General features: G+C 64.7%; 214 protein-coding genes, 5 tRNA genes and 1 riboswitch (1 of these 220 running past the window's edge). Of the genes, 103 read left to right on the plus strand and 116 right to left on the minus strand.

The genetic code is table 11. The annotated features are described in order from the left end of the window. Positions 1–93: 93 nt before the first annotated feature. Positions 94–732, minus strand: coding sequence for a (d)CMP kinase (gene cmk, locus ACKWRH_RS00485; protein WP_445218884.1), 639 nt, complete (start codon positions 730–732; stop codon positions 94–96). Continuing rightward, on the minus strand, positions 729–2,066 hold the full coding sequence (gene aroA / locus ACKWRH_RS00490; protein ID WP_445218885.1) for a 3-phosphoshikimate 1-carboxyvinyltransferase: 1,338 nt from the start codon (positions 2,064–2,066) through the stop codon (positions 729–731). Before aroA ends, cmk begins: the two co-directional genes overlap by 4 nt. 170 nt (positions 2,067–2,236) lie before the next feature. On the opposite strand from aroA, the gene ACKWRH_RS00495 reads away from it, so the two are divergent. From ACKWRH_RS00495 to ACKWRH_RS00505, 3 genes are all read left to right on the plus strand, one after another. After that, positions 2,237–2,644, plus strand: coding sequence for a TIGR02300 family protein (locus tag ACKWRH_RS00495; RefSeq protein ID WP_028149794.1), 408 nt, complete (start codon positions 2,237–2,239; stop codon positions 2,642–2,644). A 96-nt stretch (positions 2,645–2,740) separates the two neighbouring features. Then, a tRNA-Ala gene (locus ACKWRH_RS00500) sits at positions 2,741–2,816 on the plus strand. A 140-nt stretch (positions 2,817–2,956) separates the two neighbouring features. Beyond that, positions 2,957–3,193 (plus strand): GIY-YIG nuclease family protein, encoded by a 237-nt coding sequence (locus tag ACKWRH_RS00505; protein WP_445218886.1) that lies wholly within the window; start codon positions 2,957–2,959, stop codon positions 3,191–3,193. 4 nt (positions 3,194–3,197) lie between these two features. Here ACKWRH_RS00505 and ACKWRH_RS00510 read toward each other — a convergent pair whose 3' ends face one another. Then, complete coding sequence (locus tag ACKWRH_RS00510) at positions 3,198–3,656, minus strand: MarR family winged helix-turn-helix transcriptional regulator (protein ID WP_014490915.1); 459 nt, start codon at positions 3,654–3,656, stop codon at positions 3,198–3,200. Between the two features lie 154 nt (positions 3,657–3,810). Between ACKWRH_RS00510 and ACKWRH_RS00515 the strand changes: the two genes are divergently transcribed. The 9 genes from ACKWRH_RS00515 (at position 3,811) to ACKWRH_RS00555 (ending at position 12,348) form a co-directional block, all read left to right on the plus strand. After that, positions 3,811–4,236, plus strand: coding sequence for an organic hydroperoxide resistance protein (locus ACKWRH_RS00515; RefSeq protein WP_445218887.1), 426 nt, complete (start codon positions 3,811–3,813; stop codon positions 4,234–4,236). Positions 4,237–4,419: 183 nt separating this feature from the next. Beyond that, entirely contained in the window at positions 4,420–5,622 is a 1,203-nt protein-coding gene (locus ACKWRH_RS00520; RefSeq protein WP_445218888.1) for a CaiB/BaiF CoA transferase family protein, read from the plus strand. A gap of 220 nt (positions 5,623–5,842) precedes the next feature. Next, the gene (gene ugpB, locus ACKWRH_RS00525; protein ID WP_445218889.1) at positions 5,843–7,159 is read left to right on the plus strand and encodes a sn-glycerol-3-phosphate ABC transporter substrate-binding protein UgpB; all 1,317 of its coding nucleotides are present in this window, start codon (positions 5,843–5,845) and stop codon (positions 7,157–7,159) included. Between the two features lie 48 nt (positions 7,160–7,207). Further along, entirely contained in the window at positions 7,208–8,089 is an 882-nt protein-coding gene (gene ugpA, locus ACKWRH_RS00530; protein ID WP_445218890.1) for a sn-glycerol-3-phosphate ABC transporter permease UgpA, read from the plus strand. Continuing rightward, entirely contained in the window at positions 8,089–8,937 is an 849-nt protein-coding gene (ugpE, locus tag ACKWRH_RS00535) for a sn-glycerol-3-phosphate ABC transporter permease UgpE (protein ID WP_445218891.1), read from the plus strand. The genes ugpA and ugpE overlap by 1 nt, the downstream gene beginning before the upstream one ends. Before the next feature lie 20 nt (positions 8,938–8,957). Beyond that, the gene (locus tag ACKWRH_RS00540) at positions 8,958–10,043 is read left to right on the plus strand and encodes a sn-glycerol-3-phosphate import ATP-binding protein UgpC (protein WP_445218892.1); all 1,086 of its coding nucleotides are present in this window, start codon (positions 8,958–8,960) and stop codon (positions 10,041–10,043) included. Between the two features lie 307 nt (positions 10,044–10,350). After that, complete coding sequence (locus tag ACKWRH_RS00545) at positions 10,351–10,776, plus strand: Hsp20 family protein (RefSeq protein ID WP_014438749.1); 426 nt, start codon at positions 10,351–10,353, stop codon at positions 10,774–10,776. 51 nt (positions 10,777–10,827) lie between these two features. Then, positions 10,828–11,100, plus strand: coding sequence for a DUF1150 family protein (locus ACKWRH_RS00550; RefSeq protein ID WP_038954450.1), 273 nt, complete (start codon positions 10,828–10,830; stop codon positions 11,098–11,100). Between the two features lie 213 nt (positions 11,101–11,313). Further along, the gene (locus tag ACKWRH_RS00555; RefSeq protein ID WP_445216185.1) at positions 11,314–12,348 is read left to right on the plus strand and encodes an IS110 family transposase; all 1,035 of its coding nucleotides are present in this window, start codon (positions 11,314–11,316) and stop codon (positions 12,346–12,348) included. Positions 12,349–12,723: 375 nt separating this feature from the next. Here the strand turns inward: ACKWRH_RS00555 and ACKWRH_RS00560 are convergent, their stop codons facing one another. The 6 genes from ACKWRH_RS00560 to ACKWRH_RS00585 all read right to left on the minus strand — a co-directional run bounded on the left by ACKWRH_RS00560 (position 12,724) and on the right by ACKWRH_RS00585 (position 20,434). Beyond that, on the minus strand, positions 12,724–12,816 hold the full coding sequence (locus tag ACKWRH_RS00560; protein ID WP_445218893.1) for a hypothetical protein: 93 nt from the start codon (positions 12,814–12,816) through the stop codon (positions 12,724–12,726). A gap of 37 nt (positions 12,817–12,853) precedes the next feature. Next, positions 12,854–14,599 (minus strand): adenylate/guanylate cyclase domain-containing protein, encoded by a 1,746-nt coding sequence (locus ACKWRH_RS00565; RefSeq protein ID WP_445218894.1) that lies wholly within the window; start codon positions 14,597–14,599, stop codon positions 12,854–12,856. A 404-nt stretch (positions 14,600–15,003) separates the two neighbouring features. After that, entirely contained in the window at positions 15,004–16,407 is a 1,404-nt protein-coding gene (locus ACKWRH_RS00570) for an FAD-binding oxidoreductase (protein WP_445222596.1), read from the minus strand. A 460-nt stretch (positions 16,408–16,867) separates the two neighbouring features. Further along, positions 16,868–18,406 (minus strand): AMP-binding protein, encoded by a 1,539-nt coding sequence (locus ACKWRH_RS00575; protein ID WP_445218895.1) that lies wholly within the window; start codon positions 18,404–18,406, stop codon positions 16,868–16,870. A gap of 57 nt (positions 18,407–18,463) precedes the next feature. Beyond that, positions 18,464–19,594 (minus strand): DUF5938 domain-containing protein, encoded by a 1,131-nt coding sequence (locus ACKWRH_RS00580; RefSeq protein WP_247344225.1) that lies wholly within the window; start codon positions 19,592–19,594, stop codon positions 18,464–18,466. A gap of 36 nt (positions 19,595–19,630) precedes the next feature. Beyond that, a complete protein-coding gene (locus ACKWRH_RS00585; RefSeq protein ID WP_445218896.1) occupies positions 19,631–20,434 on the minus strand; it encodes an SDR family NAD(P)-dependent oxidoreductase in 804 nt (267 codons plus the stop codon). A gap of 279 nt (positions 20,435–20,713) precedes the next feature. Between ACKWRH_RS00585 and ACKWRH_RS00590 the strand changes: the two genes are divergently transcribed. Continuing rightward, positions 20,714–21,352: a TetR/AcrR family transcriptional regulator gene (locus tag ACKWRH_RS00590; RefSeq protein ID WP_445218897.1), complete on the plus strand. Its 639-nt coding sequence runs from the start codon at positions 20,714–20,716 to the stop codon at positions 21,350–21,352. A 101-nt stretch (positions 21,353–21,453) separates the two neighbouring features. Here the strand turns inward: ACKWRH_RS00590 and ACKWRH_RS00595 are convergent, their stop codons facing one another. The 11 genes from ACKWRH_RS00595 to ACKWRH_RS00645 form a co-directional block, all read right to left on the minus strand. Further along, positions 21,454–22,566: a tetratricopeptide repeat protein gene (locus tag ACKWRH_RS00595; protein ID WP_445218898.1), complete on the minus strand. Its 1,113-nt coding sequence runs from the start codon at positions 22,564–22,566 to the stop codon at positions 21,454–21,456. Positions 22,567–22,772: 206 nt separating this feature from the next. Beyond that, on the minus strand, positions 22,773–26,297 hold the full coding sequence (locus ACKWRH_RS00600; RefSeq protein WP_445218899.1) for a two-partner secretion domain-containing protein: 3,525 nt from the start codon (positions 26,295–26,297) through the stop codon (positions 22,773–22,775). 19 nt (positions 26,298–26,316) lie between these two features. Then, positions 26,317–28,053, minus strand: a complete 1,737-nt coding sequence (locus tag ACKWRH_RS00605; RefSeq protein WP_445218900.1) for a ShlB/FhaC/HecB family hemolysin secretion/activation protein — start codon at positions 28,051–28,053, stop codon at positions 26,317–26,319. 276 nt (positions 28,054–28,329) lie between these two features. Further along, entirely contained in the window at positions 28,330–28,791 is a 462-nt protein-coding gene (gene ptsN, locus ACKWRH_RS00610) for a PTS IIA-like nitrogen regulatory protein PtsN (RefSeq protein WP_008141251.1), read from the minus strand. A 221-nt stretch (positions 28,792–29,012) separates the two neighbouring features. Continuing rightward, complete coding sequence (hpf, locus tag ACKWRH_RS00615; RefSeq protein WP_014490899.1) at positions 29,013–29,612, minus strand: ribosome hibernation-promoting factor, HPF/YfiA family; 600 nt, start codon at positions 29,610–29,612, stop codon at positions 29,013–29,015. An 84-nt stretch (positions 29,613–29,696) separates the two neighbouring features. Beyond that, positions 29,697–31,310, minus strand: a complete 1,614-nt coding sequence (gene rpoN / locus ACKWRH_RS00620; RefSeq protein WP_445218901.1) for an RNA polymerase factor sigma-54 — start codon at positions 31,308–31,310, stop codon at positions 29,697–29,699. A gap of 90 nt (positions 31,311–31,400) precedes the next feature. Further along, entirely contained in the window at positions 31,401–32,411 is a 1,011-nt protein-coding gene (lptB, locus tag ACKWRH_RS00625) for an LPS export ABC transporter ATP-binding protein (RefSeq protein ID WP_445218902.1), read from the minus strand. A 246-nt stretch (positions 32,412–32,657) separates the two neighbouring features. Then, a complete protein-coding gene (locus ACKWRH_RS00630; protein ID WP_445218903.1) occupies positions 32,658–33,374 on the minus strand; it encodes an LptA/OstA family protein in 717 nt (238 codons plus the stop codon). A 5-nt stretch (positions 33,375–33,379) separates the two neighbouring features. Then, entirely contained in the window at positions 33,380–34,111 is a 732-nt protein-coding gene (gene lptC, locus ACKWRH_RS00635; protein WP_445222597.1) for an LPS export ABC transporter periplasmic protein LptC, read from the minus strand. Positions 34,112–34,256: 145 nt separating this feature from the next. Continuing rightward, on the minus strand, positions 34,257–34,871 hold the full coding sequence (locus tag ACKWRH_RS00640) for a ribonuclease D (RefSeq protein ID WP_445218904.1): 615 nt from the start codon (positions 34,869–34,871) through the stop codon (positions 34,257–34,259). A gap of 116 nt (positions 34,872–34,987) precedes the next feature. Beyond that, the gene (locus ACKWRH_RS00645) at positions 34,988–36,313 is read right to left on the minus strand and encodes a UbiA family prenyltransferase (protein WP_445218905.1); all 1,326 of its coding nucleotides are present in this window, start codon (positions 36,311–36,313) and stop codon (positions 34,988–34,990) included. Positions 36,314–36,493: 180 nt separating this feature from the next. Between ACKWRH_RS00645 and ACKWRH_RS00650 the strand changes: the two genes are divergently transcribed. Next, positions 36,494–36,994: a hypothetical protein gene (locus ACKWRH_RS00650; protein WP_445218906.1), complete on the plus strand. Its 501-nt coding sequence runs from the start codon at positions 36,494–36,496 to the stop codon at positions 36,992–36,994. A gap of 7 nt (positions 36,995–37,001) precedes the next feature. Here the strand turns inward: ACKWRH_RS00650 and ACKWRH_RS00655 are convergent, their stop codons facing one another. The 4 genes from ACKWRH_RS00655 to ACKWRH_RS00670 all read right to left on the minus strand — a co-directional run bounded on the left by ACKWRH_RS00655 (position 37,002) and on the right by ACKWRH_RS00670 (position 41,234). Beyond that, positions 37,002–37,577, minus strand: coding sequence for a tail fiber domain-containing protein (locus ACKWRH_RS00655; RefSeq protein ID WP_445218907.1), 576 nt, complete (start codon positions 37,575–37,577; stop codon positions 37,002–37,004). Continuing rightward, the gene (locus ACKWRH_RS00660; protein WP_445218908.1) at positions 37,574–38,671 is read right to left on the minus strand and encodes a hypothetical protein; all 1,098 of its coding nucleotides are present in this window, start codon (positions 38,669–38,671) and stop codon (positions 37,574–37,576) included. Before ACKWRH_RS00660 ends, ACKWRH_RS00655 begins: the two co-directional genes overlap by 4 nt. A gap of 567 nt (positions 38,672–39,238) precedes the next feature. Next, positions 39,239–39,793, minus strand: coding sequence for a hypothetical protein (locus ACKWRH_RS00665; protein ID WP_445218909.1), 555 nt, complete (start codon positions 39,791–39,793; stop codon positions 39,239–39,241). 19 nt (positions 39,794–39,812) lie between these two features. Then, positions 39,813–41,234 (minus strand): YadA family autotransporter adhesin, encoded by a 1,422-nt coding sequence (locus ACKWRH_RS00670; RefSeq protein WP_445218910.1) that lies wholly within the window; start codon positions 41,232–41,234, stop codon positions 39,813–39,815. A 210-nt stretch (positions 41,235–41,444) separates the two neighbouring features. On the opposite strand from ACKWRH_RS00670, the gene ACKWRH_RS00675 reads away from it, so the two are divergent. Beyond that, positions 41,445–45,410, plus strand: a complete 3,966-nt coding sequence (locus tag ACKWRH_RS00675; RefSeq protein WP_445218911.1) for an AAA family ATPase — start codon at positions 41,445–41,447, stop codon at positions 45,408–45,410. Positions 45,411–45,511: 101 nt separating this feature from the next. After that, a complete protein-coding gene (locus ACKWRH_RS00680; RefSeq protein WP_445218912.1) occupies positions 45,512–46,783 on the plus strand; it encodes an MFS transporter in 1,272 nt (423 codons plus the stop codon). A 114-nt stretch (positions 46,784–46,897) separates the two neighbouring features. Here the strand turns inward: ACKWRH_RS00680 and ACKWRH_RS00685 are convergent. Further along, positions 46,898–46,984: transfer RNA gene (locus ACKWRH_RS00685), tRNA-Leu, on the minus strand. Positions 46,985–47,134: 150 nt separating this feature from the next. On the opposite strand from ACKWRH_RS00685, the gene ACKWRH_RS00690 reads away from it, so the two are divergent. Next, on the plus strand, positions 47,135–48,100 hold the full coding sequence (locus ACKWRH_RS00690) for a complex I NDUFA9 subunit family protein (protein ID WP_445218913.1): 966 nt from the start codon (positions 47,135–47,137) through the stop codon (positions 48,098–48,100). Positions 48,101–48,314: 214 nt separating this feature from the next. Here ACKWRH_RS00690 and ACKWRH_RS00695 read toward each other — a convergent pair whose 3' ends face one another. From ACKWRH_RS00695 to ACKWRH_RS00705, 3 genes are all read right to left on the minus strand, one after another. Further along, positions 48,315–49,055, minus strand: a complete 741-nt coding sequence (locus tag ACKWRH_RS00695; protein ID WP_445218914.1) for an SDR family oxidoreductase — start codon at positions 49,053–49,055, stop codon at positions 48,315–48,317. Between the two features lie 3 nt (positions 49,056–49,058). After that, positions 49,059–50,384 carry an FAD-binding protein gene (locus tag ACKWRH_RS00700; protein WP_445218915.1) on the minus strand — a complete coding sequence of 442 codons (1,326 nt, stop codon included), beginning with the start codon at positions 50,382–50,384 and terminating at the stop codon, positions 49,059–49,061. 101 nt (positions 50,385–50,485) lie between these two features. Then, a complete protein-coding gene (locus ACKWRH_RS00705; RefSeq protein WP_445218916.1) occupies positions 50,486–51,292 on the minus strand; it encodes an undecaprenyl-diphosphate phosphatase in 807 nt (268 codons plus the stop codon). Between the two features lie 169 nt (positions 51,293–51,461). On the opposite strand from ACKWRH_RS00705, the gene ACKWRH_RS00710 reads away from it, so the two are divergent. The 3 genes from ACKWRH_RS00710 (at position 51,462) to ACKWRH_RS00720 (ending at position 54,280) form a co-directional block, all read left to right on the plus strand. Further along, positions 51,462–52,154: a glutathione S-transferase family protein gene (locus ACKWRH_RS00710; protein ID WP_445218917.1), complete on the plus strand. Its 693-nt coding sequence runs from the start codon at positions 51,462–51,464 to the stop codon at positions 52,152–52,154. Further along, positions 52,103–53,338: a tRNA epoxyqueuosine(34) reductase QueG gene (queG, locus tag ACKWRH_RS00715; RefSeq protein ID WP_445218918.1), complete on the plus strand. Its 1,236-nt coding sequence runs from the start codon at positions 52,103–52,105 to the stop codon at positions 53,336–53,338. The genes ACKWRH_RS00710 and queG overlap by 52 nt, the downstream gene beginning before the upstream one ends. 144 nt (positions 53,339–53,482) lie before the next feature. Continuing rightward, positions 53,483–54,280, plus strand: a complete 798-nt coding sequence (locus tag ACKWRH_RS00720) for an acyl-CoA thioesterase domain-containing protein (protein WP_445218919.1) — start codon at positions 53,483–53,485, stop codon at positions 54,278–54,280. Between the two features lie 66 nt (positions 54,281–54,346). Here the strand turns inward: ACKWRH_RS00720 and ACKWRH_RS00725 are convergent, their stop codons facing one another. Both ACKWRH_RS00725 and ACKWRH_RS00730 read right to left on the minus strand, forming a co-directional pair. Then, a complete protein-coding gene (locus tag ACKWRH_RS00725) occupies positions 54,347–54,814 on the minus strand; it encodes a nuclear transport factor 2 family protein (RefSeq protein WP_445218920.1) in 468 nt (155 codons plus the stop codon). A 216-nt stretch (positions 54,815–55,030) separates the two neighbouring features. Beyond that, positions 55,031–55,828: an alpha/beta hydrolase gene (locus ACKWRH_RS00730; protein WP_445218921.1), complete on the minus strand. Its 798-nt coding sequence runs from the start codon at positions 55,826–55,828 to the stop codon at positions 55,031–55,033. Between the two features lie 249 nt (positions 55,829–56,077). Here ACKWRH_RS00730 and infC point away from each other — a divergent pair, with 249 nt between their 5' ends. After that, positions 56,078–56,617 (plus strand): translation initiation factor IF-3, encoded by a 540-nt coding sequence (gene infC / locus ACKWRH_RS00735; protein ID WP_071917037.1) that lies wholly within the window; start codon positions 56,078–56,080, stop codon positions 56,615–56,617. 63 nt (positions 56,618–56,680) lie between these two features. On the opposite strand, the gene ACKWRH_RS00740 is transcribed toward infC, so the two are convergent. Further along, positions 56,681–57,085, minus strand: coding sequence for a hypothetical protein (locus tag ACKWRH_RS00740; RefSeq protein WP_445218922.1), 405 nt, complete (start codon positions 57,083–57,085; stop codon positions 56,681–56,683). 297 nt (positions 57,086–57,382) lie between these two features. On the opposite strand from ACKWRH_RS00740, the gene rpmI reads away from it, so the two are divergent. Continuing rightward, positions 57,383–57,583: a 50S ribosomal protein L35 gene (gene rpmI, locus ACKWRH_RS00745; protein ID WP_008539890.1), complete on the plus strand. Its 201-nt coding sequence runs from the start codon at positions 57,383–57,385 to the stop codon at positions 57,581–57,583. A 98-nt stretch (positions 57,584–57,681) separates the two neighbouring features. Then, on the plus strand, positions 57,682–58,041 hold the full coding sequence (rplT, locus tag ACKWRH_RS00750) for a 50S ribosomal protein L20 (protein WP_014490867.1): 360 nt from the start codon (positions 57,682–57,684) through the stop codon (positions 58,039–58,041). A gap of 26 nt (positions 58,042–58,067) precedes the next feature. Here rplT and ACKWRH_RS00755 read toward each other — a convergent pair whose 3' ends face one another. Further along, positions 58,068–58,475, minus strand: coding sequence for a hypothetical protein (locus tag ACKWRH_RS00755; protein WP_445218923.1), 408 nt, complete (start codon positions 58,473–58,475; stop codon positions 58,068–58,070). Positions 58,476–58,611: 136 nt separating this feature from the next. Here ACKWRH_RS00755 and pheS point away from each other — a divergent pair, with 136 nt between their 5' ends. The 3 genes from pheS to ACKWRH_RS00770 are packed head-to-tail and all read left to right on the plus strand — an operon-like array spanning position 58,612 to position 62,866. Beyond that, complete coding sequence (gene pheS, locus ACKWRH_RS00760; RefSeq protein ID WP_038932708.1) at positions 58,612–59,694, plus strand: phenylalanine--tRNA ligase subunit alpha; 1,083 nt, start codon at positions 58,612–58,614, stop codon at positions 59,692–59,694. Continuing rightward, positions 59,691–62,099, plus strand: a complete 2,409-nt coding sequence (gene pheT, locus ACKWRH_RS00765) for a phenylalanine--tRNA ligase subunit beta (RefSeq protein ID WP_445218924.1) — start codon at positions 59,691–59,693, stop codon at positions 62,097–62,099. The genes pheS and pheT overlap by 4 nt, the downstream gene beginning before the upstream one ends. Next, entirely contained in the window at positions 62,096–62,866 is a 771-nt protein-coding gene (locus ACKWRH_RS00770; protein ID WP_445218925.1) for a sulfite exporter TauE/SafE family protein, read from the plus strand. The genes pheT and ACKWRH_RS00770 overlap by 4 nt, the downstream gene beginning before the upstream one ends. Here ACKWRH_RS00770 and ACKWRH_RS00775 read toward each other — a convergent pair. Continuing rightward, entirely contained in the window at positions 62,863–64,260 is a 1,398-nt protein-coding gene (locus ACKWRH_RS00775) for a flavin monoamine oxidase family protein (RefSeq protein ID WP_445218926.1), read from the minus strand. The genes ACKWRH_RS00770 and ACKWRH_RS00775 overlap by 4 nt on opposite strands. Before the next feature lie 192 nt (positions 64,261–64,452). Between ACKWRH_RS00775 and ACKWRH_RS00780 the strand changes: the two genes are divergently transcribed. After that, positions 64,453–65,424, plus strand: a complete 972-nt coding sequence (locus ACKWRH_RS00780; protein ID WP_445218927.1) for a YiiX/YebB-like N1pC/P60 family cysteine hydrolase — start codon at positions 64,453–64,455, stop codon at positions 65,422–65,424. 109 nt (positions 65,425–65,533) lie between these two features. On the opposite strand, the gene ACKWRH_RS00785 is transcribed toward ACKWRH_RS00780, so the two are convergent. Continuing rightward, positions 65,534–65,809, minus strand: a complete 276-nt coding sequence (locus tag ACKWRH_RS00785) for a metal-sensitive transcriptional regulator (protein ID WP_007598521.1) — start codon at positions 65,807–65,809, stop codon at positions 65,534–65,536. A 50-nt stretch (positions 65,810–65,859) separates the two neighbouring features. Between ACKWRH_RS00785 and ACKWRH_RS00790 the strand changes: the two genes are divergently transcribed. Together ACKWRH_RS00790 and nikR are read left to right on the plus strand one after the other, a co-directional pair. Then, entirely contained in the window at positions 65,860–68,349 is a 2,490-nt protein-coding gene (locus ACKWRH_RS00790; protein WP_445218928.1) for a heavy metal translocating P-type ATPase, read from the plus strand. Between the two features lie 57 nt (positions 68,350–68,406). After that, positions 68,407–68,853, plus strand: coding sequence for a nickel-responsive transcriptional regulator NikR (gene nikR / locus ACKWRH_RS00795; RefSeq protein WP_028148816.1), 447 nt, complete (start codon positions 68,407–68,409; stop codon positions 68,851–68,853). Between the two features lie 169 nt (positions 68,854–69,022). Here nikR and ACKWRH_RS00800 read toward each other — a convergent pair whose 3' ends face one another. Further along, positions 69,023–70,666, minus strand: coding sequence for a S53 family peptidase (locus ACKWRH_RS00800; RefSeq protein WP_445218929.1), 1,644 nt, complete (start codon positions 70,664–70,666; stop codon positions 69,023–69,025). A 287-nt stretch (positions 70,667–70,953) separates the two neighbouring features. Between ACKWRH_RS00800 and ACKWRH_RS00805 the strand changes: the two genes are divergently transcribed. The 3 genes from ACKWRH_RS00805 to ACKWRH_RS00815 all read left to right on the plus strand — a co-directional run bounded on the left by ACKWRH_RS00805 (position 70,954) and on the right by ACKWRH_RS00815 (position 75,149). Continuing rightward, positions 70,954–72,126 (plus strand): phosphorylase family protein, encoded by a 1,173-nt coding sequence (locus ACKWRH_RS00805; RefSeq protein ID WP_445218930.1) that lies wholly within the window; start codon positions 70,954–70,956, stop codon positions 72,124–72,126. A 63-nt stretch (positions 72,127–72,189) separates the two neighbouring features. Beyond that, positions 72,190–74,217, plus strand: coding sequence for a S8 family serine peptidase (locus tag ACKWRH_RS00810; protein WP_445218931.1), 2,028 nt, complete (start codon positions 72,190–72,192; stop codon positions 74,215–74,217). Positions 74,218–74,408: 191 nt separating this feature from the next. Next, positions 74,409–75,149 carry a sulfate transporter family protein gene (locus ACKWRH_RS00815; RefSeq protein WP_445218932.1) on the plus strand — a complete coding sequence of 247 codons (741 nt, stop codon included), beginning with the start codon at positions 74,409–74,411 and terminating at the stop codon, positions 75,147–75,149. A 30-nt stretch (positions 75,150–75,179) separates the two neighbouring features. On the opposite strand, the gene ACKWRH_RS00820 is transcribed toward ACKWRH_RS00815, so the two are convergent. The 3 genes from ACKWRH_RS00820 to nth are packed head-to-tail and all read right to left on the minus strand — an operon-like array spanning position 75,180 to position 78,770. Then, entirely contained in the window at positions 75,180–76,808 is a 1,629-nt protein-coding gene (locus ACKWRH_RS00820; protein WP_445218933.1) for an MFS transporter, read from the minus strand. Continuing rightward, complete coding sequence (locus tag ACKWRH_RS00825) at positions 76,795–77,931, minus strand: HlyD family secretion protein (protein WP_445218934.1); 1,137 nt, start codon at positions 77,929–77,931, stop codon at positions 76,795–76,797. Before ACKWRH_RS00825 ends, ACKWRH_RS00820 begins: the two co-directional genes overlap by 14 nt. A gap of 56 nt (positions 77,932–77,987) precedes the next feature. After that, positions 77,988–78,770 carry an endonuclease III gene (gene nth / locus ACKWRH_RS00830; protein WP_445218935.1) on the minus strand — a complete coding sequence of 261 codons (783 nt, stop codon included), beginning with the start codon at positions 78,768–78,770 and terminating at the stop codon, positions 77,988–77,990. A gap of 22 nt (positions 78,771–78,792) precedes the next feature. Between nth and ACKWRH_RS00835 the strand changes: the two genes are divergently transcribed. Together ACKWRH_RS00835 and ACKWRH_RS00840 are read left to right on the plus strand one after the other, a co-directional pair. Beyond that, positions 78,793–79,326 carry a DUF2244 domain-containing protein gene (locus ACKWRH_RS00835; protein WP_445218936.1) on the plus strand — a complete coding sequence of 178 codons (534 nt, stop codon included), beginning with the start codon at positions 78,793–78,795 and terminating at the stop codon, positions 79,324–79,326. 55 nt (positions 79,327–79,381) lie between these two features. Beyond that, the gene (locus ACKWRH_RS00840) at positions 79,382–80,278 is read left to right on the plus strand and encodes a methylated-DNA--[protein]-cysteine S-methyltransferase (RefSeq protein ID WP_038932694.1); all 897 of its coding nucleotides are present in this window, start codon (positions 79,382–79,384) and stop codon (positions 80,276–80,278) included. Positions 80,279–80,411: 133 nt separating this feature from the next. On the opposite strand, the gene ACKWRH_RS00845 is transcribed toward ACKWRH_RS00840, so the two are convergent. The 13 genes from ACKWRH_RS00845 to dnaK form a co-directional block, all read right to left on the minus strand. Beyond that, the gene (locus ACKWRH_RS00845) at positions 80,412–81,035 is read right to left on the minus strand and encodes a 2,3-bisphosphoglycerate-dependent phosphoglycerate mutase (protein WP_014490847.1); all 624 of its coding nucleotides are present in this window, start codon (positions 81,033–81,035) and stop codon (positions 80,412–80,414) included. Positions 81,036–81,141: 106 nt separating this feature from the next. Beyond that, the gene (dapB, locus tag ACKWRH_RS00850; RefSeq protein WP_445218937.1) at positions 81,142–81,957 is read right to left on the minus strand and encodes a 4-hydroxy-tetrahydrodipicolinate reductase; all 816 of its coding nucleotides are present in this window, start codon (positions 81,955–81,957) and stop codon (positions 81,142–81,144) included. A 103-nt stretch (positions 81,958–82,060) separates the two neighbouring features. Continuing rightward, the gene (locus ACKWRH_RS00855; RefSeq protein WP_445218938.1) at positions 82,061–83,014 is read right to left on the minus strand and encodes a M23 family metallopeptidase; all 954 of its coding nucleotides are present in this window, start codon (positions 83,012–83,014) and stop codon (positions 82,061–82,063) included. 74 nt (positions 83,015–83,088) lie between these two features. Then, positions 83,089–84,171, minus strand: coding sequence for a helix-turn-helix transcriptional regulator (locus ACKWRH_RS00860; protein WP_445218939.1), 1,083 nt, complete (start codon positions 84,169–84,171; stop codon positions 83,089–83,091). 178 nt (positions 84,172–84,349) lie between these two features. Further along, positions 84,350–85,711 (minus strand): HlyD family type I secretion periplasmic adaptor subunit, encoded by a 1,362-nt coding sequence (locus ACKWRH_RS00865; protein ID WP_445218940.1) that lies wholly within the window; start codon positions 85,709–85,711, stop codon positions 84,350–84,352. After that, positions 85,708–87,393, minus strand: coding sequence for a type I secretion system permease/ATPase (locus ACKWRH_RS00870; protein WP_445222598.1), 1,686 nt, complete (start codon positions 87,391–87,393; stop codon positions 85,708–85,710). Before ACKWRH_RS00870 ends, ACKWRH_RS00865 begins: the two co-directional genes overlap by 4 nt. 152 nt (positions 87,394–87,545) lie before the next feature. Further along, entirely contained in the window at positions 87,546–88,847 is a 1,302-nt protein-coding gene (locus ACKWRH_RS00875) for a calcium-binding protein (RefSeq protein ID WP_445218941.1), read from the minus strand. A 409-nt stretch (positions 88,848–89,256) separates the two neighbouring features. Next, positions 89,257–89,562, minus strand: a complete 306-nt coding sequence (locus ACKWRH_RS00880; protein WP_445218942.1) for a DUF1330 domain-containing protein — start codon at positions 89,560–89,562, stop codon at positions 89,257–89,259. A gap of 22 nt (positions 89,563–89,584) precedes the next feature. Continuing rightward, a complete protein-coding gene (gene pyrF, locus ACKWRH_RS00885) occupies positions 89,585–90,295 on the minus strand; it encodes an orotidine-5'-phosphate decarboxylase (RefSeq protein WP_445218943.1) in 711 nt (236 codons plus the stop codon). Positions 90,296–90,301: 6 nt separating this feature from the next. Then, the gene (locus ACKWRH_RS00890; RefSeq protein ID WP_445218944.1) at positions 90,302–90,880 is read right to left on the minus strand and encodes an NADPH-dependent FMN reductase; all 579 of its coding nucleotides are present in this window, start codon (positions 90,878–90,880) and stop codon (positions 90,302–90,304) included. Positions 90,881–90,937: 57 nt separating this feature from the next. Then, entirely contained in the window at positions 90,938–91,537 is a 600-nt protein-coding gene (locus ACKWRH_RS00895) for a class I SAM-dependent methyltransferase (RefSeq protein ID WP_028148799.1), read from the minus strand. Between the two features lie 88 nt (positions 91,538–91,625). Beyond that, a complete protein-coding gene (gene dnaJ, locus ACKWRH_RS00900; protein WP_445218945.1) occupies positions 91,626–92,753 on the minus strand; it encodes a molecular chaperone DnaJ in 1,128 nt (375 codons plus the stop codon). Positions 92,754–92,998: 245 nt separating this feature from the next. Beyond that, positions 92,999–94,900, minus strand: a complete 1,902-nt coding sequence (dnaK, locus tag ACKWRH_RS00905; RefSeq protein WP_028148797.1) for a molecular chaperone DnaK — start codon at positions 94,898–94,900, stop codon at positions 92,999–93,001. Between the two features lie 394 nt (positions 94,901–95,294). Between dnaK and ACKWRH_RS00910 the strand changes: the two genes are divergently transcribed. After that, complete coding sequence (locus tag ACKWRH_RS00910; RefSeq protein ID WP_445218946.1) at positions 95,295–96,236, plus strand: hypothetical protein; 942 nt, start codon at positions 95,295–95,297, stop codon at positions 96,234–96,236. 112 nt (positions 96,237–96,348) lie between these two features. Continuing rightward, positions 96,349–97,071: a bifunctional nicotinamidase/pyrazinamidase gene (pncA, locus tag ACKWRH_RS00915; protein ID WP_445218947.1), complete on the plus strand. Its 723-nt coding sequence runs from the start codon at positions 96,349–96,351 to the stop codon at positions 97,069–97,071. A 71-nt stretch (positions 97,072–97,142) separates the two neighbouring features. Here the strand turns inward: pncA and grpE are convergent, their stop codons facing one another. Then, on the minus strand, positions 97,143–97,748 hold the full coding sequence (gene grpE, locus ACKWRH_RS00920) for a nucleotide exchange factor GrpE (RefSeq protein ID WP_063980247.1): 606 nt from the start codon (positions 97,746–97,748) through the stop codon (positions 97,143–97,145). A gap of 96 nt (positions 97,749–97,844) precedes the next feature. Then, positions 97,845–98,933, minus strand: a complete 1,089-nt coding sequence (hrcA, locus tag ACKWRH_RS00925; RefSeq protein ID WP_014490831.1) for a heat-inducible transcriptional repressor HrcA — start codon at positions 98,931–98,933, stop codon at positions 97,845–97,847. 168 nt (positions 98,934–99,101) lie between these two features. On the opposite strand from hrcA, the gene rph reads away from it, so the two are divergent. From rph to hemW, 3 genes are read left to right on the plus strand one after another with little or no spacing between them, the layout of a single operon-like run. Next, on the plus strand, positions 99,102–99,815 hold the full coding sequence (rph, locus tag ACKWRH_RS00930; protein ID WP_028148792.1) for a ribonuclease PH: 714 nt from the start codon (positions 99,102–99,104) through the stop codon (positions 99,813–99,815). A gap of 11 nt (positions 99,816–99,826) precedes the next feature. Then, positions 99,827–100,462, plus strand: a complete 636-nt coding sequence (rdgB, locus tag ACKWRH_RS00935; protein ID WP_445218948.1) for an RdgB/HAM1 family non-canonical purine NTP pyrophosphatase — start codon at positions 99,827–99,829, stop codon at positions 100,460–100,462. Further along, a complete protein-coding gene (hemW, locus tag ACKWRH_RS00940) occupies positions 100,449–101,603 on the plus strand; it encodes a radical SAM family heme chaperone HemW (RefSeq protein WP_445218949.1) in 1,155 nt (384 codons plus the stop codon). Before rdgB ends, hemW begins: the two co-directional genes overlap by 14 nt. 51 nt (positions 101,604–101,654) lie before the next feature. Here hemW and ACKWRH_RS00945 read toward each other — a convergent pair whose 3' ends face one another. Next, entirely contained in the window at positions 101,655–102,890 is a 1,236-nt protein-coding gene (locus ACKWRH_RS00945) for a penicillin-binding protein activator (protein ID WP_445218950.1), read from the minus strand. A gap of 338 nt (positions 102,891–103,228) precedes the next feature. Between ACKWRH_RS00945 and rsmI the strand changes: the two genes are divergently transcribed. The 7 genes from rsmI to ACKWRH_RS00980 all read left to right on the plus strand — a co-directional run bounded on the left by rsmI (position 103,229) and on the right by ACKWRH_RS00980 (position 110,399). After that, positions 103,229–104,179: a 16S rRNA (cytidine(1402)-2'-O)-methyltransferase gene (gene rsmI / locus ACKWRH_RS00950; RefSeq protein ID WP_445218951.1), complete on the plus strand. Its 951-nt coding sequence runs from the start codon at positions 103,229–103,231 to the stop codon at positions 104,177–104,179. Beyond that, the gene (locus tag ACKWRH_RS00955; protein WP_445218952.1) at positions 104,166–104,564 is read left to right on the plus strand and encodes a YraN family protein; all 399 of its coding nucleotides are present in this window, start codon (positions 104,166–104,168) and stop codon (positions 104,562–104,564) included. Before rsmI ends, ACKWRH_RS00955 begins: the two co-directional genes overlap by 14 nt. Before the next feature lie 10 nt (positions 104,565–104,574). Continuing rightward, the gene (gshB, locus tag ACKWRH_RS00960; RefSeq protein WP_445218953.1) at positions 104,575–105,519 is read left to right on the plus strand and encodes a glutathione synthase; all 945 of its coding nucleotides are present in this window, start codon (positions 104,575–104,577) and stop codon (positions 105,517–105,519) included. A 457-nt stretch (positions 105,520–105,976) separates the two neighbouring features. Then, positions 105,977–106,792, plus strand: a complete 816-nt coding sequence (gene cpaB / locus ACKWRH_RS00965) for a Flp pilus assembly protein CpaB (RefSeq protein ID WP_014490823.1) — start codon at positions 105,977–105,979, stop codon at positions 106,790–106,792. Between the two features lie 13 nt (positions 106,793–106,805). Then, positions 106,806–108,323 carry a type II and III secretion system protein family protein gene (locus ACKWRH_RS00970; protein ID WP_445218954.1) on the plus strand — a complete coding sequence of 506 codons (1,518 nt, stop codon included), beginning with the start codon at positions 106,806–106,808 and terminating at the stop codon, positions 108,321–108,323. A 52-nt stretch (positions 108,324–108,375) separates the two neighbouring features. After that, complete coding sequence (locus ACKWRH_RS00975) at positions 108,376–109,110, plus strand: CpaD family pilus assembly protein (RefSeq protein ID WP_445218955.1); 735 nt, start codon at positions 108,376–108,378, stop codon at positions 109,108–109,110. Then, the gene (locus ACKWRH_RS00980) at positions 109,107–110,399 is read left to right on the plus strand and encodes an AAA family ATPase (RefSeq protein ID WP_445218956.1); all 1,293 of its coding nucleotides are present in this window, start codon (positions 109,107–109,109) and stop codon (positions 110,397–110,399) included. The genes ACKWRH_RS00975 and ACKWRH_RS00980 overlap by 4 nt, the downstream gene beginning before the upstream one ends. A 79-nt stretch (positions 110,400–110,478) precedes the next feature. Here ACKWRH_RS00980 and ACKWRH_RS00985 read toward each other — a convergent pair whose 3' ends face one another. Further along, entirely contained in the window at positions 110,479–111,252 is a 774-nt protein-coding gene (locus ACKWRH_RS00985; RefSeq protein ID WP_445218957.1) for a tetratricopeptide repeat protein, read from the minus strand. 79 nt (positions 111,253–111,331) lie between these two features. After that, positions 111,332–111,577, minus strand: coding sequence for a PilZ domain-containing protein (locus ACKWRH_RS00990; RefSeq protein WP_027534981.1), 246 nt, complete (start codon positions 111,575–111,577; stop codon positions 111,332–111,334). A gap of 227 nt (positions 111,578–111,804) precedes the next feature. Here ACKWRH_RS00990 and ACKWRH_RS00995 point away from each other — a divergent pair, with 227 nt between their 5' ends. The 3 genes from ACKWRH_RS00995 to ACKWRH_RS01005 all read left to right on the plus strand — a co-directional run bounded on the left by ACKWRH_RS00995 (position 111,805) and on the right by ACKWRH_RS01005 (position 116,279). After that, positions 111,805–113,343 (plus strand): YifB family Mg chelatase-like AAA ATPase, encoded by a 1,539-nt coding sequence (locus tag ACKWRH_RS00995; RefSeq protein ID WP_445218958.1) that lies wholly within the window; start codon positions 111,805–111,807, stop codon positions 113,341–113,343. 109 nt (positions 113,344–113,452) lie between these two features. Then, positions 113,453–113,926, plus strand: a complete 474-nt coding sequence (locus tag ACKWRH_RS01000; protein WP_445218959.1) for a hypothetical protein — start codon at positions 113,453–113,455, stop codon at positions 113,924–113,926. 118 nt (positions 113,927–114,044) lie between these two features. Beyond that, positions 114,045–116,279 (plus strand): ATP-binding protein, encoded by a 2,235-nt coding sequence (locus ACKWRH_RS01005; protein WP_445218960.1) that lies wholly within the window; start codon positions 114,045–114,047, stop codon positions 116,277–116,279. 52 nt (positions 116,280–116,331) lie between these two features. On the opposite strand, the gene coaA is transcribed toward ACKWRH_RS01005, so the two are convergent. From coaA to hisB, 7 genes are all read right to left on the minus strand, one after another. Continuing rightward, complete coding sequence (gene coaA, locus ACKWRH_RS01010) at positions 116,332–117,288, minus strand: type I pantothenate kinase (protein WP_028150152.1); 957 nt, start codon at positions 117,286–117,288, stop codon at positions 116,332–116,334. A gap of 25 nt (positions 117,289–117,313) precedes the next feature. Beyond that, on the minus strand, positions 117,314–117,634 hold the full coding sequence (locus ACKWRH_RS01015; protein WP_445218961.1) for a phosphoribosyl-ATP diphosphatase: 321 nt from the start codon (positions 117,632–117,634) through the stop codon (positions 117,314–117,316). Positions 117,635–117,713: 79 nt separating this feature from the next. Further along, positions 117,714–118,487 (minus strand): imidazole glycerol phosphate synthase subunit HisF, encoded by a 774-nt coding sequence (gene hisF, locus ACKWRH_RS01020; RefSeq protein WP_028150154.1) that lies wholly within the window; start codon positions 118,485–118,487, stop codon positions 117,714–117,716. A 10-nt stretch (positions 118,488–118,497) separates the two neighbouring features. Then, on the minus strand, positions 118,498–119,235 hold the full coding sequence (gene hisA, locus ACKWRH_RS01025) for a 1-(5-phosphoribosyl)-5-[(5-phosphoribosylamino)methylideneamino]imidazole-4-carboxamide isomerase (RefSeq protein WP_445218962.1): 738 nt from the start codon (positions 119,233–119,235) through the stop codon (positions 118,498–118,500). After that, entirely contained in the window at positions 119,232–119,882 is a 651-nt protein-coding gene (gene hisH / locus ACKWRH_RS01030) for an imidazole glycerol phosphate synthase subunit HisH (RefSeq protein WP_445218963.1), read from the minus strand. Before hisH ends, hisA begins: the two co-directional genes overlap by 4 nt. After that, positions 119,879–120,409 (minus strand): DUF2628 domain-containing protein, encoded by a 531-nt coding sequence (locus tag ACKWRH_RS01035; protein ID WP_445218964.1) that lies wholly within the window; start codon positions 120,407–120,409, stop codon positions 119,879–119,881. The genes hisH and ACKWRH_RS01035 overlap by 4 nt, the downstream gene beginning before the upstream one ends. A gap of 65 nt (positions 120,410–120,474) precedes the next feature. Beyond that, positions 120,475–121,068 (minus strand): imidazoleglycerol-phosphate dehydratase HisB, encoded by a 594-nt coding sequence (hisB, locus tag ACKWRH_RS01040; protein ID WP_014490808.1) that lies wholly within the window; start codon positions 121,066–121,068, stop codon positions 120,475–120,477. A 244-nt stretch (positions 121,069–121,312) separates the two neighbouring features. On the opposite strand from hisB, the gene hslV reads away from it, so the two are divergent. From hslV to ACKWRH_RS01065, 5 genes are all read left to right on the plus strand, one after another. Further along, the gene (hslV, locus tag ACKWRH_RS01045; RefSeq protein ID WP_282521736.1) at positions 121,313–121,873 is read left to right on the plus strand and encodes an ATP-dependent protease subunit HslV; all 561 of its coding nucleotides are present in this window, start codon (positions 121,313–121,315) and stop codon (positions 121,871–121,873) included. 17 nt (positions 121,874–121,890) lie between these two features. Beyond that, a complete protein-coding gene (locus tag ACKWRH_RS01050; protein WP_445218965.1) occupies positions 121,891–122,376 on the plus strand; it encodes a GNAT family N-acetyltransferase in 486 nt (161 codons plus the stop codon). Next, positions 122,373–123,005 carry a DUF2585 domain-containing protein gene (locus ACKWRH_RS01055; RefSeq protein WP_445218966.1) on the plus strand — a complete coding sequence of 211 codons (633 nt, stop codon included), beginning with the start codon at positions 122,373–122,375 and terminating at the stop codon, positions 123,003–123,005. The genes ACKWRH_RS01050 and ACKWRH_RS01055 overlap by 4 nt, the downstream gene beginning before the upstream one ends. 49 nt (positions 123,006–123,054) lie before the next feature. Next, positions 123,055–124,359, plus strand: a complete 1,305-nt coding sequence (gene hslU, locus ACKWRH_RS01060) for an ATP-dependent protease ATPase subunit HslU (RefSeq protein ID WP_445218967.1) — start codon at positions 123,055–123,057, stop codon at positions 124,357–124,359. A 229-nt stretch (positions 124,360–124,588) separates the two neighbouring features. Continuing rightward, positions 124,589–125,713: a hypothetical protein gene (locus tag ACKWRH_RS01065; RefSeq protein WP_445218968.1), complete on the plus strand. Its 1,125-nt coding sequence runs from the start codon at positions 124,589–124,591 to the stop codon at positions 125,711–125,713. Here ACKWRH_RS01065 and ACKWRH_RS01070 read toward each other — a convergent pair. From ACKWRH_RS01070 to ACKWRH_RS01080, 3 genes are read right to left on the minus strand one after another with little or no spacing between them, the layout of a single operon-like run. Continuing rightward, a complete protein-coding gene (locus ACKWRH_RS01070) occupies positions 125,710–126,300 on the minus strand; it encodes a Smr/MutS family protein (RefSeq protein ID WP_445218969.1) in 591 nt (196 codons plus the stop codon). The genes ACKWRH_RS01065 and ACKWRH_RS01070 overlap by 4 nt on opposite strands. After that, positions 126,297–127,850: a murein transglycosylase A gene (gene mltA, locus ACKWRH_RS01075; protein WP_445218970.1), complete on the minus strand. Its 1,554-nt coding sequence runs from the start codon at positions 127,848–127,850 to the stop codon at positions 126,297–126,299. The genes ACKWRH_RS01070 and mltA overlap by 4 nt, the downstream gene beginning before the upstream one ends. Continuing rightward, positions 127,828–128,535 carry a Tim44/TimA family putative adaptor protein gene (locus tag ACKWRH_RS01080; protein WP_445218971.1) on the minus strand — a complete coding sequence of 236 codons (708 nt, stop codon included), beginning with the start codon at positions 128,533–128,535 and terminating at the stop codon, positions 127,828–127,830. Before ACKWRH_RS01080 ends, mltA begins: the two co-directional genes overlap by 23 nt. Positions 128,536–128,947: 412 nt before the next feature. Between ACKWRH_RS01080 and secB the strand changes: the two genes are divergently transcribed. Beyond that, a complete protein-coding gene (gene secB, locus ACKWRH_RS01085) occupies positions 128,948–129,433 on the plus strand; it encodes a protein-export chaperone SecB (RefSeq protein WP_445218972.1) in 486 nt (161 codons plus the stop codon). Here secB and dnaQ read toward each other — a convergent pair. The 4 genes from dnaQ to ACKWRH_RS01105 are packed head-to-tail and all read right to left on the minus strand — an operon-like array spanning position 129,424 to position 132,254. Further along, positions 129,424–130,146: a DNA polymerase III subunit epsilon gene (dnaQ, locus tag ACKWRH_RS01090; protein WP_445218973.1), complete on the minus strand. Its 723-nt coding sequence runs from the start codon at positions 130,144–130,146 to the stop codon at positions 129,424–129,426. The two genes, secB and dnaQ, sit on opposite strands and share 10 nt — an antisense overlap. A 28-nt stretch (positions 130,147–130,174) precedes the next feature. After that, the gene (gene coaE / locus ACKWRH_RS01095) at positions 130,175–130,774 is read right to left on the minus strand and encodes a dephospho-CoA kinase (protein WP_028150168.1); all 600 of its coding nucleotides are present in this window, start codon (positions 130,772–130,774) and stop codon (positions 130,175–130,177) included. Positions 130,775–130,797: 23 nt separating this feature from the next. Beyond that, complete coding sequence (locus ACKWRH_RS01100) at positions 130,798–131,406, minus strand: Maf family protein (RefSeq protein ID WP_445218974.1); 609 nt, start codon at positions 131,404–131,406, stop codon at positions 130,798–130,800. A gap of 8 nt (positions 131,407–131,414) precedes the next feature. Further along, complete coding sequence (locus ACKWRH_RS01105; RefSeq protein ID WP_445218975.1) at positions 131,415–132,254, minus strand: pyruvate, water dikinase regulatory protein; 840 nt, start codon at positions 132,252–132,254, stop codon at positions 131,415–131,417. A 459-nt stretch (positions 132,255–132,713) separates the two neighbouring features. Between ACKWRH_RS01105 and hemJ the strand changes: the two genes are divergently transcribed. The 7 genes from hemJ to ACKWRH_RS01140 all read left to right on the plus strand — a co-directional run bounded on the left by hemJ (position 132,714) and on the right by ACKWRH_RS01140 (position 141,504). Further along, positions 132,714–133,148 carry a protoporphyrinogen oxidase HemJ gene (hemJ, locus tag ACKWRH_RS01110; RefSeq protein WP_445218976.1) on the plus strand — a complete coding sequence of 145 codons (435 nt, stop codon included), beginning with the start codon at positions 132,714–132,716 and terminating at the stop codon, positions 133,146–133,148. Between the two features lie 247 nt (positions 133,149–133,395). After that, positions 133,396–134,661, plus strand: coding sequence for a transcription termination factor Rho (gene rho, locus ACKWRH_RS01115; protein WP_014490793.1), 1,266 nt, complete (start codon positions 133,396–133,398; stop codon positions 134,659–134,661). Between the two features lie 318 nt (positions 134,662–134,979). After that, positions 134,980–136,338, plus strand: a complete 1,359-nt coding sequence (gene mnmE, locus ACKWRH_RS01120; protein ID WP_445218977.1) for a tRNA uridine-5-carboxymethylaminomethyl(34) synthesis GTPase MnmE — start codon at positions 134,980–134,982, stop codon at positions 136,336–136,338. 565 nt (positions 136,339–136,903) lie between these two features. Further along, the gene (gene mnmG / locus ACKWRH_RS01125; RefSeq protein WP_445218978.1) at positions 136,904–138,784 is read left to right on the plus strand and encodes a tRNA uridine-5-carboxymethylaminomethyl(34) synthesis enzyme MnmG; all 1,881 of its coding nucleotides are present in this window, start codon (positions 136,904–136,906) and stop codon (positions 138,782–138,784) included. Between the two features lie 96 nt (positions 138,785–138,880). Continuing rightward, positions 138,881–139,564 carry a 16S rRNA (guanine(527)-N(7))-methyltransferase RsmG gene (rsmG, locus tag ACKWRH_RS01130; RefSeq protein ID WP_445222599.1) on the plus strand — a complete coding sequence of 228 codons (684 nt, stop codon included), beginning with the start codon at positions 138,881–138,883 and terminating at the stop codon, positions 139,562–139,564. 30 nt (positions 139,565–139,594) lie between these two features. Beyond that, positions 139,595–140,479 (plus strand): ParA family protein, encoded by an 885-nt coding sequence (locus ACKWRH_RS01135; protein ID WP_212484911.1) that lies wholly within the window; start codon positions 139,595–139,597, stop codon positions 140,477–140,479. Between the two features lie 137 nt (positions 140,480–140,616). Then, positions 140,617–141,504, plus strand: coding sequence for a ParB/RepB/Spo0J family partition protein (locus tag ACKWRH_RS01140; RefSeq protein ID WP_445218979.1), 888 nt, complete (start codon positions 140,617–140,619; stop codon positions 141,502–141,504). A 12-nt stretch (positions 141,505–141,516) separates the two neighbouring features. On the opposite strand, the gene ACKWRH_RS01145 is transcribed toward ACKWRH_RS01140, so the two are convergent. The 4 genes from ACKWRH_RS01145 to leuS all read right to left on the minus strand — a co-directional run bounded on the left by ACKWRH_RS01145 (position 141,517) and on the right by leuS (position 147,130). Next, positions 141,517–142,465 (minus strand): IS630 family transposase gene (locus tag ACKWRH_RS01145; RefSeq protein ID WP_445215585.1). Its coding sequence is split into 2 segments (ribosomal slippage): positions 141,517–142,128 and positions 142,130–142,465, totalling 948 coding nucleotides; the frame shifts between segments, so codons are not numbered across the junction. Positions 142,466–142,827: 362 nt separating this feature from the next. Continuing rightward, complete coding sequence (holA, locus tag ACKWRH_RS01150; RefSeq protein ID WP_445222600.1) at positions 142,828–143,856, minus strand: DNA polymerase III subunit delta; 1,029 nt, start codon at positions 143,854–143,856, stop codon at positions 142,828–142,830. Positions 143,857–143,967: 111 nt separating this feature from the next. After that, on the minus strand, positions 143,968–144,519 hold the full coding sequence (gene lptE / locus ACKWRH_RS01155) for an LPS assembly lipoprotein LptE (RefSeq protein ID WP_445218980.1): 552 nt from the start codon (positions 144,517–144,519) through the stop codon (positions 143,968–143,970). Continuing rightward, on the minus strand, positions 144,506–147,130 hold the full coding sequence (gene leuS / locus ACKWRH_RS01160; protein ID WP_445218981.1) for a leucine--tRNA ligase: 2,625 nt from the start codon (positions 147,128–147,130) through the stop codon (positions 144,506–144,508). Before leuS ends, lptE begins: the two co-directional genes overlap by 14 nt. A 191-nt stretch (positions 147,131–147,321) precedes the next feature. Between leuS and ACKWRH_RS01165 the strand changes: the two genes are divergently transcribed. Further along, a complete protein-coding gene (locus tag ACKWRH_RS01165; RefSeq protein WP_445218982.1) occupies positions 147,322–148,368 on the plus strand; it encodes a GGDEF domain-containing protein in 1,047 nt (348 codons plus the stop codon). On the opposite strand, the gene ACKWRH_RS01170 is transcribed toward ACKWRH_RS01165, so the two are convergent. Continuing rightward, positions 148,365–150,068 carry a diguanylate cyclase domain-containing protein gene (locus tag ACKWRH_RS01170; protein WP_445218983.1) on the minus strand — a complete coding sequence of 568 codons (1,704 nt, stop codon included), beginning with the start codon at positions 150,066–150,068 and terminating at the stop codon, positions 148,365–148,367. The genes ACKWRH_RS01165 and ACKWRH_RS01170 overlap by 4 nt on opposite strands. A 109-nt stretch (positions 150,069–150,177) precedes the next feature. Here ACKWRH_RS01170 and ACKWRH_RS01175 point away from each other — a divergent pair, with 109 nt between their 5' ends. Further along, a complete protein-coding gene (locus tag ACKWRH_RS01175) occupies positions 150,178–150,867 on the plus strand; it encodes a YggS family pyridoxal phosphate-dependent enzyme (RefSeq protein WP_445218984.1) in 690 nt (229 codons plus the stop codon). 30 nt (positions 150,868–150,897) lie between these two features. On the opposite strand, the gene ACKWRH_RS01180 is transcribed toward ACKWRH_RS01175, so the two are convergent. Then, positions 150,898–151,683 (minus strand): 2-keto-4-pentenoate hydratase, encoded by a 786-nt coding sequence (locus tag ACKWRH_RS01180; RefSeq protein WP_445218985.1) that lies wholly within the window; start codon positions 151,681–151,683, stop codon positions 150,898–150,900. Between the two features lie 6 nt (positions 151,684–151,689). Then, positions 151,690–152,259, minus strand: a complete 570-nt coding sequence (locus ACKWRH_RS01185; protein WP_445218986.1) for a L,D-transpeptidase family protein — start codon at positions 152,257–152,259, stop codon at positions 151,690–151,692. A gap of 204 nt (positions 152,260–152,463) precedes the next feature. Here ACKWRH_RS01185 and ACKWRH_RS01190 point away from each other — a divergent pair, with 204 nt between their 5' ends. Continuing rightward, a complete protein-coding gene (locus ACKWRH_RS01190; protein WP_007598630.1) occupies positions 152,464–153,150 on the plus strand; it encodes a response regulator transcription factor in 687 nt (228 codons plus the stop codon). 59 nt (positions 153,151–153,209) lie between these two features. Then, entirely contained in the window at positions 153,210–153,653 is a 444-nt protein-coding gene (locus ACKWRH_RS01195) for a cyclic nucleotide-binding domain-containing protein (protein WP_028158686.1), read from the plus strand. 27 nt (positions 153,654–153,680) lie between these two features. Here ACKWRH_RS01195 and xth read toward each other — a convergent pair whose 3' ends face one another. The 12 genes from xth to ACKWRH_RS01255 form a co-directional block, all read right to left on the minus strand. Beyond that, positions 153,681–154,496, minus strand: coding sequence for an exodeoxyribonuclease III (gene xth, locus ACKWRH_RS01200; protein WP_038957860.1), 816 nt, complete (start codon positions 154,494–154,496; stop codon positions 153,681–153,683). 185 nt (positions 154,497–154,681) lie between these two features. Then, positions 154,682–155,431 carry an outer membrane lipoprotein carrier protein LolA gene (locus tag ACKWRH_RS01205; protein ID WP_445218987.1) on the minus strand — a complete coding sequence of 250 codons (750 nt, stop codon included), beginning with the start codon at positions 155,429–155,431 and terminating at the stop codon, positions 154,682–154,684. Between the two features lie 150 nt (positions 155,432–155,581). Further along, positions 155,582–158,068 carry a DNA translocase FtsK gene (locus ACKWRH_RS01210; RefSeq protein ID WP_445218988.1) on the minus strand — a complete coding sequence of 829 codons (2,487 nt, stop codon included), beginning with the start codon at positions 158,066–158,068 and terminating at the stop codon, positions 155,582–155,584. A gap of 9 nt (positions 158,069–158,077) precedes the next feature. Continuing rightward, complete coding sequence (locus ACKWRH_RS01215; RefSeq protein WP_445218989.1) at positions 158,078–159,292, minus strand: aminotransferase class I/II-fold pyridoxal phosphate-dependent enzyme; 1,215 nt, start codon at positions 159,290–159,292, stop codon at positions 158,078–158,080. A 293-nt stretch (positions 159,293–159,585) separates the two neighbouring features. After that, on the minus strand, positions 159,586–159,990 hold the full coding sequence (locus tag ACKWRH_RS01220) for a GFA family protein (RefSeq protein ID WP_234684178.1): 405 nt from the start codon (positions 159,988–159,990) through the stop codon (positions 159,586–159,588). 214 nt (positions 159,991–160,204) lie between these two features. Continuing rightward, complete coding sequence (locus ACKWRH_RS01225; RefSeq protein ID WP_445218990.1) at positions 160,205–161,653, minus strand: ammonium transporter; 1,449 nt, start codon at positions 161,651–161,653, stop codon at positions 160,205–160,207. Between the two features lie 38 nt (positions 161,654–161,691). Further along, on the minus strand, positions 161,692–162,030 hold the full coding sequence (locus ACKWRH_RS01230) for a P-II family nitrogen regulator (protein ID WP_008142813.1): 339 nt from the start codon (positions 162,028–162,030) through the stop codon (positions 161,692–161,694). Between the two features lie 392 nt (positions 162,031–162,422). Next, a complete protein-coding gene (locus tag ACKWRH_RS01235) occupies positions 162,423–163,025 on the minus strand; it encodes an ATP-dependent Clp protease proteolytic subunit (RefSeq protein WP_038932646.1) in 603 nt (200 codons plus the stop codon). A gap of 41 nt (positions 163,026–163,066) precedes the next feature. Beyond that, a complete protein-coding gene (locus ACKWRH_RS01240) occupies positions 163,067–163,423 on the minus strand; it encodes an SRPBCC family protein (RefSeq protein WP_445218991.1) in 357 nt (118 codons plus the stop codon). Positions 163,424–163,435: 12 nt separating this feature from the next. Next, complete coding sequence (locus tag ACKWRH_RS01245) at positions 163,436–163,750, minus strand: ArsR/SmtB family transcription factor (protein WP_445218992.1); 315 nt, start codon at positions 163,748–163,750, stop codon at positions 163,436–163,438. 42 nt (positions 163,751–163,792) lie between these two features. Beyond that, positions 163,793–165,094, minus strand: coding sequence for an ammonium transporter (locus ACKWRH_RS01250; RefSeq protein WP_445218993.1), 1,302 nt, complete (start codon positions 165,092–165,094; stop codon positions 163,793–163,795). Between the two features lie 71 nt (positions 165,095–165,165). Further along, complete coding sequence (locus ACKWRH_RS01255) at positions 165,166–165,504, minus strand: P-II family nitrogen regulator (RefSeq protein WP_008142802.1); 339 nt, start codon at positions 165,502–165,504, stop codon at positions 165,166–165,168. A 239-nt stretch (positions 165,505–165,743) separates the two neighbouring features. Between ACKWRH_RS01255 and ACKWRH_RS01260 the strand changes: the two genes are divergently transcribed. Continuing rightward, positions 165,744–166,655 carry a GYF domain-containing protein gene (locus tag ACKWRH_RS01260; protein WP_445218994.1) on the plus strand — a complete coding sequence of 304 codons (912 nt, stop codon included), beginning with the start codon at positions 165,744–165,746 and terminating at the stop codon, positions 166,653–166,655. 37 nt (positions 166,656–166,692) lie between these two features. Here the strand turns inward: ACKWRH_RS01260 and tesB are convergent, their stop codons facing one another. Next, positions 166,693–167,556, minus strand: a complete 864-nt coding sequence (tesB, locus tag ACKWRH_RS01265; RefSeq protein WP_445218995.1) for an acyl-CoA thioesterase II — start codon at positions 167,554–167,556, stop codon at positions 166,693–166,695. Between the two features lie 149 nt (positions 167,557–167,705). Here tesB and ACKWRH_RS01270 point away from each other — a divergent pair, with 149 nt between their 5' ends. After that, on the plus strand, positions 167,706–168,926 hold the full coding sequence (locus ACKWRH_RS01270; RefSeq protein WP_445218996.1) for a ubiquinone biosynthesis hydroxylase: 1,221 nt from the start codon (positions 167,706–167,708) through the stop codon (positions 168,924–168,926). Positions 168,927–169,116: 190 nt separating this feature from the next. On the opposite strand, the gene ACKWRH_RS01275 is transcribed toward ACKWRH_RS01270, so the two are convergent. Both ACKWRH_RS01275 and ACKWRH_RS01280 read right to left on the minus strand, forming a co-directional pair. Continuing rightward, positions 169,117–169,314 (minus strand): Trm112 family protein, encoded by a 198-nt coding sequence (locus ACKWRH_RS01275; RefSeq protein ID WP_011083431.1) that lies wholly within the window; start codon positions 169,312–169,314, stop codon positions 169,117–169,119. 122 nt (positions 169,315–169,436) lie between these two features. Continuing rightward, positions 169,437–169,967, minus strand: a complete 531-nt coding sequence (locus tag ACKWRH_RS01280) for a TetR/AcrR family transcriptional regulator (protein WP_445218997.1) — start codon at positions 169,965–169,967, stop codon at positions 169,437–169,439. A gap of 106 nt (positions 169,968–170,073) precedes the next feature. Here ACKWRH_RS01280 and ACKWRH_RS01285 point away from each other — a divergent pair, with 106 nt between their 5' ends. From ACKWRH_RS01285 to ACKWRH_RS01310, 6 genes are all read left to right on the plus strand, one after another. After that, entirely contained in the window at positions 170,074–170,424 is a 351-nt protein-coding gene (locus ACKWRH_RS01285) for a hypothetical protein (protein ID WP_445218998.1), read from the plus strand. Positions 170,425–170,465: 41 nt separating this feature from the next. Further along, complete coding sequence (locus tag ACKWRH_RS01290) at positions 170,466–171,269, plus strand: crotonase/enoyl-CoA hydratase family protein (RefSeq protein ID WP_445218999.1); 804 nt, start codon at positions 170,466–170,468, stop codon at positions 171,267–171,269. Further along, positions 171,266–171,709 (plus strand): PaaI family thioesterase, encoded by a 444-nt coding sequence (locus tag ACKWRH_RS01295; protein ID WP_445219000.1) that lies wholly within the window; start codon positions 171,266–171,268, stop codon positions 171,707–171,709. The genes ACKWRH_RS01290 and ACKWRH_RS01295 overlap by 4 nt, the downstream gene beginning before the upstream one ends. 3 nt (positions 171,710–171,712) lie before the next feature. Then, the gene (locus ACKWRH_RS01300; RefSeq protein WP_445219001.1) at positions 171,713–172,525 is read left to right on the plus strand and encodes an SDR family oxidoreductase; all 813 of its coding nucleotides are present in this window, start codon (positions 171,713–171,715) and stop codon (positions 172,523–172,525) included. Between the two features lie 218 nt (positions 172,526–172,743). Next, entirely contained in the window at positions 172,744–173,022 is a 279-nt protein-coding gene (locus tag ACKWRH_RS01305) for a PepSY domain-containing protein (protein ID WP_014490760.1), read from the plus strand. Positions 173,023–173,054: 32 nt separating this feature from the next. Further along, the gene (locus ACKWRH_RS01310; protein WP_445219002.1) at positions 173,055–173,648 is read left to right on the plus strand and encodes a cytochrome b/b6 domain-containing protein; all 594 of its coding nucleotides are present in this window, start codon (positions 173,055–173,057) and stop codon (positions 173,646–173,648) included. 2 nt (positions 173,649–173,650) lie between these two features. Here the strand turns inward: ACKWRH_RS01310 and ACKWRH_RS01315 are convergent, their stop codons facing one another. After that, positions 173,651–174,328: an LON peptidase substrate-binding domain-containing protein gene (locus ACKWRH_RS01315; RefSeq protein WP_445219003.1), complete on the minus strand. Its 678-nt coding sequence runs from the start codon at positions 174,326–174,328 to the stop codon at positions 173,651–173,653. 104 nt (positions 174,329–174,432) lie between these two features. Next, positions 174,433–175,356 (minus strand): thioredoxin, encoded by a 924-nt coding sequence (gene trxA, locus ACKWRH_RS01320; protein WP_445219004.1) that lies wholly within the window; start codon positions 175,354–175,356, stop codon positions 174,433–174,435. Positions 175,357–175,631: 275 nt separating this feature from the next. On the opposite strand from trxA, the gene ACKWRH_RS01325 reads away from it, so the two are divergent. From ACKWRH_RS01325 to ACKWRH_RS01340, 4 genes are all read left to right on the plus strand, one after another. Beyond that, positions 175,632–175,706, plus strand: a tRNA-Gly gene (locus ACKWRH_RS01325). Positions 175,707–175,782: 76 nt separating this feature from the next. Next, on the plus strand, positions 175,783–176,769 hold the full coding sequence (locus ACKWRH_RS01330) for an NAD-dependent epimerase/dehydratase family protein (protein WP_445219005.1): 987 nt from the start codon (positions 175,783–175,785) through the stop codon (positions 176,767–176,769). 379 nt (positions 176,770–177,148) lie between these two features. Further along, positions 177,149–178,429, plus strand: coding sequence for a PQQ-dependent sugar dehydrogenase (locus ACKWRH_RS01335; protein WP_028151103.1), 1,281 nt, complete (start codon positions 177,149–177,151; stop codon positions 178,427–178,429). A gap of 202 nt (positions 178,430–178,631) precedes the next feature. After that, the gene (locus ACKWRH_RS01340; RefSeq protein WP_445219006.1) at positions 178,632–179,225 is read left to right on the plus strand and encodes a c-type cytochrome; all 594 of its coding nucleotides are present in this window, start codon (positions 178,632–178,634) and stop codon (positions 179,223–179,225) included. A 188-nt stretch (positions 179,226–179,413) separates the two neighbouring features. Here ACKWRH_RS01340 and panE read toward each other — a convergent pair whose 3' ends face one another. The 4 genes from panE to ACKWRH_RS01360 form a co-directional block, all read right to left on the minus strand. Next, positions 179,414–180,334, minus strand: coding sequence for a 2-dehydropantoate 2-reductase (panE, locus tag ACKWRH_RS01345; RefSeq protein WP_445219007.1), 921 nt, complete (start codon positions 180,332–180,334; stop codon positions 179,414–179,416). Between the two features lie 113 nt (positions 180,335–180,447). Next, positions 180,448–181,056, minus strand: a complete 609-nt coding sequence (locus ACKWRH_RS01350) for a 2-hydroxychromene-2-carboxylate isomerase (RefSeq protein WP_445219008.1) — start codon at positions 181,054–181,056, stop codon at positions 180,448–180,450. 108 nt (positions 181,057–181,164) lie between these two features. Further along, entirely contained in the window at positions 181,165–182,514 is a 1,350-nt protein-coding gene (locus ACKWRH_RS01355; RefSeq protein ID WP_445219009.1) for an MATE family efflux transporter, read from the minus strand. A gap of 89 nt (positions 182,515–182,603) precedes the next feature. Then, positions 182,604–183,185: a DUF2239 family protein gene (locus ACKWRH_RS01360; protein WP_445219010.1), complete on the minus strand. Its 582-nt coding sequence runs from the start codon at positions 183,183–183,185 to the stop codon at positions 182,604–182,606. 164 nt (positions 183,186–183,349) lie between these two features. Here ACKWRH_RS01360 and ACKWRH_RS01365 point away from each other — a divergent pair, with 164 nt between their 5' ends. After that, the gene (locus ACKWRH_RS01365) at positions 183,350–184,015 is read left to right on the plus strand and encodes a glutathione S-transferase family protein (protein ID WP_028151097.1); all 666 of its coding nucleotides are present in this window, start codon (positions 183,350–183,352) and stop codon (positions 184,013–184,015) included. A 32-nt stretch (positions 184,016–184,047) separates the two neighbouring features. Here ACKWRH_RS01365 and ACKWRH_RS01370 read toward each other — a convergent pair whose 3' ends face one another. Next, complete coding sequence (locus tag ACKWRH_RS01370; protein WP_063980311.1) at positions 184,048–185,343, minus strand: MFS transporter; 1,296 nt, start codon at positions 185,341–185,343, stop codon at positions 184,048–184,050. Positions 185,344–185,439: 96 nt separating this feature from the next. After that, positions 185,440–187,191: a gamma-glutamyltransferase gene (ggt, locus tag ACKWRH_RS01375; RefSeq protein WP_445219011.1), complete on the minus strand. Its 1,752-nt coding sequence runs from the start codon at positions 187,189–187,191 to the stop codon at positions 185,440–185,442. Positions 187,192–187,291: 100 nt separating this feature from the next. On the opposite strand from ggt, the gene ACKWRH_RS01380 reads away from it, so the two are divergent. Further along, positions 187,292–188,677, plus strand: a complete 1,386-nt coding sequence (locus ACKWRH_RS01380; protein ID WP_445219012.1) for an MFS transporter — start codon at positions 187,292–187,294, stop codon at positions 188,675–188,677. Between the two features lie 2 nt (positions 188,678–188,679). Next, positions 188,680–188,874 (plus strand): hypothetical protein, encoded by a 195-nt coding sequence (locus ACKWRH_RS01385; protein ID WP_445219013.1) that lies wholly within the window; start codon positions 188,680–188,682, stop codon positions 188,872–188,874. 48 nt (positions 188,875–188,922) lie between these two features. Here the strand turns inward: ACKWRH_RS01385 and purH are convergent, their stop codons facing one another. The 3 genes from purH to ACKWRH_RS01400 all read right to left on the minus strand — a co-directional run bounded on the left by purH (position 188,923) and on the right by ACKWRH_RS01400 (position 193,902). Then, positions 188,923–190,515 (minus strand): bifunctional phosphoribosylaminoimidazolecarboxamide formyltransferase/IMP cyclohydrolase, encoded by a 1,593-nt coding sequence (gene purH, locus ACKWRH_RS01390; protein WP_445219014.1) that lies wholly within the window; start codon positions 190,513–190,515, stop codon positions 188,923–188,925. Positions 190,516–190,540: 25 nt separating this feature from the next. Continuing rightward, positions 190,541–190,622: riboswitch (ZMP/ZTP riboswitch) on the minus strand. Positions 190,623–190,681: 59 nt separating this feature from the next. Beyond that, positions 190,682–192,400 (minus strand): heparinase II/III family protein, encoded by a 1,719-nt coding sequence (locus ACKWRH_RS01395; protein ID WP_445222601.1) that lies wholly within the window; start codon positions 192,398–192,400, stop codon positions 190,682–190,684. A 155-nt stretch (positions 192,401–192,555) separates the two neighbouring features. Next, positions 192,556–193,902, minus strand: a complete 1,347-nt coding sequence (locus ACKWRH_RS01400; RefSeq protein ID WP_445219015.1) for an RsmB/NOP family class I SAM-dependent RNA methyltransferase — start codon at positions 193,900–193,902, stop codon at positions 192,556–192,558. A 188-nt stretch (positions 193,903–194,090) separates the two neighbouring features. Between ACKWRH_RS01400 and ACKWRH_RS01405 the strand changes: the two genes are divergently transcribed. Both ACKWRH_RS01405 and ACKWRH_RS01410 read left to right on the plus strand, forming a co-directional pair. Further along, the gene (locus ACKWRH_RS01405; RefSeq protein ID WP_445219016.1) at positions 194,091–194,288 is read left to right on the plus strand and encodes a DUF1674 domain-containing protein; all 198 of its coding nucleotides are present in this window, start codon (positions 194,091–194,093) and stop codon (positions 194,286–194,288) included. 56 nt (positions 194,289–194,344) lie between these two features. Beyond that, entirely contained in the window at positions 194,345–194,926 is a 582-nt protein-coding gene (locus ACKWRH_RS01410; protein ID WP_445219017.1) for a thermonuclease family protein, read from the plus strand. Positions 194,927–194,976: 50 nt separating this feature from the next. On the opposite strand, the gene ACKWRH_RS01415 is transcribed toward ACKWRH_RS01410, so the two are convergent. Together ACKWRH_RS01415 and acs are read right to left on the minus strand one after the other, a co-directional pair. Then, a complete protein-coding gene (locus ACKWRH_RS01415) occupies positions 194,977–195,492 on the minus strand; it encodes a L,D-transpeptidase (RefSeq protein ID WP_135213930.1) in 516 nt (171 codons plus the stop codon). A 411-nt stretch (positions 195,493–195,903) separates the two neighbouring features. Then, entirely contained in the window at positions 195,904–197,850 is a 1,947-nt protein-coding gene (gene acs / locus ACKWRH_RS01420) for an acetate--CoA ligase (RefSeq protein WP_445219018.1), read from the minus strand. A 413-nt stretch (positions 197,851–198,263) separates the two neighbouring features. On the opposite strand from acs, the gene ACKWRH_RS01425 reads away from it, so the two are divergent. Then, positions 198,264–199,433: a DNA topoisomerase IB gene (locus ACKWRH_RS01425; protein ID WP_445219019.1), complete on the plus strand. Its 1,170-nt coding sequence runs from the start codon at positions 198,264–198,266 to the stop codon at positions 199,431–199,433. 14 nt (positions 199,434–199,447) lie between these two features. Here ACKWRH_RS01425 and ACKWRH_RS01430 read toward each other — a convergent pair whose 3' ends face one another. Then, positions 199,448–199,903: an SRPBCC family protein gene (locus ACKWRH_RS01430; protein WP_248880921.1), complete on the minus strand. Its 456-nt coding sequence runs from the start codon at positions 199,901–199,903 to the stop codon at positions 199,448–199,450. A gap of 102 nt (positions 199,904–200,005) precedes the next feature. Between ACKWRH_RS01430 and ACKWRH_RS01435 the strand changes: the two genes are divergently transcribed. Then, a complete protein-coding gene (locus ACKWRH_RS01435) occupies positions 200,006–201,109 on the plus strand; it encodes an adenylate/guanylate cyclase domain-containing protein (RefSeq protein ID WP_445222602.1) in 1,104 nt (367 codons plus the stop codon). A 97-nt stretch (positions 201,110–201,206) separates the two neighbouring features. Here the strand turns inward: ACKWRH_RS01435 and ACKWRH_RS01440 are convergent, their stop codons facing one another. From ACKWRH_RS01440 to tsaD, 3 genes are read right to left on the minus strand one after another with little or no spacing between them, the layout of a single operon-like run. Further along, on the minus strand, positions 201,207–201,629 hold the full coding sequence (locus ACKWRH_RS01440) for an EVE domain-containing protein (RefSeq protein WP_445219020.1): 423 nt from the start codon (positions 201,627–201,629) through the stop codon (positions 201,207–201,209). Positions 201,630–201,631: 2 nt separating this feature from the next. Further along, complete coding sequence (locus ACKWRH_RS01445) at positions 201,632–202,612, minus strand: NAD(P)H-dependent glycerol-3-phosphate dehydrogenase (protein ID WP_445219021.1); 981 nt, start codon at positions 202,610–202,612, stop codon at positions 201,632–201,634. A gap of 2 nt (positions 202,613–202,614) precedes the next feature. After that, positions 202,615–203,688: a tRNA (adenosine(37)-N6)-threonylcarbamoyltransferase complex transferase subunit TsaD gene (gene tsaD, locus ACKWRH_RS01450; RefSeq protein WP_445219022.1), complete on the minus strand. Its 1,074-nt coding sequence runs from the start codon at positions 203,686–203,688 to the stop codon at positions 202,615–202,617. A 151-nt stretch (positions 203,689–203,839) separates the two neighbouring features. Here tsaD and ACKWRH_RS01455 point away from each other — a divergent pair, with 151 nt between their 5' ends. The 4 genes from ACKWRH_RS01455 (at position 203,840) to ACKWRH_RS01470 (ending at position 207,891) form a co-directional block, all read left to right on the plus strand. Further along, positions 203,840–204,601 carry a uroporphyrinogen-III synthase gene (locus tag ACKWRH_RS01455; protein ID WP_445219023.1) on the plus strand — a complete coding sequence of 254 codons (762 nt, stop codon included), beginning with the start codon at positions 203,840–203,842 and terminating at the stop codon, positions 204,599–204,601. 65 nt (positions 204,602–204,666) lie between these two features. Beyond that, a complete protein-coding gene (locus ACKWRH_RS01460) occupies positions 204,667–205,902 on the plus strand; it encodes a hypothetical protein (protein WP_445219024.1) in 1,236 nt (411 codons plus the stop codon). Positions 205,903–205,939: 37 nt separating this feature from the next. Beyond that, on the plus strand, positions 205,940–207,715 hold the full coding sequence (locus ACKWRH_RS01465) for a heme biosynthesis HemY N-terminal domain-containing protein (protein ID WP_445219025.1): 1,776 nt from the start codon (positions 205,940–205,942) through the stop codon (positions 207,713–207,715). Positions 207,716–207,815: 100 nt separating this feature from the next. Continuing rightward, a tRNA-Thr gene (locus tag ACKWRH_RS01470) sits at positions 207,816–207,891 on the plus strand. 88 nt (positions 207,892–207,979) lie between these two features. On the opposite strand, the gene ACKWRH_RS01475 is transcribed toward ACKWRH_RS01470, so the two are convergent. Together ACKWRH_RS01475 and ACKWRH_RS01480 are read right to left on the minus strand one after the other, a co-directional pair. Further along, positions 207,980–208,714: a class I SAM-dependent methyltransferase gene (locus ACKWRH_RS01475; protein ID WP_445219026.1), complete on the minus strand. Its 735-nt coding sequence runs from the start codon at positions 208,712–208,714 to the stop codon at positions 207,980–207,982. 22 nt (positions 208,715–208,736) lie between these two features. After that, a complete protein-coding gene (locus tag ACKWRH_RS01480) occupies positions 208,737–209,393 on the minus strand; it encodes a hypothetical protein (RefSeq protein WP_445219027.1) in 657 nt (218 codons plus the stop codon). 292 nt (positions 209,394–209,685) lie between these two features. Between ACKWRH_RS01480 and ACKWRH_RS01485 the strand changes: the two genes are divergently transcribed. Further along, positions 209,686–210,060: a hypothetical protein gene (locus ACKWRH_RS01485; RefSeq protein ID WP_445219028.1), complete on the plus strand. Its 375-nt coding sequence runs from the start codon at positions 209,686–209,688 to the stop codon at positions 210,058–210,060. A 74-nt stretch (positions 210,061–210,134) separates the two neighbouring features. Here the strand turns inward: ACKWRH_RS01485 and ACKWRH_RS01490 are convergent, their stop codons facing one another. Beyond that, a complete protein-coding gene (locus ACKWRH_RS01490; protein ID WP_445219029.1) occupies positions 210,135–211,190 on the minus strand; it encodes a polysaccharide deacetylase family protein in 1,056 nt (351 codons plus the stop codon). 254 nt (positions 211,191–211,444) lie between these two features. Here ACKWRH_RS01490 and ACKWRH_RS01495 point away from each other — a divergent pair, with 254 nt between their 5' ends. Beyond that, positions 211,445–211,753, plus strand: a complete 309-nt coding sequence (locus ACKWRH_RS01495) for a hypothetical protein (protein ID WP_445219030.1) — start codon at positions 211,445–211,447, stop codon at positions 211,751–211,753. Between the two features lie 162 nt (positions 211,754–211,915). Next, a complete protein-coding gene (locus ACKWRH_RS01500) occupies positions 211,916–212,131 on the plus strand; it encodes a hypothetical protein (protein ID WP_445219031.1) in 216 nt (71 codons plus the stop codon). A 131-nt stretch (positions 212,132–212,262) separates the two neighbouring features. Here the strand turns inward: ACKWRH_RS01500 and ACKWRH_RS01505 are convergent, their stop codons facing one another. After that, entirely contained in the window at positions 212,263–213,951 is a 1,689-nt protein-coding gene (locus tag ACKWRH_RS01505; protein ID WP_445219032.1) for an MFS transporter, read from the minus strand. Positions 213,952–214,089: 138 nt separating this feature from the next. On the opposite strand from ACKWRH_RS01505, the gene ACKWRH_RS01510 reads away from it, so the two are divergent. The 7 genes from ACKWRH_RS01510 to ACKWRH_RS01540 all read left to right on the plus strand — a co-directional run bounded on the left by ACKWRH_RS01510 (position 214,090) and on the right by ACKWRH_RS01540 (position 222,090). Further along, positions 214,090–215,463: a hydrolase gene (locus ACKWRH_RS01510; protein WP_445219033.1), complete on the plus strand. Its 1,374-nt coding sequence runs from the start codon at positions 214,090–214,092 to the stop codon at positions 215,461–215,463. A gap of 34 nt (positions 215,464–215,497) precedes the next feature. Further along, positions 215,498–216,865 carry a cytochrome P450 gene (locus tag ACKWRH_RS01515; protein WP_445219034.1) on the plus strand — a complete coding sequence of 456 codons (1,368 nt, stop codon included), beginning with the start codon at positions 215,498–215,500 and terminating at the stop codon, positions 216,863–216,865. A 51-nt stretch (positions 216,866–216,916) separates the two neighbouring features. Then, positions 216,917–218,326 (plus strand): adenylate/guanylate cyclase domain-containing protein, encoded by a 1,410-nt coding sequence (locus ACKWRH_RS01520; protein ID WP_445219035.1) that lies wholly within the window; start codon positions 216,917–216,919, stop codon positions 218,324–218,326. Positions 218,327–218,666: 340 nt separating this feature from the next. Then, on the plus strand, positions 218,667–219,155 hold the full coding sequence (locus ACKWRH_RS01525) for a tellurite resistance TerB family protein (RefSeq protein WP_445219036.1): 489 nt from the start codon (positions 218,667–218,669) through the stop codon (positions 219,153–219,155). A 232-nt stretch (positions 219,156–219,387) separates the two neighbouring features. Beyond that, a complete protein-coding gene (locus tag ACKWRH_RS01530; RefSeq protein ID WP_445219037.1) occupies positions 219,388–220,167 on the plus strand; it encodes an SDR family NAD(P)-dependent oxidoreductase in 780 nt (259 codons plus the stop codon). Between the two features lie 191 nt (positions 220,168–220,358). Then, positions 220,359–221,153, plus strand: a complete 795-nt coding sequence (locus ACKWRH_RS01535; protein WP_445219038.1) for a glutamine amidotransferase — start codon at positions 220,359–220,361, stop codon at positions 221,151–221,153. 124 nt (positions 221,154–221,277) lie between these two features. Further along, positions 221,278–222,090, plus strand: coding sequence for an enoyl-CoA hydratase (locus ACKWRH_RS01540; protein ID WP_445219039.1), 813 nt, complete (start codon positions 221,278–221,280; stop codon positions 222,088–222,090). 108 nt (positions 222,091–222,198) lie between these two features. Here the strand turns inward: ACKWRH_RS01540 and ACKWRH_RS01545 are convergent. Next, positions 222,199–222,274, minus strand: a tRNA-Ala gene (locus ACKWRH_RS01545). A gap of 189 nt (positions 222,275–222,463) precedes the next feature. Between ACKWRH_RS01545 and ACKWRH_RS01550 the strand changes: the two genes are divergently transcribed. From ACKWRH_RS01550 to folD, 3 genes are read left to right on the plus strand one after another with little or no spacing between them, the layout of a single operon-like run. Further along, a complete protein-coding gene (locus ACKWRH_RS01550) occupies positions 222,464–222,754 on the plus strand; it encodes a YggT family protein (protein WP_007598721.1) in 291 nt (96 codons plus the stop codon). A 15-nt stretch (positions 222,755–222,769) separates the two neighbouring features. After that, positions 222,770–223,138, plus strand: coding sequence for a DUF167 domain-containing protein (locus tag ACKWRH_RS01555; protein ID WP_445219040.1), 369 nt, complete (start codon positions 222,770–222,772; stop codon positions 223,136–223,138). Between the two features lies 1 nt (position 223,139). Then, complete coding sequence (gene folD / locus ACKWRH_RS01560) at positions 223,140–224,024, plus strand: bifunctional methylenetetrahydrofolate dehydrogenase/methenyltetrahydrofolate cyclohydrolase FolD (protein WP_445219041.1); 885 nt, start codon at positions 223,140–223,142, stop codon at positions 224,022–224,024. A gap of 66 nt (positions 224,025–224,090) precedes the next feature. Here the strand turns inward: folD and ppa are convergent, their stop codons facing one another. Further along, a complete protein-coding gene (ppa, locus tag ACKWRH_RS01565) occupies positions 224,091–224,627 on the minus strand; it encodes an inorganic diphosphatase (RefSeq protein WP_014490715.1) in 537 nt (178 codons plus the stop codon). Positions 224,628–224,804: 177 nt separating this feature from the next. Further along, complete coding sequence (locus tag ACKWRH_RS01570; RefSeq protein ID WP_014490714.1) at positions 224,805–225,314, minus strand: GNAT family N-acetyltransferase; 510 nt, start codon at positions 225,312–225,314, stop codon at positions 224,805–224,807. 261 nt (positions 225,315–225,575) lie between these two features. Between ACKWRH_RS01570 and ACKWRH_RS01575 the strand changes: the two genes are divergently transcribed. Beyond that, positions 225,576–225,867: the start of an alpha/beta hydrolase family protein gene (locus tag ACKWRH_RS01575; RefSeq protein ID WP_445219042.1), read on the plus strand. 608 nt of this gene lie beyond the right edge of the window; the window shows 292 of its 900 coding nt (coding positions 1–292); its start codon is at positions 225,576–225,578; the stop codon falls past the right edge of the window.

Here is a 225,867-nt window from a genome sequence, read left to right on the forward strand (position 1 = left end):
CCGGAGCCTGGATCGCGCCGGGCCCAAACAGGGGACCGGGGTTATCGACCTCAAAGAGCGGGAGCGGGCGCTTCCTCCAATGACGGCGGCGGCTTAACCCCGCGACCGGCCCGCTCGGACGGCCTCGATAATGTCGATGGCGGCCCGGACGCCGCCTTCTATATCCAGTTGGGAGTTATCTAGCAAGTAAGCATCCGGGGCCGGCTTCAAGGGCGCAATCGGCCGGTTCTTGTCGCGCTCGTCGCGCCGGATGATGTCGGCGAGCACCGCCGCCTCGTCCGCCTCCTCGCCCCTCGCCTTGGCTTCCATGGTCCGGCGGCGGGCGCGGACCTTGGGATCGGCGACCACGAAAATCTTCACGTCGGCATGGGGGCAGATCACGGTTCCAATGTCCCGGCCGTCGAGCACGGCGCCGGGCGGATCGGCGGCGAATTGCCGCTGGAAATTGAGCAGGACCTCGCGAACCCTGGGGATCGCCGAGACGATCGAGGCGCCCTCGCCGGCCTCCTGGGTCTTCAGGGCGGGATTGCCGAACCTTTCGGGATCAAGCTCCAGCGCAGCCTGCACCGCAGCCGCCTCGTCCCGGAGATCATGACCGGATTCCATCACGGCATAGGCCACCGCGCGATAAATGACGCCGGTATCGAGATGACGATAGCCGTAATGATGGGCGAGGCGTTTGCCGAGCGTCCCCTTGCCCGAGGCCGCGGGCCCGTCGATGGCGATGATCATGAGAACTCGGCCCCCAACGAACGCATCATCGGAATGAAGTCTGGGAAACTGGTTGCGATGAAGGCGGTGTCGTCGACGGTCACGGGCTGGTCGGAGGCGCAGCCCATCACCAGCGCGGACATTGCGATGCGATGATCCATGTGCGTGGCGACAATGCCGCCGCCCGGAACGTGGCCGCGCCCTTCGACGATCAGATCGTCGCCGGAGATCTCGACCTTCACGCCGTTGACACGCAGCATGGCGGCGGTGGCCTCCAGGCGATCGGATTCCTTGACGCGCAGCTCGTGCAGGCCGCGCATGATGGTCGTGCCTTCGGCGAAGGAAGCCGCCACCGCCAGCACGAGATATTCGTCGATCATCGAGGGCGCGCGCTCCGGCGGCACCTCGACACCGCGCAGTTTTGACGCGCGCACGCGCAGCTGCGCCATCGGCTCGCCGGCATCGCCGCGGACTTCGCTTTCCTCGATCGAGGCGCCCATTTCGCGCAGCGTGGTGAACAGGCCGGTGCGCAGCGGATTGGTCATCACGTCGGACAGGACGACATCCGAGCCTTCGACGATCAGCGCCGCGACGACCGGAAAGGCCGCCGAAGAGGGATCGGCGGGCACAACGACGGTGGCGCCATGCAGCTCGGGCTGGCCAATCAGCGTGATGCGGCGGCCGTGCTGGCCCTCCTGCGCGGAGGTGATGTCGGCGCCAAAGTGCTTCAGCATCAGCTCGGTATGGTCGCGGCTGGCCTCGGTCTCGATCACCGTCGTGGTGCCGGGCGCGGCCAGGCCCGCCAGCAGCACGGCCGATTTGATCTGGGCCGAGGCGACCGGGGTCTTGTAGGTGATCGGCAGCGGATCACGCGCGCCCTGGACGGTGAGCGGCAGACGGCCGCCCTCGCCGCCGGACACCACTCTGGCGCCCATCTTCTCGAGCGGATCGAGGATCCGGCGCATGGGGCGGCTGCGCAGCGAGGCATCGCCGTCGAAAACCGCCGAAATCGGGGAGCCGGCAACGGCGCCCATGACCAGCCGGCAACCGGTGCCGGAGTTGCCGAAATCAAGCGGCGCCCTGGGCTCGGCAAAGCCGGCGACGCCCACGCCGTTCACCTTCCAGGCGAAATCGCCGGTGCGCTCGACCCTGGCGCCCAGCGCCTGCATCGATTTGGCGGTGTTGAGGACGTCCTCGCCCTCGAGCAGGCCCGAAATCCGGGTCTCGCCGACCGCGAGCGCGCCGAGGATGAGGGCACGGTGGGAGATCGACTTGTCCCCGGGGACCCGTACTTTCCCGGTCAGGGGACCGCTTGCGCGCGACTGAAGCGGCGTCGGCTTGTCGGAATCAGTCAAATTTGTGTCCTTGGATAGGCCCGAAACATCCCTGCGGGGCTCGCGGGGCAGGTACCACAAGGTCTGCCCGCCGTCACGGGCATGTCTTTCTCCCGTAATGCGCTATTGACAGCGGGCCGCCAACTAGCCAAGTGAAACACCGCTTTTCAGACATTCCCAGGATTCCTGCCGTGGCCAAGTCCGAACTCGGAACCAAACGTATTTGCCCGACCACGGGCAAGAAATTCTATGACCTCAACAAGAATCCGGTGATCTCGCCCTATACCGGCGAAGTCGTGCCGATCGCCCCCGTGGCGCCGGCTCGCGCGACCCGCGGCGCCGAAGCGCGCCACGCAGCGGCCGCCGACACCACGCCGGAGCCGGCAGAAGTCGAAGAGGTCTCGCTCGAGGAGGCCGATGCCGAGGAGAACACCGGCAAGGTCAAGGCCGTGGTGCCCGAATCCGAGGACGATATCGAGGTCGACGAGACCATCGACGACGACGATGATGATGATTCGACCTTCATCGCCGACGAAGAAGAGGGCGATGAGGACGTCACAGACATCATTGGTGATGTCGGAGGTGATGAAGAGACTTGAGATCAGCCCTGATCTGTGAAAAAGGGTGCACCGCGCGAGTCACCAGGCTCGGCGGTCGGGAGTGATCCACCAGGATCCTCCCAACTGGAAGACTAAGGGGCCATAGCTCAGCTGGGAGAGCGCTTGCATGGCATGCAAGAGGTCGGCGGTTCGATCCCGCCTGGCTCCACCAGCCTTCGCTGGCTTCGCCAGCTTCGGCTCGGCAAGCCCTATCGTAGCGAAGGCTGCCGCGGCGTAGCCCGAAGGGCGAAGCCGGGCTTCAGCAGATCGAATGCGGATGTAAGCTCTCCCTCGACAGCTGGGGAGCACGCCGTGAAATACGTCTACATTCTCGAAAGCCTCGATTCCCTCCACTTCTATGTCGGGATCACTGACGATCTGCGCGCCCGACTGATAAAGCACAATGCTGGCGAGGTGCCTCACACCTCGAAATTCGGACCTTGGCGTCTCAAGACTTACATTGCGTTCAGCAACGAGAAGCAGGCCGTCGCGTTCGAGAAGTACCTGAAGTCAGCGTCCGGCCGCGCCTTCGCCAAAAGGCGCTTCTAGCCCCCTACTCCCCGATCACCGCATTCAACCGATCGCGCAGCGCCACGATCTCGTCCTTCATCGCGACCAGTTCCGAGACCGAGCAATCCGACGCAGCCAGGATCGATTGCGGCACGGCGCGCGCTTTTTCCTTCAACGCGTGGCCCTGCGGGGTCAGCGCGATCAGCACCTGACGCTCGTCCTCGCGCGAGCGGGTGCGCTTGACGAGATGCGCGGCCTCGAGGCGCTTGAGCAGCGGCGTCAGCGTGCCCGAATCCAGGAACAGCTTTTCGCCGATGTCCTTGACCGGCACGTCGTCGCGCTCCCACAGCACCAGCATCACCAGATATTGCGGGTAGGTCAGGCCGAGCCGGTCGAGCAGCGGCTTGTAGACCCGATTGAAGGCATGCGCGGCCGAATAGACCGCGAAGCAGATCTGATTGTCGAGGCGCTGCGGGTCCAGCGCCGATAATTTCCGGGGCATCGAGAATCTCACGCGGTTTCCTCCATTCTGGGACCGGGCGGCCATACATTCAATTGCGAACAATTAAATGTGAGGCATGCAAATTTCAATTGCGCGCAATCTAATTGTTTGCGATGTAGGTTCCACCCTAACCCGAAGACCTGAGGAGACGAAAATGACCGTGAACGTCCTGTACAAGACCAGCGCCAAGGCCACCGGCGGCCGCGACGGCCATGCGGCGACCCTCGACGGCGCGCTCGACGTCAAGCTCACCACGCCGAAGGAGCTCGGCGGCGGCGGCGGCGCCGGCAACAATCCCGAGCAGCTGTTTGCGGCCGGCTATGCCGCCTGCTTCATCGGCGCGATGAAGTTCGTGGCCTCGCAGGGCGGCCCGAAGGTTCCGGCTGACGCCTCGGTCACCTCCACCGTCGGCATCGGCCCGCGCTCGGCCGGCGGCTTCGGCCTCGACATCGACCTCGCCGTCTCGCTGCCGGGCCTTGCCCGCGCGGAAGCCGAGGCGCTGGTCGAGAAGGCCCACCAGGTGTGCCCCTACTCCAATGCCACGCGCGGCAATGTCGACGTTCGCCTGACGGTCGTCTGATCAAACGGCGGATTGGCTGGCCCGAGATCCCCCTCGGGCCGGCCGCTTCCCTCTGTTTTGTTGTTTTGCCACGCCGCGGGATTGCACGGCGGCACCGCATACGCCCCTACGCACCAAGCCATTGCTGGCGCAAAAAAACCTCGCTAGGCCTGTGATCAATGATCGACACAGGGAAGCGAAGGCATGACTGAAGCCGTTTTGGGCGCAATGAGCGGACTGCGCGTCATCGATCTCACGCGCGTGCTCGGCGGTCCCTACTGCACCCAGATCCTCGCCGACCACGGCGCCGACGTGATCAAGGTCGAGCCGCCCGCCGGCGACGAGGTGCGCGACTGGGGCCCTCCGTTCCACGAGGAAGACGCGGCCTATTTCATCGGCATCAACCGCAACAAGCGCTCGATCGGCCTCGACCTCGCCTCCGAAGGGGGCCGCATCGTGCTGTTGAAGATGCTCGAGACCGCCGACGTCCTGATCGAGAATTTCAAGCCGGGCACGCTGGAGAAATGGGGCATCGGCAACGATGTGCTCAGCAAGAAATTCCCGCGGCTCGTGCATTGCCGGATCTGCGGCTTCGGCGCCGACGGTCCGCGCGGCGGCAATCCCGGCTATGACGCCATCATCCAGGCGATGACCGGCATGATCGCGGCGACCGGTTCGCCCGAGAGCGGACCGATGCGGATCGGCGTGCCGCTGGTCGACATCACTACCGGCCTCTATGCGGCGATCGGCATCCTGATGGCGCTGTCGGAGCGGCAGCGCTCGGGCCAGGGCCAGTTCCTGGAGACGACGCTCTACGAGACCGGCCTTGCCATCATGCATCCGCACACCGCGAATTATTTCATGCACGGCAAGCCGCCGTCGCTCACCGGCAACGAGCATCCCAACCTCGTGCCTTACGCGATCTTCCCGACCAAGACCGACAACATCTTCATCGGCGTCGGCAATGACGGCACCTTCCGCAAGCTCGCCAAGGAGATCGGCAAGCCGGAGCTCGGCACCGATCCGCGTTTTGCCCGCAACAGGGACCGCATCGCCAATCGCGAGGCGCTGCGGGCCGAGTTGGCCGCCGTGTTCAGCCAGCACGAGGCCGAACCGCTGTGCAATCGCCTGCTCGCCGCCGGCCTGCCCGCCGGTCCCGTGCAGAAGATCGACCAGGCCTTGACCAACGCGCACACGATCGCCCGCGGCGATGTCATCGAGAAGGACTGGTACAAGGGCGTGGCCTCGCCGATCCGGCTCGATCGCAGCAAGCCGAGCCTGCGCCGCCTGCCGCCGAAATTCAGCCAGCACTCCCAGGAGGTGCTGGGCGAGTTCGGCTACTCCAAATCGGAGATCGACGCGATGGTCGAACAGGGCACCGTCTGCGGCCCCGAGCGCAAGCGCTAAACGCCCTCGCCGCTTCACCCGAGCAAATGCCGCACTGCGGCGCGGGCACGCATGTGCACCGCGAACGGAGGAGGCTGCGCGCTCGGCATTCGCCTATTTGACGGCTTCCCTTTTGGCCGCGCTTGCTGCTTTCGTTTCTCCCGCTTACACAGTCATGTGAACGTCATATGGCGCTGCTAGCGCAAGCGCTTCTTTTTGACGGCCAAGGGAGGTTTACTTGATGGCTCTTCGACACTTTGGGGCGGCTGCCGCAGTTGCAATCACGATCGGCATGGGCGCATCGCCGGCCTTGGCCGTGACCGAAATCCAGTGGTGGCACGCGATGACCGGCGCCAACAACGACGTCATCGTCAAGCTCGCCACCGACTTCAACGCCTCGCAGACCGACTACAAGGTGATCCCGACCTACAAGGGCAACTATCCCGATACGATGAACGCCGGCATCGCGGCGTTCCGCGCCGGCAACGCCCCGCACATCATGCAGGTGTTCGAAGTCGGCACCGCGACCATGATGGCGGCGACCGGCGCCGTAAAGCCCGTCTACAAGCTGATGGCCGAGGCCGGCGAGAAGTTCGACCCCAAGATCTACCTGCCCGCCATCACCGGCTACTATTCGACCTCGAAGGGCGAGATGCTGTCCTTCCCGTTCAACTCGTCGTCGACCGTCATGTGGGTCAACCTCGACGAGCTCAAGAAGGCGAACGTCGAGATCCCCAAGACCTGGCCCGAAACGTTCGAGGCCGCCAAGAAGCTGAAGGCTGCGGGTCATGACACCTGCGGCTTCTCCGGCTCCTGGGTCACCTGGGTCAATCTCGAGCAGCTCTCCGCCTGGCACAACGTGCCGCTCGCCAGCAAGGCCAACGGCCTCGACGGCTTCGACACCGTGCTGGAGTTCAACGGCCCGCTCCAGGTCAAGCATCTCGAAACCCTGGTCGAGCTGCAGAAGAACAAGACCTACGACTATGCCGGCCGCACCAACACCGGCGAAGGCCGCTTCACCTCGGGTGAATGCCCGATCTACCTGACCTCGTCGGCGTTCTTCGGCAACGTCAAGGCGCAGGCCAAGTTCAACTTCACCGCCGTGCCGATGCCTTATTATCCGGACGCCAAGGGCGCGCCGCAGAACTCGATCATCGGCGGCGCCTCGCTCTGGGTCATGGGCGGCAAGTCGGCCGAGGAATACAAGGGCGTCGCGAAATTCCTGACCTTCCTCTCGGACACCGATCGCCAAGTCTACATCCACAAGGCCTCGGGCTATCTGCCGATCACCAAGGCGGCCTACGCCAAGGCGAAGGAAGAAGGTTTCTACAAGGATCAGCCCTATCTCGAGACCCCGCTGCTCGAACTGACCAACAAGGAGCCGACCGAGAATTCGCGCGGCTTGCGTCTCGGCAACATGGTTCAGCTGCGTGACGTCTGGTCGGAAGAGATCGAGCAGGCGCTGGCCGGCAAGAAGACCGCCAAGCAGGCGCTCGACGCCGCCGTCGAGCGCGGCAACACGATGCTGCGTCAGTTCGAAAAGACCGCCGTCAAGTAAGGCGATGAGCGGCAGGCCGGTAAGCCGGCCTGCCGCTCAGCTGACATCATGCAAAAGCAAGCCATTTTCCAATCAAAGCTATTGCCCTACGCGCTGGTTGCGCCGCAGCTCGCGATCGTCCTGATATTCTTCTACTGGCCTGCCCTGCAGGCGGTGATCCAGTCCTTCCTGCTCCAGGATGCCTTCGGTCTCTCGAGCACCTTTGTCTGGTTCGAAAATTACATCGAGCTGTTCAAGGACCCCGCCTATTTCGAGGCGATCGTCCGGACCTTCTTCTTCTCGTTCGCGATCGCCGTGTCGTCGCTGTCGTTCGCGCTGCTGCTCGCCGTGATGGCCGACAAGCCGCTGCGCGGCTCGATGCTGTACCGCACGCTGCTGATCTGGCCCTATGCAGTCGCGCCGCCCGTCGTCGGCGTGCTCTGGATCTTCATGCTGCATCCTTCGCTCGGCGTGCTGTCGCGCTATCTGCGCAACCTGGGCGTCGACTGGAATCCGCTGCTCGACGGCAACCAGGCGGCTGGGCTGATCATCCTCGCCGCCGCCTGGAAGCAGATCTCCTATAATTTCCTGTTCTTCCTCGCCGGCCTGCAGGCCATCCCCCGAAGCGTGTTCGAGGCCGCCGCGATCGACGGCGCCCGCCCGATGCGGCGGTTCTGGACCGTGACCTTCCCGCTGCTGTCGCCCACGATCTTCTTCCTGCTGGTCGTCAACATCGTCTACGCCTTCTTCGACACCTTCGGCATCATCGACACCATGACCCGCGGCGGTCCCGGTACATCGACGGTCACGCTGGTCTACAAGGTCTATTCCGACGGCCTGCTCGGCGGCAATCTCGGCAGCTCGGCGGCGCAATCGGTGATCCTGATGGTCATGGTCATCGTGCTGACGGGAATCCAGTTCCGCTTCGTCGAACGCAAGGTGACCTACTGATGGTCGAGGAAGAGGGCTTTCGGCGCTACGTCGCCCACGCCATTCTCTGGATCGGGATCGCAATCGTCGCATTCCCGGTCTACATCGCGATCGTCGCCTCGACCCAGGACAACGCGCTGATCGCGAACGGGCAGATGTCGCTGCTGCCGGGTGGGCATTTCTTCGAGGTCTACTACCAGACCATCTTCGTCGGCACGAGCGGCTCGACCCGCGAGCCCGTCGGCAACATGATGCTGAACTCGCTGGTGATGGCGCTGGCAATCGCGATCGGCAAGATCGCGATCTCGATCATCTCGGCCTATGCGATCGTGTATTTCCGCTTTCCGTTCCGGATGGCGATCTTCTGGATCATCTTCATCACGTTGATGCTGCCGGTCGAGGTGCGTATCTACCCGACCTACAAGATCGTTGCCGATCTGCACATGCTCGACAGCTATGCCGGCCTCGCGCTGCCGCTGATTGCGTCGGCCACCGCGACGCTGCTGTTCCGCCAGTTCTTCATGACCGTGCCGGACGAGTTGCTGGAGGCCTCGCGCATCGACGGTGCCGGCCCCTTGCGTTTCTTCTGGGATACGTTGCTGCCGCTGTCGCGCACCAACATGGCGGCGCTGTTCGTGATCCTCTTCATCCTCGGCTGGAATCAATATCTTTGGCCGCTGCTGATCACCACGCGCGACGACATGCAGACCATCCAGGTCGGCATCCGCAAGATGATCACCACCACCGATGCGCTGACCGAATGGCCGATCGTGATGGCCACCGCCGTGCTCGCCATGCTGCCGCCGGCGTTCGTCGTCGTCGCCATGCAGAAATTGTTCGTGCGCGGCCTGGTCGAGACCGAGAAGTAGGTTTTTGGAAATGAGTTTTCATGGCTAACGTCACCCTGCGCAACGTCCGCAAGACCTATCCCGGCGGCTTCGAGGCCATCAAGGGCGTCAACGTCGATGTCGGCGACGGCCAGTTCTGCGTGCTGGTCGGCCCCTCCGGCTGCGGCAAGTCCACGCTGCTGCGCATGGTCGCAGGTCTCGAGACCGTCACCGGCGGCGAGATCGACATCGGCGGCCGCGTGGTCAACCAGATCGAGCCCGCCGATCGCGACATCGCGATGGTGTTCCAGAACTACGCGCTCTATCCGCATATGAGCGTCTTCAACAACATGGCCTACGGCCTGCGCAACCGTGGCATGAAGGAGGCCGAGGTCAGGACCCGCGTCGACGAGGCCGCACGCGTGCTCGAACTCGCGCCGATGCTGGAGCGCAAGCCGCGCCAGCTCTCCGGCGGCCAGCGCCAGCGCGTCGCCATGGGCCGCGCCATCGTGCGGCAGCCAAAGGTGTTTCTGTTCGACGAGCCGCTGTCGAACCTCGACGCAAAGCTGCGCATCGCGATGCGGGTCGAGATCCGCAAATTGCAGCGCCGGCTCAACACGACGTCGATCTACGTCACCCACGACCAGCTCGAGGCGATGACGCTCGCCGACGTTCTCGTGGTCATGAACGGCGGCCAGGTCGAGCAGGTCGGCAATCCGCTGGCGATCTACGAGAAGCCGGCGACGACCTTCGTCGCCTCCTTCATCGGGGCGCCGCCGATGAACCTGATGTCGACGCGCGCCGATGAGATCAAATCGCAGCTCGGCGGCAGCGCGACCGAGGCCGGCATCCTCGGCATCCGCCCAGAAGATTTCGTCATCACCGACCAGACCCCGGCCGGCGGCGTCGCACTTCCGCTGACCGTGGAAGCGATCGAGCGCGTCGGCGCCGAAACCTTCGTCTACGGCACGCGGGCCCAGGACGAGCAGCGCGTCGCCGCCACCCCCGGCGAGCTGCCGCCCGGCGAGGTCATCGTCCGCATTCCCGGAACCGAGGCCCCCGCCATCGGTGAGAGGATCCGCGTCGCGGCGGTGCGGCCGAAACTGCACCTTTTCAGCAGCGACGGGCGGACGCGGATCGAGGCCTGAGGGGTTCCGAGGGGCCCGGTCGATCAAAAACGCAAAAACAACCCCATGCAGAGTAGCCGGGGGATTGTTTTCATTGAGATAAATCGTCCGTCGATTCGTCATGGCCGGGCTCGTCCGGGTATTTGCTTTCCGGTGACGAATTGGGCGCTTCCGCGCGATTCGAGGCGGGTCAGGCGCGAAAATGGGCAATCCACAGGCCCCCGCTACGTCCTTGAACCGACACGGGGTTATGACCATATTGCTGACCAAGGGGCGCCGCTTCCGGGCCCTGAAATGCCAAAGTCGCTTCGAGAGGACTTTGTAAACTATGTCTCGTGTTCCCACGCTTTCCAGTCCGTTCCTTCTGGGCTTCGACGAGATCGAGCGCGTGCTCGACCGCGTCGTCAAAGGCGCCGACGGCTACCCTCCCTACAATATCGAGAGGTGCGACCGATCGGACGGCCAGCCCGAGCGGCTGCGGATCACGCTGGCGGTCGCCGGATTCACCCGCGACCAACTCGATGTAACCATTGAGGAAAACCAGCTCGTGATTCGCGGGCGTCAGCAGGACGACAAGACCCGGCAATACATCCATCGCGGCATCGCCGCGCGCCACTTCCAGCGCACCTTCGTGCTGGCGGAGGGGATGCTCGTGCTGGGAGCGGATCTGAAGAACGGGCTGCTGTCGGTCGATCTTGCCCGGCCTGAACCGGAGAGGATCGTTAAGACAATCGCTATCAATGAGCACGAATAATGGAACGAGTAGCGGACTCGACCGCTTAGTTTCTGTGAAGGAGTCGAGACCATGAGTGAAGGTCACGTTGCGTTCGAATACGAAGCCAAGAACGTCTCGCCCGAGACGCTGGCAGCCCTCGGCGAGGGCCATATCGCCTATGTGAAGCAGATCCGCTCCGAGGATGTGCCGGGCCTGTTTCCCGAGGCACCGAAAATTGCGCCGGGCCTCAAGCTCTTCGCGCTCCACGCTGCCGACGGCACGCCGATCATGCTGACCGACAGCCGCGAAGCCGCGGTCGCCAACGCCTGGAGCAACGAGCTGCAAGCGGTGAGCGTGCACTGAGCACGCGCGCACAGCTGACGAATTCAAATGCGCGGGCATGCCTCAGGGCGGCCCGCGTATTTTTTTGCGCCCCCTCACGGTGAGGGCATTTGCTAGATGCGGTAATGGGCCCGGCTCCGAGCAAGGGGTCATGATGGTGGCTGTCCCCCGATAGATGATGAAACGGGGTCACGATTTGAGTCGGCCCCAAGCATCTGGAGACGGAGGACAGCCGTGGACAATTATGCCGGAATCGACGTGTCATTGGAACTGTCGAGCGTGTGTGTTGTGGACGCCCAGGGTAAGATCCTGAGGGAAGCAAAGGTCGCAAGCGAGCCCGGCGCCTTAGTTGAGCTTTTTGAGGCGCTCGGCTTTGCAGTGAAGCGGATCGGGCTGGAGGCTGGGCCGCTGTCGCAATGGCTGCATGCGGGCCTGAGAGGTGCAGGATTCGAAACAGTTCTGCTGGAAACGCGGCACGTGAAGGCCGCGTTGTCTGCAATGACGGTTAAGACGGATCGGAAGGATGCCCGCGGGATCGCCCAGTTGATCCGGATGGGGTGGTATCGATCGGTACACGTAAAGTCGGTTGACGCGCAAGAGATCCGGGCACTCCTGATCGCACGCAAACAGCTTCTCGGGCGGCTCATCGATGTAGAACTAAGTATCCGAGGGATTTTGCGCGGCTTCGGTCTGAAGGTTGGTCCGGTGACGCGAAGGAATTTCGAAGCGCGGATTCGAGAGCTGGTTGCGGGCCAGGCGACATTGGAGCGCATTGCCGATGCGATGCTTTCGGCGCGATCGACCCTGAAGGCAGAATACGGAAGGCTACACAAGGCTGTGCTGGCAGCTGTGCGTGACGATGCGGTCTGTCGCCGGCTGATGACAGTGCCAGGCGTTGGTCCCCTAGTGGCTATTACCTACAAATCGGCGATTGATGATCCTAAGCGCATTGCAAAGTCAAAGGCAGCAGGCGCGCTGTTCGGGCTCACACCAAAGAAATATCAATCGGGAGAAAAGGACGTCACGGGCGGAATCACGCTGGCCGGCGATGAGACGGTGCGGACGGTCTTGTATGAAGCCGCCAACGTTCTGCTATCGCGTATCACACGGTTCTCGAAACTCAAGCGCTGGGGGATGGACGTCGCCAAACGGCGAGGCTCGAAGCGCGCAAAAGTCGCCCTGGCACGTAAGCTCGCAGTGATCTTGCATCGGATCTGGGTCGACGGCACAACTTACCGATGGGCTGAAGCGGGGCCGATAGCGGCATAGAACAGGCGGAGGAAATTAAGAACGCAACCGGGCTGAACTGAAGCCCAATGCCCGAAGTCCCGTCGCCGGGACGGTGGATCCGGTGAAGCCGTTACACGCCCAGTGGCCGTCGTCTGACGAACCACGCGTATCTAGATAGGCTCACCGCTCCCTCTGACAGCATGATGTGGCGGCCAGGCGTCGACCACGGACAGAAGCATGAGCTCGGCGGCGTGACGTTCACTCGGGAGGCTTGACATCATCGGGCCCATTACAGAAGGGCGTGTATTCATGAAGCCGTCGCCTCAGCTCCTGATATGCAGTCCTGCTTCATCCCCGAAACCAGACAAAGAAACCCCGCCGCGGCACGTCGGCTAAGGGCCAACAGGCGACATGCTATCCGCGCGGCCCCCAAAGAATAACGGCAGCGCCTAGTAGGCATATTGTAGCGCCAGACACGCCCCAGCGATCCGGCAGTACATTCTCCACGACCCAGAGCCAAAGCAAGCGATGCGACGATGTAGAGCTACTCGGGCAACCCCGCCTTCCGAAGACCCTCGAGGCACAGCTTCGTGTTCGATTGCCCGCCGCGAGCTAGCAACCCGGATATTGTAAAGGCGGGATCGAACTCAAGCAGACGCGCCGCCGCTTCACGGGCCTCCGCATCACGTCCGAGCTGGGCGAAAGCGGACGCGAGACAACGGTATGCCGCCGCATAGGAGTGGTTCTGACGTCGGGCTTTCTTCCCTGCGACGATTGCTTCGTCAAAGCGACGAAGCTCAATAAGGGCCATCCCCATCCCGACAAAGGTTAGGTGCAGTTGCGGGTCTACCGGGCTCACGCGAATGGCACGTTCAAAACTCCGGATCGCTTCCTCCAGCACTCCCGCAACTCTATAGACATGGCCTCTGCAGTTCCACGCATGAAACGAATTTGGGTTGAGCGCGACCGCTCGGTCCGCCGTTTCAATCTCGCTTTCACTATCGCCGATCATGAACGCCGAGGTTAGGCAAGCCCATGCTACCGTGTCTGGATCACTTTCGTCGATATTCAATGCCAATCGAGAAAGCCGAACCGCTTCCGTGCGCTCGAATTGAGGATCGATTGCATAGCCCCAAACGACGTTTAGCGCGTGACAGGCACCTGCCAGAGCAGCGGCAAAGCCGAACCCAGGGTCTAGCTCCAAAGAGCGATGAGCCAGCCCGATCGCCTCGGCCAACCCTTCGCGGGTCGCTAGATAGAATTGCGGCAAAGCACGGAGAAAAAAATCATATGCGGTGGCGTTCTCTGGTCGCCGCCGCGTCGCCATTGTAATTTCTGTTTGAAGTAATTTTGGCTGAATGGCCGAGATAACGGCGACCGCCACTTCGTCCTGGAGGACGAAAACGTCTGTTAGATCGTGCTCGAACCTGTCCGCCCATATATGCGCGCCAGAAATTGCATCTATCAACTGCCCCATGATGCGGACTTTTCCCGACGCCTTGCGCACAGATCCCTCAAGGACATAGCGCACGCCGAGCTTATGTCCGACCTCCTTGACATCGACGGCTTTGCCCTTGAACGTAAAGCTCGAGTTGCGAGCGATTACGAACAGCCATTTAAACCGCGAAAGCGCCGTTGTGATCTCCTCAACCATTCCATCCGCGAAGTATTCCTGTTCGGCATCGCCGCTCATATTCTCGAACGGCAGTACGGCGATGGAAGGCCTGTCGGGGAGTGGAGGGGCCGCGATTGTCCCTTCGCTTCGCGCGCTATACGATCCTGCGCGTACCGCGTAAGTGCGGACCGGCTTGGTGATGTTCTTGAGCTGCTGTTCGCCGCGATCCTCGAAGTCAAGGTCCAGCTTGCCTTCGACTTCGCTGTACACCTTCTCGGAGATCAGGATGCCGCCCGGATCGGCGGCCCCCTCCAGCCGGACCGCAATGTTGATCCCGTCCCCAAATAGATCGCCGTCAGGCCCGACGATAACCTCCCCAAGATTGAGCCCAATGCGTAGCTTAAGAGAGTTTCGGCCTGACGCGATGCTTTCTTGTATCTCCAACGCGCACCGCACCGCAGCCGATGGACTTGCGAACTCGGCCAACGCACCGTCACCCGTTGTCTTGATCAGTCGCCCCTCGTGGCGGAAGAGACCAGGTTCGATAGATTCTCGCTTGAGCCACTCGAACGCGGCGTAGGTGGCTTCCTCAGCGCGTTGCATCAACGCTGAGTAGCCGACCACGTCGGCAGCCAGGATTACCGCTAATCGCCTTTGAACCCGCTGCTCGGTCACAGGCCCTCCGAACGATCATACTAACCACGCCGCTGGGACAACGAGGAGCGCAGCCGTTGTCAAAGTGCCGTGAGCGGTAATTGCAGGAGAGCCCAAATTGTGGCAAGCGGCATTTTGCGTGGCACGTCGGCAAAAGGCGTGCTTCGACTCGGGAGGTCCGAGTTGGGTCAAAAGCAGCGGTGGACGCCAAGTTGGATCGGCGTCCGGTTTGCCCCTGACAGCCGACATGACACGCGCTCAATTGACCTTCGGCTAAGGGCCAACAAGAGACTCATGCACCGTAGCCTAAAGCGCGATGAGATCGGGATGAATCATCATCGCGCTTTAGGTTTTCGTTTGAGCATGATCTTTTCGGAAAACCACTGCACACTTTTCCGGATCACGTTCTAAGGCACGATTGCAGTTCACGGGGAATGCGTTTCAAACATAGCCGGCAGCGGGATGGCGGACGCGAAGACCCCATCGGGATCGAAGCGACGCTTGAGGGCGCGGAGCCGCGCAGCGTTGTCGCCATAAGCGGCCGCTGCTTGTTCGCGGTCATTCGGCCCCAACACGTTGGCGTAGCCACCCGGCAGAGCAAATGGGGCGAGACTTTTCCAGAGGTCCTGCGCCCATTGCCTGTGCGCCGCGCCGTTGCTCCTATCGAACTCCCAACCGGCGAGGATCTCCAACATGAAATGTTCTTGGCGCACGCCGAAAGCGGTCGCGTCCGCTGGAATGCGCGTGGCCGCGCCGTGGAAATGGTGAAAGATAACCGCCGAGCGGGGCGACGTCTTGCGGGAGATCGCCTTGATGATCGCATCGATCGGGCCGGGCAAAAGCGCGGGCAGTGAGCGGGTCCGCATCTCCCAATGCAAGCCGGCCGTTTCTGCCACCCAAGCGTCCGTCGGAGCGAGCATTTCGGGGTAAGTCATCGGCCCACACTGTGCGAACTGCGGCTTGCCGAGTGCTTGCAACATGTGATCTATCGCGCACTCACCTTGCAGCTTGTCACCGTTCCACAGCGGCGTGAATATGATTGCAGGCTGGCCATCTGGCCCGGATGTCATCATCGCTTCCACAGTGAGTTCGTCGGGCATCTGCGCTGCAATTGCAGCGTAACGGGGCAGCACTGCCTCCGCTTCGCTCCAGGGATACACGACCATCCCCCCGAGCATGTGGCGCGCTTCATGCAACTTGATCCGCATGGAGGTGACGACGCCGAAGTTGCCGCCGCCGCCGCGTATGGCCCAGAACAAGTCGGGCTCCTCATCGGGACCGGTCGTCACGCATCGCCCATCCGCGAGCACCACCTCGGCCCCAAGGAGATTGTCCGCCGCCAGGCCATATTGACCGTTGAGAGGGCCATAGCCGCCCCCCAGGGTCAGGCCGGTGAAGCCAACCGTACCGCAGTTACCCAGCGCTGCAACCAGGCCATGGGCAGCCGCGGCGGCAGCCACGTCCCTGGCCTGGGCTCCAGCCGAGACTGTTGCTGTCCGTGAGCGCCGGTCTACGATGACTTGTCTCGTCTTGCTGAAGTCGACGACGAGTCCATCAGGGCATAAGGCGCGTCCCGCCCAGTCATGTCCGCCGCCACGCACCGATAAGGAGATCTTGTGCTGACATGCACTCCGCAACGCCGCCTGCACGTCCGCGGACGTCTCACACACTGCAAACAACGCAGGCTGGGTCTCGACTGCTCCGTTCCATATCCGCCGCGTGCGCGCATAGTCATCGTCGCCGCGTGACACGACCCGTCCCTGCATTATAGCGCGTAGTTCACGCACTGCGGCTGAATCCGAACTGGTCGATTTCCTCGTGACGCCCATCAATCCCTCCACTTGTGATTTCGAACGTCGAAAGCCTGCGCAACCGCCATCAAGGACCTGACGCGGCCTGCAAGCTCCGGTTTACGCACCGCCGGCGGCGAAGCGCGGAGCTTGCAAGGTGAACGAGACGCGCTATGGAAGAGTTTCAGGGATGGCACATTGCGTTACATCCGTAGCGCGGCGGCTCACGGCAACGAGCGCACACCGGAAGGCTGGCGGCGCGTATTGGCTTTTCGGCGGGGACAACGAGTTGATCGCTTGGGTGGCTCCCGGCATGTCGCTTATGGGTCATTTGCAGACATTCCCGAACTAGCGGCCCACGTCCGGTTCGCCCGTCGTAGCGGGCATAGCGTCCCCCGGGCAGGATTTGAAACCCAGCAGCGAGATTTAGCGCCTGCGTTAAGTCGACGGGGTTGAGTCGGCACTTCGAAAGCGGACGTTATGTCAATGAGTACAATGCTCAATCGCCTGAACGACCTGCCAGCCGCGCGCGGATGTCCGGCTTCAGCACCTTGCCGACCTTGGAGCGCGGCAGATCGTCCCAGACTTCGATCTGCTTCGGTGTCTTGACGCTGCCGATCCGTTGCTTGACGAAGGCCGCCAGCGCCGTCGCATCGACGCTTTGGCCGGCGCGGGGCTGCACCACGGCGACGATCCGCTCACCCCATTTCTCGTCCGCCAACCCGATCACGGCGCAATCCTGCACCGCCTCATGCGCCCGCAGCGCGTTCTCGACCTCGATCGAGTAGACGTTGAACCCGCCGGTGATGATCATGTCCTTGGCGCGATCGACGATATAGAGGTAGCCGTCGTCGTCGATGTAGCCGATGTCGCCAGTGTGGTGCCAGCCATGCGCGGAGGCTTCCGCCGTAGCCTCGGGATTTTTGTAATAGCCCTCCATCACCAGCGAACCGCGGACCACGATCTCGCCGCGGGCGCCGGTCGGCAGCAAATTGCCGTCGCCATCCATGATGCCGGCCTGCACCAGCGGGCTGATCCGCCCGGCCGAGGCGAGACGCTCCATCGCGATCGTGCCGTCGGCATTGTAATGCTCACTAGGTGCCATCATCGAGATCATCATCGGCGCTTCGGTCTGACCGAACAACTGCGCCATCGGCCCGATACGCTGGAGCGCCTCCGCAAGCCGCGCGGCCGAGATCGGCGCCGCGCCGTACCAAAAACATTGCAGAGACCCGAGCCTCGCGGAGTCGAGCTTCGGATGATCGAGCAGCATGTAGATCACGGTCGGCGGCAGGAAGGTGTGCGTGACGCGATAGCGCTCGATCAGATCGAGAAATTCTGCGATGTCGGGGTGATGCATGATCACGATGCGGCCGCCGAGCGCCATGATCGGGAAACACAGCACGCCGGCCGCGTGGGTCAGCGGCGCGAGCGCGAGATAGATCGGGCGGCCCTTGAAGGGATAGCCCATCAGCGTCAGTGCCGTCATCGCCTCGATGTTGCGGCCCGACAGCATGACGCCCTTCGGCTTGCCGGTGGTGCCGCCGGTACCCGGGATCATCGCGAGATCGTCGATCGTCTCGCGCTGGTAGGGATCGTCGGCGAGGCCGGCGAGCCAGCTGTCGAACGAGGGCGCGAAGGGCAGCTCGGCATCGAGGCAGACGACGGCGCGCAGCTTTGGCAGCTCTGCACGCACCGCCTCGACCATCGGCGCGAAGCTTGAATGAAACAACAGCAGGCTGCAGTCGAATTGCTCGAGGATGAGCCGATTTTCGGCCGCCTCGTTACGCGGATTGATCGGGCACCAGACCGAGCCGGCGCGGGAAATGCCGAACACGCAGGCAAACGCGACCGGATCGTTGCCGGAAAGGATTGCGACCTTCTCGCCGGCAGCAATCCCCGATCGCGCGAGCCCGCGCGCGACGCGATAGCTCAGCAACTGCACGTCGCGATAGCTGAGGTCGCGTCCATCCATGGTGAGGCACGGCGCGTCGGCGCCGAGCGAGGCACCTTTGTCCAGGTAATCGATGAAGCGCATGATCAACACCCGAAGCGGTAGCGGGTGACGCGGAGGTCCGCGCCACCCGCGATTTACTTAATCGTGCACGGTCAGAACCGGCTTGCTGACGAGCCCGAAGCTGCGCAACTGCCCGAGCAGCTCGTGATGGCCGAACGCCTGGCAGCCGGAGGCGAACCCCACGCGCTTCGGCGGCTGCTGCAGCAGGTGCGCCGCCGCATAGGCCTGCAGCAAGCCGGTCTGCTTGTAGTTGCTGTTGCCGTAGATGATGCAGTGCGCGCGCCCCAACGGGCCGGAGGCATGTACCGAATCCATCGACTTGTTGACGCGCGGGTTCTCGCGCGGCGGCATGGTGTTCATCACACCGGCGGCGGTCTGCGCCAATGCGGCGTAGCGGTCGTCGGGATTCATATCCTTGGTCGCCTCCAGCGCGGCCGCGACGATCTGTGGCACGCCCAGCATCAGCGCGCGATTGAACACGCCGCCCAGCACCTTCACGTTGGCCACGCGCGGATCGCGCTTGAACCACACCGGGTGCGAGGTGCCTCCCCAGGGCAACGCCAGCGCCAGCTCGTGCTGACCGGGGATGGCGAGGTTGTAGAGGCCGGCATCGGGCTGATGCTCGACGTACTTGTTCTGCTCCAGGTAGTAGGCCTTGGCCATCGCGGCGTTGACCAGGATGGTCTGCGTCGATGCGATGGTCGGGCTGCCACCCCAGAACACGGCAATGTCCAGCGTGTCGAGGCCGGGCGTCTCCAGGCACAGCTGGGCTGCGATCTCGCCGGTGGTGTACATCTGCGCGATGCCTGGCGCCAACAGCAGCCCGGCATTGGCGAACTTCGTGCCCCACTCCTGCTCGAGCGTGATCAGCCAGTCCTGCTCACCGGTGGTGTCGGTGTAATGACACTTGGAAGCGAGGCAAGCCTGCACCACTTCGCCGCCGAACTTGGCGAAGGGACCCACGGTGTTGAGCACCACCGAGGCGCCCTTGAACAATTCAGTCAGCGCAGCCACAGTGTGCGGCACCTTAACCACCTCGTAGTCGGCGGTCTCGATGCCCGCTACATTCGACTTCATCGCGGCGTTGAGCTTCTCATTGCTGCGGCCGGCGGCGATGAAGGGGATGTTGTATTCGCGCAAATATTCACAGACCAGCCGGCCCGTATAGCCGGAAGCGCCATAGACGATGACGGGCTTCTTCTCGCTCATTGCGTTCCTCCGAAATGCTTGTTGTCGGCTTTGTCGTTACATGCCCATGCCGCCATCGACCGGCAGTCCGATGCCGGTGATGAAGCGCGCCTCGTTCGAGCACAGGAACACCGCGGCATCGCCGATGTCCGTGACCTCGGCGAGACGGCCGAGCGGGGTCTGCTCCACCACCGAGCCGACTGCGGCGTTGACGTCAGCCGCGAGCCCGACCTTGACGATGTCGTTGGCGAGCTGCATGCCCATGTCGGTCGGGATCAGGCCCGGATAGATGCAGTTTACGCGCACGCCGAAACCGAGCTTGCCGGCTTCCATCGCTCCGACCCGCGTCATGCGGTCAACCGCGGATTTGGTGCCCGAATAGACCGCGATGCTCGGGAAGGCGATCGTTGCCGCAACCGAGGCGATGTTGACGACGGCGCCGCCCTTGCCGGCCGGCCCGCCCGGGCGCATGGCACGGAAGGCGTGCTTCATGCCGAGCACGGTGCCAACGATATTGACGTCGCACATCCGCCGCGCGTCCTCGGCCTTGACCTCGGAGATCAGCGACGTGATCTCGATGCCGGCATTGTTGATCAGAATGTCGTAGCCGCCGAGGGTTGCGACGGTCTTGGCAACCGCCCGCTCCCATTGAGCGTCGTCGGTGACGTCGAGCTGGACGAAGCCCGTGGCGACGTCTTCCTTCGCGATGGCGGCTGCGCTGGCGCGGCCGGTCTCTTCCAGGATGTCGGCGATCATGATCGAGGCGCCGGCTCGCGCCAACGCTTGCGCGATGGCCGCGCCGATTCCTCTAGCACCGCCGGTGACCAGGGCTTTCCTGCCTGCAAGGCTCTTCCCACTCATGACGCACTCCTCCGTTGCTGGTGATCGATTCGTGCTGCGCCAATCGGCGCGCACCAGGTCAATGGGCGCAGGCCTTTCGGCGGCACCCAGCGAAGCGTTCCTCCATGGTCGGACGTCTTGACGACTGTCCAAATTCTTGGTGCGAACCTCCGCCAATATCTTGACACTTGTCAAGAACGAATTTGACAGTTGTCAAAGGAAGTGGTTGTGAGGGGATGGAGCATTCCGCGGTCGACGCGGTATAAGTCCTTGAAAGAACGGGACTGAGGAAGGGACGAGATGGCGCGGCAGGTGACGGGAGCGGCCCGGCGTGTGGCTGATGCGGCCGAGGTGCTGCGCGACGAGAAGTTCAACGCGCGGCGCGTCGAGCTTGCCGAGGCCGCGCTCGAAACGCTTGGAGAGCTCGGCTTCGCACGCACCAGCCTGCGCGAAATCGCGCAGAACTCGGCGTTCACGCACGGCGTGTTCCACTATTATTTCAGCGACAAGCTCGACCTGATCTGCTGCTGCGTCCGCCACTACAAGGCGAAGTGCGTGACGCGATATGACGATGTCGTCGCGACAGCAACGAGCCGCGACGAATTGACGGAGGGTTTCCTCGCCAAACTCGCAGCAACGCTGCAGAACGAAGCCCGTATGCACCGCCTTTGGTACGACCTGCGCTCGCAGGCGATGTTCGAGGCGGCGTTTCGCAAGGATGTACTCGAGATCGACAAGAGCCTGGAAGCGATGATCTGGCGCGTCGCCTCCCGCTATGCCGAGCTCGGCGGCAAGCGGCCGGCATCGTCGCCCGCCGCGCTCTATGCGCTGTTCGACGGTCTATTCCAAAGTGCGCTGCTTAAGCATCTCGCGGGTGACAAGACGGCGATTCCCGAACTGCTCGACGAAGTCCGGCGCCTGCTGCCGACGGTCTGCTGACGCGCACGAGCGGCGCCGGCGAAGGTTCTGCAGCGCACCGCTGAAGAAGCTGCGCTGCGTCCGGGGCACGAGAGCGGAGATGCGCGCTCTTTCGAGATGCATCACTTCAAAAAGCCGAGTCCTTCGCGCGCCGTGTCCACGGCCCATTGGTCGCCCGGCGGCAGCGCGAGCACGCTTTTGAAATCCGCGCGCGCCTTCGTGGCGTCGGACAGTTTCATGTAGAGGATGCCGCGATTGACGAGCGCGATCTGATTGCCGGGATCGAGCCGGATCGCCTCGTTGTAGTCGGCGAGCGCGCGGGCGTGCTCTCCGAGGTCGCGCAGCGTGCTGGCGCGATTGCTGTAGGCCATCGAATTTCCCGGCTGCAGCCGGATGCCCTCGTCGAAATCGGCAATGGCGCGACGATCATCGCCCTTCCTGCGCCAGGCGGCCGCACGAACGAAGTAGGCTTTCTCGAAGGAAGGCATGATCCTGGTAACGTCATCAAGCTCGCGGATGGCGCTGTCGGCGTCGTCCTTTTTCAGGAGAACGATGGCCCGGCAATAATGGCCGCCAGCACTCCCGGGCTCCAGACGGACGGCGGTGTTGCAGTCGTCGAGAGCCTCGTCGATCTCGCCCTTGTTGACATGGACGGTGCTTCGCAGCTCGTAAGGCCATGCGGCGGCGGGATTGCGCCGCATCGCCTCGTTGTAATCGGCGACGGCGTGATCGGAGTCGCGCTTCGCCGCATACGCTTCCCCTCTCATGACAAGAGCAAAGTAGGCTTGCTTGGGATTGCGTTCGATGGCCTCGGTAAGCGCGCCGATCGCCAGATCGAAGTCACGCTGGTTGAAATGTTCGAGGGCACGGGAGCTGTAAGACGGACCGTAGCCGGGATCGAGGCGAATGGCCTCGTTGTAATCGGCCAAAGCGCGATCCCGTTCGCCCTTCGCCGAATAGGCGCGGCCGCGACAGTTGTAAGCCCGCCCGAAATTCGGATCGATCCGTATCGCGGCGCTGCAGTCCTCGAAGGCGCGATCCTTGTCCCGCTTCATGTACCAGGCTTCGCCACGCAGCTCGTAAGCAACCGCATTTGTCGGATCAGCCGCGATGATCTCGGTCATTTCGGCGATGACGCGGTCGTTGGACGTATCGTCGGCATGAACGGCAACCGTCACGGCAATGGTGACAGAGCAAAGCAGACCGAAAATCCGGCCGATCGAACCGCAATTCATGGCTCAAAAAACCCTGCATCGAAGCCGCGCCGGGTCGCGCAACCGGGCGACGATCGAATCCGGCGGAGAAACATCACAGCGCCCGGCTGCGAAAATAAGTCGCAGACGGCGGGGCTTCGGTTCGAACGAGTGAGGGCCGCCTCTGCGGTCTCACCAGGCGTCGCATGTGGGTGTAAATGCCGTCACGAGATGCAGCGATTGTACCGCTACCGGGTGCTCTGAGACAGCACGACCTCGATCGGCGCCTGGTCGTTCAGCCCGAGGGGCGCGGCAGGATCAGGTGGAGTGGCGCCGCAGACCGGGTTGCCACCGGCCCCAAGCGAGCAGGCGCCCGCGTCGCGCGGAATGATCGCGAGCCGGCCGTCGACATAGGTGATGTCGTAGTTCGCGGATGTCAGCCCCGAGGCGGCGATGCCGTAGACCCCGGGATTTCGCGTGCCCTGGGCCGAGCCGCCGTAGACGAGCGTGCCGGACAGCGCGGACAGCCCCTCCCCGTTCACGAAGCCGGAATAGATCGCGCTGCCGCCGGAGAACGGCACGCCGTCGTAATTCTTCGTAACGCCGTTGACTGCAATGGTGAGCGGCGCCTTGTTGACGGTCAGCGAACCGTCGACATAGGTGATCACATAATTGGCCGAGGAGAGGCCCGACGCCGTCAGGTTGTAGCGGCCGGCATTCACCGCGCCCTGCGCCGTGCCGCCGTAGCTGAGCGTGCCCGACAGCACGGATGCAGTCTCGCCATTCATGAAGCCGGAATAAGCGACGCTGCCGCCGGAGAAGGCGAGGCCGTCATAGGTCTTGGACGCGTTGGCGCTGATGGTGAGCGGCGCCCTGTCGATAGTGAGGCCGACCGCGACCGAGCCGACATAGACCGCGCCGCCCGAGCCGGTCGCGTTGATAACGTCGGGGCCGCTGAGATTGTAGCTGCCCGCACCCAATGCGGTGGTGACTGCGCTGCCCCAGCCGAGCGTGACGCGATTGGCGTTCACGCCGGTCATCGTCAATCCGCCGAGCGAGGCCAGCGTGCCATAGGTGGTGCTGGCCGAGCCCGCGACGTTGACATAGGCATCGTAGACGGTGTCGCCGAACGCGCGCAGCACCGGCATGCCGTTGTTGGCGCCGCTGACGGACTTGCCCCAGACGGCGGCGAAGTCATAGCCGTTGGCGATGAAGGTGAAGGGATCGCGCAGCTGTGCCGTGGTGAGCATGCCGCCATCGCAGATGCCGCCGCCGAAGGATGCGCCACAGGCGGCGCTCTGCCCCGATGTCTCCCTGTTCGCGTAGCTTTGGGTGACGTCGCCGCCATCCCAATTCATCCCCACAATCGCGCCGACATTGCTGGCTCCCGACACGGTGCCCGCGAAGTAGCTTCGGCTCACGTGGCTTTCCTGATTCACCCCCACCAGCCCGCCGACCTCGGAATTTCCTGAAACCGCTCCCGTGGCGTAGGAATCGAGCACCCAAACGGCTTCATTGCTGTGCCCGACCAGCCCGCCAACCGAACGCGTTCCGGACACATTGCCGGTCGCGTAAGACTGGCTTATCTCAGCGCCGTACCAGCTGCCTCCCACCAGCCCGCCGACCGCATCGACACCGGACACGTTGCCGGTAGCGTAAGACCGATCCACCCGGCTGTACTGCTGGAACCCCACCAGTCCGCCGGCAGCTGTGCCTGTGCCGCCAACTGAGCCGGTGCCCGAAACATTGCCGGTGGCGTAACTGTCGGTGACGAGACCGAGGTTGCTGTACCCCAACAAGCCACCGACATTGATGCCGCCAGATACGGTACCTGTGGCATAAGAGTGGCTCACCGTACCAATGGCATAATCCGAGGGGCCCGGTCCCATCCACGTGCCGATATTGTACCCGATCAGCCCGCCAGCGCCGGCCCAGCTAGCGGACACGTTGCCAGTCGCATACGAGTTGAAGACGGACGAGGCGACGACGCGCCCTCCCAGCCCGCCGGCGGCGCCATAGCCCGCAACCGTACCGGTGGCATATGAGTTGCTGATCGTCGTGATATAAGCGTCGCCGACCAGCCCGCCGACCATGGCGCCGCTGCCGGTCACATTGCCGGTGTTGTAAACGTTGCTGATGGTGTTGTAAGCGACGCTGCTCGTGCCGCCGTAGACCCAGAGACCGCTCGACCCCACCAGCCCGCCGACGGCATTGTTGCCCGTCACGCTGCCACCTTCCAATCCGACATTGCGGATGGTTCCGCCATCGATGTAGCCGAACAGGCCGATGTTATCGCTGGACGGCCGGTTGATGGTCAGGTTGCTGATGCGGTGTCCGAGCCCGTCGAAAATGCCGGAAAAATAGCTGCTGATATCGCCGATGCCGCCGATCGGTGTGAAGCCGGCGCCACCATTCCAGCCCGCCGTGGCGCTGGCATCGATGTTCGCGCCCAGCACATAGTTGCCGGACCGGTTGGTGTTGATGTTCTGCAGGGCATTGACGTCGGTGATCACCGCATAGGTGATGGCGGCGTCAGATCCTTTCCGGGTCTGGAACAGGCTGCCCGCCGCCAGATTGACCGGCGCGTTGATGGTGTAGCCACCGGTGGCCGTGGTCTGTGCGTATTGCAGGACCAGGCCGTCACTGCTCGTCGTGCCGGTCGACGTCAGCGGCGCATTGATGACGATGTTGTTGTCGGCCCGCAGCGTCAGGATATGCGAGCCCCAGGTGACGGCGGAGTTGACCGTGACGTTGCCTTCATCGGTGCCGCTGCCCGAGGTCGTCACCGTCACGTCGCCGCTCGCGAGCGCGGTCTGCAAGGCCGCCGCGTAATTGGCGTCGATGGTGATGTTGACGGGGTCGATCAGCCAGCGTCCGCCCAGCGTGTCGACCTTCAGATCGGCGGCGAGATTGACCTTGGCGGCGGAGGTTTCGACCGAGCGGGCCCGCAGCGTGCCGCCGGCATTGACCTCGCCGTGCTTGGTGTCGCCGAGCAGCAGGATGCGGCCGTTCTTGCTGCCGATGCTCGCGGCCTGCACCACGCCGGTGTTGTTGACGACGCCCTTCATGGCGTCGCTGGCACCTTTGGCCGTGAGAACGGCAAGCCCGCCATCGGCGCGGATCAACCCCTTGTTCTCGACCAGGGTCTTGACGGTCGAGGCCTTGACCTCGACCGAGAGCAGGCCGTCACCATTGAAGTCGAGCAGCACGTCGGTGCCGGCGGCGAGCGCCGTGGTGCCGGTGATGGTGCCGGAATTGCTGACGCTCGGCGAGATCAGCGCCACCACCTTGCCGGAGATGCTGCCCTCATTGGTGATCGCGCCGCCGCTGCCGGTGAAATTGTAGCGGCCGGCGAGAAAATCAGCGTTGCTGATGCCGAGCGTGGAGGCGACGAAGCTGCCGGTCTGCACGCTGCCGGTCTTGCCGATGGCGATGCCGTTCGGATTGATCAGGAACACTTGGCCATTGGCGCTGAGGCTGCCGAGGATTTTTGAGGGGTCCTGGCCGACGACGCGGTTCAGCGCGACCGAGGATGCGCCGGGCTGATTGAAGGTCACGGAGCTGCCGGCGCCGATCGAAAAACTCTGCCAGTTGGCGATCATCCGGTCGCTCGACTGGTTGATCGTCATGGCATTACCGGACTGGCTGATCGTGGCCTGTCCCGACACGACCTGACCGCCGGTCGGCAGCGTCTGCGCCAGCGCCGGCGGCGTCAGCATCGTGGTCGCGGACAGCGCGATTGCGACTCGCATCCGCGGCAGGGTCGATGTCATCGCGTGCCCTCTCGAAACATCAGAAGCGAATGCCGGCTTGCAGCCAGAACTGGTCGCTGGCCCTCACGCCATCGGCATTGGCCCCGGTGATGATGGAACGGCCGGGATTGTCGCCCAGCGTATGGGCCCAGCTCGCCGATACGTTCAGCCTTTCGCGGCTCCAGCGCGCGGCAAGCCCGCCGCTGGCGAGCCCGTAATCGTTGCAACCGCACGCGGTGACTGCCGGAATGCCGTTCGGCGACACGTTGATCTTGACGTAGCCGCCGTCCAGGAAGCTCGCGAGTTGCAGGTTGCCGAACCGCACAGGCAGCGGCGCGTTGTAGCGAAGCTCCACCGTGCCGAGCACGCCCATGTCGCCGCGCGCCTCGCCGACTGGATAACCGCGCACGCCGAACGGCCCGCCCAGCGCAAAATCTTCCGAGGAATCGAGGTTCTTGTCCGCCCATTGTCCGTAAAGGCGACCGAACAGCGCGAAGTCGCCGGGCAATGCCTGAAGCCGGGCCACCGTCGCATTGATGCGATTGAACTGGCCCTGCGTCCTGAGCCCGGCCTGGTCGGCCGCGAGCGCACTCGGCACGCGCGAGAGATCGAGATCGCCAAACGTCCAGCTCACCGACCAGCTGGTGATGCCGCCGCCGAGCAAGGCATCGCGCCGGTCGCCGTTCAGGCTGAGCGTGCCGGAGATGGAGCGCTTGTCCTGCAGCGTCCCGGCGATGCTGTCGTCGACCAGCGCCTTCCAGGTCACCGTGCCTCCAAGCTGGAGGTTGAAATCGCGCGAGCGGATCAGGCTGTAGTCGACGCCGCCATTGGCGAAATGGGCAAAACCGGTGAGGCCGAGGGCGCGGCCGATGGCGTCGATATTGTGGTAGTCGAGATAGCCGTAGCTCGCATTGGCAATGAAGCCGCTGGCACCGACCGGCACGCTCGTCACCAGCGAGCCGTACTCCTGCCCTTGCGATACCGTGCCGGAGAGCCGCGTCAGGTCGCCGTAGCCGGACACATCGGTGAGCGAGATGAGCCCGTTGCCCTGCGCCTTGCCGACGTTGGAGCTGCCGTAATTGTCGGCCCAGAGGCCGCCCCCGACGACGGGCGCCTGCGCGACGGCGACGACGAGCTTGCTGGTGTTCGGCGCCTCGCCCGGCGCGAGCTTGGCATGCACCGACACGCCCGGCAGGTCGTTCATCCGCAACAGCGCGTCCTCGAGATCCTGCCGCGTCACGCCGTCCGGCTTGAGGCGACCCTCGATGATCGCGCGCAACAGGTCCTCACGCACGCGCACGCCCTTGGCGCGGTCGAGCGTGATGGTCTTGAGCGCACCCTCGGCGATCTCGATCGTGACGATGCCGTTGGTGATGTCCTGAGGCGGCAGCAGCGCGCGCGCCAGCAACCGGCCGCGGCCCTGGAGCACGGCCGTCACCTGATCGGCCAACGCATAGAGCCCTTTGATGCCGAGGCGCTTGCCGCGCACCGAGGCAACGAGTTGCTCGCGCTCGGCCTGTGGCAGCAGCTCCACCTTGCCGGTGAAGCGAACGCCCTTCACGATGATGCGCTCGCCCCGGTCGGGGATGGCGGCAGGCGCCTGCTGTGGTCGAATCTCGTCAGGGGCCGGCAGCCTTTCCTGCCGCTGCAACTCCTGCTGCCGCTGCATCTCCCGGAGCAGCGATCCGGCTTCCTGCGCGACGGCCGGGACTGCGGTACCTGCTATGACTAGCCCCACCACAATAGCCCTGCACTGCACCGCGCCAACCACTTTCATCCTATGGGCCCGACCTTCGGGCGATAGGTAACGACATCAGCGAAAGCGCAGGACGGCGCGTCGATCCAAGCGCCACTTGCGTTCCTGGCCGTCCTTAGCGGACGCCGACAAGGCGCGATGTGCCGGACGTCTCAAATGGGGAATTTTTTTTCGCGTTATCTTGCCGGTTGTTACGCGATCACGACATCCCGCGCGCATGCTACGGAGATGGCCGGCGTGCATTGGCAATAGCGTGGATCGATTCCGCTTCTCAGCGGACGACGAGGACAGGCGACGTTACGCCGCGGTCGCGGGCGGCAGCGCCAGCACCGAATAGATCGCCTGGGCGTCGCGCGAGGCGCGGAGCTTCTTGGCGATATCCTGGTCGCGCAGGAGACGGGCGATGCGGGCGAGCGCCTTGAGGTGATCGGCGCCGGCGCCTTCGGGCGCGAGCAGCAGGAAGACGAGATCGACCGGCTGACCGTCCATGGCCTCGAAATCGATCGGGCGATCGAGGCGCGCGAACAGGCCAAAGATCTTTTCCAGCTTGGGCAGCTTGCCGTGCGGAATGGCGACGCCGTAGCCGACCGCGGTGGTGCCGAGCTTCTCACGCTGCAGCAGCACCTCGAACACGGAGCGTTCGTTCTGCCCGGTCAGCTCGGCGGCCTTGGCCGCGAGCTCCTGCAGCGCCTGCTTCTTGCTGTTGACCTTCAATGCCGGGAGAATCGCCTCGGGTGCGACCAGATCGGTAATCGGCATGGAGGGTTTCCGAGGTGAATTAAACCGTCAGGTTCCGAATTGGCCAGCTTGGTCAAACCATGCCTGGCCGGCATCAAGAAGGTGAAGCAGGAGGGGGACTTAGCCCCGATCCTGATGTGGGGCGCTTCTACTCCAACGCAATCCCGGTGCCAACTGCTGCGTGCGGCTTTGCCCCGCTCATTGTTAAGGGCTGCGGTTGGTACGGGGGTCGGTTCCAGCCCTTAACCGTCCGGTTTGGCCCCCGGCGGGTCGATCCAGCCGACATTGCCGTCGGCCCGGCGGTAAATGATGTTCACCCGGCCGCTGGAGCCGTGCTGGAATACCAGGCAGGGCGCTCCGCTGAGGTCCAGCTCCATCACGGCCTCACTCACCGACAGCTGCTTCAGCGAGGTGGTGGCCTCGGCGATGATGACGGGACTGTAGCCGGTGATTTCGTCCTCATCCTCACCCTCGCCCGGCGCCTCCAGCACATAGCTCGTGGCATCGAGGGCGGCGAGAGCGGCGGAGGCGACATGGGCCTTGCGGGCCGAGCGGTCCTTGAGCCGGCTCTTGTAGCGCTTGAGCCGCTTCTCGATCATCAGGAGCGCCTGGTCGGCGCTGGCATAGGCATCCGGCGCGTTCGAATCGGCCTCCAGCGTAATTCCCGTATCAAGATGCAGGGCACAGTCGGTGCGGAAGCCGAAGCCATCCTTGCTCAGGGTGATGTGGCCGGAATAGTTCCCGTCGAAATATTTACGCAGGACCTCGTCGGTCCGATCGGTCACGCGGCCGCGCAGGGCGTCGCCGACGCTGACGCTCTTTCCCGAGATTCTGAGGGTCATGTGATGCCTCGCTTGGTTTTAAGTGCCCAGCTTGGATCGGTCTCGATGGGGTATCGAGAGTAGCGCGATTTCGCGTCAGCGCAATCAGGCCGGCTCGGTGTTGCGGGAGCGATCGGGCATTGCGGTGGAGAGGACGTTACCAAGAGCGCTCTGCTTGTCACGGCGGCGTTGCACCGAAGAGGGAATGCGCATGGCTTCGCGGTACTTCGCGACCGTGCGGCGGGCAATATCAATTCCCGAGGCGCGTAAGCGTTCCACGATGGTGTCGTCCGACAGGATCGCCGACGGCGCTTCCGAATCGATCAGCTGCTTGATGTGGTGGCGCACGGCCTCCGCGGAATGCGCCTCGCCGCCGTCGGCGGAGGCGATCGAGGCGGTGAAGAAATATTTCAATTCGAATGTGCCGCGATTTGTCGCCATGTACTTGTTGGCGGTAACGCGCGACACCGTCGATTCATGCATCTGGATGGCGTCGGCAACGGCCTTCAGATTCAGCGGCCGCAGGTGCGCCACGCCGTGGGTGAAGAAGCCGTCCTGCTGGCGCACGATTTCCGTCGCAACTTTCAGGATGGTGCGGGCGCGCTGATCGAGCGCGCGCACCAGCCAGGTCGCGTTCTGGAGCGCGTCGGTGAAATAGGACTTGTCGCCGTCCTTGCCGATCTTCTTCGACAGCTCGGAATAATAGGTCTGGTTGACCAGCACGCGCGGCAAGGTGTCGCTGTTGAGCTCGACATGCCAGCCGCCATCCGGGCCCGGGCGGACGTAGACGTCGGGCACCATGGTCTGGAGCCGCGCCGAGCCGAACTTCATGCCGGGCTTGGGATTGAGGCGGCGGATCTCGCCGATCATGTCGGCGATGTCCTCGTCATCGACGCCGCAGAGCTTGCGCAGCGAAGCGATGTCGCGCTTCGCGAGCAGATCGAGGTGCTCGACGAGGGCCTGCATCGCCGGGTCGTAGCGGTCGAGCTCGCGGAGCTGGATCGCCAGGCATTCGCTCAAATTGCGCGCGCAGACGCCGGGCGGATCGAATTTTTGCAGCACGGCAAGGACGTCCTCGACGTCGGCTTGCGATGCGCCGAGACGCTCGGCGGCCTGGCCGAGATCCGGCGGCAGATAGCCGGCCTCGTCGACGAGGTCGATCAGGTACTGACCGATCATGCGCTGCGCCGGGCCGGTGAAGGCGACCGAGAGCTGCTCGGCAAGATGGTCGCCGAGCGTGATCTCCGCGGCGACGAAGGCTTCGAGATTGTAGTCCTCGTCGCCGGAGGCCCCGCCGCCCCATTCAGTATAGGTGGTCGGCGCCGCATCCTGGGCGTTGCGCGCGGCGGCCTCGGCCGGTTCCTCGGAGAAGACGTTGTCCAGGCCCGTATCCAGGGTCTGCTCAATCTCGGCGCGGGTGCCGAGATCCTTGCTCATCCATTCTTCCTGGCCCGGCTCGAACGCCTCGCCCGGACCGCCGCCCGGCTCGTCGTTGTGGCCCCCGTCGGAATCGCTGAACTGGCCGGTCTCGGCCGGGGCCTCACCCGCGGGCGGCTCGTCGTTGGCCCGCTCCAGCAGGGGGTTCCGCTCGAGTTCCTCCTCCACGAAGGTCGTGAGATCGAGATTGGACAATTGCAGCAGCTTGATCGCCTGCATCAACTGCGGCGTCATAACCAGCGACTGCGATTGCCGGAACTCTAATCTCTGCGTGAGCGCCATGAAGCAAGAACCGATCCCAAAAGTTGGTCCGATTTTTGCTTATCCTAGTCCGAGCCTGATGTACACGGCTTGACGAAATCGAAAAACGGGCTAGAGGCGGAATTCCTCGCCAAGGTAAAGCCGGCGAACGTCGGGATCGGCGACGATCTCATCCGGGCTACCCTCGGTCAAAATTTCACCGGCATAGACGATATAGGCGCGATCGGTCAGGCCGAGCGTCTCGCGCACATTGTGGTCGGTGATCAGCACGCCGATGCCGCGGTTGGTGAGATGGCGGACGAGGTCCTGAATGTCGCCGACCGCGATTGGATCGATGCCGGCGAAGGGCTCGTCGAGCAGCATGTAGTTCGGACGCGTCGCCAGCGCGCGCGCGATCTCGACGCGGCGGCGCTCGCCGCCCGACAGCGCGATCGACGGCGATTTCCTCAAGCGCGTGATGTTGAATTCGTCAAGCAGCGAGTCGAGCTGCTGCTCGCGCTTCTTGCGCGAGGGCTCGACCACTTCGAGCACCGCGCGGATGTTCTGCTCGACGGTGAGGCCGCGAAAGATCGAGGCTTCCTGCGGCAGATAGCCGATGCCGAGCCGCGCGCGCTGATACATCGGCAGCTTGGTGACGTCGTGGCTGTCGAGCTCGATCGCGCCGCGATCGGGCTTGATCAGGCCGGTGATCATGTAGAACACGGTGGTCTTGCCGGCGCCGTTCGGGCCGAGCAGGCCGACCGCTTCGCCGCGGCGCACATAGATGCTGACGCCGCGCACCACCTGGCGGCTGCCAAAGCTCTTCTCCACACTATGCACAGCCAGGTAGCCTGGCCGCTTCAGAAGCTGCGGCCCGCCGGCGCCGTTGGGCCTGCTGGCGGCCCTCACGGGATGCCCCGCCTGGGCACGCGGCGGTTCGGTCTGGTAGTCGGCTTGGTAGTCGGCCTGGAAATGGTCGGGCGCGCGCATCGGCTGGTCACGGGCGATCGGCGATGCATCGCGCACCGGGCTGGGCACGAGACCGCCGACGCTGTCACCGAGGGCGGTGATGTCCTGGCGCGCAAATCCTGGCCGGCCGCGCTTGGCGGGGCGCCGACGGAACATGCTGAAGAGATCGACCATCCCGCCTTCTAGCCTTTCACGACAATCCTGCGCGATGATCCGCGCGTGATCCCGCGATCTGCCGCACCGGCCTTGCGATTCGCCAGCACAGCATGAGTGAAGGGATGTCTCATGCCCAGTGAAACACGCCCGAAAAGCGGCGAACCCCGCTTGGAAAGCCCTTCGCGCTAGATACAGCCTCGCCGGGCAAGCTTCAACCTCGGATCGGGAGAATCTGGCCCAAGCACTTGAAGTTACTGCAGGAATTTACTTTTGCTTGCCCGCGCCGGGCAATTGCATCGGCGGCGCCGCGGCGGGCTTGCCAGGGCTCCCCGATCCGCAATCATTGCTGCCACCCTGCGGCAGCAATGCCTGCACTCTGCCGGTGTCGGATTCCACCCGTGAGACACCTGTGGTCATGTCGACCGCCAGACGGTCGCCGCGCAGCACGTTCCTGCACTGCGTCAGGACGACGCCGCCGAGCATGGTGATGAGGTTGGTCTTGGTGTCGAACACGGCGGTCTCGCCGGTCACCACCTGGTCCTTCTGCGTGACGACGACATTGCCGCGCGCTTCCAGCCGCTTGATCGAGGAGCTGCCGCCGGGGCCCGGCGTCGCCGACTGCATCGGGGCTGCCTTCGCCCCTTTCGCAGGTGCAGGCTGCGGCGTGGCCGGCTTGTCCCCGCCCGAATCGTAAAACACCACGAGCGTCTTCGACGTCATGGTGGTGTCGCCCTGGATGACCTTCACGTTGCCTGAGAAGGTTGCCTCCTTCTTCTTGTCGCGCATCTCGAGCGAGGCGGCTTCGATCTGGATCGGCTGGTCGCGGTTTTGCGAAAACCCCTGCATTGCGTTGGGCACGCCTTGCATCGTGCTCTGTGCGACAGCCGCACCGGTTGCGACCAGCGCGACGCCGACGGCGAGCGCGGCTGCACCGAGAATGGCGCACCGCTTGTCTTCGTTGCGCGAAAAGAATCTCATCATGAAAATCACTTTGAATTGGCAGACTTGTTCTGCGGCGTGCGTGTCTTCACAGGCGGCGCGGGCTGCTCGGCCGGCGCAGGCTGGGCGACGGCGGGATCATCCAGCTTGTCCAGATGCATCACCACATTGCCCTCGAAGCGGATGACGTCGCCGCCTTCCGTGATCCGCAGCCGGTCGGCGGTCAGCGTTCCGTTGGTCAGCTTGACGTCGACATGGTCATCCGAGGAGACCGTTCCCTTGCCCATGTCGACGAACGCCGAGTTCAGCCGCGCCTCGTAGCCGGTCGAGGTGCGCAGGAAGATGTCCTTGTGCAGGTCGAGCTGCTGCTGCTTGTTGTCGAAGCGGCCGGTGCGGGCATCGAGCAGCAGAGTCGATTTGTCTTCCATCAGCACCTTCGCGCGCAAATCATTGAGATCGACATGGTCAGGATCGGTGATGTCCTGCGTCGCGGTCTTGGCCCAGAGCTCGTAGGGCCGCTGGTCCGGCGTGAAGCCCGCCAGATGCGGCGATTCCATCGTGATCTTGGTGCCTGTCACCACGAGATTTCCGGAGTCGAGCTTGATGGGGATCTGGAACGGATTGAGGAAGGTCGAGACGGCGACGATCGCGGCCATGGACGCGGCCACCGTCACCGGCACCGCGATGCGCAGAATCCGCACCAGGCGGCTGTGGCGCGCCGCGCTGGCAAACTTCGCCGCAAGCGCGGCGTCGTAGGTTGGATTCTGGGCCGAATTCACCTGAGCTCCCGAGGTGTCGCTCGTCTCGTCCGGTTGAGGGCGCACGGCATTGTATCCGGCGCCGCTTGAATATGCAGCCTGCGACAGGCCGCACGAAAGTGTCCGAAACGGGGCGGCAGCCCTAAGCTAGCAGCGGCGGGAGGCCTCAGGAATGCGCGAAAATGTCCTCTTCCGCCCAGCCCTGGAGGTCGAGCAGGGCGCGGGTCGGCAGGAAGTCGAAACAGGCTTTTGCCAGCGCGGTGCGGCCCTCCCGCACCAGCATGGCGTCGAGCCGCTCGCGCAGGGCATGAAGGTGCAGCACGTCGGAAGCGGCGTAGGCGAGCTGCGGCTCGGTCAGGCTGTCGGAACCCCAGTCGCTCGATTGCTGCTGCTTGGAGAGGTCGACATTGAGCACCTCGCGCACGAGGTCCTTGAGACCATGCCGGTCGGTGTAGGTGCGGGTCAGGCGGGAGGCAATCTTCGTGCAATAAATCGGGCCGGTCATGACGCCGAAGGTCTGGTACAGCACCGCGACGTCGAACCGCGCGAAGTGGAAGATCTTCGTGATCGCGGGATTGGCCAGCAGGGCCTTCAGGTTCGGCGCGTCGGTGTGGCCCTTGGGGATCTGCACCACGTCGGCGCTGCCGTCGCCGGGCGAGAGCTGCACCACGCAGAGCCGGTCGCGGTGCGGGTTCAGTCCCATGGTCTCGGTGTCGATCGCCACCGCTGTGGTGTAGCGGGACAGGTCGGGCAGGTCGCCGCGATGCAGGCGTACGGTCATGGTGTTTCAAAACCTCAATCGAATTGGTCGGTCGGCATCATAAGCTAATCGGATTGCCCGCGATGTAGCCACTGGCGGCGGGCCGCGCAAGCGGCAGCTGTTCCGCCGGGGCGCGGTCAGATCGCCGCCAGCATGATGCAGATCATCGCCGCCACCGTCGCGCGGCTGGCGCCATCGCGAAAAGTGTAGAGAATCGGATCGTCGGGCATCTCGCGGCGATGCGCCATCATCAGGGCGCGGCCGAACCAGTAGAGCAGCAACGGGTTGAGCAGCCACAGCATCCAGGGACGGCTGTAGAGCGGCGTCACCGCGGAGGAGGAGACGTAGAGCGAGAACACGGTCACCGCGTTCATGGCGCTCGCCGCCGCCATCGCGCCGATGATGTGCAGGTCGGTGATCCTGTAATCGCGGTTGGAGGGATCGGCGAGGCCGGCGCTCTCGCGCATGCTGAGCTCGCTGAAGCGCTTGATCAGCGCCAACGAGGTGAACACGAACAGCGAGAAGATCAGCAGCCATTCCGAGAGCACCACGCCGACACCGACCGCGCCGGCGATGATGCGCAGCGTGTAGAGGCCGGCGAGCGTCACGACGTCGACCAGCATCTTGCGCTTGAGCGCGAGCGAATAGGCGATGGTGGTGGCGAGATAGCCGCCGAGCACGGCGAGGAACAAGGGCGAGATGCAGAGGGAGGCTGCGACCGCGAGCAGCCACAGCGCGGGAACCGCAAGCAGCGCCGAGGACATCGGCAGCCGACCTGCCGCGAGCGCGCGATGGCGCTTGGTCGGATGCTGCCGGTCGGCGGCAAGATCGAGCAGATCGTTCATCAGATAGGCGCCCGACGCGCAGGCCGAGAACGCCATGAACGCCAGCAATGCGTAGCCGAGCGTCGCAAGATTCATCTGATGCGCGGTGATCGCCGGCACGAACACCAGCGTGTTCTTGGCGTATTGATAGACGCGCAGCGCCTGCGCCCAGGTTTTGAGGCTGGCACGGCTGCTGCCGAGCGTCTCGATGCGCTCCATGGAGGCGGGATCGAACGGCAGCTTCCCGCCCGCAGAAAGATCAGCCGGCGCAACGACACCGTCAAAGCCGAGATGGGCGGCAATGCCGGCGGCATGGCGGGCAAAGCGGCCGGCAACCAGATAGATCTTCCCGCCCCGCGCCCGCGCCGCCAGCGCCTGGTTCAGCACGTCGGCATCATAGGGCAGATGGGCGTAGTCGAGCTCGGCCCGCGCCAGGATATCCGTGAGCGCCGCCATGCCCGGGCGTCCGCCCGCGCCGAAGCGGGCCAGCATACGGCCGGGGCTGGAGAACAGCGCTTCCAGCAGCAGTTCGGAACGGAGCAGGGCGCCTTCGAGATCGATGACGAGCGTCCGCGCAGCCGCCGGCACTGCCGACGGCTCAGGCGCGCTGGAAACGTACTGCCAGGCAGGCTGCTCCATTCGAAAACGCTCTTGTTTGCCGCAAAATGACCGGCTCCAGGAAAGCGGGCGGCCAAGGAGCAGGGAAATGGACGGCAGCGAGCCTAGGAGGCATTCGCTAAGGCTGGCTTAACCCGAGATTGGCGGCAACCCGGTTCGCCAACCTGTCATTCCGCCGACATCGCGGTACTCGATTATGTTATGATTAACATAAACCCGCAGCATCCTACGCGTCCGCCGCAGAGCAAACCTCGTTTCCGGTGGACCGTCGTCGCGATCCCGAGCGGCCGGCAATATTTTGTTCGGGGCGCCGGAATTCTGAGCATCGCTTATGGTGCGACGATCAACGGCGCGGTCGTGGCCGACGGTGGCACCGAATATGCCGGCGGGCTCGCCAACGGCGCCGATTTCGACGGGGCGGCGGCAGCGACGCTCATCCTCGACGACCCCTCGCTGTTCGCCGGAACGATCGTGAACTTCGGGTCCGGCGACCGGATCGATTTCCGCAACGTCACGAGCGCCAGCATTGACGGCACAGGTCATCTGAACATGACGACGACAGCTGGCAATTATTCCTGGGCCTTGCTCGGACAGCATGCCGCCGCGGAGTTCACGCCCACGAGCGACGGTGTCGGCGGAACGGTGCTGGTCTATCAGCCGGTGGACATGACTCACACGATCAGCGTGGTCATCGAGGCCTAGTGGTCTCTCAATCACTCCAGCAGCGGAACTGCAGTCCGAGCAGGTCGTAACGGACCCGAAGATAGCCGTCGGGACCATGCACCACGGCATTGGGCACGATCCGCTCGACCTCCTGGGCCATCACACCGACATAAAACGTGTCGTCCCAGAGATAGCGAAACCGGTAGAGGCAGATGCCGCTGTCGAGGCATCCGAGCCGCGAGATATCGCGCTTGAGCCGCCTGTCGGACGTGACCGGCGGTGGAGGCGTTGGCGGCAGGGTCGGAACCACCGCCGGCACGGGCTGCGGCGGAGGCGGTCCGTATTTGTCGTAGGACCGCTCGATCGACCTAGGGGTGCTCGTGTCCTGGCTGTCGCCGCGGCTCTGCGAGACCGGCGCGCCGGTGGAGGATATTTTGGGCTGTGTGAAAATGATCGCGCGCTGGCGCATCGACCTGGCGAGCCCGCCGTTGACGCATCCACCACCTGCAGTCCTGCCCTCGGGGCATCGCGTTTGAGCCTGCGCCGGATCGGACATCGACAGGCCGGCGACGAATGCCGCGGCGAGAGCAAGACCGTTCCATCCGATAATGTGTCGCGTCAAAATTTCATGCTCCCGCCCAACATCGCGATCCAGCCGCGAACGCGAAGGTCCGGCGTCAGTTCAGTGTGGTTCTCATTGATCCAGAAGTGCTCCGCGCTCGCCTTCAACGACGTCCCTTCGCTGATCGCGTACTGCGCGGAGCCCCCTGTCCCGATGCGGGTCTTTGCCGGGATGAACTGCTGCGTGACCGGATTGTAGGAATTTTGATCGCGCCGCATGTAGTTCACCATCGGCGCCACGGTCCAGTTGCCGCTCGCAAAGCTTTGCTCGAGGCGGTACCGATACACGGCGCTATTGGAGCGGAACGACTCGGGGATGACGGCCATCAGAGCCGGATCGAGAACCCTGTTCTTCTCTGCATTCGTCCATGTCGCCGTGAATGTCGTGCTCGACGATTGCGTCCATGAATATCCGACCGTGGCGGACAATGTGTAGCGGTCGCCGAGCACATAGGATGCGACGTGATCGAGGTAGGTCGTGGTTTCGTGGGCATAGGACGCCGAAGCCAGCAGGATCAGCTTCGTCTGCTGGTAACCGAGCGATGCAGTCTGCGTTGCGATCCGGCCCGGCCCCACCAGTGTGGTTGCCTGCTCCAGAGTCGGGGGATCGAGCAGCGCCTCCATACGATATCCGCCGCGCCAGGTGTAGCCGGAGCCAAATGTCAGGATCAGCGCATCCAAGATGGGGATGTTGACGCCGACGGTCGGGCCGACGTTCAATCCTTCGCCGAACGTTGCGAGATCGACGATGTCAGGATCCATCCGCGCATTTGCCGCGATGCCGTAGAGCGCTGTCGTCCCGGTGGGAAGGTTCAGGTTCATGGCGATGAAAGGCTGAAGGCCGGGAATGCCGAGATAGGTTGCCGTCCCCGAGACGACCGTATCGGTCGTGGTCGCCAACGTACCGCTCAATCCGGGCGTTGATTGCCGCGACCAGACAGAGCCGCCCTTGGCCAGCAGCTCGAGTTTCATGCTCTCAAGCGGCTGCCCGGTCGCTTGCATCGTCAGCGGTGCATAGAGCTGCGCGCCGGCGCCTGGCGATGTCGAGCCGCCGGCGGGAAAACCTCTCGTTCCGCTCCAGCTGGAATAGCGCAACTCCTGATCGGCACTCAGAGACCAGTTCGGATGCGCAGATTCCGCGGCGTTCGCTGCGGAGGAGATCGCTGCCGCACAAATGATCGCCAGTACTGCCAAAGACGGGAGCGCGTCTGAGCCTCGTGATGGAGCGTATTTCCATCCTTCTCGAACGTGTGGGCGCGCGCGCATGGGGAGCTTACAAGAGCTACAGCTGGAATAGATCGGATCGAAGCGAGGCCGCCAGAGCCGCGGCGACCTCGCTGTTCAATACGCGGGAGCGACGGTTACGGCTTTTTGCCGGTCGTAGGTGCAGGCGGCTTCGGCGGGGGGGCAGGCTTGGCTGGTGGCGCAGGTGGTATGCCCTTCCTTGCTGCCACGTCGGCCAGCGACGGAGACATCCTGTAAGCCGCAGCCGGGCCTGCCGTGGTCGCAGCGAGCAGAGCCGCCGCGATCATCATTCGAAACATCATGATCCTGATTTCCTTTTTGAGTTCCGTCCGGGAGCAATCCAGAATTCCAGCCGATGACGGTCGCGGCTGCGAATCTGTTGGCCGCGCGGCTGCGCCGGTGCGGCTGTTTGGTGCCTCATGGTGACTTCTTCTGCGCAGACGCGGCCGACTTCACGGCAGCCGCCTGGGCTTGCGGCTGCGGGGGTGCGGCTTCCGGCGTGGCGATAGCGATCCCGAACAGTCGCCATTGTCCGGCGGCGATCTGAAACACGAGATCGAACTTGATCTGCTGCGGCTGGGTCGGAATGTAACCGGCAAGGCGCAGCATTCCGCGCTGGTCGAGCGATGGCGCTTCGGTGAATTGCGGCGGCAGCAATGCCGCGCCGTACAGATCGAAATTGCGACGCCGCAGGTCGAGAAAATTCAGCCCGAGATCGGCGGCGGTATTGCGCGCCTGGAAATCGGGCGCGGCGAGATCGCGCAGCACGGTGTAATTGCCGGTGCGGTTGGCATCATTGAGCGTAAGCAGCGTCGAACGGATCAGATAGAGCGCCTGCTCCAACGTGACAGGCAGCGACGGCTGCGCGGGCGTGGCCGCAGGCGCAAGCGTTTTCTGTTGAGCTTCCGCCCGGTCGTTGCTGCACGACAGCAGCAGCGCCAGCGCAATCAGGGCACGCGCAATCAATTGCATGGACTGGCCGCGCCCGCCTTCACCAGCCGACGCGCATTCCGACACGTCCGCCCAATCCGCCGCCGTTCGTGCCGTAGGTCAGGCCGCCGCTGGCCTGCACATGCTCGCTGACGCGGACCGCGGCGCTCATGGAGAGCGCATTGGTGTTCTGGAACGTGCCCCAGTTCGCGGTGACCGCGATCTTCTCGGACGGCATTAGCCACGGCGAACCGGACATCGCAAAAGCCATCGCAACACCGTTGATCGCCTTGCCGGTCTTGCCGTCGAGCTCATTCAGGCGCGCATTGATGCCGGCGAGTTGATTGTTGATGCCTGCGATATCGCCGGAGCTAGCAAGCCCGAGCGCGGCCAGCGACGTCGAGGCGAGATTGCCGGCCGCATCCGTGGTGACGAGTTGCGTCGGCCCGGACTGCGCAGCCGTGCTCGCGGCCGAGGCGATGCCGGCCATCGTGTAGGTGTTGGTCGCGGTGCCGTAGACCTGCTGATTGGCGCGCGTCGCGGTGGCGCCGTTGCCGATCGCGGCGGAGTTCGCGAAGGTCGCCGACGCGCCATTGCCGAAAGCCGACGAGTTCGCGCCGGTGGCGTTGGAGCCATTGCCCACCGCGGTATTGGCGACGCCGTTTCCGCTGGCGTTGGCGTTGAGGCCCACCGCGACGTTGGCGCTACCGGTGCCGTTAGCCAGGGCGCCTGCTCCGGTTGCGACATTTCCCGAATTGGCGCCGCTCGCATTGGAGAGATAGCCGCTCGCCGCGTTGAAGCTGCTCGCGCCACTGGCGTTGGCGCCGTCGCCGGTCGCGACGTTTCGGCTTCCGGCGCCACTCGCGTTGGCGTTCAAGCCGGTCGCGACGTTGGAGCTGATATTGCCGCTGGCGTTGGCGTTGGTCCCGGACGCAATGTTGTTGCTGGCGTTGCCGACGGCATTGGTGTTCGACCCGGCCGCGATATTGCCGCTGCCGTCGCCACTGGCGTGGGCGCTGGACCCGGTCGCGAGGTTTTTGCTGCCGTCGCCGCTGGCAATGGCGTCAAAGCCGCTCGCGGTATTGGAGCTGTTGTTGCCGTTGGCGAGGGCTTCTCCGATCGCGGTGTTGACGCTGTTGTTGCCGCTGGAATTGGCGTTGTCCCCGACCGCGGTATTGACGCTGCTGTTGCCGCTGGCGTTGGCGAGGCCGACGGCGATATTGCCACTGACGTTGCCGCTGGCGTTTGCGCCAGTTCCGATTGCACTGTTATTGCCGCCGGTGCCGGTCGCATTGGCATTGGTTCCGCAGGCGAAATTGCCGCCCGATCCGGTTGCCGTCGCACCTTGGGCGGAGGCAGCAGTATCGACGCACACGAACTGGGCCCGGGCTTGCGGAGCGTACGCGCCGGTCGCGATCGCGGCGATGAGCCCGGTTGCAAGGAAGGCGGCTGCTCGCGTTCGGAATACGACTGAAATATTCATGTTTAGTCCCCCACTATCTCCCCAATTCGCCATAGGAGAGCGCGCGTCGCGGAGCGTTTGTAGGCGGGCGCCGTCAATGCCGGCGTCAATCGAGCGTGACAGCAGCGTGACTCTTGCTTTGCGCGACATTCAAACTACGTCAAAGCGTGTAAGGTGTGTTTCCGGGGCCACAATTGCCGTGCCGTGCTTGCTATTGGAATGAGAGACAGCGTGCAGCTTCCGAGATTTGGTCTTTCGCTGTTCGGGCGCTTTGAACTGACCACAAACGACGGCGTGATCCCGGTGCCCGGCAGGAAGCTCGCTGGATTGCTGGCCTACCTGGCCTGCACAGCGCCCCACCCCCAGCCGCGAGAAAGGCTGGCGAACCTGCTCTGGGGCTCGCATTTCGAGACCCAAGCCCGGCAGAATTTGCGCCAGAGCCTTGTGCGACTACGCCGGATTCTGGGCCAGGACTCCCTTTTCAGCGACGACAACGATGTCTGGCTCGCGCCGGGCGTGATCGACTGCGATGCGGTCCGCTTCGAGAGCTTGATTGTCGAGGGAAGCCGCGCATCGCTGGCTGCGGCTGCCGATCTCCATCGCAATCCGCTGCTGACGGATTTGAACATCGAGGAAGACGCATGGTCGGAATGGCGCGACCAGCAGCGAGAGCGACTGGCAGGCCTTGCGGTCGATTCCATGGTCCGGCACGGCCAGCATGCGTTGCAATCAGGAAATGCGGAATCCGCGCTCAGGAATGCCAACCGCGCCATCGCGGTGAATGGCCTGCGCGAGGACGCCCATCGATTGATGGTCCAGGCGCTCGCCGCCACCGGGCGCAAGGCCGAAGCGCTCAAGCACTACCAGGACCTGGTCACGCTGCTCAGGCGCGAACTGAACACCGAGCCCGACGCGGTGACCCAGTCGCTCGCCGCGCAACTCCGCAACACCAGACCATCCGGCACGGCACGCGCACGTGAGCCCGAGCGGGAGACCGAAGCCGTAGCTGACGCAGCACCCGACGCCGATGCGCCACCGCTATCGCTCCAGCCGCGCGGCCGCCAGCAGCGCCAGCTGACGATCATGGCTTGCCATCTCGTCGGCGACATGCCGCTGTCCGCAGCCCGCGACCCCGAGGACGTCCATGATCAGATCGTCGCCTTCCATCAACTGGCCGCTGGTATTGCAGCGCAATTCCACGGTTTCGTTGCCCAGCACCAGGGCAATGGTGTCCTGATCTATTTTGGCTATCCCGCAGCCCGCGAGCACGATTCCGAGCGTGCCGTGCGGGCCGGCCTTGCCCTTGTCGACGCTGTCCCGACCTTGAGTGCGCCGGCCGGCGCTACGCTTCAGGCAAGCGTAGGGATCGCAACGGGCCTTGTCGTGATCGGCGAAAGACCCGGGCCCGGCGATATGCGGCAGCATGTTGCGATCGGCGACACGCCTGACCTGGCGACGCGGTTGCAGACCGCGGCCGCGCCGGGCGAGGTCGCGATCGCAGCCGGCACGCGGCGGCTGCTTGGGCAATTGTTCGACACGCGCGCGCTTCCGGATCTCGAGGTCAAGGGACTGCGAGAGCCGGTGCCCGCGTGGCAGGTGCTCGGCGAGGCTGTGGGCGTCAGCCGTTTCGATGCGCGGCGCGCCGATTCACTGTCCGCGCTCGTCGGTCGCCAGGAAGAGATCGAGCTGCTGCTGCGCCGCTGGAATCAGGCGAAGTCCGGTGCGGGCCGCGTGGTGCTGATCTCGGGCGAGCCCGGCATCGGCAAGTCGCGCATCGTCGAGAGCGTGTTGACGAGACTCGAGGACGAGCAACACAGCCGCTTGCGCTATTATTGCTCTCCGCATCATGCGCACAGCGCGCTCTACCCGCTCATCATTCAGCTTGAACGGGCTGCCAATTTCGAACCCGGCAGCAGTGCCGGCGCGCGGATAGACAGGCTGGAAGCCCTGCTCGCGCCCGCAACGAAAAATCTGACCCGCGATGTCGCGCTGATCGCCGAGCTTCTCGGCGTGCCCTCGGGCGGACGCTATCCGGCCCTCGCGATCTCCCCGCAGGAGAAGCGGGAGATGACCCTCAATGCACTGCTCAACCAGCTTTCAGCCGGAACGGTGCAGACACCGGGGCTGATCGTGATCGAGGACGCGCACTGGATCGACCCGACATCGCTCGACCTGCTCGACGCGATCGCGGCTCGCGCCGCAAATCTGCCGCTGCTGTTGCTTATCACCATCAGGCCGGAATTCCAGCCTTCCTGGATCGGCCAGCCACATGTGACGCTGCTGCCCCTCGGCCGCCTTGGCCGCAGCGACAGCGCCGGCATCATTGATGACGTCGCGGGAGGCAAGCCTCTCCCCGAGCCCGTCGTCGAGCAGATACTGTCGCGCGCCGACGGCATCCCGCTGTTCGTCGAGGAGTTGACCCGCACGCTGATTGAGCAGGAGCTGTTGCGCGAGGCATCCGACAGCGAAGGGCCGGAGGGGTCGCGGCGGTCGCTCGCCATTCCGGCGACGTTGCAGGCCTCGCTGGCCGCTCGCCTCGATCTGCTCGGCGCGGTGAAGGACGTGGCTTCGATCGGCGCTTCGATCGGGCGGGAGTTCTCCTACGAGCTGATCGCTGCAATATCCGCGCTGCCCCCTGTCGATCTGGACGCCGCGCTTGAACGGCTGACGGCCTCCGGCCTCGTCAGCCGTCGCGGCTCGCCGCCGCAGGCGAGCTACTCGTTCAAGCACGCGCTGGTCCAGGAGGCCGCCTATGTCGCGATGCTGAGGAGCCGCAGGCAGCAATTGCATGCGGATATCGCGAACACACTCATCGAAAGCTTCCCGGCACTGGCCGAAACCCAACCCGAGATCGTTGCCCATCATTTCGCCGAGGCCGCGCGTGCCCGCGAGGCGACCGACCACTGGATCAAGGCGGGGCGACTCGCACATGCGCGATGGGCCAACCGCGAAGCGGCCAGTTTCTTCGAACGGGGGCTGCGCTGTCTCGCGACGCTGCCGCAGACCCGGGACACAATGGAGCAGGCGATCGATCTCAGGTTCGACCTGAAGACCTCGCTGTTTCCACTCGGCCAGTTCGCGCGCATCGTCGGCTATCTTCGCGAGGCCGAAGCGCTGGCCAGAGATCTCGACGATCCCGGACGGCTTTGCCTCGCGTCCGTTCACATGTGCCAGACCCTCAGCCTGAGCGGCCATCCACAGGACGCCGTCAAGTTCGGGCGGGACGCCCATCGTCTCGCAGAGCAGCTCGGCGAGCTTTCGCTCCGCATCTCGGCATCGCTGTTTCTCGGGCTCGCCTGCTTCTCGACGCTGCACTACGGCGAGTCGGAATCTCATTATCTCAACGTGCTGGAACTGCTCGACGGCGACGCAAGCCTCCAGCAATTTTCCCTCGCCGGATTTCCGGCGGTGACCGCCCACGGTTTTCTCGCTCGCATCTATGCCGACCAGGGCAAGTTCGCGCGCGGGATCGCTCACGGCGAGGAAGGCATACGCCTCGCCGAGGCGGTCGATCACCCCTATAGCCTCGGCATCGTCAGCTGGTGTTTTGCCGATCTGCTGGCGTCCCGGGGAGAGCTGAACCGCGCAGTCGTGGTGCTGGAGCGCGGACTGGCGGTGGCGCGCGAGTGGAACCTGCCGTTCCTCGTCGCAGGCAATTCCGGCAGCCTTGGCCACGCTTATGCCCTGCTGGGGCGAACGGCCGAAGGCCTGCCGCTGATGGAGCAGGCGCTGAGGGTCTTCGAGAAGATGGGGCATCGATTTGCCCAGGCGCTGTTTCTGTCGCCTTTGGGCGAAGCATACCTGTTCGCGGGCCGGCAGGCGGATGCTCTCAGGGCTGCCGGACGGGCGCTGACGCTGGCCCGTGAAAATGGCCAGCGGAGCGGCGAGGCGGCCGCCCTGCGCCTTCTGGGCGAGGCTTCCAGCGGCGACAGCTCCCCGGACCAGGCCGAAGGTCACTACAGAGCCGCGCTCGCGCTGGCCGACGAACTCGACCTCCGCCCGCTCGCTGCGCGCTGCCATCACGGCCTCGGAAAATTGTATTTGAACGCGGGACGTCCGGACCAGGCTCGCGACGAGCTTGTTGCCGCGGCGACGATGTACCGCGAGATGGAGATGCGGTTCTGGCTGGTGCAGGCCGAAGCGGAATTGAGTGGATTGCCGGACTCCCTGTTGCATGGATCCCACAACCCGGTGTGAGCTTCATGTTCCGGGGGAACGAGCGGCCTGCGGCCCATGAAATTCGCCCCGGCTCACCCTATCTGCCAGTCTCTTCCTCCACTCGCCATGAATCGAGCCCCATGACCGACCAGACGCTCGCCGCGCCTATCGACGATCAATCGGACCGTCCGCGCGGCTTTACGCGCTACCAGGCGCTCCTGATCGCGCTGCTCGCGTTCACGCAGTTCACGATCATTCTCGATTTCATCATCATGTCGCCGCTCGGCGCCATCCTGATGCCGGCGCTCGACATCACGGCCGGGCAATTCGGCGTCGCGGTGTCGGCCTACGCGTTCAGCGCGGGACTATCGGGAATCCTCGCCGCCGGCTTTGCCGATCGCTTCGACCGCAAGCGCCTGCTGCTGTTCTTCTATGTCGGCTTCACGCTCGGGACCCTGCTCTGCGCCGCCGCGCAGACCTACCACGTGCTGCTGCTCGGCAGGATCGTGACCGGATTGTTCGGCGGCGTGATCGGCTCGGTCGTGCTCGCCATCATCACCGATCTGTTCGCGCTGCACCTGCGCGGCCGCGTGATGGGCTTCGTCCAGACGGCGTTCGCCGCGAGCCAGGTGCTCGGCATTCCCGCGGGGCTGTTTCTCGCCAATCATTGGAACTGGCATGTCTGCTTCATTGCGATCGTCGGCCTGTCGATCGCCGCGATCGCGATCATCGCCTTCGCGATGGAGCCTGTCGACGCACATCTGAAGCTGAAGCAGGACAGAAATCCGTTCCGCCATCTGATCGCGACCATCGGACAACCACGCTATACGCTGGCCTTCGCCGTCACGACATTGCTGGCGACGGGCGGGTACATGCTGATGCCGTTCTCCAGCGCCTTCACCGTGCACAATCTCGGCATCGACATCCTGCATCTGCCGACGATCTATCTCGTCTCCGGCCTGTTCAGCATCGTCACCGGACCGCTGGTCGGCAGGGCCAGCGACGCGTTCGGCAAGTACCCGACCTTCGTCTTCGGTAGCGTGGTGTCTGTCATCATGGTGCTGATCTACACCCATCTCGGCCACGTCTCGCTTACGACCGCGATCCTCGTCAACGTGCTGATGTTCGTCGGCATCTTCTCGCGCATGATTCCGTCGCAGGCGCTGATGTCGGCGATCCCCGACCCGAGCCAGCGCGGCTCGTTCAGCGCGGTCAGCGCGTCGCTTCAGCAGCTCTCCGGGGGTCTCGGTTCGGTGGCCGCCGCCGCGATCGTCGCGCAAGCGCCCGACGGCTCGCTGCTCCATTTCGACCGGATCGGCTACGTCGTCGTCGCGTCGGCCATGGTCGCGCTGGTGGCGATGTATTTCGTGCAGAAGGCGGTGGCGGAGCGGGCGGGGAGGCGGGTGGTTTGAGGGGAGGCAGCCGATCCGTCCCATCTGGACGACGGCCACGACGACTTGGGGCTCATCGCCCTGCCATCCCTACCGCTCGGAGGTAGCTCTATTCCGGGTCCAAACCCCGCAAAATGGTGCCCAGGAAAGGACTCGAACCTTCACGGCCGTTAAGCCACTGGCACCTGAAGCCAGCGCGTCTACCAATTCCACCACCTGGGCATGCCGTTTGGGGCACGGAGGCGGTTACTACGGTTCGGTGACGCGGTTGTCAAATGATGCTTGGAGGGTGCGTGGGGATGCGGATTGCGCATCGCACACCGGCCCGATACAAGCCTGATAATACGCACTCTTCCTGCAGGATTGGCTCCCATGGCATCGAATCTGGAAACTCTCGTCACGGTTTTCGGCGGATCGGGGTTTTTGGGCCGGAATGTCGTCCGCGCGCTGTGCCGGCGGGACTATCGGGTCCGGGTCGCGGTGCGGCGGCCGGAGCTCGCCGGATACCTCCAGCCCTCCGGGCGGGTCGGGCAGGTCCACACCGTGCAGGCGAATCTGCGCTATCCGGCCTCGGTCGAGGCGGCGCTGCGTGATTCGCATGTCGTGATCAATCTGGTGGGTATCCTCGCCGAGGGCGGTGCGCAGAGCTTTGACGCCGTCCAGGCCAAGGGCGCCGAAACCGTCGCCAAGGCGGCCGCGGCCGCAGGTAGCCGCCTGGTGCATGTCTCGGCGATCGGCGCCGACGCCGAATCGCCCTCGCGCTACGCCCGGGCCAAGGCGGCCGGCGAAGCGGCGGTGCTGGCCGCGGTGCCGTCGGCCACGATCTTCCGCCCGTCGGTGATTTTCGGGCCCGAGGACCAGTTCACCAACCGCTTCGCCGCGCTGGCGCGGATGTCGCCGGTGCTGCCGCTGATCGGCGGCGAGACCAGGATGCAGCCGGTCTATGTCGGCGACGTCGCCACCGCGATCGCGGATGCCGTCGACGGCAAGGCCAAGGCGGGCGCGACCTACGAGCTCGGCGGGCCGGAAGTGCTGACCATGCGCGAGATCATCGAGGCCATCCTCGCGATAACCGACCGCAAGCGCACGCTGGTGCCGCTGTCGTTCTCCCTTGCCAGTTTCCAGGCCAATTTCCTGCAATTCGCGCCGGGCGCGCTGAAGCTGACGCCGGACCAGGTCACGCTGCTGGCGCGCGACAATGTCGTGTCGGATGCGGCGAAGGCGGCAGGGCTGACGCTGGAAGGGCTCGGCATATCAGCCGATTCGCTGGAGGCGATCGCCCCGCAATATCTCTGGCGTTTCCGCGCCGCCGGGCAGTTCCAGCGCATGAGCGTGTAGGGCATCCTTTCTTCAGCTCGCCCCGCTTGCGGGGAGAGGTCGGATTGCCCCCGGCGATGCGAAGCATCGTCCGGCACAATCCGGGTGAGGGGGTACAGGTCCCTCGACGATCTCACGTGTGGAGAGAGGCCCCTCACCCCAACCCTCTCAGCGCGAGCGAAGCTCGTCGCGGCCCCGTAAGAACGGGGCGAGGGAGCGCACCGTCAGCGCGGCCTCAAAACTTCAGCTTCTTGAACACCGCTTCCGGCAGCGTCTTGATGATCAGCATCACGAGACGCCATTTGCCGCTGACATAGACGACGTCGGTCTTCTTCTCGACGGCATGGAGGATCGCATCGCCGACGACCGTCGCCTCGACGGTAAGCGGGCCGATCAGCTTCATGCCTTCCGTCATCTTGGTGCGGACGAAGCCGGGCTTCACCGTGACGACGTGAACGCCGCCGCGGCTGGCGCGGGCGCGCAGGCCCGACAGGAAGGCGGAGAAGCCTGCCTTCGCCGAGCCGTAGACATAATTGGAAGCGCGGCCGCGATCGCCTGCGACGGACGAGACGCCGACGAGCGTACCACTGCCGCGTGCCAAGAATTTCTCCGCGAACAGGCCGAGAATCAGCGAGGGGCCCTCGTAGTTCGAGCGCATGATCGTGGTGGCGTGCGCGAGATCGCTCTCGGCATTTTGCTGAACGCCCAGTAGGCCGACGATCGAGATGACGACATCAGGCAACGCGGGAAGCGCTTCGACAAAGCCACCAAACGAAGCGGTATCGAGCACATCGAATTTGTGGAGGCCGACCTCGACGTTGTAGCGCGCGCGCAGATCGGCGGCGTCAGGCTCGAGTGCGGCGACGTCGCGGCCTGCGAGGGCGACATCGTATCCGGCCTTGGCAAAGGCGCGCGCGGCGGCGCGGCCGATATCGGAGGAGCCACCGAGCACAATTGCGGACTTGCGTGACGTCACGGCTTAAACCTCATCGAACAGGCGTTGTGAAAGTTTTGAGCGGATGGTCCCGGCGGGATCGAGCGATTTGCGGATCGCGTTGAAGCGCCGCAAGGCCGGATAGCCGGCTTCGAATGTGGCGCGCGACTGGCGGGCGTCCTTGGCGAGATAGAGCCGGCCGCCGGCAGCGACGACCAGGCGATCGATCTCGTCGAGGAAATTCAGGATGTCGCCCTTCACCGGAAAATCCAGCGCCAGCGTGTAGCCGGGCAGCGGGAACGACAGGATGCCGTCGCCCTGGCCGAGTTTCTTGAGCACCGCGAGGAAGGAGGCATCGCCGCGCCGGGCGACGCGATCGAGGATCTCGCCGAGCACGGCGCGGGCGCCCAGCTCCGGGATCACGCATTGATGCTGGAGAAAGCCGCGCCGGCCGTAGATGCGATTCCAGTCGGCGATGCTGTCGAGCGGGAAGAAATACGGATAGAGCGAGACCACATGGCCGCCGCCGGCGCGCCGCGCGCCCATGCGGTAGTAGAGCTCGTTGAAGGCGCGGATGCTGTAGCGGTTCAGCGTCATCGACGGCAGGTCGATGGGCACCGCGAGGCCGGAATTTTTGCCGGCGGGAAATGCACCGGCGCCGTCGGCAAGCTCTTCTGTCCTTGCGTGCTCGCCGAGATAGATCAGCGAGCGGCCGAGATCACTGCCGCGTGCGGCACAATCGATCCAGGCCACCGAATAGGTGGCGGAATCGCCCGCATCGAGCGCGCGCATCGCGGCGTCGAGATCGGATGCGGAGATCACCCGCTCGCGGATCCACCCCGTTTCGACCGGTCGTAGCCGCATTGTCGCCTCCAGGATCACCCCGGTGAGGCCCATGCCGCCGACGGTTGCGAAGAAGGCATCGGAGTTCCGCTCGCGCGAGGCCTCGATGGTCTCGCCCTGCCCGGTGCGCAGCAAAATGCTGTCGACATAGCGGCCGAAACCGCCCTCGCAATGATGGTTCTTGCCGTGGACATCGGCGGCAATGGCACCGCCAACCGAGACGAAGCGCGTACCCGGCACGACGAAGGGCAGGAAACCGCGCGGGCCAAAGGTGTCGATCAGGTCCGACAGCAGCACGCCGGCTTCGAGCCGGATGCGTCCGGTCGCGGGATCGAACGACCTGACCCGATCGAACCCCGTCATCGCGATGGTTCTGATGGCGCCGATCGCGGCATCGCCATAGGCGCGGCCATTGCCCCTGGCCACGGAGCCCGTCACCACGGCTTCGCCCACGGCCTCGAACGACCGCGGCCGCAACAGCTCGCTATCGACGACCGGGAAACGCCCCCAGCCGCTGACGAGGGTCATGGCTCAGCTCCTGTGCCGGGCGCGCGCCGCCCTGCTCTGGAAACTGCCTACCAATCAAAAGCTTATATTGCGTTGAGGCACGTCGGTGAGTTTTCGAGAGGTTAACGGCCGAGCGCCAGCGCGATCAGGCCGAGCGTGCCCACGATCACGCGCCACCAGGCGAACACCGCAAACCCATGGCGGGTGACGTACCCAAGGAACGTCTTCACCACGATGATCGCGGTGATGAACGACACCACGAAGCCGATCGCGACGACGCCCATGTGGTCCATCGTCATCTCGGAGCGGTTCTTGTAGAAATCGTAGGCGAACGCGCCGATCATGGTGGGGATGGCGAGGAAGAACGAGAACTCCGCCGCCGCGCGCTTGTCGGCCCCCAGAAACATCGCAGCGACGATGCTCGCACCGGAGCGCGACACGCCAGGGATCATGGCGACGCACTGTGCGATGCCGATATAGAGATACATCAGCAGCGGAAATTTGGTGGCGTCATGCTCGCGCGCCTTGAGATCGAGCCGATCGACCCACAGCAGGATGGCGCCGCCGACGATCAGCGAGAAGCACACGACCCACGGATTGAACAGCAGGCTCTTGATGTATTTGCCGGCGACGAGACCGACGATGACCGCGGGCAGGAACGCCACCAGCACGCCGATCACGAAGCGGCGCGCATAGGCGTCGCCGGTGAACATGCCGATCGCGACGTCCCACAATTTCTTGAAGTACAGCACGACGATCGCGAGGATCGCGCCGAGCTGGATCAGAACGGTAAACGAATCCCAGAACGCGCCTTCGCCGAGATGGAAGAAGCGCTCCGCGAGCAGAAGGTGGCCGGTCGAGGACACGGGAAGGAACTCGGTCACACCCTCGATGATGCCGAGGATCACTGCCCGTATTGCGTCTGACATATTTACGGTCCATTTCCGCTGGAAAAGCGGGGCTCTTCTCGCCTATTCGTCCTGCTCTCGCAATCGCAAAATGCTGCATCGCGCCCTTGCCTCGCGGTTTTCAAGGACTAGTGTGGCGCCGCACAAACATTGATGGATTCTTAATCACCATCAAATAGTCAAAGGCTTCATGTTTACGCTGTTTCATCATCCGTTCTGCCCGCATTCGCGCTTCATCCGTCTGATCGCGGGCGAATACGGGCTTGACCTGAAGCTGGTCGAAGAGCGCAGCTGGGAACGGCGCGAGGCATTTCTGCTGCTCAATGCGGCCGGCACGACACCGGTCCTGGTGGACGACGAGCAGCCGCCTATACCGGGCGCGGCGATCATCGCCGAATATGTCGACGAGGCCTATGGCGCCGAGATGGGACCGAAGCGCCTGATGCCGGAAACGGTCGCCGAGCGGGTCGAGGTGCGCCGGCTGATGGCCTGGTTCAACGAGAAATTCTTCGAGGAGGTCTCGCATCCTCTGGTCACCGAGCGCATCTACAAGCGCTTCATGAGCGAGGAGAACGGCGGCGGCGCACCCTCGGCCGACGTGATGCGAGCCGCCAAGGCCAACGTGCGCTATCATCTGGCCTATATCGGCTGGCTGGCGCAGACGCGGAACTTCCTCGCCGGCGACCGGCTCACCTACGCGGATCTCGCCGCCGCGGCGCATCTATCGGCGATCGACTATCTGGGCGACGTGCCATGGAGCGAGGACGACGCAGCAAAGGCGTGGTACGCGCGGGTGAAATCCCGCCCGTCGTTCCGTCCGCTGCTGAGCGAATGGCTGGCGGGCGTGCCGGCATCGCGGACCTACGTGGACCTGGACTTCTGAACTCGGATCCGACCGAACTGAAGGCGAGGCTTGCAAACGAGGCACGCGCGCTCGGCTTCGACTGCATCGGCATCACCGCATCCGGCACGATCGAAAACGCCGGACAGCATTTTCTCGAATTCATCGCCTCGGGCAGCCATGGCGACATGGACTGGCTTGCAGCACACCCCGAGCGCCGCGTCGATCCGCGCGGGCTGTGGCAGGACGTGCGCAGCGTCATCATGCTCGGCGTCAATTACGGGCCCGACCAGGATCCACTCGCGATCCTGCAGCAGCGCACGCGCGCGGCGATCTCGGTCTATGCGCAGGGCGACGACTACCACGATCTCATCAAGAAGCGCCTGAAGGCATTGGCGCGCTGGCTGGTCGCGACCGCGCCATCGGACGTAAAGGTGTTCGTCGACACCGCGGCGGTGATGGAGAAGCCGTTGGCGCAAGCCGCGCATCTCGGCTGGCAGGGCAAGCACACCAATCTCGTCTCGCGCGAGTTCGGCTCCTGGCTATTCCTCGGCGCGATCTACACGACACTCGAGCTGCCGCGCGACGACGCCGAGATCGATCATTGCGGCTCGTGCCAGGCGTGCCTCGACATCTGCCCGACGTCGGCGTTTCCGGCGCCCTACAAGCTCGATGCACGGCGCTGCATCTCGTATCTCACCATCGAGAACAAGGGACCGATCCCGCGCGAGTTTCGCAAAGCCATCGGCAATCGCATCTATGGCTGCGACGATTGCCTTGCGGCCTGTCCCTGGAACAAGTTCGCGCAGGAGGGACGCGAGGCAAAGCTCGCCGCGCGCGACGAATTGCGCGCGCCGTCGCTCGCCGAACTCGCACGTCTCGACGATGCATCGTTTCGGGCGATGTTCACGAAGTCCCCGGTGAAGCGCATCGGCCGCGACCGGTTTTTGCGGAACGTGCTGATCGCGATCGGTAACTCCGGTGAGGCGATGCTGGCGGAAGAAGCGCGGCGATTGCTGGGCGATGAGAGCACGTTGGTGCGGGGCGCTGCGGTGTGGGCGCTGGGGCAGCTGATGTCGCGCGAAGAGTTTGACGCGATGAGGTCTGCCGCGGCGAGCAACGAGCACGACGACAGCGTGCGTGAGGAGTGGCAAACCGCCTCCCAACTCTCCACTGTCATGCCCCGCGAAAGCGGGGCATCCAGTACGCCGCGGCCTCTCGATTGAACCACAATCGTCTCGGAGTACTGGATCGCCCGGTCAAGCCGGGCGATGACAGCGTTGTTGTGGCTACAGCGCTCTGCTTCTGACCCTCATCCTGAGGATTGGGGGACCTTGATTTCCTCACGCGTTTCCTCAAAGTCGCGCGCCATGACAAACATGCCTTTCTTCACCCGCGACGGCGATACATTCCATCCGACGGAAGTGGCCAACGGTCCCTGGGATCCGAAATCGCTGCACGGACGCGTCATCGTCGGCCTGCTCGGCTTCGCCATCGAGGAGCGCCATTCCGGCCCTGAATTCGTCCCGGCGCGGCTCACGGTCAACATGTTTCGGCTGCCGACCATCGACAAGCCGATCGAGGTGACGACGCGGCTGGTGCGCGACGGACTACGCATTCGCGTGGTCGAGGCCGAATTTGTCTCCGGCGGAGTCAGCATGGCGCTTGCCTCGTGCCAGCTGCTGCGCAAAACGCAGAATCCGGACGGCAATGTCTGGTCGCCGCCGAACTGGGACGTGCCGAAGCCGGACGACATTCCCAAGCCGACCGATCCCAGGCTCGGCATGAACGGCAAATGGACGACGCGGCCGATCGTCGGCCATATGGGCTCGCTCGGTCCGCGCCGACTCTGGATGAGCGAGGTGCGCGAGCTCGTGGCCGGCGTGCCGATGACGCCGTTCGTTCATGTCGCTGTCGGTGCCGATTTCGCGAGCCCGTTTGCGAACGCCGGCGACAAGGGGCTCGGCTACATCAACAGCGACGTGACCATCTATCTGCATCGGCTGCCGGTGACGAACTGGATCGGGTTCGACGTGGTCAATCACCAGGCGACCGATGGTGTCGCGATCGGCGAATGCTGGCTCTACGACGAGCAGGGCCCGATCGGCACCGCGACGGTCGCAGCACTGGCGCAGCGCAAGCCGATGGCGAATCCGTCGAAGCGATAATCGTTACTGTCATTCCAGGGCGCGCGCAGCGCGAGCCCGGAATGACGAAAGGAGATAGCCGCGCGCCTACGCCAGATGCCGCTTCATCTCCGGCCGCGCTTTCAGCTCGGCGCCCTGCTTGCCGACGATCTTCGCAATCCGTTCCGGCGCAAACTTCAGATCGACGAACGCCGGCGCGGTGTTGGCGACCTCGTGATAGCTCACGATCCTGCCGTCGCGCAGCGTCATGATCGCGACGCCCTCGAACATCGCCCGCGCGCCGTTCGCTTCCGGCAGGGTCGAGCGATAGCTGAAAGTGTAGCGCGCATAGAGCGTGGTGCCGTCGGTTACGGGATCATGCATGTCCCAGCGGAAATCGGTCGCCGTGCGATAGAACCAGTCGTCAACCATGGCTGCGATTTTGGAGCGGCCTTCGAAGGCGCCGTAGAAGACGTCGTGATAGACGCCGTCCTCGGTGAACAGGTCGGCAAACGCACGGCCGTTGCGCTGCTCGACCGCGTCGCAGAAGGCGCGCAGCATCGTGGTGGTGGTCATTGGCGTTTCTCCCATTCTCGCTCTCCGTCATGCCCCGGCTTGACCGGGGCATCCAGTACGCCGCGGCTTCTCGGCTAAAGCACGATGGCCTCTGGAATACTGGATCGCCCGATCCCGTCTCCGCCAAGGCTTCGCCGGGCCAAGAACTCGCTCGGCCGCCGAAGCCTTAGCGAAGGCGGCAAGTCGGGCGATGACACCGAATGTTGCGCGGCAGCCTCACCCGATCTCGGCCACCGCGGCAAGAATGCGGGCGATGTCCTGCGGACGGGAGAGGCGGTGATCACCATCCTGAATCATGGTCAGCACCACGTCGTCGGCCGGCAGGCGATGCGTCAGCGCGAAGGCGTGCTGCCAGGGCACATCGGGGTCCTGCGCGCCCTGGAGGATGCGGACGGGACAGCCGAGATCGATGGCGCTGCCGAGCACCAAATGATTGCGGCCCTCCTCGATCAGATTCCGCGTGATCGGATAGGGCGAGCCGTCACCATAGTCCGACGGCCGCAGCCAGAAGCCCTTGGTCTCGATTTCTTTCTTCACCGCGGGCGAAAAATTCTTCCACATCAGCTCCTCGGTGAAGTCGGGCGCCGGCGCGATCAGCACCAGGCCCGCAAGCGACGCCTTGGCTTGCTGCTTATCTTGCCGCTTCCTGATCTCGCGCGCGAGCAGCAGCGCCATCCAGCCGCCCATGGAGGAACCGATCAGAACCTGTGGGCCGTCGCAGAACCGCTCGAACACCGCCACGCTGTCCTCGAGCCAGCTTCCGATGGTTCCATCGGCGAAATCGCCGCCGGATTCGCCATGACCGGAGTCGAACCGGACCGCGGCGCGGCCATGGTCCGCGGCCCAGGCATCCAGCGCCACGGCCTTGCTGCCCCGCATGTCCGACTTGAACCCGCCGAGCCAGACCAGTCCGGGTCCTCGACCGGCGCGGCTGCGCACCGCGATCCTGCGTGCGGACGGGCCCTCGCCCACATCGATGAAGCCGAGCACGGCTTCGGGAATTGCATTGCTCATGGAACGTTTACTCTGGTTGTTCGGTTTGAACTGTCTGGATGCGTTCCGAGGCCCCAGCCAAGCATCGCTATTGCCCTTTGGGACGCTTGCGGAACAGAAGCAAGGTGTCTATGTCCTGCAGCGTGCCCATAGGCGTGACCCAAATGCCTCGCATTTGAGGCTTTTTCGCTTCCCGCACGCGACTTGCTTGCCCGCAAACGCATCTTCCTTCAGACTAGCCGCCTCTTTCACAATTTTGGAGAACCACCCATTCGCCGTCCCAATAAAGCCCCGCCCGTTGCCAGCAAAGACGGGCCGCGCATCAATGATGATATTCGCAATGCGCAAATCCAGCTGATCGATCAGACCGGTGACAACAAGGGCACGGTCGAAACCGTCATGGCCATCCGCATGGCCCAGGAAGCTGGCATGGATCTGGTCGAGATTTCGCCGAATGTCAGCCCTCCCGTCTGCAAGATCATGGACTACGGGAAGTACAAATATTCCGCCCAGAAAAAGGCCGCCGAAGCCCGCAAGCGGCAGAAGATCGTCGAGATCAAGGAGATCAAGCTCCGCCCGATGATCGACGACCACGATTACGACGTGAAGATGCGCGCGATGCAGCGGTTCTTCGAAGAGGGCGACAAGGTCAAGATCACGCTGCGCTATCGCGGCCGCGAAATGGCGCATCAGGAGATCGGCACCAAGCTTCTGGACAAGATCAAGAACGACGTCGCCGAGCTCGCCAAGGTCGAGCAGGACGCCAGGTTCGAGGGCCGTCAGGTCGTCATGGTGTTGGCCCCGCGCTGACGCCCGCTTCTCAGGACTGAGAGTTCAACGGCCCGTCCGGATTTCCGGCGGGCCGTTTCTGTATCAGGACCTCGTCGCCTGCCAGGTGCCGCTGCAGCGGTCGCCGGAAATGACGCCGTTCCAGGAGCCTGCACCGGCCACCCCGCCGAGCCGGCCGCCCCCACTGGCGTGGGACGCGCCGACCGAGACCTGGACCGCGACGGCGCCGCTGCGACGAACCGTGCCGGAGACCCGGCCGCCGCCGGCGGACGACACCCGGCCGCCGGTGACGGTGAAGGGGACGCTGTAACCGGAGCTGCAATTGCCCCGCGTGGTGGCGAAAGTGACGTTCCAGATGCCGTCATAGCCGCCGATGCGGGCGTCGGCGGTCGAGGGCAGGCCGGCCGTGGCGAGCACGACTAGCAGCGCGAGGCGGCGCGGGCGGGCGAAACCAGTCAAAGACGAAAGCGATCGGGAAAAATGGGCCATTTTGGTCCTGCTCCAGGCGACACGGCTTGGACATATAGATGGTAACTCCGAATAGTCGCCGGGCAGGTTTCGGCGGTTCAGCGTTGCCATTTGGCTTGTCCTTCAGCGTTGCCATTTGGCTTGTCCTCTGGCATAAGCCCAGCCTTCATCGCCCGGCTGATTAAGGGCTGCCGTGGCGGTGTCCGTGCGGGTTTCGCGCTTGTTCGTAGAAACCTGAGCACAATCAACGCTCTAACGAGCATTTTTGACGGCCAGCCGCCTTCGCGGGCGGATTTCTGTGGCCATTAGGAGAGCCAAATGCCCAAGCTGAAGACCAAATCGGGCGCTAAAAAGCGCTTCAAGGTGACTGCCACCGGCAAAGTGATGCACGCCCAGCGCGGCAAGCGTCACGGCATGATCAAGCGGACGAAGAAGCAGATCCGTCAGCTGCGCGGCACTCGCGTGCTGTTCAAGACCGACGGCGACAACGTCAAGAAGTACTTCTTGCCGAACGCCTGATCGCGTCCAAGATCGTCGAAGATCGTCGAAGATCATTGCCACCTCCGCCGCGCTAGCGCGGCGATCCGAAAACCAAGTCATCTCTGAAGGATTTTGTCATGTCTCGCGTCAAACGCGGTGTGACCGCCCACGCCAAGCACAAGAAAGTCTACAAGGCCGCCAAGGGTTTCTATGGCCGCCGCAAGAACACCATCCGCGCTGCCAAGCCGGCCGTGGAAAAGGCCCAGCAGTACGCCTTCCGTGATCGCAAGCGCAAGAAGCGGACTTTCCGCGCGCTCTGGATCCAGCGTCTCAACGCCGCTGTGCGTCCGTTCGGCCTGACCTACAGCCGATTTATCGACGGTCTCGCCAAGTCGGGCATCACCGTGGACCGCAAGGTGCTGTCGGATCTCGCGATCCACGAGCCTGCGTCGTTCCAGGCGATCGCCGAGAAGGCCAAGGCTGCGCTGGCCGCCTAAGCGGCTGCTTCAGAGCAAGCCCAGCACTAATGGCCGGCTCCGCCGGCCTTCAGCGCACGTCGCGAGTAACGCTGGGCGACCTCCGCCCGGCAGAAGGCCGTGGCCGAGATATACATGGTGCCGGACTTGTTCCGGTACTTCCGGTCGCAGACCCGCAACTCGCGCTGATAGCTGAGCTTCTGCGGCGTTCTCAGCCGGCCGACAAAATCGGTCTCGCACTTCTTCTCGACCGCTTCGCCGAATTGCACGTCGCCGCTGGCGCCGTATGCGCAGGCATCGAACAGCGTCATGGCACGGTCGCAGCTCGGCGCCGCGTTCAGGACCGCGATGATGTCATCCATCGACGTCGATTTGGCCGGGCATTCCTCCGCGGCGTGACCCGCGCTTCCCAAAAGAACCAAGCTCAAGCCGACCACCCAGGATCGTAAACGCATCGTCCTCTCCCTCGACTTCAGGTTGGTGCCAGCCATGCCTATAGGGTTCAAATGCCCTGCATTTACGACGGCTATACGGCTTGACGTTCCGGCCCGGCTGCGGCCACAACCGGCAGCGTTTTGAAAGGATCCGACCGTGTCCGACCTCGCCAGTCTCGTCCAATCCATCCTCGCGCAGATCAGTGCTGCCGGGGACGAAGCCGCCCTCGAAGCCGTCCGCGTCGCCTCCCTCGGCAAGAAGGGCTCGATCTCGGCCTTGCTTGCAACGCTCGGCAAGATGTCGCCGGACGAGCGCAAGACGCAAGGCGCGGCGATCAACCAGGCCAAGGACGAGGTCACCCAGGCCCTCGCCGCGCGGCGCGACGTGCTGAAGTCGGCGGCGCTCGATGCGCGGCTCGCATCCGAGACCATCGACGTCACCCTGCCGCTGCGCGATGCGCCGACTGAGGCCGGCCGCATCCATCCGCTAAGCCAGGTCTGGGACGAGTTGACGACGATCTTCGCCGACATGGGATTCTCGGTCGCGGAAGGCCCCGACATCGAGACCGACGACTACAACTTCACCAAGCTGAATTTTCCGGAAGGCCATCCCGCCCGCGAGATGCACGACACCTTCTTCTTCCATCCGAAGGAGGACGGCTCGCGCATGCTGCTTCGAACCCACACCTCGCCGGTGCAGGTGCGCACCATGCTGAGCCAGAAGCCGCCGATCCGCGTGATCTGCCCGGGCCGCACCTACCGCATCGATTCGGACGCGACCCACACGCCGCAATTCCACCAGGTCGAAGGCCTCGTCATCGACAAGCACTCGCATCTCGGCCACCTCAAATGGATCCTGCACGAGTTCTGCAAGGCGTTCTTCGAGGTCGACCACATCAACATGCGCTTCCGGCCGTCGTTCTTCCCGTTCACCGAGCCGTCGCTGGAAGTCGACATCCAGTGCCGCCGCGACAAGGGCGAGATCCGCTTCGGCGAGGGCGAGGACTGGCTCGAGATTCTCGGCTGCGGCATGGTGCATCCGAACGTGCTGCGCGCCTGCGGCATCGATCCCGACGAGTACCAGGGCTTTGCCTGGGGCATGGGCATCGACCGCATCGCCATGCTGAAATACGGCATCGCCGATTTGCGCCAGCTGTTCGACAGCGACGTCCGCTGGCTGTCCCATTACGGCTTCAAGCCGCTCGAAGTGCCGACGCTTGCGGGAGGACTGAGCTCGTGAAATTCACCCTCTCCTGGCTGAAGGATCATCTCGACACCGACGAGCCCCTGGAAAAGCTCGCCGACAAGCTGACCATGATCGGGCTCGAGGTCGAGAACATCGAGGACAAGGCGAAGGCGCTGAAGCCGTTCACCATCGCGAAGGTGATCTCGGCTGAGCAGCATCCGAATGCGGATCGCCTGCGCGTCTGCATGGTCGACACCGGCGATGGTGGCGCACCGGTGCAGGTCGTGTGCGGCGCGCCGAATGCGCGCACGGGCCTGGTCAGCGTGTTCTCGCCGCCGGGGACCTACATTCCCGGCAAGGACATCACGCTCGGTGTCGGCACCATCCGCGGCGTCGAGAGCCGCGGCATGCTGTGCTCGGCGGCCGAACTCCAGATCTCCAACGACCATGACGGCATCATGGAGCTGCCGGCGGATGCGCCGATCGGCGCCGCATACGCCGCATGGGCGGGTCTCGGCGATCCCGTGGTCGAGATCAATCTGACGCCGAACCGGCAGGACTGCACCGGCGTGCACGGCATCGCGCGCGATCTTGCCGCCGCCGACATGGGCAAGTTCAAGGACCCCACCATCAAGCCGATCAAGGGCGAATTCCCCTGTCCCGTGAAGGTCGCGGTCGAGGACGCCGCGCTGTGCCCGGGCTTTGCGCTGCGCCTGGTGCGCGGGGTGAAGAACGGGCCGTCGCCGGAGTGGCTGCAGAAGCGGCTGACCGCGATCGGGCTGCGTCCGATCAATGCGCTGGTCGACATCACCAACTTCATGACCTACGACCGCGCCCGCCCGCTGCACGTGTTCGACGCCAAGAAGGTGAGGGGCAATCTCGTGGTGCGCCGCGCCCGCGATGGCGAGACGCTGCTGGCGCTCGACGGCCGCACCTACAATCTCGATCCCGCCATCTGCGTGATCGCGGATGAGCACGGCGTCGAATCGCTCGCCGGCATCATGGGCGGCGAGGCCTCGGGCTGCGACGAGAACACCACCGACGTGCTGATCGAATCGGCGCTGTGGAACGAGATCAACATCGCCCAGACCGGCCGCAAGCTCGGCATCAATTCGGACGCCCGCTACCGCTTCGAGCGCGGCGTCGACCCGGCCTTCATGGTGCCCGGGCTGGAGCTCGCGACCAAGCTCGTGATGGAGATGTGCGGCGGCGCGCCGTCCGAGAACGTCGTGATCGGAAACGCCTTCGGCGACGATCGCGTGATCGATTTCCCTGTTACCGAGGTCAAGCGGCTGTCCGGCATCGAGGTGCCGCAGCCGGAGATGAAGCGCATCCTGACCCATCTCGGCTTCATGATGGCCGGCCCGGGTCCGGTGGTGAAGGTCGCGGTGCCCTCGTGGCGCACCGACGTGCATGGCAAGGCCGACATCGTCGAGGAGATCGTGCGCATCTACGGCGTCGACAAGGTGCCGATGACGCCGTTCGAGCGCGGCGAGGACGCACGCAAGCCGGTGCTGACGCCGCTCCAGCTGCGCACCCGTCGCGCCAGGCGCGCACTCGCGAGCCGCGGCATCATCGAAGCGGTGACGTGGTCCTTCATCACGAAGTCTGCGGCAACCCTGTTCGGCGGCGGCCAACGCGAGCTCGAGGTAGCCAACCCGATCGCCTCGGATCTGTCCGACATGCGTCCGACCCTGTTGGCGGGCCTGATCGCGGCAGCGCAGGCCAATGCCGATCGCGGCTTCGGCGATGTCGCGCTGTTCGAGGTCGGCCAGCTGTTCAAGGGCGACCGCCCGGAGGATCAGTTCTTGGCGGCCAGCGGCGTTCGGCGCGGCATTGCTTCGTCCGAAGGTCTGGGACGGCACTGGTCGGGTTCGGCGCAGGCCGAATTGTTCGACGCCAAGGCCGACGCGCTCGCGGTGCTCGCCGCTGCCGGTGCACCGATGCAGGCGCTGCAGATCGTCGCGGGGGGACCGGCCTGGCTGCATCCGGGTCGCTCGGGCACGATCCAGATCGGCCCGCAGAACGTGCTCGGCTATTTCGGCGAGATGCATCCGCGCGCGCTCGAGGCGCTCGGCGCCGACGGCCCGCTGATGGTGTTCGAGGTAATTCTCGACCGCATCCCCGAGGCGAAGAAAAAGCCGACCCGCGCCAAGCCCGTGATCGAGCTGTCGGCCTTCCAGCCGGTGTCGCGCGACTTCGCCTTCATTGTCGACCGCACCGTAAAGGCCGGCGACATCGTTCGCGCCGCCCAAGGCGTCGACAAGAAGCTGATCACCGGCGTGAATGTCTTCGACGTCTACGAGGGCAAGGGCATCGATGACGACAAGAAGTCGATTGCGATTGCCGTGACGATCCAGCCGCGCGAGAAGACGCTGACCGATCAGGAGATCGAGGCCGTTGCGGCGAAGATCGTGGCGGAAGTCACGAAGAAGACGGGCGGCGTCTTGCGCGGATGACCCTTGCGGATTTCCTTCCGAAGGACGTCAACCTCACCATTGCGATGGCGCTCTGCGCCGTCGCTTTCGTTTCGGGCACCGCGCGCGGCTTCTCCGGCTTCGGCTCGGCGCTGATCTTCATGCCGCTGGCGAGCAGCATTGCGGCGCCGCGTCTCGTTGCCGCGCTGCTCCTGGTGATCGATTTCGTCGCGGCCGCGCCGCTGCTGCCCGACGCCTGGCGCAAGGCCGACCGCAAGGCCACCGCGGTGATCGTGCTGGGCGCGCTGGTCGGCGTACCCATCGGCACTTATTTCCTCAGCGTGCTCGAGCCCGTCACCACGCGCTGGATCATCTCCTGCTTCGTCGCTGCGCTGTTGCTGCTGCTGCTGTCGGGCTGGCGCTATCGCGGCAAGGACCACGCCTGGCTTTCGGTCGGCATCGGCGGCCTCTCGGGCTTCTGTAGCGGTTTGGCGCAGACCGGCGGCCCGCCGATCGTCGGCTACTGGCTCGGCCGCCCCATCGCGCCGATCGTCGCGCGCGCCAACATCGTGCTGTTCTTCGGCGCGTCGGATTTCTTCTCGATGGTCAGCTACGCGACGACGGGCCTGATCTCGCGCGAATCGCTCGTGCTGTCGCTGATCGTCGGCCCGGTCTATGCGATAGGCGTCGCGTTCGGTGCGTCGCTGTTCGGCCGCGCCAGCGAAAAAGTGTTTCGCGCGATTTGCTACGGTCTGATCGCGATGGCGGTGATCGCGGGGCTGCCGGTGCTGGACGGGATTCTGCGCTAGTTGCCCTGCTGCCGCGGCGCGCGGCGCTTCTTCGTCGATTGCGTCGGCACGTCGGCCGACTCGTCCCTGAGCGCGCCGATCTTGCGCAAGGCCGCATCCGCCGCGCGCTCGCCGCTTTCCCAGGCGCCGTCGACAGTGCCCCACAGCGTCTCGTGCGTGGCTTCGCCGGCGAGAAACATGTTGCCGATCGGCTCGGTCAGGATTTTTCGCGAGAGCTGCCCGCCGGGCGCGGATGCCGACATCGCGCCCATCACGAAAGGCGAGGCGTTCCAGCGCGTCGCGGTGGTCTTCTGCACGGCGGCGGCCGCCTCGCTGCCGAACAGCTTCGTGATCCATTCCCTGGCGAAGGCCACCATCGCCTTCTCGCCCTGCTCGGAGAGATCGCGGCCGAACGAGCCGCCGACATCGATCGAACACAGTGAGGAGCCGCCGATATTGGCGAGCATCAGCGCCGTGCGCGTCGAATTGCTCTGCTCGATGAGGATGTCGTCGCGCGAGAGCCCCAGCGGATTACCCGGCAGTTGCAGCACGATGCGATCGTAGCTGCCGAGCGTGAGCTTCGACGCCGCATCGAGCGTGCGCTTGGGAATATCAGGCCCGAACTTGATCGCGCCCGACGCCAGCACATTGGTCGAGACCGTGACTATGGCGGCGCGTACGGCGATCCTGCCGGATGGCGTCTCCACGCTGACATCGCGATTGCTCCAGGCAATCCTGCTCACCGGCGTCGACAACGCCACCGGCGCCTGTTCGCCGAGCCTGGCGATCAGGGTCCCCAAGCCCTGGCGGCAGGCGATCGCGGCGTTGCGGTCCTGCGCGCGCGCCTTGTCGATCGCCGAGAGATCCTTGAGGTCTTTGCCCGCAAAGCTCGCACCGAGCACGAATTCGGCCGCACCGGCCCAGTCGCCGAGATCCTTCGGCAGCACCGAGGCGCAGGCCGTATCGAGCTTGCCGCGCCCGGCCTCGTCGATGGCGCGGTTGGCCCGCACCAGCGCCGCCAGGAACTGTTCGGTCTCGCCCGCGCGCGCATTGCGGCGGCCGATACGCATCTTCTGGCCGGTCGGTGCCGGCAGCACGTCGAGCCCGGCACTGCGCGCCAGCCGGATCATCGGATTGGTCTCGGGATTGTGCATCCAGCGCGCGCCGCGATCGAACGGTACGTCGAAGGTCGTGCTGTCCGTGATACAGCGGCCCCCGATCTGGGATGCGGCTTCCACGACCACGACCTTGCGATTGGCCGCCATGATGCGCCGCGCCGCGGCAATTCCGGCCGCTCCCGCACCGATCACGACAATGTCGGCCTCGCGCGGCAGGGGTGCGGCAGTCGCGCGCAGGACCGGCATCGCGGCAAGAGCCGCCGACGCCGATAGGAAGCTGCGGCGCGTGATTGTCATGTCATGGTTTCCGGGAACTTGCGGCGAACGGGAACAGCCCGCGAACCTTGCTGCATCTGGTGTTGCACGGCAACCATCATGGTGAATCAATCGTGCTTGATCTCACAGAGTGATGAACCGAATTGCAACACGTTTCGACCATGATAGAGAAGGGAAAAAGACGGCCGGAAAAGGCCGTGGGGGGAGTTTGAAATGGGGACGGTTCTGGACTCAGTCGGCAAGCTGATTGCCGCGTACCTCTCGAAAGAGGTGCCGGGCTACGAGCCGTTCACGCCGAGCGACCCGGAGCACCTGCGCGGCGTCATCGAGCCCGGCGACGTGCTGCTGGTCGAGGGCAACAACCGCATCTCCGGCATCATCAAATATCTGACGCAGTCGACCTGGTCCCATGCCGCGCTCTATGTCGGTCCGGTCGAGGGCGCCACGGAGCCCAACGGCGAGCCGCACGTGCTGATCGAGGCCAATATCGGCGAGGGCGTCACCTCGGCGCCGTTGTCGAAATACTTCCCGTATCACACCCGCGTCTGCCGCCCGGTCGGGCTGTCCTATGAGGACCGCACCACGGTCTGCCGCTACGCGATCAACCGCATCGGCTTCGGCTACGACACCAAGAACATCGTCGACTTGATGCGCTTCCTGTTCCCGTTGCCGATTCCACAGCGCTGGCGGCGCCGCATGATCGCGATCGGATCGGGCGATCCGACAAAAATCATCTGCTCGGCGCTGATCGCGCAGGCCTTCGATGCCGTGCGCTATCCGATCCTGCCGAAGATCACCAAGGCCGGCAGCCGCGCCGCGCGCCGCGAGATCCTGCACATCCGCGATTCCTCGCTCTACATGCCCCGCGACTTCGACATCTCGCCCTATTTCGAAGTCGTCAAACCCACCATCGTGCACGGCTTCGACTACACCGCGCTGCACTGGGCCGACAAGCAGAAGCCGCTCGAGGAGGTAGCGGGCACATTCAGTGTGTTTCCAGAAACGCTCAGTGCGCCGCCGCTCGTTCCTAAGACGGTTGACGAAGAAGCGCCGGCTGAAGTTCCGGCTGAAGAAGTGAGCGCGCAGCCTGCCGAGATGGGCGCCACCTGCTCGGAGCATTTTGTGCTGCTGAACGAACTGGCGATGTACCGCGCGCGGGGACGCGCGCAGGAGATGGCGGCGTAGCTGTCACTCCACCGTCATTGCGAGCGTAGCGAAGCAATCCAGAGTCCCTCGGCGGAGGCAGTCTCGATTGCTTCGTCGCTGCGCTCCTCGCAATGACGATCGTGAGAGCCTACCGTTCCGCCCGCCCGATCACCGCCATCAGCTCCGCGATCTTCTCGCGCTGATCGGCCTTGTCGCCGCTCGCGATCGCGTGCTCGACGCAATGGGCGACGTGATCCTTCAGAACCTCTTCCTCGACCCGGCGCAGCGCGGCACGCACGGCCGAGATCTGCGTCACGATGTCGATGCAATAGCGGTCCTCCTCGACCATCTTCGAGAGGCCGCGAACCTGACCCTCGATCCGGCCAAGACGTTTTCCGACGGATGCCTTGATGTCCTTGCGCATGCGTTCTATATACCCCCCTAGGGTATATGTTGCAAGGCCGGAGCATGGCAATGAACGACGCCGAAGACGGGCACCATCACACGTCGGAAACACCGTCCGGATGCGGCTGTTCCGCCAAGGCTGCTCCGGAGGCCGCCCCCATGGCTGCTCCGCCAGCCGACAAGCCCGCGGCGTCCTCCTGCTGCGGCGGGCACGGCGATCATGCCCAGCATCACGCACATGACCATGGCGCCGCCGCGACCAAGGTCCTCGATCCCGTCTGCGGCATGACGGTCGATCCCGCGACCTCGAAGCATCACCTCACACATCACGGCGAGACCTTCCATTTCTGCTCGGCCGGCTGCCGCACCAAATTCGCCGCCGATCCCGCAAAGTATCTCGCCAAGAAAAACGAAAAGCAGAAGGCGCCCGAACCCGAGATGCCCGCGGGCACGATCTACACCTGCCCGATGCATCCGGAGATCCGCCAGGTCGGACCCGGCAGCTGCCCGATCTGCGGCATGGCGCTGGAGCCGGAGGTCGCGAGCCTGGACACCGGCCCCAATCCCGAGCTTGCCGACATGACGCGGCGGTTCTGGATCGGTGGCGCGCTGGCGCTGCCGGCGGTGGTGCTGGAGATGGGCGGCCATCTCGCGGGACCACACAGCTGGATCGATCCGGCGCTGTCGAACTGGATCCAGCTCGCCTTCGCCACGCCCGTCGTGCTGTGGGCCGGCTGGCCGTTCTTCGTCCGAGGCTGGCAATCTCTGGTCACCCGCAACCTCAACATGTTCACGTTGATCGCGATGGGCACGGGCGTCGCCTATGTCTACAGCATCGTCGCGACCGTTGTGCCGCAGATTTTCCCGGCGACCTTCCGCAGTCATGACGGTGCCGTTGCCGTCTATTTCGAACCCGCCGCTGTGATCACCGTGCTGGTGCTGCTCGGCCAGGTGCTGGAGCTGCGCGCCCGCGACGCGACGTCGGGCGCGATCAAGGCGCTGCTGCAGCTTGCGCCAAAAACCGCGCGCCGCGTCGATGCCGATGGCAGCGAGCATGAGGTCGAAATCGAGCAGCTCCACGCCGGCGACCATTTGCGCGTCCGTCCCGGCGAGAAGGTGCCGGTCGACGGAATCATTCTCGAGGGACGCTCCGCGCTCGACGAATCCCTCGTCACCGGCGAATCGATGCCGGTCACCAAAGAGACCGGCGCAAAAGTCATCGCCGGCACGCTCAACCAATCGGGCGGCTTCATCATGCGCGCCGACAAGGTCGGGCGCGAGACGCTGCTGTCGCAGATCGTGCAGATGGTCGCGGACGCGCAGCGCTCGCGCGCGCCGATCCAGCGGCTGGCTGATCAGGTCGCTAGCTGGTTCGTGCCGACCGTGATCGTCGTCGCCATCGCCGCCTTTGCCGCCTGGGCCTGGTTCGGCCCGGAGCCGCGGCTGGCCTTCGGCCTCGTTGCTGCCGTCAGCGTGCTGATCATCGCCTGCCCCTGTGCGCTCGGCCTAGCGACCCCGATGTCGATCATGGTCGGCGTCGGCCGCGGCGCGCAGGCGGGCGTACTGATCAAGAACGCCGAGGCGCTGGAGCGGATGGAGAAGATCGACACGCTGGTGGTCGACAAGACCGGCACGCTGACCGAGGGCAAGCCGAAACTGGTCGCAATCGTTCCGGCTGCCGGCTTTGCGGAGGACGATATCCTCCGCATTGCGGCCAGCGTCGAGCGCGCCAGCGAGCATCCTTTGGCCGACGCCATCGTGCGCGCCGCGAAAGAGAAGCAACTCACGCTTGCTCAGGTCGAACAGTTCGACTCGCCGACGGGCAAGGGCGCGACCGGAAAAATCGACGGCAGGAGCATCGTGCTCGGCAACGCAAGATATCTGGGGTCGATCGGCATCGACACCAGAGCGCGCGATGCCGAGGCCGAACGGATGCGCCAGGACGGCGCCACCGTGATCAACATGGCCGTCGACGGCAAGCTGGCCGGCCTGTTCGCGATCGCTGACCCGGTCAAGGCCTCGACCCCGGAAGCGCTGAGGGCGCTGGCCGACGAGGGCATCAAGGTCATTATGCTGACCGGCGACAATCGCACGACGGCCGAAGCGGTGGCGCGCCGGCTCGGTATCGCCGAGGTCGAGGCCGAGGTTCTGCCGGACCAGAAGAGCGCGGTGGTGACGAAGCTGCAAAAGGCTGGGCGCAGCGTCGCGATGGCGGGCGACGGCGTCAACGACGCGCCCGCACTGGCGGCCGCCGAGGTCGGCATCGCCATGGGCACCGGCACGGACGTGGCGATGGAGAGCGCCGGCGTCACCCTGCTGGGAGGTGATCTCACCGGCATCGTGCGTGCGCGAAAACTGTCGCAGGCGACCATGAGCAACATCCGGCAAAACCTGTTCTTCGCCTTCATCTACAACGCCGCCGGCATTCCGATCGCGGCCGGCATCCTCTATCCGGCGTTCGGCATCCTGCTGTCCCCGATCATCGCCGCGGCGGCGATGGCGCTGTCCTCGGTGAGCGTGGTCGGGAATGCGCTACGGCTGCGCGGGACCCGGCTGTGAGGGGCGCGAAATCCGTGTAGAACATGTCCATTCGGCGGTACGCGCGGAGAGGACCTGATGCAGCGGATTACGATCACCATCGAGGACGATCTTTTGGCGGAGATCGACGCGGCGGCGGAAGCGCGCGGCTACCAGAACCGCTCCGAGATCATCCGCGACCTCGCGCGCGCCGGCCTGCAACAGAGCACCGAGGACACCGCGCAGACCGGCCCCTGCGTCGCCGGCCTCGTCTACGTCTACGACCACGCCGCGCGTGATCTCTCGAAACGCCTGGTGCAGGAATTCCACGGCCACCACGACCTCGCGCTGGCGACCCTGCATGTCCATCTCGACGACAACAATTGCATGGAGATGACGGCGCTGCGCGGCGACGCCGGCGAGGTCAGGCATTTCGCCGACCACATCATCGCCGAACGCGGCGTCCGCTACGGCCGCGTGGTGATGATCCCGACCGGTGAAGGGAAGCAGGCGAAGGCGCGCAAGCACGGCCACCGGCACGAGTAGCGGGGAGCTTGTATGCCCCGGACGCAGTGCAGCGCTTCTTCAGCGGTGCTCTGCAGAGCCGGGGCTCATCTCGCCACAAATTCCTGGGTCCCGGCTCAGCAGCGCGTCATTGCATGCCGCGCTGCGTCCGGGACACGAGAGTCAGGCCTCTTCCCACGAGGGAAGAACCTCACGCCGAGAGCAAATTCTGCAGCGCTTCGCCGTTGGGGACGCCGAGGCCGGAGCAGGCATCCCAGCCGGGGCCGGCCTTGTACATGCCGTGCAGATCGCCGGTGATGTCATTGTTGCCGACCGTGATGTCGCGGAACACGCCTTGCGTGTGCGAGGCATAGATCAGCGGGTTGATGAAGCCGACGGTCTTGCCGAATTTCTTCGTCGTCGCCTCGTTGATGCGGGCGATCAACCCCGCCATCAGCGGCGCCACGGCACTTGTCCCGCCGATGGTGGTGCCGACGCCGTTGAGGAAGATCTGGTAGCCGGTCGCGGGATCGGCATCGCCGGCAACATCGGGCACCCCGCGGCCGTTGTGATGCGTCGGTGATTTCGGCACATGGGCCTGGGCCTGGTATTGCGGCCGCGGGAACACGACGCTGACACCGCCGCCGCCTGCGCCGCCCTGCGGCCCGCCGTTCCAGACCACCTCGTTGATATGGCCGCTCGGCGCCTTCAGATTGGTGCCGCCGCAGGCGAGTGCAAACGGGCTCGAGGCCGGGAAATCCGCATGTGGCTTGCCGTCCCAGTCCGCACCCATGTCAGCCGAACCATTGTCGCCGGAGGCAACGCAGACGGTGACGCCCATCGCGGCGGCGTCGCGGATCGCCTCGTTCAGGCCGTCGACGAATTGCTGCGAGCCTTCCTGGTCTTCCGGCCCGCCCCAGCTGATCGAGATCACCGAAGGTTTTCGCGCGGTGTCGTGGACGGCGGCCTTGACCGCATCGATGAAGCCGTTGGTGGTGTTGGGGGCGAAATAGACCACGATCCTGGCGCCGGGCGCGATCGCACCGGCCACCTCGATGTCGAGCACGACCTCGCCGTCGGCTTCCGAATGACCGGGCTTGTTGGCGCCGCCGTCGACGCTCGCGGGTGCGATCTTCGGCATCGGGATGCCCGCCTTCTTGAAGAAGGTGCGCAGGTCTGACGTTTTGTAGCCGGCGCCCGTGGGATGGCCCTTCTGGTCGATGTCGTTGAGCTCGATGATGGCGATGCACTGGCCGGCGCCGGTCTCTCCGCCGGGGAAATTGTAGAGCTGGGCGATCTGGTCGACCGAGAAGCTGCCGCCCTGCGCGGCGCGTGCGGCTGCGCCCTTCTGCGGTAGCTTGCGGCGGAAGTGGGGTTGCGCCACCGGCCGGTTGTCCAGGCCGTGCACGCCGACCACGATACCTGCGAGCTCTGCGGGGATCTGCACGCTGCCTTTGCGCATGCGATGGATCGCGCCTTCGTATCTGACCTTGTTGAGCTTGACGCCGAAGGCTGCGCTCATTGCCTTCAACGTCCCGGTCAGCTTCACGGTGCGCGACGCCAGATGCACGCTCTTGACGTTGAGATCGTGGTGATGCGCGAAATCGTCGATCTTGGCGACGTCGGCGGGGTCCGCGCCCATCGCTGCGCCGAACTCGGCACGCGAGAGATACTGGCGCTCGCGCGGTGGTTGCGCGCCGAGCGCCATAACCTGCTCATCGTCGGCACGCTTCGCGCGCAGGCGAACGCTGATCTCGATTTCTTGCTTGGGATCGGCCGCGCCGACGAGCTTGGCCCCCTTCGGCAATTTCCGTGCGCTGTTCGCCAGCGTCACGCGCGTGGTCGAGCTTGCCATGACTTCCTCCGTTTGTGATTGGAAGACAGATTGTCGCACCTCAACTATAGGTGTAATCTCAAGCCCAAATTGGTTCAGGCATTTGAGCGATATTTTTTCCAGAAACCTCTTGTTTGGCAGGGGCAACATCGGACTGGCTTAGATCGGCACGGAATCGGTCAATATTCACGACCATTCGACGACAATGATTTCGATTTAAAATTGCAACCGTTGGCTCGTCTGGCCGACCAACGGAAGACGTTCGTCGAAATCAGACGTCTGAAAATCAATTTGGCGGAGACAATGCGATGCGTGCTGACCGCAAATGGGTTGAGAGAAATCTCGGTTTCGATCCGATCACGACGCCGCCACCGCCCGACACCTTTGTGGTGAAACGCGTGGCCAAGGGCGCGGTGAAGAAATCCGCGAAGGTCACGACCGAAGACTTTCGGCGCGAGATCATCGATGTCGATTCCGAGTCGAGCGAGGGCCGCGAGTTCATGGCCTTCTCGACCTCGACCGGGCTGTCGCGCTTCACCGACATTACCTGGCCGAAAGGGCTGGCGCCGCAAACCGGGCCGAAGCCGAAGGGCAACGGCAAGGGACCGCTGCCACGCGCCGACGTTCTGGTCGTGACCTGGACCGTCGACGAGGGTCACGCCCTCAGCCGCGTGCTGACGCCGGGCAAGGATTCCCGCAACCATTACGTACCCTATACGCATAATTACGCGGCCATCTCCAAGAAGATGCGCAACGGGTGTCCGGCCAAGGAGCTGAAACGGCTCGGTACCTACTGGACCACCACGATCGGCAAGAAGAAGGTCGTGATCTTCAAGTCCGACTCGCACATGTCGCAGGACGGCCCGCAGCTGCCGAACATCGACGTCTGGCGCCAGATCATCACCGAGGTGCAGCCGACGCTCGTCATCACCACGGGCACGGCCGGCGGCATCGGCAAGGAATTCGAGGTCGGCGACGTCGTCGTCAGTCCGATCGTTCGCTTCGACTGCCTGTCGAAGTTCAAGAAGCAGCCGTTCGCGCAGGAGCATTTTTCCAGCAGATCCGCCGTGACGAAGAAGTTCGCGCAGGCCAAGACGCTGTTCAAGGCCAATGCCGGGCAATTGCCGAAGGACAATACAAGGGCGCCGAAGATCTTCGTGGTGAAGCCGAGCGGCCTGTCCTTCTCCGTGGTCACCACCGACTTTTTCGGCTTCGACACCTCGGACGACCACTTCCATCTCCAGGGGCTCGGCGACGTCTCCGAAATGGGCGATGCCATCCTTGGCCTGGTCGCGCAGGAGATGGGCGACAAGGCACCGCGCTGGCTCGCAATCCGGAACGTCTCCGATCCGCAGATCAAGGCCGAAGGCACCCTGCAGCAGCAGGAGCAGATCGCCGCCCAGATCTACAAGGGGTTCGGCCGCTGGAGCACGGTCTGTAGCGCCATCACCTGCTGGGCCAGCATCGCGGCGGAGCGTTAGCGAGCGATCCGGCCAGCGCAGACGACAAAGCACGGACGATCAATCAAGGAGAGTGGAACGGCCATGGCGCAGATCACGATCAACGGCATCACGATCGATCCTTCGGCTCCGCACGCGGAACGCGCGGCGCTATCGCTGGATCATGCGAATGCGAAGGAATCCGACTACATCATCGTGCAGACCAACCAGCCGCTCAACGCCGAGCGTAGAGAGCAGCTCGCCAAGGCCGGCGCCGAGATCCTGGAGGCCGTCCCGGGCAGCGCCGTCATCTGTCACTTTCCGGCGGCCGGGCTCGACAAGGTGCGGAAACTGCCGTTCGTGACATGGGCAGACCTCTACCCGGGCATCGTGAAGATCGCGCCGGCACTGCGCAACCTGGACACCCAACCCGGAGGCGTCGCTGCGGCGCGCGCGCTTGCGGCAAGGCCGGCGGCGCTCGACCGCACCAGCGTGACCGTCGACGTCATGCTCCACCGCAATGTCGGCGTGAAGGCCGCCGCAAAGAAGATCGCGGAAGCGGCGCATGTGCAGCTCGACGACGTCGTCCCGGGCACCACCAAGGTGCGTGTGACGCTGAAAATGCGCCGTCTTGCCGACGTCGCGGCGCTCGACGAGGTGCGCAGCGTCGAGAAGGTCTTCCCCCGCAAGCTGCTCAACAACATCGCGCGGGGCATTCTTCGCGTTCCCGCGGCGACGCCGAGCAATGGCGGCGAAGGCGCGGGCGAGATCATCGCGATCGCCGATACCGGTTTCGACAAGGGATCGACCACGAACACGCACCCGGCCTTCAAGGGGCGCGTCAAGAAACTCTATGCGCTCGGGCGGCCCGGGCGCAAAGACGATCCTGATGGTCACGGCACCCATGTTGCGGGTTCCGCTCTCGGCGACGGCGTGTCGAAAAGCGACGGGCCGATCCGCGGCACGGCTCCAGGCGCCAAGCTGGTTCTGCAATCCGTGCTCGACAGCGGCGGCAATCTCGGCGGCCTGCCCGACAGCCTCGATGCGCTGTTCGGTCCGCCCTACAAGACGGACAAGGCGCGAATCCATTCCAACTCCTGGGGCAGCGTCGGAAATTTCGGCGTGTATGACTCCCAGGCCAACGAGCTCGACACGTTCGTCTACGCGCACCGCGACATGCTGATCTGCTTCGCCGCCGGAAATGAGGGCAGCGACAAGGATGGCAATGGCCAGGTCGACCCCAACTCCGTGACGCCGCCGGGCACGGCCAAGAACTGCCTCACCATCGGCGCATGCGAGAACAATCGTCCCAACGAGGCCATGACCTACGGCAGGGCATGGCCAGACGATTTTCCGGCCACGCCGATCAGCTCCGATCGTGTGGCCAACAATCCCGAAGGGATGGTGGCGTTCAGCAGCCGCGGACCCACCAACGACGAACGCATCAAGCCCGACGTCGTGGCGCCGGGATCCTTCATTCTGTCAACCCGTTCCCGCGCGACGAAATCGAAGGGATGGAAGCTCTCGCAAGACCCGCTCTATATGTTCGAGGGCGGCACCAGCATGGCGACGCCGCTGGTGGCCGGGTCGGTCGCGGTGATCCGGGCGTTCCTGAGGAAAAGCCAGGGACTGAAGTCGCCGAGCGCCGCACTGCTCAAGGCCCTCATCATCAACGGAGCGCGCAGTCTCGCCGGACAATACCATCCGTCGGAGGCGGGGTCCGTCGCGAACAACAGCCAGGGCTTCGGCCGGGTCGACGTTCAGGCCGTGGTCGGCCCCCATGCCGCGAACGAAGAGCTGCAGTTCTTCGACGAGAGGAAGAAGCTGGACGCCGGCGACCGCGAAGACCGCACGGTCACGATACCGGCGGGAAGCAGCCGCCTGAAGGTCACGCTGGTCTGGACCGATCCGCCCGGTGAAGGCCTGCAAAGCGACCTCGATCTCGTCGTGGTGGCCAACAAGCAGGAACGCCATGGCAACATGCCGGCCGGCTCGAAGGACTTCGACCGCAAAAATAATGTGGAGCAGGTCAGCTTCGAAAATCTGCCGCCCGGCGAAGCGGTGATTTCGGTCATCGCTCATTCCATCGCCGTCGCACCGCAGAACTATGCCCTCGTCATCAGGGTGAGCTAGAGGGTTCTCAAGCGAAGTGGCTACCGGTTCGCGTGAAGAAAACGCGCCAGAGCAAGAGCCTCGAGCTTCCGTTCTGATTCACTCAGAACCCAAGCTCCAGGCGCGGCAATCTGTCCCGGAAGGCTCGACCTCTTGTCGAACCTTCCGCGCATGTCTACCTCTCGCGGGTGGTTTTGCTGAGAGGTATTCCGATGCTTGATGCCGCCGTAAAGGCGCTGTCGCAATTGATCTCGCCGCCGATGCGCTCGATTCTGTGGCGATCGATCGGGCTTGCACTGGTCCTGATCATCGTGCTGGCGATCGGCTTGCAGCGGCTCCTGAGCTGGTTTGCGACCTATGGCGAGGTCTGGCTGGAAGGCCTGCTCGGGCCGAGCTGGCATTCCTCGCTCGAGGTCCTCGCCTGGATCGTCTCGATCGCGGCGGGCCTCGGCGTCGTGTTCGGCGGCGTGTTCCTGATGCCTGCGATCACCTCGCTGGTGGCGAGCCTGTTCGTCGACGACGTCGCCGACATCGTCGAGCGCGAGCACTATCCCGCCGAGCGGCCGGGCGCTGCGCTGCCGTTCAGCCAGGCGATCTACGAGGGCGTCAAGACCGCGCTGCTGACCATCGTGGTCTATCTGGTCGCCTTGCCACTGGTCCTGTTCGCCGGTGCCGGATTCCTGATCTTCTTCGTCGCCGCCGCCTGGCTGCTCGGGCGCGAATATTTCGAGCTCGCCGCGATGCGCTTCCGTTCGCCGGAGGGCGCCAAGGCGATGCGGCGCGACAATGCGGCGACCATCTTCACCGCCGGCCTTTTCATTGCCGCCTTCGTCTCGATCCCGATCGTCAATCTGGCGACGCCGATCTTCGGCATGGCATTCATGGTCCACATGCACAAGCGCCTGTCGGGACCGCGGCCCGAGCTGATCGAGCCCGCGCGGCAGATGCGGTGAGACCTCTCGGCTCACCTGTCAGCCCACCTCTCAGTTCACTTGCGCCCCGCATTTGCGCAGCAGCATCTTGGCGAAACCGAACGGCGCCGGCGTGAACGGGCCCGGTGGCGCCCGGGTGATCAGCGCGACGACGCCGAGCGCGACCATCGCGAGCCAGAAGCACAGCCAGAAGCCGTCGATATAGGCGAGCACATTGGCCTCGCGCTGCACCAGGCCCGCGAGCGTGCCGACCGCGCGCGCCTGCGCCAGGCCGGTACCATGGGCCGCGAAGTAATCGGCGAGCTGCTTGAGCCTACCCACCACATCGGCATCGCCGACCACAAGGTTCTGGCCGAGATAGAAGGAATGGACCTGCTCGCGCACGCGCAGCCACGTTCCCATCAGCGCGATGCCGATCTCTGCGCCGCCGAGCCGCATGATCTGGATGTAGGCGGCAAAGGAGGTGGCGCGGCTCGGATCGGCGTTCGACAGCAGCGTGACGATGAGCGGCAGCAGGATCAGCGACTGCCCGATCGCCTGGAGCAGCACGATGCCGACAAAATCCTCGCGCGCCCAGACATGGCTGAGCTGCGTGCCCCAGAGATTGGCCGCGGCAAAGCAGGCAAAGCCCAGCACCACGACGAACCGCGTATCGAAATGCCGCAGCAGCCAGATCGAGATCGGCACCAGCACGAACATCGGCAGCGCGCCATAGGTTAGCAGCAACATCCCGCTCTGCTCCGGCCGGAGCAGAACGACATTGCCGAGGAAATTCGGCACCAGCGACGAGTTGGAGAGGCTGGTCAGCGTGTAGAGCAGGATCAAGACCAGCCCCAACCCGACATTGCGCGAGAACAGCACGTTCACATGCGCCCAGGGCTGTCGCACCAGCGACTCGTTGACGAGGAAGCCTGCGAACAGCACCACACCGCTGACGAGCAGCGCCATCACCGTCCCCGAGCCCAGCCAGTCCAGGCGATTGCCCTGGTCGAGGCCGGCATAGATCATCGAGACCGCGGCGCCGAGCAGCAGCATGCCGCCCCAATCGGCCTCGCGCAGCAGTGTGCGGTTCACCGGCTCGCTCGGCGTGCCCAGATAAACCATCAGACCCATCAAGGGCGCGATCACGACGCTCTGCAAGTACAGCCATTGCCAGCCGAGATGGTCGACATAGAAGCCGACCAGCGAGCTCGACGTATCCAACGCAAAGCCGACCCGGATCGAATAGATCGAGATCGCCGGCACCCACCATCGGATCGGCAGGTTTCGTAACACGATCATGAGCGTCGCAGGCACGAAGGTGCCGAGCAGCAGGCCATGCACGACGCTGAGCGCGAGCAGCGTCGGATAATCATGCACGAAGGGAATGATCAGCGACACCGCGGCGTAGACGAGGCTCGGGATTCCGAGCACGCGGCGCAGGCCGAACACCGTCGCGAGCCATGCCACCGCCGGCGCAATCAGGATCTGCGAGCCGATTCCGGCGGTCGAAAGCCAGGCGCCCTCGTCGAACGAGAGCGAGAACGCACCACGCAGGTCCGGCAGGCCGACCGTGGTCAGCCGGCTGTCGAAATTGGCGAGGAACGAGCCGAGCAGCACCGCCGCCACGGCAAACAAGGGCTGTGGCGCGATGCCGCCGCGCGAGAGAGGTCCGCGGCCGGCATCGTCATTTTCCGCCATTCGCGGCCTTCGTGTCGATGCTGGTGACGACCGACATGCCCGGCACCAGCCGCGACAGCAGCGGCTGGTTGTCGTCGAACTGGATGCGCACGGGAATGCGCTGCACGACCTTGGTGAAATTGCCGGTCGCATTGTCCGGCGGCAGCAGGGCCACTTGCGCGCCGGTCGCGGGCGCAATGCGCTCGACCTTGCCGCGCAGCTTCTCGCGCGGGAAGCTATCGACGGTGATCTCGACCGGCTGGCCCGGCGCGACATGAGTGAGCTGGGTCTCCTTGTAATTCGCGATCACATAGACCTTCGGCAGCGGCACTACGTTGATGAGGTTCGTGCCGATATTGACGTAGTCGCCGGGCTGCACCTGGCGCTCGCCGACGACGCCGTCGAACGGCGCGGTGATCCTGGTATAGCCGAGCTTCAGCTTCGCGCTCGCCAGCGTCGCCTTGGCCGCCGCGACATCGGCGGCGCGCTGCTTCTTGGTGCCCTGCAGAACTTCGAGTTGATGCTGCTGCGCGGCGATGACGGCGCGACTGGCACGCACGTCGGCCTGCGCCTTCGCGTAGCCCGCGACGGCCTGTTCCAGCCGCTGCCGCGTGCCGGCTTCCGTCTGCGTCAGCGATTTCTGGCGATCCTGCTCCTGCCGGGCCTCGACTTCCAACGCTTCCGCGGACAGCTGCGCGGCCTGCGCCTGCGCGATGGTCGCATATTGCAGCTCGACCTGGTTGCTCAGATTGTCGAGCACGGCCTGCGCGGCGGCGACAGCGGCCTCGGACTGCGCGACCTGGGCCTGGTAGTCGGCGGGATCGATCTGGATCAGGAGATCGCCGGCCTTGACGCGCTGGAAGTCGGTCACCCCGACGGTCAGCACTTCGCCGGAGACGCGGCTTGCAAGCCGCGTCAGATCGGCGCGCACATAGGCGTCGTTGGTGGTCTGGACCACGGCGTTGCCGACCCATTCGTCGAAGCGCAGCGTCGCCAGTGCCACGAAGGCAAGCGCGACGATCACGGCGAACAGGGGGATCGCGAGCCGGCTCCAGAGCGAGCTCGCCGGCCGCTGCGTCGGCTTCGGCGGTGGAGCCGGTCCCGCGGCCGGCGGTGGCGATGAGATTTGTTCCTGCTGACTCACGACATGTCCCCAAAACCGGCTTGCTTCACATCGCCCCCCGAAACGACGGCGCCACCTCAGACCGTCTTCTCCGGCCATCGGCAGAGATCGTTGATCAGGCAAACCTCGCAGCGCGGCTTGCGCGCGAGGCAAGTATAGCGGCCGTGCAGAATCAGCCAATGATGGGCGTGCAACATGAACTCGGCCGGGATCACCTTTTCGAGACCAAGCTCGACTTCGAGCGGCGTCTTGCCGGGAGCGAGCGCGGTGCGATTGCCGACGCGAAAGACATGCGTGTCGACCGCCATGGTGTGCTCGCCGAAGGCCATGTTGAGCACCACGTTGGCGGTCTTGCGCCCGGCGCCCGGCAGTGATTCGATCCCGGCGCGCGTGCGCGGCACCTCGCCGCCGAATTCGCTGAGCACTTTTGCCGACAGCGCAATCACGTTCCTGGCCTTGGTGCGATAGAGGCCGATGGTCTTGATGGATTCGCGCAAGCGTTCTTCGCCGAGGTCGAGCATCTTCTGCGGCGTGTCGGCGATCTCGAACAATGCGCGCGTCGCCTTGTTGACCCCGGCATCAGTGGCCTGTGCCGACAGCACCACCGCGACCAGCAGCGTGAACGGATTGACGTGCTCGAGCTCGCCTTTCGGCTCCGGATTGGCCTTGCGGAAACGGCTGAAGACCTCGTGGATCTCCGCCGGCGTCCAAGGTTTGGTAGCATCGGGTCTTGTGGCCTTGAGCGATTTCCTGGCGGGAGCCGATTTCTTAGCGGACTTGGGCTTCGCAACAGTGGCCTTTGCCTTTTTCTTCGGCACGGACGCTTTGCGCGGGGCCGGCTTGCGGGTGATTTTCGCCATGATCGGGATATACTGAGGGACGATGAGCACAGGCAACGAAATTGAGCGCGAGCGATCTGAAAGCGGGACGGAGCCTCAGATCTACTCCGCGCTCCTGACGCCGCACCGCTCGCTGAACCGCACCGGCTTCCTCGCCGTGATGCTGTTCCTGAGCGTGGTGAGCTTTGCCACCGGCCTCGCCTTCCTGATGATGGGCGCGTGGCCGGTCTTCGGCTTCTTCGGCCTCGACGTGCTGGTGATCTGGTGGGCCTTCAAGGCCAATTTCCGCACCGCGCGGGCGCGCGAGGAGATTTCGGTCACGGCGTCCGAATTGCGGGTGCGGCGCGTCAGTCATCGCGGCCAGGTCGCCGAATGGACGTTCAATCCGCTCTGGGTCCGCCTCGACATGGAGGTCGACGAGGATTTTGGCATCGAGCATCTCTATCTGATCTCGCGCGGCCACCAGATCCAGATCGCCCGCTTCCTGGGTCCGGACGAAAAGGCAAGTTTTTACAAAGGCTTGGTTGAGGCCCTGAACGCTGCCAAGCGCGGCCCGACCTACAACCCGATCTCCTGAGTCCGGATCGGAAATCGGGTGGTTTCGGCCCGGCGCCACGCCTACATTTCCACCCATGATGACACTCGCCATAAATGACCAGCGCCTGGCCAAGCCGGGCTCCCAGAACGCCGCGTTGCGCGATTACGACTCCGTGCGCCGGGCGATCGCATTCATCTCGGAGAACTGGCGCACCCAGCCGGCCATCGAAGCGATGGCGGATGCGGCGGGCGTCACGCCGGATGAGCTGCACCATCTGTTCCGTCGCTGGGCCTCGATCACGCCGAAGGCGTTCATGCAGGCGCTGACGCTCGATCACGCCAAGGGTCTGTTGCGGGACTCCGCGAGCATTCTCGATGCCGCGCTCGACTCAGGTCTTTCTGGACCGGGGCGGCTGCACGATCTCTTCGTCACCCATGAAGCGATGTCGCCCGGCGAATGGAAGAACGGCGGCGCGGGCCTGACGCTGCGCTATGGCTTCCATCCTTCGCCGTTCGGCACGGCGATCGTGATCGCCACCGACCGCGGCCTGTCAGGCCTAGCGTTCGCCGACCCCGGTGAGGAGAAGGTCGCGCTCGCCGACATGACGCGGCGATGGCGCAACGCAACTTACGTCGAGGATCACGAAGGCACCGCACCGCTCGCACAGCGCATCTTCGACACCAAGCTGTGGCGGCCGGACCAGCCGTTGCGCGTCGTCATGATCGGCACCGATTTCGAGGTGCGGGTGTGGGAGACGCTGCTGAAGATCCCGATGGGGCGCGCGGTGTCCTATTCCGACATCGCCTGCAACATCAACAGCCCGAAGGCCTCACGCGCCGTCGGCGCTGCGGTCGGCAAGAACCCGGTCTCGTTCGTCGTGCCCTGCCACCGCGCGCTCGGCAAGAGCGGCACGCTCACCGGCTATCACTGGGGCATCACCCGCAAGCAGGCGATGCTGGGCTGGGAGGCCGGGCAGCTGGGGATGCAGTAGATTTCGTAGGGTGGGTTAGCCGAAGGCGTAACCCACCACTTCTGCCACCACGGAAACCAAAGAGGTGGGTTACGCCGAGCAGATGCGCTTTGCGCATCTGCAGGGCTAACCCACCCTACGATTCCGCAGCAGCTCAGCCCGCCAGATCCAGCTTCGACGCCACCGTCGAATCCGCATTGAGCCGGTAGATGATCGGCACACCGGTCGCGAGCTCGCGCTTCAAAATGCCTTCGGGCGAGAGCTTTTCCAGCACCATGATCAGCGCGCGCAGCGAGTTGCCGTGGGCGGCGACCAGCGTGCGCTTGCCGTTGAGCACGCCGGGCAGGATCTCCTGCACGTAATAGGGCAGCGCGCGCGCCAGCGTGTCCTTCAGGCTTTCGCCGCCGGGCGGCGGCACGTCGTAGGAGCGGCGCCAGATCAGCACCTGATCCTCGCCCCATTTCTTGCGGGCGTCGTCCTTGTTGAGGCCGGAGAGATCGCCATAGTCGCGCTCGTTCAGGGCGAGGTCCTTGGAGGTCGGCAGGCCCTTCTGGTCGAGTTCGCCGAGAATGAGATCGAGCGTGTGCTGCGCGCGCGTCAAGACCGAGGTGTAGGCGACGTCGAACACGAGGCCCTGCGCTTTCAGCTTGCGGCCGGCTTCCGTGGCTTCCTTCACGCCGAGCTCGGTGAGATCGGGATCCTTCCAGCCCGTGAAGAGGTTCTTCAGATTCCACTCGCTCTGACCGTGGCGCACGAGCACGAGGAGACGTTCGCTCATTGACTGCTTTCCATTCAGGTTATTGTTGAGGAATGATCTTGGCGGAAAGGCGCTTCACATCTTGCGCTAACGCGGCCCTTCGGGTCCGGTTCATGCTCCGGCTCGCTCAGATGTCTGCGAGACCGAGCACGTCGGCCATGGAGTAGTGCCCCGGCTTCTTGCCATGCGCCCACAACGCCGCCTTGAGCGCGCCGTGTGCGAACAGCATGCGGTCTTCGGCGAGATGCGACAGCGTCAGGCGTTCGAACGGACCGAGGAAGGTCACGCTGTGCTCGCCGGCGACGGTGCCGCCGCGCAAGGAGGCAAAGCCGATGTCGCCCGGCTTGCGCGCGCCGGTGATGCCGTCGCGGCCGCGGTCCGAATGCTCCTCGAGCGAGATGCCGCGGCCGGCGGCAGCGGCCTGGCCCAGCATCAACGCAGTGCCCGAGGGCGCATCGATCTTCATGCGGTGATGGGTTTCCACGACCTCGATGTCGAAGCTCTCGTCGAGTGCCTTGGCGACGCGCTTGACCACCGCGGCGAGCAGATTGACGCCCAGGCTCATATTGCCCGACTGCACCACGACCGCACGGTTGGTGACGCTCTTGATCACGGCGTTGTCGGAGGCCGACAGTCCGGTGGTGCCGATGACGTGCACGATACCGCGCTCGGCCGCGATCGCGACATTGGCGATGGTCGCCGCCGGCACGGTGAAATCCAGGATGCCGTCGGCGTCCTTCGACATCGCCCAGAGATCGGCCGAGAGTTTGATGCCGTTGGCCGGCAGGCCCGCGAGCACGCCGGCATCCTTGCCGAGCAGCTCCGAGCCGGGCGCCTCCAGGGCTCCCGCCAGCACCGCGCCTTCGGTGTCGGCAATGGCTCGTGCCAGCGCCCGGCCCATCCGGCCGCCTGCTCCAGCAACAATCAAACGCATATCGGACATGGTTCACCCTCTCCACGCCCTATAGCGGGAGCGGGCCGTTCCGGCAACCGATCAGGCCTTCAAAAGGCCCTTGGCGCGGGTCTCCCCGAGCACGGTCGCAATGCTAGAGCACGAGCTCCAGGTCTTTCCTGAGCACGATCTGGCCATCGCGCTCGACAACATAAGTGGCCTTGTAGGAGCCGCGTTCCCACCCCCCGGGAGGTCGCTTCTTTCCCGCAAAGAGCATGAATTGCGCCTTGTTGGCCTGAAGTGGTGCAGACCGATTTTCCGCGATGACGTTGTCGAGGGGATCCTTGATGACCAGCCATTGCGCATCGCCCGCCTTCAGCCCGATAGCCCGCACGAACGCGACGATCGCCGTCGAACTGGCGGACGGCATTTGGCTCTCGGCGCTGCCGTCCTCGATGAGTTCCATCGTGACCGGCCCCGTCGTAAAACCCGCATTGAGGATGGCTCGTTCCTGGTACTCGAGTTTCGGGCGGAGGGCAGCAAGCCAGAGCGATTGACCGCCCTCGCAAGACGCGGGACGAACGCCATACGCAAAGGGATCGACGACCGCACCATTGTGCCTCACGGTGAAATGCAGGTGAGGATACTCCGTGAGGCCGGAGAGTCCGACACGGCCGATCGGCTGTCCGAGGTCGACCTTGTCTCCGGGCTTGACCAACACACTGCCGGCGGCGAGGTGGCAGTACTGGGTTTCCCACTGCTCCGGATGTTCGATGACGACGCCATTGCCACATTCGGCCTCGCGCACCGCTTCGCGCCCCGATTTTGTGAAAGCGCCGTCCGGAGCGTCATTGCGTGTACGAAGAATGCGGCCGCCCGCCGCTGCGCGCACGTCGACGCCGGCCTTTTGCACTGCCAGTGAGGGCAAACGAAAATCGGTGCCGTTGTGGTCGTCATAAGTCAGCGTGCCGCATTTGTAATCTCGCGCCGACCGCGACGGATCGAGATCCGTGTAATTCTGGATGTAGCAGGTACGGCCAGGCTCGCAGGCAATCGGAAGTGACAATTGAATGCTCTGGGCATGGGCAGGGAAGCCGGCCCCGGCCAATGCCAGGGCAGCGAACGCTCGGTAGAGCAAACCTGCGCAGCTCATTCGCCTCGACATCGCGGAGAACCCCGTACTCAGTCAGGCGAATGCTTGCCGGCCGTCCGCAATCTCATCGGACCCTCTTCGTCCAATCGACCGTCGGAGGGCGGTCGGCTCACCCAGTTCTCGCGCCTGCCAGCACCAAAAGGCGATTGGGTGAGATGATACAGAAGAAAGAATTCCGACTGTCGATTGATCCCCAATTTGAGCATGATCCTCTTGGTGTAGGTTCGCACCGTTGCCTCGGTCAGCCCAAGCTCGGCTCCAATATCGCGAGGGCATTGGAATTGAAGAATCCGGGCAACGATTCTTTCCTCAGCCCAGTTCAACCCGAAGGCAGATGCAATGCAGTGCGCGCCCTGCACGTCATCGAATTGCGGCACGACGACGAGGGCCTGTCCCAGCTTGTCATGCGTTGGAACAGCGCCGATCTTGGCGAAGGCGAACTGCTGACGATCCATCGAGAGCGGTACCGTAGTGTTGAACCATCCATGAGTCCCGCTCTCGATCAGCACTTTCCCGATTGCCCCCCGCAAGCTTTCGGTCACGGAAGCGCATGAGCCAGCGAGCCTGCCTCCATCAATCCTGAGCAGCTCGCGCTTGGCAAGCAGCACGCGTCCACCACGATTGACTGCGTAAATGTGCAGGCCCTGGTCCACGACGATGGCGGGAAAGGTCAGCTCTTCGAGCCAGAGTTGCGCATCGACCTGCCCCGGCGCTTGCCGGGCAAGTGAATGAGCGGCCTTCCATAACGGGCGCACGGTATGCGCCAAACCGGGAATCTCCGAGGCCGCAAGCGCGGCCGGTCGCCATCCGGCCACGAATACGACCGTGGTTCGATCATCGGAAGCAAACCTGCCAATGACCGAATGACTCTTTACCGGGGGTTCCGCGCCGATCAACTTGCGGACGAAGGAGGTCCGGGAATTGATCGGCTCGAGCGAGGCGACATCCTCGGCGGTGCCCTTGCGCGCAAATCGCTCAACCATCGTCGCGCATGACGGGTCGGTAGGAGCGTCTCCGATTCTGGCTTCTTCCAGCCCGGAGGCGGAGAGCATGGCTACGTAGCAGCTCCGGCAACCGAGCAACTCCGCCATCGCCTTCGCGAAATATTCCATTGCGGCCTGTTGTGGGCGCGGCTCCGGACAAGACCCTGACGGACCGCATCCGTCATTGCCTTGCTTCGAGGCGCGCTCGACGCAATCGGAACGAAAATCATCCTGTGCGGAAGGTAGTGCCTTACTGCACTCATGCACGGTCGCCTCCCTCATAGGCCGGCCCAGCCCTTACCAGCGCTTAATTCTCCCTGAACGCACGGTTGATCCGTAACGTCATCGGCTGCAAAAGATATTCCGCAAAGGTTCGTTCCCCCGTCTCGACAAATATCTCGACAGGCATTCCAGGCATCAATGTGGAGATGTAGGAGGCCGTCGGTGCGTTGGCGTCCAGCTCAACCTCGGCCAAATAGGAGCTGTCGCCGGAACGGGTGTCGGTCAGTGCGTCTGCCGCAACGCCGACGACCCTTCCCTCGAGCATCGGCCGGCGGCGAATGTTCAGCGCGTGAACCCGCACGCGCGCCATCTGTCCGACATAGACCTCTTCCCGATCGGCAGGCTTCAATGTCGCCTCGATGACAAGCCGATCTTGCGTCGGAACGATTTCCAAAAGGGTTTCCCGAGGTCCAAGCACGGCATTGAGGTCCCTGCTGTTGAGGCCGACGATCCTTCCACTTTCCGGGGCACGTAATTCAGACCGGGCAAGCTGGGCACGCAACGCGGCAATTCGATGTCTGAGGTCGCCGATTTCCTCGCTCGTCGCATGCCGCTGCTTGGCGATATCCTGATTTTGGTTGAACCCCAACTGCCGGCGTCTGTCCTGCAACTCCGCGATCTTGCCCTGCATCTCCGAGATTGACGCGGCATTGCGATCGACCTGTCCAGCGGCCTCCGCTTCGGCGCGTTGCAAGGCCAGCAAACGTGGTTTCCGGGCGAGGCCCTTTGCGAGGAGATAACTCGTGTCGGCGATCTCTTCTCGCAACAGCTTGAGCTGCTGTTCAAGTCCTTGGGTGTTGCTCTGCAGGCCGCGGATGGTGTCCGCGTTTTGCAGCATCTGCTGATCGATCACCTTGCGCTCGTTCTCAATCGCGGCCAGTCGCGCGGCAAATTCGGCCTCCTGGGTTTGAATGGCGATACGTGCGGAGAGACGGGTCGCACTTTGCCGCAATTCGTCCGGAAACCGGATTGACTTCGCGGCGTCTTGCTCCGCCGCCAGACGGGCCTCCATTGCCAGGTCGGCAAAGAACTTCGTTTCGAGGGAACCAAGGGTCGCTTCGATCTGCGCGGTGTCGAGCCGTGCAATGAGTTGACCGGCTTCGACGTGATCGTTCTCCCGGACATAGATCGATTTGATGATCCCGCCTTCCAGATGTTGCACCGCCTTGCGCTTCGAATGGACCTTGATGAATCCTGGTGCCACGACGGCGCCGCGGAGCGGAACGGTGGTCGCCCACAAGCCGAAGCCGCAAAATTGCAGGACGAGCAATACACAGCCCCATGCGATGATCCGTCGCATGTCGGATCTCGGTTGCTCCGTCGGCCACGTCTTCGACCGGCCGGCAACAGGCGCGGACATCGCGGACGCATGACCGGTCTGCATCATGGAATGACCCTCCTGCTCGGCAGCCTTTGAGGCTCGACATTGCGAGGGAGCCCTGCCGAACCCGGTACCGGTGCCGGCCGCTGGGCGCGAAGAACATCATATGGCGGTCCGAAGGCGATCTGGTTGCCGTCCCGCAACAGCAGCACGGCATCGGCGATGGTCAACAGCCGCGGCCGGTGCGTGACGATCACCGACGCCGCGCCGCGCGCTTTGGCCGATTGAATGGCGGAGCACAACGCTTCTTCGCCGTCCGGATCGAGATTGGCATTGGGCTCATCCAGCAGGATCAATTTGCGATCGCCGAAGAAGGCGCGTGCAAGACCAATGCGCTGACGCTGGCCACCGGATAGCCTGCAGCCGTCGCGGCCGATCTCGGTCTGGTAGCCGGCCGGAAGGGACAGGATCATCTCATGCGCCTGCGCGAGCATGGCCGCGGCGACGATAGCCTCGTCCCGTGCGCATTCATCAAACCCGGCAATGGCCTCGGCCACCGTTCCATCCAGGAGCTGCACGTCCTGGGGGAGATAGCCGACGAATTGCCCAAGCTGGTCGGGATCCCAGGTATGGAGTGCTGCGTGGTCCAATCGGATCGTACCGGTGGTCGGCCGCTCGAGGCCTGCCATCAAGCGCAGCAATGTGGATTTTCCGGCGCCGGTCGGTCCGATCACGACGACAAGTTCGGACGGCCGGCATTGAAAGGATATGCCCGCGAGGATGGGACGCGGCGTCCCGCCAATCCGGAATGTCACCCGTTCGACCTGGAGGATGCCGGCTGGCGGTGGAAGCAACGTCTTCCGCGGTCGCGCAAGCACCGGCATCGCGGCGTTGCAGACCTGCGTCCACGCGTCCTGCGCAGATGCCAACGCGCGCCAAGCCGAGACCAACCCTTCCATGGGCTGCAATGTGCGCGCTATCAGGATAGAGCTCGCGATCAGACTGCCGGACAGCACCTCGTTCTGGAGCACGAGCCAAGCACCGCATCCGATCGCGGCAATCTGCAGAATGGTCCTGACCATTCGCGCGGCGGCGCTTATCGTGTAGATGCGCTCGCTGGCCCGCACCACCGGAGACAGGGCTTCATCATTGAGGCTCATGAATGCGCGGATGGCGCCCCGGGTCCAGCCCATCGCCCGCACCACGCTGGAGTGCCGGACGATTCCATCGAGCAACGCCTGCGTCTTCAACGCGGCCTGCGAAGCCTGCGCAATTTCGCCGCGCGCGATCCAGTGGCTTGCACCCCCCATCGCCAGCAGGACCCCGACCCCGATCAGGGCTATGACGCCATACCAGGGGTGCAGGAAGAACAGGATGAGAATAAACACCGGGAGGAACGGAGCATCTATCAGCGATGTGACCGTTCCGCTCGACAGGAAAGTTCTCAACTCGCGGAGCTTGACCAGATCGTGCTGCCGGCCGTCGCCCGGCGCCGCGCCGGTGATGCTGCCTTCAAGGATGATCGGAGCGAGGCAGTGCTCGAACCCGACCGCGAACCGGCTCAACAGGCGGTTACGAAACGTGTCGAAGGCGGCGCTGAAGGCGAGAGCGCCGACGGCGATGACGGTGAGGCCGACAAGCGTCTCGACGCTTCCGCTGCTGAGCACGCGGTCGAACACTTCGATGGAATAGAAAGGTACGACCAGCAGCAACAGGTTTACGGACACGCTGAAGCAGACGATCCACACCAATGCGAATCGTCCCGGAATCAAGGCCACCAGCAATCTCTGACCAGATGCTGGGATCACACCACGGTTACGCGAGTACATAACTTGCCGGCACTATCACTGACTGAAATGAGGGCGGGGCGGCCTGACAGCCGCCCCGCTACTAGTCGGCACTAGACAACGTCAACGGCCGTATAACCCGCGGCAGTGTTGATGTCGTCGATCGACTCGAACGGTGTCGCGCCGCCCGTGATGCCATCGAGCTGGATGGCGCCGAAGCCGAAATCCAGCACGGTGTTGGTGCCGTCGTCGTCCACGACCACTGTAGCCGGGTCAAAGCCTGGCGGAGCGTCGACAACAACGGCATCGCCATCGGCAAAGCTGAGATCGGTGACTTCATCGTTGCCGAAGTTCGTGGCTGTGTTGTCGCCGAAATTGAGCGTATCGGTACCAGCACCGCCCGTCAGCACATCGTCGCCGAGTCCACCGTTGAGGACGTCGGCGCCATTGCCGCCGTCCAACTCGTCATCGCCGTTACCGCCGCTCAGGGCGTCATTGCCGGCGCCGCCCGACAGGATGTCAGCCCCAGCCTCGCCGTTCAGGACATCGGTGCCGTCGCCGCCATCGAGCGTGTCATCTCCGGCGTCGCCGTCGAGCGTGTCGTTGCCGGTTCCGCCGCTCATTTCGTCATCACCGGCGCCGCCGCTCATGGCATCGTTGCCCGCGCCGCCGGCCATCTCGTCGTCTCCGGCATCGCCGAACATCGTATCGTTACCGGCGCCGCCGTCCATGATGTCGTCGCCCGCGTCGCCGTGCATGGTGTCGTTGCCATCGCCACCGTCGAGCGTATCGGCGCCCAAACCGCCGTTCAGGATGTCGTCACCGGTACCGCCGTTCAGCAGGTCATTGCCAAGTCCGCCGTTCAGCGTGTCGTTGCCGGCATCGCCATTCAGAGTGTCATCTCCGAATCCACCGGTAAGTACGTCGTTACCGTCGCCGCCATTCAAGACGTCATCGCCGGCGTCGCCGCTCAACGTATCGTCGCCGGCGTCGCCCCACAGGGTGTCGGCACCCGCGCCGCCATGAATGTCATCATTGCCGTCGCCGCCGTGGATGCCGTCGTCGCCGGCGTCACCAAAGAGCTGATCAGCGCCGGTTCCGCCATCGATGGTGTCGTCGCCTTGGTCGCCATGGATGATGTCGACGCCGGCATTTCCGTTCAGCGCGTCGTCGCCCGCGCCGCCGTTGATCGTGTCATCGCCATCGCCACCGGTGATCGTATCGATACCGGCATTTCCATCCAGGGTGTCGTTGCCGGCACCGCCATCGATGGAATCGTCGCCCGCGCCGCCGCTTGCGGTGTCATTGCCATCCAGGCCAGTAATGGTGTCGTTGCCTTGAAGGCCAAAGATCTGATCGTCTAAATTCGTGCCAGGCAACACATCGTCGCCTGCTGTTCCGATGATCAGTGCCATGATCTCCGCTCCCTTTGCATGGAAATGCGCGACGCGGGTCGCATTGCGGCCCGTCATGGACGTCGCAGATTTCGGGTTTGGCTTGATGCCCACCACGGATCGATGTGGGCTCCGATCAAGCAACCTTGGATGAAAGGAGAGCGGTGCAGCAATCCCCATTTGGGGACAAAAGAATACGGCAAGCTGGTGGACCCAATGACGACGACAGTCTTCGTCTCAGGCGCGAACGGCGCTCACTCGTTCAAGCGAATGAACCCGTCAAGGTGATGCAAGGTGATGTCGGCGTGAGTGCGAGCGGAGATGTCCGCGATGCTCTCCCGATCGCGTACGATGATCGTACGCGCGTGCTGTCCGCGAGAGCCGATGATGCTCGCGTCAATCCAGGATCGGCTCTCGCGGTAATCCGTCTTCAGGGCTGCGGGCCGTCGTAGCCCTCGATGATGATGAGATCGGCGATGGAGTGCGGCTGGCGCACCTTGATGTTGGCCTGGTATTCCGGCGAGTCGTAGCAGGCGATCGCGGTCTCGTAGTCCGGAAATTCAATCACGACGTTGCGCGTGCGACTCTGGCCTTCGACGGTGGTGAAGCGGCCGCCGCGAACGACATAGCGGGCACCGAATTTCTTGAAGATCGCGAGATTGGCGACCGCATAGGGCTTGTAGCCCTCGTCATTGGACACATCGACGCGTCCGATCCAATAGGCCTTTGCTGCCATTCTTCTTCTCCTGGTTTGTTGTTCAGCCGAGCGCTTGCGCGATCTCGACCTGGATGGCCTCGGCGACAGCCTTCGGATCGGCAGCTTCCACCACCGGCCGCCCGACGACGAGATAATCGGCGCCCGCGGCAATTGCACGGCCCGGCGTCATGATGCGTTTCTGGTCACCGCTCGCAGCGCCCGCCGGCCGGATGCCGGGGGTGACGAGATGCATCTGGTGGCCGACGATCTTGCGCAAGGCGCCGACCTCCTCGGGCGAGGACACCAGCCCGTCGACGCCGAGCACCTGCGCCTGCTGCGCGCGCGCTTCGACCAGTTCGGAGACGCTGAGCCGATAGCCGGCCGCGTGCAGATCGTCGTCGTTGTAGGACGTCAGCACCGTAACGGCGAGAATCTTCAGGCTCGCGCTGCCGCGGCCTTCGACCGCGCCCTTCATGGTCTGCGGATAGGCGTGCACGGTGACGAAAGTGGCACCCAGCCTGGCCACGCTCTCCACACCACGCGTGACGGTGTTGCCGATGTCGTGCATCTTGAGATCGGCGAACACCTTCTTGCCCTTGTCGGCGAGCTTGCCGATCAACGGCAGGCCGCCGGCATAAGCGAGCTGATAGCCGATCTTGTAGAAGGTGACGCTGTCGCCGAGCCTTGCGATCATCGCCTCCGCGGCATCAACGCTGGGCAGGTCGAGCGCTACGATCAGGCGATCCTTCGGGGCGATCTCGGCTGGCGTCATGTCACCTCACATCATGCGTTGGGAAATGTCGATCAATTGCCGTACCAGCTCCTTCAACGCGGCGATGTCGCCCTCGTTCTTGAGCCTGTCCATATCGTCATAGGCCTGGTCGGCAAAGGCGAGCGTGAGCTGGCTGGCAACCACGTTGGCGTGGCAGGAGGTCAGGATCAGCCGCAACGCCTGGAGCGCACGGGCCGCACCGAGCCGGCTCTGCGAGGCGCCGGCGAGCGCGAAGGCGCGGTTGCGAAACACGTCGCCGCGCGTCTCGTGCAGCTCATGTACGCGGCTGACCCAGTCGATCGCGTTCTTGAGCAGCGGCGGCACCGAGGCGTTGTATTCGGGCGAAACGATCAGCACGCCATGATGCGCGCCGATCATGCGCTTGAGATTGATCGCGTGCTTGGGCACGCCCGACTTGGCCTGGAGATCGCCGTCATAGATCGGCAGCGGAAAATCGGCGAGCGAGATGCGGGTGACGTCGACACCGGCCTGGGCGAATTCATAGGCGGCGACCGCCGCCAGCTTCGCATTGTGCGAGCCGGTGCGCAGCGAGCCGGGAATGATCAGGATTTTGGGTGCGGGCATCCGCTTCCATGCGTTCGGCGAAACGAATCCGCCGCGCAAATTGGAATGCCGGCGGAATTAGTCCTTGCGATACACCCAGACGCGGGCCGGCGGAAGGTTCATCCAGATCCGTTCAGAGGCCTCTGTGGACACGCCGGGCAGCGATTTCGGGATCGGCGGCACCACCGCATAGGTGAACTGCACGAAGGGCGCGCCCGGGGTCAGCGCCGCGAAGGCGTCGCGGACCAACCGGAGCCGCGTCAGCATCGGTTTTGTCACGAGCGGCAGGCCGGAGACGACGGCGGAGGCCGGCGCGCTGAGCACGTTCCAGAGCGTGTCGCGCAGGCGATAGGCATCGCCCTGCACCACCTTGGCTTGCGGATAGCGGTCGCGCAGCAAGGCGCAAAAGCCGGGATTGTATTCGACGAGGACGAGGCGCTTCTGGTCGACGCCGCGCTCGACCAGGGCCGAGGTGATGGCGCCGGTGCCGGGCCCGAGCTCGACCACGGGCGCATCCGAGTTGACGTCGACGTAATGCGCCATGGTCCGGGCAAGCAGCTTGCCCGAAGGCATCACCGCACCCATGTGCAGCGGCTTTTCGATCCACGATCTGAGAAAACGCACCTCGTCATCGAGACGAGGCTTCTTCAACGCACGCGCGGACGATGGCAATGGCATGTCTGGACCGGACGGGACCGCAGGACCGCGGCGTGTCAGAAAATGGTCATAAACAGGTATAGGCCGAAGGCGGAACGGTCAAGACGAGTCAGGTCGCCCGATTACTGAAGAGATCCTTGACCTTGGCGAAGAAGCCGACGGATTCCGGCTGGGTATTGCCAGAGGAGAGCTTTTCGAATTCCGCCAGCAATTCCTGCTGCTTCTTGGTGAGATTCTGCGGGGTCTCGACGGCAACCTGAACGTACATGTCGCCCATCTGGCGCGAGCGCAGCACCGGCATGCCTTTTGATGCAATGCGGAATCGGCGGCCCGACTGGGTTCCGGCCGGCACCTTCACCTTGGTTTTGCCGCTGTCGATGGTCGGCACCTCGAATTCGCCGCCGAGGGCGGCCGTCACCATCGAGATCGGCACCCGGCAGTGCAAATCGGCGCCGTCGCGCTGGAAGAGCTGGTGCTGGGCCAGCGACAGGAAGATGTAGAGGTCGCCGGGCGGACCGCCGCGAACCCCGGCCTCGCCTTCGCCGGCGAGCCTGATCCGGGTGCCGTCCTCGACCCCCGGGGGAATGTTGACCGACAGCGTCCGCTCGCGGGTGACCCGGCCCTGGCCGGAGCAGGACGGGCAGGCATCCTCGATCATCTGGCCGCGACCCTGGCAGCCCGGACAGGTGCGCTCCAGCGTGAAGAAGCCCTGCGACTGCCGCACGCGGCCGGCGCCGCCGCAGGTCGAGCAGGTCTTCGGCTTGGTGCCGGCCTTGGCGCCGATACCCGAGCAGGCCTCGCAGGTGACCGAGACCGGAATCTCGATCTGCGCGGTCTTGCCGCCAAAGGCTTCCTCGAGCGTGATTTCCATGTTGTAGCGCAGGTCGGCGCCACGCTCGCGGCCGCCGCGGCCGCGCTGCCCGGCCATGCCGAACAGGTCTTCGAAGATGTCGGAGAAGGAAGAGGCGAAACCCGCGCCGAAGCCGGCGCCGCCGCCGCCCTGCTCGAAAGCCGCATGGCCGAAGCGGTCATAGGCCGCGCGCTTGTCCTTGTCCTTGAGGACCTCGTAGGCCTCGTTGATTTCCTTGAACTTGACTTCGCTGGTGTCGTCCCCGGGATTGCGATCCGGGTGAAATTTCATCGCAAGCTTGCGGAAGGACGATTTCAGGACGGAATCGTCGGCAGTGCGCTCGACTTCCAGGGTTTCGTAATAGCAGCGCTTGGTGGACGTGGACATGTTGAACTCGGTCTATCCAATCGCGATTCAAGTCGGAGCGGAACAACGTCGCCATGAGACGATATAGGCAGCCCTTTGCTTCGCGGCAGAGGGCGGCACGGCGACGTTCATCATAACGGCTGGGAATTGATCGATCGTAACGGGGACACGCCCCGCCGAGCCCGACACGACGGCCTCCCCCGTGAGGGGGGAGGCCGGTAGCGCGTGTGGGGTCCAAGCCGTCCGCATCATCACCCTCTTGGGGATCAGGCGGACTTCTTGTTGTTCTTGTCGTCGTCGACTTCGGTGAATTCCGCGTCGACGACGTCGTCCTTGGCCGCATCCTTCTTGGCGTCGGCCTCGGCCTGCTGCTTGTACATGGCCTCGCCGAGCTTCATCGAAGCCTGGGCCAGCGTCTGGGTCTTGGCCTTGATCGCCTCGGCATCGTCGCCCTTCAGCGCTTCCTTGAGGTCGCTGACGGCATCCTCGATGGCGCGGCGCTCGGGCTCGGCGACCTTCGAACCGTGCTCGGCCAGAGCCTTCTCGGTGGAGTGCACCAGGCCATCCGCCTCGTTCTTGGCGGTGACGGCCTCGCGGCGCTTCTTATCCGCCTCGGCGTTGGCCTCGGCGTCCTTGACCATCTTCTCGATGTCGGCTTCCGACAGGCCGCCGGAGGCCTGGATGCGGATCTGCTGCTCTTTGGCCGTGGCCTTGTCCTTGGCCGAGACGTTGACGATGCCGTTGGCGTCGATGTCGAAGGTCACCTCGATCTGCGGCATGCCGCGCGGAGCCGGCGGAATGCCCATCAGGTCGAACTGGCCGAGCATCTTGTTGTCGGCCGCCATTTCACGCTCGCCCTGGAAGACGCGGATGGTGACCGCGTTCTGGTTGTCCTCGGCGGTCGAGAACACCTGGCTCTTCTTGGTCGGGATCGTGGTGTTGCGGTCGATGATGCGGGTGAACACGCCGCCCAGCGTCTCGATGCCCAGCGACAGCGGGGTCACGTCGAGCAGCAGCACATCCTTGACGTCGCCCTGGAGCACGCCGGCCTGGATCGCGGCACCGATCGCCACGACTTCGTCCGGGTTGACGCCCTTGTGCGGCTCCTTGCCGAACAGCTGCTTCACGACTTCCTGGACCTTCGGCATGCGCGACATGCCGCCGACCAGAACGACTTCGCCGATCTCACCGGCGGTGACGCCGGCGTCCTTCAGCGCCTTGCGGCAGGGCTCGACCGTCTTCTGGACGAGGTCGTCGACCAGCGCCTCGAACTTGGCGCGGGTGAGCTTCATCGTCAGATGCTTCGGGCCGGTCTGGTCCGCGGTGATGAAGGGCAGGTTGATCTCGGTCTGCGTCGTCGACGACAGCTCGATCTTGGCCTTTTCAGCGGCTTCCTTCAGGCGCTGCAACGCGAGCTTGTCGTTGCGCAGGTTGATGCCCTGCTCCTTCTGGAACTCGTCGGCCAGATAACCCACGAGGCGCATGTCGAAGTCTTCGCCGCCGAGGAAGGTGTCGCCGTTGGTCGACTTCACCTCGAACACGCCGTCGCCGATTTCGAGAATGGAGATATCGAACGTGCCGCCGCCGAGATCGTACACGGCGATCGTGCCGGTCTTGGTCTTGTCTAGGCCATAGGCGAGCGCGGCCGCGGTCGGCTCGTTGATGATGCGCAGCACTTCAAGGCCCGCGATCTTGCCGGCGTCCTTGGTCGCCTGGCGCTGGGCGTCGTTGAAGTAGGCGGGAACGGTGATGACGGCCTGGTCGACCTTCTGGCCGAGATGGGCCTCCGCGGTCTCCTTCATCTTCTGAAGGATGAACGCAGACACCTGCGAGGGCGAGTAGGTCTGGCCGTCGGCCTCGACCCAGGCGTCGCCGTTGGAAGCCTTCACGATCTTGTACGGAACGAGCTTCTTGTCCTTCTCGACCATCGGGTCGTCGTAGCGGCGGCCGATGAGGCGCTTCACTGCGAAGAACGTACGCTCGGGATTGGTAACGGCCTGGCGCTTGGCAGGCTGGCCGACGAGGCGCTCACCGTCGTCCGTCACGGCGACGATCGAAGGCGTCGTGCGCATGCCTTCGGAATTCTCGATGACTTTGGCGTTCTTGCCATCCATCACGGCGACGCACGAATTCGTGGTGCCGAGGTCGATCCCAATGACCTTTCCCATGGTCCTGATATCCTTGTTTTTGCGGCAGGTTGGCTGGGCCCAAGAGGCACCCGATCCAAACCCCCTAAGATCAAACATCCGCGATATTGCGATGGTTGACGCTCATATAGGAGGGGGGGAGGGGGCCGCAAGGACCGAACGCAAGTTTCGGCCATGAAAACATTGGGTTTTGGAAGATCATATCCGGGCTTCACCGCCCTTGCAGGTGATGAATTATTAACAGGTTCAGGCGTCAGCCGGCCCCGCCACCGTGATCTGCCCCGCCCTGTTACCGGCGGGCCAAACCCGTTAAAAGGCGGGCGGCCGGACCGCCGCCATCGAGGCGGCTTCGCGCGACAAAGCGGCCCAATGGCCGACCATCGAACGGCCTCAATGTGAACCAATCAGAGTGCCCATGAAGCTCATTCGCCCCCTCGCCGCGCTCGCCGTCCTCGTCGCCACAGCGCTTCCGGCCCTCGCGGCCGATGCCGTTTTCCCGCCTGGCCTGCGCCTCGGCATGGTGCCGCTGGTTGGCCTCAGCACGGCCAAGACGTTTCCGGGCTTCGAGAGCGAGGATGGCAGCGTCAAGGTGCTGATCACCGAGCTGCCGCCGGCGGCCTATGGCGAGGTCGTGAGCGCCTTCAATTCCAATCCCGGCGGCACCGCCGGTGTCAAGCAGGACAAGATCGAGACCCCCGCGGGTCTTGCCTATTTCACCACGGAAAGCGGCAAGGCCGGCGAGACGCCGGTGAAGCGCTACTCGATGATCGTGCCGGGCGCCGGTTTCTCCGGCTATGTCGCGGTGCAGATCCCGGAGAACGCGACCAAGATCTACACCGACGAGGCGGTGCGGCAGATGTTTGCGAGCACCACTACCCGCAAGCAGGTCTCGGCCGAAGAGCAGATCGGGCTGATGCCGTTCAAGATCACCGATCTCGCCGACTTCAAGGACATCCGCACGCTGGCGCCGGGCTCGAGCATCATCCTGGCCGACGGCAACGAGAGCGCGGGTTATGAATCGAAGCCGTTCATGATCCTCGGCCTGATCGGCGCCACCCCGCAGCAGGCCGACGACCGCGCCCGCTTCGCCCAGGAGGCCGCGCTGCAGATCCCCGGCGTGCGCGAGTCTCGCGTCACCATGTCCGAGCCGATCCGCATCAACGGCCAGCAGGGTTTCGAGACCCGGATCGACGGCGTCAGCGGCAAGGACAAGACGCCCGTGACCGTGGTGCAGTGGATTCGCTTCTCGAGCGGCGGCGCCTCGCTGCGCATCATCGCCAGCGCCCCGCGCGACCAATGGTCGGCCGCCTTTACCCGCTTCCGCGCCGTGCGCGACGGCATCCAGCCCAAGGGATAGCCCAAGGGCTAGCCCAAGCGCTGGACAGAACCGGCTGCATTTTCGGGCTTCTGTTCGTATACGAACGGAACTAGGCTTCCTTCCATTGGATCATCCTGGAGGGAGGCGAACGATGCTTGATCGACGACAAATCCTCGCGGCGCTTGGGACAAGCGCTCTCGTAGCCCTTGCTCCAACCGCGCTCCTTGCGGCCGCATCGATCAAGCCGGACGATGCCTCCGTGCTGCTCGTGATCGACGTGCAAAACTGCTTCCTGCCCGGCGGCAGCCTCGCCGTGAAGGAAGGCGAGCAGGTCGTTCCCGTCATCAACAAGATGGCGAAAGCCTTTGCGAACGTGGTGATGACCCAGGACTGGCACACGCCAGGCCACATCTCGTTTGCGTCAGGGCACGCCGGCAAGAAGCCGTTCGAGACCGTCGATCTCCCCTACGGCAAGCAGGTGCTGTGGCCCGACCATTGCGTGCAGGGCACCGATGGCGCCGCGCTGTCGAAGGATCTCGCGATCCCGCATGCCGAGCTCATCATCCGCAAGGGTTTTCACAAGGAGGTCGACAGCTATTCGGCCTTCCTGGAAGCCGATGGCAAGACCTCGACCGGCCTCGCCGGCTACCTGAAGGGCCGCAAGATCAAGCGCGTCTTCGTCGCCGGCCTCGCGACAGACTTCTGCGTCGCCTGGACCGCGCTCGATGCGCGCAAGGCGGGCTTCGAGGTCTATGTGGTGGAGGACGCCTGCCGCGGCATCGACACGCAGGGTTCGCTCGCAAAAGCCTGGGCCGACATGGCCAAGGCCGGCGTGAAGCGGATCCAGTCCGCGGATATCGCGGTGAGCGCCTAAGATAGCAATCGGTCGTTCCGGGGCGATGCAAAGCATCGAACCCGGAATGACGCCAAGGCTTAGTTCGCCGCTCAGTTCACTTCGTTGCTGTTCGCAGCCGGCGCAGCCTTGGTGCCGCCCTTGGCGACACCCACCAGCGCCGGGCGCAGCACGCGCTCGCCGATAGTGTAGCCGGCCTGCATGACCTGTACGACGGTGCCCGCAGGCACCGACGCATCCGGCACCTCGTACATCGCCTGCTGGAAGTTCGGGTCGAACTTCTGCCCCTGCGGATCGAACTTCTTCACGCCGTGCTTTTCCAGCGCGTTGAGCAGCGAGCGCTCGGTGAGCTCGACGCCCTCGATCAGCGAGGTCAGGCCCGGATCGGCCGCGGCACGGGCCTCGGCCGGAACGGCATCGAGCGCACGCTGGAGATTGTCGGCGATATCGAGCACGTCGCGGGCAAAGCCGGTGATGCCGTAGAGGCGGGCATCGGCGACTTCCTTGGTGGTGCGTTTGCGCAGATTTTCCATCTCGGCCAGCGTCCGCAGCATGCGGTCGCGCGCCTCGGCGGCTTCCTTCTGCAACAGCTCGACCGAGCCGGGCTCCGGATCGTCGGGCATGATGTAGGGTTTCGACACCACAGGCTCGTCGGTCGGTGGGGTCGTGTCGTCGGGCTGCCGGTCTCGATCGGTCATCGGCTCTCTTCTCGAACTCGTCTCAAGGGATTGTTGGCCCGGATATCGTGCCTAAGCTTACGAAAATCAAGCGCCCGTGATCGGAGGAAACGCCGATCAGCCACCCAGGAGGCGGCTGACGATGCGCGCGGCGTAGTCCACGGTCGGGATCACGCGGGCATAATTCAGCCGCGTCGGCCCGATCACGCCCAAAACGCCGACGATGTGGCCGGCGGCATCCCGATAGGGCGAGATGATGGTGGAGGAGCCTGACAAGGAAAACAGCTTGTTCTCCGAACCGATGAAGATCCGCACGCCCTCGGCGGTCTCGGCGCGTCCCAGAAGGTCGATCACGCCGCGCTTGGTCTCGAGATCGTCGAACAAGAGCCGAACGCGCTCGAGATCCTCCAGCGCGTGCAGATCCTCGAGCAGATTGGCGTGGCCGCGAACGATCAGCTGGCGGTCCTCGTTCTCGCCGCCGGACCAGCTCGCAATGCCGGCCGAAATCACCTTTTGGGTCAGCTGATCGAGCTCAGCGCGGGCTTCGCCGAGCGCGGTTTCGAGCTCGAGCCGCGCCTCGGCCAGGGTGCGGCCGCGGATTCGCGCATTGAGGAAATTACCGGCTTCCGTGAGCGCCGAGGAGGGAACTCCCGGCGGCAGCGACAGCACGCGGTTTTCGACCTGACCGTCCTCGCCGACCAGGATCACCAGCGCCTTCTCGGGTTCCAGCCGGACGAATTCGATGTGTTTCAGCCGCGCATTGGATTTCGGGGTCAGCACGACCGCTGCGGCGCGGGTGAGACCGGACAGCCGCGTCAGCGCCTGGTCCAGCGCCGCCTCGACCGACTGCGCCTGACCGACGGAGGTGAGCTGGCTCTGGATCGACTGCCGCTCGGCGTCATTGAGGTCGCCGACCTGCATCAGGGCATCGACGAAGAAGCGCAGCCCGAGTTCCGTCGGCAGACGGCCGGCGGAGGTGTGGGGCGCATAGATCAGGCCGAGCTGTTCCAAATCGGCCATGACATTACGAACCGAGGCCGGCGACAGCGGCATCGCGATCAGCCGCGAAATATTGCGCGAGCCGACCGGCTCGCCGGTCGCGAGATAGCTTTCGACAATTTGACGAAAGATGTCGCGGGAACGCTCGTTGAGCTGGGCGAGGCCTGCGCGCGGCGCGATCAGATGGATCGGATCGTGATGGGCCACGGACGGTAACTCCTCTCAGACGCTTATAATTTGTCCATCCCAGAGGGTTCTGACAAGCGTGGCGTTTGCGGGGTGGAAAACCCGGGGTGAAAAAGCCTTGCCGCCCACCCTCACCCCACCTACAAGCACCGCGAATAGCCCTTTTCCGAGAGTTTTGGAGGATTTCCCATGCGGCCAAGCCGCCGTGCGCCCGACGAATTGCGCCCCGTGACGCTGGAGCGCGGCGTGGTCAAATATGCGGAAGGCTCCTGCCTGGTGAAATTCGGCGACACCCATGTGCTGGTCACCGCCACGCTGGAAGACCGCCTGCCGCCGTGGCTGAAGGGCCAGGGCCGCGGCTGGGTCACCGCCGAATACGGCATGCTGCCGCGCGCGACCTCCGAACGCACCCGCCGCGAGGCCTCCGCGGGCAAGCAAAGTGGCCGCACCGTCGAGATTCAGCGCCTGATCGGCCGCTCGCTTCGCACCATCGTCGATCTCGAAGCGCTCGGTGAGCGCCAGATCACGGTCGATTGCGACGTGCTCCAGGCCGACGGCGGCACGCGCACGGCCTCGATCACCGGTGCCTGGGTCGCGCTCGCCGATTGCATCAACTGGATGAAGGCGCGCAACATGATCAAGGCCAAGGTGCTGCGCGACAACGTCGCCGCGATCTCCTGCGGCATCTACAACGGCACGCCCGTGCTCGACCTCGACTATGCCGAGGATTCGGAAGCCCAGACCGACGCCAATTTCGTCATGACCGGCGATGGCCGCATCATCGAGGTGCAGGGCACCGCGGAACGCGAACCGTTCACACAGGACGAGTTCCTCGCGCTGATGGCGCTGGCCCAGAAGGGTATCGCTCGGCTCGTGGACTTGCAGAAACTGGCTGTGGCGTAGTCAATAGGCCCATGCACCGCCGAATCACCGGAAAGCTCGTCATCGCGACCCACAATCCCGGCAAGCTCGCCGAGATGAAGGAGTTGCTCGCGCCTTACGGCATCGAGGCGGTGTCGGCCGGTGAGCTTGGCCTGCCCGAGCCCGACGAGACCGGCAATGATTTCCGCAGCAATGCCGCGATCAAGGCGATCGCGGCGGCGCAGGCGACCAAGCTGCCCTCCTTCGCCGACGATTCCGGCATCGTGGTCGACGCGCTCGATGGCGCGCCCGGCATCTACAGCGCGCGCTGGGCCGGTCCAGCCAAGGATTTTGCCGCCGCGATGGCGCAGATCGAGCGGCTGTTGCAGGAGCGCGGCGCCACCACGCCGGACAAGCGCACCGCGCACTTCGTGTCCGCGCTCTGCGTCGCCTGGCCCGACGATCATCTCGAAGAGGTCGAGGCGCGCGTCGACGGCACCTTGGTCTGGCCGCCGCGCGGCACCGCCGGCTTCGGTTATGATCCGATGTTCCTGCCCAATGGCCACGATCGCACGTTCGGCGAGATGACCAGCATCGAGAAGCACGGCCTGCCGCCGCTCGGCCTCGGCCTGTCGCATCGCGCCCGCGCCTTCGTGAAACTGGCGGAGATCTGCCTTGAGCCGCGCTAAGCAAGCTTTCGGCGTCTATGTACACTGGCCGTTCTGCCTGTCGAAGTGCCCCTATTGCGACTTCAACAGCCACGTCCGCCATGCCGCGATCGACGAGGCGCGCTTCGCTTCAGCTTTCGCGCGTGAAATCGAAACGACCGCGGGGCGCGCACCCGGCCGTGAAGTCACCTCGATCTTCCTCGGCGGCGGCACGCCGTCGCTGATGCAGCCCGCAACCGTCGGCGCGGTGCTCGATGCCATCGGCAAGCACTGGACTGTCGCCAGCGATGTCGAGGTTACGCTCGAGGCGAACCCGACCAGCGTCGAGGCCACGCGCTTTGCCGGCTATCGCGCCGCCGGCGTCAACCGCGTCTCGCTCGGCGTGCAGGCGCTCGACGATGCCTCGCTGAAAGCGCTGGGCCGGATGCACAGCGCCCGCGAAGCGCTCGATGCCGTCGCCATCGCGCGCCGCTCATTCGACCGTTATTCGTTCGATCTGATCTACGCCCGCCCCGACCAGACGCCGGCGATGTGGGCCGACGAGCTGCGCCTCGCGATCGATGAGGCCGCCGAGCATCTGTCGCTCTATCAATTGACGATCGAGGAAGGCACGCCGTTCTTCGGCCTGCACCAGGCCGGCAAGTTGAAGACGCCGGACGAAGCGGTCGCGCGCGCGCTCTACGACGTCACGCAGGAGACCTGCGACAAGCTCGGCCTGCCCGCTTACGAGATTTCAAATCACGCGCGGCGCGGCGCCGAGTGCCGGCACAATCTGGTGTACTGGCGCGGCGAGGAATATGCCGGCATCGGCCCGGGCGCACATGGCCGCCTCGACATCGACGGGATCAGGCACGCCACCGCCACCGAGAAGCGCCCCGAAGCCTGGCTGATGCGGGTCGAGACCAACGGCCATGGCGGCGTCACCGACGATCTCCTCAACAGCGAGGAACGCGCCGACGAATTTCTGCTGATGGGGCTCCGCCTCGCCGAGGGCATCGACCCCGAGCGCTACAGCGCGCTGTCGGGCCGCCCGCTCGATCCCAAGCGCATTGCGCTGTTGCGCGAGGAAGGCGCGATCATCGTCGATGCGACGGGGCGCCTGCGCGTGACCAGCAGCGGTTTTCCGGTGCTTGATGCAGTGGTCGCGGATCTCGCCGCGTAGCGAGCTGCCGTAGCCCGGATTTCGCTGCGCTCCATCCGGGCTACGACACCATCAAGCCCCAAAGCTCTTCGGCGAGCCCGCGACCGCAACGCCACCGCCCGTCGTCACCTTCATCACGGCGAGGCCGCGCTCGTTGGTGCCATCGGCGCGGAAGCGGAACAGGCCGTCGATGCCGGCGAAGCCGGAAGGGTTGGTGAGCACATCCGGCGAGAAGCGCGTCGGGCCCTGCGTGCGCGCGAGCGCGGCGACGAGGGCGACCGCGTCATAGGCGAGCGTCGCGGTGCGGACCGGCTCGGCGCCGTATTTGGTGCGGTAGCGGCCGGAGAAGGCGCGGAAGCCGGCCGGGTCCGGCGCGGCGTAGAGACCGCCTTGCAAGTTCGCATTGGCATAGACGCGCGGATTGTCCCACAGGCCGGTGCCGAGTAGCTGGATGTTGCGCAAATTCGCGCCTGCGGCCGTCATCGCATCGGCCACCGCGACGACGGCATCGCCGTCATCGGCGATGAACAGCGCATCCGCGCTGCCGAGCTGCTGCGCCACGGTGCGTGCCGGCGTCGCGCGATCGGCGCCGTATTTCTCGAAGGCGACAATGCGGCCGCCGCGTCGCGGCACCGCCGCCTTCACCGCGGCCTCGACGACATTGCCGTACGCATTGTCGGGCACCAGCACGGCGACGGAACGTTTTCCGATGCCGGCGGAATATTCGACGATGCGGTTGACGTCGGACTCCGGCAGGAAGCTCAGCAGAAAGACGCCGCGGCCGGCGATGCTGGAATCGGTCGAGAACGCGATCACCGAGATGCCGCGCGCACGCGCGACCTGCGCCACCGCCGGCACCGACTGCGCGAACAGCGGGCCCAAGATGATCTCGGCGCCTTCGTCGACCGCCTGCTGTGCGCCCGCCTGCGCGCCTTGCGGGCTGCCGTTGTCGTCCTTGATCAGGAGCTGGATGTTGGGATTCTGGAACTCGGCCAGCGCCATCTCGGCGGCGTTGCGCATGGATTGCGCGGCAAGGCCGGCATTGCCTGCCGCCGAGAGCGGCAGGATCACGGCAACCTTCACCCCGCCGCTGCCGGCGGTGGTGGCCTGTTGCGGCGGTCCGGCCGGCTGCGCCGGGGCCGGGGAGGAGCTGCTGAACGGGTTGGAGAACTGGCTGAGACTCTGCTGCACGCCGGCGCAGGCCGACAGCAGGGGGGCGCCGAGCAACAGGCCTAGCGCGCTTCGCCGGGTCGCTCCTGATAATCGGGAGCCCTGAACGGGAGATTTTGGATCACGCGGGCCCAGCATCACAACTTCTCTTCTGACCGGCCGTCGGCCGGCCGGTCACAACATTCTTTCCACGACACAAGCCGCGGATTCAGGCATATTGTCGGCAAATAGTTAACTAAAACAAAAGGATAATGACCCCTTAACGAGGCCGCACCTCAAGCCCTGGCTAGCTGTCCACCATCCGTCACCCGCATAAGGCAGCGTTTCCGCCGCGAATATGGCGCTGACGCTTCATTCCCTCTGGAATGTGATGCCGGATGGATCACATTCCAGTCCTTCCTCACCCCTGACCTGGCGCGATCTTTTTCCGAGGACCGGTTCCCAGCCCCGGGGATCATGCCTAAGTTCGATCCATTATGCGCGCAAAGCCGAGCCCGATAAATACACCTGAAACGACGGATCCCGCCTCGCGCGGTTTCTCCATCGACGCCCACCGGCTGACGGCGCCGAAGGCGGCGCCGGGCCTCCATCTGGTCGCGACCCCCATCGGCAATCTCGGCGACATCACGCTGCGCGCGCTTCAGACGCTCGCCGGCGTCGACGTCATCGCCTGCGAGGACACCCGCATCACGCGGCGCCTGACCGAGCGCTACGCGATCACGGCGCAGCTCAAGCAATATCACGAGCACAACGCGGAAGCGGCGCGTCCGAGGATCCTGGAGGCGCTGGGGCAGGGCGGCTCGATCGCGCTGGTGTCGGATGCCGGCACGCCGCTGATCTCCGACCCCGGTTTCAAGCTGGTGCGCGAGGTCTGCGCGGCCGGCCATGCAGTCTACGCGCTGCCCGGCCCGTCCTCGGTGCTGGCCGCGCTGTCGGTCGCCGCTTTGCCGACCGACCGCTTCTTCTTCGAGGGCTTTCTGCCGGCAAAATCCGCCGCGCGAAAGTCGCGCCTGGCGGAGCTCGCCCGCATCGATGCGACGCTGGTGATGTTCGACTCCGGCAACCGCGTCCAGGACACGCTCGCCGAGCTTGCCGAGATCATGGGGACGCGCGAAGCCGCGATCTGCCGCGAATTGACGAAGATGCACGAGGAGATTTCGCGCGCGCCGCTGCAGGAGCTGGCACGCGGGGCGGACACGCTGGAGACGCGCGGCGAATTCGTGCTGGTGATCGCGCCGCCTGCGGCGGACGCGGAGCTGCTGACGCCGGATGCGCTCGACGGTCTCCTGCGCGAGCAGCTCGCCGCGCACAGCGTCAAGGATGCGGTGGCACATGCGGTCGCGCTCTCGGGCCGGCCGCGCCGCGAGGTCTATGCCCGCGCGCTCGAGCTCGCAAAAGACCTGAGGGGCCGCGATGGGGAAGACTGAGGGCGCGGAACCGAAAGTCGCCTCGCCCGAGCGCGTCGCCGCGTTCCGCACCGGCATCTCCGCGGAGAGCCGCGCCGCCGCCTATCTCATGGCCAAGGGCTACCGCATCCTCGCCAAGCGCTACCGCACGCCACATGGCGAGATCGACATCGTGGCGCGCCGCCGCAACCTGATCGCCTTCGTCGAGGTCAAGGCCCGCGCGACGCTGGATGACGCCGCCTTCGCCGTGACCCCGCGCCAGCAGCAGCGCATCATCGACGCCGCGCAAGGCTGGCTCGTGGCGCATCCCGAGCATGCCGAATTCGAACTGCGATTCGACGCCATGCTGATTGCGCCGCGATCACTTCCGCGCCATGTGTTGGCGGCATTCGACGCCTCGACCTGAAAGGCAGACCATGAAACTGAACGTCGCCGTCCAGATGGACCCTATCGCCCGTATCAACATCAACGGCGATTCCACCTTTGCACTGCTCCTGGAGGCCCAGAAGCGCGGCCACGGCCTGTCCTATTACACGCCCGACAAGCTCTCGATGGTCGGCGAAGAGATCGTCGCTCCTGTTCAGCTCCTGACCGTGCGCGACGAGCCCGGTAATCACTTCACGCTGGGCGAGCCCAGGCGCGAAGCGCTCAACGGCTTCGACGTGGTGCTGCTGCGCCAGGATCCGCCGTTCGATCTCGCCTACATCACCTCGACGCATTTCCTGGAGCGCATCCATCCGAAGACGCTGGTCGTCAACGATCCCGCCTCGGTGCGCAACGCGCCGGAAAAACTGTTCGTGATGAACTTCCCGCAGCTGATGCCGCCGACGCTGATCTCGCGCGACCTCGACGAGATCAATGCCTTTCGCGACAAGCATGGCGCCGTCGTGATGAAGCCGCTGCACGGCCATGGCGGCGCGGCGGTGTTCCGCGTGATGCCGCAGGACATGAATTTCGGCTCGCTGTTCGACATGTTCTCGGTGACCTTCAAGGAGCCCTGGGTGATCCAGCAGTTCATCCCCGAGGTGAAGCACGGCGACAAGCGCATCATCCTCGTCAACGGTGAGTTCGCCGGCGCGGTGAATCGCGTGCCGGCCGCCGACGACCTCCGCTCCAACATGGTGCGTGGCGGCGCCGCGCAGGAGACCGAGCTCACGCCACGCGAGCGCGAGATCTGTGCCACCGTCGGCCCGGCGCTGCGCGAGCGCGGCCTGCTGTTCGTCGGCATCGACGTCATCAACGGCAACCTCACCGAGATCAACGTGACATCGCCGACGGGCATCCGCGCCATCGCGCGGCTCGGCGGCCCGGATGTCGCGGCGAGGGTCTGGGACACAATCGAGCAGAAGCGGGCGAAGTAGGGCGCTCACTTCGTAGCCCGGATTACGCTTCGCTCCATCCGGGCTACGGACATCAATTGAAACACGAGGAACTACGCTCCTCACCCTGAGGAGCCGCGCTTGCGCGGCGTCTCGAAGGGCGAGGCCACCGGCCGGGCCTTCATCCTTCGAGACGCTTGCTACGCAAGCTCCTCGGGATGAGGAGCGACTACCGCGCACGCTGCGCGAAGCGCCGATGACTAACCACCCATTCACCATGACGCAGCGCGCATCGTTCGAACGAACGTCCCGCCCTGCGTGAATCTACGGGGCCATTGGCCGAGCGGATAACGCGACGTTCACCATCTGCCCAGAACGCGCATCGTCACGGGCCATCACACTCGGCCTCGCAACACCCCTTATACTTTTACTCCCTACTCATCGACGCAGGGGAACCCGCCACGTGCGGTTCGAGTGCCCCGCGTAAGAGTAGAAGCGTATGAACACCGCACGCATTGTCGTTCTCGTCATCGCGCTGGGCGCCGGCGGCGTCGCCGCGTATCTGGCGAGCGGCTTTGACAACAAGCCAGCGCCCGCCCTTCCCGTCGCCGAGAAGCTGCCGACGGTCGAGGTGCTGATCGCGAAGAACGACATCCAGCTCGGCCAGGCCGTGAAGCCCGAGGATCTGCAATGGCAGTCCTGGCCGGCGGCAACCGCGAGCAGCGCCTTCATCCGCCGCGACAGCAGGCCCGACGCCCAGACCCAGATCGCAGGCTCGATCGCGCGCGTGCCATTGATGCAGGGCGAACCGATCCGCGAGCAGAAGCTGGTGAGGGCCGAGGGCTCGGGCTTCATGGCCGCGATCCTGCCCTCCGGCATGCGGGCCGTCTCCACCGAAATTTCAGCCGAGACCGGCGCCGGCGGCTTCATCTTGCCGAACGACCGCGTCGACATCGTCCTGACGCGGCGCCTGAAGAACCCCGATGGCGCCAACGGCGCGACCGGCGGCAACGACCTGATCCTGTCGGAGGTCATCCTGAGCAACATCCGTGTGCTCGCGATCGACCAGGCTCCGAAAGAAAAAGACGGCCAGAACGCCGTGCTCGGCAAGACCGTCACGCTCGAGCTCAAGCCGGACCAGGTCGCGACGCTGTCGGCCTCGCGCCAGGGCGGCACGCTGACGCTCGCGTTGCGAAGCATCGCCGATGCCAACGCGTCGGAGATTTCGATCGAAGACCTGGCGGCCAAGCGGCCCGGCGGCGTGAACGTGATCCGCTACGGGGTGCAGGCACGGCAACTGACGTCACAGAAGTGATGATGGGGACACCATGAACTACGGGGATGATCGGACGGGCCTGCGCATTCGGGGGAAGCGCGCGCGCTCGTTCTGCACAGGGGCGGTGCTGATGCTGGGGCTGATCGCAGCCCCCGATTTCGTCAGCGCGGCGGATGCGCCGGTCGGCGACCAGGCGCCGATGCAGGCGCCGGATCTCGGCGTGTCGCCGGTTTCGACCATCGCGCCTGCGCGCACGCGCTCGCTGGCGCTCGGCGTCGGCAAGTCCGTCGTCATCGACCTGCCGCGCGAGGTCAAGGACGTGCTGGTGGCCGATCCCAAGATCGCCAATGCAGTGATCCGCTCGTCGCAGCGCGCCTATATCATCGGCGGCCAGGTCGGCCAGACCAACGTCGTGTTCTTCACCGCCGACGGCCAGCAGGTTGCTTCCTACGACATCGCGGTGAAGCGCGATCTCAACGGCATGCGCACGGCGCTGCGCCAGTCGCTGCCGGGCGTGCAGATCGAAGGCGTCGGCGACAGCGTGATGCTGACCGGCTCGGTGTCGAGCCCGATCGAGGCCCAGCAGGCCGGCGACGTCGCCGCAAAACTCGTTGGCGGCGCGGACAAGGTCGTCAACAACATCGTCGTGCGCGGCCGCGACCAGGTGATGCTCAAGGTCGTGGTCGGCGAAGTCCGCCGCGACATCGTCAAGCAGCTGGGCGTCGACCTCAGCGCCAGCCTGAATGCCGGGACGGCGGTCGTGAACTTCAACAATTCCAACCCCTTCTCGGTCAGCGGCGGACCGATCGTCGGCAGCAACGGGCTCGGCGTGGCCGGCCTCGCCAAGGGTGTCGCCACCGTCAGCGCCACGATGCGCGCGATGGAAAGCGCCGGCGTCATGCGCACGCTCGCCGAACCGAGCCTGACCGCGATCTCGGGCGAATCCGCCACCTTCATCGCCGGCGGCGAATTCCCGATCCCCGCAGGCTATTCCTGCGATCCGGTCACCCACGTCTGTACCACCCAGGTCACCTACAAGAAGTTCGGCATCTCGCTGAACTTCACCCCGCTCGTGCTCAGCGAAGGCCGTATCAGCCTGCGCGTGATGACCGAGGTCTCGGAATTGTCGAACACGAACGCGATCACGCTGACGCAGGCGGTGTCCTCGACCTCGAGCAACTCGATCACCATCCCCTCGGTCCAGACCCGCCGCGCCGAGACCACGCTGGAAATTCCCTCCGGGGGCTCGATGGCGATGGCCGGCCTGATCCAGCAGAAGACCAAGCAGGCGATCAATGGCCTGCCCGGCGTCGACCAGGTGCCGATCATCGGCGCGCTGTTCCGCAGCCAGGACTTCGTCAACAACGAGACCGAGCTGATGGTGATCGTGACACCCTATGTGGTGCGCGCGGTCGCCCAGAAGGAATTGTCGCGGCCCGACGACGGCTTTGCGCCGGCCTCGGACGCGCAGACGGCGCTGCTCGGCCGCATGAACCGGCTCTATGGCATCGCGCGCAGCGTCGATCCGATCGAAGGCACCCGCGGCGATTTCGGCTTCATCATCGACTGAGACGGACGGTTTGGGGACCGGGACAAGAAACGGGGCAAGAGGGGACAAAGCGATGACGAAGACGATCGCCGATCGACGTCGCAAGCTGCGGATCGCGCTGGCGCTGACGGGGCTTTCCGTCATGCTCGGCGCCTGCAACACCACCGGTGACATCGTCACCCAGACGGTGCCGACCGACTATCGCCAGCGCCACCCGATCGCGGTGCAGGAAGCCAAGAAGTCGATCGTGATCTTCGTCGGCAAGGCGCGCGGGGGCCTCTCCGCCGCGCAGCACGCGGACGTCGCGGGCATTGGCCGGGACTGGGTGCGCGAAGGCACCGGTTCAGTGGTCGTCGACGTGCCGACCGACGCTGCGAATTCGCGCGCCGCGGCGGCGACCTATCACGAAATCCGGTCGGTGCTCGCATCCGGCGGCGTTCCGTCGCGCGCCATCGTCCAGCATCCCTATCGCCCCGAGGACCCCGGACTGCTGCCGACCATCCGCCTGAGCTATTCGAAGATCGCCGCGGTCGCTGGCCCCTGCGGGTTGTGGCCGGAAGACGTCGGTCCGAACATCCTCGATCCCGGCTACAACGAGAACCGGCCGTACTTCAATCTGGGCTGCGCCAGCCAGCGCAACCTCGCGGCCATGATCGACAACCCCGCCGACCTCGAGCAGCCGCGGGCGGAGACGCCCGCCTACACCGCACGGCGCGAGATCGCCTTCGAGCGCTACCGCAAGGGCACGGCGACCACGACCATGTATCCCGAGGCCGAAAAGGCCAAACTCAGCGACACCGGCAAATGACAAGTCTTCACGACGACGAAGAAGCGGACGACCCGCGGCACCCCGAGGACCACATTGCGCCGGTTCCTCGCATCTCGGTGCAGGCCTTTTGCGAGAGCGAGCAGACGCTCGCCGCGATCACCGCGGCCGGGCAGGATCGCCGTCTCGCCAAGGCGCATCTCACCGCCAAGGGCGGCGGCCTTGCCGCGGCCATCGAAGTCTATGACACGATGCCGACGCCGAACGTCATCGTGATCGAATCCGACGGCACACGCGATATCCTCGAGGGCCTCGACGATCTCGCCGGCGTCTGCGATCCCGGCACCCGCGTGGTCGTGATCGGCAACCCCAACGACACCGCGCCCTATCGCGAGCTGGTCCGCCGCGGCGTCAACGACTACGTGGTGGGACCGGTCGAAACCCTCGACGTCGTCCGCTCGATCTGCAGCCTGTTCTCGGCGTCGGAAGCCATCATCACCGGCCGCGTCATCGCGGTGGTCGGCGCCAAGGGCGGCGTCGGTGCGTCCACGGTCGCGCACAACGTGGCCTGGACCATCGCGCGCGACCTCGCGCTCGATTCCGTCGTGATCGATCTCGACCTCGCCTTCGGCACCGCCGGCCTCGACTACAACCAGGACCCGGCGCAGGGCATCGCCAACGCGGTGCTCTCGCAGGACCGGCCGGACACGGCGCTGATGGAGCGTCTGCTCGCCAAATGCACCGAGCGCCTCAGCCTCCTCGCTGCGCCCGCGACCCTCGACCGCGTCTACGATTTCGGCGCCGAAGCTTTTGATGCGATCTTCGACACGCTGCGCATGACGACGCCCTGCATCGTGCTCGACGTTCCCCACCAATGGTCGGGCTGGACGCGCCGCGCGCTCGTCAATGCTGACGACATCGTGATCGTGGCCGAGCCCGATCTGGCCAATTTGCGCAACACCAGGAACATGCTGAGCGTGCTCAAGGCGGCACGGCCCAACGACCGTCCGCCGCTGTACTGCATCAACCAGGTCGGCATGCACAAGCGCGCGGAGATCGACGTCAAGGCGTTCGCCAAGACCATGGAGAGCCAGCCGATCGCGGCGATCCCGTTCGACTCGAAACTGTTCTCGACCGCGGCCAATAACGGCCAGATGATCGCGGAGGTCTCCAAGAACCACCGCACCACCCTTCTGTTCCAGAACATGGCGAACCGGCTCGCCGGGCGTGGCGAGGTGAAGAAGCCGAAGCGCTCGCTGCTCGGGCCGCTCCTGAAGAAGCTCAAGGGCAGGGCGGGTCGCGGGTCAGCCCCGCATCGCAAGGTGTCGTAAGGGCGAGAGCGTTTTCGAGCGAAGTGGATACCGGTTCGCGCCAGGACAACGCGTAAAAAAGAATCCAGACGAGGGCGCGCTATTTCTCCGCCCGCTGCTGCTTCTTCGCCAGCAACTGCCGCAGCGCCGTGACCTTTGCCGCGGCCTGATCCAGCGGCAGGTCGGCCTTCACGATGGTCTCGGCCTCGGCCTGCTTTCCCTGCAGTCCCACGACGAGCGCCAGATTGGCGCGCACGCGGGAATCGGCGCGATTGCGCTCATAGGCGCGGCGCAGCGTTTCCTCGGCCCGCGGCAGATTGTTCTGGAGCATGTAGGACAGGCCGAGATTGGACAGAACCTGCGGCTCCTCGGGCACGATCTTCAGCGCCGCCGCATAATATTGCTGCGCCTCTTCGTTGCGGCCGAGCTGATCGAGCGCCGCGCCTTGCGCCGACAGGATGCGCCAGTCCGGATCCTCGGGCGTATGCGCGCGGCTGAGCACATCGAACGCCTGTTGGAAATTACCGCTGTCGGCGAGCGCGCGGCCGTAGCCGGCGAGCAGCGCCTTGTTGCTGGGATGGGCGAGCACGGCCTGCTCCATCACCGCAACGGCCTGGGCGCGCTGGCCGGTCTCGCGCAGCGCCATGCCATATTCGAGCGCAACGTTGGGATCGGAAGGCTTGGCGCGATAGCGCTCGCGAAGCGCGTCCATGTCCGGCTTCGGGTCGGCCTTGCCGGCCGTTTCCGACTTGCCACCGAGCGCGCCGGTGACGTCCTCCAGACTCGTGGTCTGGCAGCCGCCGAGGGCAAGCATCACGAGCGCAGAAAGCAGGAATCTCGCCGACGGAGAGGCAAGGGACGAACGCTTGGGCATACTCTGATCACTCGGCGACTGATCAGCGATGCTTACCGATTAACGCTAAAGTCCAGTTAAGGAACCTGGTCCGTCCGGCTCAATCGGTGAACTCGGCCCCGAATTCGCAGCCGATGCGCCAGCGCAGGCGGCATTGGCGGGAATAATCGGGCGCGAAGATGATGGTGAATTGCGGCGGCACTTCCAGAAACTCCGCCACCACTTTCACGCCGCCATCCGAGATGTCCGTGATGGTGCAATCCCTCGGCAGCGAGCCCGCGCCAAAGTGAATCTTGGCGAGCCGAGTGCATACCCGTCGTTCGCTTCTGCGGCGATTTGCAAGCATTTGAATTGTTCACCCGTTAGACCACGGCCCATCCCGCAGCTCTAGGAGTAGCGAACATTCGTTGGGATGTGCTGATGAGAGCCGCTCGCATTCGAGGCGTAGTGTCTGCGTGATGTTTACGACCGGTTAGGGTTTTCCAGGGCCTCTGACATGTTCTTGTATTGTTCTTGCAAGAAAGATCGGGCTCTGCTACCCCTAATTGTGCGAGAGGGCAGGCTGGTTCGGGCATGGTTCAACGGGTTTCTACCGTCGCCTTTGAGGGGATCGAGGCCCGCGCGGTCGACGTGCAGGTGCAGGTCGCGCCCGGCCTGCCGGCCTTTGCCATCGTCGGCCTGCCGGACAAGGCGGTATCGGAGGCACGGGAGCGCGTCCGCTCGGCGCTGATTGCCTCAGGGCTGGCGCTGCCGGCGCGGCGGATCATCGTCAATCTGGCGCCGGCCGACCTGCCCAAGGAGGGCAGCCATTACGACCTGCCGATCGCGCTCGGGCTGATGGCGGCGATCGGCGCGATACCGCCGGATGCGCTGACCGGATTTACCGTTCTCGGCGAGCTCGGCCTCGACGGCTCGATCGCGCCGGTGGCCGGCGTGCTTCCCGCCGCGATCGGCGCCAATGTGCGCGAGGAAGGCTTGATCTGTCCGGCGGCCTGCGGCTCGGAAGCGGCGTGGGCGAGCCCGGACATCCAGATCATCGCGGCACAATCGCTGATCCAGATCGCCAACCATTTCAAGGGCACGCAGGTGCTGTCGCGGCCCACGCCGCGCGTGCACGAGGTCGCCGCCTCCCCGCTCGACCTGCGCGACATCAAGGGCCAGGAGAGCGCCAAGCGCGCGCTGGAGATCGCGGCCGCCGGCGGACATCACCTGCTCATGATCGGCGCGCCCGGTGCCGGCAAGTCGATGCTGGCGGCGCGCCTGCCCTCGATCCTGCCGCCGCTGTCGCCGGGCGAATTGCTCGAAGTCTCCATGATCGCCTCCGTTGCCGGCGAGATCGAGGGCGGCGCGTTGACCGCGCGGCGGCCGTTCCGCTCGCCGCACCATTCCGCCAGCATGGCCGCGCTCACCGGCGGCGGCATCCGCGCAAAACCCGGCGAGATCTCGCTGGCGCATCAGGGCGTGCTGTTCCTCGACGAGCTGCCCGAATTCGATCCGCGCGTGCTGGATTCGCTGCGCCAGCCGCTGGAGAACGGCGAGGTCTCCGTCTCCCGCGCCAATCATCGCGTGACTTATCCTGCGCGCTTCATGCTGGTCGCGGCGATGAATCCGTGCCGCTGCGGCCATGCGTTCGAGCCCGGCTATGCCTGCAAGCGCGGCCGCATCGATCGCTGCACCGGCGACTATCAGGCGCGCATCTCCGGTCCGCTGATGGACCGCATCGATTTGCGTATCGAGGTTCCCGCGGTGACTGCAGCGGATCTGATCCTGCCGCCGGCGGCCGAGGGCTCGGCGGAAGTCGCCGCGCGCGTGGCAGCCGCGCGCGACATCCAGCTCGCGCGTTACGCGGATGCGGGCCTGCCGCGTGTTCGCACCAATGCCGAGGCGCCGGCCTCGGTGTTGGAAGACATCGCAAAGCCGGATGCGCAAGGCGCCAAATTGCTGCGCGACGCGGCCGAGACCATGCGGCTGTCGGCGCGCGGCTATCACCGCGTGCTGCGGGTGGCGCGCACGCTCGCCGATCTCGACGGCGCCGAGAAGATCGGCCGGCTGCATCTCGCCGAGGCGCTGTCCTACCGCGCACTCGCGGAGGATGTGCGGCAGATGGCCTGATCATTCCGCGCGTCAACCCGGCGGTAACGAGTTTCCTTTACGCTCTGCAAACCATAAGGCCCAAACGTTCCCAGTACGAGTCCACACAGGGCCGGGCGAGTAGAGTGTCATGTTGCGTTTCAAGATCCTGGCCTCGGTTGTTCCCTTGTTGGCGGCCGCGGTGTTCGCCCGCGGCGAGATCGGATCGGTCTCGCATCCCTGCATCGCGCTGGGCGAGACTTCAGTCGAGCTGACATCCCTGTTCTGGACGGCCGGCGTCCATGTCGCCTTCACCGACGATCTGTCGCGGGCCACGGTGCGGGTTCAGATCACCGACGATCCGGACGCGGCGGACTTCGCGGTCGTGGACGACGGTCTGAGCTTTGAACCGGACTCCTGCCAGGCCAATCCGGCAAACCGCCTTGTCACGATTGCCGCGGAGCCGGTCGACGGCGGCCCGGTGATTTACCTGTCCACCGACGGGCCGGCCGATTACCGCATCTATGTGCGCTCGAAGACCTTTTCGCAGCGCGAGGCCGCGGCGTTGATCGTCGGCGCCAATGGCGGCCACCGCCCGCTCCCGCTCCAGGCCGCCTCGCTCTGAGGCGTTAACACCTCATCAACCCTGTTTGGAGGCCGAACCAAGGCCTCAAGCTGTTCGCAAGGTCGGCGAGACATCGTCGCAATTGGCGGCGCGGGTTTCGGAGCAAGAGTCGGGGTCGATGGCGATGGATCGGACGTTCCGGATCAAGGTGCGCATGCGCCGCTTCAGGCGACAGCACCCCCGCATCGCGTTCGCGATCCGCTCCTTCATGATCTTCTCGGCGACGTTCGGCGGCGCCTATGGCTTCGTCTCCGGCAGCCGCTCCGAGAACTCCGGCTACGACCCCAATACGTTTGCGGTCGGCGCGAGCTTCCTGTTCGCGCTCGCCTGCCTCGGCCTCGCCACGCTCAGCATGCGGCTGCGCTTCGTCAACAAGCGGATGCGTAAGCTGGCCGCCCACAACGAAACGCTGATCGACCGCAATTGGGAACTGAAGGAGGCCGAAGAGCGCGCGCGCAGCCTGTTCGAACAGCAGGGTGACCTGATCGTGCTGCGCGACCACCAGGGCCGCATCACCTTCGCCAACGACGCCTATTGCGCGCTCGCGGGACAGGGGCGCAGCGCGCTGGTCGGCACGCGTTTCGATTTCGACGTCCTCGCGCAGGGCGACAGCGCCCGCGAAAGCAACGGCACGCGCATTCACGACCAGAGGATCACCACCCCGCACGGCGCGCGCTGGATCGCCTGGCGCGAGGGCTATGTCCGTCTCGATGCCGGCCAGCCCGCCGAACTGCAGAGCGTCGGACGCGACGTCACCGACCGCACCGAGACCGAGCGCGCGCTGTCGGACGCGCGCGACCAGGCCGATGCCGCCAACCGCGCCAAGTCGCGCTTCCTGGCGATGGCCTCGCATGAGATCCGCACGCCGCTCAACGGCATCATCGGCATGGGCGGCCTGTTGCTCGACACCACGCTCACGCCGGAGCAGACGACCTATGCCAGGGCGGTGAAGACCTCCGGCGAAGCCTTGATGGCGCTGATCGAGGAACTGCTCGACTATTCCAAGATCGAGGCCGGCAAGCTCGATCTCGACCAGCGCCCGTTCGCGCTCTCGACCATGATCGAGGAGATCACCGAGCTGCTCGCGCCGCGCGCACAGGCAAAGACGCTCGAGATCGCCGCCTATGTCGACGAGCGCCTGCCGCTCGAGGTCGTCGGCGACGCCGCCCGGCTGCGCCAGGTGCTGCTCAACCTCGCCGGCAACGCCGTCAAGTTCACCGCGACCGGCGGCGTCGCGCTGATCGTCGAACCCGGCATCTGGCCGAACGAGATCAGTTTTCTCGTGCGCGACACCGGCATCGGCATCGCACCCGAGGCGCGAACGCGCATCTTCCGCGAATTCGAGCAGGCCGACGAGCGCGTCGCACGCACCTATGGCGGCACCGGGCTCGGCCTTGCCATCAGCGAGCGCATCGTCAAGCGCATGGGCGGCCGCATCACCCTGGAGAGCGAGCCGGGCAAGGGCTCGACCTTCGAGGTCGCGATTCCGCTTGCGCCATCGCAATCCGGCGCGGGACAGACGACGTTCCCAAGCCCTGATCTCACCGGCAAGTCGATGCTCCTGATCGCCGACGGCATCGAGGCCTCGCTGATCGCGCGGCGGCTGGAGCGCTGGGGCGGCCAGACCTGCCTCGTCTCGGATGGCGCCGTCGCAGAGGCGCTGCTGCCGGAGCGCTCATGGCATGCGGTGCTGGTCGATCGTGCGATCGGCGCCGCCATCGCCGACCGTCTCGGCGAGGTCGCGCGCAAGCATGCGGCGCAGCGGCTGGTGCTGCTGACATCGAGCTCGCGCCACGAGAAATTTTCAGCGTCCTTCACCGGCTTTCTGATCAAGCCACTGCGCGCGGCTTCGCTCGCGGCACGTCTCGCGCTGACGCCGGAGGTCGCCTCGCCCGAACTGGCGCCGGAGCCGCCGGCTGCCTCCCCCGCCGGCGTCGTAACGGCAAACGGCCTGTCGATCCTCGTCGCCGAGGACAACGAGATCAACGCGCTGCTGATGCGCTCGCTGCTGACCAAGCTCGGCCACCGCGTCGTCATCGCCGGTCATGGCGAGGCGGCGGTGGAATCCTGGCTCGCCGCGTCATCCGCCGGCACGCCCTACGATCTCGTGCTGATGGACATCCAGATGCCGCAGCTCGACGGAATCGAGGCGACAAAACGCATCCGCACGCACGAGGCCGCCAAAGGCGGCCACCACACGCCGATCCTCGCGCTCACCGCCAATACGCTGGTGGAGGATCGCTATGCCTGTTTCGAGGCGGGCATGAACGGATTTCTGGTCAAACCGCTCGACCGCGACAAACTGGACGAGGCGCTGGCCGGGCTGGCGGCGGCGCGCCATCTGGCGGTGTAGGAAGGTCTCTCCTCCGTCATTGCGAGGAGCCCTTGCGACGATACAATGCGGCCTACAGCCGTCGCAGCGCCACGCTCGCCACCGTGTGGTCGGCGCCCTTCTTCAGGATCAGCGTCGCGCGGGGGCGGGTCGGCAGGATGTTGTCCTCGAGATTGGCGAGGTTGGTGCGTTCCCAGATCGCGATCGCGGTGGCGGTGGCTTCCTCGTCCGACAACAGCGCGTAGCGGTTGAAGTAGGATTTTGGATTGGTGAACGCGGTGTCACGCAGCGCCAGGAAGCGCTTGATGTACCATTGCCGCAGCGCCGCCTCGTCGGCGTCGATATAGACCGAGAAATCGAAGAAGTCGGAGACGACGGGTACCGCCTTGCCGTCGCGCGGCAGCTTGCCGGTTTGCAGCACGTTGACGCCCTCGACGATCAGGATGTCGGGCTGGTCGATCTCGGCCCACTGGTTCGGCACGATGTCGTAGGTCAGATGCGAATAGACCGGCGCGCGCACGTGGCGGCGACCGGCCTTGATGTCGGAGAGGAAGCTGAGCAGCAGCGGCAGGTCGTAGCTCTCCGGAAAGCCCTTCTTCTGCATGATGCCCTGCCGCTCCAGCACGGCGTTGGGATACAGAAATCCGTCGGTGGTGATCAGTTCGACCTTCGGACGCGGCGACCAGCGCGCCAGCAGTGCCTGAAGCACGCGGGCCGTGGTGGATTTTCCGACCGCGACCGAACCGGCGACGCCGATGATGTAGGGCATCTTGCGGTCGCGGATGTTGAGGAACTGGCGCTCCGCGTAATACAGGCGCTGCATCGCATCGACATAGATCGACAGGAGGCGCGACAGCGGCAGGTAGATGTCCTCGACCTCCTGCAAGTCCAGGCGATCGTGCAGTGAGCGCAGCCGGTCGAACTCGCCTGGCTCCAGCGTCATCGGCGTGTCGTCGCGCAGTCGCGACCACTGCTCGCGCGTATAGACGCGGTACGGATTATACTGCTGCTCGGGTGCGCGGATATCCATGACGCGACCTTTCCGTTGGGATCTACTAACCCTTGCGGGACGCCTTTTCTTCCAATCCGGACATATTCGTCCGCTTGTCCAGCGCGGCCTCGACCTCCTCCAGCTTTACGCCGCGGGCCTTGAGCAGCACAAGGAAGTGATAGAGCAGGTCGGCGCTTTCAGCGATCAGATGCGCGCGATCGTTTTCGACTGCTGCGATTACGGTTTCGACTGCTTCCTCGCCGAACTTCTTGGCGCAATGCTCGGCGCCCTTGTCCAGAAGTTTGCGGGTATAGGACGCCTCGCCGCCGGCCGCCGCGCGGGCGTCGATGGTCTCGGCCAGATCGTGGATCGTGAAACGCGACATCGGAATTACTCGAAAAACACACAAGGCCACGGAGGCCATTCCCCGCAGGCCTATGTAGCATTTTTATGAACGGGAGTCGTCAGGCATCGAGGCGCATGGCCAGTCCGCGCCGGGCCATGTGCTCCTTGGCTTCGCGGATGGTGAATTCCCCGAAATGAAAGATCGAGGCGGCCAGCACAGCCGTGGCGTGGCCGTCGCGGATCCCGTCGACGAGATGATCGAGATTGCCGACGCCGCCCGAGGCGATCACGGGAACGGGAACGCTGTCGGCGATCGCCCGGGTCAGCGGGATGTCGAAGCCCTGCCGGGTGCCGTCGCGGTCCATGGAGGTGAGCAGGATTTCGCCAGCGCCGAGCGAGACCACTTCCTGGGCATATTCGATGGCATCGATGCCGGTCGAGTTGCGCCCGCCATGGGTGAAGATCTCCCAGCGGTCGCCGCCCGGACGCTTGACCCGCTTGGCGTCGATCGCGACCACCACGCACTGTTCGCCGAATTTCTCGGCGGCTTCCTTGACGAACTCGCGGCGCGACACCGCCGCGCTGTTGATCGAGACCTTGTCGGCGCCGGCGCGCAGCAGCGTCTTGATGTCGTCGACCTTGCGCACGCCGCCACCGACGGTCACGGGCATGAAGCAGGCCTCCGCCGTACGCCGGACCACGTCCAGCATGATGCCGCGGTTCTCGTGGGTCGCGGTGATGTCGAGGAAGGTGAGCTCATCGGCACCGGCGGCGTCATAGGCGATCGCGGCTTCGACGGGATCGCCGGCATCGCGCAGGTCGACGAAGTTGACGCCCTTGACGACCCGGCCGTCCTTGACGTCGAGGCAGGGGATCACGCGCACCTTGAACATGTGTCAGCTCCTAGGCGGTGCGCGCGTTGCGGATCAAGGTGAGGGCGGCGGCGGGCTCGAGCCGGCCGTCGTAAAGCGCGCGGCCGGCGATCGCGCCGGCGAGCTTCCTGGCGCGCGGCGTCAGCATCGCCTTGACGTCCTCGATCGAGGCGAGGCCGCCGGAGGCGATCACGGGAATCGAGATCGCATCTGCCAGCGCAATGGTCGCATCGAGATTCAAGCCTTTGAGCAAGCCGTCGCGCGCGATGTCGGTGAAGATGATGGCAGCGACGCCTGCATCCTCGAAACGCCGCGCGATTTCGAGCACCGTCACCTGCGAGGTCTCGGCCCAGCCTTCGACGGCGACCTTGCCGTCGCGGGCATCAAGCCCGACCGCGACGCGGCCGGGGAATTTCCTTGCAGCCGCCTTCACCAGTTCAGGGTCGCGCACCGCGGCGGTGCCGATGATGACGCGGGTGATACCCTTGTCGAGCCAGGCTTCGACGGTCGCGAGATCGCGAATGCCGCCGCCGAGTTGCACCGGGATCTTGATCGTCTTGAGCATCGCCTCGACCGCCTGCGCATTCACCGGCTTGCCGGCAAAGGCGCCGTCGAGATCGACGACGTGGAGATACTCGAAGCCTTGTTCGACAAAGCTCTGCGCCTGGGCTGCGGGATTGAGGTTGAACACGGTCGCGCGCGCCATGTCGCCTTGCTCGAGGCGCACGCACTGGCCGTTCTTGAGGTCAACAGCGGGAAAAAGAATCACGGCTTCCATCGCAAAAAGTTCGAGATCAGGGCCAGGCCGAAACGCTGGCTTTTCTCGGGGTGGAATTGGGTGCCGATGGCGGTGTCCTTCGCGACGATCGCGGTGACGGGTCCACCGTAATCGGCGCGCGCGAGCACGTCCGCCTCGTTGGCGGCGTTGAGGTGGTAGGAGTGCACGAAATAGGCGTGCTGCCCCTTGGGGCCGAGCGGCAGCCTGTCCAGCACCGGATGCTCGCGCAGCATGTCGAGCGTATTCCAGCCCATGTGCGGGATCTTCAGGCTCTCGTCGCGCGGTGTGATCTTCTCGACGTCGCCACCGATCCAGTTCAGACCGTCCGTCGTGACATGTTCCTTGCCGCGGCTCGCCATCAGCTGCATGCCGACGCAAATACCAAAGAAGGGCCGCGCCTTGACGCGCACCGCTTCGGTGATCGCCTCGACCATGCCGTTGACTGCATCGAGCCCGCGCCGGCAATCGGCGAAGGCGCCAACGCCCGGCAACACCAGACGGTCGGCACTGTAGGCCTGGTCCGGATCGCTGGTGACGAAGACCTTTTGCGGGATCTCCAGGCTGCGCGCGGCGCGCTCGAATGCCTTGGCGGCGGAATGCAGATTGCCTGAACCGTAATCGATGATGGCGACGCTCATCTTGACCCTCCCGGTTCTGGAAACAATCCAATGATGCCGCCCGACGGCAGCGGTGGCGGATTTGAGAATTGCTGACCCGGCACGTTGCGGGTTGGCGGCGGGCCGCCGCGATCGACGGCCCATTGATCGTTGACGATGCCGCGCTGCTTCTGGCTCCAGCGCTCGAAGAAACGCCGCTCGGCAGTGTCCTCGTCATCGGAGATGACGACGTCGAGCTGGCGCCACTTGCCGCGCGACAGCGTCCAGCGGCGCAGGCTCGAGGCCTCGAAACCCATCAGCACCGCGACGATCATATTGGCCAAGAAGATCGAGCTGCGGCCAACGCCGAGGCTATGCAGCCCTGCATCGAATGCAGCCAGGAAAATCACCCAGCCGATCAGCGCCAGCCAGAGCCTGTTCCAGAGCAGCCAGAACGGCCCGAAGATCATCGCCCAGAAATGAAAACCGTCGCGCACGAAGACGAACTTGTCGGTCGCGCGCAGATCGGCTCCGGCAGGGGAGGGAGCATGAACTGTGTAGACAGGCATGGTGATGCCCCGTTCCTAGGAATTCAGTGATACCGCAAGCGGCGCGTGCCGCCGGCCGAAAGACGTCAGCCGCCGAGCGAGCCCTTGGTGGACGGGATTTCGCCCACGGCCTTCGGATCGATCGCGACGGCAGTGCGCAGCGCCCGCGCCAGGCCCTTGAAGCAGGACTCGGCGATATGGTGGCTGTTATCGCCATATAGGGTCTCGACGTGAAGAGTCACGCCGGCGTTCATGGCGAAGGCCTGGAACCACTCGCGCACCAGCTCGGTATCGAACTCGCCGATCTTGTCGCGGGGGAAGTCGGCTTTGAACACCAGGAACGGGCGGCCCGAGATGTCGATGACCACGCGCGACAGCGTCTCGTCCATGGGCATGTGCACGCCGGCATAACGGGTGATGCCTGCCATGTTGCCGAGCGCCTGCTTGACCGCCTGGCCGAGCGCGATGCCGGTGTCTTCGGTGGTATGGTGATGATCAATGTGCAAATCGCCAACCGCCTTGACCGTGAGGTCGATGCGGGAATGGCGGGCGAGGAGATCGAGCATATGGTCGAAAAAGCCGATGCCGGTCGCGATATTGGCCACGCCGGTGCCATCAAGGTTCACGGTGACCTCGATGTCGGTTTCCTTGGTCTTGCGCTTGATCGTCGCGGTGCGCATTGAAAAGCGGTTTCCATTTTGATTTTGAGCATGATCTTGTCGGAAAACCGGTACCCACTTTTCCGGATCATGCTCTTTTGGACCGAAAACGGCGGTCTTTTAACAGCCAAATGACGCCTTCGCTACTGCGGGAACGGCTGGCCGGGCCTCTACTTCTGCCTATGGTGAGCGAAATGGGCCCGGAGCGGCCCGTTGTACGGTCGGTCCCGACCGCCTAAATTCAGGTTTGACAGCGAGGTATTTGATGCAGGATTCCCAGAACAGCGCGCCGGGCTGGCACGGCACCACGATTTTGACGGTCCGCAAGGGCGGCAAGGTGGTGGTCGGCGGCGACGGCCAGGTCTCGATCGGCCAGACCGTGATCAAGTCCAACGCCAAGAAGGTGCGAAAACTCGGCAAGGGCGACGTGATCGGCGGCTTTGCCGGCGCCACGGCCGACGCCTTCACGCTCTTTGAGCGGCTGGAATCCAAGCTCGAGCAGTATCCGGGGCAGCTGACCCGCGCTGCGGTGGAGCTCGCCAAGGACTGGCGGACCGACCGCTATCTGCGCCGCCTGGAGGCCATGATGATCGTGGCCGACAAGGACGTCTCCCTGGTGCTGACAGGCACCGGCGATGTGCTGGAGCCCGAGGCCGGGGTCATGGCGATCGGCTCCGGGGGCAATTACGCCCTGGCCGCCGCGCGGGCCTTGATCGACACCGACAAGGATGCCGAGACCATCGTCCGCCGCTCCCTCGATATCGCCGCCGACATCTGCGTCTACACCAACCGCAATCTGACCATCGAGAGCCTGGCGACCGGCTAGACCAGACCGAACAGGACATGGCGCCCGCCTACACCTTCCGCCCGATGAGCACGGCCGATTTGCCGCTGATCCGGCGGTGGCTGGGCGAGGCGCATGTGCGGGAATGGTGGGGCGATCCGGACGAGCAGTTTGCGCTCGTGAGCGGCGATCTCGATGAGCCGGCGATGGACCAGTTCATCGTGTTGGCTGGCACCCACCCGTTCGGCTATCTTCAATGCTATCGCCTGACAGCCTGGAATACCGGCTTTGGGCCGCAACCGGAGGGCACCCGTGGGATCGACCAGTTCATCGGCGAAAGCGACATGATCGCGCGCGGCCACGGCTCCGCGTTCATCCGCCAGTTCACCGACGGCCAGTTGCGGCAGGGCCTGCCACGCATCGTCACCGATCCCGATCCGCTCAACGCACGTGCCGTGCGCGCCTATGAGAAGGCCGGCTTCGTCCGCGACCGCATGGTCGAGACGCCGGACGGGACGGCGCTGCTGATGGTGCGCGGGCCGTGACGCTGACGAGCACGCACGAGAGCAAGGTCGCCGTACCGCCGTTCGCCTGGGTCGGTATCGCGCTGCTGCTGCTGGCGCTGCAGGCCTCGATCCTGTTCGCGATGGGACGGGTGCCGATCTGCACCTGCGGCACCATCAAGCTGTGGCACGGCGTGGTGAACAGCTCGGAGAATTCGCAGCAGATCGCCGACTGGTACAGCTTCTCGCACGTCCTGCACGGCTTCCTGTTCTACGGCTTGACCTGGCTGCTGTTCGCGCGCCTGCCATTGCTGCGGCTGTCCCTTCCAAGTTTATCCTGGCCGGCGCGGCTGATCATCGCGATGCTGATCGAAGGCGCCTGGGAGATCGTCGAGAACTCGCCCTTCATCATCGAGCGCTACCGCGCCGGCACGATCTCGCTGGATTATTACGGCGACAGCATCGTCAATTCGGTCTCGGACACGCTGTTCATGATGCTGGGGTTCCTCGCCGCGCGCGTGCTGCCTGTACCGGTGACCGTCCTGCTCGGTCTCGCCTTCGAAATCATGCTGGCGCTCCACATTCGCGACAATCTGACGCTCAATATCCTGATGCTGATCCATCCGATCGACGCCGTGAAACAATGGCAATCGGGTCCGCCCATCATCTGACGTAAAATGCGGCTTGTCCCGACCCGCATCTGATCCTAGCTAAGGTCCCATGACAGACTTCTCTCCCCGCGAAATCGTCTCCGAACTCGACCGTTTCATCGTCGGCCAGGCCGATGCCAAGCGCGCCGTCTCGATCGCGCTGCGCAACCGCTGGCGGCGGCAGCAGCTCTCCGGCTCCTTGCGCGAAGAGGTGCTGCCGAAGAACATCTTGATGATCGGCCCCACCGGCGTCGGCAAGACGGAGATCGCGCGACGGCTCGCCAAGCTCGCGAACGCGCCGTTCCTGAAGGTGGAAGCGACGAAATTCACCGAGGTCGGCTATGTCGGCCGCGACGTCGAGCAGATCGTGCGCGATCTCGTCGAGGTCGCAATCGCTCAGGTGCGTGAGCGCAAGCGCAAGGACGTGCAGGCACGCGCGCAGCTCGCCGCCGAGGAGCGCGTGCTCGACGCGCTGGTCGGCGCCAATTCCAGCCAGGCAACGCGCGAATCGTTCCGCAAGAAGCTGCGCGCCGGCGAGCTCAACGACAAGGAAATCGAGATCGAGACGCAGTCCTCGGGCGGCGGCATGCCGATGTTTGAGATCCCGGGCTTGCCCGGCGCGCAGATGGGCGCGGTGTCGATCGGCGACATCTTCGGCAAGCTGGGCGGGCGCAGCAAGACGCGGCGCCTGACGGTGGAAAACTCGCACGAGATCCTCGTCAATGAGGAATCCGACAAGCTGCTGGATACCGACCAGCTCACGCTGGAAGCGATCAGCGCGGTCGAGAACAACGGCATCGTGTTCCTGGACGAGATCGACAAGATCTGCGCGCGCGACGGCCGGGTCGGCGGCGACGTCTCGCGCGAAGGCGTGCAGCGCGACCTGTTGCCGCTGATCGAAGGCACCACGGTCTCGACCAAGCACGGCACGGTGAAGACCGATCACATCCTGTTCATTGCGTCCGGCGCCTTCCACGTCGCGAAACCGTCCGACCTGTTGCCGGAATTGCAGGGCCGCCTGCCGATCCGCGTCGAACTGCAGGCCCTGACCCGCGACGACATGCGCCGCATCCTGACCGAGCCCGAGGCCTCGCTGATCAAGCAATACGTAGCGCTGTTGCAGACCGAGGGCGTGACGCTCGACATCACCGACGGCGCCATCGACGCGCTGGCCGACGTCGCGGTCGCCGTCAATTCCACCGTCGAGAACATCGGCGCGCGGCGGCTCCAGACGGTGATGGAACGGGTGCTGGACGAGATCTCCTTCACCGCCCCCGACCGCAGCGGCGAGACCGTCAAGGTCGATGCGGATTTCGTGCAGAAGCACGTCGGCGACCTCGCCAAGAACGCCGATCTGAGCCGGTTCATTTTGTAATTCGGCTGCGGTCAGCTATCTATCTCGCCGTCGTCCCCGCGAAAGCGGGGACCCATACTCCCCGGCGGTTCTTGTTGGAAAAGATAGCGGCTCCAGCCTTGGCTCAAACGACATCCTGTGGTTATGGGTCCCGGGTCGCGCGGAGCCTGTCATCGGGCCGCGCTTTGCGCGGACCCGGTGGCTTGCCCGGGACGACAGCGGGGGTCGCTCGCACCACTTCAGGTGCGGCGTGACCGCAAATATCCTGCAAAATCCCTGGCGTATCCTGCTCGCGATCAATGCGGCGGTCATTGTCGGCGTGTTCGTCCACAAGGTCCAGCTGCCGCCTTACGTCCCCTACATCCATCTCCTCGTCGACTACCATTTCGGCTTCATCAAGCGGGCGCTGATCGGCGCCATCGTCGCGCTGTTCACGGACAAGGTGCCGGTCTGGCTGGTGTTCGCGCTCGGCGGGGCGACATGGCTGGTGACGCTGGGACTGTATGCCAGATTATTTCAGAAAACGTTCGGCTTCACCGCGAAGACGCTGCCGCTGTTCGTCTTCATCGCGGGCTCGCCGTTCTTCCTGAAGAACTTCATGCACACGCTCGGCCATTTCGACATCTATGGCTGCGTACTGGCGATCATCCTGCTGCTGATGCCGGCGGGCTCGCTGCTGTTCGTCGCAACGGCCGCGCTGTTCTCGATCGTCCTCGTGCTGATCCACCACATTCATCTGCTGATGTATGTGCCGACGATCATCACCATCGTCGTGATCAGGCACTACCTCGCGCATGGCGTCACCAGAGCGAATGCCGCGTTTGGTTTGGTGGCATTGCTTTGCGTGAGCGCGCTGTTCTTCGCGGCGCAGTTTTTGGGAACGATGCCGATCCCCGAAGCGGATTTCGTTGCCTATCTGAAGACCCGGATGGCTGATCCGGCGCGGACCGACCTGCTGCAATTCGCGTACATCTGGTACCAGCCGCTGGCGAAGGAGGTTTCGGATACCTGGGGCCGCCTGCCGCACAACATCCTCGGCGTGCCGGTGTTTGCCCTGCTGATCTGGCTGCACACGCCACTCTGGCGCTATTTTGCCGGCGTGATCGGCGCGCTCGCGAACGACCTGCACCGGCGCCTCGTCGTCGCGGCGCTGATCGGCATCAGCCTCGCCTATCTCGTGATGTTTGCGATGGTGTTCGACTATTCGCGCTGGATCTCGAACTGGGCAGTCTGCCTGTTCCTGATCCTGCATGCGGTGAAGATGCTGCCGGCCAAATACAATGCACCGCTGATCGCGTCGGAGGATCGGAAGACAAATATCTTCGGCCTGATCCTCACGCTGATCCCGCGCGTCGGAATCGTCCGGCCGTTCTAATACCTCGCCCGGCGTATCCGCACATAGAGCGCGCCCTCGCCGCCGTGGCCGATATGCGCCTCCTCGAACCCGACGACGAAGGCGCGGAATTCCGGCAGGCTCAGCCATTCCGGCACCTGGCGGCGGAGCACGCCGCTTTCGCCGCCGCTCCGTCCCTTGCCGGTGATGACGAGCACGAAGGTCAGGCCGTCGTGATGGGCGCGGTGCAGGAAGCCGGTCAGGGCCCGATGGGCGCGTATCTGGGTCATGCCGTGCAGATCGAGCCGCGCCTCGATCTCGCTGCGGCCGCGCGACAATTTTGTGCGCTCGCGCTTGCCCAGCGGTGCCAGCGGCGGCATGGCCGGCTTTGCGACGCGCACAGCCGGCGCGGCGGCGATCGGCCGTGGCGATGGCGCAGATCGTGTGGCCGGCGCTGCCGGTGAAGGCTCGGTGCGCGGCGGGGCATGCGTCTTTGCCGCGCGATGCTTCCGCAGCGGCTTGACCTGTTTTGCGACGAGGTCCCACAGCTCGCGCTCCTCCTCGCTCAGCGCGCGGCGGCGCGGCGAGGGACGAGGCTCCAGCACGGGCGGACGGGACGATCGCTTCATTGCTGCCGATGGGAACGATTCTTGACTGGCCGCCGCGGCTCCTGAACGGGCTCTATCACGGGACGGGGCACCGGCAACGGGACCGGATTGGCAACGGCGACTGTCTCACCTTTGCCTTGTGCCACGGCTGCGGCCGGAGCCGCCGGCTTGGTCTGATCCTTGACCGAATCCTTGGCAGGATCGGTCTGCGGAAACAGCTTTGCGATCTTCTCCGAGGGACGCGGGTCCGGCACCGGCAACCGCGCGGCGCGCACCGCGGGATCTAGGCCCTTCGGTACCAACATGACAAAGTGCATGGGATGGCGCAGCCGTCCCGAGACGCGGCCGGCATCCGCGCCGGCGCCGAAATAGAGATCGGCGCGCGCGGGGCCGATGATGGCCGAGCCGGTGTCCTGCGCGATCATCAGCCGGTGGAACGGCGTCTTGGAGCGTTCGGAATCGATCGGCAGCTCGCCCTCGATAAAGAACGGCGTGCCGTAGACGTGCAGCGCCTTGTCGACCGCGATCGAGCGGCCGGCGGTCAGCGGAATGCCCTGCGCACCCACCGCTTCTTCCTTGTCGGACAGGTTGACCTCGCGGAAGAAGATGTAGGAGCGGTTCTGGCGGCGGAGATCCTTGGCGCCATCGGGGTTCTGCGCCATCCATTCCCTGATCTTCTGCATCGACATCTCTTCCTTCGGAATGATGCCGCGCTCGATCAGGACACGACCGACGGCCGTGTAGGGATAGCCGTTATAGGCGTCGTAATTCAGCCGGACCGTGCCGCCGTCGTCGAACTTGATCCGCGCCGAGCCCTGGATCTGGGCGAACAGCAGATCGGTCGGGTCCTTCAGCCAGGCGATCTCCAGCCCGCGGCCGGCGATCTTGCCGTCCTCGATCTCGCCGCGATCGTAATAGGGCACCAGCTTGCGGCGGCCGATCTTGCGATAGACCGGGCCCTTGTTGGGCAAGCTGACCGAGTCCTGCTTGTAGCCGCGCACGAACAGGTTCGAAGGTCTGCGATAGACCGGAACGTTGTAGATGTCGGTCTGCGTCCGCGATCCCTCCAGCACCGGCTCGTAATAGCCGGTGACGAAACCGTCGGGCTCGCCGAGGCGCGAGATCCGCAGCGGCGCAAAATTCTCCTCGAAGAAGGTCCTGGCTTTGGCGTCGTCGGCGAGCTCGAGCGACTTAGCGGCCCGGCAGGGCTCGCTCAGCGAGCCGCCAAGCGCCTTCGGTTCGGCCGCACCGGTCTGCGCATTGATCGTCCGGCAGCTCGCGCGGAACGTCTTGTAGGCGGCCAGATGGTCGTCGTCGCTCCAGCCTTTCACGTCCGCCCAGGTCAGCGGCAGATATTGCGCACCGGGGATTTCGAACGGCAAAGGGAGTTGCGGATAGGGCAAGGCGCGCGGCGGGGCGGCGGGGAGTGCCGGGGGATGATGGTGATGGCTGCGATAGTGACGCCGCGCCGCCTCGGCGCCGAGCGAAAACGACGACAGCACGACGGCACCTGCGCAAAGCGCCGTCGCGCTGTTCTTCAGGAAATTCTTAATTCGCGCTTCCGGTGCCAACCAGCTTCCAGTTTGGATCGCGAGAGGTGATATCGCGGGCGAAGGTCCAGATGTCGGTGATGTCGGCGACCGTGTCCGCACTACCGTCGACGATATTGCCGCTCTTGTCGCGGGTGGCCGAGATCATCTGCGAGACGAATCGTATGGTGAGCTGCGCCGTGCGGTCGCGCAGCTCGGCGCCGACGAGCTCGGCCTTGTCGATCGAGACAAAACGCGTCTCGGTCTTCTGCTCGTTCTTCTCGCGGTCCTTGATGGCGGCATCGAAGCTGTCATAGACCTCCGACGACAGCAGGTCGCGCAATGCGCGGCGGTCGCCATTGGCAAAGGCCAGCACGATCATCTCGTAAGCGCCGCGAGCACCCGAGATGAAATGGCGCGGGTCGAAGGTGGAATCCTTATCGACGATAGCGTCGAGACCCTGGGCGAGCGCGGTACCTGGCTCGGTCAGGCCCTTCCAGCGGTCGGAGGGCGGGGCCGGCTCGGCGGTCGGCGCCAGCGGAGCCTGATCGATCACCTTGCCCGGCATGGTCACGACGTTCTTGTCCTGGGCACCCCCCAGCGCATTGCGGGCGGCGGTGCGGTCGAACGGCGGCCGCTCGTTACCCGTCCGCTGTCCCAGCACGCTGCGCAGCCTCAGAAAGATGAAGACCGCCAGCGCCAGGAAGATGATGGTGTAGATGTCCACGTCGTATTCGCTTTCTGGTCTTCGCTAAAAGGGGCCGTCTCGGTCGTCGCCGGGAAAATCAATCCGGCCAGTAGACCGTTCCATACGGGAACGGCAAGTCTACATCACCATTTTAGGTCCGCGCGTCTGGTCCGTGGGATGTAGGCACGAAATCTTGCCCGGCCAATGGCGCCTTTTGGCACAGCGCCGAGTGTAGCGCGTTTTATGCTTAAGGGGAAACCCGATCCTGCCCGGAAATCGCGCATCTTCAATCGTTTAACGCGCGATTTCGTCAGGAGGGCCGGGTGAACGTCACAATTGCGGGCGCGGCGCGGATACCCGATCCGGGGCCGTTCGTCCTTGTGGAGTGAGGCGGCCCTATGTTAGCCAACCGCCGCGAAATTCAGCCCAAATCGGGTAAGGAGAGACTCTCATGACCAACGGCAACGGCACCCCTCCCGAGGCGGCCCAGGCTGCCCAGCTCAACGTTCTGGCGCAGTATATCAAGGACCTTTCGTTCGAGAATCCGAACGCACCGACCTCGCTCCAGCAGCAGGGCCAGCCGCCCCAGATCAACATCCAGATCAATGTCAGCGCCGCCAATCTCAGCGAAACCGAGTTCGAGGTGACGCTGTCGGTCGAGGGCAAGGCCGAGACCGCCGGTAAGATCATGTTCTCGTTCGAGCTCGCCTATGCCGGCGTGTTCCGCATCACCAACGTACCGAAGGAGAATTTGCATCCGCTGGTCATGATCGAATGCCCGCGTCTGCTGTTCCCGTTCGCCCGCGAGATCATCGCAACCGCCGTGCGCGACGGCGGGTTCCCGCCCCTGATGCTGGATCCGGTCGACTTCGTCGGTCTCTATCGTCAGAACATGGAGCGGCAAATGGCCGCTCAGCAGACGAGCGGTCAGGCCTGACCAGCCGGAGGGGCGGCTGGAGCGGGCAGGAACTCGTTCCAGATCGCCTTGTCGCCGAGCGTAGCGATGAAGGCCCGATGGGCCTCGCGCTCGGCATCGGAAATCCGCGGCGCGAGCGGCACGGTCCGCTGCCGCCGCGGCGCATCGCCAGCCGCATTGACGCGAATGTCCTCGCCTTCCGAAGCGAGGAGCAACTGCGATTGCCGCGCCCCGACCAGATCGACATAAACTTCGGCCAAGAGTTCGGCGTCGAGCAGCGCGCCGTGCTTGGTGCGGTGTGAATTGTCGATCGAATAGCGCGAGCAGAGATCGTCGAGCCGGTTCGACACGCCCGGATGCTTGCGCCGCGCCAAGAGCAGCGTATCGACCAGCCGCTCGCGCGGGATCGCGACGCGTTTGACCTTGTCGAGCTCGGCGTTGATGAAGCCGATGTCGAACGAAGCGTTGTGGATCACCAGCGGCGCATCGCCGATGAACTCCAGAAACGCACCGACAACCTCGTGGAACAGCGGCTTGGTCGACAGGAACTCGGCCGACAGCCCGTGCACCGCAAAGGCTTCCGCCGGCATGTCCCGTTCGGGATTGATATAGACGTGATACGTCTGGCCCGTCGGCATGCGGTTGAAAATCTCGACGCAGCCGATTTCGACCAGGCGATCCCCGCGGAGCGGATCGAGGCCGGTGGTTTCGGTGTCGAGAACGATTTCACGCATGATCTAGGAGGCCGTGTGAGGCAGCGAATCAGGCTCGCCGCTGCGGCATCTTAACGACCTCGGCCAGGATGTGCGTGATTTGGGCGCGCACGGGTTCAAGTCCGTGTGACGTATCCACTACGAAATCGGCCCGCTTGCGCTTCTCGGCATCCGGCGTCTGCTTGGCGATGATCGCGTCGAGCTTGGCCTCGTCCATCGTGCCGCGCTCCAGCACACGCTTGCGCTGGAGTTCCGGCGAGGTCGACACCACGACGACGGCATCGACCCGCTTCTCGCCGCCGGTTTCGAACAGCAGCGGAATATCCAGGACCACGACGGGCGCCTTGGCTGCTTCCGCATCGGCGAAGAATTTTTGCCGGGAGGCGCCGAGCATCGGATGAACGATCTGCTCGAGCTGCTTGATCGCCGCCGGATCATGCACGACGCGCGCGGACAGTTTTGGACGGTCGACCTTGCCGTTCGCGGTGGTGCCGGGAAAGGCGGCCTCGATCGCGGGCGCGGCCTCGCCCTCGTAGAGCTGATGGACGGCAGCGTCGGCGTCGTAGACGGGGACGCCGGCCTCCGCGAACAATTTCGCGGTGGTGGATTTTCCCATCCCGATCGAGCCGGTCAGTCCAAGGATCCGCATCAGCACGCAGCCGTTTCTGTCACTCACACCGCAACTAGCCGTTCGCGCCGCAGGAACGCAAGCAACGGCAGCAGCGGCAGGCCGAGAATGGTGAAATGGTCACCCTCGATGCGCTCGAACAGATGGCTGCCGAGGCCTTCGAGCTGATAGGCGCCGACGCTGGTCGTCACCACATCGCCGGCGGCGTCGAGATAGGCGGAAAGCTCCGTCTCGGTCATCGGCCGCATGGTCATGCGGGCCACCGAAACATCCTCGAAAACGATCTTGGCGTCTCGCGCCACGGCCACCGCGGAATTCAGCGCGTGGCTTTTGCCGGCGAGGTCGAGCAATTGCGCCATCGCCTGTGCGCGGCCTGCAGGCTTGTTGAAGAGACGCTCGCCCAGAGCCAGGGTCTGGTCGGCACCGATCACATAGCTCCCCGGATGACCGGCCGAGACCGCCTTGGCCTTCTCGCGCGCCAGCAGCAGGGCGATGTCATGCGGGCCTGAAAGGTTCGAGGCGGCCTGAATGCCACGCTCGTCGATATCGGCCGTAATCGCCTTGAACTCCAGTCCGGCACTGGCCAGCAGCATCTTTCGCGCGCTGCTCTGCGAGGCCAGTATCAACGGAGTTTCGCCGCGCCAGAGAGACATCGCCTAAACTATTCCGTGGGACGATTGCGCTGGCGATCGCTGTAGAGCTTCATGATCGCCGCGGCGGTTTCCTCGATCGAGCGCCGCGTGACGTCGAGCAGCGGCCAATCGTGCTTGGCGCTCAGCTTGCGCGCGAACGCGACCTCGTCGGCGACCGCCTGCCTGTCGGTATAGGTGTCGCCGCTGGAATCGGCACCCATCGAGAGCAGGCGGTTCTGGCGCACCTGGATCAGGCGTTCCGGCGTCGCATGCAGGCTCACCACCAGCGGCCGCGTCAGAGTCCCAAATTGTGCCGGCACTGGAATGCCCGGAACCAGCGGCACGTTGGCGGTGCGGATGCCGCGATTGGCCAGATAGATCGACGTCGGTGTCTTGGAGGTGCGTGAGACACCGACGAGCACCACGTCGGCATCGTCGAGGCCTTCGACATGCTGGCCGTCGTCGTGGATCATCGTGTAGTTCAGCGCGTCGATGCGCTTGAAATATTCCGCATTGAGGACGTGCTGGGCGCCGACGCGGCCCGTGGTCGCGGCACCGAGATAGGCTTCGAACAACTGCATCACCGGCCCGATGATCGACAGGCTCGGAACGTTGATCTGCTTGCACTTGTCCTCGAGCCTGGAGACCAGATCCTTCTCCAGCAGCGTGAACAGCACGATCCCCGGCGCCTCCTCGATCTCGTCGAGCACGCGGTCGAGCTGCTTCTGGCTGCGCACCAGAGGATAGACATGCTCGACCGGGGTGACGTTGGCGTACTGCGCCGCGACGGCGCGCGCGACGGTGATCAGCGTCTCTCCGGTGGAGTCGGAGACCAGGTGGAGATGGAAATAATTGTTCGAGGTCGGCACAAAAGCCCTTTGTATGGAGGCGGTGTGGTTTGTGGATTTCTGTGGACCTTAACCCCTCGGAAAGGGTTGTGCGACACCAGGGGCGGGACAAGTGCCAATTTTCTTCACACCACTGCCCATCGGAACAAGTTCGGCGCCCTGCCGAGTGGGAAACGGGATTGCGCGGACAACCCCCTTGATAAGCTGCCGACAGAAACGCGCAAGCCTTTGAAGCTGGCCGACTTATCGGAAGCCGCCGGAAGCGTCAGGGACATGTTGATGGATGTGAACAAGCGCGCGTGAACGTGCGGACGGAATTGTGTGAGTCCAATTCACGGTCACATAGACTCAAACCTTAAGAATCTAAGATTCTAGATTTGAGGAAGGCCCTATGGACGGATAAGTGTGCAGGGTGAGACCTTAACGAGTTCTTACTATCCCCAGCGTTCCCTGCGCTGGACAGAAAGCCGGGCGCAGAAAATGTTCGAAGACGTCTATCTCTGGATCAAGGCACTGCATGTGATCGCCGTCATCTCCTGGATGGCGGGCATGCTCTATCTGCCGCGGCTGTTCGTTTATCACTCCGAGGCCGAGATCGGCTCGAAGCAATCGGAAACGTTCAAGGTGATGGAACGCCGGCTGCTCAAGGCGATCATCAACCCCGCCATGATCGTCACATGGCTTGCCGGGCTCTATCTCGCCTGGTCCGGCCACTGGTTCTCGTTCGGCTGGCTGCACGTAAAACTGGCACTGGTCCTGGCGATGTCCGGGGTCCACGGCTTTTTTTCACGCTGGTGCAAGGATTTCGCCGCCGACCGGCGTCCGCATAGCCAGAAATTCTATCGAATTATCAACGAGGTGCCGACTGCTCTGATGATTTTGATCGTCATCATGGTGATCGTGAAGCCGTTCTAGGCAAGGCTTGCGATGAATCGCTCAGCGCTTCGGCTTGCGGAGTGGGGAGCGATTTTCTATATTAGCGATATCCCACCCAACGCAGGCGGATGTGGTTTTGTCTGAGCTTTCCAGAGGCCGGACACCGCATCAGGTTTGAAGCCTTATCGGCACTCACCTTGCCAGACCTGCGGACCTTACCTTCTCACGTCCGCATTTCCGAGCCTCCTCGCACCCCCTCCCAAGGTTACCCCACAGGACCACCCCAATGCGGGAAATTAAACTCCAGGACCTCAAGTCGAAGACGCCGGCCGAGCTCGTCTCGTTCGCGGAAGAGAATGGGGTCGAGAATGCCAGCACCATGCGCAAGCAGGAGCTGTTGTTTGCGATCCTCAAGCAGCTTGCGCTCGCCGAAACCGACATCGTCGGCGAAGGCGTCGTCGAGGTGCTCTCCGATGGCTTCGGCTTCCTCCGCTCGCCCGATGCTAATTATCTGCCGGGCCCGGACGACATCTACGTTTCGCCCTCGCAGATCCGCCGTTTCGGCCTGCGCACCGGCGACACCATCGAAGGCCACATTCGCAGCCCGAAAGAGGGCGAGCGCTATTTCGCGCTGCTGAAGGTCAACACACTCAATTTCGAGGACCCGGAAAAGGCCAAGCACAAGGTCAATTTCGACAACCTCACGCCGCTGTTTCCGAATCAGCGTTTCCGCATGGAAATCGACGATCCGACGCGGAAAGACCTTTCTGCAAGGGTGATCGATATCGTCGCGCCGATCGGCAAGGGCCAGCGCGCGCTGATCGTCGCGCCGCCGCGCACGGGTAAAACCGTGCTGATGCAGAACATCGCGCACTCGATCACGCACAATCATCCGGAATGCTATCTGATTGTGCTTCTGATCGACGAGCGTCCGGAAGAAGTCACGGACATGCAGCGCTCGGTGAAGGGCGAGGTCGTGTCGTCGACCTTCGACGAGCCGGCGGTGCGTCACGTCCAGGTCGCCGAGATGGTGATCGAGAAAGCAAAACGGCTGGTCGAGCATGGTCGCGACGTCGTGATCCTGCTCGATTCGATCACCCGCCTCGGCCGCGCCTACAACACCGTGGTGCCGTCGTCCGGCAAGGTGCTGACCGGCGGCGTCGACGCCAACGCGCTCCAGCGCCCCAAGCGCTTCTTCGGTGCTGCCCGCAACATCGAGGAGGGCGGCTCGCTGACCATCATCGCGACCGCGCTGGTCGATACCGGCAGCCGCATGGACGAAGTCATCTTCGAAGAGTTCAAGGGCACCGGTAACTCGGAACTGATCCTGGACCGCAAGGTCTCGGACAAGCGCACCTTCCCGGCGATCGACATCTCGCGCTCCGGCACCCGCAAGGAGGAGCTCATCACCGATACGCAGGTGCTCAAGAAGATGTACGTGCTGCGCCGGATCCTCAACCCGATGGGCACGATGGACGCGATCGACTTCCTGCTCGACAAGCTGCGCTCGACCAAGAGCAATTCGGAGTTCTTCGACTCGATGAACACCTGAGTGCGATGCAGCATGAGATCAGAGGGCGCCTTCGGGCGCCCTTTTCCTTTTGTGCGGCTTTGCTGCGGGAAGAAGTTCAGCATGACGATGGGAAGAAGGGAAAGTCCGGCTCTCCGGAAGTTGTTGATATATTTACGTAATGGTTGACTTTGGCTGATTAGTCGATGCCTGAGCGCCGCTACTTCTGCAGCAAAATGCTGCGCCGCATATTGCATTGCAATATAGCCGTTGCTGCGGGCCAGAGCGCAGCAAAAAGGGGGCGTCGGCATCGCGAGAACGGGCCGTTTGCCTTTTCCCCGCCAGCCGGACAAATAGGCCATGCATCCGCGAGACCAGACCATCTTTGCGCTGTCGTCCGGCCGTGCGCCGAGCGCGATCGCCGTAGTGCGCGTCTCGGGTCCGCAGGCCAGCCTGGTCCTGACGAGGCTCGCGGGCAAGCCGCCGGCGCCGAGACAGGCGAGCCGCCGGCTGCTCCGCGATGGCGCGGGCCAGCCGATCGACGACGCGGTCGTGCTCTGGTTTCGGGGGCCGGCCAGCGCGACCGGCGAGGACGTCGCCGAATTTCACGTCCACGGCGGCCGCGCGGTGCTGGCGGCACTCCTCGCTGCGATTTCTAGTATTCCGAATACGCGTGCGGCCGAGCCCGGCGAGTTCACGCGGCGTGCGTTTGAGAACGGTAAGCTCGATCTCACCGAAGCCGAAGGCCTCGACGATCTCATCCACGCCGATACCGATCGCCAGCGCCGCCAGGCGCTGCGCCAGTTGCAGGGTCTGCTCGGCGATCGCGCGCGCGACTGGCGCGAGCGCATCATCGAGGCATCGGCGCTGATCGAGGCCGGCATCGATTTTTCCGACGAGGGCGATGTGCCGGCCGAGCTGAGGGCGCCGGCAGTGAAAGCGATCAAAGCGCTGCATGACGAAATCACAAAAGTCCTTGCGGCACAGGGACATTCTGAACGCCTGCGCGACGGCCTGGTCGTCGCGATTGCGGGAGAGCCGAATGTCGGCAAGTCGACGCTGATGAATCAGCTGGCGCGCCGCGAGGTCGCGATCGTCTCGCCGCACGCCGGCACCACGCGCGACGTGATCGAGGTGCAGCTCGATCTCGACGGCTATCCGGTCACGGTGATCGACACGGCTGGCATCCGGGAGACCGACGATCCCGTGGAGCAGGAAGGCGTGCGCCGGGCGCGAGCCCGAGCCGAAGACGCAGACCTCGTGTTGTGGCTGGTGGAGGATGGGCGCGCTGTCGATCCGGGCGCGATGCACTCGCTGGGGAAGTCCGGCGCCAGGCGTGATCAATCGAGCGGCTCGGTCTGGATCGTCCGCAACAAGATCGATCTGGGCGAGGCGGGGCAAGTCGGGCGGCGGGGCGAGTTCGGGATCTCGGCGAGCCGGGGGGACGGGGTTCCCGACCTGATCGAGGCTCTCGTGAAATTCGCCGCCGAGTTTTTCGGGACGACCGAGGGCGCTTTGGTGACCCGCGCCCGCCAGCGAGATCTGTTGCGCCGGGCCTCGGACAGCTTGCGCCGGAGCCTGGAGCTTGTAGAACACGGCGAAGAGCTTGCCGCCGAAGAGCTGCGTGCTGCCGCCTATGCCTTGGGCCGGCTGTTGGGCCGGGTCGACGTCGAGGACGTCCTCGGGGCCATCTTTCAGAAATTCTGCATCGGAAAGTAAGACTAGTTCTTCATTGTAGAACTAGCGCTTGTTCCAATCCTTGCGTTTCACGTGAAACAGCAGTGGGATGGATTCCGATCTGTTTCCCGTGGATGTGTGTTTGCAACCCCCCGGCCTGTTTCACGTGAAACAGCGGGGGCGAGTGGCCCCTTCCGATCTCAGTGTTCGTGCGCACGGTCTGATCGCCTGACGGGCAGTGACAGTTGTGGCCGTCGACCGTCCCCCAATCTCGTCATTGCGAGGAGCCCTTGCGACGAAGCAATCCAGACTGCCTCCACGGAGGGATTCTAGATTGCTTCGCTCCGCTCGCAATGACGGAGCAAGGCCGATCGCAGGTGCCCTCTATCCACGTCGAAAATAGTGGGAGGTCTCTTCAGGGGTCCTTTCCCAGCTAGACCCATCTTGTTTCACATGAAACAGCAGTCCTCTCAATGCCGGTTCTACTGTGCATGGGGTTGTTTTCGCGAAAATGCGCATCCCCCTTGGCCGCCCTGTTTCACGTGAAACAGCCGCCTCACCCAGTTTCTACTTCCGGCTTCTCCGCCTCTGCGATAGAAGTCCGCCCATGCGGACAGAGCGAGAGAGTTTCGACGTCATCGTGATTGGCGGCGGCCACGCCGGCTGTGAAGCCGCGGCTGCTTCCGCCCGGATGGGTGCGACGACCGCTCTGGTGACGCACCGTCTCTCCACCGTCGGCGCAATGTCCTGTAACCCCGCCATTGGCGGTCTGGGCAAAGGCCATCTGGTCCGCGAGGTCGACGCGCTCGATGGTCTGATGGGCCGGGTCGGCGATGCCGGTGGCATCCAGTTCCGCGTTCTCAACCGCCGCAAGGGCCCAGCGGTCCGCGGTCCCCGGGCTCAGGCCGACCGTAAGCTCTATGCCGCAGCCATGCAGGCCGCGATCCGGGACACCGAAGGTCTTTTCGTCATCGAGGGCGAGGCAGACGAGCTGATCGTGGTCGAGGGCCGGGTGACCGGACTACGCCTGGCGGACGGCCGCGAGCTTCTGGCAGGGGCTGTCGTCGTCACCACCGGCACCTTCCTCCGCGGTCTGATCCATCTTGGCGAGAAGAATTGGCCCGCCGGCCGGGTCGGCGAAGCCCCGGCGATAGGTCTTTCGAGCTCCTTTGAGCGTGCCGGCTTCACCCTTGGACGCCTCAAGACCGGCACTCCGCCGCGTCTGGACGGCAACACGATCGACTGGTCAGCGGTCGAGATGCAGCCCGGAGACGAGCCTCCGGAGCCGTTCTCGGCGATGACGGAGCGGATCACGACTCCGCAGATCCAGTGCGGGATCACCCGGACCACGCCCGCGACCCATGAGGTGATCCGGGCCAATGTCCATCGCTCCCCGATGTACTCCGGCCAGATCAAGAGCTCCGGACCGCGCTACTGTCCCTCGATCGAGGACAAGATCGTCCGCTTTGGCGACCGCGACGGCCATCAGATCTTCCTGGAGCCAGAGGGGCTCGACGACAGCACCGTCTATCCCAACGGCATCTCGACCTCGCTGCCGGAGGAGGTCCAGCTCGCGATCCTCGCCAGCATTCCTGGCCTGGAGCAGGTGAAGATGGTCCGTCCGGGCTATGCCATCGAATACGACCATATCGATCCCCGAGAGCTCGATCCGACACTGCAGACGAAGCGTCTGCGTGGTCTCTTCCTGGCTGGGCAGATCAACGGCACCACCGGATACGAGGAAGCTGCCGGGCAGGGTATCGTGGCCGGCCTGAACGCGGCTTTGGCCGCGAGCGGCGCCGCGCTGACCGTGTTCGACCGTGCCGATGGCTATCTCGGCGTGATGATCGACGACCTCGTCACCCGCGGGATCAGCGAACCCTATCGGATGTTCACCTCACGCGCCGAGTACCGGCTCACCCTGCGCGCCGACAATGCCGATCAGCGTCTCACCGAGAAGGGGATTGCGCTCGGATGCGTTGGGAGCGTCCGGACGCAGCATCACCGCGCCAAGATGGACGCCCTGAATGCGGCCAGGGCGCTGTCGAAGTCCCTAACCATCACCCCGAACGAGGCGATCAAGCACGGCCTGTCCTTGAACCGGGACGGCCAGCGCCGTTCGGCGTTCGAGTTGATGGCCTATCCGGACATCGGCTGGAGCCAGGTCCGGACCATCTGGCCGGAGCTGTCGGCCATCGACCCGGTCATTGCCACCCATCTGGAGATCGACGCGAAGTACGACGTCTATCTCGAGCGCCAGAGCGCCGACGTCGAAGCTTTCAGGCGAGACGAGGGGATGGTGCTGTCGGACGTCGATTACCAGCAGGTCCCCGGTCTTTCCAATGAAGTGCGGACCAAGCTTGAGAAGGCGCGGCCGTTCACCGTCGGCCAGGCTGGCCGGATCGACGGCATGACGCCGGCGGCGCTCGGCATCCTCGCGGCCTATCTCCGGCGCGAGGCACGGAAGACCTCAAAGGCGATCGCATAGGCGTTTCACGTGAAACAGCGCGGGCCGGGCGGCAGATCGTCATCAGGGAAACCATCGGCAGGTGAGGGCGCGAGTCGCCGATCCGAGCTGACGCCGATCAAACCGAAGATCGACAAGGCCAGCGCCAACGATCGGTCGCTGGACTCCATCATCGCGGCGGACAAGCTCGCGGCGTTGAAGCTCGCGCCCGTTTCACATGAAACGGAAGCGCGGCTTGACCGCTACATCGCGCTGCTCCGGGAGTGGCAGGCCAAGACCAATCTGGTCGCGCCCTCGACCTTGCCGCAGCTCTGGACCCGGCACATCGCCGACTCGCTCCAGCTCATCGATCTCGCCCCTTCGGCCAAACGCTGGGCCGACCTCGGCAGCGGCGGCGGCTTTCCCGGAATCGTCCTCGCCTGTGCCATGGCCGGGACGCCTGGCGCCAGCGTCCATCTCGTCGAGCGAATCGCCAAGAAGGCGGCCTTTCTGCGCGAAGCAGTCCGCGTCACCACATCTCCGGGGGTCGTACATCTCGCTGAGATCGGGGATAATGTGGATAGAATCACCGGCTCCGTCGATTGCGTCACCGCGCGTGCGCTGGCTCCGCTACATCAACTCATCGGCTTTGCGGAGCCGCTGATGCGCCAGGGCGCAAAGGCGTTACTTCTGAAGGGTCAAGATGTAGAGGCTGAATTGACCGAAGCCGCTAAATATTGGAATATTCAGCTGCAGCTTCACCAAAGCCGTACAGGCGACGGTTGGATCGTCGAACTGATGTCCGTCGAACGGCGCGGCTGAGGCGTTCAGGGGTCGAGTGGGGAATTTGCGATGAGCGTGACTGACGAACCGCAGCAAGAACAGACCGCCCAAGAAGAGACCACCCAGGAACAGGCCGCTGAGGTCCCGCAGGGCCACCCGCGCATTCTGGCGCTGGCAAATCAGAAGGGCGGTGTGGGAAAAACAACCACCGCGATCAATCTTGGCACGGCACTCGCCGCGATCGGCGAGCGCGTCCTGATCGTCGATCTCGATCCGCAGGGCAACGCCTCGACCGGCCTCGGCATCGACCGCCGCAACCGCTCCTGCTCGACCTATGACGTGCTGATCGGTGAAGCCCCTCTGCGTGAAGCCGTCGTGTCGACCGCGGTACCGCGGCTGCACATCGCGCCGTCGACCATGGACCTCTCCGGCCTCGAGCTCGAGCTCGGCACCACGCCCGGGCGCGCGTTCAAGCTGCGCGACGCCATCGGCGCGCTCAACAACAACGTCTCGCCGGACGCGGATTACACCTACGTGCTGATCGACTGCCCGCCCTCGCTCAACCTGCTCACGGTGAACGCGATGGCCGCCTCCGATGCGATCCTGGTGCCGCTCCAGTGCGAGTTCTTCGCGCTCGAAGGTCTGTCGCAACTGCTCCAGACGGTGGAGCAGGTGCGCTCGACGCTCAATCCGAACCTGTCGATCCACGGCATCGTGCTGACCATGTTCGACTCGCGCAACAACCTCTCGAACCAGGTCGTCGCCGACGTCCGCCAGTTCATGGGCGAGAAGGTCTACAAGACCATGATCCCGCGCAACGTGCGCATCTCGGAGGCGCCGTCCTACGGCAAGCCGGTCCTGGTCTACGATCTCAAATGCGTCGGCAGCGAAGCTTATCTGCGGCTCGCCACCGAAGTGATCCAGCGCGAACGCGAGCTGCGCGTCGCGCACTGACGATGCCGTAGGGTGGGCAAAGGCGTCTTCGCCGTGCCCACCATCTTCCGCACACAACTGGTGGGCACGCTTCGCTTTGCCCACCCTACGATAATTCAGTTCTGGAGTGCTGCACCGTGAATCCAAGGGAGCTGGCGATGGCTGACGAAGCGCGTTCGCGACTGGGCCGGGGTCTTGCGAGTCTGATCGGCGATGTCGGCGGCGAGGCTCAGCATGTCGATCGTCCGCGCGCACAGCGCAAGGTGCCGATCGAATTCATCAAGCCCAATCCGCGCAACCCGCGCCGCGCCTTTTCGGAAACGGAGCTCAAGGAGCTCTCCGATTCGATCAGGCAGCACGGCGTGATCCAGCCGATCGTCGTGCGTCCGGTGAAGGGCGCGCAGGATCGCTTCGAGATCATCGCCGGCGAACGGCGCTGGCGCGCGTCGCAGATGGCCGGCCTGCACGAGGTGCCGATCGTCCCCGTCGACATCAGCGACAGCGATGCGCTGGAGTTCGCGATCGTCGAGAACGTGCAGCGCGAAGACCTCAACCCGATGGAAGAGGCGCTCGGCTATCACGCGCTCGCCAACGAGTTCAAACGCAGCCAGGACGACATCGCAAAGGTCGTCGGCAAGAGCCGCAGCCACATCGCCAACATGATGCGGCTGACGAAGCTGCCGGCCGAAGTGCAGGCCTTGATCACGAGCGGCGAGCTGACCGCCGGCCACGCCCGCGCGCTGATCGGCGTGCCCGATCCGGTCGCATCAGCCAGGCGCATTGTCGCGGAAGGCCTCAACGTCCGCCAGGCCGAGGCGCTCGCGCATGAAGAGGGTGTGCCGGAGCGCAAGCCGCAGAGGGCGCGCAGCACTGGGGGCAAGGAAAAAGACCCCGATACGATCGATCTCGAAAAGCGCGTCAGCGATGCGCTTGGTCTCAAGGTCACAGTCAATCACCGCGACCCCGGCGGCTCCGTCCAGATCAACTACCGCAATCTCGATCAGCTCGACGAGGTGATGAAGCGGCTGGCGAAGGGCGCGCTGTAGACCTAGAGCGTTTCACATTTTGACTGAAGCATAACCGGCGTTGGCGAAGTAGTTGGCGCATTCGCGAGGCTGGATGTCGTGGACGAGGTGACCGATGTGGCGCCAAGTGTCCTCGATGGTGCGCTTCTGAGCTTGCCGCATCCAGTGTTTGATCTTGGAGAAGGCCTGTTCGATCGGGTTGAGGTCGGGCGAGTATGGCGGCAGGTACCAGAGCCTGGCGCCAGCAGCCTGGATCATCTGCCTGACAGCTTTCGACTTGTGGCTTCCGAGATTGTCGAGAATGACGATGTCGCCTTCGCGCAGGGTTGGCAGGAGAAGGTGCTTCACATAAGCGCGGAAGCATTCGCCGTTGATCGGGCCGTCGAAGACGCAGGGTGCCGTGAGTTGGTCATGACGGAGCGCGCCGAGGAATGTGAGGGTACGCCAGTGACCGTGTGGGGCGAAGCCGCGCAGGCGTGCCCCTTTGGGGCCCCAGCCCCGCAAAGGGGCCATGTTGGTCTTGATCCAGGTCTCATCGATGAAGACGAGCCGGCCCGGATCAAGTCCGGCCTGCCAGGATCGCCAACGCTGGCGCCTACGAGAGACGTCGGCGCGAGCCTGTTCGAGGGCGAACAGTGTTTTTTTTGAACCGCAGCCCTTCCCGACGCAGGAACAGCCAGACCGCGTTGTGTGAGACCTTGACCCCACGGGTTGCCAGTTCCGCCTTCAGACCATGCAGCGTCAGGTGCGGCGTCTGAGTGATCCGCTCGACGATGAAGGCGCGGTGCGGATCAAGCACAGGCTTGCGGTGACCGCCCATCTTGCCAGGCACAACCGAGCCGGTCGCCCGCTGCCGCTGTGACCACTTCACAACCGACGAGACCGCAACACCAAACCGTTCCGCCACAGACCGGCAGCTCTCGCCCGCCAAAACCGACGCCACCACACGCTCGCGAAGATCCAGGGAAAGAGGTCGGGTCATGCGATGCTGGCCTCCAATCCAGTCAGCATCTTGAATCACAATCCGCCAAAAACCGGAATCCCCTCCGATTCCATTAAGCAATGAAAGGCTCTAGCCCTCAGTGTCGTCCCCGCGAACGCGGGGACCCATACCGCGTGATCTCTCGATTGGATCTGGTCGCAGTACCGGACTGCGGGTCTTCGCCAAACTTCTCCCTGGGGTATGGGTCCCCGCGTTCGCGGGGACGACACCGGGTATTTGGCGCGCATCTGTTTCCACATCGTCATTGCGAGCGAAGCGAAGCAATCCAGAACCTTTCCGCGGAGGGACTCTGGATTGCTTCGTCGCTTGCGCTCCTCGCAATGACGTGGAGAGAGCGTGCCTCAGCCCCGCCGCTTCGCATTCGCCGCAATGGCCATCAGCGTGCGCTGAGCGATGGCGGCGGCAAGCGTGGATTGCTTGCGGGTGTCGAGCGCGGCGGTCGCGAGCTGCTCGATGATTGCGGCGAGCCGCGCTACGCTGAAATTGCGCAGCGCCGTTTCCACCGCCGGCTTTCGCGAAAAGTGCAGGCGCGGATAGCCGCCCTCGAGCACGGCGGAGGCAGGCTGGCCATCGGCGATCGCGAGCGCAGATTTGTGCAGCCACGCGGCCTGGCGCTGCGCGGCGGAGATGATCACGCCGGGATAGGTGCCGGCGATCATGGCCTTAGCAAATTCGGTCTCGACGATGTCGGGCCGGCCGGCGAAGGCGCCGTCGACGATGGGGTCGAGTTTCAGCTCGGACGCATCGGCAACGACGGACAGCACGTCATCCAGCGTGATCTCGCCCTTGCCATGCGCATAGAGCGTCAACTTGCGCAGCTCATTGCGCGAGGCCTGGCGGTCGCCGCCGAGGAATGACATCAGCGCCGCGCGGGCATCCTGCGCGATGCGCAGATTGGCGATGCGGAGCTCGTCGTCCATCAGCTTGGCAAGGTCGCGCTCGGTGTCGGGATAGCAGCCGATCGCCACGGCCGTCTTGGCGCGCTCGCAGGCCTTGCGCAGGGGCGATTCCGGGCGCAGCTCGCCGGCCTCGATCACGATGCGGCAATCCTTCACGCTCATCTCCGCCAGCGTATCGATACCGCTGGCAAAGCTGCGCGAGCCGGCGCGGACGCGGATGGCGCGGCGGCCGCCGAACAACGGCACCGTCATGGCTTCATCGACGAGCCGCGACGGCTCGGCGGAGAGTTCGTCGCCGTCCAGCTTGACGAGGGAGAAGGGATCGTTGGGGTCGTCGACGGCTGAGGCAATCAGTGCATCGGCGCGCTCGCGCACGAGGCCGGCATCGGGACCGTAGAGCAGGATGATCGGTCGGCCCCCGTCGGGACGGGCGAGGAAGGCGTCGATCTCTTTTCCGCGCAGCGCGACCATCGGGCCCAACTGTCATTCCGGGGCGCGCGAAGCGCGAACCCGGAAATCTCGATCAATAATCTCTGGATTCCGGATCCCGCCCTGCGGGCACTCCGGAATGACGGGGATGACTTAAGTGCCGGCGGTGAAGAACGAGGCGAGGCGAGTGTTGATGTTCTCGGCGATCTCGTTGGCGGCACGATCCTCGGCATCGCGCAAGGCCCGGTTGCGGGCAAAGCGCTGGTAGGAGCCGGGCATGTCATAGGACACGCGCGCGAACGTCGTGCCGGTCATGACCGACTTTCCGCTGACGACCTCGATCAAATTGTACTGGGCGTCGATGCCGTAGTTTTCACTGTTCGGCAGGCCGGTATTGGGATCGACGATCAGCGACGTTTTGCTGCTCGCGAAGCGAATCTCCAGGCGATGGGTCGGCGGCATGCCCGTGGCGCTGCCGTAGAGCTTGAAGGCCAGGGCGTTGCGGACCTCGACGCCGACGCGAGCCTCGCGGGAGGCATTGGCCTTGTTGATCGGCGGAAGGTCGACCCCCATCAGCTTTTCGCGCAGGCCGGGCGTGCCGTCGGTACGCTCGGCGTACATCGGCTGGAAGCAGCCAGCCGTCAGAGCCGCCAATGCGGCGACCGCCAGCAAGCGGGCTGCGATGCGGATCCTAGCCGACAACATTCACGATCCTCTTGGGGACGATGATCACCTTGCGGACGGGCTTGCCGTCCAGGGCCAGTTTTACCGCATCGAGGGCCAAAACGGCAGTCTCGATTTCCGGATTCTGGGCCGCTGTTGCAACTGTGACCTCACCCCGCTTCTTGCCATTGACCTGGACCACTAGGGTCACGCTGTCTTCAACCAACAAATCGCGTTCGATTTGGGGCCAATCGGCCTCGGAAACCAGCCCGCTATGGCCCAGAACCTGCCAACACTCCTCGGCCAGATGCGGCATCATCGGGGAGAACAGCTGAACCAGGATCTGGCTGGCCTCCCGGACCGCCCAGGCGAGGTCAGGCGCGGGTTGGCCGGGGTGCTGGAGCACCTCCGAGAACGCATTGGCGAATTCGCGGATATGGGCAAGGCAGACATTGAAGTGCAGCCGCTCGATGCCGGTGGTGACCTTGTCCAGCGCACCATGGGCGGCCTTGCGCAAGGCGGTCGCATCCAGGCCGAACGAGCCCGGACGATCCGCCGGCGCGGCCTGGCCGAGTTCCACTGCATCGTTCACCAGCCGCCACAGCCGCTGCACGAAGCGCGAGGCGCCCTGGACGCGCTCGTCGCTCCAGATCACGTCGCGGTCGGGCGGGGAGTCCGACAGCATGAACCAGCGGGCGACGTCGGCGCCGTAGGTCTCGATGATGTCGTCGGGGTCGACCGTGTTCTTCTTCGACTTCGACATCTTCTCGATCGGACCGATCTGGATGTCTTCGCCTGACGTCAGCAGCGTCGCGCGCCGGCCGTTGCCACCGACCTCGATCTTCACCTCTGCCGGCTGCACATAGGTGCCGTCGGCCTTCTGGTAGGTCTCGTGCACCACCATGCCCTGGGTGAACATGCCCGCGAACGGCTCGTCCAGCGCGATGTGCCCGGTCGCCTTCATCGCGCGGGTGAAGAAGCGGCTGTAAAGCAGATGCAAGATCGCGTGCTCGACGCCGCCGATATATTGGTCGACCGGCAGCATCCGGTTGGCGACAGCTGGCGTGGTCGGCGCGTTCTCGTTCCAGGGATCGGTGAAGCGCGCAAAATACCAGGACGAATCCACGAAGGTGTCCATGGTGTCGGTTTCGCGCTGGGCCTTGCCACCGCATTTGGGGCAGGTGACGTGCTTCCAGGTCGGGTGATGGTCGAGCGCGTTGCCCGGTCTGTCGAAGGTCGCGTCATCAGGCAGCGTCACCGGCAGGTCGGCGTCCGGCACCGGCACCACATCGCACTTTGGACAATGGATGACCGGAATCGGGCAGCCCCAATAGCGCTGCCGTGAAATACCCCAGTCGCGCAGGCGGAAATTGACCTGACGCTCGCCGACCGGCGCGTTGCCGCGCAGCTCGCCCTCCAGCCGCTTTGCGACCTCGTCCTTGGCCTGCTCGATGGTCATGCCGTCGAGGAAGCGCGAATTGATCATGCGGCCGTCACCGTCATAGGCGGTGTCGGTGATGACGAATGTCTGGGGATCCTGGCCCTCGGGGCACACCACCGGCGTGTTGCCGAGATTGTACTTGTTGACGAAGTCGAGGTCGCGCTGGTCGTGCGCGGGGCAGCCGAAGATCGCGCCCGTGCCGTATTCCATCAGCACGAAGTTGGCGACATAGACCGGCAGCTTCCAGCTCGGATCGAACGGGTGCACCGCGCGGATGCCGGTGTCAAAACCCTGCTTTTCCGCGGTGTCGATGATCTCTTGCGCGGTGCCGATCTTCTTGATGTCGGCAATGAACTGGGCAAGCTTCGGGTTCTTCGCGGCTGCTGCTTGAGCCAGCGGATGATCCGACGAGATCGCCATGAATTTGGCGCCGAACAGGGTGTCCGGGCGCGTCGTAAAGATCTTCAGCTCGCTCTCGCCGGCGGGCGTCGTCGCCTGATCCAGCGCGAAGCGGACCAGCAGGCCCTCGGAGCGGCCGATCCAGTTGCGCTGCATCAGTCGCACCTTGTCGGGCCAGCGGTCGAGCCCGTCCAGCGCCGACAGCAATTCCTGCGAGTACTTCGTGATCTTGAAGACCCACTGGCTCATCTCGCGCTGCTCGACGATCGCACCCGAGCGCCAGCCGCGCCCATCGATCACCTGCTCGTTGGCGAGCACGGTCATGTCGACCGGATCCCAGTTGAGCTTGCGCTTCTCACGCTCGGCCAGGCCGGCGGCGAGCATGTCCAAAAACATCTTCTGCTGATGCTTGTAGTAGCTGGGGTCGCAGGTCGCGAATTCGCGCGACCAGTCCAGCGACAGCCCGATCGAGCGGAGCTGCTTCTTCATCGCGGCAATGTTGTCGTAGGTCCAGGCCTTCGGCGCGACCTTGCGCTCGATGGCGGCGTTCTCGGCCGGCAAGCCGAACGCGTCCCAGCCCATCGGGTGCAGGACGTTGAACCCCTTGGCGCGCATGAAGCGGGCCAGCACGTCGCCGAGCGTGTAGTTGCGGACATGGCCGATATGGATGCGCCCGGACGGGTACGGGAACATCTCCAGCACGTAGTATTTCGGCCGCGAGTCGTCGTTCTTGGAGACGAAGATCGCCTGCTGGTCCCAGGCGGCTTGCCAGCGCGGTTCGGCGTCGCGGGCGTTGTAGCGTTCGGAGGTCATGGAATCGTTGGGTTTTCGTGGATTCGGCCGTCTAAAGACGGCGGACTAGGCCATAGAAGTCCTTAGGGGGTCAATGGGTTGCCGCTGGCGGCCGCCCCCCGCAAGGCTGCTCCGCTAAAGTACGGACGGCCCATTGGGATCGGATTAAGGGGGCGGTGCGAGGTTGGCCGCCGACAGCACCCCGCCAGGCGATGGAAACAGGCTTCGACGATCTCGATTACGACTATGCCGCGTCCGTCGCCGGACGGGCGGTGCGGAGCATGGCCGAGCAGCGGATTCCGCCGACGCCGACCAATTTTGCCGTCTGGTTCCACTATTTCGCAGGCAGCCAAGACGACCTGCGCAATGCCATCGATCTCCTGATCGACCACAGCCGTCCCTTCGACGCCAGGACCAACCAGGATCTCTTCGAGACCTATGTCGCGCCCCGGGCCGGTACCGTCGCCTCCGAGACGTCCGATCGGCTGCATGCCCTCATGGGGGCGGCGAAGGAGTTTCTGGCGACGGCCATGGCCGACAATCGTTCCCAGATGCAGGCGATAAGCGAGGTCGCTGATCAGGGCAGGGCCGGCGTCGATCCGAAGGCGCTGGTCGCCCAGCTCATGAGTGAGCTGGCGCGGGCCGCCACGAGGGCGACCCGGCTCGAGGCCGGTTTTGCGGAAAAGACCCGCGAGCTCGACGTGATCCGCGACTCGCTCTCCAAGTCCGAGGAGCGCGCCCGGACCGATACGCTGACGGGGCTGGCAAACCGGCGGGCGCTCGATGAATTCCTGCGCAAGGCGCAGACGACCGCGGATTGGGGCGAGCCGCTCGGCGTGCTGATGCTCGACATCGACCACTTCAAGACCTTCAACGACAATTTCGGCCATGGCGTCGGCGACCAGGTGCTGCGCCTGATTGCGAAAGTGCTGCGCGAAAAAGTTCGCGAGCAGGATCTGTCGGCCCGCTATGGCGGCGAGGAGCTGATTGCCGTGCTGCCGGATGCCGATCTCGCCACTTGCGCCGAGATCGCCGAGCGCATCAGGCGCGCGATCGCCGAATGCACGATAACGCGCCGCTCGACCGGCGAGACCCTGCCCAACATCAGCGTGTCGATCGGCGTGGCGCAGTACCGGGCCGGCGAGGCGATCACCGATCTCATCGAGCGCTGCGACCGCGTGCTCTATCTCGCCAAGGGCGGCGGCCGCAATCGCGTGGTGACGGAGGTCGAACTCGATCGCGCTACGGCTGCGGGCTAGGCGCTCGCCGCCAGCATCATGTCGGCCGCGCCGTTCTCGATCATTTGGATGCCGTGCTCCATGACATTGTTGCGGCCGCGGTGTTTTGCGGCGTAGAGCGCGGCGTCGGCGGCTTCGATGAGATCGCCGGGGCGCAGCGCCTCGTTCGGCTTCGTTGCGGCAACGCCGATCGAGACGGTGACGATCATGTGGGCGGAGGTGATGTGCGGCAGGCACAGCTTCAGCACGGCTGCGCGCACCTGCTCGCCGATCTCGACGGCGCGGTTCACATCGGTGTTCGGCAGCAGCAGGCAGAACTCCTCGCCGCCATAGCGGGCCGCAAAGCCCATCGTGTCGGCGGCGATGCCGGACAAGGATTCGCCGAGCCGGGTCAGGCAGGAATCGCCTTCGAGATGGCCATAGGTGTCGTTGAACAGCTTGAAGTGATCGACGTCGATCATCAGCAGTGCGAGCTCACTGCCATATTGCTGCGCGCGCATCCATTCGAAGTCGAGCCGGCTCTGGAAGCCGCGGCGATTGGCCAGCCCCGACAGCATGTCGATCGAGGCCATCACGGTCAGGCGGTCGTTGCTCGCGATCAGCTCGCGCTCGCGCTGGCTGAGCTGCGCGGCCATCGCGTTGAAGGCGCGGGCCAGCGGCACGAACTCGGCCGGCAGACGGTTGCGCGCGGCGCGGGCCGAGAGGTCACCCTCGCCGAGGCGTTTGGCCATGTCGGCCAGCATCTCGATCGGCTTGATCACGAGCTTCTCGGCGGCGATCAGTGCGCCGAGCAGGACGAACAGAACAACGAACGCGAGCTGGAGATAGGCGGTGCGGATGTCGCGGCTGACCGCCGCGGACACCTTGTCCTCGTCGATGCTGGCAATCAGGCGGGCGTTGGTGCCGGCGATGCGGATATAGCTCACCGCGCGGCGGGAGCCGTCGGCGGCAAGGAAAGAGAGTGACCCCTCGTCCTGGTCCGACCGCAGCGCCCTGTCGGCGATCGCCGACATCAGCGGCATGTTGTCGAGCGGACGGCCGATCGCGCTGTGCTGGTCAGCCGGTGCAGCGAGCACGGTGCCGGCGCTGTCGACCAGCACGGCGGTGATACCGGCACGACCGCCGAGATTGCTCATGACCTTCGACATCCAGTCGAGGTTCACGGTGGCGAGCACGACGGCATCCGCCACACCGCTGAAGGCCGACACCGGATAAACCGCCATGACGGTCGGCGACGGCACGGGCCGCGACAGGATGAAGTCGCTCAGCACGAAGCGGCCGGTTTCCTGCGCCTGCTGGAAGTATGGCCGGTCGCTGAGGTCGAGGCCGACATACATGTTGTTGGTGGCGCACTGGATGCGTCCGTCCTGGCCGGCGATCAACAGCGTGCGGATCCAGGGAAGGTTCGACGGCAGGCTCGCGCGCAGCACGTCGCAGCTCTTGCTGATGCCGCCGGCGGAGGCGCGGATGAAGGCCTCCGATTTCAGGATGGTTTCGACCGACGAGATCACTTCGCGCTGCGCATCGGCGCTGTGTCTTGCAATGGTGGTGAATTCGGTCGCGGCCTGCGCGATCTGCCGCGCGCGCGTGTCCTCGAGCGAACGGATGCGCTCGAACATCAAAGGCGTCACCAGAATCACCGCGAGCAATGCAAGCCGTGCCCGGATTCCGAGAACCTGCTTGAGTTTCACTCGTTTGCGGTTGAAACTGACGTTTGCCATCTTCGCTGCCCACCCCATCGGCCAAGGTAAAGCGAAGGGTTCAAAAACTCTTTCTTGAACTCGGTAAAATTAGAACTAGCTCCGCAACAATCCAGTCCGAACCGACGTCATGCCCGAAACCAACGCCGCGCCGGTAACCGGCCATTCACCAAACGCGCTCGCTGTGGTCGAAGCCGAAATTGTCCGCGCCTGCAAGGAGGCGCGGCGCGATCGCGCCTCCGTGACGCTGATCGCGGTGTCCAAGACGTTCGCCGCGGATGCAATTATCCCGGTCATCGACGCCGGACAGCGCGTATTCGGCGAAAATCGCGTGCAGGAGGCCAAAGGCAAGTGGCCGGCGTTAACGTCCGCTTATTCCGGTATCGCGCTGCATCTGATCGGGCCGCTGCAGTCCAACAAGGCGAAGGAGGCGGTGGCGCTGTTCGATGCCATCCATTCGGTTGATCGCCCGAGCATTTGCCAGGCGTTAGCCAAGGAAATCGAATCCCAGAACAGGCACCCGGAACTGTTCGTCCAGATCAACATCGGCGAGGAGCCGCAGAAGGCCGGCATCGCTCCCGGCGAGGCCGATGCCTTCATCGAGAGCTGCCGCGACAGCTATGGGCTGACGATCTCCGGCCTGATGTGCATCCCGCCGGTCGACGAGCCGCCGGCGGCGCATTTCGCGCTGACGGCGAAGATCGCAGCGCGCAATGGATTGAAGAATCTCTCGATGGGCATGAGCGCGGACTTCGCCACCGCGATCATGCTCGGCGCCACCCATGTGCGCGTCGGGAGCGCGATCTTCGGGCATCGGTGAAGCCGGCAGCGCTCGCAATGACGGCGGTGGTCATGCAAACCCCACCGACACCTGCCCCAGCACGCCAAAATCCACCGCGAAATGGTCGCCGGTCTGGATCGGCAGCGGCGGATGGCACGTGCCTGTCGTCACCACCTCCCCTGCCCGCAAGGTGATGCCGAGCCCGCGCAGCTCGTTGGCAAGCCAAGCCAAGGCAACACGGGGATCGCCGAGTACGTTCTTGCCGTAGCCGAGATAGCGCTGGCCGCGCAGCGTGATCTGCGGCCGCTCCTCGACGAGATCCATGGCGCGCCAGTTCGCAGTCGTCGCTGCACCCAGCACGAACAGATGCGCGCAGGCATTGTCGGCGATGAGCTGCGCCTCGCCGGCGTTGGCGAAATCGCCAAAGCGTGAGTCGGGAATCTCGATCGCGGGATGCAAGGTGTCGACGGCGGCGAGCACGTCGTCGACACTGTAAGGCGTCGCGCGCGGCGGCAGATCGCGGCCCATGCGGAAGGCGAATTCCGGCTCGCCGACGCGCATCTCGTTGCCCTTCGTCGACGCCGTGCCGCCGTCGGCGATCACGGTGTCGCTCATGATGCGGCCGGCCAGCGGTCCCGCAACGTTGATGTGCTTCTGTCCGGCCTCGCTTGTCGCCGCGATCTTCCAACCGAACAGTTGTCCAAGCGATTGGTTTTCGAGGACGGCCTGGATGGCGTAGCCATCGGCGCGACTCTGCGGCCGCAACCGCGGCTCTAGCGTGTCAAACTTGGTACCGTCGCGCCAATGTTTGACCAGGACCTGCGATGCGGCGGCGGTCTGATCCTTGTCGAGCATGTGCCCTCACCCGATGATGATTCTTGTTCTTGGTCCCAGCCGCCGCAGCAATTGCAGCATCGCCGCTTTGGTCATCGAGACGCAGCCTGCGGTCGGCCCGAAATTGTCGCGCGCGAGATGCAAAAACACCGCACTGCCGCGGCCGGCGATGCGCGGTCTGGTGTTGTGGTCGATTTCGATGATGAAGTCATAGAGATGGTCGGCCCGCTTGAGACGGTCACCGCCCTGCTCCGCTCCGAGCCGGATCGCCTGATTGTAGTGGCGATCTCCGGCGTCCTCGCACCAGGCGTCCGTGTCGCCGATGGTCCGGGCCGGAAGAAAGGTCCGCGGACGGCTGTGGCGGTCGCCCCGCCACCACAATTGCCTGGGACGGAAGCTGCCCCGCGGGGTGCCGCCATCGCCCTCGCGCTTGTTTGCCAGGATTCCGCCCCGCCCCAGCGCCACCGGGATCGTCAGCGCGCCGGCCGTCAGCCAGCCCCGGCGGGGATTCCCCGCAGCAGGTTTAACGCGGATCGCCTGAAGCGGTCTGGAGCCTCGATTCCTTGGGTAACTAGCTGAAGCAGCTTTGTTTTTCATGTGAACGTGCGATGTCGAATTCATTACAGGACATTCATCAAAACGGCCTGAGATTTTGAGTTAGAGTGGTTCTGGCTTGTGAATCGGTAACAGCCCACTACTTCAACACGAACAACAATAATAACGGCGACCCCCCTAACTTTCCCTCGCGGCTGGGTGCAGCATGCATGCGCGCCGAGCCGGACTCCAAAAGGATGACCCCCTATGGCCAATGCCCGCAAGATCCTCATCGTGGATGACGATACCGATCTGCGCGATACGTTGGTGGAGCAATTATCGCTGCACGAGGAATTTGAGGCCTCCGCCGTCGATACCGGCGCCAAGGGCGCGAGCGCCGCGAAGGCCAATGCCCCCGATCTCGTCCTGATGGATGTCGGCCTGCCCGACACCGATGGCCGCGAGGTGGTTCGTTCCTTGCGCAAGGGCGGCTTCAAGGCCCCGATCATCATGCTCACCGGGCATGACACCGATTCCGACACGATTTTGGGGCTGGAATCCGGCGCTAACGACTACGTCGCAAAACCCTTCCGATTCGCCGTGCTGCTGGCCCGCATCCGCGCCCAGCTCCGCCAGCATGAGGCGAGCGAGGACGCGGTGTTCTCGGTCGGCCCCTACTCCTTCCGCCCCGGCTCGAAGATGCTGACCGCGGCCAATGCCCGCAAGGTCCGGCTCACCGAGAAGGAGACCGCCATCCTCCGCTTCCTCTACCGGGCCGGCCAGATGCCGGTCTCGCGCGAGACCCTGCTCCAGGAAGTCTGGGGCTATAATTCCGGCGTCACCACCCACACGCTGGAAACCCACATCTACCGCCTCCGCCAGAAGATCGAGAAGGACGCCGCCAATCCGGAGATCCTGGTCACGGAAGCCGGTGGCTACAAGCTGGTGCCGTGATACGCTTTGGGGGCGTGCGAATCGTTTTAGATCGCATGCCCTTTGAGCCCCGGACCTGAATGTCAATCGACGACGACGTAGCGCTTCTCGAGCGTGTCCCGACACTGCGCTTGTTGGGAGACGCGTCGTTGCGCATGCTGGCGATCGGCTCCGAGCAGCGTAACTTCGTCCGCGGCGACGTCCTGTTCAATCTCGGCGACGAAGCCGATGCCGGCTACGTGGTTCAACGCGGCGCCTTTCGGGTCGACGACGGCGCCGGCGCGGAGATGATCGCAGGTCCCGGCGCGCTGATCGGCGAGCTTGCGCTGGTAGTGCCGATGAAGCGGCCGTCGAGCGCGGTCGCGCTGGAGCACGCCTCCGTCATCCGCGTCGCGCGCAGCCTGTTTCAACGCGTGCTCGAGAGTGATCCCGCGGCTGCGGTGCGTCTGCGTGACGAATTCGCGGTGCGATCGAGTCAGATCGCGAGCGATATCCTGATGGCGGGCGCGAAGCTGACGTCGTGAGACGTCGTCGTAGCCAGGACAGCGCCGTTACACCTCCAGCGTCACCGTCACCGGCACGTGGTCCGACGGGCGCTCCCAACTCCGCGCGTCGCGCAGGATCTTGAAATCGCTGACCGCGTCCTTCAATGCGCGCGAGACCCAGATGTGGTCGAGCCTGCGGCCGCGATCACCGACGGTCCAGTCGGCGGAGCGATAGCTCCACCACGTATAGACCTTTTCCGACATCGGAAAGCGCTCGCGCGCGACGTCGACCCACTCACCGGCTGCCAGCGCGGCTTGCAGCTTCTCGGTCTCCACAGGTGTGTGCGAGACCACTTTCAGAAGCTGCTTGTGCGACCAGACGTCGTTCTCGTGCGGCGCGACGTTGAGATCGCCGACCAGGATGTGGCGATCCTCCCCGCGCGGATGCAGCGGCTCGCAGGTCTTCATCTCGTCGAGGAAGCGCAGCTTGTGGTCGAACTTCTCGTTCAGCGCGGGATCGGGAATGTCGCCGCCAGCGGGCACGTAGAAATTATGCAGCACCAGCGGCTTTGCGATGCTGGCCTTCTCGCCGAACGAGACCGAGATGTGGCGCGAATCCACCTTGTCGCAGAAGGTGCGGATGTCTTTCGATTCGAACGGAATCTTCGAGACGATGGCGACGCCGTGATAGCCCTTCTGCCCGTTCAGCGCGACATGCTCATAGCCCAGCCGCTTGAAACGCTTCAGCGGAAAGGCATCGTCGATGCACTTGGTCTCCTGCAGGCACAGCACGTCCGGCCGCGCGCTCTTGAGAAACTTCGCGACCAGGTCGATGCGCAGCCGCACCGAGTTGATGTTCCAGGTTGTCAGGGAAAGACGCATGAGGGGTGCGTCTTAGCAAGCTCTCGTAGGGTGGGCAAAGCCGCAAAGCGCCGTGCCCACGTCTTTTCGAGGTTGATGCTGGCCGTAGTCCATAGGGTGGGTTAGCCGAAGGCGTAACCCACCAACTTGGATCCGCGGAGATAAACAGTGGTGGGTTACGCTGCGCTAACCCACCCTACGCACCGTCAACCCGGCGATGGGCCGTAATTGGTGAAATCGATCTTGAACATGCCGGGATCGAGCTTCTTGGTCGCGTCGAGATTGTAGACCGCGATCGTGGTGTCGTAGCCCTGCGGGTCGGTGACGGTCCACTGCTTCAACTGGCCGTCCTTGGCGCCGAACATCAGCAGAAGGCGGCTGGTGCCGACCAGCGCCTGCTTCTCCTCGATGGTGACGCTGACGAAGACGTCGTCGGCCGAGACGTTGACGACGTTGGTGTCCTTCATCAGGTCGATGCGATCGGACAGCAGGAAGCGCAGCGGCGTCTGCGACAGCGGATAGACGTCCTGGGTCGCGAGCTTGCGGTCGCGCACCACCAGCGACGATCCGTCGGCGACGATGTCGATCGGGCTCGGCGCGTCATATTCGAAGCGCACCTTGCCGGGCTTCTGGATGTAGAAGTCGCCCTGCGTCTTGCTGCCGTCGGGGCCGACCTGGACGAAATTCCCGACCAGCGTCGACAGCGAGGACAGATAGGCGCTGACCTTGGCCGCCTGCGCCTTCTGGTTGGCGTCGAAGGTCTGGAAGATGCTGGTCGGCACGTTGCGGCGCGGATCCGGGATGACCGGGTTCGGCGGCGTCTGGGTCGCGCCGGTGACAGCGGGGCCCCCAGCCCCGCCATCGCGGCCCTTCGGCGCGGGCTTCGGCACGGGCACGGTCTGCGCGAACGACGCCGCGGTCACCATCGCGGCGGTGACGAGAAGCACGCCGGCCACGCGCGCGCTTCGCGCAGCGATGGAGGCAGCGAATCGAATGTCCGGATGTCTGATCAACGCGTGGTCCTGTGTGGCTGGGCGCCTTTTTAGCGTGATTTCGCCAATGCAGATATCGATTTTGCGTGAAATTATGTTCAGAGGCGGCTCGCCTCACATATGGCTGTCTTCTTCCTCGACCAGAATCTCGCGTTTTCCAGCGTGGTTGGCGGGTCCGACGATGCCTTCCAGTTCCATGCGCTCCATCAAGGACGCGGCACGGTTATAGCCGATCTGGAGCCGGCGCTGGATGTAGCTGGTCGAGGCCTTGCGGTCGCGTTTGACGATGGCCACGGCCTGTTGGAAGAGATCGCCGCCGCCATCCGCGCCCATGCCGCTGGCGTCGAACACGGCGCCACCGTCCTCGTCCTCGGTCGGCTCTTCGGCCGTGACGGCCTCGAGGTATTCGGGCTGGCCCTGCGTCTTGAGGTGGCGCACCACCTTCTCGACTTCCTCGTCCGACGCGAAAGGTCCGTGCACGCGGCTGATGCGGCCGCCGCCCGCCATGTAGAGCATGTCGCCCTGGCCGAGCAGCTGCTCGGCGCCCATCTCGCCCAAAATGGTGCGGCTGTCGATCTTGGACGTCACCTGGAAGGCGATGCGGGTCGGGAAGTTCGCCTTGATGGTGCCGGTGATGACGTCGACCGACGGACGCTGCGTCGCGAGGATCACATGCAGGCCGGCGGCGCGCGCCATCTGCGCGAGACGCTGCACCGCGCCTTCGATGTCCTTGCCGGCAACCATCATCAGGTCGGCCATTTCGTCGACGATGATGACGATGTAGGGCAGCGGGTCGAGCGAGAGCTTCTCTTCCTCGTAGATGGCCTTGCCGGTTTCCTTGTCAAAGCCGGTGTGCACCGTGCGCGTCGGTTCCTCGCCCTTGGCTTTCAATTCGAGCAGGCGCGTATTGTAGCCGTCGATGTTGCGCACACCGAGCTTGGCCATGTTCTTGTAGCGCTCTTCCATCTCGCGCACGGCCCATTTCAGCGCGACCACCGCCTTCTTCGGGTCGGTCACGACGGGCGTGAGCAGATGGGGAATGCCGTCATAGACGGAGAGTTCGAGCATCTTCGGATCGACCATGATCAGGCGGCATTGGTCCGGGCGCAGCCGGTAGACCAGGCTGAGGATCATGGTGTTGATGGCGACCGACTTGCCGGAGCCGGTGGTGCCGGCGATCAGCATGTGCGGCGTGCGCGCGAGGTCGATGATCACGGGGTCGCCGCCGATGGTCTTGCCGAGGCAGAGCGGCAGCTTTGCAACCGTGTCGGTCGCTTCCTTTGCGATCAGCAGTTCGCGCAAATAGACCTTTTCGCGATGCGCGTTCGGCAGTTCGATACCGATGGCGTTGCGGCCTGGCACGACCGCGACGCGCGCCGACAGCGCGCTCATCGAGCGGGCGATATCGTCGGAAAGCCCGATCACGCGCGACGACTTGATGCCGGGCGCCGGCTCCAGCTCGTACAGCGTGACCACGGGACCCGGATTGGCCTTCACGATCTCGCCGCGCACGCCGAAATCCTGCAGCACGCCTTCGAGTGCGCGCGAATTGGCTTCCAGCTCGGCCTTGCTGAGCGGCTGGCGATCGCCGGCCTTGGGCGCGGCCAGCACGGACACGGACGGAAGCTCGAACTTGTCGGGGGATTTCTTGGAAGAGGCCTTCGGTGCGGCCTTCTTGCGCGGGGCGCGCGCGGCCGGCTCTTCCTCTTCCTCTTCCTCTTCCTCGTCTTCCTCTTCTTCGTGCTCGTCCTCGTCAATCTCGTCTTCGGACTGCGGCGAGATCGACGGCGCGGCGCGGCCGCCGCCGAGATTCGGTTCCTGGCGGCTGAACGCAACGGCTTTGGTCTTCGGTCCGCTCGAGACCAGCGAGCGGTAAGCGGTGCCGAGCAGCCAGATCAGCCGCGCCTTCGTGCTCATCACTGCGTGGAACAGCCAGCCCAGCGACACCGAGCCGCGATCGCTCTCCTCGTCCTCGTCGAGCGGCTTGTCGTCGTCCTCGATCTCCGCGAGCTCGTCGTCATGCTCGCGCGCGCCGAGGCCGCAGGCGATCAGGAAGGTCGCGCCCATCGCGGCGAACAGGATCGTGCCCAGCACCATGCGATAGATCGTGCCCGCCGGTCCGAAAATCACCGCGGGCGCGCGCACCAGCGCATCGCCGACCACGCCGCCGAGGCCGGTCGGCAGCGGCCAGGCGCCGCCATGCTGCCAGCAGCTGACGAAGCCCGCAGCGATCACGGTGCAGAGAATCCAGGAACCGAGCCGCAGCGCCTCGCGGTCGAACGGGCGATGGGTCATCATGCGCCAGCCCCAGACCGCGACCGTCAGGACCAGCATGATCGCGCCGAGCCCGAGGATCTGCATCGCAAGGTCGGCGCCGATCGCGCCGGCATAGCCGAGAATGTTGCGGATCGGCCGTGAGGTCGCGTGGCTGAGGCTTGGATCCTGCACCGACCAGGTCATCAGCGCGGCCGAGGCGACGCCGGACAATGCAATCAGGCCGAGACCGGTGAGCTCGCGCATACGCCGCGCCAGCCCCTCGCGGATCGACGGTGGCAGATGGCCGACCAGTGGAATGACACGTTCGATTGCCGACATGCTCATGGGCCCCGCCTAACCCAGAGTCTCGACCAGCCGGTGCAGCGCCTGCGCCGTGGTCTCGCCATCCTGCACCAGCGCGAGGCGAATGTAGCCCGCGCCGGGATTGAAGCCGTCGGGCTGGAGCCGCGCCAGATAGCTGCCGGGCACCACGCGCACGCCTGCTTCCTTGAAGAGCTTGAGTGTGATCGACACGTCGTCGCCGAGCGCGGACGTGTTGAGCCAGACGCAGAAGCCCGCGTCAGGCCGGCGATAGCCGTAACGATCGCCGATGATCTGGTCGGCGAGATCGAACTTGATCCGGTAGAGCCTGCGGTTCTCCTCGACATGCGCCTCGTCGCCGTAGGCAACGGTCGCGACATGCTGGAGCGGCACCGGCACCTGCGGCGCCGCGATGTTGCGCAGCTCGAGGAACATGCCGATGAATCGCTTGTCGCCGGCGGCGAAACCGACGCGCAGGCCCGGCAGGTTGGAGCGCTTCGACAGCGACTGGAACGCAACCACGCGGGTGAAATCAGGGCCGGCGCATTCGAGCGCGCTGCCCGGGGCCTCGCGGGTGTAGATCTCGGAATAGCACTCGTCGCTGAGGATCACGAAGCCGTAGCGGTCGGCGAGCTGCTTCAACCGCCTGAAATAGTCGGGCTTGGCGACCGAGCCCTGCGGATTGGCCGGCGAGGCCAGATAGAACGCCACCGTGCGCGCCAGCGTCGCTTCGTCGATGGCGTCGAGATCGGGCAGAAAGCCGTTTTCGACGGTGGTCGGCAGGTAGACCGGCTCGCAGGCCGCGGCGCGGGCGCCGGCGCCATAGACCGGATAGAACGGGTTCGGCATCAGGATCGCGGGCTTGCCGGGGCGCGGGCCGACATAGCGCGCGGCCGCGATCGCGGCCAGGAACAGCCCCTCGCGGCTGCCATTGAGGACGAGAATCTCGTTCTCGGGGTCGAGCGGCCGCGGCAGCTTGAAGCGCGACGACAGCCAGGCGCCCGCTGCCTTGCGAAACGGGTCGGTGCCCTTGTTCGCCGGGTAACGGCCGAAATCGGCGATGTGCTTGGCCAGCACCGGGCCGACGAAATCAGGCACGGGATGCTGGGGCTCGCCGACTGCAAGCGTAATCAAGGGCTTACCCGGCTGATGGGGTGCCAGCAGCTCGTTCAGCCGGACGAAGGGCGAGCGTTCGCTATCGGAGCTTCCACTGTCCTGCGGCGCACGGGATGAAGCGGTTATAGCCATTCTGGACGCCAGCACTCTTGGAACAGCCGGTCGCACCAAGGCGCCGGCGGGAAGCGGTTCAGTTCACCATAGATAGGGCGAGGTTAAGACGCGATTAACCATCGGCTTTCCGCGCCATCAAGAGTCATTTCCGTGACCCAGATTTGAGGTCCGGCCCGTTGAGAGGGGGAATATGAGGCCGGATACAATGGGACGTGGGGCGGGCCCGGGTCCCGTCATGGCCAGGCTTGTCCCGGCCATCCACGGCCTTCATGGCACGCCCAAGAACGTGGATGCCCGGGATATGGGCGCGCTCAATGCCCCGGCAGCTTCTCGAACGTCGCCATCCCCGCCGGGATCGCATGGAACTCCTGCTTGTCGCAGGTGTAGATCGCCATCTGCGGATGGAACTGTTTTGGTTCGTCCAGGGTGCCGACTTTCAGGATCGCCGCGGGCAGTCCCGGAACCTTGGTCACCAGATGGGTGCCGCATTCGGCGCAGAATTCGCGCGTGACGGCGCGTTCGAGGTCCTTGCGCGTGAACTGCTTGGGCTGCCCGGTGATGTAGCTGAAGCCCGTCGCCGGCATCGCGATGAAGGTGTTGGGCGCGCCGCCCGAGATGTACTGGCACTCGCGGCAATGACACTGGGCCTGCATCATAGGATCGCCCTCGGCCACGTAGCGCACTTCGCCGCAATAACATCCGCCTTCCAAACGCATGACGACCTCCCGATTTGTTTTTCGTTGTGGTCGATATTTCTGCGCCGGCAATCTGAAATGGCAATCCCTTTCTTTGTCGCGCAGGACAAAGAAGGCAAAAAGAAAGGGGCTCCAGCTTGCGCTGGAGCCCCTCAACGGTCGGGGCATTGCCGGGTATGTGCCCCGAACCGTAGTTGTGGGCACGGCCCCCGCGGAGCCGCGCCCGGGAGAAGAGTTACATGTTGTAGGCGCGCTCGGTGTGCTCGGTGATGTCGAGGCCTTCACGCTCGGTCTCGACATTGGCGCGGAGGCCAACGATCACATCGACGACCTTGTAGAGGATCGCCGAACCGATGCCCGACCACACCAGCGTGGTGCAGACGCCCCAGAGCTGGGAGATCATCTGCGCAGCGAAGTCGTAATCGGCAACCTTCGGCGGGATCGCGGTGTAGTCGATGATGCCCGCGCCACCCAGCGCCGGATTGACGAGGATGCCGGTGCCGAGGGCGCCGACGATGCCGCCGACGCAGTGCACGCCGAACACATCGAGGCTGTCGTCGTAGCCGAGCGCGTTCTTCACGACGGTGCAGAAGAACAGGCAGACCACGCCGACCACGAGGCCGAGGACGATCGCACCCATCACGCCGGCGAAGCCGGCGGCAGGCGTGACGGCCACGAGGCCCGCGACGGCGCCGGAGATGACGCCGAGCACCGACGGGTGACCCTTCACGATCCACTCCGCGAACATCCACGACAGCGCGGCGGCTGCGGTGGCGACGAAAGAGTTGGTCATGGCGAGGGCAGCGCCGCCGTTGGCCTCGAGGTTGGAGCCGGCGTTGAAGCCGAACCAGCCGACCCAGAGCAGCGAGGCGCCGATCATCGACATGGTCAGCGAGTGCGGAGCCATCAGCTCCTTGCCGTAGCCGACGCGCTTGCCGATCAGCAGAGCGCCGACGAGACCTGCGATGCCGGCGTTGATGTGCACCACGGTGCCACCGGCGAAGTCGATCGCGCCCTTCTTGAAGATCCAGCCGGCGTCGGCGTTGATCTCGTCGAGCTTGGCCTGCGCCGCGGTCTTCGCCGCCGCGTCAGTGGCAGCGGCGAGCGCCTTGGCAGCGTCCTGGATCATGTCCGGGCCGGGCCAGTACCAGACCATGTGCGCGATCGGGAAATAGATCAGCGTGACCCAAAGCGGGATGAAGAGCGCGATGGCCGCGAACTTCATGCGCTCGGCGAAGGCGCCGACGATGAGGGCGGGCGTGATCGCCGCGAAGGTCATCTGGAAGCACATATAGATGAGCTCCGAGATGTTGGCGTCGACCGAGAAGGTCGCGGCCTTCGAGTCGGTGGTGACGCCCATCATGAAGGCCTTGGAGAAGCCGCCGATGAAGTCGGAACCGCCAGTGAAGGCGAGGCTGTAGCCGTACACGGCCCAGATCACGGTGACGACGCAGACGGTGTAGAACACCTGCATCAGCACCGAGAGCATGTTCTTGGAACGGACGAGACCGCCGTAGAACAGCGCAAGGCCGGGGATCGTCATCAACAGCACCAGCACTGTCGATGTCAGCATCCAGGCGTTGTCTCCCTTGTTGACCGTTGGCTCGGCATAGGCCGCGGTCGCAGCGAACATGCCGACTGCGAGAGCCGCCAATCCCGCGCCATAGGGACGCTTAAACGTCATCTTATTCACTCCTGATTGGTAATGGTTGAAGCGCGAAATCAAAGGGCCGCGGCATCGGCCTCGCCGGTGCGGATGCGAACCGCATGGTCGAGGTTGATGACGAAGATCTTGCCGTCGCCGATCTGTCCGGTTTTCGCGGCGGACGTGATGGCGTCGATGGTCTTGTCGACCTGGTCGGAGGCGACAGCGACCTCGATCTTGATCTTGGGCAGGAAGCTCACGGCGTATTCGGCACCGCGATAGATTTCCGTATGGCCTTTCTGGCGGCCATATCCCTTGACTTCCGTCACCGTGAGACCGTGAACGCCGATGGCGGTCAGGGCGTCACGGACTTCTTCCAGCTTGAATGGCTTGATAATCGCCATAACAATTTTCATGGGTCCTATCCCCGCTTGGCCCGGTCCGGACGTGGCCGGGCGTTTCTCGACTGGTTCGCCACGAGGGAGAAGTTCACTACGCGGGCACAGCCAGCACCGTTAGAATCAAATGCCGTGCCAGATCGGGCGCGTTGCCTAACGGACTATGAAAACGGGTGTTTTCGCGTTTGACGCGTGTTGCGGTGCAGTGCGCTAATACGTCGCGCTCAAAACGTGGTCACGCCTGATCAAAAAGCAGGCACGACAGGCTGTCGACACAATTGCTGCTCACGTGTCGGGCAGCAAGAAGGTATTTTATTACAGAAGAGGCTCGACAAAGGGCCTCGCCGCCCTGCGAAATATCGAACCGGCCCTCGGCGTGCTCACGGGATGCGCGCCACGGGCCTCGACCGTCAGGCGGCCTCGCGCTCCGCAAAGACCCGGTCGATCAATCCCCATTCGACCCCCTGCTGCGCGGTCATGAAGTGGTCGCGGTCCAGGGTCCGTTCCACCTCCGCCTCGGTGCGCCCGCAATGCTGCGCGTAGAGCCGGGTGATGCGCCGCTTGGTCTCCTGCATTTCGTTGGCATGGATCAGGATGTCGGACGCCTGGCCCTGGAAGCCGCCGAGCGGCTGATGCACGTGAAGGCTCGCATTGGGCAGCGCGGCGCGGTGACCTGGCTCGCCGGCCATCAGCAGGAACGAGCCCATCGAGCGCGCGGTGCCCATGCACAGTGTATGAACCGGCGCCTTGATGAACTGCATGGTGTCGTACATGGCGAGACCGGAGGTGACCACGCCGCCATAGGAGTTGATGTAGAGGTTGATCGGCCTGTTCGGATTCTCCGCCTCCAGGAACAACAATTGCGCGCAGACCAGGCCGGACATCGCATCATTGACCTCGCCGTTGAGGAAGATGATGCGTTCGCGCAGGAGCCGCGAATAGATGTCGAAGGATCGCTCGCCGCGGGCGGATTGTTCGACGACCATAGGGACGAGCTGAAGCATGTCGCGCATTGGCGACCTCCATGTCTGCAGATGATGAAGTGTTGTTGGTGTTAGGCGGCCGCGCGCATCAAGCAGCAATTGCTGTTGGCCGGCTGCGGCAGCTTTATGCCGATATCGCAGGCTTGCTGGATGATGCGGAAGCGGGTGCCGCCGTCCTCGTTCGGCTCGATCCGGAAGATGACGTGGCTCTCGCGAAACGGCGGCTCTGAATCGCGAAGTCGGTAGCGCACCTCTTCGCCTGCGATCGTTGATTCAGGCTCGGCGCCTGCGAGGTCGCAATCCGGCAACCAGCGCTCGCGCAAGGCCGGAATGGTCACGGCGCGCCAGACCTTTGCTGGCGGCGCATCGAAATCATATTCAAGTACCAGGGCTTCGTCGGGACGATCAGGCTTCGCGGCGTCGCTCATTGATCCCAGTCCTTATTGATCCATGTCCTTGAGGAGATCGGCGAGTGCTTCCATGCGCTTCGGCCAGTAGGCACGGTAGCGCGCGAGCCATGTGCCGATGGCCACGATTCCGTCCGGGTCGACCTCGTAATTCACGAAGCGGCCGTGCCGCTGTTCGCGCACGAGGCCTGCCGCGCGCAGCACCGAAAGATGCTGCGACATCGCCGGCTGGCTGATCTCCAAACCGTCGCGCAAAGCGCTGGCATTCAGGCTTCCGCCAGCGAGCTTCTCAAAGACTTTTCGGCGCGTCGGGTCGGCCAGTGCCTTGAAGATGTCGGCTTCGATCATGCCAACACATAAGCATGTACTTATGTGTTGTGCAAGGCCCGATTACTGAAGCGCTTCTCCGTGCTGCGAAATATCCAGCCCCTCGAGCTCGTGCTCACGGGAGACGCGCAAGGGCACGAACAGGGCGACCAGCTTGAGCAGAACGAAGCTCACGCCGGCGGCCCAGACGAAGGTGACGGCGACCCCATAGAGCTGGATCAGCAATTGCTGCGGATGGCCCTCGATCAGGCCGGCGGTGCCGCCGATCGCGCTGGTCGCGAACACGCCGGCCAGCAGCGTGCCGGTCAGGCCGCCGATACCGTGGACGCCGAACACGTCGAGGGAGTCGTCATAGTTGAAGCGGTGCTTGAGCCAGGTGCAGGCCCAGTAGCAGACCGCGCCGGCGACGATGCCGATGACGATGCCGTGCCAGGGAGCGACGAAGCCCGAAGCCGGCGTGATCGTGCCGAGCCCGGCGACCGCGCCGGAGATCATGCCGAGCACCGAGGGCTTGCGCCGGGTCGACCATTCGATCGCGCCCCAGGTCAGCGCGCCGGAGCAGGCCGCAAGATGCGTCGCGATGATCGCCAGCACCGCGCGTGAATTGGCCGCGCCCGCCGAGCCGCCGTTGAAGCCGAACCAGCCGACCCACAACAGGCCGGTGCCCATCACCGCGAGCGACAGATCGAACGGCGAGAGATTTTCGGTGCCGTAGCCGTGGCGGCGGCCCATCACCTTGGCGGCGACGAGGCCGGCGGTGCCGGCCGACAGATGCACGACGAGGCCGCCGGCGAAATCCAGCACGCCCATGCTGGCGAGGAAGCCGCCGCCCCACACCCAATGCGCCAGCGGAATGTAGACGAAGATGAACCAGGCGACCGAGAACACCAGATAGGCGGAGAATCGCATCCGGTCGGCGACCGAACCCGCGACCAGCGCCACCGTGATGATAGCAAAGGTCATCTGGTACAGCATGAACAGCGCTTCCGGGATCGTCTTCGCCGCCGGGTTGACGCTGTCCATCGTCATGCCCGCGAGGAACCAGCGGTCGAGCGTGCCGATCCACGGCCCGTCGCCGACGAAGCAGAGCGAATAGCCGAACGCCACCCAGAGGATCGAGATCATCGTCACCGCGGCGAGGCTCTGCGCCATGGTGGCGAGCACGTTCTTCTTGCGCACCATGCCGGAATAGAACAGCGCCAGGCCGGGGATCGTCATCATTAGCACCAGCGCGGTGGCGACGATCATCCAGGCGGTGTCGGCGGTGTTGATCTCGGAGCCCGCGGCCTGCGCAGGCGCGGCAATGATCGACATAAATCCGGCCGGCGCAGCCACAACGGCCGCGCGGCGCAACAATCCCGCCATGTCATTTCCCCCAGCATAGAATTTGCGTCGCAGCTGTGGCGTCGTTGCCCGGTGCGATCGAAGAAGTTTTCTTAAAGCGCGTCGCTGTCGGTTTCGCCGGTGCGGATGCGCAGCGCGTGGTCGATCGGCGTGACGAAGATCTTGCCGTCGCCGATCTGCCCGGTGCGCGCCGTCGCGGTGATCACGGCGACCGCCTTGTCGGCGACGTCGGAGGCGACCGCGATCTCGATCCGCAGCTTCGGCAGGAAATTCACGACATATTCCGCGCCGCGATAGATCTCGGTATGACCCTTCTGGCGGCCGTAGCCTTTCACCTCGGTCACGGTCATGCCGTGGACGCCGATCGCGGTCAGCGCCTGGCGGACTTCATCGAGCTTGAAGGGTTTGATGATCGCGACGACGAGTTTCATGGTCAGGCCTATTCCCCGGGGATGCGCCACGCCGTATGTCCCCGGCGCAGCGTCAATCTGGCATCTTTCCGGGCAAATGGCATAAAAAACTTGCAGACTGAAGCGGAAAAACGTTCGGCCATGTGAACGGCCGCCTCTGTACAGGGCATCCGTTCATCCTTCACAATGCGTTTTTGGCATGGATGCGATGAACCGAAGCGTCCCGGCCGGTACAAAAGTATGTTTGAGGGGGACGCTTCATGGCGAGTTGGTTCTACGCATCCGAGGGTAAGCAACAGGGGCCCTATCCGGAAGGGCAATTCCGCGACCTGGTCGCGCAGGGAATTGTGCGCCCGGATACGCTGGTGTGGTCCGAGGGCATGGCCGGCTGGCAGAAGGCCGCCGAAATCCCCGGCCTGATCGGCGGTGGTGCGCCCCCGATGATGCCGGCCGGCGGTCCACCGATGATGGGTGGCGGTGGTTACGCTGGCGCCGGCTACGCTGGCGGCGGCGGCGGCAGCAGCGGGGGAGCGCTGGCGGTCGATTTCGGCATCCTCGAGTTCACCTGGCGCAGCATCGTGATGCTGATCGGCATGTGCTTCATCATCCCGATCCCGTGGGTATTCGTCTGGTACACGAAATGGATCGTGTCCTGCGTGAAGGTGCCCGGGCGGCCCAATCTCAGCTTCACCGGCAATGCGATGACGCTGGTGCCTTGGTTCTTCGGATTCATCGTTCTGGCGATCGTGATCGGCTTCATCGGCAGTGCGCTGCTGAGCAATCTGCTGTTCATCGTGCAGATCCTGCTCTACTGGCTGCTGATCAAATGGATGGTCGCGAACCTTGCCTCCAACGAGCAGCCGCTCGGGCTCAGCTTCTCCGGCTCGGTTTGGGCCTATATCGGCTGGAATCTGCTGTTTGCGATCTCCGTCATCACCATCATCGGCTGGGCCTGGGTCGCCGCGGCTCAGATGCGCTGGTTTTGCCGCAGCATCGAAGGCACGCGCCGCGAGATCGTGTTCAAAGGCAGCGGTCTCGGGATTCTCTGGCGCGGAATCGTCGCTGCGATCCTGTTCAGCTTGATCATCCCGATTCCGTGGGTGTATCGCTGGATCATGAACTGGTTCGCGTCGCAGACCGAGCTCGCTCCGCGCGGGTCGCTCGGAGCTTGATCGCAAATCCCGGGCGCGATGAACTCGCGCCTGGGTTCTAGGCCTTCCGCTCGCGCACGGAGCCTTCCTGCGCGACGGACGCCACCAGCGTACCATCCGGCTTGAAGATCGAGCCGCGGGTCAAGCCGCGGCCGCCGCGCGCGTTCGGCGAATCCTGCGCGTAAAGCAGCCATTCGTCGGCGCGGAACGGGCGGTGAAACCACATCGCGTGGTCGAGGCTCGCCGGCATCATGCGCTTGTCGAACAGCGTGCGGCCGTAGCGCGCCATGATCGCATCCAGCAGCGAAAAGTCTGAGGCATAGGCGAGCGCGCACATGTGCAGCGCCGGGTCATCCGGCAGCGTTGCTGCGGTCTTGATCCAGACGTGAATGCGGCCGTCGTCGATCTTCTGGCCGAAATAACGGCTAAGCTCGGCCGGGCGCAGCTCGATCGGACGATCGGACTCGTAGTAGCGGCGGATGAACTCCGGCATCTCCTTGAACATCGGCTGCTTCGCCACCTCCTCCGCCGTCAGCTTTTCCGGCGGCGGCACGTCGGGCATCTTGTCCTGATGATCGAACGCGCTCTCCTCGTCGGTGTGGAACGACACCATGATCGAGAAGATCGCGTTGCCGTGTTGGATGGCGGTGACACGGCGGGTCGAATAGCTCTTGCCGTCGCGCAGGCGCTCGACCTGGTAGATGATCGGGATCTGCGGATCGCCCGGCAGGATGAAATAGCAATGCAGTGAATGCGGCAGCCGGCCCTCGACCGTGCGGCAGGCCGCAACCATCGCCTGCCCGATCACCTGGCCGCCGAACACCCGCTGCCAGCTCGTCTTCGGGCTGTTGCCGCGGAACAGATTCACCTCGAGCTGCTCGAGGTCGAGGATCGAGATCAGGTCGATCAGGCTTTTGGACATGAACACAACTCTCTCAAGTCGTCATTCCGGGCTCGCGACTTCGTCGCGCCCCGGAATGACACAGTCGGGCCGTTCCGCCCTTGTTTCACCGCACTGTTTCGCCCAGCTCAAGTCTGCTAGCAAGACCAAGAGTTAGCCGGGATTTTGGTATGTCAGTACAGGGTAGCATTGTCATTGGTGGCGGCGCGTTTGCCGGCCTCGCGCTGGCCCTGGCGTTGCGCCAGGGGCTCGGGCCCGAGATTCCCGTCATCGTCGCCGACCCCGCGCTCGCGACCCGTCCGAGCCGCGACCCGCGCGCGACCGCGATCGTGGCCGCCTGCCGCCGCCTGTTCGAGGCCATCGGCGCCTGGGACGCCGTCAGGGGCGAGGCGCAGCCGATCCTCGACATGGTCGTCACCGATTCAAAGCTCGAAGACGCCACCCGTCCGGTTTTTCTGAACTTCGCCGGCGATGTCGCGCCCGGCGAGCCCTTTGCGCACATGATCGAGAACCGCCGCCTGATCGACGCGCTGGTGGTGCGGGCCGAGGCCGAGGGCATCGATCTCCGCGCCACGACGGTCGCGTCCTATGACGCGCGCCCGGAAGGTGTCGACGTGACGCTCGGCGACGGCAGCGTGATTGCGGCAAGCCTGCTTGTCGCCGCCGATGGCGCGCGATCGAAACTGCGCGAGCGCGCCGGCATCGTCACCCATGGCTGGGAGTACGATCAATCGGGCATCGTCGTCACCGTCGGCCATGAGCGCGATCACGACGGCCGCGCCGAGGAGCACTTCCTGCCCGCGGGTCCCTTCGCGATTCTGCCGCTCTCCGGAAAACGATCCTCGCTGGTGTGGACCGAGCGCCGCAGCGAAGCCGCACGCATCCTCGCCTTGAGCGACGAGGAGTTCCACGGCGAGCTCGAGCGCCGGTTCGGCCTGCATCTCGGCGAGGTCAAGGCGCTCGACAAGCCGCGCGCGTTCCCGCTGTCCTATTTCGTGGCGCGCTCCTTCATCGCCGAGCGTCTCGCGCTTGTCGGCGATTCCGCGCATGTCATCCACCCGATCGCGGGTCAGGGCCTCAACATGGGGCTGAAGGATGTCGCCGCACTGGCCGAGGTCGTGGTCGATGCCGCGCGGCTCGGCATGGATCTCGGCGGCGCCGACGTGCTCGAACGTTACCAGCGCTGGCGCCGCTTCGACACCATGGCGATGGGCGTTGCCACCAACTCGCTGAACTTCCTGTTCTCCAACCAGTCGACGCTGCTGCGTACGGTGCGCGACATCGGCCTCGGCCTCGTCGACCGCGCCCCGCCGCTGAAGAACCTCTTCATCCGCCAGGCCGCCGGTTTGACCGGTGAGATCCCGCGGTTGCTGAAGGGCGAGGCGTTGTAGTCGCAATCTCCCCTGTCGTCCCGGGGCGCGCGTAGCGCGAGCCCGGGACCCATAACCACAGGGAGAAGTTTGGCGAAGACTCGGAGTCTCCAGCTCGTTCCACAACCACTCCCTGTGGTTATGGGTCCCCGCTTTCGCGGGGACGACACTCAGCACGAGGCGCGGTCATCGCGCAACGAAGACTAGTACCTCAATCGATCTTGCGCGCCTCTTCCGGCAGCATGATCGGGATGCCGTCGCGGATCGGGTAGGCGAGCTTGGCGCTGCGCGAGATCAGCTCCTGCTTCGCGGAATCGAACTCCAGCGGACCCTTGGTCAGCGGGCAGACCAGGATCTCCAGCAATTTGGGATCGACGCTGGTTTCAGGGCGTTCGGTGGGCGCGTTCATTGGGGTCTCCGAAGATCGTTTGCCTCTAGCACAGAAAATCGCGGTCGCCCATTGCGCCACCAGACCGTTTTCGAGCGAAGTGGGTACCGGTTCGCATAAGGAAAACGCGTCAATATAAGAATCTAGGCAGAGACCATCCGCATGATCTCGTCGAGCAGGCCCTGGAGCCGTGCCGCCGGCACCGGCGCGCCCGACAAGGCAAAGCCCAGGAATGTCCAGTACAGGATCTGCGCGCGCGCCTGCGCCTTCGCCGGCTCAAGCCCCCGCATCGCAAGCAGCGTCTCGATATAGTCGATCCTGCGGCGGTCGATCGCGCGGACCGCGCCCTGCGCGGCCGCATCGAAGGCCGCCCAGCTGCGCACGGCGCGCTCGAGGTCGAGCCGGGCGCCAAAGGATCTCCGCAGCAGCGCCTTCAGCGGCTCGTCGCCGGCGGCCTCGACGTCGGCGATGATCTGTTCGGCCGCGATCTCGCGCCAGCGCTTCAGGACATCGGCGTGGAACGCGCCGAGATCGGCAAAATGCCAATAGAAGCTGCCGCGCGAGACGCCCATGGCCTTTGCGAGCGGATCGGCTTTCAGGGCTGTGAAGCCGCTTTTGGCCAGCGCCTTCAGACCCTGTTTGATCCAGTCGTCGGCGGAGAGTTGTTCGGTCATGAGCGGTTCCAGCCTTTGGCCATACACTAGTGTATTGACAGGCGGCGGGCCAGCGCCTATCTCACCATACACAACTGTCTGGACAAAGCTTCAGGGAACTCTGCCGATGCGTGATCTCTTGCTCCAGTGCTCCGGCGTCGTGGCCATTGCGGTGGCCCTCATCCATGGCATTCTCGGAGAGACCAAGGTCTTTGCCCGCGCCCGCATCGAGCCGGAACGGCTCCGCACCCTGATTCGCCTGGTCTGGCAGGCCTCGACCGTCGCCTGGATCGGCGGCGGCGTACTCCTGATCGCTGCGCCCTGGATGGAATCGGAGCCGGCGCGCCGCTGGATCGTCGTCACCATGGCCTGTGTGTTCGGTTTCTCGGCTGCTGCCAACGCATGGGCCACGCGCGGCCGACACTTCGGCTGGATGGCGCTCAGCGCCGTCGTTGCGATGGCGGTTGCCGGTTACTGAGCCTCGAGACGACAAGCCACGCATTCAAGCGGAGCGGCGTCATGGAAAATCGGGTTCGACTGACCATCGAGAACGGCGTGGCTCATCTCCGGCTGAACCGTCCGGACAAGATGAATGCGCTCGACTCCGCGATGTTCGAGGCGATCATCGCAGCAGGCACGCGGCTCGGCGCGTGCAAGGACCTCCGCGCCGTCGTTCTCTCCGGCGAAGGGCGTGCGTTCTGTGCAGGCCTCGACCTCGACCGCCTTCTCGCCACCGCGAGCGGCGATCCGCTGCTCCCGTCCATTGACCTGACGCGCCGGACACACGGTATCGCGAACTACGCCCAGCATCTCGTCTGGCTCTGGCGTGAGCTGCCGGTGCCGGTGATCGCAGCGGTGCACGGCGTTGCCTTCGGCGGCGGCTTCCAGCTCACGCTGGGGGCTGATCTCCGCTATCTCGCGCCCGGAACAAGGCTAGGAGTCATCGAGGCCAAATGGGGCCTCGTGCCCGACATGTGCGGCACCCAGCTGATGCGCCATCTCGTGCGCGACGATGTCGTGCGCGAGCTGACCTATTCCGGCCGCGTCTTTTCAGCGGAAGAAGCGCTTGCCTATGGCTTTGCGACGCGGCTCGCTGAGGATCCTGTGTCGGCTGCGCTCGCCACGGCGCAGGAGATCGCGAGCCGCAGCCCCGATGCCGTCCGCGCGGCCAAGCGCCTGTTGAACCTGTCGGCGACCTCCAATGCCGCGACCGGTCTCGCCGCGGAAACCGCCGAACAGGCGGCACTGCTCGGCGCGCCCAATCACATCGAGGCCGTCAGAAGCAACCTTGAGAACCGCGCACCGCGATGGAGCCAGGCATGAGCGAGACCCATGGATTCGACCCGCAAACGCTCCACGCGGTCAACGCCTCCGCGGCGTTCAACTGCTCCGTGGGCTTCGAAGTCGCTGCGGCCGGCAAAGGCGAGGTGACCATCCGCATGAGCTGGCGCGACGACCTCACCCAATATTCCGGACATCTGCACGCCGGTCTGATTGCGGCCCTGCTCGACACCGCCTGTGGCTTCGCCGCTGCGACGCTCGTGGGTCCGGTCACTGCGTCGCATTTCTCGATGAATTGCCTGAGGCCGGCGATCGGCACTTATTTCGTCGCGAAGGGAACGACGCTCCGCGCCGGGCGCAGGCAGGTGTTTGCCCGCGCCGAGCTTTTCGCGGCCGATGAGCGAGATGATCTGGCTCTCGTCGCGACCGGCGAAACTGTGCTCGTTCCCGCCGGCGAGCCGCGCAAGGCTGACGGGAGCTGAGCCATGGCGCTGACATTGGTCACCGGAGGCACAGGTCATCTCGGCCGGGATATCGTTGATCGTGTCGTTCGCACCGGGCATCGCGTCCGGGTGCTTGCGCGCGCGCCGGGTGCGCGATCGGACGTCGAATGGGCCGCAGGTGATCTCGCCACAGGTGTCGGGTTGCGGAACGCGCTGCATGACGTCGACACCGTTATCCATGCGGCGACCTGGTCGCCGATCGCACGGCGCGGCAGCATCCGTCCGATCGACTTCTTCAGATCGCCTTCGGCGGTCGATGTCGAGGGTACCGAGCGGCTGCTGGCATTCGGTGCGGAAGCCGGGGTGCGGCACTTCCTCCACGTCTCGATCGTCGGTCTCGACGAAGCGACCCTGCCCTATTCGCGGGTCAAGCTCGCCGGCGAACGGCTGGTGCGGGCATCCAGCCTGTCTTGGTCCGTCGTCCGCGCGATGCCGTTCTATTATCTGCTCGACAGGCTGCTTTCGGGCCTCACCTGGCTTCCGGTGTGGCCGGTGCCGACGACGCGATTCAATCCGGTCGACACGTCCGATGTGGCCGATCACGTCGTCACTTGCGCGTTCGACCGACAGCGCGGCGTGCGCGCGGAGATCGGCGGGCCAGAAACGCTCGATCTGGTCCTCTTCGCCCGCCAGTATCAGGATGCGAGACGACTGCATCGAAAAATCCTGCCGATCGATCTTTCGGAGGCAAGGGCGCGCGGCATGGGCTTCGTCGTCAGTCAGGGCGTGCGCGGACGCCTCACCTGGACAGACTGGCTGCGGTGTAACTCTCCTGAGACGCGAAGTGCGGCCTAGCGCAACCGGCAAGGTCAGCGGGCATCTCCAAGCCGTGAGGCGTAAGGCCGCAGTGACTGTCCAAATCCATGCTGCGCACGGAGCACGCTGATCTTTTTCGGATCATTAGAATAACTCTAAACCCCGTCAGGCTCGAACCGGATTGACTTCATCCTCGCCTTTGCTTCCTTCGGTCCCGCTTCGCGCCACGCGCGCACACGACAGAGGAGGAGACGTTCGTGAAGGTCATTCGTGTTGTTGCAATTGCACTGACGGTCGGCTTGGGAATGAGCTCGGCGGCCATGGCCGACGGCTTCAAGGATTGCACCAAGCTCGACAAGGCGTCGTGGAAGCCGGCCAGCGAAGCCGAAGCCAAGGCCAAGGCGCTGGGTTACGAGGTGCGGCGCTCCAAGATCGAAGGCTCGTGCTATGAGGTCTACGGCGTCAAGGAAGGCAAGCTCTACGAGCTGTTCTACAGCCCGGAAGATCTCAGCCTGAAGAAGACGGTTGCCAAGTAAGGTCTCAAGTAAGGCTCAGGGATAGTCACGGCTTGATCGACGAAGCGGTGCCAGAAGCGCGCGGGGTGTCCGACAGGGCCCCCGCGGATCGAACTGCATCGCGGACTGTCGCTGTCTGGGACCTCCCGTTGCGCCTGTGGCACTGGGCCCTCGCGGCCAGCATTTTGGCCGCGTGGTTCACGCCCACCGTCTACGACACCCTTCACCGCATCGCCGGCTACACAGTGCTCGCGCTCCTAGCCTTCCGTCTGGTCTGGGGTTTTCGGGGAAGCCGCTATTCGCGCTTCCGCATGCTCCGCGTCAGGCTTCGTGCCGCGCCAGGCTATCTCTGGAATCTGCGTCGCGGCATCACCGGCCGCTATATCGGGCTCAACCCCGCCGGCACGTTGATGCTGGTCGCGCTGCTGCTGTCGATCGCCGTCTCGTCCATCACGGGCGCGCTGTCGGTGACCGTGACCTTTTTCGGCATCTGGTGGATCGAGGACACCCACGCCTACGCATCGGACGCCGTCATCGTGCTGGTCGTGGTGCACGTCCTGGGCGTGGTGCTGATGGGACTTCTCCAGCGCGAGAACCTGATCCGCGCGATGTTCACCGGCCGCAAGCGCATCCGGCATCACAACTGAGATCACTGCAACGGCGGATCGCCGCTGGTGCGCTTCTTGGCGAGATCCATCTCGGTCACCGCGATCAGGATTTCGGCGCGGGTCTTCAAATCCGGCGCCTCCAGCATGGCCTGCTTTTCCGCGGGGCCATAGGGCGACATCATCGCCAGCGCGTTGACGAGCGCCTCGTTGGGCGCGCTCTCGACGCCTTCCCAATCGACCTTGAGATTGTTGGCCTTCAAGAAGTCCGCCAGCACGGTCAGCAGCGCCTCGCGATCGACCTCGTCCTCGCCCATGCGCGCGGTGAAATCGTCGACGAAGGTGAAGAAGTCCACCTTGCACTGGCGGTAGGCGGTCAGCACTTCGAGCTCCGCGACCACCTTGAAGCGCGAGACGCCGGTGAGCTCGAGGAGGTAGCGGCCATCGCCGGATTCGGCGAGCTGGGTGATGCGGCCGACGCAGCCGACGCGGAACAGCGCCGGCCTGTCGGAATTCTTCGGCGAGTGCGCGACGTCGGGCTGGATCATGCCGATCAGGCGATGGCCGTCGCGCAAGGAATCGTCGACCATCGAAAGGTAGCGCGGCTCGAAGATGTTGAGCGGCATCTGGCCGCGCGGCAGCAAAAGCGCACCCGGCAGCGGAAATACCGGAATGATCTCCGGCAGGTCGGCGGGGCCGCGATATTCGATGTTGATCGGCATCTGGACCCCGCTGACCTCGCTAGAGCATGATCCGGATCCGAAGGACCGCGTCAGCGCAAAGTGTGAAGCGGTTTTCCGACAAGATCATGCTCCAACAATAACCCTTACGAAAACAGGATCGTCGACAAGCGCTTGCGTCCATCGACGGTAGCATCATCCGTGCCACCCCAAGCCTCGAAGAATTGCACGAGCTGCTTGCGGGCGCCGTCGTCGTTCCATTTGCGGTCGCGCTTGATGATTGCCAGCAACTGCTCGGTGGCCGCAGCCCGGTTGCCTTGCGCATTCAGCGCGGTCGCCAAGTCGAAGCGTGCCTGATGATCGAGCGGGTTTGCGGCGACTTTCTGTTCCAGCTCGGCCACCGGCCCCAGCTGCTCCGCCTGCTCGGCGAGATCGATCGCGGTCTGCACGGCCTTCACGGCGGGGTCGTTGCGCTTGGATTCCGGCACCATCGCCAGCGTCTGCTTGGCCTGCTCCATCGCGCCGGAGACGGCGTAGCATTTCGCGAGTCCGGCAAGGGCCGCGATGTTGGTCGAATCGTGCTGCAGCACCTCGGCATAGATCTGCGCCGCGGCGGCGGCGTCCCCCTCGGCGAGCACCGCCTCGGCCTCTTGCAGGATCTCGGCGATATTGGGCTCGCCCGGCGCCGTCACGCCTTTGGTCACCTTTTCGATGAAGGCGTTGACCTGGCTCTCCGGCACTGCGCCCATGAAGCCGTCGGCCGGCTGGCCGTTGACGAAGGCGATCACAGCCGGGATCGACTGGATGCCCATCTGGCCCGGGATCGCCGGATGCTGGTCGATGTTCATCTTGACCAGCTTGACCTTGCCCTTGGCCGCCTTGACCGCCTTTTCCAGCACTGGCGTGAGCTGCTTGCAGGGGCCGCACCACTCCGCCCAGAAGTCGATCAGCACCGGCTGGCGCTTCGATTCCTCGATCACGTCCTTCACGAAGGTCTGGGTGGTGGTGTCCTTGATCAGATCGGCCGCAGCCGGGCCCGCCGCTCCGTTACCCTGGTCGATGATCGTCACGGGATCCCCTCGTCTGATGTCTGGAATGGCGGGTCTTTAGCACGTCGCCAATTTATATGCTTCGCTGTCGGCCCTAAAATTGGGCCGGGGCGGCCGAATTTCAATCCATGGCGGCCGATTCGGCAGTTCGAAGGCGATTTTGGCCGATTTGGCCGGGTTCGGGGTCCATATGGGGCCTTCGAAACCCAATCTATGCTGCCGGTAGCTGTTGCATTCGCCGCCCGCTTTTGGCATACGACAGCCGTTGCCGGCGCGTCATGCGACCGACACAGGATGCGGGTGTAGCTCAGTGGTAGAGCACGACCTTGCCAAGGTCGGGGTCGAGGGTTCGAGCCCCTTCGCCCGCTCCAATTTTTCCCAAAGCATCCAGCCAAACCGGGTCGGGCCGCGGTTTTCCACTCCGCTGGCGGCTGTATTGGGTGTCACATGACAATTCTGGTCACCGGCAGCGCAGGCCACCTCGGGGAGGCCGTTCTCCGCATGCTTCGGGGGCGCAGTTCCCCCGTGCGTGGGATCGATCTGAAGCCATCGCCCTTCACCGATGCCGTCGGCTCGATCGTCGATCCCGGCTTCGTGCGGCGCCAGGTGGAGGGCGTCACCGCCGTCATTCACACGGCAACGCTGCACAAGCCGCATGTGGCAACCCACGGCAAGCAGGATTTCGTCGACACCAACATCACCGGCACGCTCAATCTGCTCGAGGCGGCCGTCGCTGCCGGCGTGCGCAGCTTCGTCTTTACCAGCACCACCAGCGCATTCGGTTCGCAGCTTCGACCCGAGGCCGGACAGGCCGCGGTGTGGGTCACCGAGGATCTGGCGCCGATCCCGAAGAACATCTACGGCACGACGAAGCTGATGGCCGAGACGCTGTGCGAGCTGTTCTTTCGTGAGCGCGGGTTGCCAATCGTTGTCTTGCGGACCTCGCGGTTCTTCCCGGAGGACGATGACGATCCCGCGATGCGATCGGCTTACCCGCTGGACAACGCGCAGGCCAATGAGCTGCTCTATAGACGGCTGGATATAGCGGACGCGGTGAGCGCCCATCTGCTCGCCGTTGAGCGTGCGCCGAAGATCGGTTTTGCCCGTTACATCATCTCCGCCACCAGCCCGTTCGAGCCCCGTCATCTCGGGGCGCTCGCGCGCGACGCGGCCGGTGTCGTGCGCGAGCTCTACCCGGATTGCGCGCAACTCTATGCGGCGCGCGGATGGCGGCTATTCCCCGAGATCGACCGCGTCTATGTCACCGACCGCGCGCGGCGCGAACTAGGCTGGCGGCCCGAATTCGACTTCGCGCATGTCCTGAACAGCCTGCGCGAGGGGGCGGACTTTCGCAGCACGCTGGCACGCGAGATCGGGTCGAAAGGCTATCACGACACGGTATTCGACGACGGACCCTATCCCGTCGCCTCGTAATCGCCGTCTTCGCCGTTTTGCACGGCGCATCAAATGTCTGCCCGGCGTCACCGGGACCAGACCAGGCTGACCCGTTCTACTGTGCATGGGGTTGTTTTCGCAATTTTGTGCGGCCGCCCCTCCCGCTGCCTGCAAATCAGTCACGCGCCATTTTGATTCCGCGTTGCAGCGAGACCGTTGTCGTCACCGTGCAAATCTTCGTGGCATTCAGTCTCAATTTCTATTGAGTCTGACTGCAGTGCTCCCGACGCGCTTCTCACCGTCCGCAGATGTGCTAACCTTTTTGCGTCTGTCGTCCTGACAGAGTCCGAACTTCGCCTCTCGACTAGCAAAACAAAATAACGTGCAGCCCTGACGGCTGCCTTAGGGGAGTGACGCGATGAAATTCCATCAATCCGTCTTTCAATCCGTCCTGGCGCTTGCAGCGGTTGCCCTTCTCGCGGGGACAAGCGCAGTCAGCGCGCAACAGCAGGACAAGAACCGCCAGCTGAAGAAATACGAATCCGGCACCAAGGAGTTCTGGACCCATCCGCCGGATGACTGGTTCCTCGGCGACGAGACCGAGGCGCAGAAGGGCCTCGCGCCGCCGTCGGGCCCGCCGACCGGCGCGTCGGAGGCCGAGCTCGCCGCGATGATGAAGAAGATCAAGCTGCCGGCCGGCTTCAAGATCGAAGTCTATGCGCCCGGCGTTCTCGCCGCGCGACAGATGGCCTGGGGTGACAAGGGCACGCTGTTCGTCGGCTCGTTCGGCCTCGGCAACGTCTATGCCATCAAGGACAACAACGGAAAGAAAGAGGTCAAGACCATCCTTAAAGGGCTGAACATGCCCACCGGTCTCGCCTTTAGGGATGGCGCGCTCTACGTCATCGCGGTCGACAAGCTGATCCGTTACGACAACGCCGAAGCCAATCTCGACAAGCTCGGCGACGGCAAGGTCGTCTATGACGACATGCCCTCCTATGCCGCGCACGGCTGGAAGTACATCGCGGTCGACAAGGAAGGCTGGTTCTACCTGCCGTTCGGACCGCCCTTCAACGTCGGCGTGCCCCCGACCAGTGTCTCGCAGATCCGCCGCGTCGATCCCAAGACCGGCAACGCCGAAATCTATGCGCTCGGCGTTCGCAACTCGGTCGGCGGCGACGTCGATCCGCGCACCGGCAAGTTCTGGTTCACCGAGAACGCGCGTGACTGGATCAGCGACGATCTGCCCAGCGACAAGCTGAACATGATCAACAAGATCGGCGAGCACTTCGGCTATCCCTATTGCCACCAGGGCGACCTGCCCGATCCGAAGTTCGCGATGGGCCACAAATGCTCCGAGTTCACGCCGCCCGTGCTGAACCTCGGCGCCCACGTCGCTCCGCTCGGCATGAAGTTCTATACCGGCGACCAATTCCCCGCCGAGTACAAGAACAACATCCTGATCGCCGAGCATGGCTCCTGGAATCGTCACAAGTACCAGGGCGGCAATATCACGCGCGTGATCGTCGGCCCCGACGGCAAGAACGCCAAGAAAGAGGTGTTCGCCTCCGGTTGGATCGAGGGTGACCAGGGCTATCTCGGCCGTCCCAACGACATCATCCTCGCCAAGGACGGCTCGATCCTCGTTGCCGACGACTGGGCCGGCGCGATCTATCGCATCAGCTACAGCAAGAAGTAGCGTAAGACGACAGGAGGCTGCGACCGGATGACGGTCGCAGCCTCTTTTGTTTGTGACAGGCTTGCAGCGGAACGCGTTCGTCATGCCCGGACTTGATCCGGGCATCCATCAAACCAGAAACCTCCTTGCAAACGGGATGGATTGCCGGGCCTACGCCTCGCAGGCGGGTCAAGCCCGGCAATGACAGTCGGAGAAATCAGCCATGCGAGCCGTTCGGTTTGGAATTCTGTCTTTGACGCTATCGCTCGCAGCACTTGCGATCGTCCGAGCTCAGGCCGCCGATAATGCCGCGATCCAGGAGAAGGCCGCCGTCTGCTCCGGCTGTCACGGCGAGAACGGCATTTCGCAGACTGAGAACATCCCCTCGCTGGCCGGCCAGCCCGATCAATTCATCCAGTGGCAGCTCGTGTTCTTTCGCGCCGGCTCACGCAAGAACGACCAGATGCAGCCGATCGTCGAGGAAATCACCAATGAGGACATCCGCAATTTCGGCGCCTATTTCGCGCAAATGACGCCGCCGAAGGCCGCGGAAGATGGGGATCCGGACCTGTCGAAAAAGGGCGCGCAAGTTGCCGTCGGCCGCCGCTGCGCCTCATGCCACACGGATAGCTTTGCCGGCACCAAGGCGGTTGCGCGGCTCGCGGGCCAACGCGAGGAATACCTGGTGAAGGCGTTGCACGACTACAAGAGCAGCCAGCGCGTCGGCGGCGGTGGCGCTGCGATGGCCGATGTCGCCTATCACATGAGCGATGAGGAAATCACCGCCGTCTCGCACTATCTCGCGTATTTCAAATAGCGCGGAGCTGTGGCGGCAGACGCCGCTGTCGTCCCGGGGGCGCGACGAAGTCGCGAGCCCGGGACCCATAGCCACAGGATCAAGTTTGGCGAAGACTCGTGGTGACCGGCTCGCTCCATAACCACTCCCTGTGGTTATGGTTCCCGGGCTCGCGCTGCGCGCGCCCGGGACGACGACTAAGTGTGCGGTCAGCCGCGCTGCTTCTCATACGCCTTCAGATGCGTATACGCGATGCGCAGCTTCGGCACCGGCACCTTGGCGGCGTCGGCGCGCGCGATCAGGTCGCCGATGACGTGATCGGCCTCGACCGGCAGGCCCGCCTTGATGTCGCGGAACATGGATGCCGTCATCGGCGATCCCTCGGTGGTGAGGTTGCCCTTCACGCGCTCGAAGAACGGGCCACCCGGCGTGTAGCCCGACGCGGTGGCGATCGCACTGGTCTCGTCCAGCATGCCGAGCAAAAAGTCCCGGCCGCCGGGGGCCGCGAGGATGTTGCCGACGGAGGTGCGCATCAGGCTGGTGCTTGCGGCGAGCGAAGACAGGAACACCCACTTCTCCCACATGTCCTGCATGATGTTCTGGCTGGCGGCGGCGCCATTGATGCCGCTCTTGAAGGCCTCGTCGATCGCCTTGACCCGGTCCGAGAGCTTGCCGTCGCGCTCGCCGTAACTGAGCGACTGCATCGGCTGGAGCTGCACCACTTCGCGCTTCTCGTTCAGGGTTGCAGCGATGGCGCAGAGGCCGCCGAGCACGCGCTCCTTGCCGAATTTTTCGTCGAGCGTGTCGAGATGCTTCATGCCGTTGAGCATGGGAATGATCGCCGTATCAGGCCCGACGGCGGCCGCGAACGACTTGATGGCGTCGTCGAGGTCGAATGCCTTGCAGCTCAACAGCACGACGTCGAATTTGTCCTTGAGCGCGTCGGCTTGAACGGTCGGCGGATTCTTCAAGGTCACGTCGCCGTTCGGGCTCTTGATGACGAGGCCGGCGCTTGCGAGCTCGCTGGCGCGCCGCGGCCGGACCAGGAAGGTGACGTCGCGGCCGGCCTGCAACAGCCTGCCACCAAAATAGCCGCCGATGGCGCCGGCGCCGACCACGAGGATACGCATGGGATTGTCCTTATTGTTACTATTGGCGGTCTATCTATAGTCGTCATTGCGAGCGAAGCGAAGCAATCCAGAATGCTACCGCGATCACATTCTGTCGCCGGAGAACGAACGCACTACTTCTCCAGCACCATCTCCTCGACCTCGCGCAGCTGCTCCTTGCCGAAGAACATCTCATTACCGACGAAGAAGGTGGGCGAGCCGAACGCACCGCGGGCAACGGCCTCCTCGGTGTTCTTGATAAGCCTGCCCTTGATTTCGGGCTCCTGGGCGCGCGCGAACAGCTTTTGGGCATCGAGGCCGGAGGACGCCAGCGCCTTCGCCGCGACTTCCGGGTCGTCCATCTTCTTCGGCTCGCGCCACATGTGGTGGAAGGCGGCCTCGACATATTTTTCGAACACACCCTCGGCCTGTGCCGCGATCGCCGTGCGCATCAGGTTCAGCGTGTTGACCGGGAAGAAGGGATTCATGACATAGGGCTGGACCTTGAAGCGCTTGACGAAGCGCTCGGTCTCGACCGCCTGGAATTCGCGCTTGTTCTTGATGCCGGCGAGCGTCTCGGCCGGCGACTTGTTGTTGGTCGACTTGAAGATGCCGCCGAGCAGGATCGGCACGTATTCGAACTTGACACCAATGCGCTGCTCGATCGCCGGGATCGCGAGATGACTGAGATAGGCGTTCGGGCTGCCGAAATCGAACAGGAATTGCGGGGCTGTGCGGGTCAAAATCGTTCTCCCTGACCTGGCTTTTTGATCTGGCTTTTCACCCATTGTGGCGCAGCGTGCGCCACGGGTCCACCGTTTAATGATGGTCATAATATCTTGATGATCCAGTCAGATCAGACGCCGGATCGCGCGCCTGCGCCACACCGCGAGGTAATAGCCCATCTGCAAAACCAACATGGCGCAGAACACGATCGGATAGGCAGCCCACACACCCTTCAAGCCGATCGTGCGGCTCAGGAACACCGCGGCCGGCAGCTCGATCGCGACAATGGCGAAGATCGAGAGCAGCATCGGTGCCAGCGCCACGCCGGCGGCACGCATCGCGCCTGAAAACACGGTGGCCAGGCCGAACGGCACCGAGCTCCATAGCGCGATGTGAAGCAGTCCCCCGGCGAGATCGAGCACGGCACTGTCGGTGATGAAGAGGCCGAGCACGGCCCGCGGCGCCAGATAGATCAGCCCCACCAGCCCGCCGGTCAGGACGATGTTGAACATGAGGCCGGTGCGCACGATGCCATCGAGCAGCGTCCTGTTGCCGCCGCCGATGGCCTGTGCGCCGAGGATCGAGACCGCGATCGAAATCGACATTGCCGTGAACTGCGTGTAGCCCATCACCTGGTTGACCGCGCCATACGCGGCGGTGGCGTCCGATCCAAAGCCATTGACGAGCCCGAGCAGCACCAGCTCGGCGATCGCCATCACCACCATCCCGACCGCGCTCGGCAGTCCGATGCCGAGGATCTTTCCGAGCACAGCACGATTGAGCCGCAGATGACGCAGCAACGCGGCATCCGGTGCTAGTGCATGCTTCGTCCGCAGCAGATAGACGGCCAGCGCGAGCAGCGTCAGCGCGTTGGCAATCGCGGCCGCCCAGGCCGGACTGGTGATTCCGGCGGCAGCTATCCCGAACGCGCCGCGGATCAGCATCGGTGTCAGGATCAGTCCGATGGTGGTCGACAAGGCCAGCGCCAGCAGCGGCGTCACGGCGTCACCAACGCCGCGGATCATCGCCGTCATCAGCAGGAAGACGAAGCCGAGCGGCATGGTGAGCAGCATGATGCGCGCATAGGCACTGGCCTGGTCGAGGATGTCCGCTGGCGTCGCGAGCATCGTCATCAGTTGCCGGCTGAAGAAGCCGCCGACCAATGCAACCGAAAGCGAGAGCAGCAGGCCGATCGCGAGCGTCGTGCCGACGACGATCCTGATCCTGACATGCTCGCCGGCGCCAAAGGCCTGGCCGATCAGCACAGTGGCGCCGGTGCTCAGGCCCATGACGAAGGCGAACAGGAAGAACACCACCGGGAAGAACGCCGACACCGCTGCGAGCGCGTCGACGCCGATCATCTGGCCGAGATAGACGTTGCTGACGGTCCCGAACAGCGATTGCAGCGCGTTGCTCAGCACCAGCGGCGCGAGGAAGCGGAGGAATGTCGTCCAGAGCGGCTTTGGCGCGGACATGGATAGGCCTTTCATCAGGGCGTGCGAAGCCGTTGCCGCGCGATGCGCGCGCGGCTTGGCCGTCGATGGGGTGAGAGAAAGTGCTGCGCCTAAGCGCGGTCGCTGTAGGCGAGATTGACGATGTGGTCGCGGATGTCGACCGGCCAGTCGGCGATCAGTCCGGTGAAGCGCCGCCGGTCATCCGCGAACAGGGCGCGCGAAGCTTCCTCGAACTGCGGCAGATTACCCGCCATGGTTGACATGAAGTGATAGGCCGCATCGCGGGCCTGCCGCTCGCGGTCCTTGTCGCCGCTGACGCGTCTTGCTTCGTCGACGAGCTTTCGCAGCGCGACCGAGGCGCCGCCCGGTCGCGCATTGAGCCATTCCCAGTGTCGCGGGAGCAGCGTCACCTCGCGCGCGACCACGCCGAGCTTTGGCCGGCCGCGCCCGCGCGGCTCGCTCGGTGGCGCGGTCTCCTCGACCGGGGGCGGGACAAGCTTCGCCACCCGCGCCAGCACCTCGCGATCCCCGCCGCGCAAATCGAAGTCGATCGGTCGGCCCGTGCGGTCCTCGAAGATGATGATGGGCTCGTCCGGCGGCGGCGCTATCCGCTTGACGACCAGCGCGACCTCTCCCGCTGGCCCGGACGCCAGGCGGCGATGGCCCTGGAAGGCTGTGAAAGTCCGTTGCATTGAAATCATTGCCATATTGATGACGTTGGCCTTTTAATATCCGGGTAAATTGCTGACGTCAATATACCCGGGTGAAATTATCCGTCTGGATGGCTCGACATTGCGTTCCCGGACTGGCACGAACGCGCGGACGATCGACCACGCCTAGCCTGGGGACCCCACCGATGCTGACCGTTCACCACCTCAACAATTCCCGCTCGCAGCGGGTGCTGTGGCTGCTCGAGGAGTTGGGCGTGCCCTACGAGATCGTGCGCTATCAGCGCCAGCCGGATATGCGCGCGCCGAAGGAGCTGCGCGCCATCCATCCGCTCGGCAAGTCGCCCGTCATCACCGACAACGGCAACACCATCGCCGAGTCGGGCGCGATCATCGAATATCTCATTGCGACCTACGGCAACGGCCGGCTGATTCCGCCGCCGAACACGCCGGAGCGGCTGCGCTTCACCTATTGGCTGCACTATGCGGAGGGCTCGGCGATGCAGCCGCTGCTGCTCAAGCTGCTGTTCACGCTGATGCCGAAGCGCGCTCCCGCGCTGCTTCGCCCGCTGGTGCGCAAGGTCTCGAACCAGGCGCTCACCGCGCTGGTCAATCCGCAGCTCAAGCAGCACATGGATTATTGGGAAGGCGAGCTCGGCAAGAGCGAGTGGTTTGCCGGTAGCGAGTTCACCGCCGCCGACATCCAGATGAGCTTCCCGCTCGAAGCCGCGCAAGCGCGTGGCGGGCTCGAGCTCGGCCATCCCAAGGCGATGGCATTCCTGGAACGCATCCATGCGCGCCCGGCGTATGCCAGAGCGCTGGAAAAAGGCGGGCCGTACCAGGTGGGGCGGTAAATTACTTCACCGCCCCGGGTGACAACGCCGGACTAGTCCGCGTGCAGCACGCGCCCGCGCGTCTCCGGCAGCGCGAAGGCGGCAATGAAGAACAGCACGTAAGCCACCACCGCGAACATCGCGATCGCATTTGCGAGCGACGTCGTTGCCGAGAGCGCGCCGACCAGGAATGGAAACAGCGCGCCGATGCCGCGGCCGAAATTGTAGCAGAAGCCCTGGCCGGAGCCGCGCAGCCGCGTCGGATAGAGCTCGGTCAGGAACGCGCCGATCCCCGAGAAATAGCCCGAGGCGAAGAAGCCCAGCGGGAAGCCGAGCACCCACAGGATCTCGTTGGTGAGCGGCAGCTGCGTGTAGAGCAGCACCACGGCCATGGCACCGATCGAGAAGATCAGGAACAGATTGCGCCTGCCGATGCGATCCGCGAGCCAGGCCCCGACGAGATAGCCGATGAAAGAGCCGATGATCAGCGTCGAGAGATAACCGGTCGAACCGACGATCGACAGGTGCCGCTCCTTGGTCAGGAACTGCGGCACCCAGAAGGTGACGGCGTAGTAGCCGCCTTGGCAGCCGGTCGCCATCAGCGAGGCCAGGATCGTGGTCTTCAGGATCGGGCCGGAGAAGATCTCCCAGAGCGCTGGACGATCGCCGCTCGCGGCCTGTTTTGCGCGGGCCTCGGCCGCGATCTCCGGCTCGGTGACGGAGCGGCGGATGTAGAACACCAGCAGCGCCGGCAGCGCGCCGATCACGAACATCCAGCGCCACGCCGTCTCCGGCGGCAAAGCCGAGAACAGGATTGCCTGCGACAGCACGGCGAGACCCCAGCCGACCGCCCAGCCCGACTGCACCGAGCCGACCGCGCGTCCGCGATATTGCGGCCGGATCGCCTCGCCCATCAGCACGGCGCCCGCCGCCCACTCGCCGCCGAAGCCGAGGCCGAGCACGGCGCGTGCGATCAGGAGCTGGTCGAAATTCTGCACGACCGCACAGACCAGCGAGAAGAACGAGAACCAGATGATGGTGATCTGGAGCGTCCTGACACGTCCGATATGATCGGAGAGATAGCCGCCGAGCCAGCCGCCGATCGCGGACGCCAGCAGCGTCACGGTGCCGGCGAGTCCGGCCGAGGCCGCATCGACCTTCCACAGCGCGATGATGGTGCCGATCACCAGCGGATAGATCATGAAGTCCATGCCGTCGAGCGCCCAGCCCGCGGCGCAGGCCCAAAACGTCCGCCGCTCCGGCGCGTTCATGTCGCGGTAGAAGGCGAGAAGGCTGGTGTCTTCGATCTCCGCGCGCTCGATGCGCTGGGTCGGATCGGCTGTGCTCATGTGCGTTTCCCGGCGGTCCCTTAAAGCTGCGCGGTCGTAGCACGCACGGCAGCCCGCGCAAGCAGGCGCGCGCTGCCGTGCCATGCAACGGCGAGACTACTGTCCCGCGGCTTCCGCGCCGCGGGTACGCGGATCGGGCGCGCCGAGTGGCCCGTTCGGCGTCACCAGAATCGAATTGGCCGAGGTCTGTCCCATCGGCTCGACGACGAGGTGATCCATCGCCTTCAGCTCGACCAGCACATCGCCGGGAAAGCCGCTCTCGACGCGCACCTCGTCCGGCAGCCATTGGTGATGCAGCCGCGGCGCAGCGACGGCGGCGGCCACATCCATCTTGTAGTCGAGCACGTTGACGATGATTTGGAGCACGGTCGAGATGATGCGGCTGCCGCCGGGCGAGCCCGTCACCAGCACCGGCTTGCCGTCCTTGAGCACGATGGTCGGGGACATTGAAGACAACGGCCGCTTGCCGGGCCCGGGCAGATTGGGCTCGAAACCGACGAGGCCGTAGGCGTTGGAAGCGCCGACCGCCGCGGTGAAATCGTCGAGCTCGTTGTTGAGCAGCACGCCGGTTCCGTCGGCAATGAGGCCGACGCCGTAGCTGAAATTCAGCGTGTACGTGTTGCTGACGGCATTGCCGCCGGCATCGACGACGGAAAAGTGCGTGGTGTTGGTGCCCTCGCGCGGCGCGGGAGGGGCGGAGACGAGCTGTTTCGACGGCGTAGCGCGCTCCGTGGAGATGCCGGCGCGCAGCTTGGCGGCGTAGTCCTTTGCAGTGAGCGTCTCGATCGGTGCATCGACGAAGGCAGGATCGCCGAGATAGCGCGCACGATCCGCATAGGCCCGCTTCATGGCTTCGATCAGCAGATGCAGCGAAGCCGGCGACCCCTGTTTCAGATCGGCCAGCTGAAAGCCCTCGAGGATGTTGAGCGTCTCCACCAGCACCACGCCGCCGGAGGAAGGCAGCGGCATCGAGACAATGTCGTAGCCGCGATAGGTGCCGTGCACCGGGGCACGGATCACCGCAGAATAGGATTTCAGGTCGGCCGGCGTCATGATGCCGCCGGCGTCAGTCACGGCCTTGGCGAGCTTGTCCGCGACCGGTCCCTCATAGAAGCCGCTTGGCCCCTGTGCGGCGACGGCCGACAGCGTTTCGGCGAGATCGCTCTGCACCAGCCTGTCGCCTTCGCTGAGCGGCGTGCCGTCGGGTCGCGAGAAGATCTTGGCCGACGACGGCCAGCGCGCCAGTCGCCGGTGCCAACCCGGCAGCGTGTCGGCAAGGTCGTCGGTGACGACAAAACCGTCGCGGGCGAACGTAATCGCGGGCTCGAGCAGCTGTGCCAGCGTGAACCGGCCCGAGCCATATTTTTCCAAGGCCAGCGCAAGACCTGCGACGGTGCCGGGCACGCCGATGCCGAGCGCGGAATCGCGTGACTTCGCAGCATCGGGCTTGCCGTCAGCGCCGAGGAAGATCTGCGGGGTGGTCGCAGCCGGCGCGGTCTCGCGATAGTCGATCGTGATGTCCTCGTTGCGCTCGGCCGAATGGATCACCATGAATCCGCCGCCGCCGATATTGCCGGCGCGCGGATACGTCACGGCCATCGCAAAGCCGGTGGCGACCGCGGCATCGACTGCGTTGCCGCCGCGGCGCAGGATGTCGGCGCCGACTTGCGCCGATATCTTTTCCTGCGCCACCACCATGCCGTGCTCGGACGGAACGGCGTGCACGGTGTCGAGCGCGGGTGGGACATAGGCTCGCCGCGCATCCTGTGCGGTAGCAGACGAAAAACCAAACGCCAGAGTGGCAATGAAGGCGAAAAATTTCCGCCGTGTCGGATATGACGACATCATCAAGCTTCCGTCGCGGCCTCAGGCCAGTTCCCACGCGTCGCTTCAATGCTATACGCTTTGCCCTCACAGAGGCAAAACTGTTCGTGATGGGGACTGGAATATGACGACGATCGCCCCCGATGCGCGCTTGGTCGGCGCGCAGCGGACTTATCCGCCGCGCGCCGCCGTCATCAGCTGGATTTTCTTCGACTGGGCCGCGCAGCCTTATTTTACGCTGATCACGACCTTTGTTTTCGCACCCTATTTCGCCACCAGCATTGCGCCAGATCCCGCCACCGGCCAGTCGTTGTGGGGCTTCGCTATGGCAGCCGCGGGCCTCGCGATCGCGCTGATGTCGCCGGTGCTCGGGGCCATTGCCGATGCCTCGGGCCGCAGGAAGCCGTGGATCGCGGGATTCGGCACACTGCTGGTGCTGGCGGCCTGTACGCTGTGGATCGGCAAGCCCGGCGATCCCGCCATCATTGCGCCGCTGCTCACCGCGGTCGCGCTCGCCAGCGTCGGCGCGGAATTCGCCACCGTCTTCAACAATGCGATGATGCCGACCCTGGTGCCGCCTGAGCGGATCGGTCGGCTCTCCGGCACCGGCTGGGCCACGGGTTACATCGGCGGCATCGTCAGCCTCGTCATCGTGCTCGGCTTCCTCGCCGCCAATCCCGAGACCGGCCGCACGTTGCTCGGCTTCAAGCCGCTGTTCGGGCTCGATCCGGTCAGCCATCAGGGCGATCGCATCGTGGGACCGCTGACCGGGCTGTGGTTCATCATCTTCGTGACGCCATTGTTCCTGTTCACGCCGGATTATCCGGCGAAGCACCCGGTGCGCGAGGCGCTGCGCGAGGGATTGTCGGATCTCAAGCAATCGATCAGGGGTCTGCCGCAGCGGAAATCGCTCGCGGCATTCCTGCTCGCCAACATGATCTACACCGACGGCCTGGTGTCGCTGTTCGCGTTCGGTGGCATCTACGCCGCCGGCACCTTCGGCTGGCACACGATCCAGATCGGCACCTTCGGCATCATGCTGGCGATTGCCGGCGCCCTTGGCGCCTGGCTTGGCGGCAAGCTCGACGATCGTCTCGGGCCGAAGCGCGTCATCGCCGGCAGCCTGCTAGTTCTGTTGCTGGCGGTGGCGGCGATTCTTCTGGTCGACAAGGACAGTGTCCTGTTCGTCAAGGTCGCACCGCCTCTTCCGGGCGCGCCCCTGTTCTCGAGCGCTGCCGAGCGCGCTTATCTCGTTTTGGGTTGTCTCATCGGCGCTGCCGGCGGCCCGCTTCAGGCCGCCTCGCGCACGCTGCTGATCCATCTCGCGCCAAAGGATCGCATCGCGCAGTATTTCGGCCTGTTCGCGCTGACGGGGAAGGTAACGTCCTTCATCGGCCCGCTGCTGATCGGCATGATCACCGCGGTGACGGCGAGTCAGAAGGCCGGCATGGCCGTGCTGGTGGTGTTCTTCGTCGCGGGGCTGGCGTTGTTGATGCGGGTGCGAGCCTGATCGTGTCAGCTGCCCGGCTACGGATTTGCCTGCTGATCGCGAATCTTGGCGCAGTGGTGGGCATTGCTTCGACCTTCATCTGGGCACTTCGCGGCGTTCACCGCTTCCCGATCGAAGCGGCGATTTATGCCGCCATCCTGCTTGTCCTGCTGCTTTCGAACGCGGCCTATATCTGGCTGCAGCGTCGCTCGCCGTAGCTCGTAGCCCGGATTTCGCTGCGCTCCATCCGGGCTACGCAAATCGCGTTAGTGCCGGAAGTGCCGCGTGCCCGTGAACACCATGGCGATGCCATGCTCATCGGCGGCCTTGATCACCTCGTCGTCACGCATGGAGCCGCCGGGCTGCACCACGGCGGTCGCGCCGGCCTCGATGCAGGCGAGCATGCCGTCGGCGAACGGGAAGAACGCATCCGACGCCACCACCGAGCCCTTGGTGAGCGGCTCGGCGAGCTTGAGCTCATTGGCCGCGTCCTGCGCCTTGCGCGCCGCGATCCGCGCTGAATCCACCCGGCTCATCTGGCCCGCGCCGATGCCGACGGTGGCCAGATCCTTGGCGTAGATGATGGTGTTGGACTTGACGTGCTTTGCCACGCGGAACGCGAATTTGAGATCGCGCATCTCGGCATCATCAGGCGCACGCTTGGTCACGACCTTGAAGGTCATGTCGTCGACCACGGCGTTGTCGCGACTTTGCACGAGGAGACCGCCGGCCACCGTCTTGGCGGTGAGGCCAGGCGCGCGCGGATCGGGCAGGCTGCCGGCGAGCAGCAGGCGCAGATTCTTGCGCGCACCGATGATGGCGATCGCTTCCTCGCTGGCATCGGGCGCGATGATCACCTCGGTGAAGATCTTTGTGATCTCGCGCGCGGTGTCGGCGTCGAGCGCGCGGTTCATCGCGATGATGCCGCCGAACGCCGAGGTGGAATCGCAGGCGAGCGCCTTGCGATAGGCGCCGACGAGATCGGAGCCTTCGGCCACGCCGCACGGATTGGCGTGCTTGACGATGACGCAGGCCGCGGTGCGCTTGGGGTCGAACTCGCCGATGCATTCATAGGCCGCATCGGTGTCGTTGATGTTGTTGTAGGAGAGCTCCTTGCCCTGGAGCTGGCGCGCGGTCGAGACGCCCGGCCGCTTGTCGGGCGTCGCATAGAACGCCGCGGTCTGGTGCGGATTCTCTCCATAGCGCAGCGACTGGATCAGTCTGCCGCCGAAGGCGCGGAAGTCGGGCGCGTCGATTTCGAGCTGGCGGTTGAACCAGTTCGAGATCGCGGCGTCATACGCGCCGGTGCGCGCATAGGCCTTTGCGGCAAGCCGCCGGCGCAGTTTCAACGTCGTCGATCCGTTGTTGGCGGCGAGCTCGGCGAGCACGGCCTTGTAGTCCTCGGCCTCGACCACGACGGCGACGTCGTCATGGTTCTTCGCCGCGGCGCGGATCATCGCGGGGCCGCCGATGTCGATGTTCTCGATGCAATCCTCGAAGCCCGCGCCTTTGTCGACGGTGGCCTCGAACGGATACAGGTTGACGACCAGGAGATCGATCGGCGCGATGCCGTGCGCCTTCATCGCCTCCGCATGTTCCTTGTTGTCGCGGATCGCGAGCAGGCCGCCATGCACCTTCGGATGCAGCGTCTTGACGCGGCCGTCCATCATCTCGGGGAAGCCGGTGAGGTCGGAAACGTCCTTCACCTTGAGGCCGGCTGCGGCGATCGCCTTGGCGGTGCCGCCGGTCGAGACCAGTTCGACATCGTGCGCGGCAAGCGCCTTTGCGAACTCGATCAGGCCGGTCTTGTCGGAGACGGAGAGAAGAGCACGGGTGACGCGGCGGGGATGGTCAGTCATGAGCAAGATCCTCTGTCTTAAGGAGTGTCTATGCCCAGGCGCGCGGCGTCTCTGTCCCGCGCTTCCCGATGGTGCTCCATCCAAGGTCGCCAGTCGCGCGAGCGAGGGCTCGATAGCAGCTTTCGACCGTTTTCACAACGATGAGATCGGGCCGAATCGTGCGCGTTTACAGCGGAAGTTCCGGCTCGCGCCGGGCGTTGCGGCGGGCATTGGTGACCGCCGGCGAAGCGGTGGAGCGGACGAAGCTCCAGCGGATCGAGGGCGCCTGTCGTGCATCCTGCCGGATCACGATCTGCGCGGTGCGGCGCGGGCCGTCATTGCCGGCCAGGAACACGCTGTCCTCGAGGTCGACCTTGTCGTCGAGCGCCTCGAAGGTCCAGACGTCGCGGTTCGGCAGCACCAGCATGACGCCACGGGCATCCGACAGCCGGCTGGCCTTCACCGCCGGATGCAGATGGAAGCGCAGCGCGAAGTCGGCGTCGGCGCCCTTGAAGCGTCCGCCCTGCGGCGGCGACAGCGTGTCCTCGCCGTCGATGCGTGCGCCGTCATTGGCGACCATCAGCACGCGGCGATGGATCGCGCCAAATTTCGCGAGATAGCCGTCGTGCGAGGTCGTGAGCAGCGTGCCGTTCTGAACGATCTCGCGATAGCTCTCGACCTCGACGGGGCCGCTGGTAACCGGCGAGCCGTGCAGGAGGCGCTTCATCGCCGACATCTCGACGAACTGGCATGAGGACGTCTCGTGATAGCTCAGCGTCGAATGCGCCGCGGTGCCGCGTGCGAACGGCCGCCAATTGTCGCGGCCCGTGGTCGGCATGCCGCAATTGGTGACGATGCGGCTGCTGCCGGAAGACAATTCGAACGACAGGCAGCCGGCATGGGCGTCGTGGCTGACGCCGGCCGGCGGCGGCGGGCCGGTGTCGATGATCAGCGTGGTCTGGCCGGCGTCGAGGCGCTGGAAGCCGGTATGCGGCATGTTCGCCATCGGCGCGCCGTGGGTGTCGTCATAGGCGAGCAGCGTGGCGAGCAGGTCCGAGGGCGTCGCGCTCATGCCGTTGAACAGCGCGAAATTGCCGTCGCCGTGCCGGAAGAAGCGCAGCATCGGCATCATGCGGTCGATCGCGTTGAGCAGCGCCGGCGGCGGCGCGATGTTGCGCGCGGCAAAGGTCTGCCGCAGCGGCAGCAGGTCGATCAGGAGCTCGATCAGCGCGCCCGGATTGCGGGAGATGTGGCCGCCGTCGGGCAGGATCTGCCGCTGCAACTCGTCCGAGAGCTTTTTCGACGCGCTGCGGATCTGTCGCGCCTGGTTGGCAAGGCACAGCGCCGCGTAGCACAGCGCGATCAGCACCTGGAGCTTCGGCACCCCGTCGGGAATGTTGACCATGGTGTAGCGCAGGAGGCGGATCTCCCGCGCCAGCGCCCGCAGATAGCGGCGGTAGAATTTGTTGTCGGTGTCGTTGAGCACCAGCGGCGCCTGCGACAGCAGCGAGATCACACGACGCGCCAGCACGTCGGCACGCCGCGCGACGGCGCGGCGCTTGTTGGCGGGGTTGGCGATCCAGTCCTCGACCAGCGCGCGCGCATTGGCGCGCGTCAGCGCAGTATCGGCGGCGCGCAGATGGCGCAGCCAGCCGAAGCCGAGCAGCGCGACCTCCCAGTCTTCCGACGGCGGTTCGAGATCGAAGATCGAGCGGCCGTGGCAATTGACGATCTTGCCGGCGAAGACGAAGCGGCCGGCATAGATCTCTGCGGCGCGGGTCGCATCCGCGGTGCGCAGGTCATGCGGCGCGATGATCAGCCGGTCGGTACGGCCGGGCCAGACCCGCGACAGCGCAACGGAACCGCCGCTCGCGCGCGCGAGCATGTTCCGCGCGAAGCGGTTCATCACCAGCGTCGAGATACGTCTGCGTTGAGCGACCGACACGCCTTGCCTTGAAGGGGGAGAGGATTAACGACGAATCCTTCTTAATCCCAAAATCGGACGTCTGACACCATCTTGAAGCGTCGCGAATCAGCGCTGGCGCAAAAACCGGTGCAAAATCAGGATTTAACGAGCCGGGCTGCGTAGAAACCGTCGAGCCCGCCGAGCTTGGGATCGGCGTTCGGCAGGTGGCTGGGCAGAGTGCGCAGGTCGCCCTCTGTGGTGATGATCTCGCAGAGCCCCGAGACCTCGGAAGCGTCGATCGGCACGCGGCGCAGGCCGCTCTCCGTGGCCAGCAGCGCCGCGATCGCCTGCTCGCCCTCTTCGGGTTCCAGCGAACAGGTGCAGTAGACCAGCGTCCCGCCCGGCTTGAGCAGCGAGACGGATTTCTTCAGCAGCCGCCGCTGGAGCGCGGTCAGGGCTACGACGTCGGATTCCTGCCGGAGCCAGGCGACGTCGGGATGGCGTCGGATCGTGCCGGTCGATGTGCAGGGCGCATCGATCAGGATGCCGTCAAAACCCTCGGCAGGGCCGGCCCATTCCACGGCGTCGGCGACGACGGTCTCGGCCTGCAGCGACAGCCGTGTCAGATTCTCGCGCAGACGCGCCACCCGGGCGGGTGAGCGGTCGATCGCCGTGACATGCGCGCCGGCCTGTGCCAGTTGAGCGGTCTTGCCGCCCGGGGCGGCGCAGAGATCGGCAACGGCCTTGCCCTTGATGTCGCCGAACAGCCGCGCCGGCAGCGCGGCGGCGGCGTCCTGCACCCACCATTGTCCTTCGGCAAAGCCCGGCAGCACTGTCACCGAGCCGTGCAGCAGCATCCGCACCGTGCCGGTCGGCAGCGTCTCGCCATGCAGACGGCTCGCCCATTGCGCGGCATCCGATTTCACGGTGAGGTCGAGCGAGGGCTCGTGGCCGAGCGCAAGCGCCATGTCCCTTGCGGTTGCCTCGCCGTAATGCGCGCTCCAGCGCGCGAGCAGCCAGGGCGGCAGGTCCAGCGATTGCGTGGCAACTTCATCCACCAGCGCCTTGCCCTCGCGCGCACAACGGCGCAGCACGGCATTGACGAGGCCGGCATAACGCGCGGCACGCCGGTCGGATTGGACGAGGCGGACGGAGAGATCAACCGCGGCGTGATCGGGCACGTCCATCCAGAGGATCTGGGCGGCGCCGATCAGGAGTGCGCTCTGCGCGCGCGGCGCTTCGGACGGAATGCCCTTGTCGAGCAAGCGGGACAGCACATGGCCGAGCGTGCCGAGCCGGCGCAACACGGTCGCGACCAGGCGGCGCATCAGCGCGCGGTCGCGGTCGGCGAGCGTCTTCAATCCGGGATGGGCGCCGCTGCCGTCGAGTTGGTCGTCGAGGGTGCGGTGCTTGTGCAGCACGCCGTCGACGATGTCGGCGGCAATCCGCCGTGCCGCGAGACCGGGCACTTCGGATGGAGGGGCGAAACGTTGAGATGGCATGCGGCTTAAGGTTCTTAGCGAGCGGCAGTTCCGCCGCAATGGGCGCATGCCTCGAGAGACCGATCTCTGGCACGCGAATATGCCAAATGTAAGAATGGCCTCTCGTGTTTACAGCCCATCATGACCATTTCAGCAATGCGATAATTGGACCTCGCACACCCCGTGATCCTGCGCTAGGAACCATCGAGATGAGTGACCAGCCCGCCGTTCCCGATCGCAAGCCGCTCCCGCCGGCCGCCCAGCGTGCGCTGGCCGAAGCCGAAGCGCGGCGGCAGGCTGCTGCTGCCCACGCCGCGGCGGCGCCGAAGGAATTGCAGGGACCGAAGGGACCTGAGCCCACCCGCTACGGCGATTGGGAGCGTAAAGGTATCGCCTCAGACTTTTGAGGCTGTCTTTTGAGGCTATCTTGCCGGATCGCCCGACTCAGCCCTAGCGTGCGCGGATGCCGCGTTTCGATCCCAGCCACCGGCCCTCATACAGTGGTTCGCCGTTCGGCCGCCACTTCTCGGGGTTGTTGCCGTGGATGTTTGTGGTCGGAATCGCGGTGGCCGTCGTGCTTACGTTCCGGCACGGGATGAACTGGCCCTTCCCGCATGCGATCGACGGTCAATCGCGAGATGCCCAGATCATTTTGCAGCAGGCCAATCCGGACATCCGTCAGTCGGTCGACGTCATTCGCACGATCGACGGCGATACCTTTCTCGCTCGCGTGCACCAGCGCGACGGACGCGTTCTCGCTGCGCGTGTTCGCCTGCGCGGTATCGATGCGCCGGAGATGAAAGCATCCTGCCAGGATGAATTGGACAAGGCTCAAGCGGCGACCGGCGCGCTGCGCGATCTGCTCGGCCAGGGCGGCGTGACGATCACCAATCTCGGCCCCGACAAATACGGCCGCGTTCTCGCCGATGTCGCGACCAGGCGAACGGCCAACGTTTCGGCGGCGTTGCTCGCCGGCGGTTACGCGCGCAGCTACAATGGCGGCCATCGCGACGGCTGGTGCGCGCGCGGCTGGCGCTTCTGGTAACAAAAAAGCCGCGTCGATCGACGCGGCTCTTGCTTGCCTGATCCCGGCGATCAGCGCGTCACGACCACCGTCGTGCCGACCGAGACGCGGCTGTAGAGATCGGTGATGTCGTCGTTGAGCATGCGGATGCAGCCATAGGAGACGAAGCCGCCGACCGAGCCCGGCACATTGGTGCCGTGGATGGCGTATTCGCCGCCGGCCAGCGTCATCGCCGCAACGCCCATCGGGTTGCGCGGCGAGCCGCCCGGAATGACGTCGGGGATGCTGGGCTTGTCGCGCTTCACTTCCGCAGGCGGCGACCAGGCCGGGTTGAGATATTTGCCGTCGATGCGGGTGGTGCCGGCCCATTGCTTGCCGGACTTGCCGACGCCGACCGGATAGCGCACGGCGTGGCCGTTATCGAGGATGAGATAGAGCCGCCGCTCGTTGGTTTTGACCACGATGGTGCCCGGAGAATAGTCGGCCAGGTGCGCCCCCACCATTTCCGGCCGCGCCTCTGCCGCCGTCGACATCAAGACCCCAGCCCCGATGGTGGCGGCGAGCGCCACAGCAATCCTTACCGACATCAATTTTCCCTCTACCCCGAACGGATCGTCCAAAATTACGCAGCACCGGCAATTGCCCGCTTGCCCGGATATTCTTAATCGCGCCTGTTAACCGGATGGTTTCCAAGCGCGGCCGCCAAGGGCCCGCCAGCACGCGGAACAAAGAAAATGTTCGAAATAAAGTAAATGACAAGAAAACAACACTTGGCTGGAAAGATGCGAGCGCGACGGATCGCGCCCTGACAAGTGCGTGAGCGTGTGAATGGCTGTTATTTCAGGGGGTCTCTTTGCCCCGGACGCGCCGCAGCGCCTTGGCACTGCTGCGCAGAGCCGGGACCCAGGAGCCCACACGCTCTGCCGTTGGATCGGCCCCGGCTCTGCAGCGCACCGCTAAGTGCGCGCTGCGCTGCGTCCGGGGCACGGGAGCGTGCCTTAGGCCGACTTCTTGTTCTGCCGGTTCTTGACGAGATCGTCGACCACGGCCGGATCGGCCAGCGTCGAGGTATCGCCGAGGCTGCCCGGCTCGTCCTCGGCGATCTTGCGCAGGATGCGGCGCATGATCTTGCCGGAGCGGGTCTTGGGCAGGCCGGGCGCGAACTGGATCTGGTCGGGCGAGGCGATCGGACCGATCTCCTTGCGCACCCAGGTGATGAGCTCCTTGCGCAAATCGTCGGTCGGCTCGACGCCGGCCATCAGGGTGACATAGGCGTAGATGCCCTGGCCCTTGATGTCGTGCGGGAAGCCGACCACGGCGGCCTCTGACACCTTCTCATGTGCGACCAGCGCGCTCTCGACTTCCGCGGTGCCCATGCGGTGGCCGGAGACGTTGATGACGTCGTCGACGCGGCCGGTGATCCAGTAATAGCCGTCGGCATCGCGCCGGCAGCCGTCGCCGGTGAAGTACTTGCCCTTGTAGGTCGAGAAATAGGTCTGCTCGAAGCGGGCGTGATCGCCATAGACCGTGCGCATCTGGCCCGGCCATGATCGCGTCAGGCAGAGATTGCCTGATGTCTCGCCCTCCAGCACCTTGCCGTCGGCATCGACGATCTCAGGCACGACGCCGAAGAACGGCTGCGTCGCCGAGCCCGGCTTCAGCTTGGTCGCGCCCGGCAGCGGCGTGATCAGGATGCCGCCGGTCTCGGTCTGCCACCAGGTGTCGACGATCGGGCAACGGTCGTCGCCGACGACGCGGTGATACCACTCCCACGCTTCCGGATTGATCGGCTCGCCGACCGAGCCGAGCAGCCGGAGGCTTGCACGCGACGTCTTCCTCACGGGCTCGTCGCCGCTCTGCATCAGTGCGCGGATCGCGGTCGGCGCGGTGTAGAAGATGTTGACCTTGTGCTTGTCGATCACGTTCCAGAAACGGGAATTGTCCGGATAATTCGGCACGCCTTCGAACATCAGCGTAGTGGCACCGTTCGCCAGCGGCCCATAGAGGATGTAGCTATGTCCGGTGACCCAGCCGACGTCGGCGGTGCACCAGTAGATGTCGCCGTCGTGATAGTCGAAGACGTATTGATGCGTCATCGCGGCGAACACGAGATAGCCGCCCGAGGTGTGCAGCACGCCCTTGGGCTGGCCGGTCGAGCCCGACGTATAGAGGATGAAAAGCGGGTCTTCGGCGTGCATGTGCTCGGCCGGGCATTCCGTCGTCACCATCTTGGCGGCGTCGTGATACCAGAGATCGCGCGAGGGATTCATCTCGACCGTGCCGCCGGTGCGCTTGACCACGACGACCCAGTCGACGCCGTCGGCCTTGGCGAGGGCTGCGTCGACATTGGCCTTCAGCGGCACCTTCTTGCCGCCGCGCAGGCCTTCGTCGGCGGTGATGATCACCTTGGACTGGCAGTCGTTGATGCGCTGGGCGAGGCTGTCGGGCGAGAAGCCCGCGAACACCACGGAGTGGATCGCGCCGATCCGCGCGCAGGCCAGCATCGCATAGGCCGCTTCGGGAATCATCGGCAAGTAGATGGTGACGCGGTCGCCCTTCTTGACGTTGCGGGTGCGCAGGATGTTGGCCATCCGGCAGACCTCGTCGTGCAGCTCCTTGTAGGTGATGTGCCTGGATTGCGCGGGATCGTCGCCCTCCCAGATGATCGCGGTCTGGTTGGCGCGCTTGTGCAGATGCCGGTCGATGCAATTATGGGCGACGTTGAGGATGCCGTCCTCGAACCATTTGATCGAGATGTTGCCGGGAGCGAAGGAGACGTTCTCGATCTTCGTCGGCGCGTGCATCCAGTCGATGCGCTTGGCCTGCTCGGCCCAGAAGGCGTTCGGGTCCGCGATCGAGCGGGCGTACATGTCCTTGTACTTGGCTTGGTCGATCCAGGCTCGCTTGGCCCATTCCGCGGGGACGTCGTAGGTCTTCTCGGACATGCTTCCCTCCAGATACGGCAAGCCGAGCCCAGGTGACTGGCGAGCCGACGTCATCGTTGAACCGATTATGCGTCCGCCTAACCGGACCCGACAAGGAGCACAAGCTGGACCTTCGGCGAGCGGCCGGCCATGTGGAAGATCAACGCCGCCTGGCGCGACTGTCGCAAATCTGAAACAGGCCCCGGCGTGGCTTTCCAGGTCTTTACCAAAACGCCGGAAGGAGCCCGTGCAGGGCGCCCATGCGCCGCAGGAGGTATTTAGGAACCGCTTTTCACTGATTCGGGACTCGCAATGCGGTTCGGAACACCCTAAATGGCCAACCCGGGTCCCAAGAGACCGTCCAAGAGACCCCTTGGAACAAAAATCAGAACAGCGGCATTGACCGATAACACACAGGGCTAAGGCTTAAGACTATGATGGATCAGCAGAATCTTGGGACGATGCGGCCCGCTTCGGCCGATCCTGCTGCCATTGCGCTGGCCAAAGCCCTCGGACAATGGCCGAAGCCGGCCGGTTCCACCCGTTCCAGCCCGAAAAAGGTGTTCGACACGGCGCCCGCGGCGACGGTCGAGGCGCTCGCCAAGGAACTGGGGCTGCGGCTCGGCGACCAGAACGAGCTGACCATCCGGCGCATCAAGCGCGGCAAGGGCTATTCCTTCGTCCGTCCCAACGGCGCGCATATCCGCGACGCCCGCACCATCCGCCGGCTGCACGCCATGGCGGTGCCACCGGCCTATCGCCACGTGCGTTACTCGGCCGATCCGAGCACGCATCTCCAGGCAGTGGGACGCGATGCCGCGGGCCGGCTGCAATATCGCTATCACGCCGATTGGGAAAAGGTCCGCGAGCACCGCAAGGCGCACCGGCTCGAAAAACTCGTCGGCGCGCTGCCAAAGATCCGGCGCAAGGTCTCGGCGTTCCTGTCGGGCGACGAGCCGACGCGTGAATTCGCACTCTCCGCCGTGATCGAGCTGATCGCGCGCACCGCGATCCGTCCCGGCAACGAATCCTATGCCCGCCTCAACGGCACCCGCGGCGCCACCACGCTGCTGAAATCGAACGTCTCGCTGGAAGACGACTGCTTCGTGCTGACCTTCAAGGCGAAGGGCGGCAAGGCGGTGCGCAAGGAGTGCGACGCGGCCAAGCTGGTGCGCGCCATCGGCATCCTGAACGGCGTTCCCGGCAAGCGCATGTTCCAGTATCGCGACGCCTACGGCATCGTGCGCGCGGTCAGCACCACGCAGGTGAACGCGTTTCTGCGCGAGATCGCCGGCATCAAGATTTCGCTGAAGGATTTTCGCACGCTGATGGCGTCCGCAGTGGTGGTGGAATCGCTGTCGCGGATCACGCCGGCGACCAGCCAGCGCGGCCGCAAGAAGCAGGTGCTGGACGCGATCCGCGCCGCAGCCGACAAGCTCTCGAACACGCCGGCGATCTGCCGCAAGAGCTACGTCCACGACACCATCGTCACCGCCTTCGAGGACGGTATCCTCGAACGCTTCGCCGCGACCATGAAGGGCCAGCGTTCGCAGGCCAGGCGCGAGCAACTTTTGCAGCAGGTGGTGGCGACCGCGGCGGTCTGATCCGCCCGACGTCGCTACATTTTGTCCGACACACCCTTGTCCGGACCGGGATCGCTGCCCGCGGCTGCGCTCGTGAGCCGGCCCAGATAATGCGCCCATCCTTTCGCGTGCGCGGCGGCCTGTTCCTCGGTCGGGAGCCCGCTATGGGTCATGCGCAGCAGCGTGCCGCCGTCGCGCTCGATCAGGTCGATCTCGATCAGGCTCGAGCCGGGCGGCACTTCCTGACCGCCCTCCCAGCCGAACGTATAGGCCAAGCGATGCACCGGCACGACCTCGCGGAAGGTGCCGCGGCCGACGCCGCCACGCGGGCCGATGCCTTTGAGGAGATAGAGCCCGCCGGGATGCGGCTCCGTGGTCGCGTCGGAGCCCATCCAGCTCAGGATTTTCTCGGGGTCGGTCAAATAGGCGAAGACGGTGGCGCGGGGGGCTGCGATCTGGGTTTCGCGTCGCACTACGAACGGCTCGGTCATCGGCGATCATCCCTGGGCTGACACTGGCCACATGGCGGCGGTAGAGCGGTGCGTCAAGGATTGCCCGTGACAAAGACGGTCCACCTTCGCCATCATCGGGCCATGCAACTCTCCCGGACCCTCGCCTGGCTCGTCGATGCTGCCTCGGATTGCCTTGGGGCCGACCGTCTGCTCGCGGAACTCGGTGCTCATCTGGTCGCCGACGGTGTGCCGCTTGCGGCAGGCAGCCTGACGTTGGAGGTGCCGCATCCGCTGATCGCGAAGCGGACCTGGCTGTGGCGCGCGGAGACCGGCCGGGTCATCGAGGCGCTCGGCTTCGCACCAAGTGGGCTGGCGCCCGACCCGCCCAATGACGCCGGTCGCCGCTGGCTGCGCGACATCGCGGGCGGCGAGGTGCACGAAGAGGTGGTCGGACGACCAGATGGGCCGCAACTCGGCTGGATCGGGCCGCGTCCGTTCACCGCAGACGAGATTGAGCAATTGCGCCAGGCTGCGCGTTTCGCCGCGACGCCGCTGGCAGTGCTCGCTGCGCGCGCCACGCTGCGCGCGACGCTCGATGCCTATCTCGGCAAGCGCAGCGCGGAGCGGGTGCTGGCAGCGCCGCTGCGGCGTGATCTCGGCGAGACCATTCAAGCCGCGCTGCTCTACGCGGATCTGCGCAACTTCACGACCTTGTCGGAGACCACACCGCCGGCCGACGTCATCGCAGCGCTCGACGCCTGGTTCGATCGCATCGCCGGTGCCGTTCATGCCTTCGGCGGCGAGGTGCTGAAATTCATCGGCGACGGCGTGCTCGCGATCTTCCCGGTGGTCGAGGCCTCACCGCGCCGCGCCTGCGATGCCGCCCTGCGTGCCGCAGGCGCCGCCGAAGCCGGCATGGCGTATCTCAACGGCGAGCGCGGCGCTCAAGGACTGCCGCCGCTTGCATTCGGGGCGGCCCTTCATCTCGGCGAAATACTCTGGGGCAATATCGGCGCCGCCAACCGGCTCGATTTCACGGCGATCGGACCCGCCGTCAATCTCGCCAGCCGGCTGGAGGGATTGTGCAAGCCCCTGGAACGGACCGTGCTGGTATCGGGGGCGCTGGCCGCAGAGACGGACACGCCTCTCGTCGCGCTCGGATCGCATTCGCTGCGCGGCATCGCTTCGCCATGCGAGGTGTTCGCGCTGCCGGAGGCGCAAGCCCGGATAGCAGCGCTGCCGTAGGGTGGGCAAAGGGGCGCTCTTGCGCGCCGTGCCCACCATCTAACGGCAAGCTCCGGTCTCGATTGGTGGGCACGCTACGCTTTGCCCACCCTGCCGTTCACGTCGATGACATCCCACCCATCTTGCAGACGAGCTTCCACTCTTCCGCCGTCACCGGCTGCACCGACAGGCGCGAATATTTCACCAGCGCCATATCAGCGAGCTTCTTGTCCGCCTTGATCGCGGCCATCGTCACCGGCGTCTTCAAGGGCTTGTCGGCCTTGATATCGACGCAGACAAATTTTTCGGTCTTGTCGGTCGGATCGGGATAGGCCTCCTTGACGATCTCCGCGATGCCGACGATCTCCTTGCCCTCGTTGGAATGATAGAAGAACGCCTTGTCGCCCTTCTTCATGTTCACGAGGTTCTGGCGCGCGGTGTAATTGCGCACGCCGGTCCAGGCCTCGCCCTTGGCGCCCTTCGCCACCTGCTGGTCCCAGGACCACACCGACGGTTCGGATTTCACCAGCCAGTACGCCATGTTCATTCCTCTGCCTTGAAGGGGCGCGTCAACAGCCCCGAGATCGCAGCGTCGATCGTGCTCCGGCCGCTCAGGATCGAAGCGACCGCTTCTGATACCGGCATCTCGATGTTGTGCGAAGCTGCGAGTTCGATCAACACAGGTGCGGTGAACTCGCCTTCGGCAAGCTTGCCCGCGGGCGGCTGCTCGCCGCGGCCCAGCGCAAGGCCGTGCGCGAGATTGCGCGATTGCGGGCTCGAGCAGGTCAGGATCAGATCGCCGAGGCCGGACAGGCCCGTGAGCGTCTCGCCGCGCGCGCCGAGGGCACGGCCGAGGCGCGTGAGTTCGGCGAAGCCGCGGGTCGTCAGCGCGGCCTGGGCGGAGGCGCCGAGCTTGCGCCCGACCGAGATGCCAACCGCGATCGCCAACACGTTCTTGGCCGCACCGCCGATCTCGACGCCACGAACATCTGTCGTGTGATAGGGCCGGAAGGTCGCCGAGCCGAGCGCCTGCACCAGCGCGCTCGCCAGCGCTTCGTCCTTCGCCGCCAGCGTCACCGCGGTCGGCAAGCCGCGCGCGACGTCGTCGGCAAAGCTCGGGCCTGACAGGATCGCCGGCTGCGCGTGAGGTGCGGCTTCCGCGATGACGTCGGTCATGAATTTATGGGTGCCGTGCTCGATGCCTTTGGCGCACGCGACGATCGGCACCGGCTTTGCCAGATGCGAGGCCAGCATGTTGACCGCGCCGCGCAAATGCTGCGCGGGCGTCGCGATCAGCACCATGTCCGCGCGCGCGGCCTCCGCAAGCTCGTGCGTCACGATGATCTCCGGCGCCAGCCGCACGCCGGGCAGCCGCGGATTGTCGCGGGTCGAGGCGATTCGCGCGACATGTTCGCTGTTGCGCGCCCAGAGCGTCACGTTCCGTCCGGCGCGCGCCGCGACCGTCGCCAGTGCCGTGCCCCATGCGCCCGCACCAATCACAGCGACGGACCGGAACGCCGTCATAGCTAGAATCCCGCCCGCGTGTTGCCGTAACCGGCCGGCGCCGTGGCGTTGGCATCGAGCAGCCAGCGTGCGCGGGGTTGGGCTTCCATCGTGTCGGTCATGCCGAGCGCCAAGCGCTCGGCGCCGGCCCAGGCGATCATCGCGCCGTTGTCGGTGCAGAGCGCGGGCGGTGGCATGATCAGTTGCGTCCTGGCCTGCCGCGCGACGTCATGCAGGGCGCCGCGGATCGCCTGATTGGCCGCGACGCCGCCGGCGGCGACGAGGGCATGCGGAGCGCCGAACTGCTCGCGGAAAAGCTTCAGGCCGACGCTCAACCGGTCGGCCGTCGAGTCGAGCACGGCGGCTTGAAAACTCGCGCAGAGATCACTGATATCCTGCGGCGCCATCTCGGTTAACCGGCTCGCCTCGTTGCGCACCGCCGTCTTCAATCCCGACAGCGAGAAATTGGCATCGGGCCGTCCCTGCATCGGGCGCGGGAAGGCGAAGCGCGTGGCATCGCCGCTTGCCGCGGCGCGTTCGACCTGCGGCCCGCCCGGATAGGGCAGGCCCAGCATCTTCGCGACCTTGTCGAAGGCTTCGCCCATCGCGTCGTCGACGGTGGTGCCGAGCCGCACATATTGGCCGACACCGGTGACGGCGACGATCTGGGTATGCCCGCCCGAGGCGAGGAACAGGCAGTAGGGAAATTCAATTCCGTCGGTCAGGCGCGGCGTCAGTGCATGCGCCTCGAGATGGTTGACCGCAACCAGCGGCGTGTCGTGCACCATCGCGATCGCCTTCGCGGTGGTGAGGCCGACGATGACGCCGCCGATCAGCCCCGGCCCCGCCGCGGCGGCGACACCGTTGAGCTGCGCATAGTCGATGCCGGCCTCGTGCATGGCACGGTCGATGATGCCGTCGAGGACGTCGACATGCGCGCGCGCGGCGATCTCCGGCACCACGCCGCCGAAGCGGGCATGCTCCTCGATCTGCGACCGCACGATATTGGACAGGATCTTGCCGCTGCCGTCGGGCGCGCGCTCGATCACGGCCGCGGCGGTCTCGTCGCAGGTGGTTTCAATGCCCAGTACCAGCATTGGCGAATTGTTATCCAATTTGCGCCCTTGCGCTCATCCGTAAAGCAGAGTTCTGGTACGTCCGGTAGCATTCCGGGGTCCACTTGCGCAATCGTCACGCGCAGCCGCCTTCGTGAATGCGTCACCGCCACGTGGTTCGGGAACACAAGCGATGTCCATTCTTGTCACACGGCCGCATCCCGACAATGAGGCGACGGCGCAAAATTTGCGGGCGCGGGGTCATGTGGTGCTGCTCGCCCCGATGCTCAAGTTCGAGCCGGTCGCCTTCCATGACGAGAGTGAGGCCGACTACGGCGCCATCATCGTCACGTCGGGCAATGCGATCCGCGCCGTCGCGCCGCAATTGCAGGATCTTGGCTTAAAGAACCTTGGCCTCCTGAAGCTGCCGCTGTTTGCGGTCGGCGAGCACACGGCTGCCGCGGCGCGCGACGCCGGCTTCGCCGAGGTGATCGTCGCCGGCGGCGATGCCGCGGCCTTGCGCGACAGGGTGATGCAGAGCGCGCGCGACAAGGTGCTGAAGAAGAAAAGCACGCTGCTGTATCTCGCGGGCGCGGATCTGTCGCGCGATCTCGGCGGCGAGCTCGGCGCGGAGGGCTTCAGCGTGGTGACGCAGACCACCTATCGCATGACTCCGGTCAAGATCCTGCCGCGCGATGTCTGCGATGGCTTTGCCGCGCATGGGATCGAGGCGGTGCTGCATTATTCCCGCCGCAGCGCGCGGGCCTTCCTGGATGCGGCACGGGACGAAGGCGTCGAAATCTCGGCGCTGGCGATCCCGCAATGCTGCCTGTCCGAGACGGTCGCCAGCGTGCTGCGCGATGCCGGCGCGTCGCAGGTTCTGGGGGCCGCGACGCCGGACGAAAATGCCCTATTTGATACCTTGGAGCGTGCTTTGCGGACCCGTTTGGCGTAAGAGGTCGGGCCGAATCCGACGCGATCGGGTCCGTTTAGGGCATTTGAGTGTGAGGAACCGTCACGATGGCCGACGACAAGCCTGAAGACGCAGGATTGGCTCCCGAGTCAGGCCGTGCCAAGCGCACCCCGCCCACCATCGACCTTGAGGCAACCGAAGTCTCGACCCAGCCGCAGCCGACGGCGGCCGCCGAACCGGAGGTTCAGCCGACGCCGGAGCAGGCCACGCAAGAGCAGGCCAAGGTCGAAGAGTCCAATTCCGAAGAGGCCAGGCCCGACCCGGAGCCCGCGCATGCGGAGGCCGCGGTTGCTCCCACTCCCGCGTCGGCGCCGGTTTCGCCCTGGGTCATTGCGCCGTTCTCCGGCGCGGTCGCAGCCGCGATCGTGATTGCCGTCGGCTGGATGCTGGGCTGGCCCACCGTGCAGGCGCCGCCGGCCGCGCCGCAGGTCACGAGCGCGACGGTCGACGCGCTCAGCGGACGTGTCGCCGCGGTCGAAGCCAAGGCGGGCAAGCCCGCCGCCGATCCGGCCGTGGTGGCGCGGATCGATGCGCTGGAGAAATCCGCAAGTGCCTTGCGCAGTGACATCGCCAATCTGCGCGCACAGTCCGACAAGACCGCCAACGATGTGAAATCGGCTCCGCGCGCTGCCGCGCCTGATCTTGCCGCTCTCAGCGACCGCATTGCGCAGCTGGAGCGTGCCAGCAAGACGGAGCGCGCCGAGCTCGCACAGCAGGGCGAGAAGATTGCCGACAACAAGGCGACGAATGACAAGCCACTGCGCCATGTCGTGGCGGCGGCTCTGCTCGACGTCGCGGTTCGGCATGGCGATGCTTACGAATCGCAATTGGCCGCGGCGCGGTCGCTCGCGGCCAAGCCCGATATGCTGAAGCCGCTCGACACCTTTGCATCGTCAGGCATTCCGACGCCGGTCGCGCTGAGCCGCGAGCTGCTCAACATCGTGCCAAAGCTCTCTCCGCCGGCGGAAGCCCCGGCCGCCGGTGCCGGCATCGTCGAGCGTCTCCAGGCGGGGGCCTCGAAACTCGTTCGTATCGAGCGCACCGACGGCGTCGGCAATGATCGCGGCGCCATCGTCGCGCGGGTGACGGCGGCTGCGCTCCGCAACGATTTCGCGGAAGCACGGCGCGAGCTGAAGACGCTGTCCGAGGCCGATCGTGCACCGGCACAGGCCTGGCTCGACAAGGCCGATGCTCGCGACGCCGCGCTCGGTGCCTCCCGCAAATTCGCCGACGATGCCATGGCGGATCTCGCCAAGCCCGATCTGGTCAAGCCTGCTCAGTAAAGGTTCGCGCAACAATCAGCGCGTAATAGGGATCGCCATGCTTCGCATCGTCCTCTTCCTCGTCCTGATCGCGCTGGCGGCGGCCGGCGCGGCCTGGGTTGCCGATCAACCCGGCGATCTCGTCCTGACCGCGGGCGGCTTCCGCGCGTCAACGACGCTTCCGAGGTTCGTGTTTCTGCTCGGCGTCTTTGCAGCAGCGGTCGTGCTGGTCTGGAGCATCGTGACGATGATCTGGCGCGCGCCGGGACGCCTGCGCCGCCGCCGTCATGAGAAACGCCATGCGCGCGGCCGCCATGCCATCACCCACGGCCTGCTCGCGATCGGTCATGGTGATACCGCCCTCGCCCGCCGCCACGCCGATACTGCGCGGCGGCTGGCCGCGAACGATCCGCTCGCACTGCTGCTGCACGCGCAGTCGGCCCAGCTCGAAGGCAATCGCGACGAGGCTCAGCGCGTCTTCCGCGTCATGGCCGAGCGCGAGGATACCCGGCTGCTCGGCCTGCGCGGCCTGTTCATCGAGGCGCAGCGCGCCGACGATGCGGTCGGCGCCGTGATGATCGCGGAGGAAGCGATCAAGCTGTCGCCGTCCTCGACCTGGGCCTCGCACGCGGTGCTCGGCTTCCGCTGCGCGCGCGGCGACTGGAGCGGCGCACTCGCGATCCTGGATTCGAATCTGTCCGCGGGCTTGATCGACAAGGCGGCCTATCGCCGCCAGCGCGGCGTGCTGCTCACGGCCCGCGCGCTGGAATTGGAAACCATGGACCGCGACGTGGCGCGCGAGAGCGTGATGGAGGCCATCAAGCTCGCGCCGACGCTGGTGCCGGCCGCGGTGCTTGCGGCCAAGTTCGAGAGCGAAGCGCATCAGGTGCGCCGCTCCATGAAGCTGGTCGAGGCCGCGTGGCTCGCCAATCCGCATCCGGATCTTGCCGATGCCTACGCGCATGTGAAGCTCGGCGATTCCGCACGGCAGCGCTTGCAGCGGGTCGAGACGCTGGCGGCCAAGACGCCGGCCGACAAGGCGGGCCATGTCGAAGGCCAGCTCGCGATCGCGCGCGCCGCGATCGACGCCTCCGAGTTCGCGCGTGCGCGTGCGGTGCTGGCGCCTTACGTCAATGATCCGACCCAGCGCGTCGCGCTGCTGATGGCCGAGCTCGAGCGTACCGAGCACGGCGACGGCGGCCGTGCCCGCGCCTGGACCTTGCGCGCGGTGCGCGCCCGCCACGATCCGGCCTGGACCGCGGACGGTTATGTCAGCGACCGCTGGCGTCCGGTCTCGCCGGTCACCGGCCGTCTCGATGCCTTCCAGTGGCAAACGCCGGTCGCGAGCCTGCCCTCCGACAAGGGCGCCACGATCGAATCCTCGGCCTTCGAGGAGGCCATGCTGGCCGCCCCGCCGCCGAAGCGGGTGACGGCAGCCCCGAGCGAAGCCCCGGTGGAACCGCCCGTGGCTGCACCGGATCCGGTCCCCGCCGCACAGGACAATTCGCCCCCCGAGGCCAAGGAGACGACCGGGGAGGCCGCCAAGGAAGAGCCTGCGGTCACGCCGGCCGCCGAGCCGGTCAATCCTGTGCCTGAGACGGCCGAATCATCGCCGGAGGCGGCAACGCCGGTGTTCCGGACCCGCGCCGACCTCGGCAAGCCTGCGCCGGCCCCGATCCAGGCCGTCATCCCGATCGTCCGCGCCCCCGATGATCCCGGGATCGATGACGAGGGTCCGAGCGATGAATTTGCGGAACAAATCGGCACGCCCAGAACCCATGCAAAGGCCCAGGCCGGCGGCTGGCGCGGATTCTGGTCCCGCTGGGGCGCGTGAGGCACATTTCGAAGCCCGCTCCACCTTGCCAATTCCGGCCACGCCCGATATCAGGAGCGCGCGTATCGGGACCGGCGTCGCGCGGGTCCCGGCAGGGTTCGCCGCAATAGCTCAGTTGGTAGAGCACGTCATTCGTAATGACGGGGTCGGGGGTTCGAATCCCTCTTGCGGCACCATTTATCGCTCTGATTTTTCATTGTTTTCCGAGCCGTTGTTTCGTCCTTGCTCCGATGCAGCCTCGCCGCGAGACGGCATACCGTCGCCTCAGACTTTGCGCAGGCTTTCGACTTCCCACAGCGCCAGTTGCCGCCGGTCGAACGGTGGGACGTAGTCGTCCAGCACCTTGATCGGCGGCGGGAAATTGTAGGGCGGAGCGTTCAAATCGATGGAGAAGAAGTCACCCGTACGGATCGCACGATTTCGGCCAGCCGGGTAAGTGGTGGTCAGGAGATACCTGATGTTGGATCGAAGAATGTTGTCGATTGCTTGAAAAATCATCTCTTCGGAAAGATGAATGAAGCAATCGCGGCAGAGCAGCAGGTCAGCTTCCGGGAGCGGATCATTGCAGAGATCGATCCGGAGGAACGTGCGATCTGGGCGACTGTATTGGTCACCCGTTCGCGCAATCAGTTCCGGAACGATGTCTCCCCCAATGTAGCGAGAAATTGGAAGTTCGATCTTCGACAACCAATGAAAATCACCGCAAGGCAAATCGAGCAGGGTACGGATCCCGAGGTCGCCAACCAGACCAGGAAGGCTTTCTCGCACCCTTTGGGTATTGTGCAGCGTGGATCCGCCGCCGGAGGCGGTTTCCTTGTAACCCCAGACGTTACGCCGATAGATCTCGCCGAACACTTCGCCAGGCGTTCCACGGAGATTGCGCACCATCTGCGTGCGCAACCAGATCAGCGCGGGCTCTGGTAACGTCTGGCGCGCAATGTCGATAGCGGTCGAGAAAAAGGCCGTCTGACGTAACCAGTCTGCAAACTTGTCAAACACATCGCCCCCGTATTGTCGCAAGCTAGACCCGCGCAAATCTGAATTGTTGCGTGCCGCGCTCGGTGGGATCCGGGCTCCGCTCAGTGATGCGAAATCCCTCATGAGCCTGGATGAATGCTTGCTCGGAGATCCAGTTGCGCTCGTATCTGACGAGCTTCTCCTTCGAGGCGAGCGACGACCCTGGACCGTTGTCGCTCAGGTACGATGTCTGAACCTCTCGCCGGGTCTCTTCGCTGATCGGAACGCGGTACCATGCCAACGTTGCCGGCCGAACCGAGCACAGCGCTCTGACGGTTTCCAACGCATCCGGGACGTACTGTATGGCCCCATTCGAGTGGACGAGATCGACACTGCCGAGCCAGTCGGCGGCCTGGTCGATGCGCTCGAAAAACATCAGCCTATCGGTGCCAAGCTCCTTGGCGCGCTGTACCATTGCTGGCGTCTCAACCACCGCCCATCGAATGTCCGGGCATTGCTGGCGCGCCACCTTGTAATGCAGGCCCGCGCCCCCGCCGAAATCCAGAACCGTGTTCATGCCCGCGACCAGCGGCCAGCCGCTGTCCGGGTTGTAGTTGATTGTCTTAAGGAAAATCGTTTCGACCAGTTCCGGGTTCTCGTACCCCTGAACAACCTCTCGCGGCGGCAGCAGCTTACGCTTCACTCGCTGGATGAAGGTCATAATGGGCGGACTCGGCACGCCTTTTGATACGTGTCGAGCGTCTACCACAATCAGAAACATTTGGAAACAATCGTGAGCCGCGCCATCCGTCGCGGCGCGTCCGAGCCTTCACCGGGAAGCACATATCTGTCTGCCCGATTCCGAGACCTTTCCAACGTGACGTTTCGGGTTGATCGCCGCGAATGCAGATCGCGGGTTCAAGACCGAGCGCGCAGTCTACGTGATGACAGTCACATAACGCAGATCATATCTCCCTTAGTCTCCCGGTCACGCAAATACGGGGAGATTTCACATGCGCAAGATCATTCTGGTTGCCGCCATGGTCCTGGCCTCCGCATCTGCCCATGCCGGCGACCGCAGCCTGTCGCTGGCCGCGGCAACGGCCGCTCCGCAAGCCACCACGACCACCGCTCCGACGACGCAAATCAGCGAAGTCGCGCCAGCCACGGAAGCTCCGAAATACGTCGATCGTCCGCCCGCAGTCTCGGCTCCTGCTCCCGCTGTGGCGACGGCTCCTGCCGTGACCGCGACAACGACGACCTCAGCGCCGGCGGCGACAAGCAAGCCCGCCACGAAGACGGCAAAGGCCGCCAAGCCGAAGCACAAGCGCAGCTGGACCGAAGGTCGCATCATCAGCGAGCTGCATCGCCACGGCATCTACTGGTAAGGCCGCGACTCGCTACAAAAGCAAATGGCCGGGCAAGAGCCCGGCCATGCGCGTATTGAGGAAGCGTTTCGGGCTTACTGCGACACCGTCTGCACCACGCTCGTGATCGGACGTGCGCTCGACGTCGGCACCTTCAGGTCCTTCAGCAGCGCTTCGTCATATTCCGGCAGCGTCTGCAGCGTCGCCTTGGCCTTCATCTGCACGACCTTGTATCCGCCAGCCTTCAGCCGCGCGAGCAGCGCCGGCATCGCTTCGCCGGTGTGCTTCTGGAAGTCGTGCATCAGGATGATGCCCTTGCCGAGCTTGTCGAGCTTGGTCATCACGTTGTCGACGATCTTCTCCGGCGTGGCACCCTTCCTGAAGTCGAAGGAGTCGATGTCGGTCGAGAACATCGCGACATTGCGGGTGCCGAAATAGCTCACCATCGCCGGATTGTGCTGAAGCTGCGGGAAGCGGAAGAACGGCGCCGGGGTGGTGCCGAGCGCGAACTTCACCGCGCTGAAGCCCTTCTCGACCTCGTCCTTGACCTGTTGCTCCGTCATCTTCTTGCTGTTCAGGTTGACATGCGACCAGGTGTGCGTGCCGACCGTGTGGCCCTGGGCCAGCACCTGGCGCAGGATTTCGGGATGATAGGTCGCGTGCTTGCCGACCGAGAAGAACAAGCCTTTGGTGCATTCATCTCCGAGCGCCTTCAGCACCGCGGGCGTGTTGACCGGCCACGGACCGTCGTCAAAGGTCAGCACGACCTCCTTGTCGGTGAGGAAGTCGAACTGCTTGAAATGCTCGAAGCCGAAGCCGGGTCCGCCGGTGGTGTCGATCTCGACCACGCGGGCAACGCCCAGCGCGTTCGGATTGGCACATGTCGACCGCTGCTGCACCGGCATGGCCGGAGCGGGCGCAGGTGCCGCTGCCTGAGCAACTGCCGCCGGCCTGGCCGCGATCGCCGCGGTGGTCTCGACGTCATCCTTGGCGGCGAGCTTCGCCTGTGCCGGCAATTGATCGGCGGCACGGGCGGCCGTTGTTTTGGGGGCGCCCTGATCGGCGCGCGCGGAATAATAAAACCAACCGCCGGCGGCGATCACGACCGCCGCAACTACACTGGCCAGCATCAGGCCCAACGCATTACGCATCGCTATTCTTTCCAATTACGCAACCAACCCGGCGGAATCTCCCGCGCGACGAGCCATTAATGCGAAGGAACAGTTAACGTGACACCAACACGCCGGCGTTTGCGCCGGATTTTCAGCGAGGTGCGCCAAAGTGACGGAGGTCACAGAGGGCGGGTCACCCGTGACCGTCATCACAGTGGAAACTGTTTTGCCGGAGCATCGTAGTTCCCATCAACAACGGGCCCCGCTTCCAGCGGCGCCAATGGGAGCTTCAAGTGACCAAGTCTTTCTCTGCCAAATCGCTGACGAGTAAGATCCGCGACACCGGCCTGGCTCTGGGCTTTGCCGCCATCGTCTCGATGGTCTCGACGACCTCGAGCTTCGCCTTCTCGGCCGAGGCGCAGCAGCAGTGCAGCGGCGATGCCTTCCGCCTGTGCTCCTCGGAAATCCCCAACATCCCGAAGATCACGGCGTGCATGATGAAGCATCGTTCCGACCTGAGCGCCGGCTGCCGCGCGGTGATGGACAAGGACCTCGCAAAGGGCGCCTCACGCAAGGTCGCTGACGCCCAGGACAAGCAGTAGGACAACGCGCAACGGCGATCGTTGTTGGCTCCCATCGCGATGTGCCCCCGGCGTCAAGCCGGGGCCACGCGCGCCAGTCCCGCCCGGTAATAAAGCCGTTGCGGCCCCGGGATCGTCGCACTAGCTTCGCCCGCACATCTTTGGGGTAAGAGGCATTACGCGATGACCAGATTTCTTTTCATTGTTTCTTTGATTCTGTGCGCATCGAGCGCCTCAGCGCAACAGCAGCCCGGCCACGATGCCTGCGCGCGCGATGTGACGCGCTTCTGCCGTGCCGTGATGAACAATGGCGATGGCGCCGTGCTCGCTTGTCTCAAGCAGAACCGCACTCGCCTCGGCAAAGCCTGCGACAAGGTGCTGACGGATCACGGGCAGTGATCGTCATTCCGGGGCGCGCCGTTAGGCGAGCCCGGAATCCATTTCTCCACGCTTATGCTGCTTGATGGATTCTCAGGTGCGCAATTGCGCACCATAGCTCGCGCTTCGCGCGCCCCGGAATGACGAGAGACCTACGTGCTGCTCCCCGCCGCGCTCGCGACCACAGGCAGCACCTCGGCGCCGGCACGATCCGGCGTCTCTTCCTTCCAGCGCACCGAGCCGAACGGACGCTCCAGCATGCGGCGGATCCGCACCGGATCGGGGCCGATGTGGAAATCGATCGCCTGCTGATGCAACGCGCGTTCGGACTGCGTCGAGCGGTTGCGCTGGCGCAAATAATCGAGCCAGGTCGGACAGTGGTAGCGCTCGGTCCACAATTCGGGGTCGGCGATGTCGCGCGCGATCGACCAGCCATAGGCGCCGTTGCGCTGCCGGGAGAGCTGCACGTCCTGCATCACATTGTGGAAGGCGCGCGCGTTCTCCTGGGACACCCTGTATTCGATCTCGACCACCAGCGGCCCGCTGCGCGCCGTGAGCGACAGTTTGACTTCCGGATCGGCGAGCACGTCCGCGTCCTCGTTGCGGGCGCCGACGCGCGGCATCGCCAGCCAGATGCCCAGCACCGGCGAGATCAGCATCAGGCTGGCGGCCGTCAGCAGCGCGACCTCGACGCCGGCATAATCGGTGAGATGGCCCCAGCCCCAGGCGCCGATCGCGATGCCGCCGGAAATCGAGGCCTGGAACGCCGCGAGCGAACGGCCCGCGACCCAGCGCGGCGCCGAGAGCTGCACGCCGATGTTGAACAGCGCGACGGCGGCCATCCAGACCGCACCGGCGAGCACCAGCGCCGCTGCCGTCAGCACCGGCTCCGTGCTCACGGCAAGCGCGGCCATCGCGAATGCCATCGAGATGGTGCAGGCGCGGATCGCGGCCTCGCCGCTCATGCGCTTGCGCAATTCATGGATGTTGAGCGCACCGACGACGGCGCCCATGCCGAAGGCACCCAGCATGATGCCGTAGGTCTGCGCGCCGCCATGCAGCAGGTCACGCGCGATCAGCGGCATCAGCGCCATGATGGCGCCGCCGATCAGGCCCATCACCAATGTGCGCAGCAGCACGATCTTGATCGGCGGCGAATTGGTGATGTAGCGGAAGCCCGAGACCATGGCGCGATTGAGCTTCTCCCGCGGCAGGCGCGAGGGCTCGGTGTTGCGCTGCCAGAGCAGCAGCACCACCAGCAGCGGCAGATAGAGGATCGCGTTGCAGGCAAACGCGGCCACCGCGCCGAGCGAGGCGACGATGACGCCGCCGACCGCGGGACCGAAGCTGCGTGCAATATTGTAGCTGATGCCGTTCAGTGCGACTGCTGACGGCAGGGCTTCGGGCGGAACCTGCTCGCTGACCGAGGATTGCCACGCCGGCCCGAACAGCGCATTGCCGCTGCCCACCACGAAGCAGAAGACGAGCAGCGTTTCCGGGGTGATCAGCTTGAGCCAGGCCAGCACCGTCAGCGCAGTCGCGCCGATCAGCGCGATCGCGAGCGAAATCAAGGTCACGATGCGGCGGTCATACATGTCGGCGATGGCGCCGGCCGGCATCGAGATCAGCATGATCGGCAACATCAGCGCGGTCTGCACCAGCGCCACCTTGTCGGCCGATGCCGCCATCTGCGTCATCGCCCAGGCCGCGCCCACGCCCTGGATCAAGAGGCCAAGATTGGAGAGCAGGCTGGCAAGCCAGATGCGCCGGAACACGGTGTACCGCAGGGGTGCGGCGATGCCGTCGCCGGCGAATTTCTGACGGTTCGGCTGCTCGGTCATATCCCCTTCCATATGGGCTGGCAGAAGTGGTCCTGGGTGATTCCGGCAAGTTCAGTGATGCCCGCGAAAGTCCTTCGCTGTCCAGTGGTTAGGCGGCTATAAGCGGTGCAAAGAAGTGGTTTTGCCGAAGAGGAGCATATGAGGCTGTCGCGACGGACGATCCTGCAAGGAGCGGGTAGCTTGCCTTTCGCAATTGCGAGCTTGCGGACGGGCGCGCTGGCGCAATCGGCGCCCATCGCGGCGCAGTTGTCGGAGGTGCCGCCGATCCTGTTCGTCCACGGTAATGGCGAGTACGACGCGCTCTGGATGACGACCTTGTGGCGAATGGAATCCAACAGCGTCGCGCGCGATCGCATGATGGCGATCAACTTCACCGATCCCAATGCGCGGAGCGACGACAAGGTCGAGCAGGCGGGCCGCTCCTCGACCGAGGACCAGCGCCGTGAACTCGCGGCTGCGATCGCGGAATTGAAGCGCCGCACCGGCGGGGCCCGCGTGGCGCTGGTCGGCAGCTCGCGCGGCGGCTACGCCATTCGCAACATCATCACGAACGGCGGGGCCGGCGATGTCAGCCACGCCGTCCTGTGTGGCTCGCCCAATCACGGCGTGTTTGCGACCGACGACCAGCCGAACAACGAATTCAATGGCCGTGGCACATTTCTGCGCGGTCTCAACGAGGGCGAGAGCGAGGTGACGCCGGGTGTTGCCTTCCTTACGCTGCGCAGCGACGGCATGGACAAATATGCCCAAGCCGACGGCCGCTTCCTCGGCAAACCCGGCACGCCGACCGGCGTCACCGTCGAAGGGCCGGAGTTGAAGGGCGCCACCAATCTCGTGCTCGGCGCGCTCGATCATCGCGAGGTGGCGTTCCACCCGCGCGCCTTCCGCGAGATCTACAGATTCATTGCCGGCCGCGAGCCCGCGCGCATCGCGATTGTGCCGGAGCAGAGCGTCAGGTTGAGCGGCCTCGTGACCGGCACGCCAGGCGGCGTGTCGACCAATCGCCCGGTGGCGGGTGCAACCGTCGATGTCTTCCGCGTCGACCCTGATACCGGGGAGCGCAAAGGCGGCGCGGTACACAGCGCGATGACCGGCGCCGACGGCCGCTGGGGTCCGGCGCAGGTCGAGCCTTCCTGGTTCCTCGAATTCGTCCTGACATCGCCGGACGCGCCGACGACGCACATCTACCGCTCGCCCTTCCCGCGCTCGTCCGATGTCGTGCATCTGCGTGCCGCGCGCCCGCTCGGGCCGGCGGACAAGGATGCCGGCGCCGTCGTGATCATGTCACGCCCGCGCGGCTATTTCGGCCTGCCGCGGGACGTGGTGCTGCTCGACGGCAAGGAGCCGGCCGACGTCAAGCCGGGTGTGCCCACGGATTCGGCAGCAACCTTGCGGCTCCCGGCCGCGGAGGCCGGGCGTAACATCGTGGCCCAGTTCGGCGAAGAACGGATTGTGGCGCGCGCCTGGCCCGCCTCCGAGAACAGGATTGCGATTGCCGAGCTGACTTACTAGCTATTGGCTTGGGTCATATCTGCGGGAGAGAGCCATGAACATCGCCAGTGTGCGTCGGCCCATCATCCCTCCGACCCCGCCGCGTGCGCCCGACGACATGTCGTTTTTCGGCCGGGTCGCGGTCCTCAAGCAGAACATGATCGCAACCTGGGGGCAGCGTGCCTACGAAGAAGAGGTCATCAAGGGCCGCTTTTTCCTCCACAACAGTTTCATCCTGAATCAGCCGGATGCAATCCGGCATGTCCTGCTCAACAACTATGAGAATTACACACGCACGCCGGCGGGTATCCGCATGCTGCGTCCGGTGCTCGGCGAAGGACTTCTGATCGCGGAAGGCCACGCCTGGACGCATCAGCGCCGTACACTCGCGCCGGCCTTCACGCCGCGTGCGACTGCAAATCTCGTCCCGCACATGACTGCGGTGCTCGACGAGACCATCACAAAGCTCGATGCGCGAACAAGCGAGCCGGTCGATCTGCGCGAGGCGATGCAGCGTATGACGCTGGAGATCGCCGGGCGCACGATGTTCTCGTTCGGCATGGACCGTCACGGCCCGACCTTGCGCAACTTCGTCATGGAATACGGCGCGCGGCTGGGACGGCCGTATTTCCTCGACATGCTGCTGCCGGTGTCCTGGCCGACCCCGATGGATTTTGCCCGCGCGCGTTTCCGCAAACGCTGGACCGAATTCGTCGCGATGCTGATCGCCGAGCGGCGCACGATGGGCAAGAAGGACGGCGCACCGCCGCGCGACCTGTTCGATCTCATGGACGCGGCGCGCGACCCTGAGACCGGCAAAGGCTTTTCCGATGAGCAGCTCGTCGACGAGGTCGCGACCATGATCCTGGCGGGTCACGAGACCACGGCGACGGCGCTGTTCTGGGCGCTCTATCTGCTCGCGCTCGATCCGGAGACGCAGGAGGAAGTTGCCTCCGAGGCGCACGGCGAGCATCTCGACAGCATGGCCGACATCGATCGCCAGAAGTTCACCCGCGCGGTGATCGAGGAGACCATGCGGCTCTATCCGCCGGCCTTCCTGATCGCACGTGCCGCGCGCGAGAAGGACAATGCAGCCGGCGTCGAGATCGGCAAGGGCGACATCATCATGATCGCGCCCTGGCTGCTGCATCGGCATGAGAAGCTGTGGGATCAGCCGGACGCCTTCATTCCAAAACGCTTCATGTCGAAGGAGGCGCCCGACCGTTTCGCTTACCTGCCGTTCGGCGCGGGTCCGCGCGTCTGCATCGGCGCGCCGTTCGCGCAAGCCGAATCCGTGCTGGCGCTGGCCCGGTTGATCGGCGCGTTCCGCATTGAGCTTGCCGACAGGGTTCCGGTGATCCCGCTCGGCGTCGTGACGACCCAGCCGGACCACTCACCCTTGTTCCGCATCACGCGTCGGTGACAGACCTTCGTCTGCCCGATGGCGCGATCCACCCCAGATAGAGCCTCCGCCATGAGCGACATCCAGGCCCAGTTTTCCGTTTTGAAGCAGACCGCCGATGCCAAGGTGGTCGATGCGATTGCGCGTCTCATCGAGAACGGCGAGGATCACGAGCTCAACCGCGTCAATGTCCTCGATTTCTCCAGGCAGCATGGCCTCGACGAAGAGCACACGATCTCCACCTTCCTGCATTCGGCGCGGCTCGGACTGTTCGATCTCGGCTGGAACGTGCTCTGTCCGGGCTGCGGCGGCGTGCTGGGCGCCCATTCGACGCTGAAGGCGCTCAAGCCGGACGATTATCACTGCGCGCTCTGCGCCTGCGGCTACAAGGCGTCGGTCGATGATCAGGTCGAGGTCTCCTTCACCGTGAATCCGCGCGTGCGGCGCATCGCAGCGCACGATCCCGATACGCTTCCGGTGTGGGAATATTTCAAGCAGGTGTTCTGGAGTTCCGGCGTCGACTTCAATAAGGAATCCTTCGCGACGCTCGCCAACGAGGTGACGCTCGATACGCTCGAGCTCCCTGCCGGCGAGAAAGCGACCATGTCGCTGCAACTGCCGGGCGACTTCATCATCATCTTCGAGCCGGTGACGCACGCCGCCCATTTCATCGACGTCCAGGGCGAGCCGACCAAGGAGCGCCAGCAGTTCGCGATCATGTACAACAAGGTGCAGGCTCCGACGGGGACGACGACCATGCGGCCGGGGCCGCTGCGGCTGTCGCTGGAGAACCAGGCCGGCGTGCGCGTGTTGCCGTCGGTGTTCATCGCGGCAGAGGCACTCCATCATCTCATCGGCAAGCGCAAGCCGTTCCTCACCGCCAAGCGCATGCTGTCGAACCAGACGTTTCGCGATGTCTTCAAGGCGGACAATCTCAGCCTCGACCAGCGGCTCCAGATCACGTCGCTGACATTCCTGTTCACCGATTTGAAGGGCTCGACCGCGCTCTACGAGCGCGTCGGCGATCTCGCCGCCTTCGATCTCGTGCGCGCGCATTTCCATGCGCTGCTCGAGATCATCTCCTCCGAGAAGGGCGCGGTGGTGAAGACGATCGGCGACGCCGTGATGGCGACCTTCGTTCGCCCCGAGCACGCCATCGTCGCGGGCCTGCGGATGCGGGCCGCGATGGACGAGCTCAACAGGCAGCGCGGCACCGACGATCTCATCGTCAAGATCGGCATCCATGAAGGCCCGTGTCTTGCGGTGATGCTCAACGAACGCCAGGATTATTTCGGCCAGACCGTCAACATCGCCGCTCGCGTTCAGAGCCTGTCGACGGCGCAGGAGATCCACATCACGGGCCCCGTGCTCGATGCGCCCGCAGTCGCCGAGGTGCTCGAGCAGCGCGCGATCAAGCCGATCCAGAAGCAGGCGGCCCTGCGCGGCATCGCCGACAAGATGGTGGTGTACGAGATACCGTGAGGACGGCACTCTCGATCATTGCGAGCTCAGCGAGCATCCGGAGTCTTTCCAGTGAGGCAGTCTGGATTGCTTCGCTGCGCTCGCAATGACGATGTGGAGACAGCTGCGTGCCACACGCTCTGTCGTCATGCCCGGGCTAGTCTCCGGCATCCACGTCTTTCTTCGCAGTGGCGCGTGGATGGCCGGGACTAGCCCGGCCATGACAGCAACCAGCTCGTCCAGATTGCCGAAAGGTAATGCCCGCGCGGAGCTGACGCACGTTGCGGCGGTTGGGTTTCCCGCTCATATAATGCTGGTGACGGCCGCACCCCCGCGGCTTCATTGTTTTCGGTAGGATCCTATGCTCGACGGCCTGCGCCAATTCATCGCCGACATTGTTGCCCCTCAGGCGCAGGACCGCGCATTCGGCGATGGCGATTACCGGCTTGCGGCCACCGCGCTGCTGGTTCACGTGGTCTCGCTGGACGGTCAGCCGACGGCGACCGAGCAGCGCAAGCTGCACAGCCTGATCGAAAGCCATTTCGGACTGGATCGCGGTACCGCCGATCGCCTGATCGAGGACGCCACCCAGGTCGAGGGCGAGGCCGTCGACCTCTATCACTTCACCAGTGTCATCATGCGCTCGCTCGACGAAGAGGGCCGCAAGCGCATCGTCCAGATGATGTGGGAGCTGGTCTATGCCGATGGCCAGGTGTCCGAGTTCGAGGACAACGTCGTCTGGCGCGCCTCCGACCTGCTCGGGATCGCGCAGCGCGACCGGATCGACCTCAAGCATGCGGTCGCAAACCGCGCCGGTGGTCAGGTCAAGGACGGCGCCGTCGGGGGTTGAGCCGACTGGACGCGGTATTATCGGCGGTTGTGCTGACCACATGACGAAACTTTAATATACCCTCGTCGACCACCCCCGGCCCCGGATTTCCCCGTAAAATCCGTGGTTTTCCTGCTTCCCTGTTGCCCGCTCAAGCAGCCATGCTGCCGGTGACGCTTGCCTGTCGCGCTCGGCCTATGCTCTCGTTCCGCCATTGCGGGGCCAAAAAACTTCAATTCAAGAGACTTCGATCGTGACTGAGCGGGTAACGTTGATCACCGGTGCCTCGGCGGGCATCGGCACGGAGCTGGCGCGTGTGTTCGCCGCCAACGGGCATCGCCTCGCGCTGACGGCGCGACGCGCGGACCGGCTGGAGGCGCTTGCGAACGAGCTCGCCGCCAAGGGCGGCAAGAAGCCGATCGTGATCGCCTGCGACCTGCAGGAGGCAGATGCGGGCGAGAAGATCGCCGCCGCGCTCGCCGCCGAAGGCGTCGAGCTCGACCATCTCGTCAACAATGCCGGCTTCGGCGTGTTCGGCGATGCGATCGAGCGCGACCGCGTCGAGCAGGTCGGCATCGTCGATGTCAACGTCCGGGCTCTGACGGATCTGTCGCTGCGCTTTGCCGATCAGCTGATCAGGAACAAGGGCGGTCTTCTCAATGTCGGATCGGTCGCGGGCTTTCTGCCCGGCCCCGGCATGGCCGTGTACTACGCGTCCAAGGCCTATGTGATTTCCCTCACCGAGGCCTTGCGGGCAGAGCTCGCGCCGCGCGGCGTTCGCGTCACCGTACTTTGCCCGGGTCCGGTGCCCACCGAATTCCAGGCGCGCGCCGGCGTCGGGTCGGGGCATGATACGGCCCTTCTCAACGTGCCTGCTGCCGTTGTCGCGCAACAAGCCTATCGTGGCCTGATGGCCAACAAACGGGCAGTGCTGCCTGGTCTCGGCATCAAGATCGTGCCGTTCGCGCTGCGTTTCTTCCCGCGCGGCTTCATCTTGTCCGCCACCAGCCGGTTCCAGAGGCAGAGGCACTGATTTCTTGTTTTGACACGTTTTCTTTATGCGAGCCGGTATCCACTTCGCTCGAAGACGCTTTGAAGAAAGCTCAAAGCTCCGTAGTGGCCCGGAGCTTGCTTCAATATCGGGACGTGTGTGCGCGAACTCACACGATGTTAACTACCGCTTAGCTATGCTGGCGGTCTGAACCGATAGCACTCGCAGAGGCCATGTCGTTCCGGACGGACAGGTTTGGTGGCGCAGAATTGGTGCCCTTCCCAAGAAGGACGCCGAGCTCCGCCGCCTCCGAAGCCCGGTTGCCGATTCTGATCATCCTGCATCAGGAATCCTCGACACCCGGCCGCGTCGGCAATGCGCTGCGCGCGCTCGGCCATCGCCTCGACATTCGCCGGCCGCGCTTCGGCGATCCCCTGCCCGACACGCTCGATCAGCATGCCGGCGCGGTTTTCTTCGGCGGTCCGATGAGCGCCAACGACCCCGACGACTACATCCGCCGCGAGATCGACTGGATCGAAATTCCGCTCCGCGAACAGCGACCGTTCCTCGGCATCTGCCTCGGCGCGCAGATGCTGGCGATGCAGTTGGGGGCCCGCGTCGCACCGCATGCGGAGGCGCTGACCCAGATCGGCTACTATCCGATCCGCCCGACCGCCGCGGGCCACGCGCTCTGCCCGAATTGGCCGGCGCAGGTCTATCACTGGCATCGCGAAGGATTTGAATTGCCCGTCGGCACTGAGCTGCTTGCGGAAGGCGATGATTTTCCGATCCAGGCGTTCCGCACCGGCAACGCTTTCGGGGTGCAGTTTCATCCTGACGTGACCTGCGCGATGATGCATTGCTGGACCACGCGCGGCTATGACGGCCTCGGCGCGCCCGGCGCGCGCGAGCGGCATCATCATTTCGCGGACCGTGCCGTCTACGACGTTGCGGAACGGGCCTGGCTCGATCATTTCATCGACGGCTGGCTGGCGCGCCGGCAGGTGCTGGCACAAGCCGCCGAGTGATCGCGCCTTCGCGCAGGTGCTTCGCCTAAGTCCTTGGCGCAAGCCCTCGCCTGATCCCTGGATATGCTAGGCTCGTTCCTAACGAGCGCGCGCGAACGCGTGCCGCCAGCAAAGGGAGAGCGCCGTGGCCTACGAACACATTCTCTATGAGGTGAGCGACAAGGTCGCGACCATCACGCTCAATCGCCCTGATCGCATGAATGCGTGGACGCCGACGATGGAGCGCGACGTGCGTCATGCGATGGAAGCATCGAGCGCCGATGACAATGTCCGCGTCATCGTGCTCACCGGCGCGGGCCGCGCCTTCTGCGCCGGCGCCGACATGGATGCGCTGAAGGGGCTCGACCCCAACGACGTCAGGCGTGCCTCGAATCTGCCGCCCTTCGACATGAATCGCCGGCCGGACTGGCAGACGCGTTACGGCTTCTATCCGTCGATTGGAAAGCCCGTCATCGCCATGCTCAACGGCGCGACCGCCGGCATCGGCCTCGTCCACGCGCTTTATTGCGACCTGCGCTTTGCCGCCGACAATACCGTCTTCACCACGGCCTTCGCGCGGCGTGGCCTGATCGCGGAGCACGGCATCAGCTGGATGCTGCCGCGCATCGTCGGCCACGCCAACGCGATGGATTTGCTGCTCTCGGCCCGGCGCGTGTCGAGCGAGGAGGCGCTGCGGATCGGCCTGGTGAACCGGCTATGCGCGCCTGAAAAGCTCCGTGAGGAGACCTACGCCTATGCGCGCGACCTCGCCGATTTCGTATCGCCGAGCGCGATGGCCGTGATCAAGCGGCAACTCTACGAGGTGCCGTTCCAGACGCTGGCGGAGGCGACGATCGAGGCCAACCGCGAGATGATGGTTGCGCTGAACGGCAGCGATTTCCGGGAGGGGGTCGCGAGTTTCATGGAGAAGCGGCCGCCAAGGTTTACGGGGAAGTAGGGGGGAGCTTCGAACAGTCCGTCTACGCCCTGCGGGCTTCGCCGGACACCACGCTTCGCCCTTCAGGCTCCTCGTGGCTGCGCCACGCGTAGCCCGAAGGGCGAAGCGTGGTGGAGCCAGGCGGGATCGAACCGCCGACCTCGTCATTGCGAACGACGCGCTCTCCCAGCTGAGCTATGGCCCCGTTTGGCGGACGCTCTGGTGAATGCGGCCGACAACCGGGCGCCATTTAAGTCCCCGGCAAGGTCAAGTCAAGGACGGGTGTGACCCGGTTTTAACCATCCCGGCACCGACTTCCCTTGTTTGGGCCGGAGGGAACCGATATCTAGCAAAAAGCGTCAATCCCCACCCAAAGCCAGAGTCTTCAAAAGCCATGCGTGCCGTTCTCGACATCGTCATCATCGTGCTCGACCTCTACGTCTGGCTGCTGATCGCCTCCGCGATCCTGTCCTGGCTGATCGCTTTCAACGTTGTGAACACCCGCAACCAGTTCGTTTCGGCGGTGGCGGAGTTCCTGTACCGGATCACCGAGCCGGTGCTGGCACCGATTCGCAATTTCCTGCCTAGCCTCGGCGGCCTCGATATCTCGCCGATCATCCTGATCCTGCTCATCATGTTCATCGAGCGGGTGATCCTGTATTACATCTACCCGAACGTGATCTAAGCAGGCGGGAGCGCCTTGGTTGCGAAAGAGGCCTTCAAGGAACCCTGGCGCTATTCGGCCGCGGGAATCAGCATCGCGCTGCGGGTGACGCCGCGCGGCGGCCGCGACGACATCGACGGGATCGAGCAATTGGCCGATGGCCGCAGCGTGCTCAAGGTGCGGGTGCGCGCGATCGCCGATGGCGGCGAGGCCAACAAGGCCGTTCTGGTGCTATTGGCGAAATCGCTCGGCGTCCCCAAGGCCAGTGTAAAGCTGCTATCCGGTGCCACCTCGCGGCTGAAGCAGATCGCGGTCGACGGCGATCCGGCGCGGCTCGGCGAAGCCCTGCGCAGGCTCGCCCTAGCCAAATCGGCAGACGCCAAATCGACAGACCAAGGGAACTGACATGACGGCCAAGATCATCGATGGAAAAGTCATCGCTGCGGAACTCCGCGCGCGCGTCGCTGATGAGGTTGCCCGCGTCAAGCGCGAGCACAATCTGGTGCCGGGCCTCGCAGTGGTTCTGGTCGGCAATGACCCCGCCAGCGAGGTCTATGTGCGCTCGAAGCACACCCAGACCCAGGCGGCCGGCATGGCCTCGTTCGAGCACAAGCTGCCGGTCGACGTGTCGCAGGCCGATCTGCTGGCCGTCGTCGCCAAGCTCAACCGCGATCCGGCCGTGCACGGCATTCTGGTGCAGCTGCCGCTGCCGAAGGGCCTGAACACCGAGGCCGTCATCAACGCCATCGATCCCCGCAAGGATGTCGACGGCCTGCATCCGAACAATGCCGGCCGGCTCGCCGGCGGCTTTGAAGCGCTGTCGCCTTGCACGCCGCTCGGCTCGATCATCCTGACCAAGAGCGTCCACGCCTCGCTCGAAGGCATGAATGCCATCGTGATCGGCCGCTCCAATCTGGTCGGCCGTCCGCTGGTGCAATTGCTGCTCAACGAGAATGCCACGGTGACCATCGCGCATTCGCGCTCGCGCGATCTGCCCGGGCTCGTGAAGCGCGCCGACCTGGTCTATGCCGCGGTCGGCAAGCCCGAGATGGTGCGCGGCGACTGGCTCAAGCCGGGCGCGACCGTGATCGATATCGGCATCAACCGCATCCCGAAGGACGACGGCAAGACGCGCCTCGTCGGCGATGTCGCCTATCAGGAAGCACTCGCCGTTGCCGGCGCGATCACGCCGGTGCCGGGTGGCGTTGGCCAGATGACGGTTGCCTGCCTGCTGGTGAATACGCTGCGCGCGGCTTGCGCGATCGCGGGGCTGCCGAAGCCGGCGGTTTAACTCTAGGTCTCGCGCCCCGGACGCAGCGCATCACTTCGTGATGCACCGCGTCCGGGACACGCAATCTCACGCCTTCTTTTTCTTCTCGCGCTCGATGCCTTCGAGGATCAGCTTCTGCGCGTCTTCCGGGCCGCCCCAGCGTAGAATCTTCACCCACTTGCCCTTCTCGAGATCCTTGTAGTGCTCGAAGAAGTGCTGGATCTGCTGCAGCGTGATGTCGGGCAGGTCGGAGTACGACTTCACCTTGTCGTAGCGCTGCGTCAGCTTCGACGACGGCACCGCGAGAATCTTCTCGTCGCCGCCGGCTTCGTCTTCCATGAACAGCACGCCGACCGGGCGCACGCTCATGACGGCGCCGGGGATGATGGCGCGGGTGTTGATGATCAGCACGTCGCAGGGATCGCCGTCATCGGACAGCGTGTGCGGGATGAAGCCGTAGTTACCGGGGTAACGCATCGGCGTGTAGAGGAAGCGGTCGACAACGAGCGTGCCGGCTTCCTTGTCCATCTCGTATTTGATCGGTTCGCCGCCCACGGGGACTTCGATGATGACGTTGACGTCGTGGGGTACGTTTTTTCCGATCGAGACCGCATCGATACGCATTCAAGGCTCCGTTGTTGCCGAGGTTAAATCGCGCCCGGCAGCGATTTTGGCGCTGTCATACGCGGGCTTGGCCCGCCAATCCATCGTGTTTTTGTGAAATAATGAATCCAGCGACTACCGGCTCAAAAGGCAACGGTATCGACGGATGGAAACGCTGCCGGCTAGACTTTCAGCAGCTCAATTGGTCCAAGCGAAGGCAACCTTGTCGAGCGACTTCGGCCCGAAACGCTCGGAGGAGCGCGCCACCATGCGGCCGCCCAAGGCGCGATAGAACTCTGTTGCCGGATCGTTGTCCGAGAGCGCCCACACCACCATGCTCTTCAGGCCGCTCTGCATCAGGTCGCGGCGGGCAGCCGTGAACAGGCGGCGGCCGAAGCCGAGGCCCTGGAATTCCGGACGCAGATAGAGCTCGTAGATCTCGCCGTCGAAGTGCAGGCTGCGGGCGCGGTTGCGGCCGTAATTGGCATAGCCGGCGATCTTGTCGCCGAACACGAGCACGCTGACGCGGCTGCCTTTGCGAATCGCACTGTCCCACCACTGCGGACCGCGGCGGTTGATCAGCTTTTCCAGTTCGCCGCCGGGAATGATGCCCTGATAGGCGGAGCGCCAGGCTTCGTCATGGGTGGACGCCACCGCAGTTGCATCTGCAGCTTTGGCCGGCCGGACCTCGATCAGGGTTGTGCTCATGGACACGATCAAACCAAGTCGCCGCGCCGGCGGCAAGACCTATCGTTAATTATCGGTTAACGTGTGGATTTTGTGCATCAGTATTTTAACCATGTTGTACCGAAAGAAGACAAGACGCCATTTCGAACGGCACCGGCGTGCCATTGCCGGTGCAAAACTGCCCTGCGGCAACCAATGAACCGCGATGGCAACGCAAAAAGTCCGCCGAAAATGATTCGTTCCTGCAGATCTGTCGCTGTCCGTGTTCGCCTGCGGCGATTCATGCGCCTCTTCAACATCTTCGCCCTCCTGCCTCTGCTGCCCTTGCTGCTGGCGTCGCCTCTGTGCGCACAGGTCACGTTTGGGTCATCGGGAGAGGAGGGCGAGCCGTTTCGCCGGCAACAATGGCGCGTGCCATCGCCGGATACCGACATTGCCGCGCATGCGCTGCTGTTTCGTCCCGTCGGCGCCGGCCCGTTCCGGCTTGCGGTCATCGCACATGCCTCAACGCAGAATGTGCTGCGTCGGGCGCAAATGCCGCAGCCTGAATACCGCGCGCTGGTCGCGTTTCTCG

The organism is Bradyrhizobium sp. Pa8 (assembly GCF_052588265.1).

Bases quoted from the DNA above. Each gene is read 5' to 3' on its own strand.
- cmk (WP_445218884.1), bottom strand. From the start codon at position 732: ATGATCATCGCCATCGACGGGCCCGCGGCCTCGGGCAAGGGGACGCTC.
- ACKWRH_RS00510 (WP_014490915.1), bottom strand. From the start codon at position 3,656: ATGCCCCGGAAATTATCGGCGCTGGACCCGCAGCGCCTCGACAATCAG.
- ACKWRH_RS00515 (WP_445218887.1), top strand. From the start codon at position 3,811: ATGACCGTGAACGTCCTGTACAAGACCAGCGCCAAGGCCACCGGCGGC.
- ACKWRH_RS00520 (WP_445218888.1), top strand. From the start codon at position 4,420: ATGACTGAAGCCGTTTTGGGCGCAATGAGCGGACTGCGCGTCATCGAT.
- ugpB (WP_445218889.1), top strand. From the start codon at position 5,843: ATGGCTCTTCGACACTTTGGGGCGGCTGCCGCAGTTGCAATCACGATC.
- ugpA (WP_445218890.1), top strand. From the start codon at position 7,208: ATGCAAAAGCAAGCCATTTTCCAATCAAAGCTATTGCCCTACGCGCTG.
- ugpE (WP_445218891.1), top strand. From the start codon at position 8,089: ATGGTCGAGGAAGAGGGCTTTCGGCGCTACGTCGCCCACGCCATTCTC.
- ACKWRH_RS00540 (WP_445218892.1), top strand. From the start codon at position 8,958: ATGGCTAACGTCACCCTGCGCAACGTCCGCAAGACCTATCCCGGCGGC.
- ACKWRH_RS00545 (WP_014438749.1), top strand. From the start codon at position 10,351: ATGTCTCGTGTTCCCACGCTTTCCAGTCCGTTCCTTCTGGGCTTCGAC.
- ACKWRH_RS00550 (WP_038954450.1), top strand. From the start codon at position 10,828: ATGAGTGAAGGTCACGTTGCGTTCGAATACGAAGCCAAGAACGTCTCG.
- ACKWRH_RS00570 (WP_445222596.1), bottom strand. From the start codon at position 16,407: ATGGGCGTCACGAGGAAATCGACCAGTTCGGATTCAGCCGCAGTGCGT.
- ACKWRH_RS00575 (WP_445218895.1), bottom strand. From the start codon at position 18,406: ATGCGCTTCATCGATTACCTGGACAAAGGTGCCTCGCTCGGCGCCGAC.
- ACKWRH_RS00580 (WP_247344225.1), bottom strand. From the start codon at position 19,594: ATGAGCGAGAAGAAGCCCGTCATCGTCTATGGCGCTTCCGGCTATACG.
- ACKWRH_RS00585 (WP_445218896.1), bottom strand. From the start codon at position 20,434: ATGAGTGGGAAGAGCCTTGCAGGCAGGAAAGCCCTGGTCACCGGCGGT.
- ACKWRH_RS00590 (WP_445218897.1), top strand. From the start codon at position 20,714: ATGGCGCGGCAGGTGACGGGAGCGGCCCGGCGTGTGGCTGATGCGGCC.
- ACKWRH_RS00595 (WP_445218898.1), bottom strand. From the start codon at position 22,566: ATGAATTGCGGTTCGATCGGCCGGATTTTCGGTCTGCTTTGCTCTGTC.
- ACKWRH_RS00600 (WP_445218899.1), bottom strand. From the start codon at position 26,297: ATGACATCGACCCTGCCGCGGATGCGAGTCGCAATCGCGCTGTCCGCG.
- ACKWRH_RS00605 (WP_445218900.1), bottom strand. From the start codon at position 28,053: ATGAAAGTGGTTGGCGCGGTGCAGTGCAGGGCTATTGTGGTGGGGCTA.
- ptsN (WP_008141251.1), bottom strand. From the start codon at position 28,791: ATGCCGATTACCGATCTGGTCGCACCCGAGGCGATTCTCCCGGCATTG.
- hpf (WP_014490899.1), bottom strand. From the start codon at position 29,612: ATGACCCTCAGAATCTCGGGAAAGAGCGTCAGCGTCGGCGACGCCCTG.
- rpoN (WP_445218901.1), bottom strand. From the start codon at position 31,310: ATGGCGCTCACGCAGAGATTAGAGTTCCGGCAATCGCAGTCGCTGGTT.
- lptB (WP_445218902.1), bottom strand. From the start codon at position 32,411: ATGGTCGATCTCTTCAGCATGTTCCGTCGGCGCCCCGCCAAGCGCGGC.
- ACKWRH_RS00630 (WP_445218903.1), bottom strand. From the start codon at position 33,374: ATGATGAGATTCTTTTCGCGCAACGAAGACAAGCGGTGCGCCATTCTC.
- ACKWRH_RS00640 (WP_445218904.1), bottom strand. From the start codon at position 34,871: ATGACCGTACGCCTGCATCGCGGCGACCTGCCCGACCTGTCCCGCTAC.
- ACKWRH_RS00645 (WP_445218905.1), bottom strand. From the start codon at position 36,313: ATGGAGCAGCCTGCCTGGCAGTACGTTTCCAGCGCGCCTGAGCCGTCG.
- ACKWRH_RS00650 (WP_445218906.1), top strand. From the start codon at position 36,494: ATGATTAACATAAACCCGCAGCATCCTACGCGTCCGCCGCAGAGCAAA.
- ACKWRH_RS00665 (WP_445218909.1), bottom strand. From the start codon at position 39,793: ATGCAATTGATTGCGCGTGCCCTGATTGCGCTGGCGCTGCTGCTGTCG.
- ACKWRH_RS00670 (WP_445218910.1), bottom strand. From the start codon at position 41,234: ATGAATATTTCAGTCGTATTCCGAACGCGAGCAGCCGCCTTCCTTGCA.
- ACKWRH_RS00680 (WP_445218912.1), top strand. From the start codon at position 45,512: ATGACCGACCAGACGCTCGCCGCGCCTATCGACGATCAATCGGACCGT.
- ACKWRH_RS00690 (WP_445218913.1), top strand. From the start codon at position 47,135: ATGGCATCGAATCTGGAAACTCTCGTCACGGTTTTCGGCGGATCGGGG.
- ACKWRH_RS00700 (WP_445218915.1), bottom strand. From the start codon at position 50,384: ATGACCCTCGTCAGCGGCTGGGGGCGTTTCCCGGTCGTCGATAGCGAG.
- ACKWRH_RS00705 (WP_445218916.1), bottom strand. From the start codon at position 51,292: ATGTCAGACGCAATACGGGCAGTGATCCTCGGCATCATCGAGGGTGTG.
- ACKWRH_RS00710 (WP_445218917.1), top strand. From the start codon at position 51,462: ATGTTTACGCTGTTTCATCATCCGTTCTGCCCGCATTCGCGCTTCATC.
- queG (WP_445218918.1), top strand. From the start codon at position 52,103: ATGGCTGGCGGGCGTGCCGGCATCGCGGACCTACGTGGACCTGGACTT.
- ACKWRH_RS00720 (WP_445218919.1), top strand. From the start codon at position 53,483: ATGACAAACATGCCTTTCTTCACCCGCGACGGCGATACATTCCATCCG.
- ACKWRH_RS00725 (WP_445218920.1), bottom strand. From the start codon at position 54,814: ATGACCACCACCACGATGCTGCGCGCCTTCTGCGACGCGGTCGAGCAG.
- ACKWRH_RS00730 (WP_445218921.1), bottom strand. From the start codon at position 55,828: ATGAGCAATGCAATTCCCGAAGCCGTGCTCGGCTTCATCGATGTGGGC.
- ACKWRH_RS00740 (WP_445218922.1), bottom strand. From the start codon at position 57,085: ATGGCCCATTTTTCCCGATCGCTTTCGTCTTTGACTGGTTTCGCCCGC.
- rpmI (WP_008539890.1), top strand. From the start codon at position 57,383: ATGCCCAAGCTGAAGACCAAATCGGGCGCTAAAAAGCGCTTCAAGGTG.
- rplT (WP_014490867.1), top strand. From the start codon at position 57,682: ATGTCTCGCGTCAAACGCGGTGTGACCGCCCACGCCAAGCACAAGAAA.
- ACKWRH_RS00755 (WP_445218923.1), bottom strand. From the start codon at position 58,475: ATGCGTTTACGATCCTGGGTGGTCGGCTTGAGCTTGGTTCTTTTGGGA.
- ACKWRH_RS00770 (WP_445218925.1), top strand. From the start codon at position 62,096: ATGACCCTTGCGGATTTCCTTCCGAAGGACGTCAACCTCACCATTGCG.
- ACKWRH_RS00775 (WP_445218926.1), bottom strand. From the start codon at position 64,260: ATGACAATCACGCGCCGCAGCTTCCTATCGGCGTCGGCGGCTCTTGCC.
- ACKWRH_RS00780 (WP_445218927.1), top strand. From the start codon at position 64,453: ATGGGGACGGTTCTGGACTCAGTCGGCAAGCTGATTGCCGCGTACCTC.
- ACKWRH_RS00785 (WP_007598521.1), bottom strand. From the start codon at position 65,809: ATGCGCAAGGACATCAAGGCATCCGTCGGAAAACGTCTTGGCCGGATC.
- ACKWRH_RS00790 (WP_445218928.1), top strand. From the start codon at position 65,860: ATGAACGACGCCGAAGACGGGCACCATCACACGTCGGAAACACCGTCC.
- nikR (WP_028148816.1), top strand. From the start codon at position 68,407: ATGCAGCGGATTACGATCACCATCGAGGACGATCTTTTGGCGGAGATC.
- ACKWRH_RS00800 (WP_445218929.1), bottom strand. From the start codon at position 70,666: ATGGCAAGCTCGACCACGCGCGTGACGCTGGCGAACAGCGCACGGAAA.
- ACKWRH_RS00805 (WP_445218930.1), top strand. From the start codon at position 70,954: ATGCGTGCTGACCGCAAATGGGTTGAGAGAAATCTCGGTTTCGATCCG.
- ACKWRH_RS00810 (WP_445218931.1), top strand. From the start codon at position 72,190: ATGGCGCAGATCACGATCAACGGCATCACGATCGATCCTTCGGCTCCG.
- ACKWRH_RS00815 (WP_445218932.1), top strand. From the start codon at position 74,409: ATGCTTGATGCCGCCGTAAAGGCGCTGTCGCAATTGATCTCGCCGCCG.
- ACKWRH_RS00820 (WP_445218933.1), bottom strand. From the start codon at position 76,808: ATGGCGGAAAATGACGATGCCGGCCGCGGACCTCTCTCGCGCGGCGGC.
- nth (WP_445218935.1), bottom strand. From the start codon at position 78,770: ATGGCGAAAATCACCCGCAAGCCGGCCCCGCGCAAAGCGTCCGTGCCG.
- ACKWRH_RS00835 (WP_445218936.1), top strand. From the start codon at position 78,793: ATGAGCACAGGCAACGAAATTGAGCGCGAGCGATCTGAAAGCGGGACG.
- ACKWRH_RS00840 (WP_038932694.1), top strand. From the start codon at position 79,382: ATGATGACACTCGCCATAAATGACCAGCGCCTGGCCAAGCCGGGCTCC.
- ACKWRH_RS00845 (WP_014490847.1), bottom strand. From the start codon at position 81,035: ATGAGCGAACGTCTCCTCGTGCTCGTGCGCCACGGTCAGAGCGAGTGG.
- dapB (WP_445218937.1), bottom strand. From the start codon at position 81,957: ATGTCCGATATGCGTTTGATTGTTGCTGGAGCAGGCGGCCGGATGGGC.
- ACKWRH_RS00860 (WP_445218939.1), bottom strand. From the start codon at position 84,171: ATGGAATATTTCGCGAAGGCGATGGCGGAGTTGCTCGGTTGCCGGAGC.
- ACKWRH_RS00865 (WP_445218940.1), bottom strand. From the start codon at position 85,711: ATGATGCAGACCGGTCATGCGTCCGCGATGTCCGCGCCTGTTGCCGGC.
- ACKWRH_RS00875 (WP_445218941.1), bottom strand. From the start codon at position 88,847: ATGGCACTGATCATCGGAACAGCAGGCGACGATGTGTTGCCTGGCACG.
- ACKWRH_RS00880 (WP_445218942.1), bottom strand. From the start codon at position 89,562: ATGGCAGCAAAGGCCTATTGGATCGGACGCGTCGATGTGTCCAATGAC.
- pyrF (WP_445218943.1), bottom strand. From the start codon at position 90,295: ATGACGCCAGCCGAGATCGCCCCGAAGGATCGCCTGATCGTAGCGCTC.
- ACKWRH_RS00890 (WP_445218944.1), bottom strand. From the start codon at position 90,880: ATGCCCGCACCCAAAATCCTGATCATTCCCGGCTCGCTGCGCACCGGC.
- ACKWRH_RS00895 (WP_028148799.1), bottom strand. From the start codon at position 91,537: ATGCCATTGCCATCGTCCGCGCGTGCGTTGAAGAAGCCTCGTCTCGAT.
- dnaJ (WP_445218945.1), bottom strand. From the start codon at position 92,753: ATGTCCACGTCCACCAAGCGCTGCTATTACGAAACCCTGGAAGTCGAG.
- dnaK (WP_028148797.1), bottom strand. From the start codon at position 94,900: ATGGGAAAGGTCATTGGGATCGACCTCGGCACCACGAATTCGTGCGTC.
- ACKWRH_RS00910 (WP_445218946.1), top strand. From the start codon at position 95,295: ATGAAGCTCATTCGCCCCCTCGCCGCGCTCGCCGTCCTCGTCGCCACA.
- pncA (WP_445218947.1), top strand. From the start codon at position 96,349: ATGCTTGATCGACGACAAATCCTCGCGGCGCTTGGGACAAGCGCTCTC.
- grpE (WP_063980247.1), bottom strand. From the start codon at position 97,748: ATGACCGATCGAGACCGGCAGCCCGACGACACGACCCCACCGACCGAC.
- rph (WP_028148792.1), top strand. From the start codon at position 99,102: ATGCGGCCAAGCCGCCGTGCGCCCGACGAATTGCGCCCCGTGACGCTG.
- rdgB (WP_445218948.1), top strand. From the start codon at position 99,827: ATGCACCGCCGAATCACCGGAAAGCTCGTCATCGCGACCCACAATCCC.
- ACKWRH_RS00945 (WP_445218950.1), bottom strand. From the start codon at position 102,890: ATGCTGGGCCCGCGTGATCCAAAATCTCCCGTTCAGGGCTCCCGATTA.
- rsmI (WP_445218951.1), top strand. From the start codon at position 103,229: ATGCGCGCAAAGCCGAGCCCGATAAATACACCTGAAACGACGGATCCC.
- ACKWRH_RS00955 (WP_445218952.1), top strand. From the start codon at position 104,166: ATGGGGAAGACTGAGGGCGCGGAACCGAAAGTCGCCTCGCCCGAGCGC.
- gshB (WP_445218953.1), top strand. From the start codon at position 104,575: ATGAAACTGAACGTCGCCGTCCAGATGGACCCTATCGCCCGTATCAAC.
- cpaB (WP_014490823.1), top strand. From the start codon at position 105,977: ATGAACACCGCACGCATTGTCGTTCTCGTCATCGCGCTGGGCGCCGGC.
- ACKWRH_RS00970 (WP_445218954.1), top strand. From the start codon at position 106,806: ATGAACTACGGGGATGATCGGACGGGCCTGCGCATTCGGGGGAAGCGC.
- ACKWRH_RS00975 (WP_445218955.1), top strand. From the start codon at position 108,376: ATGACGAAGACGATCGCCGATCGACGTCGCAAGCTGCGGATCGCGCTG.
- ACKWRH_RS00980 (WP_445218956.1), top strand. From the start codon at position 109,107: ATGACAAGTCTTCACGACGACGAAGAAGCGGACGACCCGCGGCACCCC.
- ACKWRH_RS00985 (WP_445218957.1), bottom strand. From the start codon at position 111,252: ATGCCCAAGCGTTCGTCCCTTGCCTCTCCGTCGGCGAGATTCCTGCTT.
- ACKWRH_RS00990 (WP_027534981.1), bottom strand. From the start codon at position 111,577: ATGCTTGCAAATCGCCGCAGAAGCGAACGACGGGTATGCACTCGGCTC.
- ACKWRH_RS00995 (WP_445218958.1), top strand. From the start codon at position 111,805: ATGGTTCAACGGGTTTCTACCGTCGCCTTTGAGGGGATCGAGGCCCGC.
- ACKWRH_RS01000 (WP_445218959.1), top strand. From the start codon at position 113,453: ATGTTGCGTTTCAAGATCCTGGCCTCGGTTGTTCCCTTGTTGGCGGCC.
- ACKWRH_RS01005 (WP_445218960.1), top strand. From the start codon at position 114,045: ATGGCGATGGATCGGACGTTCCGGATCAAGGTGCGCATGCGCCGCTTC.
- coaA (WP_028150152.1), bottom strand. From the start codon at position 117,288: ATGGATATCCGCGCACCCGAGCAGCAGTATAATCCGTACCGCGTCTAT.
- ACKWRH_RS01015 (WP_445218961.1), bottom strand. From the start codon at position 117,634: ATGTCGCGTTTCACGATCCACGATCTGGCCGAGACCATCGACGCCCGC.
- hisF (WP_028150154.1), bottom strand. From the start codon at position 118,487: ATGTTCAAGGTGCGCGTGATCCCCTGCCTCGACGTCAAGGACGGCCGG.
- hisH (WP_445218963.1), bottom strand. From the start codon at position 119,882: ATGAGCGTCGCCATCATCGATTACGGTTCAGGCAATCTGCATTCCGCC.
- ACKWRH_RS01035 (WP_445218964.1), bottom strand. From the start codon at position 120,409: ATGCCTGTCTACACAGTTCATGCTCCCTCCCCTGCCGGAGCCGATCTG.
- hisB (WP_014490808.1), bottom strand. From the start codon at position 121,068: ATGCGCACCGCGACGATCAAGCGCAAGACCAAGGAAACCGACATCGAG.
- hslV (WP_282521736.1), top strand. From the start codon at position 121,313: ATGCAGGATTCCCAGAACAGCGCGCCGGGCTGGCACGGCACCACGATT.
- ACKWRH_RS01050 (WP_445218965.1), top strand. From the start codon at position 121,891: ATGGCGCCCGCCTACACCTTCCGCCCGATGAGCACGGCCGATTTGCCG.
- hslU (WP_445218967.1), top strand. From the start codon at position 123,055: ATGACAGACTTCTCTCCCCGCGAAATCGTCTCCGAACTCGACCGTTTC.
- ACKWRH_RS01070 (WP_445218969.1), bottom strand. From the start codon at position 126,300: ATGAAGCGATCGTCCCGTCCGCCCGTGCTGGAGCCTCGTCCCTCGCCG.
- secB (WP_445218972.1), top strand. From the start codon at position 128,948: ATGACCAACGGCAACGGCACCCCTCCCGAGGCGGCCCAGGCTGCCCAG.
- dnaQ (WP_445218973.1), bottom strand. From the start codon at position 130,146: ATGCGTGAAATCGTTCTCGACACCGAAACCACCGGCCTCGATCCGCTC.
- coaE (WP_028150168.1), bottom strand. From the start codon at position 130,774: ATGCGGATCCTTGGACTGACCGGCTCGATCGGGATGGGAAAATCCACC.
- ACKWRH_RS01100 (WP_445218974.1), bottom strand. From the start codon at position 131,406: ATGTCTCTCTGGCGCGGCGAAACTCCGTTGATACTGGCCTCGCAGAGC.
- hemJ (WP_445218976.1), top strand. From the start codon at position 132,714: ATGTTCGAAGACGTCTATCTCTGGATCAAGGCACTGCATGTGATCGCC.
- rho (WP_014490793.1), top strand. From the start codon at position 133,396: ATGCGGGAAATTAAACTCCAGGACCTCAAGTCGAAGACGCCGGCCGAG.
- mnmE (WP_445218977.1), top strand. From the start codon at position 134,980: ATGCATCCGCGAGACCAGACCATCTTTGCGCTGTCGTCCGGCCGTGCG.
- mnmG (WP_445218978.1), top strand. From the start codon at position 136,904: ATGCGGACAGAGCGAGAGAGTTTCGACGTCATCGTGATTGGCGGCGGC.
- ACKWRH_RS01135 (WP_212484911.1), top strand. From the start codon at position 139,595: ATGAGCGTGACTGACGAACCGCAGCAAGAACAGACCGCCCAAGAAGAG.
- ACKWRH_RS01140 (WP_445218979.1), top strand. From the start codon at position 140,617: ATGGCTGACGAAGCGCGTTCGCGACTGGGCCGGGGTCTTGCGAGTCTG.
- holA (WP_445222600.1), bottom strand. From the start codon at position 143,856: ATGGTCGCGCTGCGCGGAAAAGAGATCGACGCCTTCCTCGCCCGTCCC.
- lptE (WP_445218980.1), bottom strand. From the start codon at position 144,519: ATGTTGTCGGCTAGGATCCGCATCGCAGCCCGCTTGCTGGCGGTCGCC.
- leuS (WP_445218981.1), bottom strand. From the start codon at position 147,130: ATGACCTCCGAACGCTACAACGCCCGCGACGCCGAACCGCGCTGGCAA.
- ACKWRH_RS01165 (WP_445218982.1), top strand. From the start codon at position 147,322: ATGGAAACAGGCTTCGACGATCTCGATTACGACTATGCCGCGTCCGTC.
- ACKWRH_RS01170 (WP_445218983.1), bottom strand. From the start codon at position 150,068: ATGGCAAACGTCAGTTTCAACCGCAAACGAGTGAAACTCAAGCAGGTT.
- ACKWRH_RS01175 (WP_445218984.1), top strand. From the start codon at position 150,178: ATGCCCGAAACCAACGCCGCGCCGGTAACCGGCCATTCACCAAACGCG.
- ACKWRH_RS01180 (WP_445218985.1), bottom strand. From the start codon at position 151,683: ATGCTCGACAAGGATCAGACCGCCGCCGCATCGCAGGTCCTGGTCAAA.
- ACKWRH_RS01185 (WP_445218986.1), bottom strand. From the start codon at position 152,259: ATGAAAAACAAAGCTGCTTCAGCTAGTTACCCAAGGAATCGAGGCTCC.
- ACKWRH_RS01190 (WP_007598630.1), top strand. From the start codon at position 152,464: ATGGCCAATGCCCGCAAGATCCTCATCGTGGATGACGATACCGATCTG.
- ACKWRH_RS01195 (WP_028158686.1), top strand. From the start codon at position 153,210: ATGTCAATCGACGACGACGTAGCGCTTCTCGAGCGTGTCCCGACACTG.
- xth (WP_038957860.1), bottom strand. From the start codon at position 154,496: ATGCGTCTTTCCCTGACAACCTGGAACATCAACTCGGTGCGGCTGCGC.
- ACKWRH_RS01210 (WP_445218988.1), bottom strand. From the start codon at position 158,068: ATGAGCATGTCGGCAATCGAACGTGTCATTCCACTGGTCGGCCATCTG.
- ACKWRH_RS01215 (WP_445218989.1), bottom strand. From the start codon at position 159,292: ATGGCTATAACCGCTTCATCCCGTGCGCCGCAGGACAGTGGAAGCTCC.
- ACKWRH_RS01220 (WP_234684178.1), bottom strand. From the start codon at position 159,990: ATGCGTTTGGAAGGCGGATGTTATTGCGGCGAAGTGCGCTACGTGGCC.
- ACKWRH_RS01225 (WP_445218990.1), bottom strand. From the start codon at position 161,653: ATGACGTTTAAGCGTCCCTATGGCGCGGGATTGGCGGCTCTCGCAGTC.
- ACKWRH_RS01230 (WP_008142813.1), bottom strand. From the start codon at position 162,030: ATGAAAATTGTTATGGCGATTATCAAGCCATTCAAGCTGGAAGAAGTC.
- ACKWRH_RS01235 (WP_038932646.1), bottom strand. From the start codon at position 163,025: ATGCGCGACATGCTTCAGCTCGTCCCTATGGTCGTCGAACAATCCGCC.
- ACKWRH_RS01240 (WP_445218991.1), bottom strand. From the start codon at position 163,423: ATGAGCGACGCCGCGAAGCCTGATCGTCCCGACGAAGCCCTGGTACTT.
- ACKWRH_RS01245 (WP_445218992.1), bottom strand. From the start codon at position 163,750: ATGATCGAAGCCGACATCTTCAAGGCACTGGCCGACCCGACGCGCCGA.
- ACKWRH_RS01250 (WP_445218993.1), bottom strand. From the start codon at position 165,094: ATGGCGGGATTGTTGCGCCGCGCGGCCGTTGTGGCTGCGCCGGCCGGA.
- ACKWRH_RS01255 (WP_008142802.1), bottom strand. From the start codon at position 165,504: ATGAAACTCGTCGTCGCGATCATCAAACCCTTCAAGCTCGATGAAGTC.
- ACKWRH_RS01260 (WP_445218994.1), top strand. From the start codon at position 165,744: ATGGCGAGTTGGTTCTACGCATCCGAGGGTAAGCAACAGGGGCCCTAT.
- tesB (WP_445218995.1), bottom strand. From the start codon at position 167,556: ATGTCCAAAAGCCTGATCGACCTGATCTCGATCCTCGACCTCGAGCAG.
- ACKWRH_RS01270 (WP_445218996.1), top strand. From the start codon at position 167,706: ATGTCAGTACAGGGTAGCATTGTCATTGGTGGCGGCGCGTTTGCCGGC.
- ACKWRH_RS01275 (WP_011083431.1), bottom strand. From the start codon at position 169,314: ATGAACGCGCCCACCGAACGCCCTGAAACCAGCGTCGATCCCAAATTG.
- ACKWRH_RS01280 (WP_445218997.1), bottom strand. From the start codon at position 169,967: ATGACCGAACAACTCTCCGCCGACGACTGGATCAAACAGGGTCTGAAG.
- ACKWRH_RS01285 (WP_445218998.1), top strand. From the start codon at position 170,074: ATGCGTGATCTCTTGCTCCAGTGCTCCGGCGTCGTGGCCATTGCGGTG.
- ACKWRH_RS01290 (WP_445218999.1), top strand. From the start codon at position 170,466: ATGGAAAATCGGGTTCGACTGACCATCGAGAACGGCGTGGCTCATCTC.
- ACKWRH_RS01295 (WP_445219000.1), top strand. From the start codon at position 171,266: ATGAGCGAGACCCATGGATTCGACCCGCAAACGCTCCACGCGGTCAAC.
- ACKWRH_RS01300 (WP_445219001.1), top strand. From the start codon at position 171,713: ATGGCGCTGACATTGGTCACCGGAGGCACAGGTCATCTCGGCCGGGAT.
- ACKWRH_RS01315 (WP_445219003.1), bottom strand. From the start codon at position 174,328: ATGCCGATCAACATCGAATATCGCGGCCCCGCCGACCTGCCGGAGATC.
- ACKWRH_RS01330 (WP_445219005.1), top strand. From the start codon at position 175,783: ATGACAATTCTGGTCACCGGCAGCGCAGGCCACCTCGGGGAGGCCGTT.
- ACKWRH_RS01335 (WP_028151103.1), top strand. From the start codon at position 177,149: ATGAAATTCCATCAATCCGTCTTTCAATCCGTCCTGGCGCTTGCAGCG.
- ACKWRH_RS01340 (WP_445219006.1), top strand. From the start codon at position 178,632: ATGCGAGCCGTTCGGTTTGGAATTCTGTCTTTGACGCTATCGCTCGCA.
- panE (WP_445219007.1), bottom strand. From the start codon at position 180,334: ATGCGTATCCTCGTGGTCGGCGCCGGCGCCATCGGCGGCTATTTTGGT.
- ACKWRH_RS01355 (WP_445219009.1), bottom strand. From the start codon at position 182,514: ATGTCCGCGCCAAAGCCGCTCTGGACGACATTCCTCCGCTTCCTCGCG.
- ACKWRH_RS01360 (WP_445219010.1), bottom strand. From the start codon at position 183,185: ATGCAACGGACTTTCACAGCCTTCCAGGGCCATCGCCGCCTGGCGTCC.
- ACKWRH_RS01365 (WP_028151097.1), top strand. From the start codon at position 183,350: ATGCTGACCGTTCACCACCTCAACAATTCCCGCTCGCAGCGGGTGCTG.
- ACKWRH_RS01370 (WP_063980311.1), bottom strand. From the start codon at position 185,343: ATGAGCACAGCCGATCCGACCCAGCGCATCGAGCGCGCGGAGATCGAA.
- ggt (WP_445219011.1), bottom strand. From the start codon at position 187,191: ATGATGTCGTCATATCCGACACGGCGGAAATTTTTCGCCTTCATTGCC.
- ACKWRH_RS01380 (WP_445219012.1), top strand. From the start codon at position 187,292: ATGACGACGATCGCCCCCGATGCGCGCTTGGTCGGCGCGCAGCGGACT.
- purH (WP_445219014.1), bottom strand. From the start codon at position 190,515: ATGACTGACCATCCCCGCCGCGTCACCCGTGCTCTTCTCTCCGTCTCC.
- ACKWRH_RS01395 (WP_445222601.1), bottom strand. From the start codon at position 192,400: ATGAACCGCTTCGCGCGGAACATGCTCGCGCGCGCGAGCGGCGGTTCC.
- ACKWRH_RS01400 (WP_445219015.1), bottom strand. From the start codon at position 193,902: ATGCCATCTCAACGTTTCGCCCCTCCATCCGAAGTGCCCGGTCTCGCG.
- ACKWRH_RS01405 (WP_445219016.1), top strand. From the start codon at position 194,091: ATGAGTGACCAGCCCGCCGTTCCCGATCGCAAGCCGCTCCCGCCGGCC.
- ACKWRH_RS01410 (WP_445219017.1), top strand. From the start codon at position 194,345: ATGCCGCGTTTCGATCCCAGCCACCGGCCCTCATACAGTGGTTCGCCG.
- ACKWRH_RS01415 (WP_135213930.1), bottom strand. From the start codon at position 195,492: ATGTCGGTAAGGATTGCTGTGGCGCTCGCCGCCACCATCGGGGCTGGG.
- acs (WP_445219018.1), bottom strand. From the start codon at position 197,850: ATGTCCGAGAAGACCTACGACGTCCCCGCGGAATGGGCCAAGCGAGCC.
- ACKWRH_RS01425 (WP_445219019.1), top strand. From the start codon at position 198,264: ATGATGGATCAGCAGAATCTTGGGACGATGCGGCCCGCTTCGGCCGAT.
- ACKWRH_RS01430 (WP_248880921.1), bottom strand. From the start codon at position 199,903: ATGACCGAGCCGTTCGTAGTGCGACGCGAAACCCAGATCGCAGCCCCC.
- ACKWRH_RS01435 (WP_445222602.1), top strand. From the start codon at position 200,006: ATGCAACTCTCCCGGACCCTCGCCTGGCTCGTCGATGCTGCCTCGGAT.
- ACKWRH_RS01440 (WP_445219020.1), bottom strand. From the start codon at position 201,629: ATGGCGTACTGGCTGGTGAAATCCGAACCGTCGGTGTGGTCCTGGGAC.
- ACKWRH_RS01445 (WP_445219021.1), bottom strand. From the start codon at position 202,612: ATGACGGCGTTCCGGTCCGTCGCTGTGATTGGTGCGGGCGCATGGGGC.
- tsaD (WP_445219022.1), bottom strand. From the start codon at position 203,688: ATGCTGGTACTGGGCATTGAAACCACCTGCGACGAGACCGCCGCGGCC.
- ACKWRH_RS01455 (WP_445219023.1), top strand. From the start codon at position 203,840: ATGTCCATTCTTGTCACACGGCCGCATCCCGACAATGAGGCGACGGCG.
- ACKWRH_RS01460 (WP_445219024.1), top strand. From the start codon at position 204,667: ATGGCCGACGACAAGCCTGAAGACGCAGGATTGGCTCCCGAGTCAGGC.
- ACKWRH_RS01465 (WP_445219025.1), top strand. From the start codon at position 205,940: ATGCTTCGCATCGTCCTCTTCCTCGTCCTGATCGCGCTGGCGGCGGCC.
- ACKWRH_RS01480 (WP_445219027.1), bottom strand. From the start codon at position 209,393: ATGACCTTCATCCAGCGAGTGAAGCGTAAGCTGCTGCCGCCGCGAGAG.
- ACKWRH_RS01485 (WP_445219028.1), top strand. From the start codon at position 209,686: ATGCGCAAGATCATTCTGGTTGCCGCCATGGTCCTGGCCTCCGCATCT.
- ACKWRH_RS01490 (WP_445219029.1), bottom strand. From the start codon at position 211,190: ATGCGTAATGCGTTGGGCCTGATGCTGGCCAGTGTAGTTGCGGCGGTC.
- ACKWRH_RS01500 (WP_445219031.1), top strand. From the start codon at position 211,916: ATGACCAGATTTCTTTTCATTGTTTCTTTGATTCTGTGCGCATCGAGC.
- ACKWRH_RS01505 (WP_445219032.1), bottom strand. From the start codon at position 213,951: ATGACCGAGCAGCCGAACCGTCAGAAATTCGCCGGCGACGGCATCGCC.
- ACKWRH_RS01510 (WP_445219033.1), top strand. From the start codon at position 214,090: ATGAGGCTGTCGCGACGGACGATCCTGCAAGGAGCGGGTAGCTTGCCT.
- ACKWRH_RS01515 (WP_445219034.1), top strand. From the start codon at position 215,498: ATGAACATCGCCAGTGTGCGTCGGCCCATCATCCCTCCGACCCCGCCG.
- ACKWRH_RS01520 (WP_445219035.1), top strand. From the start codon at position 216,917: ATGAGCGACATCCAGGCCCAGTTTTCCGTTTTGAAGCAGACCGCCGAT.
- ACKWRH_RS01525 (WP_445219036.1), top strand. From the start codon at position 218,667: ATGCTCGACGGCCTGCGCCAATTCATCGCCGACATTGTTGCCCCTCAG.
- ACKWRH_RS01535 (WP_445219038.1), top strand. From the start codon at position 220,359: ATGTCGTTCCGGACGGACAGGTTTGGTGGCGCAGAATTGGTGCCCTTC.
- ACKWRH_RS01550 (WP_007598721.1), top strand. From the start codon at position 222,464: ATGCGTGCCGTTCTCGACATCGTCATCATCGTGCTCGACCTCTACGTC.
- folD (WP_445219041.1), top strand. From the start codon at position 223,140: ATGACGGCCAAGATCATCGATGGAAAAGTCATCGCTGCGGAACTCCGC.
- ppa (WP_014490715.1), bottom strand. From the start codon at position 224,627: ATGCGTATCGATGCGGTCTCGATCGGAAAAAACGTACCCCACGACGTC.
- ACKWRH_RS01570 (WP_014490714.1), bottom strand. From the start codon at position 225,314: ATGAGCACAACCCTGATCGAGGTCCGGCCGGCCAAAGCTGCAGATGCA.